This is a genomic window from Massilia pseudoviolaceinigra (assembly GCF_030846505.1).
Taxonomy (GTDB): domain Bacteria; phylum Pseudomonadota; class Gammaproteobacteria; order Burkholderiales; family Burkholderiaceae_D; genus Telluria_A; species Telluria_A violaceinigra.
The window spans coordinates 55,490-249,660 of sequence record NZ_JAVCWL010000005.1; the positions used below are offsets into that span (position 1 = coordinate 55,490).

Here is a 194,171-nt window from a genome sequence, read left to right on the forward strand (position 1 = left end):
GTCAATGCGATTGCGGCGCGCGCCATCGGCTCGGAGCTGCGCGGGCCGCTGGCGCGGCTGCGTCCGGGCGAGGCGCCGTACGAAATCCGCAGCCAGCGCCGCTACAATCCGGAGGGACTGACCCGCTACAACATCGTGCCCGGGCTGATGGGCGTGATACTGACCATGACAATGGTGATGATGACCGCGCTGGCCATGACGCGCGAGCGCGAACGCGGCACCATGGAAAACCTGCTGGCCACGCCGGTCTCGCCGCTCGAGGTCATGATCGGGAAAATCGTGCCGTATATTCTGATCGGTTACATCCAGGTGGGCGTGATTTTACTGGCCTCATGGCTGGTGTTCGATGTGCCGATGGTGGGCAGTTTGCTGCTGTTATCGAGCGCGCTGGTGCTGTTCATCGCCGCCAACCTGGCGATCGGCTTCACGTTTTCGACCATCGCCCGCAACCAGATGCAGGCCATGCAGCTGACCTTCTTTTTCTTCCTGCCGTCGATGCTGCTGACCGGTTTCATGTTCCCCTTCCGTGGCATGCCGGGATGGGCGCAGGCGATCGGGGAAGTGCTGCCGCTGACGCATTTTTTGCGCATCACGCGCGGCATCATGTTGAAGGGGAACGGGCTGGCCGAAGTGCTGCCGCATGCATGGCCGATTGCGCTGGCGATAGCAGTCGCCGGCACGGTCGCCATGCTGCGGTACCGGCAGACCCTCGATTGAAGCGGCCGCCGGTTTGACAACTTAGCCAGCGCTTGCGCGCTTCTTGCGGCGGCGCCGGATCAGCGCACCCAGGCCGATCACGCCGCCGAAGGCGATGCCGGCAATCGGCAGCGGCACGAGGCTCGACTTTTTCGGCGGCGGCGTATTGGCGTCGCGCAGCGCTTCGGGAAACGGACGCGGTCCGACCGGAACGATTTTCCAGTCGGCCTGGTTGGGCGGCGTGCGCTTCATGAATTCGCTGAACGAGAACACCGGGTTCGATCCCATCACACGGCTCGACGGCACTTGCGGAATGCGCACCAGCACCAGCCCCTCGATGTCGTGCTGCAGCTGCTTTTCGTACGCCGTCAGCTTGCGCGCCTTGCCCTTGGTGGCGCCCACCAGTTGCAGCAGGTCGTTGCCGGCCGCCTCGAACGCCACCGCCGGATACAGGCGCACCTGTTCTTCGGTCAGGTAATCGTAGATCTTGCGCCCGCTGGCAAGGCTCATGTCCTTGGCCGACAGGTATGCGTACGCGCCCAGCGCCTTGATATTGCTGGTTGGTCCGCGCTGCGGGATGTTCCAGCCCAGGCCCTTGAACACGTCCAGGCTGATGCCGGCGCAGTTGGCCTTCGCATGCTGGTAGGTGAAGTCGTGGCGGTAGAAGTGGTTGAACACGCGCTGCACGCCGCCCTGGTAGGCGGCCGCCGTGCGTGCGTGGCTCAACACCGCCACCAGCATGTACGACGGACGATAATACTGCTGGCCGCTGTTGAGGTCCATCAGGTAGTTATCCATCGGGACGGGCGCGGCGATGATGCCTTTTTCGCTGACCGAATCGAGGTTGTAGAAGTTATTGACGATCCAGTCCGACCATTCGCCTTCGCGGCCAAGGTGGCCGGTGGCGACGGCGAAGTGGCCGCCGTAGGCTTCATCGTCGTCGCCCTGGGCGCCGTTGAGCATCATGCCGAGGACCGGTTTTTCCTGCCACTGGCGGGCCTGGCCCGGTTTGCGTTCCCACAGCAGGCGGGTCGAGAACGGGCTCGATGCGCCGCCGCCTTCCGCACGCACATAGGTGGCGAAGGTTTCATCCTTGCCCAGCGGCTGCGGGCGCATCGTGGCCTGATCGATCGTGAAGTCCTTCGGCCAGACGGTGCGCGCCACGAACGACGACTTGCCGTCTGCTTCGCTATAGGTGCCGCGCATGCGCACTTCGCGCTTGGCGAAGAAGGCGGTGGTCTTGGGATCCCAGTACGACAGATTGCTGGCGATCTTGGGCGCCAGCGCCAGGTCGGTGACGGCATCGTCGCTGGTGCGCACGTGGGCGCCGTCGGGCAGGATGTGGGCGTCATCGAGAATGTGCGGAGCGCCCAGCCACACCAGGCCCGGAAGGGCCAACTGGTCCTTGGTGCCGTCCGGCGCCCATTCCCTGGTGCCGCGCACGATATCGCCGCCGCGCTTGAAGCTCGACACCGGCTGCGATGGCAGCGGCACCGCCAGTACTTCATTCTGGAAATACCATAAGCCCTGCTTGATCGTGACGCAGTCCGGGCAGTTGCCATTGCTGAGCCGGAACTGCATGGCCGGCAACAGCCCGAGTCGTTCTCCGGCGAGGGCGCTTTTCAGCCCTGCCGGTTCGGTGGCCTGCACGCCGGATGACATCAGCAGCGCGCCGGCACCGAGTAAAGAACGGGTTTTCAACATAAGTTGTCCTTGAGCGTTAATGAATAAAATCGCAAGCTTGCAAATCTACACTGGTTGCGTGACAACACCATGATTTTAACTGCTGCAAGGCAAGAAAAAGGTTAGGGAAGATACACTTCCGGGCGTTTTGTTGTGGCCATGGAAATAAGTAGTTTGCTTGTATTTCATTGTCGGCAACACAAGCATGCGGCGAGCGCCGGACTAATCGAGGGTCCAGACGAAGTCCATTTTCACAATATCCTGAACCGGCTTGCCGTCGAGGCGAGCCGGGAGGGCGCGATGACAAACGCGATCTTGAGGGTATCCAGGCTTTCGATGCGCATGCGGGTATTCGGCCACTGCGGCGTGGGGCAGGAGCCTGCGACAACGGAAGGCGGAATGCGGGCTGGGGAAGGTTTTTGTGCGTGCGCTGGCTGGGTCAGCAACAGGCACGCGGGAAGCAGGAAGTGACGCATGACTCAGGCTGTGTTCAATATTGATGCACTGGCAAGGATGCCAATGTACACCAATTGCTTTCCGACTCGACTTCCTGGCGGCAGAACTGAGTGGAACGGCGCCATGGGACAAAAACTGAGATAGACTTGGTTATTTCTTAACTACAGCGTAAACACGATGGCGATCCTGTCCGAACTGGTTCTGTACCCGATCAAATCCTGCGCCGGCATCTCCGTGCGCGAAGCCACGCTGACCCGTTCCGGCCTGTCGGTCGACGCGGTGTACGACCGCGAATGGATGCTCATCGACGGGAACGGGCAGTTCCTCACGCAGCGCGAGCATCCGCGCATGGCGCTGATCACGCCGCGCCTGTTGTCCGACACGCTGGAGTTGCGCGCACCGGGCATGCTGCGCCTCGAAATACCGCTCGGCCTGCCCGATCCGGACCATGAAATCACGCGCGAAGTGACGGTCTGGGAAGACACCGTGCTGGCCTACGACTGCGACGACACCACCGCCACCTGGTTCTCGAAAGCGATCGGCACCCCGTGCCGGCTGGTGCGCTTCCACGCCACCGCCAGCCGTTTTTCCAGCACCAAGTGGACCGGCGGGCTGGCCGAGCCGACCCTGTTCTCGGACGGCTATCCGGTGCTGCTGGTGGGTCAGGCCTCGCTCGACGACCTGAATCAGAAAATGCAGGCGGCCGGGCGCGCGGCCCTGCCCATGAACCGCTTTCGCCCGAATATCGTCATCGACGGCATCGACGCCTTCGAGGAGGATTACGCCGACCATTTCGCGCTGGGCGCGGCGCGCCTGAAGCCCGTCAAGCCCTGCTCGCGCTGCCCGATTCCGGCGGTCGACCAGGCCACCGGCGAGCCGGGGCCCGATCCGCTCGATATCCTGCGCACCTACCGCAGCAAGGCAGTCATGGACGATAAAATCTGCTTTGGTATGAATGCGATCGTAACTGACGGTGATGGCGAGCGCCTGCAAGTGGGCCAACCGGTGACAATGACGCTGGCATTCTGAGACCGCGGCGGCACTGTCGGCGACGATGCTAAATGCGATCCGGGTAGAATTTTTCGTTTTCAAGGCGGACCGGATCGCGTAAGGTGGCACTATTGTCGAGGTCGACAGGAAAAAGGTGGGAACCGTATGCATGATCCCGGCGCTCCGGCGCGCGATGTGGAAGCTGAAAACGAGTCCTTGCGCGCGCGCCTGGACTATCTGGTGGAGCAGGCCGAGCGCAATCACGAGATCATGTGCCGGCACCAGGCGTTCGACCTGGAGATCGTCGGTTCCGACAGCTTCCAGGCGCTGATCGGCACCATTTTCAGCAGCCTGCCGGCCATTGCCGGTCTCGATATCGTGACACTGAGCCTGGTCGACCAGGACGCCGACATCCGCACCGTGATGGACAAGCTGGGTGTGGACTTCAACGATTTCCCGCACATGATCTTTGTGGATTCGGTGGCGGCGCTGGGCTTCGTGCCGTCGCGCAGCGAGGTGTTCACCGGGCCGCCCAAGCCGATGCTGGGGCCTTATCACCCGGCCGGTCACCAGCCGATGTTCCCGAACCAGCCGCCCGGCCTGCAAAGCATTGCGCTGGTGCCGCTGCTGCGCAACAAGCGCCTGATCGGCAGCCTGAATCTGGGCAGCCTGGATGCGACGCGATTTACGCCCGCCATGGCCACCGACTTCATCGAGCACATGGCGTCGATCATCGCGATCTGCCTCGAGAACGTGATCAGCAACGAGATGCTCAAGTATATCGGGCTGACCGATTCGCTGACCGGGGTGTACAACCGGCGCTACATCGACCGCCGCCTGCTCGAAGAAATCGGCCGCGCGCGGCGCCAGGCGTACCGCATTTCGTGCCTGTACATCGACATCGATCATTTCAAGCAGGTCAACGACAGCTCCGGGCATCAGGGTGGCGATGAAGTGCTGCGCGAGGTCGCCGCCCGCATCAAGGCCGAGCTGCGGATATCGGACGCGCTGGGGCGTTTCGGCGGCGAGGAATTCGTGGTGCTGCTGATCGACGCGAATCTCGACAGCGCGACCCAGGTGGCGCAGCGGATTTTGCAGAGCATTGCCGGGACACCGTTTACGCTCTCAGGCGGGGAGCGGCTTACGGTGTCGGTGTCGATCGGGGTGGCCACGCTGGACGATTTCGAGCGCGATCACGCGATCGAAGGCGTGGCGCAGGCGCTGGTGGCGCATGCGGATACGGCGCTGTACAAGGCGAAAGAGGGCGGGCGCAACCGGGTGGTGTCGTTCGTTTAGCTGCCCCGTCGTTTCTGGCACTGCCAGAAACGACTTCCCGCGCCAAGGCGGCACTCGGCGGGAACGACGGGCTTCTAATGCAGCAAGCGCTCCTCCGCCCGGTTCACCGCATCGGCCGACCCGCGCAGCACCACCACATCGCCCACTTCCAGCTGCGTCAGCGGCGTTACATCGAGCCGCTCTTTCCCGCGCCGCACCGTGGTCACGTCGGCTCCCAGTTCGGCCAGCTCCAGCTGGTCGATGCGCTTGCCGACCGAGGCGGCATCCTCGCGCAGGGTCACCGAGTGCAGCCGCACGAATAAATGCTCGGGATCGTCGCTGACGTCGCCGCTGCCATGAAAATACCCGCGCAGCGAGGCGTAACGCTCGTCGCGCGCGCTCTGTACCCGGTGCACCACGCGCCGCAGCGGCACGCCCATCATCACCAGCGCGTGCGAGGCGAGCATCAGGCTGCCCTCCAGCGCTTCCGGCACCACTTCCGCCGCGCCGGCTTTTTTCAGCACATCGAGATCGGTATCGTCATAGCTGCGCACGATCACCGGCAAGGTCGGCGCCAGCTCGTGCACCAGGTGCAGCACCTTGATCGCCGAGGGCGTGCTGGCATACGTGATCACCAGCGCGCTGGCGCGGTAAATACCGGCCGCCACCAGGCTTTCGCGGCGCGCCGCGTCGCCGTACGACACATGCGCGCCCGCCGCCTGCGCTTCCGCCACCCGTTCCGGGTCCAGGTCGAGCGCCTGATAGGCCACTTTTTCTTCGGTCAGCAAGGTCGCCAGAGTCTGGCCGCTGCGCCCGAAGCCGGCGATGATGACGTGCTTCTGGGTCGACATGGTGCGGCTGGCGATTTGCGTGAGCTGGAGCGACTGCATCATCCATTCGTTGGACGAGACCTTCATCACGATCTGGTCCGACTTGGCGATGATGAAGGGCGCCACCAGCATTGACAGCACCATCGAGGCGAGCACCAGCTGGATGATGAAGTCATCGATCAGGCGCGCGCCGGAGGTCAGGTTGAGCAGCACGAAGCCGAATTCGCCCGCCTGCGCCAGCGCCAGGCCGGTGCGCATCGATACGCCGTCGGATGCGCCGAACAGCTTGGCCAGCACCGCGATCAGCGCGAACTTGAGCAGTACCGGCAGCACCAGCAGGAGCAGCACCAGCCACCAGTTTTCCAGCACCAGGCCGACATTGAGCAGCATGCCGACGGTGATGAAGAACAGCCCAAGCAGCACATCGCGAAACGGCTTGATGTCTTCTTCCACCTGGTGCTTGTACTGGGTCTCGGAGATCAGCATGCCGGCCACGAAGGCGCCCAGGGCCAGCGACAGGCCGGCGTGCTCGGTGATCCAGGCCGCGCCCAGGGTGATGAGCAGCAGGTTGAGCATGAACAGCTCCTGCGAGCGGCGCTTGACGACGACGGCAAACCACTTGCGCATGATCTTCTGGCCGATGAACAGCAGCAGCACCAGCACGATCACCGCTTTCAGGCCGGCCCAGGCCAGCGTTTCGGCCAGTTCCTCGGGAGGCTTGCCGAGCGAAGGAATGAGAATGAGCAGCGGCACCACGGCCAGATCCTGGAACAGCAGGATGCCGATGATCTTGCGGCCATGCTGGCTTTCGAGTTCGAGCCGTTCGGTCAGCATCTTGACCACGATGGCGGTCGACGACATGGCCAGCGCGCCGCCCAGCGCAAAGGCGGCCTGCCAGGTGATTTTCAGCGACGCCGGCAACTGGGTCGAGAGCAGCCACCCGAACAGCATGGTGGCGACAATCGTCAGCACCACCTGGGCCATACCGAGGCCGAACACGATGCGCCGCATCGCCATCAGCTGCGACAGGGAAAACTCCAGCCCGATCGAAAACATCAGGAACACCACCCCGAATTCGGCCAGCGTTTCGGTGGTCTTGCTGTTTTCGGCCAGGCCCAGCGCGTGCGGGCCGATCAGGATGCCGACAGCCAGGTAGCCTAGCATCGGCGGCAGGTGCATCATGCGGAAAGCGACCACGCCTAGTACGGCGCTGCCTAACAGAAGGAGGGTAAGTTCTAGTCCTGAAAACATGCGGTGCCGTGTAAAGGAAGGGTAAAGGCCGGGCGAAAACACGGGGTGAACACGATTTCTGCGTCTGGCAAGTTTTTTGCTTTCGCAATTCGTTTATACTTCTGCCATGAGTGTAACCCATGAAAAAACAATGCTGAAAGCTTTTGACAAAAACCTCACGCAACGCGCCATGCAACTGGCCCGCGAGACGCTCGAAATCGAAGCGGACGCCATCCGCGCCCTGCACGCGCGCCTGGAAACCGACGACAGCGTCGGCCAGGCCGTCGGCCTGCTGATGGAATGCGGCGGGCGGGTGGTTGTCTCCGGCATGGGCAAGTCGGGCCATATCGCGCGCAAGATCGCCGCCACCCTGGCGTCGACCGGCACCCCGGCCATGTTCGTCCACCCGGGCGAAGCGGCGCACGGCGACCTTGGCATGGTCACCGCGCAGGATGCCTTCATCGCCATTTCGAACTCCGGCGAGACGGCCGAACTGATGTCGATCCTGCCGATCATCAAGCGCATGGGCGCCCCGCTGATCGCCATGACCGGCAATCCGCAATCGAGCCTGGCGCTGCTGGCCGATGTGCACCTCGATGTCTCCGTGGCCAAGGAAGCCTGTCCGCTCAACCTGGCGCCGACCGCCAGCACCACCGTGACCCTGGCGCTGGGCGACGCGCTGGCCGTGGCCCTGCTCGACGCGCACGGCTTCAAGGAAGAAGACTTCGCCCGCTCGCATCCGGGCGGCGCGCTGGGCCGGCGCCTGCTGACCCACGTGCGCGACGTCATGCGCAGCGGCGAGGCGGTGCCGAAGGTGAGCGCCGACGTGTCGCTGTCGGTGGCCCTGCTCGAAATCACCCAGAAGGGCATGGGCATGACCGCCATCGTCGACGAGGCCCAGCGCCCGGTCGGCGTATTTACCGACGGCGACCTGCGCCGGCTCATCGAGCGCGTGCAGGACTTCACCAGGATCACGATCCGCGACGTGATGCACGCCGATCCGCGCCGCGTCGGCCCTGACCAGCTGGCGGTCGATGCCGTCGCCATCATGGAAGAATTCCGCATCAACCAGATGCTGGTGGTCGACACCGACGGCAAGCTGGTGGGCGCCCTGCATATCCACGACCTGACCCGCGCGAAGGTGATCTGATGACTCAACCAGCAAACCAGCTCGACCACCTGCGCCGCGCCGCCGCCGTCAAGGTCATGATTTTCGACGTCGACGGCGTGCTGACCGACGGCAGCCTGACCTACGGCCCCGATGGCGAAGCGACCAAGACCTTCAATGTGCTCGACGGCCTGGGCATCCAGCTGCTGCAAAAGAGCGGCGTGGCCACCGCCATCATCAGCGCGCGCCAGTCGCCGATCGTGGTGCGGCGCGCGGCCGACCTGGGCATCATGCATGTCCACCAGGGCATCCACGACAAGCGCATCGCCTTTGCCAAGCTGCTCGAAGCGACGGGCGTCACGGCCGCGCAGTGCGGCTACATCGGCGACGACGTGATCGACCTGCCGCTGCTGCTGCAGGTCGGCTTTGCCGTCACCGTGCCGACCGGGCACCCGGAAGTGCAGTATCGCGCCCATTACGTCACCAAGGCCGGCGGCGGGCGCGGCGCAGTGCGCGAAGTGTGCGACATGGTCATGCGCGCGCAGGGCACCTACGAGACGGCCCTGGCGCCGTACTTCGCCTGATGCAAACGACAAGGAACGACCATGCATAAGCGCACCGCACACCGCTGGCGTCTGACCGCAACCATGGTGGTCGGGACCTTTTTCGCCTTCGGCACCTTCTGGCTGGTGCAGCTGGCGCAAAACGGCGACACCTCGGTCGATCCGAACAGTTTCAAGAATGAACCCGACTACATCGTCGAACAATTCAGCTTCGTGCGCATGACGCCCGAGGGCAAGCCGCGCTACCTGGTCTCCGGCGCCAAGCTCACGCACCGCCCGATCGACGATTCCTCGGATGTCGAATTGCCGGTGCTGCAGGGCGTCGCGCCCGGTCAGCCGGTCACGACCATCACCTCGCAGCGCGCGCGCATCCGCCACGCCCAGAACCAGGCGGACCTGATCGGCAATGTCAACGTGGTGCGGCCCGAGTCGCCCACCAACCGCGCCATGCAGCTCAAGACCGAAGCGCTGACCGTTTTTATCGACGAAGACCGCATGACGTCGGACCAGCCGGTCCAGGTCACGCTGGGCACTGCCACCATCACCGGGACCGGCATGGAGGCGAACAACGCGACGCGCGAGCTCAAGTTCGCCAGCCGCGGGCAGATCGTGTATCCACCGAAAGCGGCGCGCGCAGCGCCACCCATCACAGGTAAACCACAATGAAAAAATTTCTAGCCTTCGCTTTGCTCGGACTGGCCGCGGTGACCGCGTCCGCCGAAAAGGCCGATGCCACCAAAAAGGCGGTGATCGATTACGGTTCACTTGAAACCAACGAAGTAACCCAGGTGACGATATTCACGGGGGACGTGGTCGTCACCAAGGGCACCCTGATCCTCAAGTCCGACCGCGCCGTCGTCAAGCACACGCCGGAAGGCGACATGTTCGTGACGCTGACCGCCAGCCCCGGCAAGGCCGCCACGTTCCGCCAGAAACGCGACGGCGGCCCCGACCTGTGGGTCGAAGGGCAGGCCCAGCGCATCGAATACGATGAACGCAACGACATGATGAAGCTTTTCTCGGGCGCCAAGATCCGCCAGCTGGAAGGCCAGAAGCCGACCAACGAAATCGAGAGCGAATTCATTTCCTACGACAGCCGCAAGGAAGTTTTCCTGGCGCGTAACGACGCCAGCGGCACCAACAAGCCGGGCCAGGGTCGCGGCACCATGATCATCGCGCCGCGCAAGCCGCGCGCCGCACCGGGCACGCCGCCGGGAGCACCAGCACCGGCGCCAGCGCCGGTCACCACGCCAGCGGCGGGAACCCAATGATGGAAGCGAAGAATTGCGGCAGTACGCTGATCGTGCGCGGGCTGCAGAAAAGCTATGGCAAGCGCCTGGTCGTACGCGATGTGTCGCTGCAGGTCGATTGCGGCGAAGTGGTCGGCCTGCTCGGACCCAACGGCGCCGGCAAGACCACCTCGTTCTACATGATCGTCGGCCTGGTGCCGTCGGACGCGGGCACGATCGATATCAGCGGAGTCGATATTTCGAGCCTGCCGATTCACCGCCGCGCCGCGCTCGGCCTGTCGTATCTGCCACAGGAAGCGTCGGTGTTCCGCAAGCTGACGGTGGAAGAAAACATCCGCGCCGTGCTGGAACTGCAGAAGGTCGATGGCAAGGCGCTGACCAAGGCCCAGATCAACGAGCGCCTCGACACCCTGCTGGCCGACCTGCAAATTGAAAAACTGCGCGAGAACCAGGCCATGTCGCTGTCGGGCGGCGAGCGGCGCCGGGTCGAGATCGCGCGCGCGCTGGCGACCAATCCGCGCTTCGTGCTGCTCGACGAACCGTTCGCCGGGGTCGACCCGATTGCGGTCATCGAGATCCAGCGCATCGTGCGCTTCCTCAAGCAGCGCGGCATCGGGGTCCTGATCACCGACCACAACGTGCGCGAAACGCTGGGCATCTGCGACCGTGCCTACATCATCAACCAGGGTGCGGTGCTCGCCTCCGGTCGACCCGACGACATCATCGCCGATGAATCCGTGCGCCGGGTCTACCTGGGCGAACACTTCCGGATGTAGGCATGAAACAGTCCCTTCAACTACGTACCTCACAGCACCTCGCCCTCACGCCCCAGCTGCAGCAGTCGATCCGGCTGCTGCAGTTGTCGACCCTGGAACTGCACCAGGAGCTGGAGCAGCTGCTGAGCGACAATCCGCTGCTCGAACGGCTCGACGACCCGCTCGATCACTCGGTGCGCCTGCTGGGCGATGGCGCCATCAGCAGCACGTCGACCCCGACCGAAGCGGCGCCCGAGCCGGGTGCCCAGGACGCGCCGGCACCAAGCGAAGGCGAGGGCTTCGAAGGCGGCGAGACGGACAGCCCGGCCAGCAGCGACAACGATGGCGAGTGGGGCGACCTCGGTCGCGCCAAGACGTCCGACGACGAGGATTCGCGCCCGCAGCTGGAAGCCTCCGCCACCACCTTGCGCGAGCACCTGATGGAGCAGATGCGCGTGACCGTGCTGGAGGCGCGCGACCGCGCGCTGGTCGAACTGATCGTCGACGCCATCGACGACAACGGCTACCTGACCGAAACGCTGGAAGAAATCCACGAGCGCATGCCGCCCGAGCTGGAGATCGAGATCGAAGAACTGCGCACCGCACTGGCGCTGCTGCAAAGTTTCGATCCGGTTGGGGTGGGGGCGCGCAATGCGTCCGAATGCCTGGCGCTGCAGATCCGGCGCATGCCGGGCGTGGCGCTGGTCACGCGGCGCATGGCGCTGACGATTGTGGAAAACCACCTGACCTGGTTCGCGCAGCGTGAATTCAACAAGCTGAAAAAGGCGCTCGACTGCGACGATGAGGACTTGCGCGAGGCGCAGACCGTGATCCGCCAATGCAATCCGCATCCGGGCGCGGAGTTCGCGTCGGACGTGTCGGACTACGTGGTGCCGGACGTGATCGTGCGCAAGGCGAAAAACGGCTGGTCGGTGATGCTCAATAACGATGTCATGCCGCGCCTGCGCGTGAACAGCATGTACGCCGCGCTGCTCAAGCAAGGCAAGGGTGAAGGGCAGATGGGCGCGCAGCTGCAGGAAGCCAAGTGGCTGATCAAGAACATGCGCCAGCGTTTCGATACCATCTTGCGGGTGGCCGAAGCGATTGTCGAACGCCAGCGCAATTTCTTCTCGCACGGTGCGGTGGCGATGCGCCCGCTGGTGCTGCGTGAGATCGCCGACACGCTCGGCCTGCACGAAAGTACGATCTCGCGCGTGACCACGCAAAAGTACATGATGACGCCGCACGGCATGTTCGAGCTCAAATATTTTTTCGGCAGCCACGTGGCTACCGAAGCGGGCGGCGAAGCGTCATCGACGGCGATCCGCGCGCTGATCGTGCAGCTGACCAGCGCCGAGGATCCCAAGAGCCCTCTGTCGGACAGCAAGATCGCCGACATGCTGGGCGAGCAGGGCATGGTGATCGCGCGCCGCACGGTCGCCAAGTACCGCGAAGCGCTCAAGATTCCGCCGGTCGCCCTGCGCAAGTGCCTCTAGCCTGCCCAGGGCTGCGCGGCGCCTAGAAAAACTCCGGGTGCTCGCGCAGCAGCACCTGCTCGTACTGGTTCACCGCCTTGAACTGTTCCAGCCCCGGCGCCATGCGCCGGCCCGCATCCCAGCTGCGCCAGGCGCGCGGCATGTCGTAGCTCAGGAACAGCGCATCGCCCATATCCTTGTAGGCCCCGGCCAGCGCCGGATTGGCGCGCAACACGCTGGCGTACAGCGGGAGCGCGCCGCGCACGTCGCCCAGCTTGGCGCGCCAATTTGCTTCAAACAGCGCCAGCATGTGCTGCTTGTGTGTGGTGAGCTTGCGCAGTTCCTGCAGCTTGGCGAGCGCCGCCTCCATCTCCGCCTTCCCCTTGGGCCGTATCGCCGCCGCGAACGCGCGCACTTGCGGGTCGGCGTTGAGCAGCACCTTCTGCTCCGGGGTCGGCATTTTCATCTGTTCGCCGCCGACAAACGCCAATTCGGACATGCCGAGCATGGCGTCGAATGCACGCTTGTCGGCGAACGCTTGCGCGATCTCGGTCTCGAAGGCTTGCCTGGCTGCCGCCGTTGGCGGGGCGGCATTCGCCTGCGCCTTGTCGAGCAGCTGATCGAGTTCGTCAGCCGCTGCCGCCCGTGGCTTGTACGGCTTGAGGTCGTAGCTGGCGGGGGCGCTTTGCTTGAGCGCGCTGACCGTGTAGGTGCGCGTCTGGCTGTGGCCGACCTGCTTGTGATGCATCACAAAGCCGGCCGGCACGCGCTTTTCGCTCGCCAGGCGCGCCAGCACCAGCGGGTGGCCGCCGAAACGGTAGCGCATCATGCGCTCGAACTTGGCCGCGTCGCCGGCACCGATGCTGGTGCCGCCGGCCGGAATGCGCGCCAGCGGATTGCCGTCGACCGCCAGCACGGTGGCCCCAGCCTCGGTCGATTCGGACAGCTTGCGCACCGCCGACGCGACCGAGAGCTCATGTTCGTCGAAGACCGGGTCGAACGCCGGCACGTCGACCTTGGCCACGCTTAGCGCCCGGTTCAGCACCGACCGGTTCTTCAGTTCCTGGACGCGAAAGCCGGCTTCGTCGAACAGCGAGTAGTCGACATAGCGACGATTGGCCAGGTCGATCTGGTAGCGGCGCCGCGTTGCCAGGTCGTAGATCGTCGATTCGCTCGCGCTGCTCACCGACAGATAGTGTTCGCCCAGGACCACCTTGTACTGCTTGATCTCGTCCGGCGGCGGGTTGTTGCCGTGCGACGCCACCGCGTATTTGGTGGCCACGCTCAGGTCGAAACTGAGGGCGGCAAAGGCCGGCGCGGCGTTGCACAGGGCGCCGGCCAGGGCCAGGCGCAGCAGGGAGGTAAAGGCGGATCGCTTGAACATATCGGTATTCGGGAAAGGGGCGGGGAAGCGATTGTAGGTGAAGACCGTTGTCTTATATATATTAGTCTACACACCTGCTACTTTCCGATCCTGCCGGTATTACGAGGATATACCGCAGAGAATATACCGGCTATTTCCCCTTGATTCCTGGCTTCTTTGTGCTTACCTTGTGCTATGCCAAATAACTGATACACTTGGTTCTACACGAGAGAAAGTTGCTCGGGTACAAAAATGAAGGAGTTGAATACCATTAAACCCATTAATCGATTGGCAATTTTGCGGGCGTACAGGATCACCTCGTCCGTGCTGTAATAACGCTGTTCCTCTGCGCTGCCATGCGTACGAACGATAGTAACAAGAAGTGCCATTATCATTAGGAGTGTGTGTATGAATCTCACAATCAGTGGACATCATCTTGAAGTAACGCCAGCCATCCGTGAATACGTACAGAGCAAGCTTGAGCGCGTAAGGCGCCATTTCGATCAAGTGATCGATATTGCTGTCATCCTCACCGTCGACAATCTGACGGAAAAAGAAAAACGTCAAAAGGCCGAGATCAACCTGCGCCTGTCGGGCAAAACCGTGTATGTGGAAAGCCTGTCGCACGATCTTTACGCCGCCATCGATACCCTGATCGACAAACTGGATCGTCAGGTCATGAAGTACAAGAGCAAGGTCCAGGACCATAATCACCAGGCCATCAAGCACATGCCTGAAGAGATGCCTGAAGAAGAGACGCCGTCGGCCGCATAAGCAGGCCCCGTCCCTTTCGCCAAAGGGCGCCCGCGTGGCGCCCTTTTTGCATCCATGCGCGCTAAAATAGCGCATTTTTTCCTCTTCTACCGGCCAGCCATGAGCGAATTCGTCCAGACCCGCGTTGCCAACCGTACCGGCATGATTATCCTCGACCGCCCCAAGGCCCTCAATTCGCTGTCGCTGGCGATGGTGCGCGACCTGGCCGAGGTGTTGAGCGCATGGCGTAACGACCCCGCCATCGATGCCGTGGTCATTGGCAGCAGCAGCGAGAAAGCGCTGTGCGCGGGCGGCGATATCCGCTTTTTCCACGACTGCGGCCATGCCACGCCGATGGGCGGCAGCGCGCTGCTGGAAGATTTTTTCACCGAAGAATACGCGCTCAATCACCTGATTCATTTTTACCCCAAGCCGTATATCGCGCTGATGGACGGCGTGGTGATGGGCGGCGGCATGGGCATTGCCCAGGGTGGTCCCGAGTGCCGCATCCGCATCGTCACCGAAAAAACCAAGATGGCCATGCCCGAGGTGAATATCGGCCTGTTTCCGGATGTGGGCGGCAGCTATTTTCTGTCGCGCGCGCCGGGGCAGCTGGGGCATTACCTGGGCTTGAGCGGCCTGACCATTGGCGCGGCCGACGCCCTGTATGTCGGGCTGGCCGATCTGTTCGTGCCGCAGGCGCACATGGGCGCGCTCAGGGAACTGATCGAGGCCACCCCGGGCGCGCAGCTGCGCGCGGCCATCGAGGCGTTTGCGGCGCCGTTTTCCGCTGATGCGGGCGCATCGACCCTGGCCGCGCAGCGCGATGGAATCGACCGCCATTTCGGCGCCGCTTCGGTCGCGGCCATCATGGCGTCGCTCGAAGGCGACGACGGCGAGTTCGCGCAAAAAGCCCTGGCCGCGATGCGCCAGCGCTCCCCGCTGATGATGTGCGTGACGCGCGAACTGCTGCTGCGCGGCGCGTCGCTGGATGTCGCCGATTGCCTGCGCATGGAACGCACCGTGGTGCGCCACAATTTCGGGCACGGCGAAGTGCTCGAAGGCGTGCGCGCGCTCGTCATCGACAAGGACAACGCGCCCAAATGGAATCCGGCCAGCCTCGATCAGGTCGACGCCCAGATGGTCGAGCGCTTCTTCGCGCCGGTGTGGCCGGCGGCGGCGCATCCGCTGCGCCATCTGGATTGATGTAAGGCGCGCCGCCGGGTTGGCGCTTGACCTTATGTGACAAATGTCGCATACTTGTCCCATCAGTCACAATGTGGAGCATCGTCATGTCAGCCATTCCCTCGGTTTCAGAACTCAGCCTGCTCAAAGTCCTCTGGAAAGACCAGCCCCTGAGTGCGCGCGAACTGCACGAGCGCGCCGTCGCGGAACTGGACTGGTCGTTTTCCTCGACCCGCAAGACGCTCGAACGCATGCTCGACAAGCAGATGGTGTCGCAGCACGCGCAGCATGGCGTGCAGGTCTACCGCGCACAGCTCGACAAGGTGACGACCCTGGCCGCCTTTGCGCGCGACTTCGGGCGCCGCGTGATGGAAATCGATGCGCCGCTGCCCGTCAATATGTTCACCGGCAGTAAACTGGTCGACCAGCAGGAACTCGCGGAACTCGAACAGATGCTGCAAGACTGGCCGGACGCGAAGGAGTGAGCATGTTTAACGCAATCGCCTTTCCCTTCCTCAAAGCGAGCATCACCTGCGGCATCGCGGCCGCCATCATCCTGGCGCTGCTCTCGCTCGCGACGCGCGTGTGGCCGGTGCTGGCCGGGCACCGCTCGGTGTGGCTCTGGTCGCAGGCGGCCATCGCGTGCGCCTTTTTGCTGGCGCTGCTGCCGCACAGCGCCAGCTACAGCGTGCTGCCGGCCATCGAGATCGAACGCGCCGTGGCCTCAGCCCCGGCGCCGCTGCAGTACTCCGGCGCCGGCGAGGCCGATGGCGCCGAGGACGATATCGACGCCATCGAACTGCTCGCGCAAGCCTGGCTGGCGCTGTACGCGGCCGGCCTGCTGGCCGCCGGGGCGCGCTGGATGCATGCGCAGCGCGGCCTGCGCGCCTTGCTGGCCAGTGCGCGCCCGCTCGACACCGCGGCGCTGGCGCAGCACGCGGGATTTGGCGCCGAGCCGGTGGCTGCGCTGTTGCGGCGCGGCCTGCGCGTGTCCGAAACGGATGCCGCCATCTCGCCCATGCTGACCGGTCTCGCACGGCCGCACCTGCTGCTGCCGCGCCATCTGCGCAGCTTCAGCGACGAGCAGCAGCGCCTGATCGTGGCTCACGAACTGACTCATTGGCAGCGCCGCGATCCCTTGTGGCTGCATACGGGCATGCTGCTGCAAACGCTGTTCTGGTTCAATCCCCTGCTGGCGGTGTTGACCCGGCGCCTGAACTGGGCGCAGGAACTGGGTTGCGACCGCGCCGTGCTGGCCGGCCGTCCCACCCAGCAGCGCAAGCAGTATGCGGCCGCCCTGGTGGCCCAGCTCAAGGTGCAGCAGCACAGCTTTGGCGCGCCTGCCGCCAGCATCGCCTTCGGCCACGGGAACGCCGCTTCGCTGCGCGCCAGGGTGAGCCTGATCCGCGAGCAGGGATTGCGCGCGCCTGGCTTGCCGGGCAAGGCCGCGGTGGCCGGCGCGCTGGTGTCGGTGCTGGGCGCGAGCCTGTTCCTGCAGCCGGCGTTTGCCTGGCGCGCGCCGGAATCGACTGCGCCAGCGGCATCGGCCACCGTCGCCAGCGCGCCACAGCAGTGGCAGATGCCGCTCGACCGCGTGCGCGTCACCAGTTTTTACGGCGCCGCGCGCAAGAACCTGGAAGGCGGCCATCACGGCATCGACTTCGCCGCGCGCACCGGCACGCCGGTATTGGCAGCGGCAAGCGGCACCGTTGTCACCTCAAGCGCGCAGTACGAGGGCGGGCCGCAGTACGGCGACGTGGTCCTGATCGAACACGCCAACGGCGTGCGTTCGCTGTACGCCCACCTGAGCGTGCGCTCGGTGCGGCCGGGCCAGGTGGTGCGCGCCGGCGACATGATTGGCCTGGCCGGCGAAACCGGCAAGGTCACCGGTCCCCACCTGCATCTGGAAGCCTTTCGCAACGGCGAGCGCATCGATCCGCAGCAGATGCTGACGTCCCTCGACGCCTACGCAACCTCCCAGGCGCTGCGCAAGCGTCCCGCCAAACCCTAACCATCCCCTCCGGTCAAGCGCGGTTCCCCGTGCGGCGCAGCAGCGCCGCGGGACTGCGCTCGTCCCTGTACATCATTGAAGGAAACCCATGCAGATCCGTCCGTATGCCTGCGCCTGCGCGCTGGCTTTATCCCTACCTGCGCTGGCCGGCGACGTCGTTCCCAAAATCGAGATCGCGGGCGTCCGCTACGACCAGCGCCGCGAGGAAACCGCCGCCAGCCTGGTGGTCGGGCGCGAAGAGCTGATACGCCACGGCGACCGTTCGCTCGGCGACGCCCTCAAGCGTGTCCCCGGCATCACCATCGGCGACGGCGGCGGGCGCACCAGCGATATCCGCCTGCGCGGCCTGGGCAACGGCTACACCCAGGTGCTGCTCAACGGCGTGGCCGCGCCGGCCGGCTTCTCGCTCGAATCGCTGGCGCCGGAACTGATCGAACGGGTCGAGATTGCGCGCGGCGCGTCGGCGGCGACGAGCATGCAGGCCATCGCCGGCAGCGTCAACATCGTGCTGCGCAAGTCGGCCACGCGCCTGCGCGCCACCGTCAAGGCGGGGGTGGACACGCGGCATGGCCGGCGCTCGCCCAGCCTGGGCGGAGAATTGAGCGGCAAGGACGATGGGTTTTCGTATTCGGTTCCGGTGAGCCTGTCGTATTCGCCCGTACCCGCCCCATCGCGCGAGGAAGAAACGGCGCCTGGCCTGCGCCGTGAAACGCGCCTGAACGAAGACAACACCACGCGCCTGGTGAGCCTGTCCCCGCGCGCCAACTGGAAGCTCGCCAATGGCGACACGCTCGGCTTGCAGGCTTTTCTGAGCAACAGCTGGCGCGCGACCGACGCATGGGCCAAGGAGACCACGCTGGTCGGCACGCCGACCCTGCATCCGCAGCGCGCGGCGGTGTTCGACATGACGGCAACCTGGCTGCGCGCCGATCTGGAGTGGACGCGCAGTCTGGGCGAGGGTGCGCGCATCGATGCCAGAAGCGGCATTCACCGCAGCCGGCGCAAGAGCGATTTCGAGTTCGGCGACATAGTCGACGGGCAGCGCGCGCCCGCGCTCAACCTGGTCACGTCCGACCTGCGCGAAGGCGGCTACCACGCGGGCGCCACCTGGACCCGGCCCATGGGTGGCGGCCACACGCTCACCGCCGGCTGGGATGGCGCGCACACCACGCGCAGCCAGGCCCGCGTGGCCAACGAGCGCGATAGCTTCGACCAGGCGCCGCTGCTGACCGATCACCGCTATCACGGCATCATCGACCGGCTTGGCGTGTTCGCGCAGGATGGCTGGGAGATCAGCCCCGCGTGGTCGCTCTCGGCCGGGCTGCGTTGGGAAACGCTGCGCACCTCGGTGGCCGAAGCCGGGGTGGCGGCGGTGCGCCAGCGCAGCGTGATCCCCGCGCCGGTGCTGCAGGCACTGTACAAGCCGGCCGCCGGCCATCAGCTGCGCGCCGGGCTGGCCCGAACCTACAAGGCGCCCACCATGGGTAGCCTGATTCCCCGCCGCTATACGGTCGACAACAACAACAGCGCCACCAATCCGCATAGCCAGGGCAATCCCGCGCTGCGGCCCGAAAAAGCCTGGGGCGTCGATGTGGGCTACGACCGCCAGGTCGGCAAGGATGGCTTGCTGGCCGCCAGCGCCTACGTGCGCCGCATTGACGACGTGACGGTCACGCGGCTGTTCCAGGATGGCGCGGACTGGGTATCGACGCCGGCCAACCAGGGTAGGGCGCGCGCGCGCGGCATTGCGCTGGAAGCGAAGCTGCCGCTGCCCGGTTTTGCGCGCGCGGCCTTCAACGGCAACGTGGCGCGCAACTGGTCGCGCATCGACAAGGTCCAGGGGCCGCACAACCGGCTGGCGGAGCAGGCGCCGCTCACGGCCAGCCTTGGCATCGATGTGCGCGCCGCGCTGACGGTGGGAGCGAGCTTCACGTATGCGCGCGGCGCGGTGACGCGCTATTCGCCCGTATGGAGCGAATCGAACGGCGGCACGCGCTTGCTCGATATGTATGCCTTGTGGGGAGCGGGCAAGCAGACGCGCTTGCGGGTGGGGCTGACCAATGTGCTGCGGCGTTCAAACGTATCGCAATCGGACCATGGCAGCGCCGGCGCCATGCGCTCCACCAGGCGCGAACTGACGCCAGGCGCGGCGCTGCGCATCACGTTCGAGCATGATATTGAACGGCCCAAATGAGCCGGCGGATCAGGATTGTTCGCGGTGCCTGAGCACGACCCGTTCGGTCGGGCTGAAGTAAGCGGCGAGGCGCTCAGCCATGTACACCGAGCGATGCTGCCCGCCCGTGCAGCCCAGCGCCACGGTCAGGTAGCTGCGGTTGTCGGTCTTGAACGACGGAAGCCACTTCTCGACGAAGGCGCGGATATCTTCCAGCAGCTCGGCCGCGCTGGGCTGGGCGTCGAGAAAAGCGATCACCGGCGCGTCCATGCCGGTGAGGGGGCGCAAGGTCAGGTCGTAATAGGGATTGGGCAGGGCGCGCACGTCGAACACGAAGTCGGCATCGAGCGGCACGCCCAGCTTGAAGGCGAACGACTCGAAGAAGAGCGTGAGCGGCGCGCGCTCGATCTCGACCAGTTCCTTGATCCACGCGCGCAGCTTGTTGGCCGACAGGTCGGACGTGTCGATCACGTGGCCAAGCTGCTCGATGGCGGAGAGGCGCTCGCGCTCTTCGAGAATGCATTCGATCAGGGTGCGGCGCGAGGCCGGATTTTCGTCGGGGCGCAACTGGTGCGACAGCGGATGGCTGCGCCGCGTTTCGGAAAAGCGGGCCACCAGCGAGTGCGTGTTCGAGGTCAGGAACATGACCTTGATGTCGTGGCCCTGGTCTTTCAGCAAACGGATGTTGGTGGGCAGTTCGACCAGCGACTGGGCGCTGCGCGCATCGACCGCGACGGCGGCGCAGGCGGTGCCGTCGGCGATCAGCGCGTCGATCAGACTCGGTAACAAGGCTGGCGGAAGGTTGTCGACGCAGTAGTAGCCTGCGTCTTCAAGGACGTTGAGGGCGACCGATTTGCCCGATCCGGAAATACCTGTGATGAGTACGATGCGCATAGGTCCGATGATACCCCAAGCGGGTGGGGTTTGCTTAGGCACTATGCATGATTCTCAAGAGGCAACAGGGATTTTACAACGGTCCCGGGGGCTACCTGTGCGTACAGCTAGGTTTAATCGCTGCTCATCGCCAGGCGCTGGCGCTCCATGAATTCTTGTAAGGTGTCGATGCCGCGCAGTTGAAGAATCGTATTGCGCACGGCCGCTTCGAGCAGTACCGCGATGTTGCGGCCGGCGGCGACGGGAATCACCACTTTGCGAATCGGCAGTCCTAATACATCTTCGGTCGGAAACAAAAACGGCAAGCGCTCGACTTCTTCTTCCAGCGCGCTGCGGCGCACGAGATGGACGATCAGCTTCAAGCGCATCTTGCGCCGCACGGCCGTCTCGCCAAAGATCGCCTTGATATCGAGCAGTCCCAGGCCGCGCACTTCCAGCAGATTTTGCAGCAGCGCCGGACAGCGTCCTTCGATCATGTTCGGGGCGATGCGAGAAAACTCCACCGCATCGTCTGCCACCAGGCCGTGGCTGCGCGAAATGAGTTCCAGTCCCAGCTCGCTCTTGCCCAGGCCGGAGTCGCCGGTAATGAGCACGCCCACGCCCAGCACGTCCATGAACACGCCATGCATGATGATGCGCTGCGCGAGCTTCTTGGACAGGTACACGCGCAGGAAGTCGATCACCTGCGCAGCCGGCAGCGGGGTGGAAAACAAGGGAATATTCTGCTCGTCGCAGATGGCCAGAATGTCGGGCGGCGTATCGAGCCCCTGCGCGATGATCAGCGCCGGCGGCCCGCCGGCAATGAGCTCGCCGATCACGTGGCTGCGCGAGCCGGATTTAAGGCGGTGGTAATACGTCAGTTCCTGATGCCCGAATACCTGGATGCGGCCCGGATGGATCAGGTTCAGGTGGCCGACCTGGTCGGCGGCGGAAGCGACGTCGCCCGAAATGAGGCGTTCGCCGCCCGGAAAGCCGGCGAACCAGCCCAGCTGCAGACTTTCGCGATTGTCGTCGTACAGCCGTTGAATGGTCAGCGGAGTTTGCAGCATGAACGGGTCTTCAGAAAAGTGAGGGCGCCAACGCGCCCGGCATCCTGAAGTTTAACCCAGTGCTTGCAGGCTTGGTTGCCAATTGATGATGCGCGAGTGAACCGATTTCGGGTCGGGATCGGTCGCCAGCGCTGTGCGGAAACCGTCGTCGGAAAACATCTCGGCGATCTCGGACAAAATCTCAAGGTGCTGCTGGGTCACGTGGTCGGGAATGAGCAGGAAGAACAGCAGGTTGACCGGCTGGCCGTCGGGCGACTCGAACGGAATCGGTTCGAGCAGGCGCACGAAAGCGGCCAGGGGCGACTTGAGGCTCTTGCTGCCCTTGATGCGGCCGTGCGGCACCGCCACTCCATGGCCGAGCCCGGTCGAGCCGAGGCGCTCGCGCGCAAACAGGTTGTCCGAAACGGTCGAGCGGGCAATTCCGCAGTTGTTCTCGAAGATCAGCCCAGCTTGCTCGAAAGCGCGCTTCTTGCTGGAAACTTCGAGATCGAGCAACACGTTCTCGAGCGATAAAATTTTGCTAAGGTTTGTCATAACGCTGAGTATTGGTGCGATGCACAAGGGTGCTTGCGAGCCAGAATTATAGGCCTGTTTTCCGGCTGTGTAATCGGAATTCGTCGTCGATTCATGTCAAGTCTGCATTGACATTTCGCAAGTTGAATAGCGATTCATACAAGCCGAACATCATGCCCTCGGGCCGGGTGGAGGAAAATTTGAATTTCCGCCATGAAATTGAGGATTTTGCACACAAATGCTGGTCCTTAACGCAGTTCGCCATTTTTCCTGTGCTTGCTGCCCGTTTTTTCAGCGCGACTTCTGCCCCCGCGTCTGTTGTTTAATTATAAAGTTGGTGGCCATTGTCTGTCGCCCGAAAAGCACAGTCGTTCCCTTACCGATCAAGGTATTCCCGCATGGCAATGCCGTCAAGCGTGCGCGCAGGGGGAAAGCGGGCCCCTTGCGCTGCCTCAAACGTCATTGGCGCGCCGTGCGCAGATTGGGCGGACGGCCCGAGCTGAAGTTGCTGCGCCATGGATTGATGTCGAGCCCGCCACGGCGGGTATAGCGGGCGTACACCGCCAGTTTTTGCGGCGCGCACTGGCGCAGGATGTCGGTAAAAATGCGCTCCACACATTGTTCGTGGAATTCATTGTGCTCACGAAATCCGATCAGGTATTTCAGCAAGCCTCCCTGTTCGATCTGCGGGCCCACGTAATGAATCTGCACGCTGGCCCAGTCCGGCTGGCCGGTGACCAGGCAGTTCGATTTGAGCAGGTGCGAGACCAGCTTTTCCTCGACCGGCGCGCCGTCCGTCGCGGCCGTGAGCAGGGCGGGCGAGGGCGAGTAGTTGTCGATCTCGACGTCGAGGCGGTCCAGCAGCATGCCGTCGAGTTCGCCCATTTTGACGGTGTCGAAGGCGTGCGGCTCGATCAGGGTGATGTGGACCGGCGCGCCGAAGCCGCCCGCCAGGTCTTCGCGCAGCAGGGCCAGCAAGGCATCGCTGTTGGACAGGCGCGTCTGGTTGAACGAATTCAAATACAGCTTGAACGATTTCGATTCGACGATGTTAGGGGAATCGGCCGGCACCGTGATCGTGGCGATCGCCACCTGGGGTTTGCCGCGCATGTTCAGCCAGGAGATTTCGTAGGCGTTCCAGATATCGACGCCGAAGAAGGGCAGGGTGCCGGTGAGCTGGAGTTCATCGCGCTTGCCCTGGCGCGCGATCGGAAACAGCAGGTCCGGCGCGTATTGGGTTTGATAGGCGGAGGTTTTGCCCAGGGGGGATAGATCGGCGGTGTTGGTCATATCGATTCAGTCAAATTCAAGCACCGTCGCTCCCGCGCCAAGGCGGCACTCGGCGGGATCGACGGCGATCAGGTCAGCGAGGGTATTGGCATCACCCCAAAAACATCTTATACACCGGATTGGCACTCTCATCCCAGTGACGGTATCCGAGCGTGGTGAGGAACAGGCGGAACTGCTCCATTTCCTCGACCGGCACTTGCAGCCCCACCAGAATGCGACCGACATCGCCGCCTTGATTGCGGTAATGGAACAGCGAGATATTCCAGTTCGGCGCCATGCTGTCCAGGAAGCGCATCAGCGCGCCCGGACGCTCGGGGAATTCGAAACGATACAGCAGTTCGTCATGGGCCAACGCACTCTTGCCTCCGACCAAATGGCGGATGTGCAGCTTGGCCAGCTCGTCGTGCGTCAGATCGAGCGTCTTGAAGCCGCTCTGCTCGAAGGTCCGGGCCAGCACGCCGGACTCGCCGCGGCTGGCGATCTGCACGCCCACGAACACGTGCGCCTGGGCCGCGTCGCTGACGCGGTAGTTAAATTCGGTCACATTGCGCGGCCCGATCAGCGCGCAAAAGCGCTTGAAGCTGCCGCGCTGCTCGGGAATGGTCACCGCGAACACCGCCTCGCGCGCTTCGCCCAGCTCCGCGCGTTCGGCCACGAAACGCAGGCGGTCGAAGTTCATGTTCGCGCCGCAGGCAATGGCCACCAGCGTCTCGCCGCGCACCGGGTTCTTGCTCATCGCCGAACGCTCGATGTAGGCCTTGGCGCCGGCCACCGCCAGCGCGCCGGATGGCTCCAGGATCGAGCGCGTATCCTGGAACACGTCCTTGATCGCCGCGCAGATCGCATCGGTATCGACCAGGATGATCTCGTCCACGTACTGCTGCGCCAGGCGGAACGTTTCTTCGCCCACCAGGCGCACCGCGGTGCCGTCGGCGAACAGGCCCACATCGGGCAGGGTCACGCGCTGGCCGGCTTTCAGGCTGCGCGCCATCGCGTCCGAATCGGTCGACTGCACGCCGATGATCTTGATGTCCGGGCGGATCTGCTTGACGTACGCCGCCACCCCGCCGATCAGGCCCCCGCCGCCAATGGCGACGAAGATCGCATGGATCGGGCCCGAATGCTGGCGCAAAATCTCCATGCCCACCGTGCCCTGGCCGGCAATGACGTCCGGATCGTCGAACGGGTGCACAAAGGCGAGCTTCTGTTCTTTTTCGAGCGTGAGTGCGAAGTTATAGGCGTCGGTGTACGAGTCGCCATGCAGAATCACTTCCACATTGGCGCCGCCGAAAGCCTTGACCGCATCGATTTTCACGCTCGGCGTGGTGGTCGGCATGACGATCACCGCGCGGCAGCCCGTCTTGGCCGCCGACAGGGCCACGCCCTGCGCGTGATTGCCGGCCGAGGCGCAGATCACGCCGCGCTTGAGCTGCGCGGGGGCCAGGTTGGCCATCTTGTTGTACGCGCCCCGCAGCTTGAAACTGAACACGCTCTGCATGTCTTCGCGCTTGAAGTAAATGCGGTTCTCCATGCGCTGCGACAGGATCGGCGCCAATTCGAGCGGCGTTTCGGTGGCGACGTCATAGACGCGTGCGGTCAGGATTTTCTTGAGGTAGTCGATAGTCATAGTCTGCAAACAAAGTGATTCTGGGCCGGAAAATCCGGAACGCGATGCTGTTGACGCTGGACTGTGTTGTCGGCGGATGACCGAGGCTTGCAGTGCGATGCGCGGTTCCGGATGGCGGGCTCGGCGTATCGTGTCGGTGCAATAATTTTTCCTCATTATAATGGACGGCTTCAGCAGTCATCAAAGTGCCTCCATGATCGAATCCGCTGTCCTCTGGCTGCTCAAATTGCTGGCCGCTCCCGCGGTCGGGCTCAGCTCGGTCTTCGTGATTGCATTCGTCTCGGCCACCTTGGTGCCGCTCGGGTCCGAGCCGGCCGTGTTCGCCGTCATCAAGGCCAATCCGGCCATGTTCTGGCCCGCCATCCTGGTGGCGACCCTGGGCAACACCCTGGGCGGGGCGCTCGACTACTTCATCGGCTACCGCGCCAAGGTCGCCTTTGCGAAAGAGCGCAAATCGCGCTGGTTCGCCTGGCTGGCGCGCTACGGCGCCAAAACCATGCTGCTGTCGTGGGTGCCCGGGATTGGCGATCCGCTGTGCACGCTGGGCGGGTGGCTGCATTTGCCGTTCTGGCCGAGTCTCGGCTATATGGCGATCGGCAAATTCATGCGCTACCTGACCATGACCACCGCGCTGCTGTATGTGCCGGACAGCTTCTGGAAGGGGCTCGGCGAGACCTTGTCCAATTTCTGGCACATGTTTTTTTGACCCCGTCGTTCCCGCCGAGTGCCGCCTTGGCGCGGGAACGACGTCGCTCAAAGGCTCGTCTCCAGCACCACCCGCACCACCGCCGCCGTCGATGCGCGCCCCGCGCGCGTGTTGCTGCCGTCAGCATCGGCATACGCGCTGCCGCTCCTGCGGTCGCGGTGAAGCGCATTCGCCACCGACAAACGCAGCTGCGTGCTCGCCCCGGCCTTCCACACCCCAACCACATCGAGCACGCGCACCGGCCCCGTATCGCTGCGCAGGTAGCGGCTCATTTGCGTCGCCCCGCCATATTGCAGATTCAGGTTCATCCCCAGCGTGTACTGCGCCCCGATGCGCGCATCGATGCCGAAATTGGCTGTGACGCGCGCCTGGTCGCCCAGGCGGTTGTCCGGCGCCGGCACCGCGTCCAGCCGCGACCAGTTGCGCGCGGCGTTGGCGCGCAGGTCCATGTCCGGCGCCGACGGCAGCACGCTGCGCAGCGGGAAGCGGGCGTCGAATTCAAGGCCTGCCACCTTCGCCTTGCCGTTGTTGAACGGCGTCGAAATCCAGGCGCCATCCTCCTGGTACAGGGTTTGCACCGTCACCGCGTCGATCCGGCGCGCGTAGGCCGACACGCTGGCCACCCCGTTCTTTCCGAAGTACGACTCGTAGGCCGTGTCGATACCCCACGCCAGCTCGGGCTTGAGCGCCGGGTTGCCGCGCACGTCAGGATTGGTCGGGCCGTTGGCGTTGTTGACCGTGTAGCGGCGCGGCACCAGGTTGCGCACCGCCGGCGCCTTGTAAGTGCGCGAGAGCGAAAAGCGCAGCTGGTCCTTGCCCTCCAGCTTCCACAGTAACTGTGTGATGGGGCTGAGCACCGACGACTTGCTGCTCACTTCCTCCAGTGCGCGCCCTTCTGTCGACGTGTGCAGCCCTTCCCAGCGCAGCCCGAGGTACGCCTGCAGGCGTGGCGACACGGCCCACTCGTCTTGCGCGAATACCGCCAGGCGGCCGACCACCGCGCGATAGTCTTCGTCGAGCTGCGACAGGAACCGGCCGGCGGCGGTGCTGTCGTTCTGGCGCCGCGATTCGGTGCGCTGGGTGCGCCCGCCTTCCCAGCCGATGCCCATGCTGTGGCCGGGCATGACCGGCGCCAGGTATTTGCCGCTCACGACGGCGCTGTTGTCGACCGCGTCCGAGAGCACCTTGCGCGCGAGCGTACGCGTATTGCCAGCGCCCCTGAACAGATAGTCCGTTTCGCGCTTGTTGTGATTGAGCCCGGCCTTGACCGTGAGCTTGCCGTCGGCGCCGATCTGGCGCGCCAGGCTGATGTCGCTGCGCGCCGACACCGTATCGGACCTGGTGCGGTAATCGCTGATCGGATACTCTGTGCTCGCACCCGAGACGGTGGTTTCGACCGCATTGCCGTTGTTGGCATTGCGCGCAACGTCAATGAAGGTCTGCCAAACCAGGCTGCCGCCGTCGGGCAGGGTCCAGTTCACACGCGGGGTCAGGTTCAGGCGCGTGTTGCGAAACGATGCCCATTCGCGCAGTTCGCGCCGCGCCAGCGGCGCATCGTCGACGTTTGCGTCATCGACCGTTTCAAGCGTCATGTAGCGGTTGTCGGTGGTCGTGCGCGTCATTTCAGCCGCCAGCGAATACGCCAGGTCGCCGGCGCGCTCACCCCATTGCAGCGACGCCGACGGGTCGCCGCGTCCCGCCAGCAGGCCCGCACCGAGCTTGACGTCGCGCTGTTTGCGCGCGTTGCCCTTCTTGAGAAACACATTGATGGTCCCGGCGATGGCCTGCGAACCCAGTTCCGCCGTGGCGGTGCGCAAAATATCGATCCGTTCAATCATCGCCGGGGCGATGCTGTCGATTGAAAAACCGGCCGCCACCGGATCGCCGTTAACCAGCAACTGGGTGTACCCCGCGCCCAGCCCGCGCATGCGGATCTCGCCGCCGGTCAGCGACACGCCGCTCTGGCGCTTGAGCACCGCCGAGAGGGACGTGTCGCCATATTGAATAATTTCGTCGCGTCCGACCACGATGCGCGCGGCGGTGTCGTCGCGCCGCACGTTGGCGCTGGCGGCGCCGCTCACCTCGACCCGCTGGATCGTGCCGGTGGCGTCCTGCGCGTGGGCGGCATGGTTAAAGGAAGACAGCAGGGCGAGCGCCTGCGCGGAAAAGACGAGAGAGGATTTCATGAACGATCAAGTGGTGGACAGGGACGCCGATTGTGTCCGCTCGCCCGGCCGCGCAGAACCGGAATGTGACGAGTCGCCGGAACTGGATGACGAAGGCCGCAGCATGGCAGAAAAATGGCGTGGTTGCGCTGGTATACTTTGCATCGATGATCACTGCACAAAATCCGCCCCGACCAAGCAGCCTGCCCAAGGCCCTCCTGACGATCGTGTTGATCTGGACTGTATTGTGTGCGATCGGCGCCGTTGGCAACTATAGCGACGAGCTGCAACGCGGCGGCTTCAGCCGCTCCTACGCGCATATGTTCTGGCTCTGGTGGCGCGAGCACCTGCTGCTGATGGCGATGAGCTTTGGCTGTTACGCCTTTTTCACCGCCCGCCCGGCGGCGCTAGGCAGCGTGCCGCGCATCCTTGCCGCCTACCTGCTGGTCGCGGCCGTGTTCACGCCGCTCGACCTGCTCAATGCGGGCATGCTCAAACTGTATGACGAGGGTACGCTGTCCGGACTTGCGCCGGTTGTCGACGCCGCGCTGGCGCGCTCGCGATTCTGGCAATTCATGGCGCTGGTGTGGGTGACGTTTACGTTCGTGGCCGTGGTGGCCGCGTGCAGCTGGCGTGAAGGGCGCCGGCGCGAACAGGCCTGGATACGCTCTCAGAGCGACAATCTGAACCTGCGCCTGGAACTGGAGCAGCAACGCTTGCTGGCGCTGCGCGGCCAGCTGGAACCGCACTTCCTCTTCAACGCCCTGAACGCCATCAGCGCACTGGTGCGCTCGGACGACAAGCGCGTGGCGCTGGACGGCATCAACCACCTGAGCGCCCTGTTGCGCTACGCCCTGGAAGCGAGCGCGCGCGATCACGCCGGCGTGCGCGAAGAGCGCCAGTTCCTCGACGACTACCTGGCCTTGCAGCGCCTGCGCTACGGCGCGCGCCTGCAGGTCAGCGTCGAAGGCGACAGCGAGGCGGTGCTGGCCGGCGACATGCCGCCGCTGCTGCTGCAGCCGCTGATCGAAAACGCGCTGCGCCATGACCTGGACTGCCACGACTGCCCGAGCGATATCCGGGTCGCCTTTGCCGCGACTGCGGATCGCTTGACGATCCACGTATCGAACCCCGCCGGCGAGGCCCGCTCGGCCAATCCCGGCCTCGGGCTGGGTCTGCGCCATACCCGCGCACGCCTTCAACTGGCCTACGGCAACAGCGCCTCGCTGCAAATGGGCCTGAAAGACGGCCGCTTCGTGGTCGATATCAGCATGCCGCTGCACGCGCCGGACAAATGATGGTGCGCGCGCTGATCGTCGACGACGAGGAACCGGGCCGTGTCAACCTGCGCTACGCCCTGGCCGATCACCCGCGCTGGCAGGTGGCCGGCGAGTGCCCCAGCGTGGCCGCGGCCCAGGCGTTCATCGCAACGCGGGACGTCGACGTGGTATTGCTCGATATCCAGATGCCGGGCGGCTCCGGACTGATGCTGGCGCGCGCGCTGGCCGGCCTGGCCAACCCGCCGCTGGTCATTTTCGTCACCGCGCACAACGCCTTTGCGCTCGACGCGTTCGAGGTGCACGCCCTCGACTACCTGCTCAAACCCGTGCACGATGCGCGCCTTGCCACTGCCCTGGCGCGTGCCGAATCGATGCTGGAACTGCGCCAGCGCCCCGCCTACGGCGCTGCCCTGCGCGCCTGGGTCGAGGCCAGCGACGAGCCTCCCGGCATGCCGGACCGGTACTGGCAGCAGGTGAGCGTGCGCTCGGTCGGCCGCATCGAATGCATCCGGCTGGCCGACGTCGACTGGATCGAAACCTGCGGTAATTACGTCAGCCTGCATCTGGCCACGCGCAGCGTGATGCACCGGCTGCCGCTCAGCCGCCTGCTGGCCCATCTCGATCCGGCCCGCTTCCTGCGCGTGCACCGCGGCGCCGTGGTGCGCACCAGCCAGGCAGCGAACCTGGCGGTGGTGGGTGATGGCGCCTGGCGCCTGACCCTGCGCTCGGGCGCCCACGTCGCCGTCAGCGAACGCTATGTCGACGCTGTGCGCGCGGCGATGCGCGAGTGCTGACGCGGTCGATGATTCAGTATTTCATTCCAAAAAGTTCGATTTCGGCTGAACTTTGATCGGCGGCAAGTGGCATTAAATTCCAAAACTATTGTCATTTTCTCAAATTACCATCGATTTGTTTGTGCGCTTTCACCCTGTCGCCCTTGTAAAAGCGAAGGCTGTTCCTGCGTTGTGCAGCGCAATACGCTAGAATGAACTCCCTTAGGGTCAGTCCACATAGTCCACCAATACATGAACGCCCCCGCACAAATCCAAGCACTTCTGGCCGAAACGCCAAACGGTCACGCCGCGACCCGCCTGCGCGAAATCCCATATAACTACACCTCGTTTTCGGACCGCGAAATCGTGATCCGTCTGCTGGGCGAATCGTCCTGGGAGCTGCTCGACGAATTGCGCGGTTCGCGTCAGACCGGGCGCTCGGCGCGCATGCTGTACGAGGTGCTGGGCGATATCTGGGTGGTGCGGCGCAATCCGTATTTGCAGGACGACATGCTGGACAACCCGAAACGGCGCCAGGAACTGATCGACGCGTTGCATCACCGCCTGGCCGAAGTGGACAAACGCCGCACCAGCGTCGACGCGCTTGAGGGCGACGACCCGACCGGCGAAGTCGCGCGCGCGCGCAGCGCCAACGTGGAAAAGCTGCTCAAGGCAGCATCCAAGGCCGTCGAAGACTTCGGCAACGAATTCCGCCAGACCTGGGACCTGCGCAAGCGCACCACCAAGGTGCTGGGCCGCTACACCGAAAAGCACAATATCTGCTTCGACGGCATGAAGCGCGTCGCCCACGTGACCGACGCCACCGACTGGCGCGTCGAGTATCCGTTCGTGGTGCTTACGCCCGACACCGAAGACGAGATGGCGGGCCTGGTCAAAGGCTGCATCGAACTCGGACTGACCATCATTCCGCGTGGCGGAGGAACCGGCTATACCGGCGGCGCCATTCCGCTTACGCCCATGTCGGCCGTCATCAACACGGAAAAACTGATCACCCTGGGCGAGGTCGAAATGACCATGCTGCCCGGCGTGGACCACGAATACGCGACCATTCATTCGGGCGCCGGCGTGGTCACCAAGCGCGTTTCCGACGCCGCCGAAAAGGCCGGCTTCGTGTTCGCGGTCGACCCTACATCGGCCGAAGCCTCCTGCATCGGCGGCAATGTCGCCATGAACGCCGGCGGCAAGAAGGCCGTGTTGTGGGGCACCGCGCTCGACAACCTGGCGTCGTGGAAGATGGTCGACCCGAACGGCGACTGGCTGGAAGTGACGCGCATCGAACACAATCTGTCGAAGATCCACGACGCGCCGGTGGCCAAGTTCAAGCTCGAATGGACCCACCCGAATGCGCGCGGTGAAGCGAAAGACGCGCCGTTCAAGACCGAAATGCTGGTCATCGAAGGCCGGCGCTTCCGCAAGGAAGGCCTGGGCAAGGACGTCACCGACAAATTCCTGTCCGGACTGCCGGGCATCCAGAAAGAAGGCTGCGATGGGCTGATCACGTCGGCGCGCTGGATTTTGCACAAGATGCCGAAGTACGCGCGCACCGTCTGCCTCGAATTCTTCGGCCAGGCGCGCGATGCGATTCCATCGATCGTCGAAATCAAGGATTACCTCGACGGCCTGCCGGCCAAGGGCGGCCCGGCGTTTGCGACCATTCGCCTGGCCGGTCTGGAACACCTCGATGAGCGCTACCTGCGCGCGGTCGGCTATGCCACCAAATCGAAACGCGGGGTGCTGCCAAAGATGGCGCTGTTCGGCGATATCGTCGGCGACGACGAGAACGCCGTGGCGCAAGCCGCCTCGGAAGTGGTGCGCATCGCGAACACCCGCGTGGGCGAAGGCTTCGTGGCCGTCAGCCCGGAAGCGCGCAAGAAATTCTGGCTCGACCGCGCCCGCACCGCGGCAATCGCGCGCCACACCAACGCCTTCAAGATCAACGAAGACGTGGTCATTCCGCTGGGCCGCATGGGCGAATACACCGACGGCATCGAGCGCATCAACATCGAGCTGTCGATCAAGAACAAGCTGCAGCTGACCGACGAACTGCGCGCGTTTTTCGCCGCCGGCAATCTGCCGGTCGGTAAGAGCGACGACGCCTCCGGCGAATCGATCGGCGACGAAGAAATGCTGGGCGACCGCGTGCAGCAAGCGACCGAACTGCTCGGCGCCGTGCACGCGCGCTGGACCTGGCTGCTGGCCCAGCTCGACCAGCCGCTGGCCGGCGCGCGCGATGCCTTGCGCGCAATCGGATTGGCCCGCCTCGACGTCGTGTTCGACGAGCGCCTTGCGCAGCAGCCCGACGCCACCCTGTTCGACGTGGTCCAGGACCGCACCGTGCGCGTCTCGTGGAAGCAGGAGATTCGCGCGCAACTGCGCCAGATCTTCAACGGCGCCGCCTACAAACTGATTCTCGACGAATCGACCGCGATCCACCAGAAGGTGCTGCGTTCGCGCGTGTTCGTGGCGCTGCACATGCACGCCGGCGACGGCAATGTGCACACCAACCTGCCGGTCAATTCCGACGACTACGCCATGCTGCAGGATGCGCACGAAGCCGTGGGCCGCATCATGAAGCTGGCGCGTTCGCTCGACGGCGTGATCTCGGGCGAGCATGGCATCGGCATCACCAAGCTCGAATTTTTGACCGAAGAGGAAATCGGCGAATTCCGCGACTACAAGCTGCGCATCGATCCGGAAGGGCGCTTCAACAAGGGCAAGCTGCTCAACCTGCCCGAGTTCGGCGCCGACCTGCGCAACGCCTACACGCCGTCGTTCGGCCTGATGGGCCACGAATCGCTGATCATGCAGCAAAGCGATATCGGCGAGATCGCCAACAGCATCAAGGACTGCCTGCGCTGCGGTAAATGCAAACCGGTGTGCACCACCCACGTGCCGCGCGCGAACCTGCTGTATTCGCCGCGCGACAAGATCCTGGCGACGTCCTCGCTGATCGAAGCGTTCCTGTACGAAGAGCAGACCCGCCGCGGCGTCTCGATCAAGCACTGGGAAGAATTCGAGGACGTGGCCGACCACTGCACCGTGTGCCACAAGTGCGTCACGCCATGCCCGGTCAACATCGACTTCGGCGACGTGTCGATGAACATGCGTAACCTGCTGCGCAAGATGGACAAGAAGACGTTCAGGCCTGCCAACGCGGCGGCGATGTTCTTCCTGAACGCGACCGACCCGGTGACCATCAACGCCACGCGCCAGGTCATGGCCGGCTGGGGCTTCAAGGCGCAGCGCTTCGGCCACAATGTGCTGAAAAAATTCGCCAAGAAGCAGACCCGCGCGCCGCTGCCCACGACCGGCAAGGCGCCGGTGCGCGAGCAGGTGATCCACTTCATCAACAAGAAAATGCCGGGCAATCTGCCCAAGAAGACCGCGCGTGCGCTGCTCGATATCGAAGATGACAAGATCATCCCGATCATCCGCAATCCGAAGGTGACCACGGCCGATACCGAAGCCGTGTTCTACTTCCCGGGCTGCGGATCGGAGCGATTGTTCTCCCAGGTTGGCCTGGCCACCCAGGCGATGCTGTGGGAAGTCGGCGTGCAAACCGTGCTGCCGCCGGGTTACCTGTGCTGCGGCTATCCGCAGCGCGGCGCCGGCCAGTACGACAAGGCCGACAAGATGATGACCGATAACCGCGTGCTGTTCCACCGCATGGCCAACACGCTCAATTATCTGGACATCAAGACCGTGCTGGTGTCGTGCGGTACCTGCTACGACCAGCTGGCGACCTACGAGTTCGACAAGATCTTCCCGGGATGCCGCATCATGGACATCCACGAGTACCTGCTTGAAAAAGACGTCAAGCTCGAAGGCGTCAGCGGTACGCGCTATATGTACCACGAGCCTTGCCACAATCCGATGAAGCTGCAGGATTCGGTCAAGACTGTCAATGCGCTGGTGTCGACGGTGGACAACGTGAAGATCGAAAAGAACGACCGCTGCTGCGGCGAGTCCGGTACCTTCGGCGTGTCGCGTCCCGACATCGCCACGCAGGTGCGCTTCCGCAAGGAAGGCGAAATGGAGAAGGGCGCCGACAAGCTGCGCGCCGATGGCTTCAGCGGCGACGTCAAGATCCTGACCAGCTGCCCATCGTGCCTGCAAGGCCTGTCGCGCTACAACGACGATGCCGGCACCACCGCCGACTACATCGTTGTCGAAATCGCGCGCCACAAGCTGGGTGAAAACTGGCTGCCCGAATACGTGGCCCGTGCCAACAGCGGCGGCATCGAAAGGGTGCTGGTATGAGTGTTGGTAAAAGCTGTGAACTGTGCGAACTGGCGGTCGAGCCGATCTGGCGCAACGACAGGCTGTCGGTCATCCTGGTCGACGACGCCGCCTATCCGGGCTTTTGCCGGGTCATCTGGAACGATCACGTCAAGGAAATGACCGACCTGGCCCCATCCGACCGCCTGCTCCTCACCGACGCGGTGTGGCATGTGGAACTGGCGCTGCGCGATGTGATGAAGCCCGATAAGATCAACGTCGCCAGCCTGGGCAACATGACGCCGCACCTGCACTGGCACGTCATTGCGCGCTACGCCGACGATGCGCACTTCCCGAATCCCGTGTGGACGGTGGCGGTGCGCACGACTGAAGAATCGATTCTGGCGGAGCGCCGCGCGCTGCTGCCGAAACTGGCGGCCGACATTGCGCGCCGCATGGAAAAATCAGCATGAACCCGACCGCACTGACCGTCCACCAGAAATCACGCGTGCTCGATATCGCCTTCGACGACGGCAGCAGCTTTTCGATTCCGTTCGAGCTGCTGCGCGTGTATTCGCCGTCGGCCGAAGTGCGCGGCCACGGCCAGGGGCAGGAAGTGCTCCAGCTGGGCAAGCGCGATGTCGGCGTCACGGCGCTCGAACCGGTGGGTAACTATGCGGTGCAGCCGACCTTCTCGGACGGCCACAACACCGGTCTGTTTTCGTGGGATTACCTGTACAAGCTCGGTAGCGAGCAAGCTGCCTTGTGGGCCGACTACATGGCGCGCCTGCACGCCGCCGGTTTCGAGGGTGACGCAGGCCGCGAGCCTGGCGCCGAGCTGCCGGGCGTGCCGACAGCGGCCAAGGGCTGCGGTCACAAGCACTGATTTACTGCCTGGCTCCGCAGCCTTGCAGGTGATCGTCGCGGTTTCTGCGCGAGCAAGTGAGCGCGTACTTACGCCGCCAGCGCCTGCGGCGACACGCCGGCCGACTGCATCGCACCGGCGCGCGCGTAAATCGCAGCGGCCACTGGCGAATTCAGTTTGAGCACCAGGCGGCGCCGGTCGGCAGTCGCCAGGCGCTCATTCATCTGGTCGAAAATTTCCAGCGGCCCCAGTTCCTGCGCCTTGAGCTGCACGCCCAGCGCATCGACCGCCGGATACTCCGCCAGCTTGGCGAGGACGTCATCCACATTCATGCCCGCGTGGATGACGATCAGCTGCGGCTCCAGCCGCGCCCAGGTTTCAACCGCCAGTTTGAGCTTGCGCTTGGTGTTATCGAGCAGCGCTACCTGCACGGCTTCGGTCCAGGCGACGTGGTTCATTTCCAGCGCATGTTCGAGCTGTTGTCCGTGCAAACTGTCGGCGGCCCCCTGAGCGGCCGCGTGCGATTTGATCTGGGGCAGGGTCGGGGCGGCGGCCAGCTGATGGTCCATGCGCGCCGCATGCACTCGTTCAAACAGTACGATCAGGTTGTTCACGTCGAGCGCGCGCCCTTCCGGCGTGGAGGCAAACGCCGCGACCGCCGAACGCCATGACGCCTTATTATTGGGTTCCACCGTCAGCGTGGGAAGGCGCAGCGCGCGCGCGCCAGGAGCGCCGCTCAGCACCCCCACGGTGCCGCTGGATGATAATTTGATGAATTCGACGAACGGACGCATGCCGCGCTGCAGGCCCACCAGGCCGACGATCTTGTTGTCCGGGTGCTGGCCGATGATGTACACGCGCTGGTCTTCGTCGGACGCGAAGGTGCCGAGCAGTTTCATGCGGTGATTGGTCATCCCCGACCACAGTTTTTTCATTTCGGCGTAGGCATCGGCGTCTTCCTCGCCGATATATTCACGTCCCAGCGGCTGCACGCGCAGGCGTACGCGCGCGGTTTGCTCGACCAGGTAGGGTGCGTACAGCTTGAAATCGCCCGCCAACCTGCTGAATTGATTGCGCTGATGGTAATAGAAGCCGGCTGCCACGGCGCCGGCCACGATCGCGATCACGGCAAGGATCATCAGAAAAGTCGACATGCTCATTCGCTAACAAAATAGGGGGGCTTAGGGTAACACCAATCATCCCCCAAAAACCGCCCGCAGCCCAGCGTTGAAGCTAGTTATTGCGCAATTACAACATTCACCTTGGCCTCGCGCAGCACCCTGGCCAGCGCTTCGGGCGGTTTGGCGTCGGTGAACAGCACGTCGATCTGCGAGGCGTGGGCCATGCGCATCAGCGCCTGGCGCCCGAACTTGTCGTGATCGGCCACCAGCCACACCGCGCGCGATTGCTCGATGATCGCCTGCGCCACCTTGACTTCGCGCGGATCGAAGTCGCGCAGGGTGCCATCGGGCTCGATGCTCGAAATGCCGATGATGCCGATATCGACCTTGAACTGGCGGATGAAATCGATGGTGGTTTCGCCCACGATGCCGCGGTCGCGCCCGCGCACCACGCCGCCGGCCAGGATCACTTCGCACCCGGGGCTGTCGCACAGGATGGTCGCCACATTGAGGTTGTTGGTCACCACATGCAGTCCCTGGTGGTGCACCAGCGCGCGCGCCACTTCTTCGGTGGTGGTGCCGATATTGATCAACAGCGAACAGTGCGACGGCACCTGCGCCGCCACCGCGCTGGCGATGCGGCGCTTGGCGTCCACGTTGAGCACCTGGCGGTCGCTGTAGTCGATGTTCTGGACCGAGGAGGGCAGGCCCACGCCGCCGTGGTAGCGCGCCAGCAGGCCCGCTTCTTCCATCAGCTTGACGTCGCGCCGCACGGTTTGCGGTGTCACTTCAAGCTGCTGCGCCAGTGCCTCCAGCGACACCGTTACCTGCTGGCGCACTGCGTCGAGAATGCGCCGCTGGCGTGGGTTGAGCGTCATCGTGGGGCTCCTGTTAAAGCGCCAAATTTATCACAAACGAAATAAAACGAAAACAAACAGATAAATTTTTGTTTCATTTTTTTCGTTTTTGTCTTATTGTTCATCTTTGTAGTGTACCCAGATTCCCCTTTTGAAGCGAGAGTGGCATGGACAAGGCGGGCAGTATCGCGTGTGATTTATTAGTGGTCGGCGGCGGCGTCAATGGCGCCGGCATCGCGCGTGACGCGGCGGGGCGCGGCATGTCCGTGGTCCTGTGCGAAAAGGACGATCTGGCCTCGCACACCTCGTCGGCGGCCACCAAGCTGATTCACGGCGGCCTGCGTTATCTGGAACAGTACGAATTCGGCCTGGTGCGCAAGGCGCTGATCGAGCGTGAAGTGCTGCTGCGCGCCGCTCCCCACATCATGTGGCCGATGCGCTTCGTCACCCCGGTCGACAAGGGCCAGCGTCCGGCCTGGATGATCCGCGCCGGCCTGTTTTTGTACGATCACCTGGCGCGGCGCGAGCTGCTGCCGGGCTCCGAAGGCATCGACCTGCGCCGCCATGCGGCCGGCGCGCCGCTCAAATCGACCTTTACGCGCGGCTTCGTGTATTCCGACGGCTGGGTCGACGATGCGCGCCTGGTGGTACTCAACGCAATCGACGCCGCCGCCAAGGGTGCGTGCGTGTTCACGCGTACCGCCTGCGAATCGGCGCGGCGCGAGGGCGAGCGCTGGGAAGCGCGCCTGCGCCGCGCCGACGGACAAGCCATCGACGTGAGCGCGCGCTGCATCGTCAACGCCGCGGGGCCATGGGCGTCGCGCTTCCTGCAGGGGACCAACCCGGGTCCGGCCGACAAATCGGTGCGCCTGATCAAAGGCAGCCATATCGTGGTACGGCGCCTGTTCGAGCATCCCTACGCTTATATTTTCCAGCATCCGGATGGGCGCGTGGTGTTCGCCATTCCGTACGAGCATGACTTCACCCTGATCGGCACCACCGACCTCGAATACCACGGCGACGCCGGCAAGGTCGAAATCGACCAGGCCGAAATCGACTACCTGTGCGCGCTGTCGAGCCGCTACTTCACCAAGCCGATCACGCCGGCCGACGTGGTGTGGAGCTATTCCGGCGTGCGTCCCTTGCTCGACGACGAGTCCAGCGACGCCTCCGACGTCACGCGCGACTACACCTTCGAGCTCGATACGCAGGGCGCGCCGATGCTGTCCATTTTTGGCGGCAAGATCACCACCTTCCGCAAACTGGCCGAGCAAGCCGTCGACCTGGTCGCGCCGGTGCTGGGGAACACGCACGGCGCCTGGACGGTCAACGCCTGCCTGCCCGGCGGCGACGTGCACGGCCCGCTGCCGGACAACCGCAGCGTGCTCGAATTCGACGGTTTTGTCGCGAATCTGCAGAAGCAGTACGCGTGGCTGCCGGCCGCGCTGGTGGCACGCTATGCGCGCGCTTACGGCACCCGCATCCACCTGATCATCGAGCAGCGCACCAGCATCGCCGCTATGGGCGCCGAGATCGTACCCGGCCTGTACGAAGCCGAAGCGGCTTACTGGATCGATCATGAATGGGCCACCACCGCGACCGACATGCTGTGGCGCCGTTCCAAACTGGGCCTGCACTTGCCAGCCGATGCAGGCATTGCAGTCGATGCCTGGATCACAGAATTTCGCAAGTAGAAAAAGCAAATCCCGCCACAGGGGTGCAGTAGTGTAAGACAGGAAAAAACAGGAGACATGATGCAGCTGGCATTGGAAAACGTGAGCACGAAGTACGGGGCGCAGGATCACCTGTACCCGATGTCGCTCGAACTGGTACCCGGTACCATCAACGTCCTGCTGGGCACCACGCAGGCCGGCAAGACGTCGCTGATGCGGGTCATGGCGGGTCTTGACCGGCCCACGCACGGCAAGGTGATCGCCGGCGGCAAGGATGTGACAGGCCTGCCGGTACGCCAGCGCGACCTGGCGATGGTGTACCAGCAGTTCATCAATTATCCGTCGTTCACGGTGTTCGACAACATCGCTTCGCCGCTGCGCATCAAGCGCGTGCCCGAGGCCGAGATTCGTACGCGCGTGGAACGCATGGCCGAACGCCTGCATATTTCGGCCCACCTGAACAAGTTGCCGGCGCAGCTGTCCGGCGGCCAGCAGCAGCGCACCGCGCTGGCGCGCGCGCTGATCAAGGAGTCGGCCCTGCTGCTGCTCGACGAGCCGCTGGTGAACCTCGACTACAAGCTGCGCGAAGAACTGCGCAAGGAGCTGGCCGCCCTGTTCGCGGAAGGGAAGACGACCGTCGTCTACGCCACCACCGAGCCGCTCGAAGCATTGCAGCTGGGTGGCCACACGGTGCTGCTGCACGAAGGGCGCCTGCTGCAGCATGGACCGACGCTCGACGTCTTCAACGCGCCCAATTCGGTGCAGAGCGCGCGCACCTTCAGCGACCCGCCGATCAACCTGATCCCGGCCACGGTCGGCGCCGATGGCATGGCTCGCGTGGCGCCCGATCTGGCGATTCCCCTGAACGACGCGCAGCGCCGCCAGGCTGCCCAGCATGGCGAGGTGGTGCTGGGCCTGCGTGCCCACAGCCTGCGCCTGGCGCCCCTGCATGCCGACGATTTTCCGCTCGCCGCCCAGGTCGAACTGGCCGAAATCAGCGGGTCGGAAACCTATGTCCACTTGCAGCGCGGTCCGATCGGGCTGGTGGCGCAGCTGACCGGCGTACATAACCTCGACCTCGGCGTGCCGTGCACCGTGTACCTGCGTCCGGACGAATTGTTCATGTTCGCACCCGGCGGCGCCTTGCTGTTCGCGCCGCCGCAGACTCAAGACGGAGTGTAAGCATGGCCCGCATCGAACTACCCGACCTGGCGCATGCCTACAAACCGAACCCGCAGCGGCCCGAGGACTACGCCCTGCGCCCGATGAACCTCACCTGGGACGACGGCGGCGCCTATGCGCTGCTCGGCCCTTCCGGCTGCGGCAAGACCACGCTGCTGAACATTATCTCGGGCCTGGTGCGCCCCTCGCACGGACGCGTGATTTTCGACGGCAAGGACGTTACCGACCTGCCGCCGGAAGCGCGCAATATCGCGCAGGTGTTCCAGTTCCCGGTCATCTACGACACCATGACGGTGTTCGACAATCTCGCTTTCCCGCTGCGTAACCGTGGCTGGAAAGAAGCCGAGGTACGCAAGCGGGTCGAACATATCGCCGCCATGCTGGAACTGTCAAGCGACTTGAAACACCGTGCCAGCGGCCTGGCGGTCGACGCCAAGCAAAAGATCTCGCTGGGCCGGGGCCTGGTGCGGCCGGACGTGGCGGCGGTGCTGTTCGACGAACCGCTGACCGTGATCGACCCGCACCTCAAGTGGCTGCTGCGCCGCAAGCTCAAGGAAATCCATCACGAACTCAAACTCTCGCTGATCTACGTCACCCACGACCAGGTCGAAGCGCTGACCTTCGCCGACAAGGTGGTCGTGATGACCCAGGGCGAAGTGGTGCAGACCGGCAGCGCGCAGGAGCTGTTCGAGGAACCGGCGCACACCTTCGTGGGCTACTTCATCGGCAACCCCGGCATGAACCTGCTGGCCTGCCCGGTGCGCGACGGCCGCGTTTACCCTGGCGCGGACGGTATCGCGCTGCCGCCAGCGGCGCAAGCCGCGCTGGCAGGCAGCGCCAGCATCACCATCGGCATCCGTCCGGAGTTCGTTGAGTGCGCCCCCGCGCAGGGCGCCGACACCGTGGCCGCCACGGTGGCCAGCGTGCGTAATATGGGCACGCACTTCATGGCCGAATTTACGGTAGGTGCGCATACCGTCACCGCCAAGCTGCGCAGCGCTCCGGCGCGCGCCGGGCAGGCAGTGTGGCTGCGCTTTCCGCCCGAGCGCACTCTTTACTACGTCAACGACAAGCGGGTGGCCTGACATGAAAACCTATAACAACCGCGCCTGGCTGCTGATTCTCCCGGTGATCATCTGCGTGGCCTTTTCGGCCGTGCTGCCGCTGATGACGATCGTGAACTACTCGGTCCAGGATATTCTCAGCCCCACCAACAGCGTTTTTGTGGGCACCGAATGGTTCAAGATGATCATGCGAGACAGCGAACTGCATGGCGCGCTGGTGCGCCAGCTGGGCTTTTCGATGGCTGTGCTGCTGATCCAGCTCCCGCTCGGCATCCTGATCGCGCTGACCATGCCGGCCAGTGGCTGGCGCGCCTCGCTTGCGCTGGTGCTGATCGCGCTGCCGCTGCTCATTCCCTGGAACGTGGTCGGCACCATCTGGCAGATCTTCGGCCGCGACGACATCGGCCTGATGGGCAATACCATCAACCGCATGGGCATCAGCTACAACTACACCGGCAGCGTGGTCGACGCCTGGGTCACCGTGCTGGTGATGGATGTGTGGCACTGGACGCCGCTGGTGGTGCTGCTGGCGTACGCCGGCCTGCGCTCGATTCCCGACGCCTACTACCAGGCGGCGCGCATTGACGGCGCCTCGCGCTTTGCGGTGTTCCGCTACATCGAGCTGCCGAAGATGCGCAACGTGCTGATGATCGGCGTGCTGCTGCGCTTCATGGACAGTTTCATGATCTACACCGAGCCGTTCGTGCTGACCGGCGGTGGGCCTGGCAACGCCACCACGTTCCTGTCGCAGTACCTGACGCAGAAAGCCGTGGGCCAGTTCGACCTCGGCCCGGCTGCTGCTTTTTCGCTGATCTATTTCCTCATCATCCTGCTGTTCTGCTTCGTGCTGTATAGCTGGATGCAACGCCTCGGTACGGGAGAGTCCAAATGAAGCGCCTGTCCTCACCGCTGCTGGTGTTCTATCTGGTACTGGCGATGCTGCCGATCTACTGGATGTTGAACATGTCGTTCAAGACGAATGAAGAAATCACCGGCGCGCTCACGCTCTTCCCGCGCGAGTTCACGCTGGCGAACTACCGCACCATCTTCACCGATCCGTCGTGGTACAGCGGCTACATCAACTCGATGATCTATGTGATGATGAACATGGTGATGTCGGTATCGGTGGCGCTGCCGGCCGCGTATGCGTTCTCGCGCTATTCCTTCATCGGCGACAAGCACCTGTTTTTCTGGCTGCTGACCAACCGCATGACGCCACCGGCCGTGTTCCTGCTGCCGTTCTTCCAGCTGTATTCGACGGTTGGCCTGATGGATACCCACCTGGCCGTGGCGCTGGTGCACATGCTGTTCAACGTGCCGCTGGCGGTGTGGATCCTGGAAGGCTTCATGTCCGGCATCCCCAAGGAGATCGACGAGACGGCGTACATCGACGGCTACAGCTTTCCGCGCTTCTTCTTCAAGATCTTCCTGCCGCTGATCAAATCGGGCGTGGGCGTGACCGCCTTCTTCTGCTTCATGTTCAGCTGGGTCGAACTGCTGCTGGCGCGGACACTGACCTCGGTCGACGCCAAGCCGATCACCGCGATCATGACGCGAACGGTGTCGGCCGGCGGCATGGACTGGGGCGTGCTGGCCGCGGCGGGCGTGCTGACCATCGTGCCGGGGGCGCTGGTCATCTGGTTCGTGCGCAATCATATTGCCAAGGGCTTTGCGATGGGGAGGGTGTGACATGGAAAACCTGTTTGCATGGATGGCGTGGACCGCGCCAGTGGCCATTTTCTTTACCTGCATCGGCCTGATGCTGGCCGGGATGACGATCTGGCAGATCCGTTCGCCGTCGATCGAGCGGCGCGGCTTTTTGCCGATGTCGACCACGCGCGGCGACCGCCTGTTTATTGGCCTGCTCAGCGCGGCATATGTTAACCTCGCGTGGGCGGGCCTGAGCGAGCTGCATCAGGGGATCGGTGCGGCGATCGGATTTGTGGTGCTGTTGATTGTGATGCGCTGGGGTTGAACCGGGCACCGGCGCATGGTGGGGTACTTTCTTAACGATGTACATAAAAAAAGGCGGAGACATGAAATTGAAAATGACATTGATGGCGGCTGCATTGCTGGCCACGGCAAGCGCTTGGGCCGAGACCAAGGATGCCGAAAAATGGATTGGCCAGGAATTCCAGCCGTCCACGCTGTCGAAACAGCAGCAGCTCGATGAAATGAAGTGGTTCATCGACGCCGCCGCCAAACTCAAGGCCAAGGGCATCAAGGAAATCAGCGTGGTCTCCGAAACCATCGATACCCACGTCTACGAATCGAAGGTGCTGGCCAAGGCCTTCGAGGAGATCACCGGCATCAAGGTCAAGCACGACATCATCCAGGAAGGCGACGTGGTCGAGAAGCTGCAAACGTCCATGCAGTCCGGGAAAAGCATCTACGACGGCTGGGTGTCGGATTCGGACCTGATCGGCACGCACTACCGCTACGGCGCGATCATACCGCTGTCGGACTACATGGCCGGCGAGGGCAAGGCCTTTACCAATCCGGGCCTGGACCTGAAGGACTTTATCGGCGCCAGCTTCACCACCGCGCCGGACGGCAAGCTGTACCAGCTGCCCGACCAGCAGTTCGCCAATCTGTACTGGTTCCGTGCCGACTGGTTCGCGCGCAAGGACCTCAAGGACAAGTTCAAGGCCAAGTACGGCTATGAGCTGGGCGTGCCGCAGAACTGGTCGGCGTATGAAGACATCGCCGAGTTCTTTACCAACGATGTGAAGAACATCGACGGCAAGAAGGTGTTCGGCCATATGGATTACGGCAAGAAGGATCCATCGCTCGGCTGGCGTTTCACCGATGCGTGGCTGTCGATGGCCGGTGCCGCCGACAAGGGTATTCCGAACGGCCTGCCGGTCGACGAGTGGGGCATCCGCGTGGCTGCCGACAAGTGCACGCCGGTAGGCGCGGCGGTTGCGCGCGGCGGGGCGACCAATTCGCCAGCGTCGGTGTTCGCGCTGACCAAGTATGTCGACTGGATGAAGAAGTACGCGCCGCCGCAGGCGGGTGGCATGACGTTCTCGGAATCCGGTCCGGTGCCGGCGCAGGGCGAAGTGGCGCAGCAGATTTTCTGGTACACGGCGTTCACCGCGTCGATGATGAAACCGGGCCTGCCGGTGGTGCAGGCGGATGGCAAGCCGAAATGGCGCATGGCGCCGTCGCCGCACGGCCCGTACTGGAAAGAGGGCATGCAGAACGGCTACCAGGACGTCGGCGCGTGGACTTTCTTCAAGTCGACACCGCCGGACCGGCGCGCGGCGGCCTGGCTGTACGCGCAGTTCGTCACGTCCAAGACGGTGTCGCTCAAGAAGTCGATCACGGGCCTGACCTTTATTCGCGAGTCGGATATCAAGCACGATTACTTCACCAAGAACGCGGATAAATACGGCGGCTTGATCGAGTTTTACCGCAGCCCGGCGCGGGTGGCGTGGAGCCCGACCGGCAACAACGTGGCCGATTATCCGAAGATGGCGCAGCTGTGGTGGAAGAACGTGGCCACGGCGGTGAGCGGCGAGAAGACCCCACAGGCGGCGATGGATAACCTGGCCGAGGAAATGGATGCGGTCATGGCGCGCTTGCAGCGGGCCGGCATGCAGAACTGCCCGCCGAAGTTGAATCCCAAGGTCGATCCGGCCACGTATTTGACCGACAAGGCCGCGCCGTGGAAGAAGCTGGCCAACGAGAAGCCGAAGGGGGAGACGATTGCGTATGACGTCTTGCTCAAGGCGTGGAAGGAAGGACGGGCGCGCTAAACTCGTGCTTGGATTTCACCGTTGATTCCGCCTACGCCGTCGTCCCCGCGCAGGCGGGGATCCATAACACCTATGCTCAGACGTGCTATGGGTCCCCGCCTGCGCGGGGATGACGGCTCAAATACTAGCGACCCCAGCATGACCAAATTCATTCTCGCCATCGACCAGGGCACCACCAGTTCGCGCGCGATCCTGTTCGACCGCGCCGGTCACATTCACGGCGCGGCGCAGCAGGAATTCCGCCAGTTCTTCCCCCAGCCCGGCTGGGTCGAACACGACGCCAATGAAATCTGGCAATCGCAGCGCGCCGTCATCGACGAGGTCCTGCGCACCAACAACGTAGCGGCCACCGACATCGCCGCCATCGGCATCGCCAACCAGCGCGAAACGACCGTGCTGTGGGACCGCGCCACCGGCGAACCGGTCGCCCCCGCCATCGTCTGGCAGGACCGCCGCAGCACACCCTGCTGCGAAGAGCTGCGTGCCGACGGCCACGAAGACCTGTTCCAGCAAAAAACCGGCCTGGTTCTCGACGCCTATTTTTCAGGCCCCAAACTCAAATGGCTGCTCGACAACGTCCCTGGCGCGCGCGCTCGCGCCGAGCGCGGCGAGCTGGCCTTCGGCACCGTCGACAGCTGGCTCATCTTCAAAATGAGCGGCAAGCACCTGACCGATCCAAGCAATGCCGCCCGCACCCTGATGTTCAACATCCACACCGCGCGCTGGGACGATGAGCTGCTGGCCCTGCTCGACATTCCCGCCGCACTGCTGCCGGAGGTGGTCGCCAGCAGCGGCGTGGCCGCCCACACCGACGCCCACCTGTTCGGCGTGGCCCTGCCGATTGCCGGTATCGCCGGCGACCAGCAAGCCGCCACCTTCGGCCAGGCGTGCCACAGCCCCGGGATGGCCAAGAATACCTACGGCACCGGCTGCTTCATGCTGATGCACACCGGCCAAACGGCCACGATTTCCCAGAACAAGCTGATCAGCACGATCGGCTGGACCCTGCCAAAAGGCACCGATTACCTGCTTGAAGGCAGCGTCTTCATGGCCGGCGCCGCCATCCAGTGGCTGCGCGACGGCCTCGGCATCATCAAGAGCGCGGCCGAGGTCGAAGAGCTCGCGCTCGCCGTTCCCGACAATGGCGGCGTGCTGTTCGTGCCCGCCTTTGCCGGCCTGGGCGCGCCGCACTGGGATGCCTACGCGCGCGGCACCATGGTCGGCATGACGCGCGGCACCAACAAATCCCACATCGCGCGTGCCACGCTCGAGAGTATCGCCCTGCAAAGCGCCGACGTGCTCGACGCCATGCAGGCCGACGCCGCCATGCCGCTGACCCAGTTGCGGGTCGATGGCGGCTGCGCCCGCAACAACCTGCTGATGCAGTTCCAGGCCGATATTCTCGGCGTGCCGGTCGTGCGGCCGGTGGTGACCGAAACCACGGCCCTGGGCGCGGCATTCCTGGCCGGGCTGGCGGTGGGCTTCTGGGCCTCGCAGGAAGAAATCGCCGCCCAGTGGCAGATGGAACGGCGCTTCGAGCCCGCCATGGCGATGGACGAGCGGGTACAACGGATGGGCGAATGGCGCCGCGCGGTGGAGCGCTCGCGCGCCTGGAGCCAGTAGGGCGTCTGGAGCCGCTCGCGCCGCTCGCGGCCGCCTCGCGCGTCGCGTAGCGTGCCGCCGCCGTGGGTCGCTTGTATAATGCACGCAGACAAACGGCGGCCCTACTATGACAAACAGCACACATTTCGGTTACAAAACGGTCTCCGAGGACGACAAGGTCCACGAGGTGGCCAAGGTGTTCCATTCGGTCGCATCCAAGTACGATGTGATGAACGACCTGATGTCGGGCGGCCTGCACCGGCTGTGGAAGACCTTCACCATCGCCAACGCGGGCGTGCGCCCCGGCTTCAAGGTGCTCGACATCGCCGGCGGCACGGGCGACCTGGCCAAGGCTTTCGCCAAGCAGGCCGGCAAGACCGGCGAAGTCTGGCTCACCGACATCAACGAATCGATGCTGCGCGTCGGCCGCGACCGCTTGCTCAACAAGGGTCTGATCACGCCGACCCTGCTGTGCGACGCCGAAAAGCTGCCGTTCCCCGACAATTATTTCGACCGGGTCAGCGTGGCCTTCGGCCTGCGCAACATGACCCACAAGGACCAGGCGCTGGCGGAAATGCGGCGCGTCCTGAAACCCGGCGGCAAGCTGCTGGTGCTCGAATTCTCCAAGGTTGCCACGCCCCTGCAAAAGCCCTACGACGTCTATTCGTTCTCGGTGCTGCCGTGGCTGGGCCAGAAAATCGCCGGCGACGCCGAAAGCTACCGCTACCTGGCCGAGTCGATCCGCATGCATCCGGACCAGGAAACCCTCAAGACGATGATGGAAACGGCCGGCCTGGAGCGGGTCCAGTATTTCAATTTGACGGCCGGCGTGGCGGCATTGCACACCGGTATCAAGTTCTAGGAAACGTACGATGAAAAAATTTGTTGCAAGCATGATTTTCGCCATGTCGGCGCTGTCCGGCACGGCGCTTCCCGGCGCGGCCATGGCGCAGCAGGCCCCGGCCGCCGCTCCCGCCGCCGCCGCCACCTCGGAATACCCGCCCCAGGTTCTCATCGGCGGCGCGGTCATGCTGTTCGGCCTGGCCGGTTTCTTTGGCTTTCGCATCATCCGGCGCCGGGACGCGGCGGCCAAACCAGCGCCTGTCGCGGTCAGCACGAAACCCGCCTTTCCGCCCGGTTTCGACAACACCGCCTTCCTGCGCCAGGCCAAGGCCACCTTCATCCGCATGCAAAAGACCTGGGACAAGGCCGACGCCAACGATCTGCGCCAGTTCACCACGCCCCAGGTATTCGCCGAACTGCAGCCGCAAATGCAGGCGCCCGGCGCCAGCGTCACCGAGGTGGTATCGATCGAGTCCGAACTGCTGGGTGTCGAGACCGTTGGCGACGCCTTCCTGGCCACGGTCCGCTTCAGCGGCCAGATCCGCACCGCGCCGGGCGCCGCTCCCGAGCCGCTGGCCGAGGTATGGAATATGTCCCGGCCGCTCAAAGGCGGCGGCGACTGGAAGCTGGCGGGCATCGGGCAGCTTTCCTGATTATTCTTTCTCAAAGTAACAGTGCTGCCGGAAAAGTGCCCGGCAAACTGGTAAGATCAAAACCGCCCTAGCCCGGGCGCCCGTTCCTTAGGCGGTTTTGTTCTTTAAGCGTGCCCACATGTCACCACCGAACTCGTTTACTCCCCAATCCGCGCTGATGGCGCCCGCCATCGCCGCAATCAATCACTTGCTGGCGCAGGAAGCGTGGGCCAGGGATGCACTGGCGCCGCACAGCGGTAAAGTGGCCTGCATCGATGCCAGCGGCATTGCGCTGCGCCTGCTTGTCACGCGCGACGGCATGGTCGAGGCCAGCCCGGCCGGCACGCCGGAGGAGGGCGCCAGCGTCACCATCCGCGTCAAGCTGGCCGACCTGCCGCTGATCGCCCAGAACCGCGAGCGCGCCTTTTCCTACGTCAAGATCGAAGGCGATGCCGAGTTCGCCAACACGATTTCACAACTGAGCAAGGGTTTGCGCTGGGAAGCCGAGCATGACCTCGAACGCCTGATTGGCCCGATCGCCGCCACCCGCCTGGTGGGTGGCGCCAGAAGCGTGTTCGACGGCGTGCGCGCGGCCCACGGCAAGGTGGCGGAAAACCTGGCCGAATTCTTCCTCGAAGAGCAGCCCCTGCTGGTGCGTCCGGCCACGGTCGACGACTTCGGCGCCGAAGTGAGCCGCCTGCGCGACGATGTCGAGCGTACCGCCAAGCGTCTCGCCCGGCTCGAACAAAAGCTGGCGCCCACGGGTGCCGCACCGGACGCGCTAAATGCTGCCGGGCAACAGAAACTGGATCTTTAATGGTATTGAAATTCCTGCGCCTGCTTAAAATTCTCCGGGTCGCGGTCAAGTACGGCCTCGACGAAATCGCCATTTCCGGCCTGAAAGTGCCGCGCACGGCCAAGCTGATCGACAATGTGATTTTCTGGCGCGATATCTCGGCCCCGCGCGGCGTGCGCCTGCGCATGGCGCTGGAAGAACTGGGCCCGATCTTCGTCAAGTTCGGCCAGGTACTCTCGACCCGGCGCGACCTGATGCCGTTCGACATCGCCGACGAGCTGACCCATCTGCAGGACAGGGTGCCGCCGTTCAGTTCCGAACTGGCGATTGCCCAGATCACGCGCTCGCTGCGCGCCCACCCGGACCAACTGTTCGCCAGCTTCGACCGCACCCCGGTCGCGTCGGCATCGATTGCCCAGGTGCACTTCGCAATCTTGAAGGATGGCAAGGAAGTCGCCGTCAAGGTGCTGCGTCCCGGCATGAAAAAGTCGATCGATGAAGACGTGGCGCTGATGCATATCGCCGCCGAGTGGATCGGGCGCATCTGGGCCGACAGCAAGCGTTTGAAACCGAAGGAAGTGGTCGCCGAGTTCGACAAATACCTGCATGACGAACTCGACCTGATGCGCGAGGCGGCCAACGCCAGCCAGCTGCGCCGCAACTTCGCCGGCTCCAACCTGCTGATGGTGCCCGAGATGTACTGGGATTACTGCGCCAGCAGCGTGATCGTGATGGAACGCATGCACGGCATTCCGGTTTCGCAGATCGACCGCCTGGCGGCCGAGGGCGTGGATCTGAAAAAACTCTCCAGCGATGGCGTCGAGATTTTCTTCACCCAGGTGTTTCGCGATGGCTTTTTCCACGCTGATATGCACCCGGGGAATATCTTGGTCTCGGTGGCGCCGGAAACGTTCGGGCGCTACATTGCGCTCGACTTCGGCATCGTCGGCACCCTGAACGACTTCGACAAGGATTACCTGTCGCAAAACTTCCTGGCCTTCTTCCGGCGCGACTACAAGCGCGTGGCCGAAGCCCACATCGAATCGGGCTGGGCCCCGCGCGAAACCCGGGTCGACGAGCTCGAATCGGCCGTGCGCGCCTGCTGCGAACCGATCTTCGACCGCCCGCTCAAGGATATTTCCTTCGGCCAGATCCTGCTGCGCCTGTTCCAGACCTCGCGCCGCTTCAACGTGGAAGTACAGCCGCAACTGGTGCTGCTGCAAAAGACGCTGCTCAATATCGAAGGCCTGGGGCGCCAGCTCGACCCCGACCTGGACCTGTGGAAGACCGCCAAGCCTTACCTGGAGCGCTGGATGGGCGAACAGGTCGGCGTGCGCGGCATGGTCGAGCGCCTCAAGGCCGAGGCGCCGCGCTACACCCACATCATTCCGCAACTGCCGCGCCTGGTTCACCGGGCGCTGCTGCAGGCGGCCGAGCCGGCTACCATCAACCATGACTTGCTCAAGATCCTGGTGATCGAGCAGCAGCGCACCAACCGCCTGATCTCGGTGGCGCTGGCCTGCGCCGCGCTGGTCGTGAGCGGGGCGGTGGCGCTGCTGGCCTACGGACGCTGGTCGCACCTGATCTGACCATGTTTGAGTTCGCCAGCCGCGATCCGCAGTCGCCCGCCTTCTGGGACGAGCGCTTCGAGCGCGGTTTCACGCCCTGGGACCGGGGCGGGGTGCCGGCGGCGCTGCGCGATTTCGTCAGCCGCGCCGCTCGCCCGCTGCGCACCCTGATTCCCGGCTGCGGCGCCGCCTACGAACTGGCCTACCTGTCGGACGCCGGGTGGGACGCGACCGCCATCGATTTTTCGCCGGCCGCCGTGGCCGCTGCCAGGGTGGCGGTGGGGCCGTGGAGCGAGCGCGTGCGCGAGGCGGACTTTTTTGCGTTTGCGCCGGACCAGCCGGTCGAATTGATGTACGAACGTGCTTTCCTGTGCGCCTTGCCGCGCGCCATGTGGCCGCAAGTGGCCGCGCGCTGGGTTGACCTGCTCGCGCCCGGGGCGCTGCTGGCGGGATTTTTCTTCTTCGACGATGTGCTCAAGGGGCCACCGTTCGGAATCGGTCGGGCCGAACTCGATGCCATGCTCACGCCGGCGTTTCGCTGCGTGGAAGATGCTGCCGTGGAGGATTCGATTGCCGTGTTTGCCGGCAAGGAGCGCTGGCAGGTGTGGCAGCGCAGGTGAGCCGTTCCCGCTGGGGGAACGGCGTGGTGCACGCCGCGGCGTAGTCGCCGCGGCGCCGGCCGGAGCCGCTTACTTCGATGCTGCCGGGGTGGCGGCCGCTGGCGCTGCCGCCGGTGCGGGTGCTGCGCCGTGGTCGTGGCCATCGTGGGCCGCTGGTGCCGCTGGTGCCGCCGGTGCCGCCGCACCCGCTGGCGCTGGCGCCGGGGTGGTGTACACGATCTTGGCGTCAGCTTTCAGCTTGTCCAGATACGCCTTCATGTTGGTGCGCTGGACCTGCTGCTTGAGCTGATCCTTGAGCTGCTCGAGCGGCGGCGGGGTGATCGGACGCGAATCTTCCAGCATGATCACGTGGTAGCCGAACTGCGACTTGACCGGCTCTTCGGTGAACTTGCCTTTTTCCAGCTTGGCCACGGCCGCGCCGAACTCGGGCACCATGCTGGCCGGGTTGAACCAGCCCAGATCGCCGCCGTTGACTTTGGAGCCGGGATCGTTCGATTTTTCCTTGGCCAGGCTGGCGAATGCCTTGGCATCCTTTTTCAGCTTGACGATGATGCTTTTCGCTTCGGCTTCTTCCTTGACCAGGATATGGCGCGCCTTGAATTCCGTGCCGCCGGCCGTGCCGACCATCTTGTCGTATTCGGCCTTGACCATCTCGTCGGTCACCGGATTGGCCTTGATCCAGTCCTGGATGAAGGCGTTGGCCGTCATCGACTGCTTGATCAGCTCCAGCTGGCGCTTGACGTCGTCGGTCTTGTCCAGGCCCTTCTTGGTGCCTTCGTTGGCCACCAGGGTCTGCATCGCCAGGTTGTCGACGATGGCCTTGCGCAGCTCAGGGGTGTCCGGCTGGCCCTGGGAGGTGCGCTCCTTGACCATCATGTCGACCGTGGCGGTCGAAATCGCGGTTCCGTTGACGGTTGCTGCGACGCCATCCTTGGCGGCAGGAGCCGAGGTGGAGGTCGCACCGGACTTCGCAGGCGCTGCGTTGGCCGTATCTTTTGGGCCGCAGGCGGCCAGTGCCAGCGCCGAGGCAGCGCCGATGAACAGAACACGAGACTTTATCAACATCGTTCAATTTCCTTTTTCAAGTTAGCCCGGCGCATGCCGCGCAGCAGGCACGCATCTTACCATCCTCGTGGCTGGCCATTTATGCTTGTGACTTTGAAAAAAGCTTATAATTCAGGGTTTTGACGATTTTTGCGGAGTATTCAATGCCGATTTACGCCTACCGCTGCGATGAATGCGGTTTTGCCAAGGATGTATTGCAGAAGATCTCCGACCCTGTGTTGACGGTCTGCGTGTCCTGCGGCAAGCCTTCTTTCAAGAAGCAATTAACCGCCGCCGGCTTCCAGCTCAAGGGAACCGGCTGGTACGCCACCGATTTCCGGGGCGGAGCCGCGCCATCGACGGCTACCGCCAGCGGTCCGGCCGAGGGCGGCGCAGCCGCGCCCGCGGCCCCTGCCGCTGCGGCCAGCCCGGCCGCCGAGTCGTCCGCGCCCGCGGCGCCAGCCAAGCCATCGGCCACGCCGGGCAGCGGCACGCCCTGAGCCAAGGGACGCTGTGGCGTCCCGCCAATTACCGAGAGCCGAATGCGTAAATATTTCATCACCGGATTACTGGTCCTGGTCCCGCTGGCGATCACCCTGTGGGTCCTGAACCTGGTCATCAGCACCATGGACCAGTCGCTGCTGCTGGTGCCCGAGCGCTGGCAGCCGCATACCCTGTTCGGGCGCGAAATTCCGGGCCTGGGCACGATTTTGACCATCGCCATCGTGTTCCTCACCGGCCTGCTGGCCAACAACCTGGTCGGCAACTATCTGGTGCGCCTGTGGGAACGCCTGCTGCACCGCATTCCCGTGGTCAGCTCGCTCTACGGCAGCGTCAAGCAGGTATCGGACACCTTGTTTTCCTCGTCCGGCAACGCCTTTCGCAAGGCCGTGCTGCTGCCGTATCCGCACGCCGAGTGCTGGACCATCGGCTTCCTGACGGGCGTGCCGGGCGGCGACGTCAAGAACCACCTGGTGGGCGACTTCGTCAGCGTGTACGTGCCGACCACGCCGAACCCCACCTCGGGCTTTTTCCTGATGATGGAACGCAGCAAGGTGATCGAACTCGACATGAGCGTCGACGCGGCCCTCAAATACATCGTCTCGATGGGCGTCGTGGCCCCCGAGCATTTGCCAACCAAAGAGTAAGAGTGCGGCGCATCGTTTCCGCGCCCGTTGAATAACCAACCTAGACTGAAAACAATATGTCCTCCATGCGTACAAACTACTGCGGCCTTGTCACTGAAGAATTGCTGGGCCAAACCGTCAGCCTGTGCGGCTGGGTGCACCGCCGCCGCGACCACGGCTCGCTGATTTTCATCGACCTGCGCGACCGTGAAGGCCTGGTGCAGGTGGTCTGCAATCCGGAGCAGGCGGAGATGTTCAAGGTCGCCGAAGCGGTGCGTAACGAATACTGCCTGCGCGTGACCGGTGTGGTCACCGCGCGTATCGGCAACACGGTCAACAACAACCTCAAATCGGGCAAGATCGAGATCGTCGCCAGCGCCGTTGAAGTGCTCAACGCCTCGGTGCCGGTACCGTTCCAGCTGGACGACGACAATCTGTCGGAAACGACCCGCCTGACCCACCGCGTGCTCGACCTGCGCCGTCCGCAGATGCAGAACAACCTGCGCCTGCGCTACAAGGTGACGATGGAAGTGCGCAAGTACCTCGACAACCTCGGCTTCATCGATATCGAAACGCCGATGCTGACCAAGTCGACCCCGGAAGGCGCGCGCGACTACCTGGTGCCGTCGCGTGTCAACGCGGGCAACTTCTTCGCGCTGCCGCAGTCGCCGCAGCTGTTCAAGCAGCTGCTGATGGTCGCCAACTTCGACCGTTACTACCAGATCACCAAATGCTTCCGCGACGAAGACTTGCGCGCCGACCGCCAGCCTGAATTCACCCAGATCGACTGCGAAACCTCGTTCCTGACCGAACAGGAAATCCGCGACCTGTTCGAGGACATGATCCGCATCGTCTTCAAGAACACGCTCGACATCGATCTGCCTAACCCGTTCCCGGTGATGGACTTCGCCACCGCGATGGGCATGTATGGTTCGGACAAGCCGGACATGCGCGTCAAGCTGGAATTCACCGACCTGACCGACGACGTCAAGGATGTCGAATTCAAGGTCTTCGCCGCCCCCGCCAACATGGTGGGCGGGCGCATCGTGGGCCTGCGCGTGCCGCAGGGCGCCAGCATGCCGCGTTCCGAAATCGACGCTTACGACCAGTTCGTGCGCATCTACGGCGCCAAGGGCCTCGCCTACATCAAGGTCAACGAAAAAGCCAAGGGCCGTGAAGGCCTGCAGTCGCCAATCGTCAAATCGCTGCACGATACCGCGCTGGCCGCGATCCTGGAAAAAACCGGCGCGCAAGACGGCGACCTGATTTTCTTCGGTGCCGACAAGGCGAAAGTCGTCAACGACGCCATCGGCGCGCTGCGCGTGAAGATCGGCCACTCGGACTTCGGCAAGAAGGCCGGCCTGTTCGACGACGTCTGGCGCCCACTGTGGGTTGTCGACTTCCCGATGTTCGACTACGACGAAGAATCGGACCGCTGGACCGCGACCCACCATCCGTTCACGGCGCCGAAAGACGGCCATGAAGACATGCTGGAGACGAACCCTGGCGCATGTATCGCCAAGGCGTACGACATGGTCTTGAACGGCTGGGAACTGGGTGGTGGTTCGATCCGTATCCACCGCGAAGAAGTGCAGAGCAAGGTATTCCGCGCACTGAAGATCGATGCCGAAGAAGCCCAGCTCAAGTTCGGCTTCCTGCTCGACGCGCTGCAATACGGCGCGCCGCCGCACGGTGGCCTGGCCTTCGGCCTGGACCGCATCGTGACGATGATGACCGGCTCGGATTCGATCCGCGACGTGATTGCCTTCCCGAAAACCCAGCGCGCCCAGTGCCTGCTGACCAACGCACCGTCCGAAGTCGACGAGAAGCAACTGCGCGAACTGCATATCCGCTTGCGCAACGCCGAACCGAAGATCGTTTAAACGTCAAAAGCACGGTTCGCCGTGCTTTTTTTTCGTCCGCGGCCTTGGCCCCGATGTTGATCCTGATTCATGCCCGCTAAAATCCCGGAATCCGTCCTCGTCGTCATTCACACGCCCGCGCTGGAGGTGCTGCTCATCGAGCGCGCCGACAAGCCGGGATTCTGGCAGTCGGTCACCGGCTCGCTCGATGCGCCCGATGAACCGCTGCTCGACACCGCCGCGCGCGAACTGTTCGAGGAAACCGGTATCGTGGCCGATGGCGACGCCATCGCGCTGCGCGACTGGCAGCTGTCGAATATCTATGAAATCTATCCGGTCTGGCGCCACCGCTATGCGCCTGGCGTGACCCACAACACCGAACATGTGTTCAGCGTGTGCGTGCCGCGCGACACGCCCATTGTGTTGAGCGCGCGCGAGCACCTGCGGCACGTCTGGCTGCCCCACGTGGAGGCGGCCGACCGCTGCTTTTCATCGTCCAACGCGGAAGCGATCCTGCAGCTTCCGCGCAGATTGCGCGAGCCGGGCTGACCGGCTTAGCGCAAGTTTGCTTACAGCACCGGCGGCGTAGCGACCCCGACCAGACCCACATCGAACTCGGGCGCCGCCATGCCCGTGAACGACGCGCTCATTTTCGGTGTGGCGTCGGCGACCAGTTCGGCGTTGATCCTGGCCAGGTCCCAGCTGATGCCATCGGCGAACGTTATCTGTTGCAATGGATTGGCCGGATTCGGCGTCGTCGTCAGCGACAGGAAGTCGTAGACCGTCAGCTGGTCGGTGCCGCCGGCAATCTTGATGAACAAGGTCGTGTCCGACTTGCTCAGTTGCAGATCGCTGCCGGCAATGCCAGCCTTGAATTGCAATGTATTGACCTTGCTGGAACCCCAGTCGCTGGTCGAGCTAATCGTGTCCGCGCCATCGCCGCGCCCGAACAAGTAAGTATCGCTGTCCGCGCCGCCGATGATGATGTCGTTGCCGGCGCCGCCATCGAGGGTGTCGTTGCCACTCAGGCCGGCAAGGGTGTCATCCCCAGCCTGGCCGGTGATGAACTCTTCCCTGAACGTGCCGCTGATTTCCTCGGCGCCGCTGGTGCCGGCGTACAGCAGGCTTTCTATTTTCTTCACATCCCATACCGCGCCGTTGGCAAAGTGGATTTCTTGCAGCGGGTTGTTCTGGTTGTTCACGTCCTCCCACCGGTGGAAGTCTTGGACCAGGATCCGCTCGCTACCGCCATCAAGTTTGATGATCAACGCGTCGTCGTCACTTGCCAGGGTGATGTGTGCCGGCACAATTCCCGCTTTGAACCGCAGCACATCGATCTTGCCAGTGCTGCCATCGTCCGTGGATTCCAGCGTATCGGCGCCGTCTCCCCTTCCGAACAGGTAGGTGTCGCTGTCGCCGCCTCCACGGATCGTATCGTTGCCCCGGCCGCCGTCGATGGTATCGTTGCCTGCTTTGCCGGACAGGAAATCGTTCCCGTCCAGGCCGAACATGGTATTCGCGTTGGCGGTGCCTGATACCCGGTCGGCGCCGGCGCTGCCGCCGTACAGCTGCGCTTCGATATTGGCCAGGTTCCACGAGGTGCCATCGGCAAAGCGGATCTCCTGCAGCGTGTTGACGTCGGTGCTGATATCGGTGTAGGGCATGAATTGGTGGACGGTCACCTGGTCCGTGCTGCCTTTGATCTTGACGACCAGGCGATCGTCGGGCGATGCTTCAAGCTGTACGTCACCCGGAAGCACGCCTTGTTTGAACTCCAGCACATCGAGATCGGTACTGCTGTCGTCGGTCACGGTATCCTGGCCATCACCGCGGCCGAAGCGGATGATATCGGCGTCGGCACCGCCGTTGACGGTGTCGTTGCCGCGGCCGCCATCGAGTGTATCGTTGCCAGCTCTGCCGTCGAAATTGTCGGCGCCGCCCAGCCCGTTGATCAGGTCGGCACCGCTGGTGCCCATGATGGTGTCGTTACCCTCGGTAGGGGCCATCAGCTTGGCCAGGATGGCAGCTGCGTCCATGATCTTGCCGTCGGCGAAGCGGATTTGTTGTAGCGGATTGAAGGGATTGCCGATATCGTCGTCGTACAGGAAGCTCCTGGCCGTGATCCCGTCGGTGCTGTCCTTGAAGCCGATGTGCAGATCGTCAAAATAGCCAAAATGAGCCCCCATCACCCGGCTCAGAACAAGGTCCGCAGCGGTAATCCCTGCTTTGAACTGCAGGATATTCACTTCGCCCGGCGCCGCGAAATTTTTCTCGCGGATCTGGTCCTGGCCGTCGCCTTTGCCGAACAGATAGGTATCGTTGCCCGCATCGCCATATAGCATGTCGTTGCCCAGGCCGCCATCGATGGTGTCGTTGCCGCCTCCGCCCTCAATGGTATCGTCGCCGGCCAGGCCGGTGATCAGTTCGCCCCCGATGGTGCCGAAGAGCCGATCGTTGTTGTTGGTGCCGGCATACAAGCGCGCCCGAACGGCGGCAGGGCTCCAGATCGTGCCGTCTGCGAATCTGATCTCTTGCACGGGATTGTATGTCGGTATTTCGCCGTAGAAGTCCAGAAAGTTGTTGATCGTCACCTGATCAAGCGTATCGCTGAGCTTGAGGATCACGCCGTCGGAATAAAGCGAGTCCGGGCTGACGACGATTTTGCTCGGTAAAATCCCTTCCTTGAACTGAAGCGTGCCGAATCGTCCCGGGGCCACGCCCTGCAGCCCCCAGATGGCATCCTGGCCATCGCCTTGTCCGAACAGATAGCGGACCTTGCCCATGGCGCCGGTGAGGGTGTCGTTACCGGCGCCGCCGTCGAACGTATCGTTGCCCGTACCGCCATACAGTTGGTCGTTACCGGCGCCACCGTCGAGGATATCGTCGCCCTCTGCGCCGTTGAGGTAGTCGTTGCCGCTCCCGCCCCGCATGATATCGTTACCGAGCCCGCCGTCCATGTTATCCTTTCCTGCGCCGCCGTCGAGCGTATCGGCGCCGTCCCTGCCTACCAGGTAGTCGTCGCCGTCCAGTCCAGTGATGGCATCGGCCATGAGAGTACCGTAAATGGACTCGCTGCCATCGGTCCCCGCGAACAGCGTTTTTCGGATGGCAGCCTTGTCCCATTTGGTGCCATCTGCAAAGGTCATCTGCTGCAGGGCGGGCATGTTGGGGCTACCTTCGTCAGCCATGAAGTCATGGAGCGTTATCTGGTCATCGCTGTACTTGAGTCTCACGATCAGGTGGCCATCATGGTTGCTGGTCATGGCAATGTCACCGATCAGCACACCGGCCTTGAAGGTGAGTGTGTCGAATTGACCGGGATCGCCCCAGGTGGTGCCGCCGAGCCGATCCTTGCCGTCGCCTTTACCGAACAGATAGCTGTCGTTACCGGCACCGCCCAGGAGAAGGTCATCGCCGGCGCCACCGTCGATGACGTCATTACCGGCGCCGCCGTCGAGCACGTCATCGCCGGCGCCACCGTCGAGCGTGTCATTACCGTCGTCGCCTGTCAGGTTGTCGTTGCCGAGTCCGCCGAGCAAAACGTCATTGCCCAGTCCGCCGATGACGGTGTCGTCACCGGCGCCGCCGTCGATCGTGTCGTTGCCGGCTCTGCCATCGAGCAGGTCGGCGCCGGCCAGGCCGTTGATGGTATCGCCCAGATAAGTGCCGCCGCGCACGTCGGCGCCCTCGGTGCCGCCGTACAATCTGGCTTGGATCTCGGCCAGGTTCCAGGTTGTGCCGTCGGCAAAGATGATCTGCTGCAGCGGATTGGCGCTGTTGGTCGTGTTGCTTCCGTACAGGAAACCTTCGACCCGGAACTGGTCGGTGGTGCCGATGATGTTGATGAGCATGGTCGTGCCGCTCATATCGAAGGACAGGTCGGAAGGCAATACGCCTGGCTTGAGACGCAGGGTGTTGACCTCGGTCATGGGACGCACGTCCGTCATGTAGGCCATGTCGCGGCCATCGCCGCGGCCGAACAGGTAGACATCGTTACCGAGTCCGCCGTTCAGGGAATCGTTGCCGATGCCGCCCTCGAGGGTGTCGTTGCCGGCGAGGCCGAATAAATGGTCGTTGCCGGCAAGGCCGTTGAGCGCCTCATCGGCGGCGAAACCGTAGAGCGTGTCGCCGCCCTTGGTGCCGGTAATGGTGCCAGGGGTTGTGGCGTTCGTTGTGGTGGTAATCAGGGGCATGAATGGGTTTTCTCGTTGTGGGGGATTGCTCGGCCGGGGCCATGGCGGCGCGTCGGCACGCTGTTCTTGCTGATGAGATTAGTCCGGTGGTCGTCGGATTTGGTCGATTACGGAGGCATGGCGTTGGTATTACTCTTGCTGCGATACCAGTATTGTGTAATTACAGAAATAATATCATGCCGACAATGATGCAAGTCTTAAAATATGAAAAAAATGTACATGGACGGCCGTGGGTACGAAGCTCATCGTTCGGCCGGTGGTTCGGCATGTACCTGAACCGGCGTATGAAAAGCGCTATCCCCCGAACCGGCCAGCGGCCCGCGGCCGGGGCATCGAAACCTCGGTCCCGTGATCGTGGCATTGCGCGTTGCGCGCGAAGCCACTCATCAGCCTGCCCGGTGGCGCCGACTGGACAGCCGGCGCCTTGTGCTTACCAGGCTTGCAAACTGGCCTGCGCGACCAGGACGACCTCGCCCTCGGGAGCGTTCATGCCCATCGGTGCGGCAATGGCCGGCACCGGCGTGGCATCGGCCAGCAACTCGGCCTGGATCCTTGCCATATCCCACATGACCCCATCGGCAAACCGGATCTGCTGCAAAGGACTGGCCACGTTCGCTACACCACCCTGCGGCAAAACGTTGTAAGCCGTGATCTGGTCGACCGTGCCGTCGATCTTGATGATCAGCGTGCTGCCGACCGCTGCCAGGTGCAGGTCGCCACCGGCAATCGCCGCCTTGAACTGCAGCGTATCGACCTTGCCTGCCGCGCTGTCGGTTGTCGAGACGAGGTAGTCGTGCCCATCGCCCCTGCCGAACAGATAGGTGTCGCTGCCCGTGCCGCCGGTGATGGAGTCGTTGCCGCTGCCGCCGTCGAGCGTATCGTTGCCGCCTTTGCCATCCAGCTGGTCCGCGCCGGCGAAGCCGCTGATGGTGTCCGCAAGCACGGTACCGGCGATGCTATCGCTGGCACTGGTCCCGGTATGCAGGGACGCGAGGATCGAGGCCACGTTCCAGGTGGTGCCATCGTTGAAGCGGATCTGTTGCAGCGGATTGCCGATGTTGCCCGGATCGTCCTGATACAGGAAGGCCATGACCGTGACCTGGTCGGTGCCGCTGCCGTGCTTCACCACCAGCGAGGTGCCCACGCGGGACAGGTGCACGTCGCCGGGCAGGATGCCAGCCTTGAACTGCAGGGTGTCGACCTTGCCGGGAGTCGAGTCGCCGGCCCCGACGATGGTATCCATGCCGTCGCCCCGCCCGAACAGATAGGTATCGCTGCCGGTGCCGCCGTTGATGTTGTCGTTGCCGGTGCCGCCGTCGAGCGTATCGTTGCCCGCTTTGCCGTTGAGCGTATCCGCGCCGCCAAAGCCAAGCAGCGTATTGTCGCGCACCGAGCCGTTCATCTGGTCGGACCCGTTCGTGCCCGAGAACAGGCGCGCTTCAATTGCGGCCAGGTTCCAGCTTTTGCCGTCGGCAAAGACGATCTGCTGCAGCGGGTTGCGTACGTTGGCCGAGTCGTCCAGGTACAGGAAATTCTGCACCGTGATCTGGTCGCCGCCAGCCACCTTGACCACCAGCGAGCTGCCGGTCGAGCTCAGCGTGACATCGCTGGCCAGCACGCCTGCCTTGAACTGCAGCGTGTTGATCCGGGCGGACGGTTCGTTGTCGATGGCGGTGATCACATCGATCCCGTCGCCCTTGCCGAACAGATAGGTATCGTTGCCGAGGCCGCCGAGGATGGTGTCGCTGCCGGTGCCGCCGTCGATGGTGTCGTCGCCGGCCCGGCCGTCGATCTTGTCGGAACCGGCCAGGCCGGCGATGCTGTCCGCGCCAAGAGTGCCGTTGAGCTCATCGGCACCGGCGGTGGCAACGAGCAGCTTCGTTTCGATATCGGCCAGGCTCCAGGCAGTCCCGTCGGCAAAACGGATCTGTTTCAATTGCGTGAAGGCGTGACCCGTGTTTTCCCTGAACAGGAAATAATTAACCTGCACCTGGTCGGTGCCGCCGTTGATCTTGACCAGCAAGTTCGCACCGCTGGTGCTAAGGGTGACCTCGCCAGGCAGCACGCCTTCCTTCATTTGCAAGATATCGAACTCGGAATCGGACGCGGGACCGGTGCCGCCGTTGAGGATCGTGTCCTGGCCGTCGCCCTTGCCGAAGAGGAAGGTGTCGTTGCCCAGGCCGCCTTCGAGCCAGTCGTTGCCAAGCCCGCCGTCGAGCGTGTCGTTGCCGGCCTTGCCATCGATGCGGTCGCTGCCGCCCAGCCCGGCGATGGCATCGGCGCTGTCGAAGCCATCCAGGGTGTCATTGCCCTCGGTCGCCACCAGCAGCAGTTTGCCCATGATGGCGGCGGCATCCCACGTGCTGCCATTGTCGAAACGGATCTGGTTGAGGGGATTGGCGGCGCTACCGGCGCTGCTGCCACTGAGGAAGGAATTGACCAGTACCGTGTCGCTCGTGCCCTTGATGCCGATGGTCAGCTTGTCGCCGGACCGGGTCAGGATCAGGTCGCTCTCGACGATGCCGGGCTTGAACTGCAGGGTGTCGGTCTTGCCCGCGGTACTGTCGGTAACTGCGTTGATCTCGTCGTTGCCGTCGCCCCGGCCGAACAGATAGGTGTCGCTGCCGATTCCGCCGTTGATGACGTCATTGCCGGCGCCGCCGTCGAGCGTGTCGTTGCCGGCCTTGCCGTCGAGGCTGTCGGCGCCGGCCTGGCCGGTGATGCGCTCGCCCTTGAAAGTGCCGTTGATGGCGTCGGCGCCATCGGTGCCCGCAAACAGCACGGCCTCGGCCGCGTCCAGCGTCCAGCCGCTGCCATCGGCAAACCTGAATTGCTGCACCGGATTGGCCGGGTTGGCGCTGCTGTCGTCGCGCATGAAGCTCGCCAGGATCAGCTGGTCGTCGCTGCCCTTGAGCTTGACGATCAGATCGCCGTTATTGCCGCTGGACAGGGTGAGATCGCCGGGCAGCACGCCTGCCTTGAACTGCAGGATGTCGGTTTCGCCGCTGGTCATGGAAAAACCGCGCCCGACGGTATCCTGGCCGTCGCCTTGGCCGAACAGGAACACATCGTTGCCGCCCCCGCCGCTCAAGTCGTCATTGCCCAGCCCGCCGTCGAGCGTGTCGTTGCCCTCCTGGCCATTTAAACGATCGATGCCGGCGCCCCCGAGCAGCAGATCGTCGCCGCTGCCGCCGTAGATGACGTCGTCGCCAGCGCCGCCGTCGACGGTGTCGTTGCCACCCTTGCCGTCGATGTTGTCGTTGCCGGCCATGCCGTCGATGGTGTCGGCCGCCACCGTGCCGGGGAGGAAATCATCGCTGTCCGTGCCTGCATACAAAAGCGCCTCGATCGCCGCGCGGTTCCATGTGGTGCCGTCGGCGAAGGTGATTTGCTGCAGCGGGTTCGACTGGTTGTCGCTTGTATCTCCGGCCAGGTAGGAGCCGACGGCGATCCAGTCGCCGCTGTCCTTGATGCGGATGTGCAGTGTGGACGAACTGTCCATGTACACGGTGATGTCGGCGGGCAGCACGCCGGCCTTCAATTGCAGGGTATTGAGCTTGGCCGCCGGATCGTTCGAGCTGCTGATGTTGTCGTGGCCGTCACCGCGGCCGAACAGGTAAGTGTCGTTGCCCAGCCCGCCGACGAGGTTGTCGTTGCCGGCGCCGCCGTCGAGCGTGTCGTTGCCGTCGTCGCTGTAGAGATCGTCGTTGCCGGCGCCACCGGTCAGGAGGTCATTGCCGAGGCCGCCGAAAAGCCGGTCCGCACCGTCGCCGCCATCGAGGCTGTCGTCGCCGGCCATGCCGTTGAGCTGGTCGTCGCCGGCGAGCCCGGTGATGCGCTCGCCCTCGAAGCTGCCGTGGATCATGTCAGCGCCGTCGGTGCCGGCGAACAGTACCGCCTCGGCCGCCGCCGGCGTCCAGCTGGTACCGTCGGCAAATTTGAACTCCTGCACCGGATTGCGCAGGTTGGCGCTGTCGTCGCGCCGGAAGCCCCCGATGGTCAGCTGGTCGTCGCTCCCGTTGATCTTCATGACCAGCTCGCCATTAAAGTCGCTGGACAGGGCCAGGTCGCCGGGCAGCACGCCTGACTTGAACTGCAGGATGTCGGTTTGGCCGCTGGTCAGGGGGTAGACGGACTTGACGGTATCCTTGCCGTCGCCTTTGCCGAACAGGATGACATCGGTCCCCACCTGGCCGTCCAGCTGGTCATTACCCGCCCCGCCATCGAGCGTGTCGTTGCCGTCTCCACCCTCAAGCGCATCATTGCCTGTGCCGCCGAGAAGCAGATCGTCGCCGCTGCCGCCGAACATGCGGTCGTCGCCGGCGCCGCCGTCGAGGCTATCGTTGCCGGCTTTGCCGTTCAGGTGGTCGTTGCCGGCCGCGCCGCGGATGCTCTCGGCCGCCAGCGTGCCGGCCAGGAAATCGTCGGTGTCCGTGCCTGCGTACAGGACTGCTTCGATCGCGGCGCGGTTCCACGTGGTGCCGTCGGCGAATGTGATCTGCTGCAGGGGATTGGACGTGTTATCACTGCTGTCCCCGGACAGGAATGAGGCGACGACGACCTGGTCGGCACTATCCCTGATCTGGACGAACAGGCTGCCCGCGCTATCGGTGCGCAGGATGATGTCGGCTGGCAGCACGCCAGCCTTCAATTGCAAGGTATTGAGCTTGCCCGCAGCGTCGCGCGAGCTCGCGATCCGGTCCAGGCCGTCGCCGCGCCCGAACAGATAGGTGTCGTTGCCCAACCCGTCGATCAGTTCGTCGTAGCCGGCGCCACCGTCGAGCGTGTCGTTGCCGTCGCCGCCGGACAGCGAATCGGAGCCGTCGCCGCCGATCAGGAGGTCGTTGCCGAGGCCGCCGACAAGCGTGTCCGCATCGGCGCCGCCATCGATGCTGTCGTTGCCGGCCTTGCCGTCGAGGCGGTCGGCGCCGCCCTGGCCCATGATCAGGTCGCCGAGGTAGGTGCCGGTGCGCGTATCGGCCGCGTCGGTGCCGGCGTAGAGCCTGGCCTCGATCGCCGCCAGGTTCCACGTGGTGCCGTCAGCGAATACGATTTGCTGCAGCGGATTGCTGGTATTGCCGGTGTTGTCGCCGTACAGGAAACCGTCGACCTGGATCTGGTCGGTGCTATTGCTGATCTTGATGATCAGCGACGCGCCCGCCATGTCGAAGGCCAGGTCGGACGGCAGCACGCCTTCCCTGAAGCGCAGGGTGTTGATGTCGCCAGGCGGGCGTACGCCGGTGCCGTAAATGATGTCGCGGCCATCGCCGCGCCCGAACAGATAGACATCGCTGCCCAGGCCGCTATCGATGTAGTCGTTGCCGGCGCCGCCGTCCACGGTGTCGTTGCCGGCCAGGCCGTCCAGCTTGTCCGCGCCAGCCTGGCCTTGCAGTATCTCATCGGCATCGCCGCCGGTGAGGGTGTCGTTGCCGGCCGTGCCGGTGATGGTGGTGAAAGATGCGGTTGTCGTAGTCAGGGACATGCAGGTCTCTTTTGCAGTGGGAAAAGGGGGAAGGTGGATTGGTGCCGGAATGTCCGGCCCAGCCTCGCTTGCGCGGAGAGCTCGAGCGTCAGGGGCGGCGCGGAAGCATTGTTTGTCACACTTCTCATGTAGTTAACGATCATGGTTTACTTGCTACACTGCCAGTGTTGTGTGCTTGAGGAAATAATATCATGCGGTTAATGATGCCAACTTTGAATTTTGAAAAAATAATGAACAGCAACCACGCACGACTTTTTTTGGGAAATTAGCAAGAAACGCATATACAAACACGAAAAGATTCGTTCTGCTTGTGGGGCGCTTGCACTAGGCTCGGCATATGAAAAACGACATCCCCGAACCGGCCAGCGCGCGCGCTCCGCATTGGAACCTTGGTCCCGTGATCGAGGAACTGCGCGTCTCGCGCGAAGCCACGCATAACATCCGCCATCATGGGCGGGTGCGCGAGCTGCCCTCGCGCGAGGCGCTCACCGTGATCGTGAATGGCCTGTCGGCGGCGCTGTTCCCGACCCATTACGGGCGCCCCAACCTGACCGACGAGAGCATCGATTATTTTGTCGGCGACACCCTCACCACGACCCTGAACCGGCTGGTCGAACAGGTGCGCCGCGGCCTGCTGTTTTCGGCGCAGCCGGACGACGCCAGCGAGGAAGAACTGGAGCAGAAAGCGGCCGCCATCACGCGCGACTTCGCCGCCGGCCTGCCGGGCATCCGCGCGCTGCTGGTGTCGGATGTGCAGGCCGCGCTGGCGGGCGACCCGGCCGCCACCTCGGTGGCCGAAATCATGCTGTGCTACCCGGGCACCATCGCCATCCTGTACCACCGCTACGCGCACCGGCTGCACCAGCTGGGCGTACCGTTCCTGGCGCGGCTGGTGTCGGACATCGGCCACTCGCTGACCGGGATCGACATTCATCCGGGCGCGCGCATCGGGGCCAGCTTTTTCATCGATCACGGCACCGGCGTGGTCATTGGCGAAACCGCCATCATCGGCCAGCGCGTGCGCCTGTACCAGGCCGTGACCCTGGGCGCCAAGCGCTTCCCGGCCGATGAAAACGGCACGTTGATCAAGGGCGTGGCGCGCCATCCGATCGTGGAGGACGATGTGGTGATCTACGCGGGAGCGACCATCCTTGGACGGATCACCATCGGCGCCGGGTCCACCATTGGGGGCAATGTGTGGCTGACCGACAGCGTGGCGCCGGGCAGCACGGTGTCGCAGGCGCAGATGCGCAGCGACTAGATCGCGTGCGCGGCCTCCAGGCGGCGCAGGATGGCCGCCTTGGTCGCTGCCTGCGCGCTGTCGCCGCGCACCCGCTTCGGCGGCCAGCAGCACGGCGCCCGGTACCACGAGGCCGGGTGGCATGCGCAGGGCAAGGTTGCGCGCAGGTGCCGGCAAGTCGAGTGAGCGGACGGTCATGGCTTATCCGCGCGCGATGGGCGCTTGCGCGAAGCGCGTGTCGACCAGTTCCGCGATCACCTTGTCGAGATCCGTGCCCGGCTTGACCAGCGCTTCGTCGCGCAGGATCGGTGCCGCCAGTTGCAGCGCCTTGAGGTGTTCCGCCGATGGCTGCGGGTTGCTGAAATCGCTGCGCAGCTCGATCTGCAACAGCGCCACCGGCAGCGATACCTTCGCTTCTTCCGCGAGTATCTTCGCGGCCTCGGTCTGGTTGGCGCCGATCCATTTGCGGGCGCGGGGCCAGGAAGTCGTCGCGCACGTTCAGGAAGCCGTAGGTGTTGAAAGCGACGTTGCGGTAGATCAGGCGCGAGCCGCCTTCCAGTTCGCTCGCCGCCATGTGCGGATCGAGCCCGGCCCAGGCGTCGACCCGGCCCTGTTCCAGCGCCGCGCGTCCGTCGGCGTGCTGCAGGCCGACGTGTTCGATGTCGCTGCGCTTCAGGCCCGCCGTCTTGAGCGCGCGCAGCAGGAACAGGTAGGGATCGGTGCCTTTGGTGGCGGCGATCTTTTTTCCTTTGAGGTCGGCCAGGGTGCGGATCGGCGAGTCCTTGCGCACCACCAGCGCGGTCCACTCGGGGCGCGAGAAAATGTAGGGCGCGCGGATCGGATTGCCGTTGGCCTTGGCCAGCAGGGCGGCCAGGCCTGCGCTGGAACCAATGTCGATACTGTTGGCGTTCAGGTATTCGAGCGCGCGGTTGCTGCCGGCGCTGTGCACCCATTTGATGGCGGTGCCGTCGGCCTTGAATTCTTCTTCCAGCCAGCCGAAGCGCCGCAATACCAGGCTGGTTGGCGCGTAGTAGGCGTAATCGAGGCGCAGTTCGCGCAGCGACGCCGCGCTGGCCACGCCGGGGAGGACCGACAGGGCGGCCAGTTGCAGGAGATTGCGGCGTTTCATGGGGTCCTTGGGTTGGGGGTCAGGCTGCCGACTGCAGCAGCGGAGCGATATGGACCTGGCGGCCGTGGTGGCCGTCCGGCAGGCGCGAGCCCTTGCCGGTCAGTTGATGGCGCAGGGTTCCGCCGACGGTGTCATTGCGGTAGCGGCCGCGCCGCTGCAGCTCCGGCACGATCAGATCGACGACATCGCGCATGGTTTCGTGGGCGATGGCAAAGGCCAGGTTAAAGCCATCGACGCCGGTCTGTTCCATCCATGTTTCCAGCTGATCGGCCACCTCGGATGGCGAGCCGACCAGGATCGGGCCGCGTCCCCCGAGGCCGATGAAGCGGGCCGCTTCGCGCACCGTCCACGTGCGTAACGGATCGGCCGCGCTGAGCGAGGCGAGGGCGGAGCGCCCGGCTTCGGTCTCGATGTAGTCGATGGTGGCGTCGAGCGGGATGCGGCTGAAGTCGACGCCGGTCCAGCCGGACAGGAGGGCCATGGCGGCGTCGATGTTGACATGGCGCTGGTAGTCCTCGTACTTGGCGTGCGCTTCTTCCGACGTTGGTGCGGTGATGATCAGCGCCTGCGCGTAGACCAGAAGGGTGTCGCCATCGCGGCCGGCGGCGCGCACGGCGGCGCGCGTGTCGTCCACGTAGCGCTTGACCACGTTGACGCTAGGGCCGCTGACAAACGTCGCCTCGGCGTGGCGCGCCGCGAATGCCATGCCGCGCGGCGAGGCGCCGGCCTGGTACAGGAAAGGCGTGCGCTGCGGCGACGGTTCGCACAGGTGAATGCCGGGCACCTTGTAGTAGCGGCCTTCATGGTTGATCGGATGGGCCTTGCCAGGGTCGGCGTACACGCCGCGCACCTTGTCGCGCACCACGGCGTCATCTTCCCAGCTTTTCTCCCACAGCTTGTAGACCACGTCGAGGTATTCGTCGGCCAGGTCGTAGCGCTCGTCGTGGGCGAGCTGCTTTTGCAGGCCCAGGTTGCGCGCCGCGCTGTCGAGGTAACCGGTAACGATGTTCCAGCCGATGCGCCCCTTCGTCAGATGATCGAGGGTCGAGATGCGCCGCGCAAAGGTGTACGGATGTTCGTAGGTCAGGGCGGCGGTGACGCCAATGCCCAGGTGGCGCGTGGCATTGGCGATCAGCGGCACCAGGGCCAGCGGATCGTTCAGCGGTGCTTGCACCGCATGGAGCAGGGCGGCGTCCGCGCTGCCCTCGTACACGTCGTACACGCCCAGCACATCGGCCAAGAAAATGGCGTCGAACCGGCCCGCTTCGAGCAGTTGCGCCAGTTCGATCCAGTAGTCGGCGTCAAGGTAGCGGTGGCTGTTGTCGCGCGGGTGGGTCCACAGCCCGGGCGACTGGTGGCCCACGGTGTTCATCTGGAACGCGTTGAAGCGGATCGGTTTGGCCATGATGCTATTTGGCTGCCGCTTGCAGGGCCAGTTGGTAGTCGGTCTTGGCGTAGCCGGCGAAGTGCTTGTTGGTCACAGCCAGGAACTCGGGCGAGCGGTAGGCCGCTGCGATATCTTTCGCAAACTGCTTCTGTTTGTCGGCGGTGCGTACCGCAACCAGGTTGATGTAGTTGGGCGAAATCTTCTCGGTGACCAGGGCTTCCATCAGTTTCAGGCCCGACGCCAGCGCGTAGTTCCCGTTGACGAAGGAATAGTCGGTGTCTTGCAGCGAACGCGGAAGCTGGGCCGCTTCCAGCGGCACCAGTTTGATCTTCTTCCGGTAGCTGGCGATGTCCTTTTCGGATGCGCGCACCGGGTCGAATTTCTCGCGCAGCTTGATCCAGCCCAGTTGATCGAGAAGCACCAGCGCGCGCGCCTGGTTGGTCGGGTCGTTCGGCAGGGCCACGGTACTGCCGTCTTTCACTTCGGTCGGTGACTTGTGTTTTTTGCTGTAGATGGCAATCGGCGCGGTCGGAATCGTCACCAGGTCGGTCAGCGCCAGTTTGTGCTCGGTCGCGAACTTGTTCAAGTAGACGATATGCTGGAACACGTTGGCGTCAAGCGAGCCTTCGGCCAGCGCGAAGTTGGGCTGGATGTAGTCGTTGAACTCGATGACCTTGACCTTGTAGCCCTGTTTTTCGAGGATAGGCTTGATCCCCAGCCTGATCTGGTCGGCGTACGGGCCGGCGCTGGTGCCGATGACGATTTCCTTCGGGTCCTTGGCGGCGCTGGCGGAAGTGGCAATGGCCAGGCCGGCGATGGCGGCGAGAATGGTGCGGCGTGCGATAAACATGGTGTCCTCTGAATGAAGTGAATGTGGATTCTTAGCGCTGGTCGATGCGGCGTGCGATGCGGGTGCCGGTGAACTGGATGGTCTGGACCAGCACCACCAGAATGGCAACGGTGACGAGCATGATGTCGGTCTGGAAGCGGTAGTAGCCGTAGCGGATGGCCAGGTCGCCGATGCCGCCGCCGCCCACCACGCCGGCCACCGCCGAATACGACAGGAAGCTGATCGACAGCACCGTCAATGCCAGCACCAGGCCGGAACGTGCTTCCACCAGCAGCACGCGGGTGACGATCTGGAACTCGGAGGCGCCCATGGCGTGGGCCGCTTCGATCACGCCGCGCGGCACGTCGCGCAGGTTCTGTTCGACGAGGCGCGCAAAGTAGGGAATGGCCGCGAACGAGAGAGGCACGGCGGCCCCCAGCGGCCCGATCGAGGTGCCGGCGATCAGGCGCGTGAACGGTACCAGCGCCACCAGCAAAATGATGAAGGGGAAGGAGCGCACGGTGTTGACGATCCAGCCGAGGACCAGCGCAAGCGGCCGGTTTTGCAGCGACTGGCCGTCGGCCACCAGAAACAGGACGATGCCGAGCGGGCCGCCCAGCACCACGGCGGATGTCAGGCCGATCGCCAGCATGGTCATGGTCTGGCCGAGCGCCACCCACAGTTCGGGCAGCAGGGTGACGAGATTTTCAAACATGTTCAACTCCTTTCCATGCGGTGGCGGCAAAACCTTCGCTGCCGTAGTAGGCCAGCTCGCGGCCCAGCGCCGTGATGCGCGCGCTGCTGGTATCGGCCAGCGCGAATTGTTCGGCCAGGGCGCCGTCTTCGATGACCGCGACCCGGTTGCAGATGGCGCCCAGCACCGACAGCTCGTGGCTGACGATGACGATGGTCACGCCCAGGCGCAGGTTGATGTCGCGCAGGGTGTCGAGCAGCGAGCGCGTGGTTTCGGCGTCCAGCGCGGATGTCGGTTCGTCGCACAGCAGCACGTCGGGCCGGCTGGCCAGCGCGCGGGCGATGGCGGCGCGCTGTTTCTGGCCGCCGGATAGCTGGGCCGGATAGTTTTCGGCCTTGTCGGCCAGGCCGACCAGCTCCAGGCATTCGAGCACGCGCGCGGCCAGGCGCGGCGCGTTCAGGTTGCCGTGGATGCGCAGCGGGAAGGCGACATTCTCGTACACGGTGGCGTTCTGCAGCAGGTTGAACTGCTGGAAAATCATGCCGATGTTCTGGCGCGCGTCGCGCAGTTCGCGCTTGCCAAGGGTGGTCAGCTCGCGCCCGGCCACGGTGATGGCGCCGCGGTCCGGGCGTTCGAGCAGGTTAATCAGGCGCAGCAGGGTCGATTTGCCGGCGCCGCTTTTGCCGATCAGGCCGAATACGTCGCCCTTGTCGACCGTGAGGCTGACATTCCTGACGGCGTCGAACTGGCCGCCGCGCGGCAGGGAAAAGGATTTGCTGGCGCCGTCGATGCGGATCAGCGGCTCGCTATGGGTGGTGTGAGTGTTCATGGTGTCAGGAGTAGGCGGTCGGTTCGGGGACGCTGCCATCGAGGACGTAGCGTCCGAGGTCGCGCAGCTTGTAGTCGATCGGGTCGTGCAGGGTGTGCACGCGCACGTTGCGCCAGAAGCGGTCGAAGCCGAATTTGGCCGAGGTGGCGCGAGCGCCGGTCAGCTCGAACATCTGGCTGCTGATTTCAAGGCCGGCGCGGTGCGACAAGGCTTTCGCTTCGGCTACCGCTACCGCCACTTCGCCGCGTTCGCGTGCGCTCAAGAGGGCGCCTTTGTTGAAGGCGCGGTCAAGTTCGTGGGCCGCATGGTCGGCCAGCACCTGGGCGGGACGCAGCAGCAGCCACAGTTCGCCGTAGCGGTGCTGGATGAACGGGTCGTCGCTGGCGGCGTCCACACCGGACGCGAACCAGGGGCGCGACTGCTCGCGCGTGTATTCGCGGGCGGCGTCGAAGGCGCCATTGGCGATGCCCAGGTACAGATTGGCCATGATCAGCTGCGCCACCTGCGAGCGCAGCGTAGCCTGCGCGGTTGGTGCCTGGCCGGGCGCCTGCAGCACGTATTGCGCCGCCAGGTGCGCCTGGTCGAAGTGAACGTTGCCGCTGTCCGTCTGTTTCTGACCGAAGGCGTCCCAGTCTGCCTGCACGCGCACCCCTGGCTGCGCGGTCGGCACCACGCCGATCAGCGCTTCGCCGGCGGCGGCGTCCCAGGCTGACACGGTCAGCCAGTCGGAACCTACCGAGCCCGATGAAAAGCTTTTGACGCCGTTGAGGGTAAAGCCGTCGGCGCCGCGCAGTGCCGTGGTGCGCTGGTCGAGCGGATTCAATGCGTTGCCCCAGAACAGACCCTGCTCGACGGTGCTTGTCAACAGGTGGCGCTGCTGCTGCGCGCAGCCGTACAGGCGAATGCCGGCCAGTTGCAGGTGATGGAAACCGAAGACATGCGCCAGTGCGCTGTCGGCGCGCGCCAGTATGCGGATCGCCTGGTACACCACCGGCCATGGGGCGCCCTGGCCGCCGAATTCGGCGGGAATCGACAGCGTCAGCAAGCCCGATTCGCGGATCCATTCGCGCTCCTGGGCCGCATGGCCGCCATCGCGGTCGCGCTGCACCGAGGTGTGGGCAAGGCGCTCGGCGAGGGCGGTGGCAACTGCCAGCGGATCGCCGGGCTGAATATCGGGTATGGGGCGGAGCAGGGTGGCTGACATGATGGAACAAGCCTTGAAGGACAGTCGAGGAGGCCAGTATTGCACCGCCCGTGGCGCGCCGTGAACGAAGATATCCGCCCTTCCTTATGCGTAAAACGATGGAACGAAAAGCGCATATCGAAGCGTGAAAGCATTCGTTTCGATTTGCCGTCGTGCGCCGTAGCCTGTGTCCATTCCATTGTTGAACCTCACACCGGATCGGAAAAATCATGAGCGTACTTTTGCTGGGCGGGAGCCCGTCAGTATCGTCGAGCGGCGCCAGGCTGCTGCAGCACGTGGGCGACAAGCTCGCCCTGCACGGCCACCGCTGCAACACCCTGCAGGTGCGCGACCTGCCGGCGCAAGCACTGCTGCATGCGAATTTCGACGACCCGGCCATCGTGCGGGCCACGGCGCTGCTGCTCGATGCCGACGCCATCGTCATCGCCACACCTGTCTATAAGGCTTCGTACACGGGCATCCTGAAAGCCTTCCTCGACCTGCTGCCGCAGGATGGCCTGGACGGCAAGCTGGTGCTGCCGCTTGCCACTGGCGGCAGCCAGTCGCACATGCTGGTGCTCGATTACGCGCTGCGGCCGGTGCTGGCGTCGCTCTCGGCGCGTTTCATCCTGCCCGGGATTTACGTCACGTCCGACCAGTTGCGCTGGAACGCCGCCACCGGCCTCACGCTCGATGCACCGATTGCCGCCCGCGTGGCGCGCGGCGTCGAGCAGCTCTCGTCCGAGCTGTTCGCGCTGCCGCTGCGCCGCCCGCAATCGCAGCGCACCCTGCATCCCCTCGCCGCCTGACCTTTACAGAAAGACCGCACCATGACTTCGCATCTGGACAAACGCAGCGCGCGCCGCCGCACCCTGGGAATGATGTTCGCCGCAGCCGTCGCAGGCGCCTTGCCCGGCGCGGCCAGGGCGCAGGGCGCCAAGGTGGTGCGCATCGGTTATCAGAAATACGGCACGCTGACGCTCCTTAAAGGGCGCGGCACACTTGAAAAGCGGCTGGCGGCCAAGGGCGTGACGGTCAGGTGGACCGAATTTCCGGCCGGCCCGGTCCTGCTGGAAGGGCTCAATGTCGGCAGCATCGACTTCGGCACGGTGGGCGAGGCGCCGCCGATCTTTGCGCAGGCTGCCGGGGCCAATCTGGTCTACGTGGGCAACGAGCCGCCGTCCCCAAGCTCAGAAGCGATCGTCGTGCCCAAGGGTTCGGCGATCCGCACAGTGGCCGATTTGAAGGACAAGAAGATCGCCCTCAACAAAGGCTCGAACGTGCACTACCTGCTGGTGCGGGCGCTGGAAAAGGCCGGCATCGATTACAAGGATGTGCAGACCGTGTTCCTGCCGCCGGCCGATGCGCGCGCCTCGTTCGAGCGCGGCGCCGTCGATGCGTGGGTGATCTGGGATCCGTTCCTGGCCGCCGCCGAAAAGCAGCTCGGCGCGCGCGTGCTGGCCGATGGCAAGGGCCTGGTGTCGAACCACCAGTTCTACCTGGCGGCGCGCCCCTATGCCGAGGCGCAGCCGGAGATTATTCGCATCGTGATCGAGGAACTGGCCAAGGTCGATGAGTGGGGGCGCCGGAACATCAAGGAAGTCACCGCTATCCTGGCGGCGCAGACGGGGCTCGAAAGCAGCATCGTGGAACTGGCGGCGCAGCGCTATTCGTATGGCGTCAAGGCAGTGACGCCGGAAGTCATCGGCGAGCAGCAGAAGATCGCCGATGTCTTCGCCAGTCTCAAACTGATTCCGAAACCGATTGTCGTGAAGGACGCGCAGCTGGCGTTCAAGCTTTAAATTCAGGAGTATTTCCATGTCGTTGAATGTGTTCTGGTTTATCCCCACCCATGGCGATAGCCGCTATCTTGGTACCAGCAAGGGTGCGCGCAGTGTCGATGCCGACTATCTGCGCCAGGTCGCCGTTGCAGCCGATACCCTCGGCTACGACGGCGTCCTTCTGCCAACCGGGCGTTCCTGCGAGGACGCCTGGGTGGTGGCTTCGTCGCTGATGGCCGTCACGCAGAAGCTCAAGTTCCTGGTGGCGATCCGTCCCGGCCTGTCGACGCCGGGACTGGCGGTGCGCATGGCGTCCACCTTCGACCGCCTGTCGAACGGGCGCCTCTTGATCAACGTGGTGACCGGCGGCGACCAGGGCGAACTGGAAGCGGATGGCCTGTTTGCGGATCACAGCAAACGCTACGAAATTTCGGATGAATTCTTCCGCATCTGGCGCGCCACCATGGCGGGCGAGGGCGGCGCGGCCGGCTACGACTTCGAGGGCAAGCACTTGCAGGTCAAGGGCGCCAAGACCTTGTATCCGCCGGTGCAAAAACCGTATCCGCCGCTGTACTTCGGCGGTTCGTCCGAACCCGCGCACGAACTGGCGGCCGAGCAGATGGACGTGTACCTGACCTGGGGCGAGCCGCCGGCCGCGGTGGCCGAGAAGCTGGCCGATATCCGCGCGCGCGCCGCCAAACACGGTCGCACCTTGCGCTTCGGGATTCGCCTGCACGTGATCGTGCGTGAAACGAATGAGGCGGCGTGGCGTGCCGCCGACGAGTTAATCAGCCATTTGGATGACGACATCATCGCCAAGGCGCAGGCAGCCTTCGCCAAAATGGATTCGGTGGGCCAGCGCCGCATGGCGGCCCTGCACGGCGGCCGGCGCGACCAGCTCGAAGTGTCGCCCAACCTGTGGGCCGGCGTGGGCCTGGTGCGCGGGGGCGCCGGCACCGCGCTGGTGGGCGACGCCGACACGGTGGCCGCGCGCATGCAGGAATATGCGGACCTGGGAATCGAGACCTTCATCCTGTCCGGCTATCCGCACCTGGAAGAATCGTACCGCTTCGCCGAACTGGTGTTTCCGCTGCTGGGCAAGGGCAAGGGCAAGCAAGCCGGCGAGCAGTCGATCACGGGGCCGTTCGGCGAGATGATGGCCAGCGATATCTTGCCGAAGAAGGCGGCCTGACCATGGCCGGCGCTGGCGTGCCTCGGTCCTCGGCACTGGCGCCATGGGTGCTGCCGGTTGGCCTGATCCTGGCCTGGCAGCTTGCGGCGCAGGCGGGCTGGCTGTCGGGCCGTATCCTGCCGGAGCCGTGGGCCGTGGCAAAGGCATTCTGGACCCTGGCCGTGTCGGGCGAGCTGTGGCAGCACTTGCGCACCAGCCTGTGGCGCGCGGTGACCGGCTTTGCCATTGGCGCCGGTCTGGGTTTGCTGTTGGGGTTGCTGAACGGCAGCGTCAAGCGCGCGGAAACCTTGCTCGACACCACCTTGCAAATGATCCGCAACATTCCGGCGCTGGCCCTGATTCCGCTGGTGATCCTGTGGTTCGGCATCGACGAGACCGCCAAGCTGTTCCTGCTGGCGATCGGGGTGTTTTTTCCGGTGTATCTGAATACGTTTCACGGCATCCGCTCGGCCGACCAGGGGCTGATCGAGACGGCGCGCAGCTATGGCTTGTCCGGCTGGCCGCTGTACCGCGATGTGATCCTGCCGGCGGCGTTGCCGTCGATCCTGGTGGGCGTGCGTTTTTCGCTGGGGCTGGTGTGGGTGCTGCTGATCGTGGCCGAAACCATTTCCGCCCAGGCCGGCATCGGCTACATGACCATGAATGCGCGGGAATTCCTGCAAACCGATGTCGTGCTGGTTGGCATTTTGCTGTACGCCCTGCTGGGCAAGGCCGCCGATCTGTTGTCGCGCGGGATGGAAAAGCACTTCTTGCGCTGGAATCCGGCGTACCGCTAAATAACATCGGGAAACAGCATGCAAATCAATCGTATCGAGGAACGTACCGTTGGGGCCGCCGCCGCGCTGGGCCAGCATGGGGTGAGTGTGTCGCTGCGCGGCGTGATGAAAAGCTATGCCGGACGTGAAGTGCTGGGGGGAATCGACCTGGAACTGGCGCCCGGCGAGTTCGTGGCCGTGATCGGACGCAGCGGTTGCGGCAAGAGCACCTTGCTGCGCACCATCGCGCAACTCGAGCCCTTGGATGCCGGCCAGATCCGCATCGGCGACGGCTTGCGCGATCCGGAGGTGCGCATCATGTTTCAGGAAGCGCGCTTGTTGCCGTGGAAGAGCGTGCTGGAAAACGTGGCGCTGGGATTGCCGGGTTCGCGCGAGCGCGCCGCGGCAGCGCTGGAAACGGTCGGCCTGGCGGGGCGGGCAGGCGACTGGCCGACCGAACTGTCCGGCGGGCAGCGCCAGCGCGTGGCCCTTGCGCGCGCGCTGGTGCACGAGCCGCAACTGTTGCTGCTGGATGAGCCGCTGGGCGCGCTCGATGCGCTGACCCGCATCGAGATGCAGCAACTGATCGAATCGCTATGGCTGGCGCGCGGCTTTACCGCCGTGCTGGTCACGCACGATGTGCAGGAAGCGCTGGCGCTGGCCGACCGCGTGCTGCTGGTCGAGGATGGCCGCATCAGCCTGGACCTGCACGTGGACCTGCCGCGCTCGGGCAGGCGCGGCACTGCGGCGTTTGCCGCGCTGGAGCAAAGCGTGCTGGCGAGGGTGCTGCATAAATAGGTTGGCGCTATGGCGCGCCGCAAAACGGCGACCGCGTTGTGGAGGGCAACGAGGTCATTCCTTGCCACCTCCTTTGCGCGGCCGTTGCCGCTCAGCCTTGCGTACGCGCTCCAGCATGGCATCGAGCGACACCAGGTCGTCTTCGTCCGGTCCCAGATCGCGTGCATTCACATCGCCAATATGGCGCAGCCGCTTCGATTCGATGTAAATTTTGCCGTCGCGCATGACCGCCTCCGACCATGACACGTTGCCCGCATCCTCGCTGACGACGATCGGACTGGTAGTGACGCCGAAAGTCGGCCCCCATTCGCCGATGTGCGTTTTGAAGATCCGCACCGGACCAGCTTCGCCCAGCAGCACCTTGTCGACGTTGACTTCCATGATCTGGCAGCCGCCCGCATTTGAAATACACACCCTGCCCGGAATGTCGTTTGGAGGGCAGGGCGGCGGACAATCGTCGACGCCGAATGGCAGCAAGGTCACCTTCTGCACGTGACCGGTGAGAACCACGTCCTGCGCCGAAGCTTCAAAGCATGCGCAGGGCAGGAAGAGGGTGAAAAAGAGTGATGTGACATGGCGCATTGCGGTCTCTCTGTTATTTGACTTTCCGATAAAGTAAATCATGGCAGCGGATAAAAGACCCATGCTGCAAGGTCGCTGGTTGGCTCCTTGCAAAGAATTCATGCATGCAGTTCTTGCCAGCCTGGGAGAGTATCGTCCGGCGTATCCGGGGCGGGAAAGTAGAATTCGATATTGAATTTTTCTGCCAGTCTACGCCCGACCACGTTGGCATGTTCGGCTTCTGGCCAAGGAGGAACGGTGCCGTTGAACAGCCGAATATCGCCATCGGTCGGGATGGTGCCCAACCAGATGGTTTCCAGTTTGCCGTTGGCCCTGACGATGCAATCGAGGCCAAGGAACCAGCCGTCCGTATCCCCGTCCCAGAGCGCCTGGACGCAGACCAGCGGGTCGTCCATGGCCTCCAGCCTTTCGCACAGGCGTTCGTAGCTGACAGCCTCGCGCGCAGCGAGCAATGCGAGCCTGGCGCTTTCCTCCAGCGCGGGTCCGACGCGCCGGTATTCTGATTCGCAGTATGGCAAGTCCCACGGAATGCCAGCGCCGGCATCAATCAGACGGCGGATGACGCAAAGATCAAACTCGGTATCGAACACGTCGGAATTCTCTGAAAATTTCCATTTCCATCCGCATTTGATCAGCCATGCGCCCCGGAATGCGTAATGCAGCAGGCGGGCCGCTTGGTAGTGGTCCAGTTCGGGCGATTGGGCAAGCACGGAGCGCAGCACGACGCTGGGTAAGGTGCCAGCCAGAATGCTGGCCGCGATCGTTTCGGAAGTGGCAGGGGCGGGCATGGTGGTTCGATGTGTTTTTAAAAATCGGAATAGCGCTAAGATAAGCCCCTATCGTATCGCATGACGGATCATTGCCTATGAGGATGTAATCAGATCAACCCGGCATGGGTATCCTCGTCCTGAATCGGTTAGGCATTTGGTTTCGGTATAAGTTCCCGCAGTTTGTGCATTGGCCGCTTGCCAATAGCTTATGCTTGCCGTGGGCAATCATGCTCTATTGCGAATATAAAATGATTGCTCCGTTATTCGTTTGCCTGACCCCGTCACAGTGATTGATGCGAAGTGCAATATGCTTCATCCGATGCGCAAGAACCATCTGATGATGGCAGAGGATGGCGTATTTTTCTAAGCAGTGTGCAGTGAAAAACAGGAGGCGCATCCCGACATCCTCCGCCCCGCGTCCTGAGCGCCGGCGCCGGCCGCAGCCGGCCCGCGAAGGGCGTCAAGTGCGCACGATAGAGTTCCTTCTGAAGAACATCCACTGAAGGGGTTAGAATGTTCCCATGAAGATTCGTGTCGCTACCTATAATATCCACAAAGGCGTGTCCTCCATCCGGAGCACACCACGCGTGCTGGCCCTGAAAAAGGCCATTGCCCAATTCGACGCCGACGTCGTGTTCCTGCAGGAAGTGCAGGGCAAGCACGACCGCAACTCGGCGAAGTTCGGCGACGAGAGCCGCGGGCACCGGCACTGGCCCGAGCGCGCCCAGCACGAGTATTTCGCGGGCGACTCGCATCATTCCGCCTACGGCATGAACGCGGTGTACGATCACGGTCACCACGGCAATGCCTTGCTGTCGGCCTACCCGATCTGCAATACGTGCAACCATGACGTATCGGACCATGCCTATGAACAGCGTGGCATCCTCCACTGCATCCTCGAAACGCCGAAAACGCAGGTGCATTGCTACGTGGTCCACCTGGGCCTGTTCGAATCGGGACGCGGGCGCCAGACGCAGGCGCTCATCGACTGCGTGAAGGCATCGGCGCCGAATGACGAGCCGGTCATCATCGCGGGCGACTTCAACGATTGGCGCAACAACCTCAGCGACAAGCTGCGCAATGAGCTCGGTGTGGTCGAAGTCTTCGACGAATTGGGCGCGCGTTCACGCCTGGGCGATCTGGTGCGCAGCTTTTCGGGACGCGAGAAAACGGTCACGCCGGCGCGCACCTTCCCCGCCGCGCTGCCGTTCTTCCGCCTCGACCGCATTTACGTGCGCGGCTTCAAGGTGGACGGGGCCGAGGTCTTGCATGGTGCGCTATGGGCCAAATTATCGGACCACGCCCCGATCGTGGCCAACCTCAAGCTGGCCTGAGGCTTTGCAACCAAACATGAAGCACTATGCGCCCGGTCCATTACACCGCCCACAACGATATCGCCCTGCTTGAAACCGGACTGGAATTTTTCCCTGCGTTGATTGCGGCCATTGATGGTGCGCAGTACGATATCTATTTTGAAACTTATATCTTTGCGGACGATGCCACGGGCCGCTCCGTGGCCGACGCCCTGTGCCGCGCCGGCCAGCGCGGCGTCAAGGTGCGCGTGGTCACCGACTGGTGGGGCACCGGACACGCCCAGTCGACCCGCCTGGGCATCGCGTTCGCGGCCGCCAACGTGCGCTTTCGCGCCTTTAATGCCTGGTTCAAGCGCGGCGTGACCCGCACCCACCGCAAGATTGTCGTGGTCGACCGCGCAGTGGCGTTTGTCGGCGGCATCAACGTCAACGATGACTGGTTCTGCGACTACGACCCGGGCAAGCGCCTGCCGGCGCCGCGCTGGGACTTCGCGGTGCAGGTGCGCGGCCCGCTGGTGGCGGCCATCCATCACGAAATGCAGACCCAGTGGGCGCGCGTGGGCCACCTGGGGTTGATGAAAAGGATCGGCCTGTTCCGCGAAATGCGCAAGGACCAGTCGCTCGAAGGCGACAAGCCGATGCAGGCCGCGTTCGTGGTGCGCGACAGCTTGCGCAACCGCCACACGATCCAGCGCGCCTACCTGCACGCGATCGGCCACGCCAAGAAAAGCGTGTTGCTGGTCAATCCTTACTTTGCCCCCGGACACAAATTCCGCAAGGCGCTGGCGATTGCCGCCGAGCGCGGGGTCGAGGTGAAGCTGCTGATCGGCGTGGGCGAAATCAAGCTGCAAGACATGGTGGCGCGCTCGTTCTACCCGAAACTGCTCGACAGCGGGGTCGAGGTCTACGAATACCGCAAGACCCAGCTGCACGCCAAGGTGGCCGTGGTCGACGACGACTGGTCGACGGTCGGGTCGAGCAATTGCGATGGCTTGTCGCTGTTTTTGAACCAGGAAGCCAATGTGGTCGTCAAGGACGAGGAATTCGCCCGGACCATGCGCGAACACATCCGGCGCGGGATTGCCGACGGCGTTATGATTTGCCGGGAAGATTTTGAACACGTGGGATGGGTACGGCGCAGCGGTTACGAGGTGGCGTATTTCTTCTATAAAATGGCGATGCGGATTTTCGCTATAGGATATGCCTGATGGATAATGTACGAATAGACAAATGGTTATGGGCGGCGCGCTTTTTCAAGACGCGGTCGCTGGCGACGGATGCGGTCGATACGGGCAAGGTGCGCCTCGACGGCGAGCGCATCAAGCCGGCGCGCACGGTCAAGCTGGATGACAAGCTGACCATCGATAACGGCGCCGAGACGTGGGAGGTGCGCGTGATGGGCATTTCCGACGTGCGCGGCGGCGCCCCGGTGGCGCGCACCTTGTACGAGGAGACCGAAGAGAGCGTGAGCAAGCGTGAAAACGACCTGGAAGCGCGCAAACTGTACCGCGAGCCGGGAACCACCATCAAGGGGCGCCCGACCAAGCGCGACCGGCGGGCGATCAGCAAGGCGGGGGAGTAACACACCGCCCACGGTTGCCTTCGCCGCTATCTTCCTCATTCCCGCGTGGGAATGAGGGGGTGGGAAAGGGTGAAATGACGGCTGTAACGCGAATTTCCTTTCCCTAAACCTGAATTGTGCTGCACTGCAGCAATAGACTCCCACCTCTAAGTTCCCGTTTGACATTTGCCTTGTAGTGGATAATAGTACGAGCGTTCGGATTTTATTCCACGGGTCGCATTTTCAACTACCAACGGGACCATCTATTAACACTTCAGTCAAATTCATGCGCAAGGGCGAGCTCACGCGGGCAGCCATTCTGGACGTCGCGCTCGACCTCGCCAGCCGCGATGGTCTCGAAGGGCTGACGATTGGTTTGCTCGCGGACAAAATGAACATGAGCAAGTCCGGCGTGTTCGCGCACTTCGGTTCGCGCGAAGACTTGCAGATGGAAGTGCTCAAGCTCTACCACCACCGTTTCGAGCAGGAAGTGTTTTTCCCAAGCGTCAAGGAACCTCGCGGCCTGTCGCGCCTCAAAGCCATGTATGCCCGCTGGATCAAGCGCGTCAGCGTCGAAATCGCCTCCGGCTGCATCTATATTAGTGGCGCCGTCGAATACGACGACCGTCCGGGCCCGATCCGCGAAGAACTGGTGTCGATGGTGCGTGCGTGGCAGGGAGCACTGCTAAGATGTGTGGAGCAGACCATCGAGTGCGGCGACCTCAAGGCCGACACCGACGCCCACCAGATGGTCTATGAAATGTATGGCCTGATCCTGGCGCTGCACCACGATGCGCGGTTCCTGCGTCGGCCGGGCAGCGTCGATCGCGCGCGCAGCGGCTTTGAGCGCCTGATCATGAATTACCAGAATCCGTCCAAGAATCAACCGAATCAACCGAATCAAGCGCAGTAAGCGAGTCGGGCGCAGTAACTGAATCAATCGAATCAATCGAGTCAACACCTTGCCGGGTCCAGCACGTCGCTGGCCTGGTCACCAATCATACGTTCGTCAGGAGAAAATCATGGGTCAATACGTCGCGCCAATTCGGGATATGCAGTTCGTGCTGCACGAGTTCCTCAATGTATCCGACGAATTGAAGCAGTTGCCGAAATTCGAAGATGTCGACGCCGACATCATCAACCAGGTGCTGGAAGAGGGTGCCAAGTTCACGCAGGACGTGCTGTTCCCGCTGAACCACTCGGGCGACCGCGAAGGCTGCCACTATGATGCGGCGACCAAGTCGGTGACCACGCCAAAAGGCTTCAAGGAAGCCTACAAGCAGTACGTCGAAGGCGGCTGGGCTGCGCTCGCGTGCGACCCGGAATACGGCGGCCAGGGCTTGCCGGTCGTGCTGAACAACTCGTTCTACGAAATGCTCAACTCCTCCAACCAGGCCTGGTCGATGTACCCTGGCCTGTCGCACGGCGCCTACGAGTGCCTGCTGGAGCACGGCACCGACGAACAGAAAAAAACCTACCTGCCGAAACTGGTCTCGGGCGAATGGACCGGCACCATGTGCCTGACCGAATCGCACTGCGGCACCGACCTGGGCATGCTGCGCTCGAAAGCGCTGCCGCAGGACGACGGTTCGTGGCTGATCACCGGCTCGAAGATCTTCATCTCGGCCGGCGAACATGACGTCGCTGAAAACATCCTGCACCTGGTGCTGGCACGCGTGCCGGACGCACCGGAAGGTTCGAAAGGCATTTCGCTGTTCCTGGTGCCGAAGTTCCTGCCCAACGCGGACGGCACCCTGGGCGAGCGCAATCCGATCTTCTGCGGCGCGATCGAAGAGAAAATGGGCATCCACGGTAACTCGACCTGCCAGATGAACCTGGACGGCGCCCGTGGCTGGATCATCGGCCAGCCGAACAAGGGCCTCAACGCCATGTTCGTGTTCATGAACGCCGCCCGCCTGGGCGTGGGCATGCAGTCGCTGGGCCTGACCGAAGTGGCGTACCAGAACGCGCTGGTGTATGCGAAAGACCGCATCCAGATGCGCAGCCTGTCGGGCGTGAAAGCACCTGAGAAGCAAGCCGACCCGATCATCGTGCACGCCGACGTACGCCGCATGCTGCTCACCGCCAAGGCCTACGCCGAAGGCGCGCGCGCATTCACCTCGTACGCCGCGCTGCAGATCGACCGCGAACTGCATCACCCTGACGAAGAAGTGCGCAAGGACGCCGCCGACGAAGTGGCGCTGCTCACGCCAATCATCAAGGCCTTCATCACCGACAATGGCTGGATCGCGACCTCGGAAGCGATGCAGGTCTACGGCGGCCACGGCTACATCTCCGAGTGGGGCATGGAGCAGTACGTGCGCGACGCGCGCATCAACCTGATTTACGAAGGCACCAACACGATCCAGTCGCTCGACCTGCTGGGCCGCAAAGTGCTGATGGATAACGGCGCCAAGCTGCGCAAGTTCGGCGAGAAGATCAAGAACTTCGTCGAAGAAAACGGCACCGACGAAGCGCTGTCGGAATTCATCACGCCGCTGGGCGACCTGGGCGACAAGGTCACCAAGCTGACCATGGAAATCGGCATGAAGGCGTTCCAGAATCCGGATGAAGTGGGTGCGGCGGCGGTTCCTTACCTGCGCGTTGTCGGTCACCTGATCTACAGCTACTTCTTCGCGCAGATGGCGAAGATCGCGCTGGCCAAGCAAGACTCGGGCGATAACTTCTACAAAGCCAAACTGGCGACCGCGCGCTTCTACTTCGCCCGTCTGCAGCCTGAAACGGCAATGCTGATCCGCCAGGCGCGTTCCGGCTCGGCCAACCTGATGGCGCTCGACGCCGACTTGTTCTAATACGCTCAATGCCCCCTGCGGCCAGCGGCACCCGCACCGTCGTTCCCGCGCCAAGGCGGCACTCGGCGGGAACCCAAGTTCGCAGCGTATCGACGAACTTGGGCCCCTGCCGAGTGCCACCTTGGTGCGGGGGCGACGGTCAGGCGGCGCGGCGTGACGGGATACGCAATCAGTAATCTGGAAAAACAAAGGAAAGCCATGACCAATTTCATCGTTAAAAAAGTCGCCGTGCTCGGCGCCGGCGTGATGGGTGCGCAGATCGCTGCCCACTGCGTCAACGCCAAGGTACCGGTCGTCCTGTTCGATCTGCCTGCAAAAGAAGGCAACAAGAACGGCATCGTCCAGCGCGCCATCGACAACCTGAAAAAACTCAGCCCTGCGCCACTCGGCAACAAGGACGACGCAGCCCTGATCGAAATCGCCAACTACGAAGACAACCTCGAGCTGCTGGCCGGCTGCGACCTGATCATCGAAGCGATCGCCGAGCGCATGGACTGGAAGCATGACCTGTACAAGAAGGTCGCTCCGCACATCGCGCCAAACGCGATCTTCGCCTCGAATACCTCGGGCCTGTCGATCACCACGCTGTCCGACGGCTTCGACACCGAACTGAAAGCACGCTTTTGCGGCGTTCACTTCTTCAACCCGCCGCGCTACATGCACCTGGTCGAAATCATCCCGACCGAGTCGACCAAGCCTGAAATCGTCGACCAGCTCGAAGGCTTCCTGACCACCACCCTGGGCAAGGGCGTCGTGCGCGCCAAGGACACCCCGAACTTCATCGCCAACCGCGTCGGTATCTTCGGCATGCTGGCGATCATCCACGAAGCCGAACAATTCGGCCTGACCGTGGACGTGGTCGACGACCTGACCGGCGCCAAGCTCGGTCGCGCCAAGTCGGGTACCTTCCGTACCGCCGACGTGGTCGGCCTGGACACGATGGGCCATGTGATCAAGACCATGCAGGACAACCTGGCCGACGATCCGTTCTTCGCCGTCTACAAAACCCCAGAGGTGCTGGCCAAGCTGGTCGCCGCGGGTGCGCTCGGCCAGAAAGCCGGCGCCGGTTTCTACAAAAAGGTCGGCAAGGACATCCAGCGCCTCGACTTCGCCACCGGTAACTACGTCGCCGGCGGCGGCAAGGCGGCCGACATCGTGGCCCGCATCCTGAAGGAAAAGGATCCGGTCAAGAAGATGAAAGCGCTGCGCGAATCGACCAACCCGCAAGGCCAGTTCCTGTGGGCGATCTTCCGCGACGCTTTCCACTACATCGCCGTGCATCTCGGCTCGATCGCCGACAACGCGCGCGACGTCGACTTCGCCATGCGCTGGGGCTTCGGCTGGAACGTCGGTCCTTTCGAGACATGGCAGGCGTCGGGCTGGACCCAGATCGCCAACTGGGTCAAGGAAGACATCGACGCCGGCAAGGCACTGTGCTCGGCTCCATTGCCGGCATGGGTCTTCGAAGGCCAGGTTGCGGAGAAGGGCGTGCACACCGCTGAAGGTTCGTTCTCGGCGTCCAAGAACGCCTACGTGCCGCGTTCCACGCTGGCCGTGTACGAGCGCCAGCCGTTCCGCGCACCGGTGCTGGGCGCCGGCGCTGCCGACGGCAAGACCGCCGGCACCACCTTCCACGAAGACGACTCGGTGCGCATCTGGCACCAGAACGACGACGTGCTGATCATCTCGCTCAAGACCAAGATGCACGTCATCGGCGAAGGCGTGATCAACGGCCTGAAAATGGCGCAAGCCGAAGCCGAGAAAAACTTCAAGGGCCTGGTCATCTGGAATACCGACGCAGCCGAAGGCGGTGCCTTCTCGGCCGGCGCCGACCTGCAATCGGCACTGCCATTGTTCATGCAAGGCGGCGCCAAGGCCATGGAACCAGGTATCGCGCTGCTGCAGGATACCTTCATGGCGATGAAGTATTCGAACGTACCGGTCATCGCCGCGGTGGCGGGCCTGGCACTGGGCGGCGGCTGCGAAATGGCGCTGCACGCGTCCAAGCGCGTGGCCTCGATCGAATCGTACATCGGTCTGGTGGAAGTGGGCGTTGGCCTGATTCCCGCCGGCGGCGGCCTGAAGGAAGCGGCTGCACGCGCTTCGAATGAAGCCAAGGGTTCGGACATCCTGCATTTCCTGAAAACGGGCTTCACCAATGCCGCTACCGCCAACGTGTCGAAATCGGCGCTGGAAGCGAAAGCGATGGGCTACCTGAAGGAAGACGACGTTATCGTCTTTAACCCGTACGAACTGCTGCACGTGGCGAAAGTCGAAGCGCGCGCGATGTTCGACGCCGGCTACCGTCCTCCGATGAAGAAGACGATCACCGCGACGGGCCGCTACGGCTGGGCCACCATCCGTGCGCAACTGGTCAACATGCGCGACGGCGGCTTCATCTCCGCCCACGACTACAAGCTGGGCGACATGATCGCCGAGATCGTGACCGGCGGCGACATCGACCAGGGCAGCCAGTTGAGCGAGCAGTGGTTCCTCGACATGGAGCGCAAGGCATTCCTCGAACTGCTGAATCATCCGAAATCCCAGGAACGGATCATGGGCATGATGCAAACCGGTAAACCGGTACGCAACTGATCGACCGGCAATGTCGATCCTGACCCTGGCGTTCAAATTTCTACTGCGAGTGAGGCCAAGCATGGTGTATGACCGTATCAAGCAGCAAATGATGGACACGCTGCCGTTTGTGCGGCTGCTGGGAATCCGGATCGACGCAATCGGCAATGGCACCTCCGAGGTGTCGATGCCGGCCGACCCGAAACTGAACAACCACCTCGGCACGCAGCACGCCGGGGCGCTGTTCACCCTGGCCGAAACGGCTTCCGGCGCGGCCATGGCCGGCGCGTTCGCCGACCTGATTCTGGGTCTGCGTCCGGTGGCCAAGGAGTCGCGTATCCAGTACCAGAAAGTGGCCAAGGGCGCGACGCGCGCCAGCGGCCGCGTTCCGGGCGATATCGCGGCGCTCAAGGCCACGCTGAAAGCGGACGGCAAGGTGGCGTTCCCGGTGCAAGTCGACGTATTCGACGAACACGGCACGCTGGCGGCGCAGGTGCAGGTCGACTGGTATTTGTCCGAAAAACGGTGAATCAGCATCCCCATTTCGAACCACAGAATTTTTGAGAGAACACTATGAGCAAACAACTTCAAGACGCATACATCGTCTCCGCTACCCGCACCCCGATCGGCAAGGCGCCGCGCGGCATGTTCAAGTCCATGCGCCCGGACGACCTGCTGGTGCGCGCGATCCAGTCCGCGATGGCGCAAGCGCCCGGCCTCGATCCTGCGCTGATCAACGACGCCATCATCGGCTGCTCGTTCCCGGAAGCCGAACAAGGTTTTAACATCGCCCGCATGTCGGTGCTGCTGGCCGGCCTGCCGAAAACCGTGGGCGGCGTGACCGTCAACCGTTACTGCGCGTCGGGCATTACCGCCATCGCCATGGCCGCCGACCGCATCCGCGTCGGCGAAGCCGATGTGATGATCGCCGGCGGCGTCGAATCGATGTCGATGGTACCGATGATGGGCCACCACCCATCGATGAACATGAATATGTTCACCGACGAAAACGTCGGCATGGCGTACGGCATGGGCCTGACCGCCGAAAACGTGGCCAAGCAGTGGAAAGTGACGCGCGAGCAGCAGGATGCATTCTCGGTCGAGTCGCACCGCCGCGCCATCGCCGCGCAGCAGGCTGGCTTCTTCAAGGACGAAACCACCCCGGTCGAAATCATCACCCGTACGCCTAACCTGGCAACCGGCCAGGTCGACATCAAGACCCGCACGGTCGATACCGATGAAGGCGCACGCGCCGATTCGACCATCGAATCGCTCGGCAAACTGAAGCCGGTGTTCGCGGCCAAGGGCACCGTCACCGCCGCCAACAGCTCGCAGATGTCCGACGGCGCCGGCGCGCTGCTGATCGTCAGCGAAAAAATCCTGCGCGAGCATAACCTGACCCCGCTGGCGAAGTTCTCCTCGTTCGCGGTGCGCGGCGTGCCGCCTGAAATCATGGGCATCGGCCCGAAGGTGGCGATTCCAGCGGCATGCGCCGCCGCCGGCATTACCCAGGATCAACTGGACTGGATCGAACTGAACGAAGCGTTCGCCGCACAGGCGCTGGCGGTGATGGGCGACCTGGGTCTGGACCCGGCCAAGGTCAACCCGATGGGCGGCGCGATTGCGCTGGGCCATCCGCTGGGCGCGACCGGTGCGATCCGCGCCGCGACCGTGATCCACGCGCTGCGCCGCAATAACCTCAAGTACGGCATGGTCACGATGTGCGTCGGTACCGGCATGGGCGCTGCAGGCATTTTCGAACGCGTGTAAGCGTCGGTTAAAATAATGTCATCAAGGGCGCTGCGGTTTAACCTCGGCGCCCTTTTCACTTTTTGGAGAATACATGGATATTTTGACGAGCAAGGCCGACGGCATCCTGACGATCGAATTTAACCGGATCGAGCGCAAGAACGCGATCACCGGCGTGATGTACCAGGCCATGGCCGATGCCCTGGTGGACGCCGAGAGCGACAGCGCGGTGCGCGCGATTCTCATCGCCGGCAAACCCGAGATTTTCACGGCCGGGAACGACCTGGACGACTTCATGAAGAACTCCAAACCGGTCGAAGGCGTACCGCCCGAAATGCGTCCGGTGTTCCAGTTCATGCGCGCGCTGTCCGGCAGCAGCAAGCCGGTGGTGGCGGCGGTGTCCGGCGCGGCGGTCGGCATCGGTACCACCTTGCTGATGCACTGCGACCTGGTCTACGCGGCCGACAACGCCAAGTTCTCGATGCCGTTCTCGCAGCTGGGACTGTGCCCTGAATTCGCATCGAGCCTGCTGCTTCCGCAGTTGGCAGGGTTCCCGCGCGCGGCCGAAAAGCTGCTGCTCGGCGAAGCATTCCTGGCGCAGGAAGCCTACGACATGGGCCTGGTATCGAAAGTGCTGCCGCTGGAAGAATTGCGTCCGTACGCCGCGCGCCAGGCGGCCAAGCTGGTGGCGCTGCCTGCCGCTTCGATCCGCGCGACCAAGTCGCTGATGAAGCGCTCGCGTACCGCGGCCATCAATGAGACCATGGGCGCCGAAAACGCCTTGTTCGGCGCGATGCTGCTGGCGCCCGAAGCGAAGGAAGCGTTCACCGCGTTCTTTGAAAAGCGCAAGCCGGATTTTTCCAAGTTTGCCTGATGCCCTTGCGCGTGGCGATCAGCTCTCGTGCATAGTCAGAAAAGCCACTGAGTCAATGGAAATGCTTTTGCCGCAGTTGGCCTAGTTTGCCGAGATACTCCTGATCGCCGGTATTCGGATATTGGCGCTGTAGCGCCGCCAGCTCGTCAGCGTATGCGCGTCGCTGCGCTTGCTGTTGCTCGGTACGCTTTTCCAGTTGCGCGATCTCCTGCGCCCGCTCGCGCGGGAAATGCCGCGCAAGCAAACGGTCCCGCAGCTGGCCGGCCGCCTGCGCATCGCTGGCGTCGAGACGGGCCAGCCCCAGCTCGATGCGGTATTGCCCCATCGGCCCTTCCGCGGCGTGAAGGTCGTCATAAAACGCCCCGTAATGCTGGCCGCGCAAGTCTTCCACGCGCGCCAGGCGCGCCGCCAGCGACATTCCCGCCGCCTCGCCGGCAGCGAATTCGTTGACGGCGGCGGTGAAACCGACCTGCGCCTTCTCGCGCCCGAACCATGCCTGCGCCTCCTCGCGCCCCATCGTCGCTTCGCGCAGTGCGGTCAAGCGTTGCAAGCGCTGCGACAGCGGCGTGTCCATGGCCTGTACCAGGCGCGTTTGCGCTTCCTTCACGGCGGGCAGGCGCTCGATGGTGCGCGATGCTAGCGCCGCCGCGCGCGCGTCCGGCCAGGCGGCAATCGCATCGCGCAGCCAGCGTTGGCAATCGTCGATCCCGAGTGCGGCGCATTGCGCCTGGCCCGAGCGCCACCAGTCTTGCAAGCGTCCTTCGCGCAGCATCTGCGCGCCATTCGCTGCGAGCGTTGCAGCTACCGCCGCGCGCCGCTCCATGGCCGACGCGCGCGGACCGGCCCCATCTGCGGCAGCGGCCGGCGCCGCAAACGCCACCGGCGCGGCCGGAGGCGGCGTGACCGTATCGGGTGCCGGCTCCGGCCCCGCGAAACAGGCATAGACGGCCAAAACAGCCGTGGCCAATGCGGCGGCCAGGATGGCGGTGCGCATCCGGCTCAGAAGGCGAACAGGCCGGCCACCGGGAAGTGGTCCGACAAGTCATGCGCGTACCAGACCTCGTCGCGCAGGCTGCGCAGGATGCGCACGTTGTTCTCTTTTCGTACCGGCTGCCTGTTCTCGTTAGCCACCAGGATGTAGTCGAGGTATTCGGTGGTGCCGCCGGACAGCATGCTGGTGGCGTTGACATTGACCGCCGCGTCATACGTATAGGCGTAACCGGTGCTCGGTGGCGCCGATGCGCGCAGGATCGACTGCATGCGCGCGTAATCGTCCGGGAACTTGTACTTGTTGATATTCATGTCGCCGGCGATCAGCAGCGCGTCCGAGGCGGGGATCTTTTTGCTGTCGAGCATGGTGCGGATTTTTCCGAGCGCATCAAAACGCGCTTGGCGCGCTTCATCGCTATCGGTGGACGGCGTATGGGTATTGCTCAGGTGGTAGGCTTTGCCATTCTTGAGGATCTGGACATAATTGGCGCCCTTGTTGGCCAGGCAGTCCGAGCCGACGCAGCGGTCGAATACGATGGTATCGTCGGCCATGATCGGCCAGCGGCTGAGCACCATGGAGCCGCCGTTGAGCAAGATGTTTGAAGGAATATCGACCAGGCGCGACTGATAAGGGAAGGCGGCGCCGACCTTGGCGAGGAAGCGCGTGCGGCAGTCATTGTCGAAGATTTCCTGCAGCGTGACCACGTCGTAGCCGGCCAGATTATCGGCGATCTCGTCCAGCCGCGCGCAAATGTTGTTGGCCACGACCGGCAGCGCCCAGACGTTATAGCTCAGGACCTTCAATTCGTCGGGCCCGCTTGCCGGCTCGACCTCGTTCTTGTTGTGTACCACGTAGTGGACATCGTCGTAACCGCCCGTGAACTTGGCGCGGTAGGAGGCCACCGTCGGCTTTTGCGCGAACGTGGTGTCGCGCTGATGGACGTTGCGGTCGCCGTACCATGGATCGTCGAAGCCGGCGCCACGCGCGGAGTGCCACAGGTTGCTTGAAAAGAGTGTGCCTGTCAGTTTCTGGCGCAGCACCATGCTGCCGCCACCGCCCCTGACGGTGGTGTCGAAGTAAAACGTCTTGCCGTTGGTGATGCCGACATTGCGGTTCATCCACATCACGCGCCTGGTGGCGTAGGCGGGAATCACGCTCGCTTCCCGTCCCCAGCTGCTGCCCAGCGCAAGCTGCGCGTCGCCGCTCTGGCTGACCTGGACCGTGACCGGGACGGCGGTGGTGTTGGTGACATACACATACGATTCGGCGTGCGCCGCGTTGCCGAACAAGGCGCCCAGGAACAGGCAGGATAGAACAAGACGTAAAACGTGCGGCATACTGATCTCCGGTGGTTGAAAATGCAGGCTCGATGGGCCTAAAGCGAGGCAGGTTTGCTTAGTTGACCTGGAAGGTGCGGCTGATGCCGCTCAGCGCACGGATGCTGCCATCCCAGCCATTCCTGTAGTTGCCGTCATGCCGGATCCGGTATTGGCCGGGGGTGGCATCGGCGGGAATGTCCCACGAAATGGCGGCCTTGGAGCTGCCCCACACCGGATCGACCCGCACCCAGCGATAGATGGTGTTCCAGTCGCCGTCGGTGGCCACGGTGCGCCAGGCGGCGCCGTCCCAGCGCTGCACTTCGAGGAAGCTGCCATTCTGGCGCAGGTCGTTTTTCGGGTGCCCGGTCCAGAACTCGACATCGACCCGCTGGCCGCGCGCGTAGCTGGCATTGGCCTGGCGCACCACGTCGCCAAAAGCCTTGAACGGCGGCGTGTTATCGAGCACCACGCCGGTCTGAAACGACAACTGCTTGTCCGACAGGTCGCGCGTGGGCGCGCTGGCATGGGCCGGCAAGCCTTGCCGCATTGCCGTGGCCAGCTCGTGGTAGCTTTGCTGGTAGGCGCCCAGCGTCCACTTGCCGAAGTGGGTGGAGGCGCCTTCGTAGTGCTGGGCCTCGTATTCCTCGGGTGTGGTGATGTAGCCGGAATACGCGTTGGCATAGCCGGCGATGACGACATGCCTGACGCTCTCGCCCAGCGCGGCCTGGACGGTCTCGCGTATGCGGCGGCCGGCCATGATGGTCAACTCGCCCGGCGCGGCCACGATCGCCAGCTGGCCGATGCGCACGATCGACACCGGCAGCACTTCCGGCGACCAGGGCACGGGCTGCTGCACGCCTGGCGAGAGCAGCACCGGTTTGACGCCATGGCAGTCGCGCACCCATTGCGGCGCGGGCGTGAGGATGCCGCCAAGCGCCTGGAAGAAGGGATTGCCGGCCAGGTCGCCTTCGTTGAATCCATCCAGGCCGCGGCCATCTTCCGTGCCGGCTGCGAACGCGGTGCCCAGCGCCGCCGGACAGGTGCCGCGCGTGCGGCCGTCGGCGAAACTGGCGGCCACGCTGACGCGTGAAAAATCGATGAAGCGCTGGCGGTAGTCCAAGGTGCCGGCCAGCGGTTCGAGCGCGCCGTTGTAGATCGCCAGCGCCTTCTGCAACTGGCGCTCGCCGATGATGCGCGTGTTGTCGAATTCATTGCGCGTGGGGCCGGTCCCGTCGAGGTTCAGGTTGGGCGTCATGTCGCCCGCGTTCGACTGCGCGAAGGCCGCCACGAAATCGCCATCCGAGTTATAGCGCACGCCTTTGAGGTCATGTTCCCAGCGCCAGGCCGCATAGCCCTTGTTGTCGGGGCTGAGCAGGCGGTTGTTGGGGGACATCGATACGCCGTGCGTGGCGAACCAGCTGATGACGCCCACATCATCGGCGCCCTGCCTGAAGCGCAGCACCGTCATGTCCGGATCGATCGGGCTGTTCCAGCGCTCGCGTTCGGCCGGAGGATTGCGCAGGTAGGCGGACAGCGAGCGGTTGTTGCTGGCGTCGGTCAGCTGGCCCTTGCCGATGGCGATGGAGCCCGGCTTCAGGTCGCGGTGCGCCTTGTCGATGGCGGCCACGATGCCACTGACGATGGCGTCGAAGCTGCGTTTGTTGTAACCATAGGTGGTGATGTTATACAGCGCGTAGTGGGAAAAGCCACCCGACCCGGCGTGCGTATGGGTGGCCGCCAGGATCACGTTGTCGGCCCCATACAGGCTGCCGTACCTGGCGCGCAGCTGCCTGAGCACCGCCTGCTGCACGCCCTGGAACACCATGCCCAGGTCGTTGTTGACGAAGACCATGCGCTTGCCGCTGGCCTGGTCGGCCACGATAAAGGCGCGGGCGCGCTGGCGCATGTGGATGCCGGCGCTCACCTGCGAGAGCGAGGCATAGCCCATCATGCCCACCTCGGCGGCTTCGCCGGTGATGTCGGACATGCCGCGTCCGACCAGGTAAGGATCGGTGCCGGAAGCGCCGCACGTCGCCGACAGCGCCAACAGCGCCATGGCCAGGGTCGAGCGCCGGGAAAGAATGTGCGATGCCATGTGACTCTCCTTGATCTGGTTCGGGATTAACCGTCAAAAACGCTTGGCCAGCGACAGGATCAGCGCCGCCCGATCCACCTTCCTGGTGTTTCCTGAACTATCGGGCAGCACCGCCAGTTCGCGGTTGCGCAGGACGGCGCCCGCCAGCTCCGCGCCAAAATCGAGGCCCCAGCGCGTGTGCACGATGCCCAGCTTGTAGTCCACCAGGTCGGCATCGCGGAAATGGCGCATCTTTTGAAATCCGATGTGCGCAATGAGCTTGTTCCTGCCATCGAGCTTGTGCTTGATGCCGATGTCGAGCAGCTGCGAGCCGCGCGAGTGCTTCAAGCCACCCTCGTAGCAGCCGATCGCCTTGCCAGGGTCGCCCCCGGCCAGCACGCTTGGCAGATAGGTCGATCCGCAGATGGTGGCCGTGTTATTGCCGCGCAGTTCATCGCTGAACACATACAGGTAGCGCGCCTCGATGGCGCCATAGGCAAATTCGAACACGCCATAGCTGGTATCGAATTTGGTGTTGGTCACGCCGGTCGGTTCGCCCGTGGTCCAGTCGATGCCGGTCGGCGCGTCGTTGACCTTCGCGCCCGGGAACCACTCCTGTGCCATGCCCGCGCCGAAGTGCCAGCCGTCGGGATTGCCCCAGCGGTAGCCTAGCGCCCCGGTCACCTGCAAGCCGTTTGTGTCGGGGAAGATCTCCTTGCGGACCGTGCCCAGTTGCAGATAGCCGACCACGCCCGATTCGTGCACCGCTTCCATCGTCAACTCGGCGCCGGGGCGGTTGTAGGTATCGGATACGCCGCGGTTCTTGCGGTCTGTGAGCAGCTTCGCTTCGATGTCGAGCGCGTAGCGTTGGATCGCCGGTTCATTGGCATGGGCCTGCCCGCTGTGGATGGCGCCCGCCAGCGCGGCCAGCATGACAAATTTGTTCATGGCGTCTCCTTCGACTTGCAGCCTGCGGGAATGCTGGCCACGCGGGTCATGATCTCGGTTTCGCCCAGCAGTTCGCTGCCGATGTAGGCGCGCACCAGCAGCGTGTCGTTCTTGGTGCGCACGACGCCCTTGTAGTTTTTCTTGGTTCGGGGGTCGTGCACCCAGCCGTTGCGCCAGGCGTCGTCCTGCCAGGTGTGCAGTTTGGCGATCATGACGCCGCACGCGTCGTCGGGCGTGCCGGCATCCTTGTCCCAGACGATGATGCCGCACAGCGCATCCTTCGGCTCGGGACAGGCCTTGAACGCGATGACCGCGGCCTTGTCGGCGCTGAGCCACAGGCCCGGTACGGTGTCCGGCGCGGCCCATGCCGGCGCCAGCCAGGTACATGACAGCATCACCATCGCTATTGCTCGCATCTTTTCTCCTTGGTGTTATGGGGCCTTGTGCCTACGGCATGGGCGTCAGTACCGGCCATCGCTGCGTGATGCGGCCCGACTCCATTACGACGATGTCGCCGAATTGCTGGAGCACGGACTCGCTCTGGCGCGGCCGAAGGAAGATCACATCGTCCACGTGCAGTTGTTGTGCGCCGGAGCCAAGCAAGACCTGCTGGTTCGACGATGTTCCATACAGGCCGCTGGGCGCCATGCCGGCCGGCGAGACGGGATCGGCCAGCCAGTTGCCGCCATAGATGAACCAGGCGCGCGACTGGTTCACGTCCCACGCGCGGGCGGCCGCGCCGATCCATTCGACCCCGTTGGGCATGTCGAATTGCGCCGGTGCCTTCAGGACCGGGGTGGCGATGAACGCGGCCGGCGCCAGGTCGGTGAGCAGTTCGGTGTCGAAGTCGCCCGGCTTGACCAGGGCCGAGCCAATTGCCAGCTCGTTAGCCGCGCCTTTGCCGTCGTGAAGGCGGTACGTCGGTGAGCCGCCGGCGTTGAGGGTCAGGCCGGCCGGCGCCGCACCGCCATGCAGCGCGCGCGCGGCCAGCGCCGCATAGTCGCGGTAAATGCCAAGGGCGTCGTCCAGGGCGCCCGCGCGCAGGCCCGGCAGATCGGGCAGTTTGGTGAGGTGGGCGTCGTAACCCATCATTCCGGACAACTGAAGGCGCGGCTCCGACTTGACGATGTCGAGCATCTGCTGCAGCGCAGCCGCACTGGCAACGCCGCCCCGATGCAATCCGACGTCGATTTCGACATTCACGCGCAACTGCAGCTGGCGCTGGCGCGCCAGGTCGCGATACTGTGCCAGGCGCTGCGGACTGTCGACCAGCCATTGCAGCTGGCGCGCCGGATCGAAGCCCCCATTCTTGAACCGGTCGTAGAACTGGGCGGCGGCGGCCACCGGCAGCGGCTTGCCGAGCAGCAGATCGAGTGCCGGGCGCTGCGCGGCCAGCTGCTCCAGGTACGCCAGGTTGAACACCATCAGGCGCTGCGTGCGCATTGCCGCGATCAAGTCGTCGAGCAAGGGCAGGCAGGGCAGGGATTTGGCCACCAGGCGCAAATCCATGCGTCCGCCGATATTGCGCATGACCTGGGCGGCATTGGCCAGCATGCGGTCGCGATCGAGCACCATGGTCGGCGTGGCGATGCCGGCTGCGCGCAGTGCCGCGGCCATGTGCGCGAAGTAGGCGTCGTGCGGCGCGCCATGCGCGCGCGGGCGCAATGCCAGCACGCCTGCGCCAGCGAGGCCGGCGCCGATGGCGGCCAGCGCCGTGCGGCGCTTCATGCCGGCACCCCGAACAAGGTACGCAAGTGAGGATTGAGCATGCGCCCGTGCGGATCCATCTGCTGCCTGAGCGCCTGGAAGTCCTTCCAGCGCGGATACAGCGCGGCCAGTTCGGGGGAGCTGAAGTTGTGCAGCTTGCCCCAGTGCGGACGGCCGCCGTGTTTGCGAAACACCGGGCCGATCTCGGAGGTCAGGTAGTCATAGGCTTCGCCGTGCGCCGCATGCACCGCGATCGAGCAGCTGTCGCGCTGGTAAAAGGGGCTGAGCCAGGCGTCGTCGGCTTTGACGAAGCGAAATTCAAGCGGGAAGAACACCTCGTTGCGCCGTTCGAGCGTGCGGATCACATCGCGCACGCAGGCGATGCCCGCCTCGCGCGGGACGTGGCATTCGGTTTCGTTAAAGCGCGTCGGCCGCACGTTCGAGAGCAGGCGAAACGAGCGGTTGGTGGCGTGTTCGGTCAGGTCCGCGTCGATCAGCCTGGCCGCACTCCAGCGCCGCAATTGGGGGAACTTGCCGAGCCAGTCGCGCAGCTGGCGCAGGTCGCGCAGCATGTCTTCGTCTTGCGACGGCGGCATCTGGATGTCGTTGCCGGCGTAGGCGTCGTGCGTGATGGCGGCGGCATAGCCGGTAAATGGCAGGTAGTAGAACTCGAAGTGGCGATGGGTACGCGCCAGTTCGGGCGCCAGCTGCAGCATCTCTTCGACCGGCTTTAGCCAGACCTTGCGGCGCAGATTGTGCGCGGCCACCACGCGCATCGTGACCCGGGTGATGATGCCAAGGCTGCCCAGCGAGACGCGCGCGGCCGCCATCTGGTCGGCGTGGCGCTCTTGCTGCCAGTCGATCACGTCGCCCTGCGGCGAGACGATGCGCATGGCGATGACGTCCGCGTGCAGCGCCGGCAGCGCGGCGCCGGTGCCGTGGGTGGCGGTGCTGATCGCGCCGGCCAGCGACTGCATGTCGATGTCGGGCAGGTTGCGCAGCGCCAGGCCGGCGCCGTCGAGCTGGCGCGACACCTGCGACAGCCGGGTGCCGCCATGCAGGGTGGCGCTCATGGCCGCCTTGTCGTGGGACTGCAGGCCCGCAAGGCGGTCGAGCGACAGGATCGTTCCGCCGGTCGGCACCAGGGGCGTGAACGAATGGCCGGCGCCGACGCAGCGCACGGCGCCGCCGGACGCGCGCAGCAGCGCGGCGATGGCAGCTTCGTCGGCCGGTGCGACCAGGGCGCGGGCCGTGCACTGCGCGCTGTCCGACCAGTTTTTCCAGGTGACGTTTGATTGGATTGGCGCCGCCGCCGGGGTGGCGCGGCTGGCCAGCAGGCCCGCTGCCCCAGCCATCGCCCCGGCTTTCAGGAACAACCTGCGGCGCCGGGACAGGGCGCTCATTGCGCGGCCCCGGCGCTCATGAAGCGGGTCAGTGCGCGCAGGTCGTCGGGCGAGCAATCGTTGCACTGGCCACGTGCCGGCATCGCGTTGATGCCATCGACAGCATGCCTGACCATCTGGTCCATGCCCTGCGCGAGACGGCGTTGCCAGTGAGGGGTGAAGCCGGTGAGCGGGGCGCCGCTGGCCGCGACGGCATGGCAGGCCATGCAGGAGCGTTCGTAGCGTTCGGCCAGTTGCGGGTCGCTCGGGCGTGCCGCCTGGGCCCGTTGCAGGTCGGCGGCGCCGGGCTTCTCGCCAGATGCCGAACAGCCACACAAGCCCATCGCGACAACCGCCACGCCCAGTATCGTTCGCATCCGTTCACCTCGCAGTCGCATAGTTATCGGAACAATGTTCTGGATAATAACGACGTATCAAAAATAAAACAACGTTTTATTTTTAGCGGTGTTGCGGGCGTTTATTGTCGGAAACGGTGCAGGATTCCTGTCATCAATACATCGAGCAAGTCTTCAAGGTGCTGGTCGAACGCGGCGTGTTCGAACCACTGTTCGGTTTCTCCGAACACGAGCCGCAACGAGGTCATGCCGTGGATACCTTCCCAGAAGATCTGGCCCATGGAATCGAGGCGGTCGGCGCGTACCTGGCCCGATGCGGCCAGGGCCGCGAACAGCTGGTGGCCGAAGGCGTACGGGTCCTGCGCCTGGTTGCCATGTTCGATCTTGGCGCTGTCGACCGGCGCATGGGGCCGCCGTTCCAGGAAGACCAGCGCATATTGGTCGGGATGGAGCATGCCGAACTTGACGTAGGCACGGCCGGCGCGCTTGATATTGTCAATCGGCGGCAATGCCGGGTCGGTGGCGGCGCGCATGGCCTTGGCCAGGTTGAGCAGGTCGCTGTCCATGGCCTGGGTAATGAGCGTGGCCTTGTCCTCGAACAGCGCGTACACCACGGTGGTGGAAAACCCAGCTTCCTCGGCAACCTTGCGTAAGGTAATCGCGCGTGCGCCGCCAGCCTTGATCAGCTTTCGGACCGCCTTGATGATGTCTTTACGGCGCTGTTCGGATTCCCTCAGCTTGCGATCCTGCACGCTGCTTGTTGCCTTCACCATGTGATTCAATCCTAAGTAGATGCTTGATTCGCGGTCCGAGCCTATCAGAAATCATGCGGGATGGGCGAGAATACGATTGCCGGCTTGCGCCGCCGCCCCTCTCCCCGATGCAGCCGGGCCGCAATGGCGCCCTCACGCCGGCCAGGCGATGGTGGGGCCGTTCTGGATCGAGCGGATCAGTATCGGCGCCACGTGCTGGATCTTGTTCCAGTCAAAATAATAGCGGTCCATCGTTGCGGGCGAGGCGATATGGCGTTTCACGCCCTGGTCGATCAGGTACACCGCCGCATCGCCCTGCGCCTGCGCCAGCACGGCGCCGTGGCTGAGCGGGGTTCCCGTATCGATATTATTCAGATGCGGGTCTTGTACGATGCCGCTCCAATCGCGGAACAGGTTGTTGTACGTCGTCGGATCGGGAATATGCCGCTTCATGCCCTGATCGATGAGGTAGATTGCCGGTGCGCCGGGCAGCTGCATGCGCAGACCGTTGAGATCTTTTCTGATAGCCATGATGTTCCCCTGATGGGTTGCGCCGCAAGCGATACGCGCGATCCTTGCCACGCGCCGCGCCGTTGCGGCAAGACGGACAGCTCTGGCGGGCAAGGCGTTGCCAGGCGCTATGCGGACACGGGCAGCCTGCCTGGGCGCCCGCGCCTGTCAGCGCACCTGCGCCTGTCCAGCCAGATTACAAGGCGTCAGCTCTGCAACGGTTGTGTCCGCTCAAGCGCTTGCCTGACGCAGTACGGACGCGCTTCGCACGCCGCACGACGCTGCCTGGCAGCGCAGGCCCGGGCCGCTTGCCGCTCTGCGCGACACCTCAATTCCCTATACGAATCGATGCGCCGCGCGCCGCTTCACCGGCCTGTCCGTACACCCTATACAACACTCGATCTTGTTTTTTGAATAAGCAACAGGAAATGGCGCCAATGTCATTTTATAAATCGTCATTCCAGCGTAATGTTGACAGTTCACAATCTAAAAATTGTGTCGATGTCATCTGACTGTTCCAATCATCCATAGGAGACCTTCATGTTGAAACCTGTTGCGCGCTGTGTTGCGATTGCCTGTGCTTTTTCCGCCTTGCCTGCCGCTGCCGCTTGTCCCGATTACACCACCGCGGCCAATCCGCCGGCTTTTTCCGGTCCCGCGAAGAAAACGTTTTCGAAGTTCGGCAATACCATCCTGGCGGGTTTGTACAAGCCCTGGCATATGGCGCATGACACCATCGTCAAGGCAGGTTCGCAAGCAACCATCACGGGCAAGTTCGACTACGACGCCTTGCTGCACAAGGACCTGGAAGGCGAGCGCGTGCACGCGTATCTGTACGGGACCGGCATGTCGCAATGGCAGTACGTCGGCAATTACGTGACCGACAGCGACGGCAAGATCAACGTGCCGCTGGGCGTGCGGCCGGTGGGCGACTATGTCGTGCGCTTCGTCGTGGAAGGCGATCTGAGTTCGACTACCGGCTACCTGAGCGTGGTCGATCCGGGCCGTGATGCGGTGCTGTTCGACATCGACGGCACCCTGACCATCAATGACTTCGAAGCCTATGCCGATTATGTCGGCGTGAAGACCGCCACGCCGTATTACTACGCGCCGCAAGTGGTCAACGCTTACCGGGACAAGGGTTACCAGGTGATCTTCCTGACCGCGCGGCCGTACTGGGTCACCAAGGATGGACTGGAGTGGCTCGATATCCAGAAGGTCGGGCGCTGGCACTACCACTCCAATCCGTACGGCGACGGTCCGATTCCGCCCGATACCCAGAAATTCAAAACCGATTACGTGCGCCATTTGCGCGATGTGGTGGGCCTCAATATCGTGCGTGCGTACGGCAATGCCACCACCGATATCGCGGCCTACGCCGACGGTGGCATCGCCAAGGCGAATACCTACATCATCGGGCCCAATGCCGGCGCCGCAGGCACCCAGGCGATTCGCGGCGAGTACGGTTCGCACTACTCGTTTGTGGTCACGCCGACGCCGGAGGCGCGTTGCCGCCGCTGATGGAGCCCGGCCGCTGGGCGCCAGCGCGTTTTTGGAGGATCTCCTCTAATCATGTTATTAATCTTGTCGTCTTAACATAGAATAGTTTTTTAATAGCCGGCGCCGCGGCATGCCCGCGATCGCGCCGGCGACAGATGCAGATTCTGGAGTCAAAGTGTCATGCTGGTACGCGATCAAGAGATCTTCAGCGAGTTTGGAGAAGTGGTTGAATTCCAGTCCGCTCAACACCGTGACGATGTGGAGCTGTTTCGGGCGCAGATCGTGCGCAAGGTGTTTTCTCCCCATGTGCATGACGGCTATGTGATCGGCGTTGTCGAAAGGGGCGTGGAGCGGTTTCACTGGCGCGGCGCGGAGCGTTACGCGACCAGCACCGACCTGGTATTCATCAATCCCGACCAGGTGCACACCGGCGAGGCGGCCGAACGCAGCGGCGTCATCTACCGGAATATTTTCGTGGCCACCGATGCCATGAAACAGATCGTCGGTTGCACCGTGTATTTTCCGGACCCCGTGGTCAGCGATCCCGTGCTCGGCCAGCGTCTCAAGCTGGCGCTCGACACCCTGGCCATGGCGACCGAACCGCTGGCCTACGACAGCATCATGGAAGCCCTCATTTTCGATATCGCGGCGCGTTACGGGCGCGGTTTTCAAGACGATACGCCCGATCTGATGCACGGCTTTCCGGGCATGTCGCGCATGATCGAGTATATCGACGCCAATATCGGCAATACGCTGCGGGTCGAAGAGCTGGCCGATATCGCGAATCTGAGCCGATTTCATTTCATCCGGCGCTTTCGCAAGATGACCGGGGTAACGCCGATCGCCTTCGTCCAGGCACGCCGCACCTCGATGGCCAAGACCCTGCTGCGCAAGGGCGGCAACCCATCGTCGATCGCACTGATCACCGGTTTCGCCGATCAAAGCCATTTGACCCGCTGGCTCAAGGCCTGTTACGGGGTGACGCCCCGGGTGTACAAGGGCAAGCGATAAGCGCCTGTCCAGTCACCCGGGGACGCCGATATTTACAGAGACATGCTCATGGACGCATCGGCATGCGCATGCACACGCTCGGGCGGCTGCGCGCGCCGCGGCGGCGCCAGGAACCTCTTGCGGGCCTGTTCCAGGATGGCGCTCTCGGCGCGCGCGCTGGGTCGCCTGCGAGCCGCCGGCAGCGTCGATGGTGTCATATACGCGAGGTAAGGCTTGCCCGCGTTCCAGAATACCAGGCCGCTGCCGCCCTGCGGAATCGCGCCGACGTAATCGGTCAGGATCACCATCCGGTCGTCGATGGCGTAGACCAGGGGTGCTGTGGGAAGTTCGGGTGTGGAGGGAATCATAGGGAAATGATATTGCTGGCTGCGAATAAGATCAGGACAAGGCCCAGGAACAGGTCGATCGAGCTATTGAATTTCAGGTAAATGCGGCGGATCGCATCCTGGCCGAACACAAAGGCGACAAACGAATACCACAGGATTTCGAAGGTGCTGCAGATGGCGATGATCGTTACCTTGTCCATCGTGGTCGACGAATGCGCCAGGAACGATGAAAAAATACTGATCATGAACGCGATCGTTTTCATGTTCGTGATATTGGTGATGAAGCCCATCTTGAAGCTTTTGAAGAAGGTGTGCGACGGCTCGGCGGCCGGCGCGCCATCCACCGGTGCCGCCGCGGCGTTGTCGCGTTGCTGCTTCTTGCTGTGCAAGGCGCTTTTGATGAGCAGATAAGCGATATACAGCAGGTACAGCGCGCCCAGGATGCCGGCGATCTTGTTCATGGCCGGGAACTGGTTCAACAGCAGCGCCAGTCCCAGTATCGACGAAGTCGAAAAAATCAGGCCGACGCACCAGATGCCCAGGGATGCGCCGATGCCGGCGGAAATCGAGTTGGACGCGGCAAACCGGCTCACCAGGATGAAATTGGGGCCGGGACTGATCACGGCCATGATGTAGACAAGTGCGGGTGAAAACACGGTGCATCTCCCATTGGATGGGCCGCGCGCAGGGATTGCACGCGCGCCCATATGAATCACATTGCAGGAATCGTGTTCCCGATTACGCCTCGACGGCAGCCAGGCGTTCCACCTGCGCGCCGGCCGGGTGCGCCGGCGCGGCGGGGCGCGCCGGCCTCGGCGCCAGCAGGCTGTCGGCGATGACCTTGGCGCGCAGCGAAACCAGGCTGAACGAGCCCGCATCGCCCAGCCCATGCGACGACTCGCACAGGCCGTTGAGGAACAGGCGCGGGGCGGCCGGGTTTTTCAGGCGCACGCTGTAGTCCCGTTCGACGGCGACGACCCCGTTACCGTCCAGCGGAAGCTGATCGGCAACGGTGCCCAGCAGGCGCGGATACGGTTCGCCGCGCGGGGCCGCCGAAAAATCGAGGAAGCCCGTTGCCAGCACCAGTGCGTCCAGTTCCACCGATGAGGTTTCCCCGGTATTGACCTCGCGCAGCGCCATTGTCACACCGCCGCCATCGAGGCTGGCGGCACTGTCGATCGCCTGGTTGGTCAGCAGATGGAAGCGGTTTTTGCCGTGCAGCTTTTCCTCGTAAATGCGCACGTACAGCTGGTGAATCACGTCGCCATCGGCCGATGAATAATTGGTGCCGCGCAGCTGGTTGCTCAGATGGGTTTTGGCCGCCGGCTTGAGGCCATAGAAGTAATCGATAAACTCCGGGAAGTAGACGCGGTCGCTGAACGGACTGGTGTCCTTCAGGCGGAAGCCGAAACCGCGCTGCAGCGAATAGATTTGCTTGTCCGGAAAGCGGTCCATCAGATCGAGCAGCAATTCCACCGCGCTTTGACTGGCGCCCAGCACGCCGATCTTGTCGCAGCTGGCGGGCAGGGCGGCAATGTGGCTCAGGTATTTGGTCAGGTGGAAGACGTTCTTGCCTTGCAGGGGCGCCAGGAGGTCCGGAATGTTCGAGGCCCTGCCGGTGCCGACGATCACCGAACGCGCCAGCAGGCGTTCGCCGCCATGGCAGATCACTTCCCATACCTGCTCGCCGTCGATGTCGGTCATGCTCATCGACTGGACCCGGGTATTGTATTGAACGATGGCGGCGAAGCTGGCCGATACCCATTCGATATAATTCGCGAATTCCTTGCGCAGGGGATATTCCAATCCCAGGTTCAGATATTCAAGCAGGCGATCGTTTTCTTTTAAATAATTAATAAACGTGTAGTGGCTTTTCGGATTGCGCAAGGTCACCAGATCGCGGATCGGGTTATTCTGGATATCCGATCCGCGCAGCAGCATGTCCTTTTGCCAAACGGCGCTTTCCTGGGCTTCGATAAAACGTACATTGGCCAGTGAAGCTTCTTCTTCGAGGCAAATGGCGAGCGCCAGGTTCGATGGTCCAAAACCAATTCCCAACAGATTATAAATATGCGATGCCATGGTTTCTACTTTGCGGTGGGTACGACGTTAATCTGCTCATCCGGGGTGGTGGCCGCCGCATGCAATGGATAGTGATAGTAGTAATAGCCGCGATTGCGGATGAAACCGAACCGCTCGTACAGGGCGCAGGCGCGCAGGTTATCCACCGCGCCTTCGATGAACAGCTGCTTGGCGCCCGCCTGATGGGCGAAATTGGCCGCGCCCTGGAGCAGGTTTTCACCGATGCCCAGGCTGCGAAACGCCTGTTTCACATACAGATCGTTGAGGATCCACAGGCGCTGCATCGTCACGCTGGAAAAGCTGGGGAACAGCTGGGTGAACCCGGCGATTTCATCCCCGACCACGGCCACGATGACCTGGGATTCGCCCAGGAACACCCGTTCGCGCAGGAAGTGCAGGGAGCCCACATAGTTCGGCTCTTCGTTGTAGAACTGGCGGTAGGAATCGAACAGGGCGGCAACTTCTTCCATGTCGTCCAGCGTCGCATAGCGGATCACCGCTTCGGCTTGGGCCGTCATGCCGCTTTCTCCTCGGAATAGCGGGCAATCCCGATCACTTGCTCGAACGCGGCCGCGAGCATATCGAGCCCCTGCACCAGGACCTCGTACTCAATCGTGAGGGCCGGCAGCAGTTTGACGACCTGGCCATGGACGCCGCAGGTTTCGACGATCAGCCCGGCGCGGAAGGCCGCCTGCGAAATGTTTGATGCCACCTCGCCGCTGCCCACGTCGATGCCGCACATGAAGCCGCGGCCGAGGAAGCGGGCTTCGGGAATGTATTCGCTGCTGCGTTCGGCAAGCGCTTTGAGCCGGCTGTGCAGATACACGATTTTCTGCTGCAGCTCGCGTTCGAAGGCGGGCGCGCTCCAGAAGGTATCGATGGCAGCCTTGGCCGTCACGAAGGCCAGGTTATTGCCCCGGAAGGTGCCGTTGTGTTCGCCCGGCTCCCACACGTCGTGATCCGGGTTGATCAGGTTCATTGAGAACGGCAAGCCGTAGCCGCTCAGCGATTTCGACAGGCATACGATATCGGGCGTCACGCCCATGCCCTCGAAACTGAAAAAGCGCCCGCTACGGCCGCAGCCGGACTGGATATCGTCGACGATCAGCAAGGCGCCATGTTCGTGCGCCAGGGCTTGCAAGCGTTGCAGCCAGCGTGCGCTGACGCAGCGCAGGCCGCCTTCGCCCTGAATGGTTTCAATCAAGAATGCGGCTGGCGCTTCGACGCCGCTGCCGGGCTGCAGCATCCGCGCGATCAGGTCGATCGAATCGACATGCTCGCCCAGATAGCCTTCATACGGCATGAACGTCACGCCGCCGAGCGCCACGCCGGCGCCCTGGCGTTTTTTCGGGTTGCTGGTCGCGGCAAGGGAGCCCAGGCTCATGCCGTGAAAGGCGTTGGAAAACGCGATGACGTTGCTGCGTTTGGTGACCTTGCGTGCCAGTTTCAGCGCCGCCTCGACGGCATTGGTCCCGGTCGGGCCGGTGAACTGGACCTTGTACTTCATCCCGCGGCGCTGCAGGATCTCCTCCTGGAAGGTCTGGATGAAGTCTTCCTTGGCTTCCGTGTAAAAGTCCAGGCTGTGCGTGATGCCATCGTTGTCGAGATACGCCTTGAGCTTTTCCTTGAGCGGTTCGCAGTTATGGCCGTAATTGAGCGCGCCGGCGCCGGCGAAAAAGTCCACGTATACCTGCTGGTCGACACTGTGGATCTTCGATCCCTTGGCGTGGCGGATTTTTACGGGAAAGTCGCGGCAGTAGGAGCGGACCTTCGATTCATGCACTTCGAACGTGCTGAACGCTTCATTGATTGATGCGAGATTGTTTGGCATTGGAACACGACCATCCGGTTGTTGGGGGTCCGGAGAGAATATGAAATCCAATGCCTCATTTATAGAATGAAATTGCTCTTTTCGCGATGATCATGCATGCCGCATGTATTTTAATGTTTTTTATCTGCTATCTCAATTTTATATAATATCAGTAAATAACGATATATTAAATATGACGGGTTCCGCAATGCTGGAACGCAGGCCTGCCGCATGCTTTCCATTTACACCCCTGCGCGACCGGATATATGTTCGCGCCGTCATCGCCATGCCGTTCATGGCGCGGCCGGGCGCGTTATGACGGCGCGCTCGCGGCGTCGATCATTGGCCAGTCAGGCATGCCGGGGGACGTGGTATGTTTACCGGGCCGCAACGCTTGCGGCCGGGCGCGCGGCGCCCCTACCTGAAAGGAGTCCATCGTGCATGAATTCGTCGTTTCCGCCTTGCGCAGGTTTCCCTCCGAGCTGGCCGCGCTGTACGCGACCATTCCGGGCGCGCATGCCGCCTGGGCGCCACCGTCATGGGAAGGGATACCGAGCGAGCGGTTCACGGCGATCGAACAGATCTGCCATGTCCGCGACATCGAAATCGATGGCTATCAGCTGCGCCTGCGGCGCCTGCTCGAGGAAGACAATCCGCTGCTGGTATCGATCGACAGCGAGCGTGTGGCGCGCGAGCGCGGCTACCCCGACGCACCGGTGAAACAGATCTTCGAGGCTTTCCGCGAGGCCAGGGAGCGGACGGCGCAGACCATCGCCGGGCTGACCGAGAGCCAGTGGCAGCGGCGTGGTGTGTTCGAGGGTTACGGCCCGGTGACAGTCACGGGCCTGGTGCATTACCTGTGCAGCCACGATCAACAGCATCTGGCCGGGCTGCACTGGCTGCTGGGGAAAATGGCGTCGGAGGCTGCTTAATCGAGGTCGCCCTCGGCCGGCGGATTCTTTTTCCCCGTGATCATCGCGCCGACCAGGTTTTCGCGGTGCTGCCAGCTGGTCAGCAGCACCCCGCCCACGTGCAGGATCACCAGCGCGACCAGCAGCCAGGCGAGCGCCGCGTGCACCCGCACCGGCCAGGCATAGCCCCACAGCAAGTCAGTGCCCAGCGCCCACCCGCTCACGGCCAGCAGGGCGACGCAGGCCAGCAGGGCCACGACCATCCAGCCGCCCAGCGGATTGTGGCCGATATGGCGCGCGGCGCGGCCCCTGGCCACCGCGCGCAGGTACTGCACGGTGGGCCCCGGCGCGCGCACGAACTGCGCAAAGCGCGCATAGCGGTTGCCGGCAAAGCCCCAGGCCAGGCGCGCCAGGACGATCGCCGCCGCGCCATAACCGATGTATTCGTGCGCCACCCCGGCCTGGTCGCTGGTCACCCACGCCGCCGCCATGGCCGCCACGAGCGACCAGTGCAGCAGGCGCACCGGCGCATCCCAGACTGTCAGCTTATTTTTCTTCAACGCGCGCGAACGTCACCGGGTCGAAGAAGGCTTCGATGCGCTTGCCCTGCGGGTCCTTGGCATACACTTCGTAGCAGCTCGGGGTCGCTTCCATGCGGCGCACCACCCAGCCTTCCTTGGTCAGTTTTTCATGCAGTTCGGTGTGCGGCTTCCATTCCGATTTCGGGCGCGTGGTGCACTTCACGTCACCGTGGGCCCAGGCGCCGTTGACGGCGAAGACGAGGGCGAGCGGGGCCAGTTTGGCGAAAGTCGAGGTCATGATGTTTCCTTATCTATTTGAAAATCAGGTCGCTGCCCAACGGCGCAGCAGATTATGGTAAATCCCGGTCAGCTTGAGCAGATTACGGTCGTCCGCCGCCAGGCCGGGCGTCAGGTTCTGGATCGTCTGGTCCAGGTCGAACAGCAAGGTACGCTCGGCATCGTCGCCCACCAGGCTTTCTATCCAAAAAAACGAGGCGACCCGCGCCCCGCGCGTGACCGGCGTGACGCGGTGCAGGCTCGAGGCAGGGTACAGCACCATGTCGCCCGCGCCCAGCTTGACGGTCTGTACGCCGAATTCGGTGTCGATTTCCAGTTCGCCGCCGTCGTACTCGTCCGGCTCGGACAGGAACAGGGTGGCCGCCAGGTCGCTGCGCAGGCTCAGGTGCGTGTTCGGAATCTGCATCACTGCGCTATCAACGTGCGTGCCATAGGTTTCGCCGACAGCGTAGCGATTAAATTTGGGCGGATAGATCTTGCGCGGCAGGGCGGCGGCGATGAACAGCGGCGTGTTGTCGAGCGTGCGCAAGATGTGGTTGCCCAGGCTGATGGCCACTTCGGCGCGGTCGTCGATCTGGGCATTGTTCTTGGCCGAGCGCGCCAGGGTGCCGGCCGTGGCCGCGCCATCCTGCCATTCGGCCTGGTCGAGGTAGGCGCGAAATTGCCGCACCTCGTCCTGGCTCAATACAGCCTCGAGGATGGTCAACATGGCGCGTCCTGGCGCCGCAGCACGGCACCGCTGCCGATTTCGCCCACGGTGGCGCAGCCGGCCAGCGCCATGCACACTTCGAGTTCCTCGCGCAGCAGCTTGACCATGTGCGCCACGCCGAGCGCGCCGGCCACGCTGAGCGCGTACATCTGCAGGCGCCCGATCAGCACGGCGTCGGCGCCCAGTGCCAGCGCCTTGAAGATATCGGTGCCGGAACGGATGCCGCCGTCGAACAGCAGCGGGAAACCGGGGCCGGTGGCGGCGCGGATGGCCGGCAGCACGTCCAGGCTGGCCGGCGCCCCGTCGAGGGTGCGCCCGCCGTGGTTCGACACCACCACGCCGGCCACGCCGATGGCGCGCAGGGCCACGGCGTCGTCCGGGTGCAGCACGCCCTTGACCAGCACCGGCAGGCTGGTCTGGCCGATCAGCCAGCGCAGGTCGTCCCAGGTCGGGGCGGTGCCCATGATGCCCTGGAAGATGCGGCTGTGCTGGGGTGCCAGCGGCGGCGTTTCGGCCGGCGCGTAGCCGCGCAGGTTGGCCGCCACGCAGTCGGCCGGCATGCGAAAGCCGGCGCGCAGGGCGCGGTTGCTGGGCACCTGGATCGGGGCGTCGAGCGTGACCACGATGGCGCTGTAGCCGGCCTTGACGGCGCGCGCCAGCAAGTCTTGCGTGTCGTCGCGGCGCAGCTGGAAGTACAGCTGGAACCAGCGCTGCGGACCGGCGCCGCGCGCCACGTCTTCCAGGCTGCAGGACGACAAGGTGCTGCTGACCAGGCAACTGTCGACCGCATGGGCCGCGCGCGCGCTTTGCAGCTCGCCGGCGGCGTGCGCCAGGTTCTGGAACGCGACCGGCGCCAGGAACACCGGATGGGCGAACTGCTGGCCGGCGACGTTGATGCGGGTGTGGCCGGCGCTGACGTCGCGCAGCAGGCGCGGATAGATGTCCCAGCGCGCGAACGCGGCCAGGTTGGCGGCCACCGTCAGGTCGCGCCCACTGCCGCCGGCCACGTAGTCGTAGCTGGGCGGCGCCATGAAGCGCTGGGCCAGCAATTCATAGTCGGCGGCGCAGGCGATTTCCGCAGGGATCTTGCCAAGAGGCGGCTGGGCGCCAGGGAGAGGTGTGGTCATCATTAAATGAAAAATGCCGGGGCTTACCCGGCATTGTATCGAACTTGCTCGCTAGTTAAGAGACGAGACGCGAGACTAGACGCGGCCCGCGCTTACAGTTCGTAGTTCAGCGCCACGCGGACCGCGCGCGCATCACCCTTGTACAGGAAGGCGCCCGAGCGGTACACGGCCGTGAAGTAGTCCTTGTTGCCGACGTTGAGCACGTTCACGCGCAGGTCCAGCTTCTTCGAGAAGCGGTAGGCGGCGAAGGCGTCGAACACGGTGAACGACGGCACTGGCTGCGCGCACTGGTTGTCGGCGGTGTACAGGGCAGCCGTGTCAGGCTGGCCGCCGCAGCGGTTGCTCTCGTAGCGGGCCACGGCGCCGAGCGAGAAGCTATCGGTCAGCTGGTACTTGGCCTGGGCCGAGAACGATTTTTTGGCAAAATTAGCCAGTTCGCGGCCGATGCCGGACGGGACCGACGAACCGGTCACTTTCGAGCTCATGACGGCAGCGCCGACCTGGGCCGACAGATCTTCGGTGATGTTGCCGGTCAGGCCGAATTCCACGCCTTGTACCTTGTTCTTGCCCGTATTGAAGGTGCCGACGGTGTCGTAGTTCGCACCTTCCATCACATCCTTCTTCTTGGTCTGGAACACGGCGGCGGTGGCCAGCAGCTTGTCATTGAGCAAGTTCCACTTGGTACCGATTTCCAGGTTGACCGAGGTTTCCGGCTTGGCGCCGGCAATCTTGTTCTGGTACAGCACCGCGCCGCCGTAGCCGCTGTTGGTGCCCGAATCGGCTTCGCCGCCGTTGATGTCCTGCGAGCTGGCCGCGCTGCCGTAGACGATCAGTTTCGGCATCACCTTGAAGCTGACGCCGGCGTGGCCGTTGACCAGGGTGTCGGTGTAGCTGTAGTCGCCCGTGATCAGGTTGGTGGCCGGGGTGCGGCGTGCCAGCGACAGGTCGAAGCGGTCGGCGCGGATGCCGGCAAACGCGGTCACGCGGTCGGTCAGGTCGACCGTGTCCATCGCCGTCAGCGAGAACGTCTTGACTTGCCAATCCTGGTTCCAGCTGTTGCGGGTGCTGCTGCGGCCGGCGAAGTTGGTCAGGTCGGCAACCGGTACGCCATTGACGTCGTTGAAGCAGCGGGCATTGTTCGGGCCGACGGCCACGGCGCTGCGGCAATTGAACGCGCCGGTGTTGGCAACGGTGAAGTTGCCCGACACGACTTGATGGTCGGTGTATTCGGCGCCGAAGATGAATTCATGCTTCATGCCCATGATTTGCTTGTCCCAGCGCAGATTGCTCTGGTGGGCAAAATAGTCCACGTCCTGCCAGCCGGTGTGGCCGCCGTCGATGACGGGGCTGACAAACGACTTGGTGGTGTCGGCGGTGGCGCCGACATAGCGGGTGCCGCTCGAGGCGCCGGTGGTCACATAGGAATTGCCGGACTGGCCGTAACGGGTCAGGCTGGTCAGGGTCAGGTTGGGCGCCAGCTTCCAGTTCACGCGCGCGGTGATGGTGTCGACGTCCGAGCTGAGGAAGTCGTTCGACTGGGCGTACACCGGCACGTCCTTGGCAGGCAAGCGGTTGGGCACGGCGCCGACCAGGAAGTGGCCCAGGTCGGGCAGCTTGTCGTCGGTGCGCAGGCCGTAGTAGTCGAGCGTGACGGACAGGTCCTTGTCCACTTCCCACAGGCCGGACACGGCCACGCCCTTGCGGGTGCGGCTCGACGGCGCGCGGTCAGGCACGTCTTCGTCGCCGTACAGCACGTTGGCGCGCAGGGCGAAGTTGTCGCCGAAGCCTTTGTTGAAGTCGGCGGTGACACGTTTGTGCTTGTCGGTGCCCACGCCCACGGTGACGCGCTGGAAGTCCTTGTCCAGGGTCGCTTGCTTGGTGATCGCGTTGATCGCGCCGCCGGCGGTGCCGCGGCCGGCGAAGCTCGAATTCGGGCCTTTCGAAATTTCCAGCTGCTCAATGGCAAAGCTTTCGCGGGTGGTCATGCCCGGATCGCGCAAGCCGTCGACGAACACGTCGCTGCGCGCTTCCTGGCCGCGGATGATGTAGCGGTCGCCGAAGGCATTGCCGTTTTCGCCGGTGCCGAGGGTGATGCCTGGCTGGGCGCTGAGGATTTGTTTCAGTTCGGTCATGCCGGAATCATCGATCGCGGCCTTGGTGATCACCAAGATGGTCTGCGGCGTTTCGGCCAGCGGACGGGTGTGGCGCGAATCGCCCGAGGTTTTCGCCTTGTACGGCGCGCCGACTTCGGCGTTCGGATTCGGGTCGAGGTACTTGCCGTAGACGACCACGTCCGGCAGGACTTTGCTGTCCTTTTCCGTTGGTGCGGCCGCAGCCGTCTGCGCGCTGGCGCCGAACGGCATCATCAACAAGGCACTGGAAATGCCCATGGCAATACTGGTTTTCTTCATCGTATTGAACGTCATGTCGCTCTTGCTACGAAGGCTTTTTGGCTGTTGCGATTGTTGTTGCTTCAAGATTAACTCCTCAAATAATTGTGGCAAATTATATCGAAATCTCCCATGTGCGTAAACGTTAATCAATCTCATTTGCATTCACGGTATTGACATTGCTTATTAGTAATAGATGCGAAATGCATGAGGTCGCAACCTGGCCGGCGCGCCGGTTGTCATTGCCGAGGGGATCAAACGGAAGGAGCGGGGAGGGCGCATCGATGATGCGCCGGAGGCTGCGCAGTGTGGTCGCGCCAGCGGTCGCGGCCGGCGACCGGGGGATCAGGCGAAGGACAGGGGATTGCCGTCGTAGGCGCGGGTGGCGATGGCTTTGCCTTCGCTCAGAAAATGCGCGATCGCCTCGTCCACCGTGCGCGTCTGCAGCGCGATGAAGGGACTGTAATAGGAAAACACCCGCCCATCCTCGCCGATGGCGACAATCGAATTGCCGCGGTTGATCTCGCCGACCGGGCACAGGCGGGTGCCGACGCTGGCGCTGAAATCGTCGATATCGTCCACGTCGACCTGGCCGATGACGCGGTCCAGGTCGAAATGACAGGTGTTCTTGCCATCCTCGTATTTGCTGGAGGGATGGGTGAAGCCGAGGCCCTCGAAGCGGGTCAGGAAGGCCAGGGCGGCGGGATGGGGAACAAAGCCGGCCGCGGCCAGCCGCTCGCGCAGGGCATCGGCCGGCACGCGGCGCTCCTCGGTCCAGCCGGCGTCATGGAGGATGGCCAGGGTTTGGTCGGAATAAGTCATGGGAATCGAAGGTGGCAATAAGCGTCAGTGATCGGTGATGGCATGCGCGCCCTTGGTCGTGACCATGCAGTTGGCACAACGGGGGGCGCCGCCCTTTTGCCGGTTGATAGTATACATTTCCAGGTCTTCCATCCTGGCGCCATCTTTCAGGGCCTTGTTGGCGGCCTTGAATTCGGCGCAGTTTTCCGGCACGTGGGCCTCTTCCAGGCTTGGTTTGGGCATGCGGTCGCGCAGGGTCGGGTGGATATCCTCGGTTTTTGGCAGGGGATAGCCGGAATCCTCCTGGTACACCTTGCCGGTGCGCTTGTCGACCACGGTGGACGCCTTGACCGGCTTGCGCCCGTTCTCGAAATCGGTTTTCGGCGCATTGTTAATCGCATCGACACGGGCTTCGGACAGTTCCTTGGCCAGGGCCGCGCGGTTCTGGGCCGCTTCCTTCATGCCGCCCAGCCCGCCCTTGAGGAAGCCCTGGGTATCCGACAGCGGCTTGGGAATGACCTTGTTGGCGAGGGCGGAGCCGCCCTTGGCGCCCAGCAGGCCGCCGATGACGCTGCCGCCCAGCGCCGACCACTTCTGGCCGTCCGAGCCTTCGCCGAAGATCTCGCCGCCCAGCCAGTCGCCGCCGATGCCGCCCACGATGCCGCCGGCCAGGCCGGCCACGGCGATGAACGGACCGGCCAGCACGATGGCGCTGCCCAGCCCGACCACCAGCAAGGCGCCGTGGACCACGCCCGGCACCAGGTTTTCGGGGAAGATGTCGTCGGTTTTCTGGGTGCCGCCGCCGATGTACACATTGTTCGAGCCGGACGTGATCACCGCGCTGCAAAGGATCGTATCGTCGACCCGGGCCGCCGGCTGGCCGTTGATGTACACGTTGCCGCTGCCGGTGGCGATCGGCAGCGGCGCCGGCGGCGCATGCTTGAAGCAGGTCGTCATGTCGACGTGGGCGCGGGCGGCGGGCCGCTTGTTGGTAAAGACATTGAGGGAGCCGACGCCGGCGATGAAGCCGCACACTTCCTTGGGCGCCCAGCTCATGGTGCTCATCGCTTCGCCCAGGCCGGCGCCCATGGCGGCGGCGCCGACGACGATGGCGACCGCGGCCAGGCCGCCGGTGCCGACAATGGCCACCGCGGCGATCGCGATGGCGGCGCCCGCAAGCAAGCCTGCGAGCAGCCAGCTCATGGTGGGGCTATGCCCGATCGGGTCGGTGATCCGTGCTGCTTGCGGCATCGCTCAACCGTGCCTGTTCAGTGGGCCGGGCAGCGCCGCGCCGGATAGCGCCGCGCCGGACAGCGCCGCGCCTTCGCCGGCGCGCGCCAGCAAGTAGGCGCGCACCTCCTCGATGCTGGCGAACGGCAGGGCCGGGGCGAGCGCCTGCAGCACCACGCCCTGCGGCAGGCAGGCCGTCAGCGGCGTGGCGCCGGCGGTTTCGGGCGAGGCCAGCAGATAGCTGCCGGCCTTGCGCCACAGGGTGCCGGAATTGGGTACCACGAACTGGGCTTGCAGGGCTTCGCCATCGGCATCGAAGAAAGTCCAGGCTTCCTGTTCGACTTCGCGCGCGTCGGTCTTGCGGCAAGCTTCGTCGCGGTCGGCGAAGACATTGAGCATGCGGCGCCGTTCGGACAGCGCGAAGATGAAGGGTGCGGTCGGTCCGGCGGCCGCATCCGGCACATTGGCGGCACTGTCCGCGCCGGCGGCCGCCAGGGGGCGGCGCAGGCGCACGCTCGCCAGCAGGCGGTCGAAGGTGGCGTTCCAGTCGTCGCCGAAGCTTGCCAGGCAGGTGGCGGCGATCATGATGGCCTGGGTGCTGCCGGGCGCCGTGCCCCGCATCAGGGCGATCACCTGGCGCTGGTGCATGAAGATGCCATCCTTGCGCCAGCTATAGGCCAGGTCGATCGCCGGCCCGCCGTCGAGCAGCGTCTCCTTGCTGTGCCTGAGCTGGAACTTGGGCAGGGCGCGCCCCATTTCCTGGACCAGGCGCGAGCTGAAGTCGTCGAGCTCCTCCTCGGGCTGGGTATCGGCATGCGAAATCACCAGGCTGAACTCGCTCGCGCCCTGGTCGCTGAGCGTGAACATGTGCATGGTCTTGTCCCGCAGTGCAGTGGGCAGGTCGAAACTGAGGTCGTTGGCGTGATAGGGGCGGGTTGCTTGGTCGTCCATGTCTGCTTATTTGTTCAAATCGATGCGGCTGCTGCCGATCACGTCCACATGCACGCCCTGGATGGTAATGGTGCCATCGGCCTTCATGATGATCTTGCTGGCGCCCACTTCGAGGGTAATGTCGGTGGTGGCGCTCAGGTGGATATGCCCGGTTTCGGCCTTGCCTTCGATGTTGGTCTTGGCGGTTTGCTTGATGTGCTCCGTCTCGGCCGTCAGTTCGATGTTCTTGTTGGCGGTCTGGTGGATATGCGCCGTTTCCGAGGTCGTCTCGATATGCTGCTTGACGGTGGTGACGTGGAAACCGGTGCTCACCGTATTGGTCTGGGACGGACCATGGACCAGCGTATCCTGCTTGTTCTGGACCGTGGTGACCATATCCTTCTGCGAATGGATATTGATCAGCTCCTTGCCCTTGGAATCGTGGATCACCATTTCCGAAAAGCCGCCGCCGCCCGGGGTCGAGCGGCTCTTGAAGCCCATCATGTGGGCCGCGTCGGGCAGCGCGTACGGCACCGGCTGGTCGGCGTTGAACAGGCGGCCGGTACATACCGGGCGGTCCGGGTCGCCTTCGAGGTAATCGATGATCACTTCCTGGCCGATGCGCGGAATCGAAATGGTGCCCCAGCCCTGGCCGGCCCACGGCTGCGACACGCGGATCCAGCACGAGCTGCGCTCGTCGCGGCGGCCGTAGCGGTCCCAGTGGAACTGGACCTTGATGCGGCCGAATTCGTCGGTGTGGATCTCGGTGCCTTTCGGGCCGACCACGGTGGCCGTCTGCGGCCCCGGCATCTGCGGCGGACGGTGCGCGCGGCGCGGCCGGTACGGAATCTTGCGCCGGATCGCGCTGAAGGTATTCCGGTAAACGTCGCTCATGCCGCGCTGGAAGTAGTTATTGCGCGCGTTGTACTGCACCGACAGCACCAGGAAATCGTTGTCGGTGCCGTCGGCCGCGTCGAACCAGTGGTGTTCCAGCAGTTTCAGGGTGTGGCCGGCGATCAGGCCGCGGCAATCCGAGGCGCCGTGGAAAATCTTGGCCTGCCATTCCAGCACTTCCATGCGCTGGCGCGCCTCGCGCTTGCCGTCGTCCTTGTTCTTGTACGAAAAGGCCGGATTACCGTCGTAGATTTCCATCGACGGCACATCGCCCTGCACCGAGACGGTCGGCTGCTCCACGTACTGCATGCTGTTGGGCGCCTTGAAGTCGAAGGTGTTCAGGGCCAGCTTGGTCGACTGCAGCATGCGCTCGGCCGTGAACGCCGTCACGCTGTCCTTGTCCTGGGTGCGGTTGCCGCCGTTGAAGGTGACCTCGGCATGCTTCTTTTGCGGCGGGCAAAAGCTGCTGTTGCGCGAGTCGTCGCTGATGACCATGATGTGGCCGGACGCGCTGTGCTCGAAGTAGTAGAACAGGCCGTACTTTTCCATCAGGCGGCTGGTGAAATGCTCGTCCGTCTCATCGTACTGGACGATGTAGTTTTCCGGCTTGTAGGTCTGGCTGGTGCGAACTTCGTAGGTGGCCAGACCGCTGTAGTCGCCCTTGAAAATCTTGTCGAGCACGCCGAGCACGGTTTCGTCCTGGAAGATGCGCGAGTTCACGCGCCGCTTCAGGTAGGTGAACCAGGGCACGATTTCGGCGTGATAAAAGGCAAAGCCGCCATCCGAGTGCGTGAAACCGAAGGAATTGACGTAACCGTTGATGAAATGCTCGCTGCCATCGGCCTGCTGGACGCCGACGCTGACGTTCTTGCCCATCAGATCCTTGAGATCGATCGAGGCATTTTTCGACAGCAGGTTGAGCTGGAACACGTATTGTTCCGACAGCGAGGTCACGCCGCTCATCGATTCGATCAGCAGGGCCTTGCTGCCCTGCAGCGGCGAATAGAAACGCAGCAGGCGCGTGCCGTCGACGAAGTTGGCGGCGCCGCCGCCGGCGGCCGCGCCGGCACTGGCCGCGCCAGCCGGATCGGCGCTGGGCGGCGCCGCGCGCGAGGGGTCGATCGGCGCGGGCATGAACAGCGATTCCGGGGTGGCGAAGTCGTTGACCGCCTGGCCGGCCAGGGGGTGCTCGGCGATGACCAGTTGCGCGGGGGCGGCCACGGCAGCCGGCACCGCCTGCGTCAATGACGACGGCGCCGATGCCAGCTTGCTGCCGGCGACATCGGCCAGGGCTTTCGCCTGTCCGGCCGCCGCTTGCGCCTGGCCGGCCACGGCCAGCGCCTTGGCTACCTCCGGACTGGCCTGGGCAGCGATGGCGACGCCACCTCCGGCCAGCGCCTCCACGCCACCGCCCGCCTGCACGGCCGCGACCGTATCGAGTGCGGTCTTGCCGACCGCCAGGGCGGTGGGATCGGCCCCGGCCATGCCGGCCACGCTCGTGGCCAGCTTGCCGGCGGCCAGCGGGGTGGCCAGGTCGGAGGAGCTCGCGCCGGCAATACCGGCAAGGGCGGGGGATTTGTCTACAGGTTGGAATGTCATCGGGAGCTCGCGCGAACAAAATAATCACGTTGAACAGCACCAGAACCGCCGCGAACGGCAGTATGGCCACGAATGGTTTTCATAGGGCTGCGCGCGAGATGCGGCGCACATTCCCTGGTCTTGCCGGAGTCTGAAACTATGAATGCCAAAAAGATTGTGTATATACTATCATAAGCAGGCTCGTCTATTTCGAGTTATTGAACCCGCACTAACCTACCGCGTTGCATCGACGCCAGAAAGTTCGCCGCGTATGTCATCTCCTGATTCCCCCAACCACTTTTTTGACTTCCAGCGCGCCCTCAAGGATCTGGGGCGCGCCTACGACAGTGCCGGCGAACAGGTCCGCCACGACATCGACCAGCGCCTGCAGCGCTGGTCGCACCGGGTGGCCGAATCGGTCGACTCGCTGGGGCGCGCCGCCATGCGGGTCGATGCGGTACGCAGCACGGTGGCGGTCGGGCTGGCCATTGACGGCGCCGAGCGCCGCTTCCACGAGTTGCTCAAGACTCAGCTCGAAGGCCTCGATTTCTCGCAGATCTGGGGCGTGCTGTGGACGGTGGTCAAGGAAGTGGTGCTGTACGTGGGCGGCGGCGCGGTCCTGGGCGGCACCGTGGGCGGCGTGGCCGGGGCGTTCGCGGGCGGCGCCGGCGCGGTGCCGGGCGCGATCGGCGGCGCGGCCCTCGGGGCCCAGATCGGCGGCGAAATCCTGGTGTGGATGGGCCTGGGCAGCCTGGTGTTGTATATCGGCGAAACCATTCCCACGATGTGCGGCAAGATGGCCGAAGGCTTCGCCACCGCCTGGCATGCGGGCGAGTTGCCGGACAGCGCCAAGGGCCAGTACGCGGCCCAGCTGCATCAGGCCAGCGAATCGTTCGCGCAGGGCAAGTTGCTGCTGGTTAAGGCGATCCTGGCCGCGATCGTGCTGTACCTGTCGCGCGGGCAGGCCAGCAAGTCGCTGCTGATGAAGGAACTGGGCGGCAGCAAGCTCGGTCCGGCATTCGCCGACTGGGTGGCGGCCAACCAGGCCAAACTGATGCGCCACCCGGCCTTGCAGCCGCGCATTGCCGCGGCGGAGGGCGAAGCGGCGTCGGCGGCCAAGGCGGGAGCGGGCAAGGCCAGGCCGGCGGCCGAGCCCGTGAAACCCGCCGAGCCGGTCAAGCCGGCGACCAGCCAAACGCCCAAGAATGAAGGCAAGGCGCGCCGGCCTTGCCCGGCCTGCCTGCTGGTGGCCAACCCCGTCAATCCGCTTTCCGGCAGCAAGATCCTGGCCGGCGAGCCCGATCTGGACTTCGCGTTGCCCGCAGCGCTGGGGCTGGTCTGGCAGCGCAGCTACGATTCGGCGCAAGGTCAGACTCAGACCCGGGCCGGATGGCTGGGCCCGGGGTGGAGCACCCCGGTTTCCGACGCCTTGAAAGTCGGCGGCGGGCAAGTCGTTGTGCTTGACGCATGGCAGCGCGAGGTCACGTTTTCGCTGCCGCAGGTGGGCGAATCGATCTACTCGCCGTCCGAAAAAATCACCTTGTCCCGCCCCGGCGAAAGCAGCTTTGAACTGATCGACGAGGATGGGCTGCGCCGCCAGTTCCTGATTGCGGCAACGGCAAGCGGTATCGCGCGGCTGGCCGGGCTGGTCGACGCCAACGGCAACAAGCTCGGCATCGCTTACAACCAGCAGCACCTGCCGGAGCGCATCGAAGACAGCGCCGGCCGGGTCTTTTTGCTGGAGTTCGGCGAGCATCGCGGTACGCCGCGCCTGAGCGCCATCAGCCTGCTTCCCGAGGCCGGCGAGCGGGTCGATGTGCTGGCCAGCTACGCCTACGATGCCGACGGCAACCTGGCCGAGGTGCGCAATCGCCTGGACCAGGTGACGCGCCGCTTCACCTACCGCAATGGCCTGATGATCGAGCACGCCCAGCCGGGTGGTCTGGTGTCGCGCTATGAATACGACCACGACGGCCCGCACGCCACGGCGGGAGCCAGGGTGGTGCGCAACTGGACCAATAACGGCCTGTCGTGGGACTTCCGCTACCTGGCGCGCGAAACGCTCGTGACCGATCACCTCGGGCGCGAGCAGCGCTACCGTTTCGACGCGGAGGGCGAGTTCATCGGCCATGTCGACGCGGCCGGCGGCGTCACCGGGCGCCGCCTCGACGGCAACGGCCGGCCGCTCGCCATTACCGACCCGGGCGGGCGCACCATCGGCTTGCGCTACGACGAGCGCGGGCGCGTGGTGCGGGTGGAACGCGACGGCAAGGGAACCGGCATCGTCTACGATGCAAACTTCGACAAGCCGGCCCTGATCACCGATGCGCTCGGTGCAAGCACGGCCCTGCGTTACGACGAGCGCGGCAACCTGGCCAGCGTGACCGATGCCCTCGGCCGGCGCACGTCGTACCAGTACGACGAGCATGGCTTGCCGGTCAGGGTGACCGACCCGGCCGGCGGGGTCAAGCGGCTGGCCTACAATCGCGCCGCGCAACTGACCGCCTACACCGATTGTTCGGGCAATACCACGCGCTTGAGCTACGACGGCAATGGCAAGCTGTTGCGCTCCACCGATGCCCAGGGCAATGCGACGGCGTATTCGTACGACCCGCTGGGACGCTTGCTGGCGGTGGTGCAGGCGGACGGTTCCACCGAGCGCTACGAATACGACGCGCTGGGCCGCTTGCTGGCGCGCATCGATCCCGCCGGGCATCGCACCAGTTACGTGCTCGACAGCGACGGCAAGCCGCTCAAGCGCATCGATGCGCGCGGCGGCGTGCTGGAGTACCGCTACGACGCGGCGCGGCGGATGGCGGAATTGATCAACGAAAATGGCGATGCGCACCGTTTCGTCTACGACGCGCTCGACCGATTATTGGAGGAGACCGGCTTCGACGCGCGCCTGACGCGCTATCGCTACGATGCCAGCGGGCTGCTGGTGGCGAAGGAAGAGCACGGCAGCGGCGCGCGCACCGAGTTCACGCGCATCGACACCAGCTATCTGCGCGATCGCGCCGGCCAGCTGGTCGACCAGATCATCTCGCGCACCACCGGCGAGGCGCAGGCCGAGCAATTGCGCTTGCGCTTCGCCTACGACGACGCCGGCAGGATGGTTCGCGCCATCAACGCCGACGCCGAGGTGGCGCTGGAATACGACGCCCTGGGCCAGCTGGTGGCCGAGCAGACCCGGGCCGGCGGCGAGTCGACCGTCCTGCGGCACGCCTACGATGAACTGGGCAACCGGATCCAGACGGTGCTGCCGGACGGACGCGTGCTCAACAACCTGTTTTATGGTTCCGGCCACCTGCACCAGATCAATATCGATGGCGAGGTGATCACCGACATCGAACGCGACCAGCTGCACCGGGCGGTCAGCCGCACCCAGGGTGCGCTGACCAGCCAGTTCCGCTACGATCCGATGGGACGGATGCTGTCGCAGGTGGCGGGACCGATCGGCGCGGGCGAAGGGGCCGGTGCGCTCATCGCGCGCAGGTACGACTATGACGAGAGCGGCAATCTGCTGGCCATCGACGACCGGGGCAACGGGCGCACGACGTATAGCTACGACGTGCTTGGGCGCATTCTGTCGGCGCTGCAGCCGCTGTCCGATGAGCGCTTTGCGTTCGATCCGGCGCACAATCTGCTCGATGAGCGCAGCGCCGGCGTGGGCCGCATCGAGGGTAACCGGGTGCGCGTGTTCGAGGACAAGCGCTACGACTACGACGCCCATGGCAATCTGAGCGAGAAGCTGGTCGGGCGCCATACGCGCATGCGCTTCGAATGGAATGCGGCGCATCAGCTGGTCAAGGCCGTGGTCACGCGCAACGCCGGCGACGCGGCGCCGGCCGTGCAGACGGTCAAGTATGGGTACGACGCGTTCGGACGCCGGATCGTCAAGCGCGATGCGTTTGCGACGACACGCTTCGCATGGGACGGTAACCGCCTGCTGTGCGAGACGCGGGGCATGCACAGCCGCACTTACCTCTACGAGCCGGCATCGTTCGTGCCGCTGGCCCACATCGACGCGCTGCCGGACGCGATGGCGCAGAACGCGCCGTGCGCGCAAGTGTCGTATCTGCATACCGACCATTTGGGCACGCCGCGCGAAATGACCGATGCAGATGGCCGGGTACGCTGGGCGGGGCGCTATAAGGCGTGGGGCAATGTGCTGAGGATCGAATCGCCGGCGGCTGTCGGTCAGGCTGTCGCCGCGCAACAGGGCGTGCAACAGGGCGTGCAACAGGGCGTGCAACAGGGCGTGCAACAGGGCGTGCAACAGGATGAGTTGCACGAGCAGAGAATTCGTTTTCAGGGGCAGTACTTCGATTCTGAAACCGGATTGCATTACAACCGGTTCCGGTATTACGACGCCGATGTGGGGCGGTTTATCTCCAGCGATCCTATCGGGCTGATGGGCGGAATCAACCTGTATCAGTACGCAGCAAACCCGAGCGGATGGGTCGACCCCCTGGGATTGGCGGGATTCCTGTTTCGGGGCGACAATGGGTATTCGGGTGGGCCGATAGGGCAGCCTATGCAAGGAGGGGTGACCGCAAATGATATTTGGCAACATGTCACCAGCAAAGGAGATGGAAGCCTGACATCCTTCTCTGAGCAGTTGAAGAATGGTAATGGAACCCGGGGAGCGACGTTTTTTGGCGATCCTGTCAAAGTGTCGAAAGACGCTATTGCACAGTTGGTGGCTGAAGGGAAACTGCAGACCATTACGCCGGAACAGGCCAAGGAAATCATGAAAGCCGATCCCAAGCTGAAAGCGAAGGCGAACGATGTGGTTCAGATAATGAAGAAGAACAATGAGGTGCTGGTGCGCGGCCAGGTTCCGGGAGAAATTGTCGTGAAATGCAAATGTTGAGTTAAGGTTTGTTGAATCGTAAATTTGAAAATCGGGAATGTCATGTCTTTAGGTAGCCACGCAAACGTATATAACACCTGTTTGTTAATCTTGCGCGATCGCGGTTTCAAGATGCACGTGGAAGGCGAGTTGGATGACGAGGGTTGTTATCCGACCGATCTGCTGTGGATCGCCGAGAAGGACGGGTTTCGCTTCATGGCGGATAATCCCATCGAACTGCTCGGGCTTGTGGGGGTGTACGACCATATGCAGCCTTCGGAAGACCGGCCTTATTGGTGGCGCAAGGAAGGCGAGGATGTACGGGATCAAATAATGAGTGAAGCCTTTCCCCAGGGCGATGCCGGCGACGAATGAAACGGCGCTGCCTGGCTTGCGGATGTCTGATCGCGCATCCAGGCCGGTTCAATGAGGTGAAAACGGAAGTATGTTTGAAAGTCGCGTCATCCGCGCTCGCCGTCAGGTTTTTATGCGGACGAACGCGGCTTGTTTGAGATCGCCGCGTACCGTGGCATGAATGACTTTCTGCCGCGCGCCATCCCGATGCATCGCTTCGCGGATTGCATTTTCGCGATCACGATGCCGGCCGGTCACGATCCGAAGCGCATCGAGCTGACCCAGGCGCTGACGCTCGACGCGGCCCGGCCCGGCATGGGCAGGATGAAACGGTGAACAATACGATCGACCTGGTGACGCCGGAAGGCGTAGTCTGGGGCGAGGCGATTCACGTGAATAAGCGCGCCGATCTCTCGCTGTTCCAGGTCGGCCATCGCGCCGATATCCTGTATGCGCTCGACGAGCTGAAGCACCAGCCGGCGCCTGACGGCGGCGTCAATTCAGGGTGGCGCTGGACGTGGCCATCTCGCTCCATCCGGCTGACGCTGATACATCGGAGAATGCGACGCAGTTCAAATCGTTCGCCGCGCGCGCCTGAGGCAGCGCAAAGGCAGCTCAGGAGCGCTCGCTACAATGCGCCATGCCCGCCCACCACGATCTCGGATACCGTTCGCTGTTCGCCCACCCGGAACTGGTGCGCGAACTGATCACGGAATTTACTTCCTTCAAGTTGCTCGATGAGGTCGCGCTGTCGGCCTTCGAGCGCGTCAATCCGGCGTATGTGAGCGAACGCCTGTCGGCCCGCCAGGATGACATCGTCTGGCGCGTGCGGATCGGCGAGCAGTGTTTGTACGTGTACATCCTGCTCGAATGCCAGTCCGGCGTGGACCGCTGGATGGCGCTGCGCATGCAGACCTACATCGGCCTGCTGTACCAGGACCTGGTCAAGCGCCACGAATTGTCGCCGGGCTTGCTGTTGCCGCCAGTGCTGCCGCTGGTGTTCTACAACGGCTTGCCGCGCTGGAGCGCCAGCATGGAGCTGGCCGGGCTCCTCATGCAAGCGCCCGCCGAGCTGGCGGCGTTCCAGCCATCGCAGCGCTATGTGCTGATCGACCAGCAGCGCCTCGATAAGGCAGCGCTGGAAGCGAATGCGAGCTTGCTGGCGCTGCTGTTTCGGCTTGAACTTTCAGCCGGTCCCGATGTCTCAAAAAATGTCTTTTCTGCGCTGACGACATGGTTTAACGGAGCCCCCCAGGCCAGCCTGCGGCGCTCGGTACAGGTGTGGATTAACGCATTGCTGGCACGCGGAGCCGGCAAAGAGGAACTGTTCATGGTTGAGAATGTGGAGGAGGGTGCTGACATGGGAGGCAAGCTTGCAACCTGGGCCCGGGAGTTCGAGGAACTCGGCTTTCAAAAGGGTAGCGCCGAAGGCATGGCGAAAGGTAAGGCGGAAGGTAAGGTGGAAGGTAAGGTGGAAGGTAAGGCGGAAGGGCAAGTCATCGCACTGCGCGCGGTGCTGGACAGCCTGTTACGCAACAGGTTTGGCGATTTGCCGGCTTCGACAACGCAGCGCATCGGCCAGGCAACCCAGGCTGAGCTTGAACAGTGGTTCGAGCGCAGCCTCAACGCGGGGAGCTTGCAGGCGGTGTTTGACGACGGCGCGGCGTCCAACTAGACACACCGCACATTAGTGCCGCCGGCATGACATTCGGCTTCGCGTCGCTTGCTCCCACCTTCTGGCGCGGGATTCGGTCCGGCGTCGTCATGACCGCTGTACAGGCGCGAGCAATCCATTGTCGCGCATCTGAACGCCGCCGTTCACCAACAACCTGCCTTTCACCGGCCTGTCAACTGAAAAAATGCGCATGAGCCTGCCCCGCCACAGTCATGGCATCGTCACATTTCATCGTTACATTTTTACATTTCTTCCTTCGCGAATCATCCACGCGGTCGTCGCACCCGTGGAATCAACCTGGAGTAACGATGAAACCCGGACTGCTCGCCACCAGCCTCGCGCTGGCCCTGTTTGCCAGCGCACCTGCCAAGGCATGGCAACAAGAAACGCACCGCCGCATCGTGCTCGATGCGATCACCTTCATGAAGAACAACCCGTCCACCACCAACTACGCCAAGCTGGCCGCCGGCGTCGCCAAGGCCGGCTACACGATGGAGCAGTTCGCCCAGGCAGTGGGCCAGGGCGCCTACGACGTTGACGACTTCGCCGATACCTACCTGTGCGGCGCCACCACCGGCAGCTGCCAGATGGCGCCGGTGTGGGGCCTGGGCTCCTCGCTGGCCAACTACACTTCGTACTGGCACTTCCAGAACCACAGCGGCGGACGCGATGTGCACGGCAATGCCTTCGGCGGCTACAACTACGCCAAGCTGAGCAATCGCGGCGATATCGACAAGCTGGCCGCCGGCTGGCTGGTGGGCGACTATCTCGACGATGGCGCCGGCGGTCTCAAAGGCTGGTTCGGCGACAGCAGCAAGTACAACAGCTTCGGCGTGACCGAGGCCAACTACCGCTTCAGCGGCACCTCCACCAGCAAGCAGTACGCCGATTTTGAAACCATGCCGTTCCAGCCGATCGACAATCTCGGCCAATACTGGTGGCAGCAATTCCTGGCGCGTCCGACCGCGCAGTCGCTCGGCTTCGTGCTGCACACGACCGACGTGGTCCAGCCGCACCACACCTGGGGCACCTCGGGCAATGGCCATTCGGGCTGGGAACAGTGGGTCGGCGACTACTACGAGCGCGAGCAGTTGAACGATGCCGCGCTGGTGCGCAGCGCCCTGGCCAGCTTTACGCCGCTGGCGCCCGGCGCCACCGATATCCGCGCGCTGCTGACCCAGGGCGGCAGCTATTCCTATGCCAACGGCGGCATCGTGCTGTCCTCGACCGACCATGCCGACCGCCGCGCGGTGGCGCGCGCCATGGTGCCGCATTCGATCGCGATGGTCGTGCACGTGCTCAACCGCGCCGCCGAGCGCCTGGCGATTTGAACCCGGCACGCACCCTGCGCGCGCTGGCCGGTGCCGTCTGGCTGGCCTGCGGCTGGCCTGCCGCAGCGGCGAACGGCCTGGGTGGCCAGGGCGCGGCCGTCGCGCGCATCGACGGCGCGCCGCTGCTCGCGTTCAGCGTCGAGACCAGCTGGCGCATCGCGCGCGCCGCCGACCCGGCCGCCAGGCGCGGCGCCACGCTCGACGCGCTGATCGCCAACCGCCTGCTGGCCGACGCGGCGCGCAAACGCTTCGGCGAGGCGGTCCTGTCGACCGGGCAGCGGGTCGGCTTCGCGCGCGATGTCGGTATCGACGACCAGCTGGTGAGCACCCTGCGCGCTCAGTACGGCGCGGAGATGGAGCAGGACCTGCGCCGGCTGCCCGGCGCTGGCCTGGACAGCCTGCTGCACCCGCAAGCGGTGAGCGAGGCCGCGCTCGATGGCGTATTCGGCAAGCCCGGCGTGCTGCAGCTCGATCTCAATCTCGATAGCGCGCAACTGGCGCAGGCCGACAAGCTGGTGCTGCTGCGTTTCGCGCTGCCGCACGGCGGCGACGGCAGCATCACCTTGGGCGACGTGTACCGGCGCCAGAACGTGCAGGGCCGGGTGGCGCTGTTCGCGCGGGAACGTGACTTCATGCAGCAGCAAGCCAGGGTGCAGGTGGCGGCGAGGTACGTGCTGGACTGGAGCCGGCGCCGTTTCGGCACCGACGCCGTGGCCGACCTGCGCCGGGTACTGGCGGACCAGGGCGATGTGCAAGCCCTGCTGCGCCTGCACGGCATGGGCGACGACCAGCATGCCGGCAGCCGCCTGCTCGACCAGCTTGCCAGCCAGGTCAGCCAGGCCCAGGTGCGCGACTGGTACCAGCGCCACCGCGAGGACTTCGTGCGCATCGAACGGGTGCGGGCGCGCCATATCCGCCTGCCTGACGAAGCGACGGCGCGGACAGTGTCGGCCGCGCTGGCCGCGGGCGCCGATTTCGCCACCCTGGCACGGCGCCATTCGGTCGCACCGAGCGCGGCGGCCGGCGGCGCGCTCGGCTGGGTTCGCCACGAAGGCCGCCCGGGCTGGCTGGCGCAACTGGTATTCGCCCAGGCCGAAGGCAAGGCCTCGGCGCCGGTGCGCACCCCGGCCCCACCGGATGCACAGGCGCCATGGGAAATCGTGCTCGTCGAGCAGCGCGTGCTGGGCTACCAGGAGGCCAGTTCCGAATCGGTGCGCTACGTGGCCAGCCGGGCACTGGCGCGCGAGATGGCGGCGGCGCAGCTGGCGGCGCTGCGCGAACAATTGCTGCGCAAGGCGCGCATCGACATCATCACGGCCGGGACGGCGTCAGCGGGGCCGGCATGAAGGCCGGCGCCCTGGTCGCCGCGCTGGTGGTGGCCGCTGGCGCATCCTGGCTGGCGCGCCCGCACGCCGCGGCGCCGGCCGCGCCGCTGGCCGATCGTGCGGGCGTACCGCCCGTCGCGGCCCCGCCGCAGGCAGCGCGGGCTGCCCAGGCGGCGGGAGCGGGATGGTTCGGCGAGGTAGCGCGCGCCGCGCCCGTGCCCGCGCCCGTGCCCGCAGCGGAAAGCATGGCCGATGCGCGCCGGCACGGCGACACGCGCACGCCGCCACTGGCCCCGCCAACGGCGGCTGGCGCAGGCCCGACCGCCGCCCAGCTGGCCGATCCGCGGGCGTACCAAGCGTACCAGGCGGGCCAGGATGCGCGCATCATGGCCGCCTTCGCCAACGCCGCCCAGCTTGAAGTGCCGCGCTTGCGGGCCGATGTCGAGCGCGCCCGCGCGGCCGGCCTTCCGGCGGCGCAGATCGCCGGGGTGGAAGCGAAGATCCGCCGCCTGGAACAGCTGCGCCACGAGATCGTCAACCCGGCGCAACTGCCGCGCAACTGAGCTTTACGGCTGGCTGCGCACGGGCGCCGCTGCCTGGCCGCCCGCCGCGCGCTTGTGGGCATCGCTGATGGTCCAGACGTAGATGGTGCTGCCGTCGACCTGCTCGGTTTTCTCGGGCGGCCATTCGCTCCCCATGTCGAATGCATGCGAGACCACGCGCGTGCCGACTTTTAACTGGCGCCACAGTTGCGGACGCAGGTCGCGGTTGACGCTGCTGAGCAGGTACAGCGTGACGACGTCCGCGTCCGACAAGTCGGTCTTGAACAGGTCGCCGGCGATGAATTGCACCTGCTGGCCAACCCCGGCCTTGCTGGCATTGTCGCGCGCCTCCCTGATACGGGCCGGATCGAGGTCGACGCCGACGCCTTTTGCGCCGTAGCGTTTGGCGGCGGTGATGACGATGCGTCCATCGCCACTGCCGAGGTCATACAGGATGTCGCCCTTGCCAACCCTGGCGAGGACCAGCATGCGGTCCACCACGGCTTGCGGCGTCGGCACATACGGCACATCGAGCGCGGGCCGCTGGGCCGCTGCCATGGGACTCATGCCGGCCAACAGCATGAACAGCAGCATGCCGGCGGCGAAAAAGGCCGCGCCCGGGGGCAGCTTGTTGCATCGGAACGGGTGCATGGTGAACTCCTTGTGATTGAGGGTGGAAGGTCAGGGCGGCGGCGCGCCGCCGGGCCGGTGCAGCAATGGCAGCACCAGGCAGCCGGCCAGCAGCACCGCCACGCCGATCCAGGCGGCATTCCAGCCGCCCAGCGACTGGTTGTAGACGTACGACAAACTGGCCCACAGCATGTAGGCGCACATCGCGCAAAACAGCAGCGGCAGCAGCGGGAACAGCGGCACCTTGAACGGCCGCGCCACATGCGGCTCGCGCACCCGCAGCACGAACAGCGATACTCCGGCGAGCAGGAAGAACAGCCAGAACACGGGTGCGCTGAATTCGACCATGGCCTTGAAGCCGCTGCCGGTCCACGCGCCGGCCAGCACCAGCAGCAGCGCCGCCGCGCACTGGATGCGCAGGGCATTGGCGGGCGTGCCGCGCCGCCCATCCCACACGCCCAGGCGGGCCAGCGCCGGCCAGTCGCGCCCAGCCGCATAGCTCGAGCGCGCGCCGACGATGATGGTGGCGTTGATCGAGGTCAGCGCGGCGATGGCGACGATCAGCGAGATCATCGCGGCGCCAGCGCGGCCGAAGGCGGCATGCAGCAGGTCGGCGGCGAGCGCTTCCGAGCGGCCCATGCCGGCCATGCCCAGCGCGCTCCAGTAAGCCCAGGTCACCAGCAGGTAGAGCGCCGTGATCGCCAGCAGCGATATGACCAGCACCCGCACCATGTTGCGTTTCGCATCGACCAGTTCGGCGCTCAGATACGCCGCTTCGTTCCAGCCGCCGTACGTCAGCAGCACGAACACCATCGCCAGTCCGAACGAGGCCGCTGTCGGTGCCGCCGCCGGGCCGGGGGCTGGAACCGGTGCGGCGCCATCGCCGCTCAGCGCCAGCGCCGCGCACACGATCAGCAGCAGTCCGCCCACCTCCACCGCCGTCAGCCACGCTTGCGCGGCGGTGCCGCCGCGCACGCTGCGCAGGTTCAGCCACGACAGCACGACGATGGCCGCCGCCGCGTAGCAGGCTGGCCCGGCAGGCCCCAGCGGCAGCAGCTGGTTCAGGTAGTCGCCGAACACGAAACCGAGCAAGGCGATCGATCCGGTGGCGATCACGGAAAAGCGGGCCCAGGCAAACAGGAAGGAGAGCGGCCGGCCGTAGGCGCGCTGCAGGAAGTGATAGTCGCCGCCGGCGCTGGCGTAGGCCGTGCTCAGCTCGGCATAGCAGAGCGCGCCGATCAGCGACATGAGCCCGCCCAGGGCCCAGGCGGCGAACATCCACGGGGCCGAGCCGGTCATGCCGGCCACCAGGGACGGTGCCTTGAAAATGCCGGCGCCGACGACCACGCCGACCGTGAGCGCAATGGCTTCCGCAGGGCCGATGACCGGGCGCGGCGCCGCCGCAGCGGCGGGTTTTGCAGGCTCGACGAGGGGTACGGGCGTGGTTCTGGGCATGCTGGCGGTCCGGTTGGCGGTGGCGGTCCATGTAAGAGGGCGGCGCCGGCGCTTCGTTGGGACCTTCGGTGTTGAGCTTGAGCTAGCTCAATGTTTGTGTTGTCCGCGCTCGCGCGCTCTTGACGTACCAGCTTGCGCCAATGTGGGACATGCTAATCTGGCAGGCTCGGGCGCGAGAGGAAAGCCTCACCTTGCCGCTAGTGCCTGCAGTACCCTAGACTGTTCAAGCCATCTCACCAAGCGGGCCACTCGCGGCCGCAGGAAGGAAACGCACCATGAGCAATACGTTCTTGAAGGGGATCGACGTCTCGCATTTCCAGGGCACCATCGACTGGGCCAAGGTCGCGCAACAGGAGATCGTGTTTGCCTACGCCAAGGCCAGCGAAGGCAACAGCGTCAGCGATCCCTGTTTCAGCGTCAACTATGCAGCCATGCGCGCGGCCGGCATCGCGCGCGGCGCCTATCATTTCCTGCATGCGGACGTGGATGGGACGGCACAGGCGCGTCATTTCCTGAGCCTGCTGGGGACCCCGCAAGCCGGCGACCTGCCGCCCATGCTCGACGTGGAAACGGCTTGCGGCATGCAGGCGGGGGCCATCGACAGCTGTGCGCTGGCCTGGCTGGCGCAGGTGCGCGAGAGCTTGTCGTGCACGCCGCTGATCTATTCCTCGCGCGGCTTCTGGAACAGCAACCTGGCCGGCTGCGCGGCGCTGGCCGCGTATCCGCTGTGGATCGCCGAGTACACCAGTGCCGCCGCGCCGGTCCTGCCGCAGGGCGTGACCGGCTACGCGATCTGGCAGCACTCGCAAACCGGTAAGCTCGACGGCATTGCCGGCGCGGTCGACCTCGATCTCTTCAACGGCGACGCGCAGGCGCTGGCGCAACTGGCCAGGCCCGCGTCCTGAGCGGCTGATTGCTTACAGCGGGGCGCGTACCACCGCGCCTTTTTTCCAGATCGCCATCAGGGCGCTGCTCAGGTTGATGCCTTCGTGGTCGTCTTCCGAGAACGGCTTGTTATAGGTCGCGATCGCGCCCGGCACCGGCAGGCTCAGCCTTTCCAGCGCGGCCTTGATCTTGGTGCCGTCGGTGCTGTTGGCCTGGCGGATGGCGGCGGCCAGCAGCAGGATCGAGTCGTGCCCGCCGGCCACGGCGGTCGGATTGTTCATGCGCGGGCGCTTGTATGCGGCGCGGTAGGCGCCCTCGAATTCGCGTCCCGCCGCCGAACTGGCGCCTTCGACGAAGGTTTGCGGCGAGATCGCCCCTTCGGCGTGGGCGCCGGCCACGTTGAGGAACGATTCGGTGGCGTTGGTCCACGATCCGATGATCGGCAGGTGCATTCCCAGCTTGGCGCCGGTGGCGGCAACATGGCCCTGCTCGGTGCCGATGCCGTACAGCAGCAGCACCTGCGCGCCGGCTTCCCTGGCCTTGGCCAGCTGGGCCGACATATCGGTGTCGCCGAGCTTGAAGCTGCCCACCGCGACCGCCTTGACGTCGTGCGTGAGCAGCTGCTTGACCATGTCGTCGTGCCCGCCCGTGCCGTACGGCGTGGTGTCGTGCAGCAGCGCGATTTTCTTGTAGCCCTTCTTGATCGCATAGTCGACCATCATCTGCGCCTGCAGCGTATCGGAGGCCTGCACGCGGAAGGTGAAGTTGCCTTCAGGTGCGTTGGCGAACGCCTTGGTCAGCTTGGTGCCGGCCGATGCCGGGACCACGTTGGGCAGCTTGGCCGCCTGCATCACCGGCTGGTAGGCCAGCACCACGCCCGTGTTCACGCCGCAAGAGCAGGCCACCACGCCCTTGGACAGCAGGGCTTTCATGTTTGCCGCCGCATTTTCCGGCTTGCTTTCGTCGTTCACCTCGACCAGTTCCAGATTGCGTCCCATCACGCCGCCACGGGCATTGATCTGCGCGACCGCCAGACGCTGGCCGTCCCGCACCGCCAGACCCAGCGGCGCGGAACCGCCCGTCAGCGGCAGCATGGCCCCGATCTTGATGGTCTCGGCCGCAAACGTGGCGCTGCCGAGGCACAGCGTGACCGCTGCGAATGCAATATGGCTTAGTTTCATGCGTAGTCCTTTTCCTTCTGGTCTGGTGAGAGGCAAACTGCTGATGTTAAGCAAACTGATAGGGTTTCTGGCAAGGGCGCTTTAGTTTAAGGCAAATTTGCGGTACTGCAACAGTTAACTGTTGTATTTGCGCCAGCCATATGCCGGAATAGATAGCGGTTATGCACAACTCATGCGGTTCAGCGGCGAGCAGGTAGGATACGGTCGCAGACGGCACCTCGGCTGTTTCCATTCCCCATGCATAATCACCAGGAGAGACCATCTTGTCGTTACTTGAAAACCATTTCAAACTCAAGGAAAACGGAACCGATGTCCGCACCGAGCTGCTGGCCGGGCTGACCACTTTCCTGACGATGGCCTACATCATTTTCGTCAACCCCTCGATCCTCGGCGACGCCGGCATGCCCAAGGATGCCGTGTTCGTCGCCACCTGCCTGGCCGCCGCCCTCGGCAGCCTGATCATGGGCTTGTACGCCAATTATCCGATCGCGCTCGCGCCCGGGATGGGCTTGAATGCCTACTTCGCCTACGTCGTGGTCAAGCAGATGGGCTTGTCGTGGGAGGTGGCGCTGGGCGCGGTCTTCATTTCCGGCTGCCTGTTTTTGGCGGTGAGCCTGTTTCGCCTGCGCGAAATCATCGTCAACGGCATTCCTCACTCGATCCGGGTCGCCATCACGGTGGGCATCGGCCTGTTCCTCGGCCTGATCGCGCTGCGCAATGCCGGCATCGTGGTGGCCAATGAGGCCACCCTGCTCGGCGTGGGCGACTTGCACGCCGCGCCCGCCCTGCTGGGGATCACCGGCTTTTTCGTCATCGTCGCGCTCGACAAGCTCAAGGTCAAAGGGGCGATCCTGATCGGCATCCTGCTGGTCACCGTGCTCAGCTTTTTCTTCGCGGGTAATAAATTCATGGGCCTGGTGTCGGCTCCGCCATCGCTGGCGCCGACCCTGTTCAAGCTCGATATCATGGGGGCGCTGTCGGTCGGCATCCTGAACGTGGTGCTGGTGTTCTTCCTGGTGGAACTGTTCGACGCCACCGGCACCCTGATGGGCGTGGCCAGCCGCGCCGGCCTCCTGGTCAACGGCAAGATGGCACGCCTGAACAAGGCTCTGATGGCCGACAGCTGCGCCATCGTGGCCGGCGCCACCCTGGGCACGTCGAGCACCACGGCCTACATCGAAAGCGCGGCCGGGGTCCAGGCTGGCGGACGCACCGGCCTGACCGCGGTGGCGGTGGCGATCCTGTTCCTCGGCTGCCTGTTCCTATCGCCGCTGGCGTCGGTGGTGCCTGCCTACGCCACGGCCCCGGCGCTGCTGTACGTGGCGTGCCTGATGCTGCGCGAACTGGGCGAGATCGACTGGAACGACACCACCGAAAGCGTGCCGGCGGCGATTGCCGCGCTGACGATGCCGTTTACCTACTCGATCGCGATGGGGGTGGCTTTCGGATTCATCTCCTACGCCGTGCTCAAGCTGATGACCGGGCGCGCGCGCGAGGTCAGGGCGGCGGTGTGGGTGATCGCGGGGGCGTTCCTGTTCAAATTCATCTATCTCGGCGCCGGCTGAAAGCTTGCGTGTTTGTCCAGCTTACGACAGGCACGCAACACTTCGGGAGGGCGATAGCACGCTCCAATACGTTTGGTCTTGACCTGACGCAAGCTTGAAAGGAATATGGTCTTACTTTGTGACTCCCTGTCACCGAAAGGACACCGCCTTGACGCTGTTACGCCACCTCTCGATCCAAAAGAAATTGATGTTGAGCATGGCAGCCTGTTTGCTGCTGTTCGTGGCGATCTCTTCCACTCTGAGCATCATCATGACCGGGCGCGGCATCCGCGAACGGGTGGTCGAGCAGGAATTGCCATCCGTGATCGGCGAGATCCGCAACGACGTGCTGCGCCAGATCGCCGTTCCGCTGGCGACCTCGCTGGCGCTGGCCAACAATAGCTACGTGCAGGCGTGGGAGGCGGAAGGCTTGCCGGACACCGGCATGGAAGCCTGGAAAGCCTACGCCGGCCAGATAAAGGCCAGGAACAAGGCCGCCACCGTGTTCTGGATTTCCGAGTCGACCGGCAAGTACATGACCGACCAGGGCTTGAGCCGCACCCTGGCCAAGGCCGCCGGCACCGATCAGTGGTTCTACGGGTTCCTGGCCAGCGGCAAGCCCTACACCCTGGACCTGGACAAGGAAGTCGGGTCCAACGAATTCATGCTGTTCATTAATACCCGTGCCGAAGCCGCCGGCGGCAAGCTCGGCGTGGCCGGCCTGGGCCTGTCGGTGACGTCGCTGGCCGATACCATCCGCGCCTACCGCATCGGCCAGTCCGGCTTCGTGTCGCTGGTGCGCGCCAATGGCCTGGTGCTGGTGCACCGCGACCCGGCGCTGGCCGACGGCAAGCATTACCTCAAGGATTTGCCGGGCTACGATGAAGCGCTGAGCAAGACGCTGCTGAGCGGCGCCAAATTCACCCACGCCGAAACCGACCTCGGGCCAGCGCGGCGGATGGTGGTGTCGTCCTTTGTGGCAGACCTGAACATGTATGTGGTGGCCGAAGTGCCGGAAGCCGAAGTGCTGGGCAATGTGGCGCGCGACGCCACCGTCTCGGCCCTGGTGGCGGCGCTGATCGGCGGCGGCATCGGCCTGTTCGGGATTTTCCTGATCAGCCGCGCGATCGCCGGCCCGGTGGCGCGCGCCGCCCACATGCTGAGCGACATCGCCGGCGGCAATGGCGACCTGACCCGCCGCATGCCGGTCGAAAGCAGCGACGAGGTGGGCGAACTGGCCGAGGCCTTCAACCGCTTCGTGTCCTCGCTCAACCTGACCATCAGCCAGGTGCGCGGCAGCACCGAAACCATCGCCGCCGCATCGAGCGAAATTGCGGCCGGCAATATGGACCTGTCGGGGCGCACCGAAGCGCAGGCATCGAGCCTGGAAGAAACCGCCGCCGCCATGGAACAGATGACCTCGACCGTGAAGCAGAACGCCGAGAACGCCAGCCAGGCCAATCAGCTGGTCGTGTCCGCCTCGACCCATGCCGTCAAGGGTGGCGAAGTGGTGGGGCAGGTGGTCAGCACGATGGGGTCGATTACCGACAGTTCGCGCAAGATCGTCGACATTATCGGCGTCATCGACAGCATTGCCTTCCAGACCAATATCCTGGCCCTGAACGCGGCCGTGGAAGCGGCGCGGGCCGGCGAGCAGGGACGCGGCTTTGCCGTGGTCGCCAGCGAAGTGCGCAACCTGGCGCAGCGCTCGGCCAGTGCCGCGCGCGAAATCAAGACCCTGATCGACGACTCGGTGCAGAAGGTCGACGCCGGCAGCCGCCTGGTCGACGAAGCCGGCGTGACCATGCACCAGATCGTCACCTCGGTGCAGCAGGTGGCCGACCTGATGAGCGAAATCGCCGCCGCCAGTTTCGAGCAGAGCCAGGGCATCGGCCAGATCAACCATTCGATCAGCGCCATGGACGACGCCACCCAGCAGAACGCGGCGCTGGTGGAAGAAGCGGCCGCGGCGGCCAAGTCGCTGCAGGACCAGGCCGCCAACCTGGCCAGCGTGGTCAGCGTATTCAAGCTCGACGAGAGCGCCACGCCGCCGGCCGCGCGCGCCGCGCCAAGCCGGCCCGTGCCCGCCACCCGCAGCGTGGCGCGCGCGCCGGCGCCACGGGCGGCCGGCAAGCCGGCCAGCAAGCCGGCCAGCAAGCCGGCCAGCAAGCCCAGCGGCAAGCCGGCGGGCAAAAGCGCCGCCCCGGCCGCGGGCGACGACTGGGAAGAATTCTGAACGCAGTCCATTTGTCTTCGACTTTCAACCACGGGACCATCATGAACGCAACCATCCTGCGCCGCCTGCCCGCGGCCTGCATCCTTGCGACGGCCAGCCTGGCCGGCGGCGCCGTCCAGGCGGCCGAATGGAGCGACACGGCGATCAGCTGGCGCACCGGCGAGCGCTATCGCGAACCGTTCAACCGCGAGTACGTCGGCAAGCACATTTTCGCGCTGACGCACGCCAGCGGCTACCAGTACGGCAGCAATTTCTTCAATGTCGACATGCTCGTTTCCGACAGCAAGGACCCGGCCTCGCTGAACCAGACCGACGGCGCCCAGGAAGCCTACGTGGTGTACCGCCACACGCTCGACATCGGCAAGCTGCGCGGCGCCCCCGTCAAATTCGGCCCGGTCAGCGCGGCCGGGGTGACCCTGGGCTTCGACTGGAACACCAAGAACGATGTCGGCTACAACTCGCGCAAGCGGATGCTGGTGGCCGGCCCGACCCTGATGTGGGATGTGCCGGGCTTTCTGTCGACCAGCATCTTGCTGCTACACGAGAGCAATGCGCCGAGCGGCGCCTTTCCGCCCATCTCCAACGTGCGCGGACGCTACACCTACGACCTGCATCCCATGCTCACGGCCAGCTGGGGCATCCCGCTCGGCACGCTGTGGGCCTTCGAGGGCTTCGCCAACTTCATCGCGTCCAAGGGCAAGAGCGAAACCGGGGGCGACACCGGCGCCGAAACCAACATCGACATGCAGCTCATGTTCGACGCCGGCGCGGCCATGGGCTACAAGAAGCGCACCTTCCGCGTGGGCCTCGAATACCAGTACTGGAACAATAAATTCGGCAACACGTCGGCGATCACGGGCGGGCAGGGCTACCGCGCCAAAACGCCGATGGTGCGCGTGGCCTACCACTTCTGAGGGGTCGGCAGCAATCTTGCAACTTTTGCTATAACATGGTTGGCTCGTTGTCTTACTTTTTGCCCACCGGAGCCCATCATGCAAGAGTTGATCCTGTACGTCGATAGCCGTTTCACCAGTCCGTGGGCGATGTCGGTGTTCCAGACCCTGACCGAGAAGCAATTGCCGTTCACCTTGCACACGGTCGACCTGGAGAAGGGCGAGCAGCATCAGGCCCGCTTTCGCGACCTGGGCCTGACCGGACGCGTTCCTCTGTTGGTGCATGGCGAGCTGGTGCTGGCCGAGTCGAGCGCCATCGTCGAGTATCTGGAAGAAGCCTTTCCGCCGCCGGCCTGGCGCGCGGTGCTGCCGGCCGGGCTGGAGCAGCGCGCCCGCGCGCGCCAGGTCCTGGCCTGGCTGCGCAGCGACCTGATGGCCCTGCGCGCCGAGCGCACCACCGAAGTGGTGTTTTGCGCGCCCACGGCCACGCCGCTGACGGCGGCCGGGCAAGCCGCGGCCGAGCGCCTGATCCGCATCGCCGAGCGTCTGGTGACGGGCGAGCACCTGTTCGGCGAGTGGTGCATCGCCGACAGCGAGCTGGCGCTGGTGCTCAACCGGCTGATTTTGAACGGCGATCCGGTGCCGGAACGCCTCAAGACCTACGCCGCGGCGCAGTGGCAGCGCGACAGCGTGCGCCAGTGGGTGGCCAAGCCGCGAGGCCAGGCAGGGGAGTGACCCGGGGAACTCGGAGGCAAGGATTGCGCTGAATTCCATCGGGCTGTATATTGTTGCCGAAAGGGAGCAGCAATGGAAGAGCGACGCAAGAATCATGCAATGGCCGCGACGGTGGAGAAGGCAATCCTTCTCAAGGACACCGTTTCGGTTCACCAAGCCGCAATTTACCTGGCCTCGGGCGGCGTGCCGCTCGATGTGACGGGACGCGTCCTCACGACCCCGTACCGGCGCGGCATGGTGCGCTCCGGGGTCAGCGACGAGGCCTACACCACGCTGCCGGCAACCCCGGCGGCGGCGCCCGTACGCGCGCCCGCCGCTGCTCCCACACCCGTGGCCGCGCCTGCAGCTGCTCCCGCACCTGCACCCGTACCTGCCCCCGCCGCTGCGCCAGCACCTGTAGCGCCAGCGCTTGCGCAGTCGGCCGCCCCCGCGTTGCCGCTGCCCTTGCGCGATGCCGAGCCTGTGCAGGATACGGTCACGGTGCCGCAGATGGTGCCGGGCACGCCGCCGGCTACGCGTTCGTCCTGGCGCGACATCATCCATTCCGCCGGACCCACGTTCCGCTAGCGCCCGGCCGGTTTTCCCGGCCGGCTGTTGTGAAACGTTAACAAAATAACGGTGATTTTCACCGTGCGTATCCGATCCTGCCGCTCATCGAGCGCACCTGCCGGTGGCGGCCGCGCCATCGTTTCACGATGGTTGATGCCGCATCCCGGGCCACGCCATGGCGCGCGCTGTTAACTCGTTGACACCTAAAATCGATGGGTGTTATATTCGTGTGCTTGCGATGGTAACGTTTCCAATCCGACGTTGCCCCGGCGAGCGGACACAGATCCGCACACAAGGAGACAGGATGCACAGAGCACACAAGCTGGCGCTGGCGGCAGCGCTGGCGCTTGGCTGCGCCACGGCGCACGCGGTCGGACCTCAAGCCGAACGGCCAAAGGCGGAGGTGATTCACTGGTGGACCTCGGGCGGCGAATCGGCCGCCGTCAAGACCATCGCCGACGCCTACCGCGCCGCCGGCGGGGCCTGGATCGATACCGCCGTCGCCGGCAACGAGCAGGCCCGCGCGGTGGCGGTCAACCGCATCGTCGGCGGCAATCCGCCCGCCGCCGCCCAGTTCAACGCCTCCATGCAATTCCTCGACCTGGTCGAACAGGGCATGCTCAATCACGTCGACGACATCGCCGCCAAAGAGCGCTGGGATACGACCCTGCCGGCCCCGATCCGCGACGTCATCAAGGTCAAGGGCCATTACTACGCGGTGCCGCTGAACGTGCACATGCCGACCTGGATCTGGTATTCCAAGGCTGCCTTCAAAAAAGCCGGCATCGCCAGGGAGCCGGCCACGATGGACGAACTGTTCGCCGCGCTCGACAAGCTCAAGGCGGCCGGTTTGATTGCGCTGGCGCACGGCGGCCAGTCGTGGCAGGAGAATATCGTTTTCATGGCGGTGCTGGCCAATGTGGGCGGCAAGGACCTGTACCTGGGCGTATTGCGCGACCGCGACCCGCGCGCGATCGCGTCCGAGCCGTTCAGGCAGGTGCTGCTGGCGTTCAAGCGCCTCAAATCCTATGTCGATCCCGGCTCGCCCGGGCGCAACTGGAACGACGCCACCGCGCTGCTGGTGAACGGCAAGGCCGGCGTGCAGATCATGGGCGACTGGGTCAAGGGCGAATTGAATGCCGCCAGACTCAGCGCCGGCAATCAATACGGCTGCATCACCGGCTTCGGCGCGCGGGCACCGTTCCTGATCCAGGGCGACGCCTTCATCTTTCCCAAGAGCGCCAACGCCGACACCATCAAGGCCCAGAAGCTGCTGGCCGGCGTGATGGTGGCGCCGGCCACGGTGGCCGCCTTCAACCGGATCAAAGGTTCGCTGCCGGTGCGCGCCGACCTCGATGCCTCCGCGCTCGACGCCTGCGCCCAGGCCGCGCTGGCGGTGATGAAAGACCGCACGCGCCACGTCGGCAACGGCGAGGTGTACCTCACGCCCGACCAGAACGGTGCGCTGGTCGATGTGCTGACCGCGTACTGGAACACCGCCATGCCGGTCGAGAAGGCGCAGAAGAATATCGCCGCCGCCCTGAAAGGCTGACCGATGCGCATCCGCCACCCGCTGCGCCAGGTCATTCCCTTTGCCGCACTGCTGCCGATGGCGCTGACGGTGATCGTCGGCTATCTCGGCACGGTCCTCTGGTCGCTCAGGATTTCGCTGACCAACTCGCGCAGCTTCCCGTCCGATACCTTTGTCGGCATGGCGCAGTACACGCGCCTGTTCGAGAATGAACGCTGGCTGCTGTCGCTGCATAACCTGGAGCTGTACGGCGTGCTGTTCATCGGCGCCTGCCTGGTGATCGGCTTCCTGCTGGCCGTGTTCATCGACCAGAACGTGACCGGCGAAGGCGTGCTGCGCACGATCTTTTTATATCCGTATGCGATGTCGTTCGTGGCCACGGGCCTGGTGTGGCAATGGATGCTCACGCCCGGCAACGGCATCGAGCAGGCGGCGCACCAGTTCGGGTTCGCGGGCTTTTCGTTCGACTGGATCGTCGACCAGGACATGGTCATGTACACGGTCGTCATCGCCACCGTGTGGCAGGCCTCCGGCCTGGTGATGGCGATGATGCTGGCCGGCCTGCGCGGCATCGACGGCGAAATCTGGAAGGCCGCGCGGCTCGACGGCATTCCCACCTGGCGCGTGTACCTGTCGATCGTGCTGCCGATGATGTGGCCGACCATTGCCACCGTGCTGCTGCTGCTCTCGACCGCGGTGGTCAAGCTGTTCGACGCGGTCGTGGCCATGACCCAGGGCGGCCCCGGCACGGCCAGCGAAGTGCCGGCCAAGTTCATCATGGACCACCTGTTCGGCCGCGCCAACATCGCCCTGGCCTCGGCCGGCGCGGTGGTGCTGCTGGTGCCGGTGCTGGCCATGCTGGCGCCGTACGCCTATGCGCGCAGCCGCAAGGATCGCGCATGAAGCGGCGCTCGTACTTCAATCCGGCGCGCATCGGCATCTACGCTTTTCTGATCAGCGCCGCGCTGTTCTTCCTGCTGCCGCTGTACGTGATGCTGGTCACCTCGGTCAAGCCGATGGAGGAAATCCGGCTCGGGAACATTTTCGCGCTGCCTCTGCAGATCACCCTCGAACCCTGGCGCGACGCCTGGAGCGGCGCCTGCACCGGCGCCTCGTGCGAAGGCATCCGCGGCGGCTTCTGGAATTCGGTGGCGATCACCGTACCGAGCACCATCCTGCCGATCCTGATCGGAGCCCTGAACGGCTACGCGCTGTCGTTCTGGAAGCCGCGCGGCGCGTCAACGCTCTTCGGAATCCTGATGGTGGGCGCCTTCATTCCGCTGCAGGTGATGATCTATCCGCTGGTGCGGGTGCTGGCCACGTTCGGCCTGTTCGGGTCCCTGGCGGGCATCGTGCTGGTGCACATGATCTTCGCCATGCCGGTCATGACGCTGCTGTTCCGGAACTACTACGCGGCCATTCCGCACGAATTGTTCCAGGCCGCGCGCATCGACGGCGGCGGCTTCTTTCGCATCTTTATCCACGTCATGCTGCCGATGTCGCTGCCGATCATCGTGGTGGCCGCGATCATGCAGGTGACCGGCGTGTGGAACGACTACATCCTGGGACTGGTGTTCGCGGGGCGCGACAACGCGCCGATGACGGTGCAGCTCAATAACGTGATCAACACCACCACCGGCACGCGCCTGTACAACGTCAACATGGCCGCCACCATCCTCACGTCGCTGGTGCCGCTGGCGATCTATTTCATTTCAGGGCGCTGGTTCGTGCGCGGAATCGCCGCCGGCGCGGTAAAAGGGTAATCAATGTCGAATGTCTGTGTCCGCAAGCTGTGCATCACCCTGGGTGGCAACGAGATTATCAAGGACCTCGACCTGGCGGTGGAGGAGGGCGAGTTCCTGGTGCTGCTGGGGCCTTCCGGCTGCGGCAAATCGACCCTGTTGCACAGCATCGCCGGGCTGATCGAGGTCAGCGCCGGCACGGTGGAAATCGGCGGCGAGGACATGACCTTCGCCGACCCGAGCGAGCGCCATATCGGCATGGTGTTCCAGTCGTACGCGCTGTACCCGACCATGACGGTGGAGAAAAACATGTCCTTCGGGCTGCGCATCAACGGCACGCCCAAGGCGCAGATTGCGCGCCGCATCGCGCGCGCCGCCGGCATGCTGCATCTGGAACCGCTGCTGTCGCGCAAGCCGGCGCAGCTCTCGGGCGGACAGCGCCAGCGCGTGGCGATCGGGCGCGCGCTGGTGCGCGAAGCGGGCGTGTTCCTGTTCGACGAGCCGCTCTCGAACCTGGACGCCAAGCTGCGCGCCGAACTGCGGCGCGAACTCAAGCTGCTGCACCAGACGCTGCGCTCGACCATGATCTACGTGACCCACGACCAGGTCGAGGCGATGACCCTGGCCACCCGCATCGTGGTCATGCGGGCCGGTAAAATCCAGCAGATCGGCGCGCCGGCGCACGTGTACGAGCGTCCCGCCAACCTGTTCGTGGCCGGCTTTCTCGGTTCGCCCTCGATGAACTTCATCGATGGCGCGATCGATGCCGACGGCTGCTTTGCCGGCAACGGCTTTCGCCTGGAAGGCGGCGCCGCGGGCGCGGCGGCCGGCCAGGCGCTGGTGCTCGGCATCCGTCCCGAGCACATTCGCATCGCCGACGACGGCGCGCTCGAAGGCACGGTGGCGCTGGTCGAACCGATGGGCAACCACCAGATCGTGTGGATCGCCACCGCCGGCCAGCAGCTCTCGGCCATCGTCAACGACACGCGTGTGTTCGCGCTAGGCGAGACGGTGCGTTTCGCGGTCGACGCGGCGCGCGTGTCGCTGTTCGACAAGGCCACCGAGCAGCGACTGTGAGCGGCGCGACGCCACTTTGTCTGGAAAGGGGCGCGCCGGGCATGCATAATTCGCGGTTTGCGGTATGCTTTCGCTGTATTTACTAATCTGACCGATCAAAGGAAGTCGTGGCCAATATCAAAGACGTAGCACGCCTTGCCGGCGTAGGCCTGGGAACCGCGTCGCGCGTGGTCAGCGGCAAGGGCTCGGTCTCGCCCGCGACGCTCGAACGGGTCAAAAAAGCCATCGCGGAACTCGATTTCCGCCCGTCGCACGCTGCGCGCTCGCTGCTGTCCGGGACGTCGCAGATGATCGGCGTGTACATTCCCGTCCTCAAGGGCACCTTCTACACCCCGATCCTGCAGTCGATCGACACCGCGCTGCGCGCCGCCGGCCTGCACATGGTGGTGGCGTTCGGGGTCGGCTCGGGCGATGCGCGGCGCCAGGCGATCGAAGGCATCGATTTTTTGATGGAGCGTGGCTGCGATGGCCTGATTTTGCTGACCAATCACCTGTCGGACGAGGACATCGCCGCGCTCGGACCGAAGCAGTCGCGCGTGGTGGTGCTGAACCACTGCTTCGCCAGCATTGCCGAGCAGTGCTTCTCGGCCGACCATACCGAGGGCGGCATCGCGGCGGCGCGCGCGCTGCTGGAGCACCGGCATCGCAAGATCGCCGTGATCGCGGGGCCATCCACGTCGCCCGACAACGTCGATCGTATCGCCGGCTTCATGGGCGAGCTTGAGCGCAACGGCATCAATACCGAAAAAATGTGGGTGGCCGAGAGCGATTTTTCGCCCGAAGGCGGATGGGCCGCGGCGGCCGAGCTGGTGGCCTCGGGCCACAAGTTCACGGCGCTGTTTTGCGCCAATGACGAAATGGCGGTCGGCGCGCTGTCGTACTTCCAGGACGTGGGGCTGTCGGTGCCGGGCGACGTGTCGGTGCTCGGTTACGACGATACGCCGAGTGCGCAGTTCTCCGCACCGCGCCTGACCTCGGTGCACATTCCGTGGCGCGACGTGACCCTGAGCGGGCTCAACGCGCTGCTTAACCGCTGCTACGGCAGCGCGCATCCCGTGGAGCGCGATTTTCCGATCAGCGTGACCGTGCGCGCCTCCCTGGGCAAGCCGGCCAAGCGCCGCGCGGAGTAGGGGTGGAGGCGGCTGCGCCGCTTAACCTCCACTCCCGAGGTCACTACAACCACCGCCGCCGCCACTGGCACCACCACCGCCACCACCACCACCCCACCACCATAGTCGTTCGCACCGCCACCGTCGTTCCTGGCACTGCCAGAAACGACTTCCCGCGCCAAGGCGGCACTCGGCGGGAACGACGGTGGCGGTGGTGGCGGGGGCGACGGCGCTGATGGAGGCCGAAACGACCTGGATTTACGCAATCTTATGATTGACAAAATTTCTTCATCGTCGCACTATTAACCTTCGGTTGGGAGCGTTTCCAACTTGTGGCAGCAGCAGATCGGACCCTGGCAGCGGTGTTCACCGGCGGGGATTTCCACTTTTTCGCACTGATACCATGATCAAGAATTCCTGTCTTATCGCAGCCGTCGCGCTGCTGCACGCCAGCCATGCCGGCGCCGCTCCCCACACCCTGACCGAGTGGCCGCGCGTGCGCAGCGCCATCGCTCCCGACGCCGCGCTCGAAGCCAAGGTCGCCGGCATCGTGGCCGGCATGACCTTGGCGCAGAAGATCGGCCAGATGACCCAGCCCGAAATCAAGGCCATCACACCCGACCAGGTGCGCGAGTTCTACATCGGCTCCGTCTTGAATGGCGGCGGCAGCTGGCCGAACGGGAACAAGTACGCTACCCCGGCCGACTGGGTTGCGCTGGCCGACAAATTTTACGACGCGTCGATGAGCACCGACATGAAAGTGAAAGTGCCGGTCATCTGGGGCATCGACGCCATGCACGGCAACAGCAATGTGTACGGCGCCACCCTGTTCCCGCACAATATCGGCCTGGGTGCGGCCCACAACAAGAAGCTCGCGCTGCAGATGGGCGAGGCGGTCGGCAAGGCGGTGCGCGCGACCGGCATCAACTGGGTGTTCGCACCCACGCTGGCGGTCACGCGCGACGATCGCTGGGGGCGCACCTACGAGAGCTTTTCGGAAGATCCGGCGCTGGTGAACAGCTACGCCGCCGAATACGTGCGCGGCATGCAGGGCAAGTTCCGCGACGACGCCAACGTGGTCGCCACCGCCAAGCACTTCATGGGCGACGGCGGCACCGACCAGGGCAAGGACCAGGGCATCACCAAGGCCACTCCCGCACAGATGATGAACATCCACGGTGCCGGCTACTACAGCGCCCTGCAAGCCGGCGCCCAGACGGTGATGGCGTCGTTTAACAGCTGGGACGATGTCTCGTCCGGCAAGGACTACGGCAAGGTCCATGGCAGCGGCGAGCTGCTGACCGATATCCTCAAGACCAAGATGGGCTTCGACGGCCTGGTGGTGAGCGACTGGGACGGCATCGGCCAGGTCAAGGGCTGCCGCAACGACAGCTGCGCCCAGGCCATCAACGCCGGCATCGACCTGGTGATGGTGCCGAACGACTGGAAAGGCTTCATCGCCAACACCATCAAGCAGGTGGAAGCGGGCGAGATTCCAATAGCGCGCATCGACGACGCCGTCACCCGCATCCTGCGCGTGAAGCTGCGCGCGGGCCTGTTCGGACAAAAGCCGTCGGCCGGCAAGTACGCCGGCAAGCCGGAAGCGCTGCAGGCGCGCGCACTGGCGCGCCAGATGGTGCGCGAATCGCTGGTGCTGCTCAAGAACGACCGCGGCACGCTGCCTCTCGCACGTGGCAAGAAGATCCTGGTGGTCGGTAAAAGCGCCGACGACCTGTCGCTGCAGACCGGCGGCTGGTCGCTGACGTGGCAGGGCACCGATAACAAGAACAGCGACTTCCCGAACGGCGAAACCATCCTGGCGGGCATCAAGGACGCCGCCGGCGCCGCCAACGTGACCTACAGCACCACCGGCGAAGGCGTCGACGTGGCAGCGTTCGATACCGTGGTGGCGGTGATCGGCGAGACGCCGTACGCGGAGTTCGGCGGCGACATCGGCCCGTCCGGCACGCTGCGCCACAGCGGCCGCCATCCGGAAGACCTGGCCGTGCTCAAAGCCGTCGCCGGCAAGGGCAAGCCGGTGGTGACGGTGCTGGTGTCGGGCCGCGCGCTGTACACGAATGACCTGATGAATTTGTCCGACAGTTTTGTCGCCGCCTGGCTGCCTGGCTCGGAAGGCAAGGGCGTGGCCGATGTGCTGTTCAAGGGCGCGCATGGCTTCAAGGGCAAGCTGTCGTTCTCGTGGCCGGAGTCGATCTGCCAGGCGACCGTAAACGTGGGCGACGCCGATTACGCGCCGCTGTTCAAGACCGGTTACGGCCTGACCTACGCCAGCAAGCAAAAGGTCGGCCAGCTCGACGCCACGTATGCCGATGGCGGCTGCGGCGTGACCAATCTGTACCCGGTATTTAACCAGTCGGACCGCGCCACCTGGCCGCTGTACGTGGTGGTGGGCGACAAGCGCAGTGCGCTCGGCGCCGATTTGAACAACGCGTTCACCCAGCCCGGTGTGAAGATCGAGACCTCGCAGGTGAACACCCAGCAGGATGCCAAGAACGTGACCTGGAGCGGCCCTGCGCGCCTCGAAGCGCACGGCGCCAAGGCGGTGGCGCTGCCGGCCTTCGCCAGCAAGGATGGCGCGCTGCAGTTCGATACCATCGTCAACACCGCGCCGGCCGGCAAGGTATTGGTGTCGATGAACGGCGCCGCGCTCGACCTGACGACGGTGTTCAAGGGGCTGGTGGGCAAGGCCAAGCAGACCGTCAGGATTCCGCTGGCCTGCTTCACGGCCAAGGGCGCCGACCTGGCCAAAGTGGAAACGCCGTTCGCGGTGGCCAGCGACGCGGCTTTCAGCGCGGCCTTTGCCAATATCGAGGTGGCCGGCGGAGCTGCGCTCGAGAAGGATGCGCTCAAGTGCGCGGACCTGAAATGAGTGTTGGCGCGTCCCTGAGTGATTGGCCGCGCCTTCTGGCCGACGTGGGCGGCACCAACGCCCGCTTCGCGCTGGAGACGGCGCCGCGCGTGTTCGACGCGGTCCAGGTGCTGCCCTGCAGCGACTACCCGGGCCTGGGCGATGCCATCGAGGCATATCTCGCCAGCGCCCCGGTGCTGGCGGCGGCCGTTACGCCGGTCCGGCACGCAGCAGTGGCCATCGCCAATCCGGTCGACGGCGACGAGATCCGCATGACCAACCACACCTGGAGCTTTTCGATTGCCGCCCTGCGCGCGCACCTGGACCTGGCGACCCTGCTGGTGGTGAACGATTTCAGCGCGCTGGCGATGGCCTTGCCCTGGCTTGGGGCCGGCCAGCGGGTGCAGGTTGGCGGCGGCGAGGAACTGCCCGGGCGCACGATAGGCCTGGTCGGTGCAGGGACCGGGCTTGGTGTGTCAGGCATCATTCCGGCCGCGGGCCGCTGGATTGCGCTCGCCAGCGAGGGCGGTCACGCCAGTTTCGGGCCTGGCGACGAGATCGAAGACGGCCTGCTGCAACGCCTGCGCCGCGAGTACGGTCACGTATCGGCCGAACGGCTGTTGTCCGGCTCCGGGCTGGAGCTGATCTACAGCGCCATGGCCGGCGCTTCCCTGGGCGCGGCGGCGATCACCGAGCGCGCGCATGGCAGCGACGCCGCAGCCATGCGCGCGGTCGACTGCTTTTGCGGGATCCTCGGTTCCGTGGCCGCCAACGTTGCGTTGACCCTGGGTGCGACGGGCGGCATGTATATCGGCGGCGGCATCGTGCCGCGTTTCGGCGCGCTGTTCGCGCAGTCGCCATTCCGCGCGCGCTTCGAGGCCAAGGGACGGCTGAGCGCATACGTGATGCGGATACCGACGTATCTGATCACGGAAAAATATCCCGCCTTCCTCGGTGTATCGGCAATGTTGTCGGAGCAGATGGAGCGGGGGACCGATTACCACCAAGGAGAATGTGGGCGGTGAAGTCAGCATCGGCAGATTCCTGATCAATTTCATGGGCGAAAAACACATCGCCGGATTGGGCGCCGACACCGCCGCGAAATACGCCACCGTTTACTGGGGTGGCGCGATGGCTGGCCGCTTCATCGGCTTTGTGGCGATGCGCTGGCATTCAGGGCGGCCTGCTCGATCGCGCTGATCCTGGCAGGGGTGTTCGGCACCGGCCTGACGGCGATGTGAGCGATCCTGCTGGTCGGCCTGTGCAACTCGATCATGTTCCCGACCATTTCAGCATGGCGCTGCACAAGCTGGGCAAATCCATGGGGATGCCATTCGTCATCGTCATCATTCGGACGACGCTGGGGTGAACTTGCGGGGCCGGCGCGCTGTCAAAAAGTGACAAGTGCTCGTGCGCGAGCTTCAATCCCAACCTCATCAGGAGATCGACATGCTCAACAAGAAACCAGTAAAACGAATGTTAGGCGCTGGCCTCGCAGCAGTGCTGTGCGCCGCGCTGGCGGTTCAGGCCCAGACGGGCGGAACGCAGCAGTCCGGCAGTCAGGGCGGCACCGGACAGAGCGGGACCGGACAAGGCGGGACGGGACAGAGCGGGACCGGACAAAGCGGGACCGGACAGAGTGGCACGGGGCAAAGCGGCAGCGGGCAGGGCGGCACCCAAGGCAGCACCGCCAGCGGTACCGGTGGCACCGCAACCGTGAGCAGCGCGGACCGCAAGATCGTGACCGACCTGGCCATGGCGAATATGTCCGAAATCGAGGCGGCCCGTACCGCACAGAGCAAGAGCCAGGACGATAAAATCAAGAAATATGCGCAGCAAATGATCGACGACCATACCAAGGCGCTGAGCGAGGTGCAGCAACTGGCGCAGACCAAGGGCATCACCTTGCCATCCACGCTGGACCGCGCGCACAAGGCCAAGGCCGACAAGCTGGCAGCACTCTCGGGCGATGCTTTCGACCGCGCCTACATGGCGCAGGCGGGCGTGGCCGAGCACAAGAAAACCCACAGCATGCTGACAAGGGCACAGGGCCGCGCCAAGGATGCCGATATCAAGGCGCTGGTGACGCGCATGACGCCGACCGTGGACCAGCATCTGAATGCGGCGCAGGAACTGCACGGCAATAAGAACAACGCCAAGGGCAGCTCGGGCACGGCCACGGAGAAATCCGGGCAGTAGCCAGCAGGCAAGGCAGGCAAATCCGGCGCGCCAAGCGGTAGATGCCGGCGGGGGGAGGGACGCGAGCGCGAGCTGAGCGGTCACGCTACAATGACCGTTCATGCTCGCGATCCTCGCCATCACCTTTCCGTTTTTCGCATTGGTCCTGTGCGGCTACCTTGCCGTGCGGCGCCATTTGCTGCCGCAGCTGGCCATTCCGGGCCTGAACAGCTTTGTCCTGTACTTTGCCTTGCCGTGCCTGCTGTACCGCTTCGGCTCGACCACGCCGCTGACCCAGCTGCTCGACGCCGGGCTGTTCGGCGTCTACCTGTTGTGCGCGCTGGCGACAGTGGGTCTGGCCATGCTGGTCACGTTGCGCCGCGCCGGCTGGAACGATGGCGCCTTCGGCGCGCTGGTCGCGGCCTTTCCCAACACCGGCTTCATGGGCGTGCCGCTGCTGCTGGCCCTGCTCGGGCCGCGCTCGTCGGGACCGGTGATCGTGGCGCTGGTGGTCGACCTGGTGATCACGACGTCGCTGTGCATCGCCCTGTCGCGCCTCGGGCCGGCAGGTGGGCAGAGTAGCGCGGCAGCCCTGCGCAACGCCCTGGCCGGCATGCTGCGCAACCCCATGCCGTGGTCGATCCTGCTCGGCGCGCTGGCGTCCGGCGTGGGGCTGGTATTGCCCGCGCCGCTGATGAGAACCATCAGCCTGCTGGCCGACGCCGCCTCGCCCGTGGCCCTGTTCACCATCGGTGCGGTGCTGGCGCGCTCGCAGATGAACGCCAGCGGCGCCACCGCACTGGCCGATTTTGTTCCGATTGCCCTGATCAAGCTGCTGATCCACCCGCTGCTGCTGCTCGCCATCGGCCATGCCGCCATCGGCCTGGGCATTCCCATCGACCCGGCGGCCCTGACCGCGCTGGTGCTGGTCGCCTGCCTGCCCAGTGCCAGCAACGTGGCGCTGCTGACCGAGCGCTTCGGCGCCGACACGGGCAGGGTGGCGCGCATCATCCTGGTGTCGACCGGGTTGTCCTTCCTGAGCTTTTCGGCGGCCGTCGCGTTGCTGATATGAAACATTTCCGACTTCTGGTAGCCTGTTTGTGAAATAATAAAGGGCATGTCCCATCGACGGTGTGGCGGCAAATTCGGGGGTTTCGATTGCTAGAAATGTTTGCAGTGGAGCAGGATCTGACGCAGCTGGAAGAGGAGCTTTCTTCCCAGTACGGCGTCGCGCGCCTGAAGCCGATGCTGGCGCTGGCCTGGCATCTGCGCCAGCGCGACCCGGCTCGCGCCCGCGCGCTGTCGATCGACGCCGCGCCGCTGTTGATGCTGCTGCCCGAATCCGAACGCCGCCTGGAGCAGGCGCGCTGCCAGCTGATCGATGGCGAAGCGGCCTGGCTGGCCGGCCATCTGGACGCCGCGCGCGCGCTGGCGGACGACGCCTGGGCCGAATTCCACCGCCAGGACGATTCGATCGGCAGTGCCGACGCGCGCTGGTTGCGCGCCTGGATCGAGGTCGATCGCGGCAATGCGGCCGCCAGCGACGCCGAACTGGTGGGCGCCGCGCATGACGTCTGGCGTGCCGGCGACCGCCTGCGCGCCGACGTGATCGACGCCGCCGCCGCCCTGTTCGCGGTGTTCCGCAACCTGCACTCGGCCAATGAGCGCTGGGGCAAGCGCTTCGACCCGGCCGAAATAGGCCTGCACCCGGCTGCCGCCGGATGGATCAACGATTACCTCGGCACCGCCGCTTTCCAGGCCAGCGACTTCGGGCGCGCCATTGGCCTGTTGATGAACACTTTCGAGGCGGCGCTGGCCACCGGCCAGGTACGGCGCGCGATCAACGTCGCCACCAATATCGGCAACGCCTTCACCAGCCTCAATGCGCACCACGCCGCCCTCGAATGGATGCAGCGCGGGCTGGATCTGGCGCGTCCGACCGGCTGGCCGATGAGCATTGGCCTGGCGCTGATGCAAACCGCCGAAACGCTGCGCCAGCTGGGCCAGCGCGAAGCGGCGCTGGAACTGCTGCACGAAGCACTGGCCACGCTCGCACCCATGTCCGGATCGCGCGCCTACGCCATCGCGCTCGAATACGAGGGCGACCTGGCGCTCGACGGCGGCGACTATGCGGCGGCGCTGGCAAGCTTCGCGCGCCTGGAAGCGCGCGGCGAAGCGCTGCACCAGGCCGACTTCCAGAGCGGCGCGCGGCGCGGCCAGGCGCACGCGCTGTCGCACATGAACCGCCCGCTCGAGGCGCTCGACAAGGCCGCGGCGGCGCTGGCGCTGGCGCGCGAACACGGCGACGCCTACAACCAGATCGCCGCGCTCAAGGTGCTGGCCGAGATCCACGCGCGCCATCGTTTGGCCGATCCCGCGCCGCTGGAAGCGCCCAGTCCCGCGCTGCACTACCTGAAGCAGGCCATGGCGGTGGCGGCCACCATCGACGGCTACACGGTGCCGGGCGACCTGTATGACGCGGTGGCGCGCGAGTACGCCAGCGTCGGTGATTATCCGCAAGCGTATGAAATCGCGCTGCGCGCAGGCGCCGCACGCGACAAGACCCACAGCCAGGAGGCGACCAACCGCGCCGTCGCGATGCAGGTGCAGTACCAGACCGAGCGCGCCAAGACCGAGGGCGAGCATCACCGCCAGCTCGCCGCGGCCGAAGCCAAGCGCGCCGAGGTACTGCAGCAGACCAGCGCCACGCTCGAACACCTGTCGGCCATCGGGCAGGAGATCACCACCCATCTGGACGCCGCCGCCGTGTTCCGCGCGCTCGACCGCCACGTGCACGGCCTGCTCGACGCCACCCACTTTTCCATCTTCCTGATCGATGCGGACGGCAGCTCGCTGCGCTGCGCTTTCGGCGTGGAAGCAGGCAAGCCGCTGCCGGCCACGCGCTATTCGCTCACCGACGAACATGCCAATTCGGCGCGCTGCGTGCGCGAGCGGCGCGAGATCCTGCTCGACCTCAATGCCGGCGACGACATGCCGAACCTGATTCCGGGTACCTTGCCGACACTGAGCCTGCTGTTTGCGCCGCTGCTGATCGGTGAGCGGGTGCTGGGCGTGATGACGGTGCAGTCGCTGCAGGCCAACGCCTACCGCGAACGCGAGCGGCTGATTTTTCGCACCCTGTGCGCGTACGGCGCCATTGCCCTCGACAACGCCGGCGCCTATCTGCAGGTGGCGGCCACGCTCAAGGCCCTGAGCGCGACCCAGGCGCAGCTTCTGGACAAGAACGTCGAACTGGAACAGGCCTACAAGGCGCTGGAAGAGGTGAGCCTGACCGACCAGCTGACCGGCCTGCGCAACCGCCGCTTCTTCCTGCAGCATGTCGACGCCGACGTGGTCATGAGCCTGCGCGGCTATGACGACCCGCTGCGCAACAGCGCGCCGGAACGCGAAAATGCGCCGGGCAAGGACCTGGTGTTCTTCATGGTCGACCTGGATCACTTCAAGGAAGTCAATGACCGGCATGGACACGCAGCCGGCGACGCGGTGCTGGTGCAGATGCAGGAGCGATTGCGTGAAGTGTTCCGCGAGTCCGACTATCTGATTCGATGGGGCGGCGAAGAATTCCTGGTGCTGGCGCGCGCCACCCATCGGGATGACGCGAAAGTAGTGGCGGAGCGCATCCGCGAGGCGGTCGCCAACCGCGACTTCGTGCTGCCCGACGGGACGACGCTGCGCAAGACCTGCTCGATCGGTTTTGCGTGCTTTCCGTTCGTGCCGGAAGAGCCGCGCCTGTTGTCGTGGTCCGAAGTGGTGGAGCTGGCCGACCAGGGCCTGTACCTGGTCAAGCGCTCGGGGCGCAATGCCTGGGCCGGCATCTACAGTACGCCCGAGGCACGGCACGATGGCGTATTCTCGCGCCTGATTCATCATCTTGAGCAGGCGCTGATCGACGGCGAGGCGCGGCTGGTGACCAACATCGACGAGGTGCAGGTTGCCGCAGGCGCCAAGACACGGCGCCTGGTGCTCGCTTCCGACAAAGTGACGCCGCGCTAGGCCGAGCGTCGCTGCATCGCTTGCGCCATCGGCATATCCATGGCCGACTCGATCGTGCGCTGGTCGTTCTGCGAGCGGTTCTGGCTCACCTTCCATTTGCCGTGCATGCGCTCGACCGGAATTTCGATCCCGACGATCATCGTCACCAGCCGGTCGATGAAGTCGGACGGTGCGTCCTCGATCGACCATGGCGCCGCCTGCGCCGCTTCGTGGCGTGCGGTAAGGCGGCCGAGCAGCGCGAGTATCCACGCCGGGTCTTCGATGGCGCGCAGCGTGCCATGGGCGTGCACCACGGCGTAGTTGTAGGTCGGGACCACTTTGCCGTTGATCTTCTTGTCCTCGTACAGCGCGGGCGTGATGTAGGCCGACGGCCCCTGGAACACCACCAGCGTCTCGCCAGCGTGGCGCCAGAGCGGATTGGCGCGTGCGACGTGGGCGCGCAGGATCCCGAACGGCGCGTTCTCATCGCCGGCATCGATCTCGAACGGAATGTGATTGGCGTCCAAACCGCTGTCGCCGTGCGTGATGATGGTGCCCAGCGGATGCGCGTCGATCAGGCCGTGCAGCAGCGATGGGCGCATTTCGTCGAAGGCGGAAGGTCCGTACATTAAGCACTCCCTTCGATGACCACGTCGGTCTTGATCGAGTTGGCGATGTAGCACTGCGCGTGGGCGGCATGATGCAGGGCGTCGAGTTGGGCGGCGTCGGGGCGGGTGCCGTCGGCGAAGGTGATCGCGGGACGCAGCACGATTTTTGTCATCGCCATCTTGCCGTCCGCGTTTTTGTCCATGGTGCCGATGGCGTGGTCGCGGTAGTCGTCCACCACATGGCCGGCGCGCGCCGCCAGCGAGAGGAAGAACAGCATGTGGCAGCTCGATACCGAGGCGACCAGCGCTTCTTCCGGGTCGACTGCGGCCGGGTCGGACATCGGCAGCGCCACGGACAGCGGCGAGGACGAGGCGGGCACGCGCAGGCCGCCGTCGAACGACCACGCGTGGGCGCGGCTGTAACGGTTGTCCAGAAAGGGCTGCGCACCGCGCTGCCAGACCAGTTGTGCTTCGAATTGCTGCATCTTGCTTGGCTCCGGATGGTGATTGGACACGACGTGTCCATCCACTTATCTTATGCGCCGGTTTGGCTTGCTCAAATATCCAATTCACGCGATTATGTGAAGACCAATTACCGGACCGCCATGCTCGTTACCGACATCCTCGCCGCTTTGCCCCTTGCGCGCGGCACGCCCGACCCTTTGTTCCGCCAGCTTTACGCGCAGATCAAGGAAGCCATCCTGCGCGGCACGCTCAGCGCCGGCATGCAGCTGCCGCCCACGCGCGAACTGGCGCGCCTGCTCGCGGTCTCGCGCCAGACGGTCCTCAACGCCTACGACCAGCTCAGCGCCGAAGGCTACCTCAATGGCGCCGTCGGCAAGGGCACCTTCATCAGCGACCATCTGGGGCAAGCCACGCCCGTACCGTACGCCACGCACGCCCCGATGCGCCCCCTGTCCGCGCGCGGCGATGCCTACGCCACGGCGATGGAAAGCGTCGGCTTCCACCAGGGGAAACTGCGTCCATTCCGGGTCAGCATGCCGTCGCTGGACCTGTTTCCGTTCGATGTGTGGAGCCGGTTGGAGGGGCGGCGCTGGCGCCATCCCGACCACCACATGGGCTACAGCGACCCGGCCGGCTACGCGCCGCTGCGCGAGCTGCTGTGCGTCTACCTGCGCGCCTCGCGCGGCGTGACCTGCACGCCGGAACAGGTGATCGTCACCTCCGGCTCGCAACAGGGCCTGTTTTTGCTGTCGCAACTGCTGCTCGACCCCGGCGACCAGGTGTGGGTGGAGTCGCCCGGCTACCAGGGCGCCAGCGCGCCGCTGTTCGCCGCCGGCGCACATGTGTGTACGGTGCCCGTGAACGCCGACGGCATGGATGTCGCCTACGGCATGGCGCAGTACCCGGACGCGAAAATGGTGCTGGCCACGCCCTCGCACCAGTTGCCGCTCGGCGTAACCATGAGTTTGCAGCGCCGCCTGGAGCTGCTGCGCTGGGCCACCGCCAAACGCGCCTGGATCATCGAGGACGACTATGACAGCGAGTACCGCTACACCGGCCCGCCGCTGGCGTCCCTGCAAAGCCTGGACCGCGCCGGCTGCGTAATGTACGTCGGAACCTTGTCGAAGGTGCTGTTCCCCGGCCTGCGTCTCGGGTACATCGTGGCGCCGCCGGCTCTGGTCGAAGCGGTGGTGCGCGCCAAGGCGGTGATGGACCGCCACACCGCCATCGTGCCGCAGATGGTGCTGGCCGACTTCATGGCGGACGGTCATTTTGGCCGTCACATCCGGCGCACCCGCGACGCCTATGCCGAACGGCGCGCGGCGCTGCTGGCCGCGATCGAGGCGCGCATGAGCGAGCAGGTGACAGTCGGCCCGTCCGACGCCGGCCTCGATCTGGCCGTGCATTTCCGGCGCGGCCATGATGAAGCCACGGTCGTGGCGCGCGCGCTGGAGCAGGGCATCGAAACGCGCGCGTTGGACTACTATGCCAACCGCATGGCCACGCCCGCGTGCGCATTCGCCCCCGGCCTGCTGCTCGGGTTCTCGTCGCTGACGACAGCGCAGATCGTGCACGGTATCGACGTGCTGGCGAAGGTGCTGGCGAAGGTGCCGAAACGCGCGCCTTGAACTATACTGACATCATGACTATTGAACGCTGCTCCTGGGCCAACCCCGCCAATCAACGCTATCTCGATTACCACGACCATGAGTGGGGCGTGCCTTGCCACGACGAGAACACGTTGTTTGAAATGCTCAATCTCGAAGGCGCGCAGGCGGGCCTGAGCTGGGAGACGATCTTGAACAAGCGCGATACCTACCGCCTCGCTTTCGACAACTGGGACGCCGAAAAAATCGCGCGCTACGATGCCGCCAAGGTGGCCGAGCTGCTGGCCAATCCCGGCATCGTGCGCAACAAGCTCAAGGTGGCCGCCGCCATCACCAACGCCCAGGCCTACCTGCGCCTGCGTGCCGAGGGCGGCACGCTCGATCAATACCTGTGGAGTTTTGTCGACGGAAAACCGATCGTCAACCACTACAGCGCCGACGAGCGCTCGCCGGCCAAGACCGAGCTGTCGGACCGCCTGTCCAAGGACTTGCTCAAACGCGGCTTCAAATTTGTCGGCTCGACCATCGTGTACGCGTACATGCAGGGTATCGGCATGATCGACGACCATTCGGCCACCTGCTTTCGCCACGCGCAGCGGACCGCATGAACTGGCAAACCACCTGGAGCGAGCGAGCCCACTTCGTCATTTTCGATGCCGCCTATGGCGACGGCGCGGCCTTTCAAAAGACGCTGCACGCCTGGCGCAACGATCCGCAGCGGCCCGCGCGCCTGCATTACATTGCGCTGGCAAAGGAAGCACTGCCCGGCTATCGGCGCATTCCGCAAATTGAAGACGCGGTCACGCTCGATCTGCTCACCGCGCCGCTCGACAGCGCCCTCGAACTACTGAGCGCACGCCTGGATGCCATCTGGCTGCACGACATTGGCGACGCCGGCACCCGCTTTGCCCACGCGCTGGGCAAACTGGCCGAACCCGGCGCGCTGCTCGACGCCGATGGCCTTACGCACACGCAGATGGCGACCCTGGCGCGCGCCGGCTTTGCCTGGGAGGCGGGCGTGCAGCGCGCGGTCTATGCCAGCCGCCGCCCCCAAGCCGGGCCGGCAGCGCCGCGCGCGCGCCGCGCCATCGTGATCGGTGCCGGGCTGGCCGGCGCGGCCGCCTGCGAGCGCCTGTGCGCGCGCGGCTGGCAGGTGACGCTGATCGAACGCCACGCGCAGCCGGCGCGCGAAGCGTCCGGCAACCTGGCCGGCATCACCATGCCGCTGCTCTCGAAAGACGACAACCTCATGACGCGCCTGTCGCGCGCCGCCTTCCTGTATGCGCAAGCCTACTGGGACCGCATTGGCGAGAACGGCATCGACAGCGCCCGTTGCGGCGTGCTGCAACTGGCGCGCGACGCCGCGCATGCGGACGTACAGCGCGCCATCGCGGCAAGCCACGCCTACCCCGCCGATTTCGCCCAATGGCTGGAAGCGCCGGCCGCGGGCGAACTGCTTGGCGCACCCGCTCCCGATGGCGCCTGGCTGTTCCGCCAGGGCGGCTGGATACGGCCCGCCAGCGCCTGCGGCGCCATGCTCACCGCCTGCGGCGAGGCACTGGTGCGGCACTTCGGCGCCGGCACCGTGACGCTGGAAAAACGCGGCGCCGACTGGTGCGCCATCGACGCCGCCGGCGAGGTGCTCGCGCAAGCGCCAGTGGTGGTGCTGGCCAACGGCACCGGCGCGGCCGACGTGCCGTTCGCCGCCGGACTGCCTTTGTCTCCCGTGCGTGGCCAGGTGACCCATCTGGCCCAGGGCGCCGCGCCGGCGCTGCCCTTCGTGCTGTGCCGCGAAGCCTATCTGACACCGGCCGTGGGCGGCATGCACAGCCTGGGCGCGAGCTACGACGACGATGCCGACCCGGCCCTGCGCCAGGGCAGCCAGGACGAGAACCTGGCAAAGATCCGCACCATGCTGGGCGATCCGGCGCTCGGACGCGACGCGCCGCTGCAGGGGCGGGTCGGCTTTCGCTGCGTGGCGCCGGACCGCATGCCGCTGGTGGGCGCCTTGCCCGACCCCGACGCGGCGGGCCGCATCGAGCGTCTGCGCGACGTGCCGCGCCATGCCGGCGTGTACGGCCTGCTGGGCTACGCGTCGCGCGGCCTGACCTGGGCGCCGCTGGCGGCCGAACTGCTGGCCGCGCAGCTCGGTGGCGAGCCCTTGCCGCTGGAGGCCGACCTGGTCGCGGCGCTCGATCCGGCCCGTTTCCTGCTGCGCGAACGGCGCCGTGGCGAGGTAGGATAGCGAACCGGGCACGGTGTCATCCGGTTATAATTGGTATGCAGCAACTCTTTTGCAACTGATCGCCGCGCCCAGCGTGGCTGGAGCCGATCACGATGGACGATGCGCCCGAGTCGAACGAGCTGTTTCTGTTTCTTGCGTCCACCGCGCACGATATGAAAAACTCCGTCAGCGTGCTGAGCGGCACGCTGGAGACCTTGCTCGCCAACGCCGCGCCCGGCACGGAAACGGCCTATCCGCAGATGGTGCACATGCTGTACCAGACCAAGCGCCTGAACGACAACCTGATCCAGCTGCTGGCCCTGTACAAGCAGGTCGGCAAACCCGCCTATCCGTTCGATATGCAGCCGCTGGCGATGGGCGACCTGGTGGCGCAGGTGGTGGGCGCCAGCCGCATCCTGCTCGACTCGCGTCATATCAAGCTGGAAACGAGTGCCGATCCGGACCTGGTCTGGCATGTGGACGAAGATCTGATCGTCGGCGTGCTCGGGCATGCGATCAACAATGCCATCCATTACACCAAAGACACGATCCGCCTCGTCATCGGCGTGGTCGACGGCGACCTCGAGATCCGGATCGAAGACAACGGCGCCGGCTACACGGCCGCCATGCTGGAGGCGGGCGTATCGGCCATGCATGGCGCCAGCGCGGGCGTGAATTTTTTGACCAACAGCACCGGCCTGGGGCTGTATTTCTCCAGCGAAGTGGCCAAGATGCACAAGCACCGCCAGCGCGCGGGCCGCCTGCGCCTGGAAAACGGCGGCACTTACGGCGGCGCCTGCTTCGTGCTGAGCCTGCCATGATCGTCGATCCCAAGCCGACCGCCAAGCTGGCCACCAGCATCGACCTGGTCGACTGGGCCGGCAAGAATTACCTGGTGGTGGACGACTTCATCGGCATCCGCCAGTTGCTGCGCGAAAGCTTGCGCAATCTGGGAGCCAAGAATATCGACCAGGCATCGAGCGGCGGCGAAGCCATTGCCATGCTGGCGCGCATCCGCTACGACGTGGTGCTGTGCGATTACAACCTGGGCGAGGGCAAGAACGGCCAGCAAGTGCTGGAAGAGGCGCGCGTACGCAATTTGCTGCTGCCGAGCAGCGTCTGGCTGATGGTGTCGGCCGAGAAGGGCATCGAATCGGTCATGGGTGCGGCCGAGCACCAGCCCGACGCTTACCTGATCAAGCCGATCACCGAGGGCGTGCTGCTGACCCGCCTGAACCGCGTGTGGCAAAAAAAACAAGTGTTCAAGCAGATCGACCAGGCCTTTGCCGAAAAGGATTACCTGCGCGCGGCCAAGATGTGCGACAGCCAGATCGTGGCCAGCAAGGTGCACGAAATGGAATTGCTGCGCATGAAGGCGCGCCTGATGCTCAAGAGCGGCGAGCCGGAAAAGGCGCGCGAAACCTACGAGCGCGTGCTGCAGGAGCGCGATTATCAATGGGCCAAGGCCGGCCTGGCCAAGATCCGCATGGCCAACGGCGAATACGAGCAGGCGCGCCAGATGTTCCAGGGCGTGATCGCCGAGAACCGCTACTACATCGACGCGTACGATCAGTTGGCGCTCACCTACCAGGGCATGGGACAGCACGAGGAAGCCTGCGCCGTGCTCGAGCGCGCGGCCAAGCTGTCGCCCAATTCGGTGATGCGGCAGCGCTCGCTGGGGCAGGTGTCGCTCAAGCTCGGCAATGTGGGGATGGCTGAAAAAGCATTCCGCAAGTGCATTTCGATCGGCGAATTTTCTGTCATGAAAACGGTCGACGCTTACCTTGGCCTGGCGCGGGTCTGCGGGCTCAAGCACGAAACCAAGGAAGCGATGCAATTGCTCGTGCTGGCCCAGCGCGAGTTTCCAGGCGAACAAATCCAACTCCGCAGCAAGATTACCGAGGGCATGGTCTACCACGAGAGCGGCGACTACCAGCGCGCGCGCAAGGCCGGCGACGAGCTCGACGAGATGCTCATCGGCAGTCCCGAGCGTCCTGATACCCCCACGTGCCTGGAACTGGCGACCTTGCTGTTTTTCGTCGGGCACCGCGAGTCGCCTGTCGAGCTGCTGTGCTATGTGATCAAGAACAATCACGACAACCTGCAGTTGCTCGACGACGTACAAAAAATCTTCGACCACGTCCATATGGGCGACGAGGGGCTGGCGCTGATCCGCGCGTCGAGGAAGGAAGCGAGCGACCTGATGAATCAGGGTGTGTCGCTATGGAAAACCGGCAAGCTGCCCGAGGCCGTTGCCTGGATGCGCAGCGCACGCATGAGCTTGCCCAACAACTTGCGCATCCTGTTCAACTCGGCCCAGATCCTGATTTCGCACATGCAACAGCTCGGCTATGACCTTGCCCTGGCGGCCGAAGCGACCGAGGTGTTGCTGCACGTGGACAAAATCCTGCCCGGGCAACAGCGCTTCGCCCAGCTCATGGAACAGCTCGCCGCACTGGCGCCGGGAGCGGGCGCTGAGGCCGATGGCATTGACCCAGGCTGAGCCGTTTGCACGTTTGCGCTTGTCCCCACGCTTGCTGGTGATAAACTGATCACTGCGCGGAAGTTTCCGCATACAACAAGAAAGGGACGTACATGCGCGACATCGCAAATGAAGTCTATGAAAAAATGCGTGTAGGCAGCAGTGCATGGATACGGCCAGTGGCCGCCAAGGGCGATACCGTGCCCTCGTTCCAGGCTGTGCATGAGCAAGTCAAACAGATGGCGGAAGATGGTTTGATTACCATCTCGACCATCAAACGCCAGGAAGATGGCCTGATCGACGCGATCCGGATTCAGCGACTGGCGTAGGGCTCGCTTGCCGCAGCCGCCAATGCTGACCAATGAACGGCCCATTAACTTAAAACCGTCATCTCCGCGCTGGCGGAATCCATGGCCTCTACGCTAAGCGACGGTGCCTTGGATTCCCGCCTGCGCGGGTTCTTAGGAAAGCGTTGTTAACCTAAGCATTAGGCCCTAAGCGCCGGTTTTCGGCTTGGCGCGTCGGGATGCGGCCTTGGCCTCACTCTCCGGCTCGCCCTGGCTTGCGTTGGCCGTGTCCGCTGCCGACGGCTGCGCCGCGGACGGCGCCGCGTTCCCGGCGGCATCTCCTGCCTTCTCCGTGCCCGTCTCGGGCGTCATTGCGGTCGTCACCGCCTGATTAAATTGTTCCTGCAGCATGTTCCACCACGCTACGGGATTGCTCATTGCGTTCGGCGCTGGCGCGTCTTTCTGCTCCTTGGCTGGCTCGGGCGCTGGCGCGGGCGCCTTGGCGGGGGCCGGCTGGGTGAAAAATGCCGACGCGAACGGCGCCGCCGCCAACACCGATTTCTCATCCGCACCAGGTTGCTTGACGGCGGCCGCCAACGTCGCGCCCATCGATTTCAGGGTGGCGATGGTGCCGCGCTGCACTTCCATGGTCTGGATGGTGCCGCGCAGCATGGACACATTGAGGTTGAGCCAAGCTTCGACGGCTTTCAGGTCGGCGATTTTCTTGTCCAGCTCGTCGAGCGAAACAGGCGGCATGGCCATATTGGGGAAGGACATCCCCGGCACGGCCATGCTACCCCACAAATTCTTGACGAAGTCCAGCGTGTCGGTCACGGCGCCGACACCGGGGATGTTGGGCATGGGTGGTTTCAGCATGGAAGTCTCCGTAAAGTAGAAGCTTGAGCGTAGCAGATAATTAACATCCTATCAAAGTATGTTGTGCGAGCAGCAAAGCGCGCACGGGGTGGTGTCAGCGGGAAAAGCGCCAGACACGTTAAACTGTGGCCATGACGATCGCATCCTATCTCTCCCGACGACGCCGCGCGCTGGCGATCGGCACGGCGACAGTGCTGCTGCATTATCTGGCGATCAGTTTTGTCGGCGCGCGCATCGCTCTGGCGCCGGTCAATGCGCCGGACCTGGAACCGGTCACCATCATCGCTGAGCTGCACGCGCCGGCGCCGGCGGCAGCACCCTTGCCGCCACCGAAGCCGAAGCCGAAGCCGGCTGCCGCGCGGCCGCGTGCGCCGGCCAGGAGCACGCCCGCGCCGGCTGCGCCCGTCGCCGAGGTGAACAGCGAGGCCGAGGCTGGCGGCGCGGGCGATGCCGCCGATGCCGCGCCGGCGCCCGTTCAAGCCAGCGCTGCCGAGGTGGCGCCCGCCGTGGAACTGGCGCCCGAGCCGCCGCCGGTGGTGGAAGCGGCACCGGCGGAACCGGTCAAGCCGGCGCTCAAGGTCAGCCTGCCGCCATCGGCCGAGCTGAACTTCGACGTGGCGCGCACCGACCGCGACGGCGGCACCTGGTCCGGCTTGTCGACCATATCTTGGAAGCAAGCGGCCGGCGCCTACAAGCTGTCGATGGAAGCGAGCGTGAGCGTGCTGGTAGCGCGCGTGAACCTGGTGCTGCTCACCAGCGAAGGCACGGTCGGCGCGGACGGCATTGTGCCGCGCACCGCCACCGAAAAGCGGCGCGGCAAGACCCAGACGGCTACCCATTTCGGCGGGCCGGACGGCAAGATTACCTTTTCCGCCTCCGAGCGCAGCTATCCGATGGTGGCCGGGGCCCAGGACAAGGCCAGCTTCCTGCTGCAGCTGGCCGCCATCGGGCGGGCCGACAGCGCCCAGCTGGCCAGCGGCGTCGAGCTGTTCGTGGGCGAGGAAAAGGATGCCAACCCGTTCGGCTTCGTGCTGGTCGGGAAGGAAGAAATCGATACCCGGATGGGGCGGATGGCGACCTGGCACGTCGCGCGCCCGCCGCGCCCGGGGGCCTATAACTCACGACTGGACATCTGGCTGGCACCGGCACACAACTGGTATCCGGTGCAGATCCGCAATACCGAGTCGAACGGCTCGGTCACGACCCAGACCATCCGCAAGATTCTCATCACCGATTCAGGAAACTAAACTATGCGACCTACACTATTGACACATCTGTTGGGCGGCGCCGTACTGGCCGGTACCTTCTCCGGCGCCAGCGTATTTGCGGCCGAACATGAGGCGCAGCTGCGTCCGGTCAACATGCCGCCTTCGGCCGACCTGCACTACACGCTCAAGGCGCGCCAGAAAGGGCTGAGCCTGAGCGGCGAAGCCCAGGTGGCCTGGCGCGCGGGCGAGGGCAAGTACAGCCTCGTCACCGAAACGAAAGCCCAGATGCTCGGCAAGATCCTCGACAGCCGCAGCGAAGGCAAGATCGATAACTACGGCATCGCGCCGGATCAGTTCGTGGAGAAGCGCTACCGCAAGGAAGCTACCACGGCCACCTTCGACCGCGCCGCCAAGATCCTCAGTTTCAGCGCGGGCAAGGAAACCTATCCCTTGCTCGGTGGCGAGCAGGACCGCAGCAGCGCGCAGTGGCAACTGGCGGCGCTGGCGCGCGCCCAGCCGGACAAATTCACGCCGGGTTCGGAATGGCGCCTGTTCGTGGCCGGGCGCAAGGATGCGCAGCCGTGGTCGTTCAAGGTGGTCAAGCGCGAAAAGATCACGACTGGTCTGGGCGAAGTCGAGGCGGTGCACCTGATCAAGGCGCCGCCGCCGGGTGACAAGGACCAGGCCATCGACCTGTGGCTGGCGCCAGCGCACGACTGGTATCCGGTGCAATTGCGCTACAGCGATGAAGAAGGCGAGTTCATCGAGCAGACGGTCGACAAGATCAGCAAGAAATAAGCGCCGCTCCCGGGCGCTGCCGGCCCGGGTTCATTGTTGCCGTTGTTTGATCTGCGCATACGGGTTGCCCACCGTTTCGCCGAACTCGGCGATCGCACGCCGGATGCCGGCGGCGATGATCGTCTCCAGGCTTTCCGGGTCGACCGAGGCGGCGTACGACAGGGCATCGGCCAGCCCCAGAGTGCGGATGATGGCCAGCATCAGAGCCGTTGAATCGAGGTCGCGCCGGTCCCACACGCCGATCACAAACGCGCTCAGGCGCTTCCTGGCCGCATGCGGCAGGATTTCATAGGTTTGCCATTGCCTGTCGGCCAATTGCGACAGTGCTTGCATCATCATCAACTTTTCCGCAGGGTCCGGCACCCCATGCCGGAACGAGCGCAGCAGGGAGGCGAGTTCCTTCTCCACCTGCGGAGACGGCAAATAATCGGGCAAGGCAGTAATCCTTTGCAACTCTTCTTGATCCACGCATCTCTCCTCTTCATGATGTGATATTACTTTAGTTTCAATAGTTCTTGCAATTATGAAACAAGATTGCAAACAGGGTGGGTACGTTTGGTCGGATTGCCTTGGCTTAACTGATATACTGACGCCCCCAACGGCAAGACCTTTTGCCGAGAGCAAGAAACTGGTACCGGAACACGATGATGGAAACAACGGCAGGCGTGGCTGCAGAACCACTGACTTTAGGGCAAGACGACCACGATTCCTTGCAGGCGCATTTTCACGCCGGCATTTCGGCTGACGAGATCGAGCAAGTCTTTCATTTGAAGCGGGCGCAACCGACGCTGCAAGCGTTCACCGCGCTGTTCCATGGCGGCGCCGACGGCGTGTTGATCCGCCTGCTGGTACTGCGCGAACTGGCGGCCGATACCAGCACCACCGCGTTTTCGCGCGCCGACATCAACCAGAAGCTGTCTTACCTGATTCCCGAAAGCCTGGAAACGGTGCTCACCCGCCTGCGTTCGCACAGCCTGCTGGCCTGGGATGCCCAGGCCGCCGTCTACCGCGTCACCCCGATGGCGCGCAACGTGCTCTCGTCGCTTGACACCCTGCTCTCGATGGGCCAGGCCGACGACGACGCCGAGATGGGTTTCCTGCTCTCGCAGGTGGCCGGCGCCCAGGCCGTGGGCGGGGTCACGGTCGAACAGCTCAAGCACCTGCTGGGACGCCTGGTCGAACTGACCGAGGAATTTCGCGATGCGATCGCCTCCGGTTCCGAGTTCCGCCTGCGCACCTCGCAAGCGAAGTGGCACATGGCCTGCGACTGGGTCGAGAAGGGGTCCGAAATCCTGCGCGCGATCACCAGCGATGAACGGGCCGACTCGGCCACCCACAAGGCCGCGCAAGCCATCGGGCGCGCCCAGAGCGCGCTGCTGAACATGCAGGGCATGTTCTCGCGCGCGCTGAACCAGATCGAGCGCCAGCGCGTGCACCTCGGCCAGTCCGGCCTGTCGACCACGGACGTCAAGCGCTGGCTGCTGGCGCACGACGATTTATCGAGCCTGGCGCAGGGCGCGATCGACCGCCCGGTCATGCCGCTGTTCGTCACCCCGGCCGAAATGATCGACGTGGCCGAAACCGAACTGCTGGCCGAGCGCAGCGCCAGCACGGGCCCGAGCGGCCTGCCGCAGGGCGAGGATGCCCCGCTGACCATCAACGACGGCCCGGCCATCCAGGCCGAACTCGATGACTGGCTGGCGCGCCTGGCCGACTTTGCCAACCTCGGTAACTTCCCCAGCTTCTCGGAGCACGGCCCGAAAACGGTGCCGATCCAGGATTCGCTGCTGCCGGCCAGCTTTGCGGTGGCGTCGTACCGCGCCTCGATGCTGCCGCTGCTGGGCGACGCCGCCGAGGCCAGCCTGCAGGGCGCCACGGCGCAGCTGGCGCGCCTGCCGATCACCTTCACGCCCACCGACGAAATGGTGCAGCTGAACGACCCGCACGTCTTTGCGATGTCGATCGCCACCCTCTCACTTGATCTGGAAAGCGGCCCGGCCGATGATAAATGACGATTCCCAAATCCTGATTGCGCGCCTGCTGACGCACCAGACCCTGCGCCGCGACGACAAACTGGTCAAGCGCGTGCTGTCCGATGAACTGTTCCGCGCCGAAGTCGACAAGCGCCTGCTCGAATCGGGCTTGAAGCTGCTCGATAACGTCTACGCCGACCACGTCACGCTGGCGCTGCACCGCGCCGTGGAGCCGAAGATTTTCGGCGCCAAGGATATCTGGCAAAACAATAATTTCGGCCTCACGCGCGACGGCGTGGCGCTGCTGGTGGTGCTGTGGGCGCAGATCATCCTGCCCAAGCGCGAGCGCCAGGAAACCCACCAGAACGCCGACGACGACCAGAACGACCTGTTCGACAAGGACAAGCCGATGCCGCGCGCGGAAGACACCTCGATCGGCATCTCGTACACCGCGCTGCTGTCGGACTTCGGCGACAAGCTCGGTAAAAAGACGCGCATGGACATGAATCTGGGCGCGCTCTCGCGCATGGGCTTCATCGAACGGCGCGGCGACGTGATCCTCGAAGGCCCCCTGCTCGACCTGCTGATGGATACCGACGTGCTCAAGGAACGCATCATCAACGGCGCCCTGGCCGACGTCTTCAAGCGTGCGCCAGTAGCGGTGGTGGTGCCCAAGCCGGGCGCCAGCGAAGCGGCCAACGACGCCACCGCCATGCGCGACGCCAGCGCCATCCGCGAAGCCGAGGCGGACGCCATTGCGCTGGCCGCCATCGAGCCCGATCCTGGCGCCGCCGACGCTGACGCCCACGCCGATACCCCAACCTGAGGCTAGCCCATGTTCCACATTAAATCGCTCGAACTGGTCCACTGGGATTACTGGCAACGGATCAAGAACATCCCGCTCGACGCCAAGATCATCACGATCGCCGGCCAGAACGGCTCCGGCAAGACCACCTTGCTCGACGCGCTGCGCACCCTGTTCGGCCTCGATTGCTCGATGGGCCGCACCTACAAGCACTACGCGCGCCACTCGGGGCAGCAGACCGCGTGGATCCGTTCAGTGGTCGACAACAAGGCGGTGGGGCGCCAGCTGTCGAACCGGCCGTTCCGCAGTTCGGGCTTTTTCAGCGACGATGAAGTCACGCTGTTCTGCAAGATCGAAAAGAACGGCGGCGACTGGAAGCGCCAGTACCTTATGCGCCCGGGGAATATCCAGATCGAGGACGTCAACGACGCCACCGACTGGCTCGGCGTCGAGAACTACCGCAAGCGCCTGCACAACGCCGGCCTGTCGCCGGCCATGGCCAAGGTGCTGGCGCTGGAGCAGGGCGAAACCGACAAGCTGTGCGAATACGCGCCGCGCCAGCTGCTCGACCTGGTGTTCCAGGTCTTCGGCGACAAGGAAGTGCTGGACGCCTACGACGAAGCCAAGCGCCACCAGCGCGACACCGAGACGGAACTGAAGCGCTTCGAGAGCGAACTGGAAGCCTCGCGCACCAACCTGGAAGGCTTGCGCCTGCGCGTGGTCAATTACCACCAGTGGGAAGACCTGCACAAGGAACGGCGCAACCTGTTGGAAGAGGTTCTCCCGAGCCTCGAATACCACGAGGCGCGCGAAAAGGCGGCGGCGGGTAGCCGCGCCCTGCGCGACGCCCGCAAACCGATGGCGCAGGCCGACACGCAGCTGATCGAAAAGCGCAACGCGCTGGCGGCGCAGGCAAAAGCGCTGTCCGACGCGCAGCAGCAGGAAACGCTGCTGGAGCAGGAAGCGACGGTCCTGGGCAGCCGTTTGACCCAGGTCAACGCCAGGTTGAAACCGCTCGACAGCCTGCTCGAACAGAAGGAGCGCCTGCAAAAGCTGGCCGCCGATTCGGGCGCCGACATCGCCGAAGTGGCGGCCCAGCTGGACCAGAAAGAAGCCGAACTGGCACGCCAGCGCCAGTTGCGCGACGCGCTGGCCAGCCGCATCCTGACCGAAAAGTCGACCATCTCGGCCTTGCAGGGCAAGAGCGCCATGCCCGAGCCGGACGCCGTGCGCGGCATGCGCCGTGCGCTGCGCGACGACGGCATCCCGCACGCGATGCTGTCCGATATCGTCGAAGTGACCGATCCGAAGTGGCAGGGCGCCGTGGAAGGTGTGCTGGGCGGGTATGCCTCGGTGGTGCTGCTCGAACGCTCCAAGGATGCCGCGGCCGCGTACCGGCTGGCCGAGAAGGAGCGCTATCGCCACTTCATCGTCCCCGAATGCATCAAGGCGCCTGCGGTGAAGGATGACAGCCTGTTGTCGGTGGTGCGTTTTTCGGCCGCCGCTCCGCCATGGCTGATCGACCAGCTGGCGCGCATCGAGCGCGTCGACTCGGTGGAGAAGGGCTTCAAGCTGCACAAGGATGCCGAGTGGATCACGCCGGACGCGTATCACCGCGAACGGCGCGGCGGGCGCTCGCTGTTCGTCGAAGTATCGCGCTACCGCTTCGGCACGGCCGGCCGTACCCAGCGTATGGAAGCGCTGCAAAAGTCCTTGCCGGCGCTGGAAGCGCAGGAAGACGCGTTCACGCTCGCCATCAGCAGGCTCGCGTATGAAGTCGGCGCGCTCAAGGCCCGCATCGCCGGGGTCGACGCGGCCAAGGAACTGGCCGCGCGCCAGGCCGAATTCGACGAAGCCTTGCGCGGCACGGTGCCGCTCAAGGCCGAGCGCCTGGAAGTCGGCGCGCGCCTGGGGGAACTGCAGGCGTTGACGAAAGCGGCCACGGTGGCGCGCACGCGTGCCGACACCACATGGCAGAACGCGCGCATGTCCCTGTCGGAAGCCGAAGCCGGGCTGCGGCTCGGCCACAAGCGCCAGATCGAGCAGCGCGCCGACCATGCGCGCGCCTTGCTCGAACTGCGCCGCGCCTGGCGCCATCTGCCGCAAGGCTGGCGCCGTCCGGCGCGGCGTGCCTCGCTGGTGGCCGAACACCAGAACGCGCACCAGGTCGACCTGCGCGTCGCGTCGCTGGAACATAGTCTGGCGCGCGACGACTGGGAGCTCGACGCCACGGTCATCGACCAGCATCACCGACTGAACGAGCAGTTGCAGGGCCGCCAGACCGAAACCGACGAACGGCGCTACCAGAACAACCGCGCGATCGAAGCGACCGCCAATGCGCGCGGCGCGTACATCGAGCGGCTGCGCTACACCATCAAGACCTACAGCAAGAACATCAAGGAGCTGGGGGAATTGGCGGGCATCGAGGTGCATGCCGATCCGGTCAAGCTGGAGAATGAAGACGTGCAGCTGTCGCAGGCCGGCCTGCACGTGCGCTTCAAGTTCGACGGCAAGGACCAGATCGGAATGAACGACGGCGAAGCGTCAGGCGGGCAGCAGGTGATGAAGTCGCTGGTGCTGCTGATTGGCTTGCTCAAGTCGGAAGATGGCTCGGGCGGGTTTGTGTTCATCGATGAACCGTTTGCTCACCTGGATATCCGGAATATCCAGCTGGTGGGCGAGTTCCTCAAGAACACCGAGGCGCAGTATTTGATGACCACGCCGCTGACGCACAACACGGATGTGTACGACCCGTCGGAGCTGACGCTCATCACCAGCAAGAAGAAGAAAGATATGCCGTGGGCGCAGCCGATCTTCGTGCTGCAGCGGCGCGTGACGCCTGCGGTGGCGGTTTGATCGTTGTCCCCCGCGCCAAGGCGCGGGGGACAACGAGACTACGCCGCGTTGACCGCCTTCTTCAACGCCCTGCGCCAGCGGATCAAGCCCGCCGAATACGTCCCGAAATACCCCGCCGTCAGTCCCAGCGCAATCAGGGTAATGAAGCTGTCCGTGAACCCCGGCGTCGGCACATTGCTGCCCTGGTTCGCATAAATCTCCACCCCGATATACATCACGCGCGCGAAAAACAGCATCGCAATGACCATCCCCAAGCGCGCGTTCGGCGTGAAGTAGCAGGTATCGTTTTCAAACCTGGTCAGCCGCAGCCCCCAGATCCCGTACGCGATGCCGGCCGCCGTGCCCAGCGCCAGCCAGCCGAGCAGCACCGGCCGCGACATCACCTCCGACCCCGCCACCAGAATCATGGCCGCGAACACGCCCACCCCCGTGTAATGGCGCGAGACGATCGAGCGCTGGCGCATCATCATGGCCTTGAGGCGCTGGTAGAAGCGCCACACCAGAAAAGGGGCGAGCACCAGCAGCGCGAGAGTGGTAATTGACATGGCGATTGTGATTCCGGTCCTGAAACACGCATTATAAACGCCCGCCGCACGCCGCCGATTCCACCCATCGTGCATGGCATACGCCCCGTAAATACCGCAAAAGAGCAGATTGACAAGCCCGTCACTAGTGCGCAAGATGGAGGATCGCCTTCACCCGAGACCCCTCCATGCGCCATCGCCTACCTATGGTCCCGCTGACCATGTCCCTGCTCGCTGCCGCACCCAATGCGCATTCCCAGTACCAGCTGCCGCCGGCGCAGTTGCAGGCCATCGTGGATGCGCCGCGCGCCCCGGCGCTGGGACTGTCGCCGCAGCGTAACCTGGCGATGATGGTCGATACGCCGGCCCTGCCCAGCATCGCCGAAGTGGCGCAGCCGGAACTGAAGCTGGCCGGCCTGCGCATCAATCCGCGCACCTATTCGCCGAGCCGCTTTTCCTTTGGCACGGGTCTCAAGCTGCTCGATATCGCGACCCAGAAGGAAATCAAGATCATGGGCCTGCCGCGCCAGCTGCGCCTGGCCGACAGCGCCTGGTCGCCAGACCAGCGCTACCTGGCCTTCACCCACGTCACCTACGCCGACCGCGATGGCGCGTCCGGCGTCGAACTGTGGCTGGTCGATATCACGACCCGCATCGCGCGGCGCCTGACCGCGCAGCCGCTGTCCTACCTGGACGGCTCGGGCTTCACCTGGATGCCGGACGCCAAAGGCCTGCTGCTGCACCTGAAACCCATCGGACGCGGCAAGGCGCCGCAATCGACCGGCGTGCCGGGCGGCCCGATTCTGCAGGACAGCCAGGTCAGCGTGGGCGCGCGCCAGCTGCGCACCTACCAGGATTTGCTGAAAAATGAAGAAGACGCGCGCCTGTTCGAGCACTATGCCAGCTCGCAGCTGGCGCTGGTCGACCTGTCGGGCAAGCTGCGCCTGATCGGCAATCCCGAATTGTTCACCAACGTGTCGGTGGCCCCCAACGGCAAGCTGCTGCTGGCCTCCGTGCTGCAGCGCCCCTTCTCGTACGTGGTGCCGGCATCGGCCTTTCCGCGCCGCGTCGACGTGCGCGATTTGAGCGGTAAACCTGTGCACCTGGTGGTCGAGAAGCCGCTCGAAGAAGGCCTGCCGCCCGGGAACGACGCCGTTTCCGCCGGCGTGCGCAAGGTCAGCTGGCGCGTCGATGCCCCGGCCACCCTGGTCTGGGCCGAAGCCCAGGATGGGGGCGATCCGGCCAAAGTGGCCGACGTGCGCGACATCGTGTATTCGCACGCCGCGCCGTTCGCCGGCGAGCCGAAGGTGCTGGCCAGGCTCGGTTCGCGCTACGACCGCATGGTCTGGGGCAATGGCGACGTCGCTTTGCTGGGCGAAGGCTGGTACAAGACGCGCGCCGTCAAGATCTGGCGCATCCGGCCGGAGCACGATACGGTGGCGCCCGAGCTGCTGTTTGCCTACTCGGCCGAAGACCGCTACAACAATCCCGGTTCGCCGGTAACGATGCCCGATAGCGCCGGCCGTCCGCGCCTGGTGCTGGGCGCCGATTCGACCATCCTGTTAGGAGGCAGCGGCGCCTCGAACGAAGGCGATCGTCCCTTCCTGGACCGCTTCAACCTGACCACCAAGGCCAAGGAGCGCCTGTTCCAGAGCGAGGCGCCGTATTACGAGAGCATCGTGACGGTGCTCAACGACGATGGCACGCGCCTGTTGACCACGCGCGAGTCGCCCACCGAGCGTCCGAACTTTTATGTGCGCGACCTGAAACGCAGCGGCGCGGCGCAACTGACGGCGCTGACCAATTTCCCGCATCCGACCCCGCAGCTGAAAGACGTGCAGAAGGAGCAGATCCGCTACAAGCGCGCCGATGGCGTCGACCTGACCGCCACCCTGATGCTGCCGCCGAATTACGAAGCGAAGCGCGATGGCCCGCTGCCGCTGCTGATGTGGGCGTATCCGCAGGACTTCAAGAGCGCCAGCGCGGCCAGCCAGACCACCGGCTCGCCATTCCGCTTCAATGCGATCAGCTACTGGGGCCCGGCGCCGATGCTGGCGATGGGCTACGCGGTGCTCGATAACCCGTCGATGCCGATCGTCGGCGCCGGCGACGCCGAACCGAACGACAGCTATCTGCCGCAGCTGGTCGCCAACGCCGAAGCGGCGGTGGCCGAAGTGGTGCGGCGCGGCGTGGCCGAGCGCCACCGCATCGCCATCGGCGGGCACTCGTACGGCGCCTTCATGACCGGCAACCTGCTGGCGCACACGCGCCTGTTCAAGGCCGGCGTGGCGCGCAGCGGCGCCTATAACCGCACGCTTACCCCGTTCGGCTTCCAGTCCGAGGAGCGCGAGTTCTGGAAGGCGAAGGAGGTGTACCAGGCCATGTCGCCGTTTAATAACGCGGACAAGATCAAGGATGCGCTGCTGCTGATCCACGGCGAGCAGGATAACAATTCGGGCACCTTTCCGATGCAGAGCGAGCGCATGTTCCAGGCCATGAAGGGCCTGGGCGGTACGGCGCGCCTGGTGATGCTGCCGAACGAAAGCCACGCCTACCGCGCGCGCGAGTCGATCATGCACATGCTGTTCGAGACCAATTCCTGGCTCGACAAATACGTCAAGAACGCCAGGCCGTAAACGCCGAAGGGGCCGCATCGGCGGCCCCTCGGGGTCTTTCAAGCGTACGGCCTTGCGGCGAAGCTTGTGCTAATGTCATCGCTCCACCAACCAGGAGCGAGCCACATGAACCCAGCAGCCATCGACTTTCACCGCGCACCGGACCCCGTGCCGGTCGATGAACCGTCTCCCGAGCCGTTCGACAATCCCCACCCGCATCACCCGCCGGTCAAGCATCCGCAAGACGACGATCCGGTGCCCGATCCGAAGCCGAGCACCTTCTTCCTGCACTAGGCTAGTCGAACGCCCACGAATAGAGCACGTCGAGGGCGGTGTTGGTTCCGGTCTGGAACTGCAGCGTGATGCGTGGATTGAGCTTGTAGCGCAGCTTGACCAGGCTCGATGCGGTCGTCGCCCCCTGCTCGAAACTGAGGTAGGCGCGCGACGAAATCCGCTTGCCGACCGTGACCACGGTGCTTTCCAGTCCCTTGGCCTGCGACAGGCCCAGTTCATCGACCCCCAGCGAATTGGCCAGGCGCGACTGGAAACCACCGCCGCTGCCCGAGCCGCCCAGCAGGGCGCCGGCGGCGGCGCTGAGCAGGCCCGCTTCGTTGCCCGATGTCGCGGCCATGCCATGTCCCAGCACCAGCCAGGACAGCTTTTCGCTGTCCGGCACCGACGGCGTCGACACCAGCTTGGCCACCGGCGAGAGGGCCGAGCCGCGCACTTCGACACCGGCTTCGACGTTGGTCTCGGACAGCTGCTCGCCCTCCGGCCGGCTGCGCACCGCGAGGATGTTCAGTGCCGGATTGTCGGATGGGCCGCTGAAGGTCAGCACGCCGCGTTCGATGTCGAGGTTCTGCCCATACGCCTTGTAGGTGCCGCTGACCACGCGGATGGAACCGTTCACGCGCGGCGGACGCCCGCCGGTGGTGCGCACCCGCAGCGCACCTGCCAGTTCGGCGTCGATGCCCATGCCGCGCAGGCGGAAGGCGTTGCCCAGATCGGCCTCCACATCCATCGTCAGCGGCATGGTCGGCTCGCCCTTGACCGCCGGCGTGCCGACCCCGGCCCGTCCCAGCACGATCACGTCGTCCGACAGGGTAGGGCGGCCTTGCGGCGCCAGTTCGATCAGCGCGCGGTCGGCCTTGAATTTGCCTTCCAGCGAAAAGCGCTTGGCGTCGCGCACCAGCGTACTCTGGCCGCTGATGACGACGGTGCGGTCGGGGCGCGACAGGATTTCGAGCTTGTCGGCCACCAGCTTCAACTGCATGGTCGCTTCGCCGCCGGCAAAGCGCACCGCGCCATCGGCCACCATCGTGCCCTGCACGCCGTCGAAACTGAGGCGCTGCAGCAGCAGCTGGTCGCCGGCCAGTTGGGCGCGCAGCTGGCCGTTACTGAGCTTGATGCCCTGTTCGGCCCAGCGCAGCGCCAGTTTGTCGCCGTTGACGCTGCCGTTCAGGGTCGGGGTGCCGACGGTACCGCCACCGGTCAGCGCGAGCTTCAACGCGCCGTCCAGTTCCAGCGCCGGCTGGCCGGTGAAGGGGGCCAGCCACGCGATCGAGACCATGTCGGCGTTCGCCGTCATTTTCAAGGGGCTCGCGTTGCCCAGGCGGCCATCGATCATTTGCGCGGTGGCGTCCACCTCGGCCTGGCCAACGCGGGTGCCGTCGACCTTGGCCTGCATGCGCAGCGCGCCCTTTGCCACGTCGGCGCGCAGGTCGAGCGTGCGCAGGCCCAGCACCACCGGCACTTCGGCGCCGGCGATGATGTCGCCGCTCTCGCGGAAGACGTGCACCGAGCCGTTCAGGGCCGGCGTGGCGCCACTCGGTGCCTGCATGTCGAGCGCCCAGTCGGCGCCCAGCAACAGGTTACCGCTGATGGCGTCGCGCATGCCGGGCGAGAATTGCGCCAGGTAGGTGAGCGGCACGCCGGCGGCCACGCCCTTGCTGGTCCAGTGCGGGCCGTTCTTTTCCAGCGACTGGATGCTCACGCTGCCGTTGGGCAGCTTGATGACCGCGTTGCTCACGCTGATCTGCTGCGGCTTGGCCAGAGCGGCCACGCCGGCGCCGGGTGCGACCGCGATGCGCACAGGTACCGGCGACTGCAGCGCGAACGTGTAGCGGCCCTTGTTCTGCAGCGCCGCCACGGTGCCGGTCCAGGCGCTGTTGGCCCAGCCGCCGCGGATGTCGCCGGTGACATCAAAACTTTCGCTGCGCGCGTCCAGGCGCACGATGTGAGCGCCGCGCGTGCCGCTCGTTTGCAGGTGCGCGCTGTCGATGCGGGTGTCGCCGCTGACGTATTCGGTGATGGCGATGTCGCTCACCAGAGGGTCGTCGGCACCGCGTCCGCTGCCAAGGTTGGCGCTGGCGCGCAGGGTCTTGACCTGGTGCTTGCCGAGCACCTTGAGGTTCTGGCCTTCGAGCGCGGCGCTGACGGCCGGTGCGGCCATCGTGCCCGACACCGTGCCGGAGCCTTTGAGCACGCCGCCGAAGTCGGGTCCGAGCGCGGCCAGCTGGGTCGCATCGATACGCCAGTCAAGCTTGTCGGCGGCAGTGCCGAAACTGCCCTTGGCGGCCACGGTGTTCGGTCCGACGTGCAGGTCGATGTCGGCGTTCGAGACATGCTTGGCGTCGGCGGCGATCTTGGCATGGCCCCACAGCGGCGAATTGGCCAGGGTCGATGGCTGCAGCGTCAGATTCAGGTTGCCGCGCCAGTCCGGGCCGGAGCGGCCGGCGGCGTCGAACGTGCCGTTGATGCTGCCCGCCAGCGGCGAGCCGAAGGCGCCCGGATTGAAGCGCTGCGCCGTGCCGGCTGCCTTGACTTCGACCGCGCCCGCATTTGCTCCCCCCGCGAGCCATGCTTCGCCGCTGGTGTGCAGCAGGCTGTTATTGGTCTTGCGCGCCGCCGCTACCCAACCGAGGCCGGTCGCGTCGACCTCGAACGTGGTGCGCGGTGCCTGCATGGTGCCGGTGACGATGCCGTTGGCCGCCAGCGCGCCGTACAAATCGCTGCGCGCTGCTGCCAGGTCGGTGGCGTTGACGCGCCAGGTGAGTTTTTCGCCGGGTGCCCCAAAACTGCCTTTCAACTCCGCCGTATTTTTTCCCAGCGCGAGCGTGGCGTCCACGCCGCTGATGTGCGCGGCGTCGGCATTGAGTTTGCCCTTGCCCGACAAAGGCTGGTCGAACAGGCGGCTTGGCCGCAGCGCGAAGTCGGCCGCCACTTTCCAGGCTGGCGCAAGAACGCCGGCGGCGTTGATGTCGGCATTGATGTCGGCCGTCGGCAAGTCGCCGAATGCGGCCGGGTTGAACTTGACGGCGCTGGCGCTGACCTTGAATTCCCGCTTGCCGGCCAGGTTGGCGCTGCCGGTCAGGCCCACGCTGCTGCCGCCGGCGGCCAGGCGCGCCTGCTGCACGGTCAGCACGTTGTCGGCCAGGGTGGCTTTCGCTTCGAGGCGCATGCCCGATTCCACCAGCTTGGTGGTGAAAGTCTGGGTGCTGCCCGCGTTGGCGACCGTGATGTCGCCGGCGATTTTGGTCGACTTCATGCGGCTGTGGATGCGCTTGAGGTCAATGCCGTCGGTATGCAGTGCAAATCCGGCCGTGCCGATTCCTTTGTCGGCGGCGCTGCGCGCCACCGTGCCGCTGCCGGTGAATTTGCCGGCCTCGCCCAGGTCGATCAGCACCGCGCCGATTTCCAGCGCCGACAGGTTGCCTTTCAGTTCGCCGCGCATGGAGCGCAGCGGCAGGCGTTGCAGGTCGATTGGGCCGGTCGCGCCCACGTTGTCGATGGTGACGCTGCCGGCGATGTTGCGGTTCGCTTCGATGCGCGCGATGATCGTCAGCGACAGGTCGGCCTTGGGCAGTTCGGGATTGAAAAAGCCCGGGTCGATGTTCTTGCCATGGATGGTCATGGCGCGCAGCGGGATCGGATCGAACGGCGCCAGCGTGAATTTGGCGTCGCCCTGGGCCTTGCCCGAGACGGCGGTGGCGTCGAGCTGGGTGGTCACCAGGTCGCCGCCCACGCGCAGGTTGATCTGCGCCGGCTGCTGGCCGGCGGGCACCGCGAGCTGGGTCAGGCTGGCCGTGCCGGCCAGCTTGAACGGCTTGTTGGCGCCGATGCTGGCGTCGGCCATGGCCTTGCCCCAAGGGGTGATCGCGCTGGCCTTGCGCAATGCCCATTGCTGCTGGTCGCCCAGCAGGTCGAAGCGCACGTCGGCGATCACCGTTTCGGCACCCGGAACGGCCGCATTGGTCAGGATGACCTTGGCCAGGCGCGCATCGTCGACTTCGAGCTTGAAGGGCGGCGCGAGCTTGACCGGCATCTTGGCCGGTTCGCCTTCGCGCAGGGTATTCATGCGCAGGGTGGCCACGTGCAGCTTGTTGATGGCGACGCCGCGGCTGAGGTACTGGAAGGGCGACCAGTCGATGTCGATATTCTCGGCGGTGATCACCTGTTCCGGGGTGCGGTAGACGACTTTATCGAGGTGCATGGCGCCGTACAGCGAGCCTTTCACGCCGCTGACGACGATGCTGCCGCCGCTGGCGTTGGCTACGCGCTGGACCAGCATTTGCAGGGTCGTTTCGCGGCCGAGGTACCAGTAAGCGCCGCCCAGCAGGGCGCCGGTGACGGCGACGCCGATGGCGACGCGGCGCGGCCAGCGGCGCTGGCCGTGCTCGCGGGGCGGCGGGGTGGTGGGAGTGTCGGCGGTAGTCATCAGAATGTAAAGCCCAGTGAGAAGTGCAGGCGCGCTTTTTTGAGCGCTTGGCCGTATGCGATATCGACGTTGATCGGGCCGACCGGGCTGCGCCAGCGCGCGCCTAGCCCATAGCCCGATTCCGGTTTCAGATCCTTGAATTTGTCGGCGGCGTTGCCGGCGTCGTAGAACACGGCCACGCCCCACGGCGGCTTGAACCAGTATTGATATTCGACGCTGCCGGTGAGCAGATAGCGCCCGCCGACGATGGCGTCGCCTTCGCGCACGCCCAGTTCCTGGTAGCCGTAGCCGCGCACCGACTGGTCGCCGCCGGCGCGGAACAGGAAGGTCGATGGCACGCCTGCCTTGTCGCGCGAGGCCAGCACGCCCGCTTCGGCGCGCACGATCAGATTGCTCGATGCGCCGAGCGGGCGGTAATTGATGAAGCGCGTGCTGGCGCGCAGGAAGCGTTCGTCGGTCAGCACCGGCAGCACGGCGCCGCCGAACTGCGCGTTGAGCACATAGCCTTTGGTCGGCAGCACCAGGTTGTCGAGCGCGCGCTTGGTCCAGCTGAAGGTGAGCGGCACGCTCTGGCTGCGGCGCGTCTCCACGCCTTCGACCATGCGCCGCTCGCTCAGGTATTCGAGCGTCAGGCTGCGTTCGAGCAGGGGCGAACCCCAGGCGCGCCGTGCGGCCACGGTGGCCACGTTGGTCACTTCGCCGCGCAGGTCGTTGCGCTCGAAACCGGCGCCGAAGCTGTCGTTGTAGCCTTTTTCGGTGGTCGGGAAATAGAAGTCGGCGCGCGCGGTCTGGCGCTTCTGTTCCGTGATGACGTTACTCTTCATGCGCAGGCCGAACACATCGAGGTCGTCGTAATTGAGCTGCGCGCGCGCGCCGGTGTTGGTCGAATAACCGAGACCGACGTCGACGTTCTTCTGCTTGTTCTCGGTCACGCGCACCAGCACCGGCAGGATCGCCGGGTTGGCCACGGGCGGGCGCGGGATGTCTTTCTGGTCGTCGGTCATGGCGTCGATGTCTTCCGACAGCGCGGCCGACATGTCGGCGCTCACTTCCACGGTACTGAAGTAGCCGGTGTCCTGCAGGCGCGCCTGGAAGGCTTGCAGGGCCGCTTCGTTGTATTCCTGGCCGGGGCGGATGCGATTGAGGTTGCTGACGATGGTGCGCGAATAGCGCTTCAGGCCTTCGATGCGCAATTGGCCGAAGCGCGCTTCGGGGCCGCTGTCGAGGACCACCTTGAGCAGGGCGCGGCGCATGTCGGGGTCGACGATGGCGCTCGATTCGACCAGCTGGGCGCGCGGATAGCGCGCCATCATCACCTGGCGCAGCAGGTTGCGCTTGGCGCCTTCCCAGTCGGCCTGGCGGAAACGGCGGCCCACGGGCAGGGCCCAGCGGTTGCGCAGGTCGGCCGCGTCGTACGGGGTGGAATCGACGCCGACCGGCTCGAAGCCCTTGAGCACCAGTTCCACGTCGCCCACCAGCACCGGCTGGCCCGGGTCGACCGTGATGCGCGCCACTGGTTTAGCGCCGCTGGTGTCCAGGCCCGCGCTGACCTTGGGCGAGTAATAGCCTTCGGTGGCGATCAGGGTCTTGGCTTGCTCGGGCGCGGCCTTGACCAGGCGCTGCAGCTGGTCGAGGTCGAGGCGCGGGTTGCCTTGCCAGCGCACCAGGTCGAGATTTTCTTCGAGCAGGTCGTCGAGCGGGCCGGGTGCGTCCACCTTGACCGAATAATCGATGCCGCGCGCGGGCGCTGGCTGTACCTGCACCTGGGATTCGGGCTGCGCCTGCTCTTGTGCTAAGGCCGATGCGGCCGGAGCGGCAAGGCACACGGTCACGGCGATTTGTGCCAAAATTCGCCGCTGGCGCGGCGTCCGGGCTGTTGTTTTGTCTGGTGTTGCAGGAAACATGTCGCTCCATTCGGGAAAATGCTTTTGGCATCTTACCGGATCGGCCTGAATGATGGCGAACGTCTAATGATTTGGAAAATACACTATGCAACAAGCTCACGGCGCACTGGTTTTGTTTAGCGGCGGGCAAGACTCCGCCACCTGCCTGGCCTGGGCGCTGGAGCGCTACGCGCGGGTCGAAACCATCGGTTTCGACTACGGCCAGCGCCATGCGATCGAACTGACCGTGCGCCCCACGGTGCTGGGCAAGATGCGCGCATTGAAGCCTGATTGGGATGCGCGCCTGGGGGAGGATCACATGGTCGACCTGTCCCTGATCAGCAAGATTTCGGACACCGCCATGACCAGCAACGTGGCCATCGAAATGCAGGCCAACGGGCTGCCCAATACCTTTGTACCTGGCCGCAACCTGCTGTTCATGACCGTGGCGGCTACCGTGGCCTACCGGCGCGGCTTGAATGTGTTGGTCGGCGGCATGTGCGAAACCGATTTTTCCGGCTATCCGGATTGCCGCGACGACACCATGAAGGCCCTGCAGGTCGCGCTCAACCTGGGCATGGCCACCCGCCTGAAGCTGGAAACGCCGCTGATGTGGATCGACAAGAAGCAAACCTGGCAGCTGGCGCACGAAGCCGGCGGCGACGCCCTGGTGGACCTGATCCGGGAAGACACCCACACCTGCTACCTGGGCGAGCGCGGCGCGCTGCACGCCTGGGGCTACGGTTGCGGCACCTGCCCGGCGTGCGCCTTGCGCGCGCGCGGCTACCTGCAGTACGCCGGCGCCGCGTGAGCGAAGCCGGGGAGCCGGCCGGGCCGGCTCATTGCCAGCCGCATCTGTTCCAGACAGCGGGCCGCATCGGCCGCGTGCGCTACATGGCGTATTCCATCGCACCGGTTGCGCTGTACCTGCTGTTCTCGTTCTGCGTGCTCTACTTCCGCACGGACCAGGTAGTCGACCTGCGTTTTCCGCTCCTGCTCCTGACCAGCGCGCTGCTGGCCGTGATTGCCTCGCGCCGGCTGCGCGACATCGGCCTGCCGTGGTGGCTGGCCGCGCTGCTGTTCGTCCCCATGGCGGGCGCGCCGGCATGGCTGCACTGGCCGGTGTTCGCCGCGCTGTCCCTCCTGCCCGGCAGCGAGCTGGCCAACCGGGACGGACCAGCACCCTGCGCCAACGATGGCCTCACGGTCGCCGCCGCTTACCTATGGATCGTACTGTTCGCGGGCGCCGCCTGGCTGGTGCTGTCGCTGCGCGAGAGCCTGAAGGCCATGTGATTGGCCGACAAAGGCATTCTGATTATTCATTTTGCATGATTTATTGATTTACAATGTTGTTGTCAAAATAATTCTTTCGTAGTACATTCAGGACGGCTACAACGGGGGCCGTTCCTACCGGCCCCGCGGCCTGCTGCACCACTCTTTTCTCACCGCCTGCGCTCTGGTTTTAGTCTTTCCGCTGTTGAATTTCATGGTTCGTCCATCAATCAATCAGGAGACTTCATACATGCCATCCCCCGTCAGTTACCGTATTCACCCGTCGATCGGCGTCGGCCGCGTCGGCAACAGCCTGGACGCGTATTACCTCGCGCCGGACAGTATCGGCGGCTTGCCGATCGAAGCGAACGCCAGCGGCGATCCGGTGTTCGAAAACAATGCGCCCAAAAGGGTGACCCAGTTCAAGGATGCGAAAGGCCGCATCAAGCGCCAGGCGGCTACCTTTGCCATCTACCAGTCCACGCCGGACGGATTGGGCGAAGTCGAGCTGGACCTGACGGGCGACCTGGTCGAATCGGTGGTGTGGTCCGTGCATGTGGCCAATAAAAAGTCGGCGTGGTGGGATTTCGTGCCCTTGCTGGGCGACCTGATGTTCGGCAAGTACAACAGCTACGAAACCTGGCAGGAGCCGCCCGCCGCCTGGGATGTGGGCTCGTCCGCCTGGACCGGCTACCGCAATTCGGACACCACCGGCGACGCGCGCCAGGCCCTGATCATCGATCCGGGGCCACGCAGCGTGACAGGTCCGCTGGCGCCGCCGGTGGAATTTACCGCCGACACGGTTCCGGAAGGCTATACCCACGCATCCTTCCCGCCGACGAACGTCAGCCAGGGCTTGCCGGTGAAGTCGCTCGGCGAAATCCGCACCGATTCGCGCGCCAATCTGCTGGTGCTGGGCGGCTTCGGCCACGCCGGCGGCAACGAGAGCATCACCGGTTTCGGCGGCGGCAATACCTGGAACGACGACATCGCCGACGGTCCGGTGACGGCGCTCATCACGTTCAAGGACAAGACGGTGGTCACGCTGTCGGCCTGGGTGGTGATCGGTTCGCCCAAATTCGCGCCCCAGCTGGTCAATGTGTCGACCTGGGACGATGTGGCGCTCGACTGCGCGCTCAAATACCAGGGCGCCCGGCCCGATGTGTACGACCTGGCCAAGTGGCCGGGCACGAGCGGATGGAATCCGGAGTACAAGGTCAACTACTGGGAAGACATCAAGCCGTTCCTGAACCGGATGGCGGACTATCAGTGGGTGGCGACGGTGCCGTCGATGACGGCGTTCATCAATCCTCCCTTCGATCCGAGCGATGCCAGCGAAGCGGCGCGGCCGCAGCGTGAGCAATTCCTGCGCTACTTCCGCCAGCCGCCGGCGCGGCGCGACGCCACCCTGGAACAGCCAGCCGGCTTTACCGATGGCCAGAACCAGCAATTGTTCAGCAGCGGCTTGCAGGACGTGACGGGCCTGCCGCTGGTGCCGATGAATTCGGGCTCGAATTCGGTGCGCAACAATGTGATCGACAAGTTTTCGGTGCTGACCGATACCCAGTATTTCCTGCTCACGCAGTGGGCGGCGGGCCAGTTCGAACCGAACGCGCCGGCGTTGACCATTCCCAATGTGCATCCGCTGGACCGGGCCGGGATCGGCAATTGCGTGGGCGAGCCGATGTGTCCCGGCATCGAAGTGACCTGGTCGGTGCGCAATCCGACCGTGTATGCGGCGCCGTACCAGATCCGCCACCGCCATGACGCAGCGTATTACGTCAGCAACGGCCTGTCGTGGTCCGAAGATGAGACCGCGCCGATCGACTGGAGCGCACCGACCGTGGGCGCCGGTTGCGAGCCGGGCGACCTGACCAAGCGCATGGCCATTCCGTGGCAGGCCGACTTCTTCGATTGCTCGGTGCAGTTCATCAATTTCGACAATCCGAACGAGGTCAAGAACCCGGTTTCGCTGATCCCCACGCCGCCGACCTACTATTCGTACTGGTGGCCGCCGCAAAGCCCGTGGAACGTCATCGCCGGCGCCTACACGGCCGAGGAGCAGAAGCTGACCGGGGTGCCGGCCGGGATGCAGGTGATGTACAGCCGCGGCGTGAACAGCTTCACGCAGATGATCACGTCGTGGAAGTACCTCGGCTTCGTGGCCAACCAGAATCCCGATCCGGTGTATGGGCGCCAGTATCCGTATTTTGCGGAGCAGGAGCGCAACCACGACCGCTTCCACCTGGCCAGCGTGGCGGTGGGCAATGTGAGCAGCTTCGTCACCGGCGACGACTCGAACTTCTATCCGGCCTGGTTCCTCAAGGATGAGGATCCCGAGCCGCAGACGCGCCAGGGCGACAAGCCGCGCAAGATCCTCACCTCGTCCCATGGCCGCACCAGCCGCCGCTGATACGGACGGTTCGCGCACCGCAGATGACGACGCCGATTACGACGTCGTCATCCTCGGTGCCGGGCCGGCGGGCGCCGCCGCGGCGATTACCCTGCGCCGCTTTACCGGGCTGCGCGTGGCGATTGTCGAGCGGCGCCTGTTCGACCCGTTCCGTCCCGGCGAGACCGTCTCGCCGGCCTTGTTTCCACTGATCGACTACCTGGGCATCGCGCGCGCCGGGTTCGAGGAGCGCCATCTGCAATCGTACGCGCACGCGGCCGCCTGGGGCGGCGAGCAGCTGGTGGTGCGCGATTTTCTGTTCAACGGCCAGGGCAGCGGCCTGCACCTGGACCGCATGGCGTTCGACAGCATGCTGCTCGAGCAGGCCGGCAAGCTGGGCGCGGTGATCCTGCAGCCGGCCGAGCTGCTGGGGGTGACGCCTGGCGCGCGCTGGACCATCAGCGTGCGCCATGGCGAACGGCGGCGCGAGCTGAGCGCCGCTTACGTCATCGATTGCAGCGGGCGCAACAGTGTGATGGTGCGCCAGCAGCAGTGTCCCGTGCTGCAGACCGACCGCATGGTGGGGGTGTATGCCTACTACGAGGCCGGGGACGATCAGGAGCGGGTGCAGCGCACGCTGGTCGAAACGACCGCCGACGGCTGGTTTTACCTGGCGCCGCTGCCGGGGCGGCGCACGGCGGTGGCCTTCATGACCGATGCCGACACCTTGCGCACGCTGGACTTGCTCGATCCGGCGCAATGGCGGCGCCATGCGCTGGCAACGCAGCATATCGGCGCGTTGGTGCGGGAACTGCCGGCGCCGCAAGCGTTCCGCCAGTATCCGATTCACAGCCGGGTGGCGCGCTTGCCGGCCAATGCCGCCTGGACCGCGGCCGGGGATGCGGCGGCCAGCTTCGATCCGGTATCGTCGCTGGGGATCGGGCACGCGCTCAGTTCGGGCATGCATGCCGGCCGGGTGGCGCATGCGCATGTGGAGCAGGGCGGCGGGCTGGGGGAGGGTTACCGGCAATCGCTGCTCGATCATTTCCAGGCGTATGTGGCAACCAGGCGCAGCTTGTATGCGCATGAGCAGCGCTGGCCGGGGTCGGGGTTCTGGCAACGGCGCCTGACGGACGGGCGGGAGCGCTCGGCGGCTTGAGGAATCGGGCGGCGTGTCGCAGCACGTTGCGCGTACTCCATCATCGTTCCTGACCCCGCCATCGTGGTGCCGGTGCCCCCGTAGTTCCGGCACCACCCTCATCGTCCCAGCGCCATCCTCGCCATCCCAACGCCACGCCCATCGTCCCGGCACCACCCTCGTCGTCCCCGCCTTCGCGGGAACGACGGTGGGGCTGGGGACGTCGGTGGGGCCGGGGACATAATGGGGCCGGGGACACAAGGGGGCGGGATCGACGCTGGCGAGGCGCGAGGGGAGCGGCTGCCGAACAGGCGGCCTCGGCAGCACATCCCACGCTATAATGAAGTTGAACACCAGTCATTAATTTCAAAATAACAATCTTAATTGCGCGCCAAGCGACGCCGTTCCCCATCATGCGCCTTGCCCTGCTCACCGACCTGCACGCCAATCGCGAAGCCCTCGATGCTTGCCTGACGCATGCGCGCGCCCAGAAAGCCGACCAGTACGCATTTACCGGCGACTTTGTCGGCTACGGCGCCGATCCGGCCTGGGTGCTCGATACCGTGATGGAGCACGTGGCGCGCGGCGCGGTGGCGGTGCAGGGCAATCACGATTATTCGGTGACCCATGAAACGCGCCCGCAGATGCATTTCGAGGCGCGCGAAGTGATCGAGTGGACCCGCGGCCAGCTCAGTAGCGAGCAGATGGCTTTCCTGTCCGGCTTGCCGCTGACCCAGGAGCTCGACCGTATGCTGTTCGTGCACGCCAGCGCCCACGACCCGGTCAAGTGGGAGTACGTCACCGGGCTGGAACCGGCCGAGCGCAGCCTGCGCGCGGCGCGCAAGCGCATGGTGTTTTCCGGCCACGTGCACACGCCCGCGCTGTACCGGCGCGCCGACGACGGACGCATGGGGTCGCATGTGCCGGTGCCGGGCACGCGCATCGCGATCGCGCCGCAGCACCAGTACCTGGTGATCCCGGGCGCGGTGGGCCAGCCGCGCGACGGCAACAGCGCCGCCTGCTATGCACTGTACGACGATGTCGCGCGCGAGCTGGTGTATTACCGCATTCCCTACGATAACGGCGCCGCCGCGCGCCGCGTGATCGCGGCCGGATTGCCGATTGTGTTCGCCATGCGTCTGATTGAGGGCATCTAGACAACAGTCGTATTGCAACGCAAGGTTGGCTAACGTACTATCAGTTGGCAAGAGGCCCGCTGCGGGCCCGTACCAGGATCGCTCCCATGGACAATGCCGCTCCCATCCCGGCCGTACCGGTCCCTTACCCAGGCATGCGCCGGCCCGCGTGGCTCGGCGCGGCTGTGCTGGCGGGGCTGGTGATGGCTCTGTGCCTGTGCCTGACCTGGCAGTTGTGGGAAGCGGCGCGGCGCGAAGCCAAACGCGAGCTGCGCACCGAATTCGAGACGGCCGCGCGCGCTGTGGTCAACCAGCTGGCGCTGCGCATGGCGGCCCATGTCCAGATGCTGCGCGGGGTGCAGGGACTGTTCGCCAGTTCGGAGGATGTCACGCGCCGGCAGTTCACCGATTTCGTGCGCACCCAGCAAGCCAATGTCGAGTATCCCGGCATGAAAGGGATCGGCTATATTCTCGCCCTGGCCGACGCCCGGCGCGGCGCGCACCTGGCGCAGGTGCGCCGCGGCGGCTTGCCCGACTACACGATCTCGCCACCCGGCACGCGCCCGACCTATGCGCCGTTGATGTACCTCGAACCATTTGCCGGCGCCCGCCTGCGCGCGCTCGGCCACGACATGTTTTCCGAGGCGCCGCTGCGCCTGATGCTGGAACAGGCGCGCGACAGCGGCCAGCCGGTCATGTCCGGCAAGGCCACGGTGGCGCGCGAACGCGGGCGCGGCGCTTCCGATGGCGTGCTCATTGCCCTGCCGGTGTATATCGGCCGCAAGGCGCCGGACAGCGTCGAGCAGCGCCGCGACCTGCTGCGCGGCTGGGTGTATGCGCCCTTCGTCATGGAAGACCTGATGACGCATGTGGGCGGCGCGCGCGCCGGCGCGCTGGCGCTGGAGGTCTACGACGGCAATCGCGCCACGCCGGAGACGCGCATGGCCGCCGGCGCCATGCCCTATGTCGGCGCCGCGCCCGCGCTGCGCACCGAACAGCGCATCGGCATCGCGGGACGGCGCTGGACCCTGGTCATCAGCGCCGACGCCGGCTTCGGCGCCGCGCAGCAGGACCAGGCGCCGCAACTGGTGCTCACGCTCGGCCTGGCGGTGACGGCGCTGCTGTCCCTGCTGACCTGGATGCTGGCGCGCAGCAGCGCCCTGGCCGGCCGCGCGCTGCGCAAGTCGCAGCTGCTGACGAACCAACTGACGGCGGGCCAGCGGCGCCTGGCCGCGCTGGCCGATGCGGCACAGCGCTCCGACGCCATGATGCGCAGCATCCTCGATTCGACCTTCGACGCCATTTTGGTCGACAACGGCGACCGCCGCATCCTGGCCTCGAACCAGCGCTTCCGGGCGCTGTGGAGCGTCCCCGACGGGCTCGACCTGAGCCGCGACGACGCGGCCGTGGTCGCGCACCTGCTGGCCCAGCTGGTGCATGCGGGGCCGCTGCTGTACAGCCGCTCGCTGCGGCTGCAGGAGCACGAGGAGCACCGCGAGCTGCTGCGCCTGAAAGATGGGCGCTTCATCGAACAGTTCACGCGCCCGGTGCGGCTGGGCCACGAAGGCGCGCGCCTGTGGTCGTTCCGCGACATCACCGAGCGCAAGCAGATCGAACAGCGCGAGCGCGCGCACCGCCACGTGCTCGAACTGCTGGCGCACGGTGCCCCGCTGCAGGCTGTGCTGGGCGCGGTGGTGCTGGGGGTGGAGTCGACCAATAACGGCATGCTGTGCTCGATCCTGCTGCTCGACGATGAAGGGCGCTTCCTGTACACCGGCGCCGCGCCCAGCCTGCCGTGCTTTTTCAATGCCGCCGTCGATGGCTTGCCGGCCGCTCCGGGTTACGGATCGTGCGGCAGCGCGGCCGCCAGCGGCCAGCGCGTCATCGTCGAGAACATCCAGACCCACCCCGACTGGGCGCCCTACCGCGAGATTGCCGCGCAAGCCCAATTGGCGTCGAGCTGGTCGGAACCGATCCGCGGCGCGTCCGGGCGCGTGCTGGGCACCTTTGCGATCTACCACCGCACGCCGCATTATCCGAGCGCGGCCAATGTGGTGCTGATCGAGCAGGCGGCCCAGCTGGCCGGCATCGCGCTGGAACAGGCCCAGGCCGCGCAAGCGCTGCGCGTGGGCGAGGAGCGTTTTCGCAGCCTGTACGACCACGCCCCGGTGGCGCTGTGGGAGCAGGACTGGTCGGCCGCGCGCGAGGCGGTGGCGCGCCTGCAGGCTTGCGGCGTGGACGACCTGGGAGCGTGGCTGCGCGAGCGTCCCCAAGAAACGCAGCGCCTGGCGTCGCTGGTGCGCATCACCGACGTCAATGGCGCCGCGCTGGCGCACGTGGGCGCCTGCGCCAAGGAGTTGGGCACGCTCGGCCTGGCGCAAAATTTCGGCAGCCTGGGCGCCGGCGCATTCATCGACGCGCTGGTGGCGCTGACCGGCGGCGCCCTGTTCCACGAATGCGACAGCAGCTTCCTGCGGGTCGACGGCGTGGCGCGCCACCACGAGCTGACCTTGCTGGTCATGCCGGGACACGCCCAGTCGCTCGACTTCGTGATCGCCTCGACGGTCGACATCACCGAGCGCAAACGCATCGACGATGAACTGCAGGCGCTGGCCAGCACCGATTTCCTGACCGGGCTGCCGAACCGGCGCGTGTTCATGGCGCGCCTGGACGACCAGTTCGCGCGGCTGCAGCGCAGCGTGGACGAATGCGCATCGGTGCTGATGCTCGACATCGACCACTTCAAGCGCGTCAACGACGCGTTCGGCCACGCGGTGGGCGACGCGGTGCTGCGCCACATGGCGGCCCTGATGCGCTCGGGCCAGCGCAAGATCGATACCCTGGGCCGGGTCGGCGGGGAGGAATTCGCGGTGCTGCTGCCGGGGACGACCGGCCCGGCGGCGCAGCAGTATGCGGAGCGCCTGCGCCAGAGCGTGGCCGACAGTCCGCTCGATGGCGATGGCCGCGTGATTACGATCACGGTCAGCATCGGCATCGCCACCATCGAGGCCGGCGATACGGGGCCGGACGCGGCCATGATCCGGGCCGACAAGGCGCTGTACCAGGCCAAGGCGGGCGGGCGTAACCGGGTTTGCGAGCACGCCGGCGCGTCGGCGCCGAACGGCGTGGACGCGCTGGCCGCTTTTACGAAGGCTTGACCGCTTCATGGCCGGCGCGCGGCTTGCGCGCACGGCTGGCCAGATACCAGATGATGGCCAGCGGAATGGCCAGCGGCAGCAGCAGCGGCGAGACCATCACGGCAAGCACGAGGGCGCCGAGCGCCAGGCCGCCCACGGCCAGCACGAGGGCGCCGAGCGCCAGGCCGCCCACGGCCAGCACGCCCAGGCCGGCGAACACCAGCGCCAGGACCACGCCCACGAACAGCATCACGATGCCCGCGATGAGCAGGCCGCCGCCGGCGAACAGCATGCCGACCAGGGCGGCGCCCGGGCCGTTGAACTCATCGCCATCGATGTTGACCGACATGCCGGACGGGCCCACCATGGCCTCCCAGGCGACCATGATGAACAGGAACAGGAGCAGCAGGGGAGCGTATTTTTTCATGACAGTGGCCTCGGTTGGGGAAAGGTATTTGCTTGGTACGCTTGCACTGTAGCGAGGCCGCGGGCGCGGCGCCATGCGCATGCGACAGACTGCATTTTTGACGGGTTGGGCGGTGCTGCAGGCGGTGCCGCCACCGCTGAGGCGCGCACCGCGGCGGGTGCATGTCCGACTTACCCAAAACGCAATTTTCTACCTTGAAATTCCCACATCATTGCCTATACTGAATACTCTGTCGCATGGAGATGCATATGGACTTTGTACACTATTCAGGGGACCGGTGGGCGCTGGCGGCGGGCGGCTTCGTGGCGCGCCAGTTGCGCATCCTGCTCACCGGCGGCGGTCCCAAGGGGCCGCCGTCGGCGCCCCCGGCCATTCCACCGATTATCATCACGCCGTTCAACTACGGCACGCCGGCACCGGCCATCGATCCGCGTATCCCGCCGCCCGGTCCGCCGTTGCAGCCGCCCGCGCCGCCGCGCCAGCGGTTCGCATAAAAAAAGCCCACCTGAACAGGTGGGCTTTGTCATGTGGCGCTATCGTTCCAGCGGGTGCGCCGCCGCGTCACGGCGAGCATCAGCAGGCCCGCGAGCAGCAGGGCGCCGGTGGCCGGCTCCGGTACCGGATTCAGCTTGCCGTCGAACGTTTGCAGATGCAGTTCGCCGTACTGGTCGAGCGACTTGACGAACACGCCGCCCTCGATGTTCTGATTATTGGTCAGGCGGGCCGAGGGCGCCACGATGGCGCCGCCGAACAGGGCGTTGGTGGTGATGCTGGTGGCATTGCGAAAATTCCAGATCAGCTTGCTGCCGAGGGTTTGTGCGGAGCCGCCCAGGAAGTTGGCGCCGATCGTCGCAGTCTCATCACTCGCGTTCAGGATCACGGTGGTGGCGTCGCCCAGGTTGAATTCGAATTCGCTCGCCTTGAACACGCCCGCGTCGATCAGGTTGAACACCGCCACACCGCTGGCGTTGGCCACGGCGTTGAAGGTGGCCTTGCCATAGCCGTTGAAGGTGACGGTGCTGCCGGTACCGCTCATCTGGCTCAGGCTGGCCGACAGCGCGTCCAGCGCGGCCGCGAAATCGGTCGAGTGCGCCGCATCGGCGTTGGCCTGCATGGTGCCGTCGAGCGAGGGCAGGCGTCCGCCATTCGTGTTGCTGCCGCTCAGGCTGCCGCCCACCCAGGCTGCGCCGTTGAGGTTGCTGTTGTGGACATTACCGTAGATCACGCCGCTGCCTGCATTGATGGTCGCGCCGCTCAGGTTACCCCCGACGACGGCGCCGAGGGCATTGACCTGCACCCTGTTGGCGTTGCCCATGACGGTCAGGCCGGCATACTTCGAAGCCGGCGTGTCGTTCGCGTGCTGCGCATAGTCGCCGCCGGTGGCCGTGCCGCCGACCCAGGTACGGCCATCGACGTGCGATTGCGAATTCATGTCGGTCAGGACCACGGCGTTGAATTCATGCAAGATTTGCTGGGTGCTGAGCGGTGTTGCCGCCGCTTGCGTGGAAAACACGGCGGCGGCGATGGCGGTAGCGGCGAAGCGAAGGTGGCGGGAGATCATGGGATACCTGTGAACTGCGAAGAGGGATGTTGCAGTGCAATATACGCGTGCAGCAATATTACCTTTTTTTCAACTGGCAGGCGATCACGTAATTAGAGTGAGTGTTCTAATCGCGACTTGTGGTGCCTTTCGCGCCTGCGGCGGACGCTGGCGCTGCGTGGGCCCGGCGCTGTGGGATGCGGCGAATTCGACTATCATTCTCCTCTCGGGCCAAGCCCGCTACACCAATCGACCTCATGACAGAAGAATTCTCCGACGACAGCCCCCACGACGACGATACGCCCGTCCAGGAACCGCGCCTGTGGAAAGGCAATGGCTGGACCGCGCGCGTGATCAAGAATGAGGATGACGAAGGCTGGGCCGTGGCCATGATCAAGGATGGCGAGCCGGAACCGGCCTTGGTCGGCCCGTGGACCATGGGACGCGATAAAAAGAATCCCAAGCCGCTCGACACCAACGCTTTCAACACCCTGGTCAAGACCGCCGCCGAAGTGCTGCGCCGCCACGAACAGCAATTGCACGCCATGCTGCACAAGAGCACCGTGGTCTCTCACGAAGGCGCCGAAATCAAGGTCACCCTCGATATCGTGCCCGACGACGAGCATCCTTACGCGCTGCTGGCCGCCATCGATGAAGATGGCGAACGGATCGCCCAGGTGCGCATTCCCGCCAACTTCAAATTAACCCCCGCCAGCGCCACAGCCTGGGTCGAAAACGACTTTCGCAACCCTTCCTGACCTGCTAGTATTTCCCTGATGCACTGCTAAAGGGAAATGCGATGGAGAGCCGTCTCGACCGTCTGGAAGCCGTCCAGGCCATGTTGCTGGGCATCGGGCAGATCTCGACGGGGTGCGCCGACATCGCCGACTTCGTGGGCGCGGTGCACCGCGCGCTGGGCCGCATCATGTATGCGGCCAATTTCTATGTGGCGCTGTGCGACCGCCAGGAGCACACGGTGCGCTTCGTGTACTACGTCGACGAACGCGACCCCACGCCCGATCCCCAGGAAAAGCTGCGCCTGGCCTCGCCCGAGCAATCGCCCACCGCCTGGGTGATCATGAACCGGCGCAAGCTGGTCATGACGGGGGCCGAGAGCGCCGCGCACGAGGTCGATGGGCATACCTGGGGCCGCGGCACGCGCGCCGAGCAGTGGATGGGCTGCCCGCTGCTCGACCATCAGCACCAGGCGCTGGGCGCCATCGTGCTGCAAAGTTACAGTCCGCAACACACGTACAGCGATGAAGACCAGGCGCTGTTCTCCCTGATCGCCAACCACGTCTCGAATGCGCTGCAAGGCATGCAGAGCATGGACCGGCTCGAACGCGCGGTGCACGAACGCACGGCGCTGCTGGCGCACGAAGTTGCCGAACGGCGCCGCGCCGAAGCGGTCCAGCACGCGCTGTACGAGATCGCCAACCTGTCGGCCTCGGCGGTCGATGCGGAAATGTTGTCGGGTAACCTGCATAACATCATCAGCGAACTGATCGTCGCCGAAAATTTCCTGATCGCGTTGTACCACCCGGACACGCACGAGTTCAGCATTCCGTATTTTGTCGACCAGAAGCATGCCGAGGCACCGGTCAAGCGTTTCGCTTACGGCGTGGGGATGAGTTCCTACATTTTGGACAGCAAGCGCGCTTGCCTGCACGACGCGGCCAGCTATGCGCGCCTGGTGGCCGAGCGCAGCATGGGCCAGCCGCTGGGCAGCGTCGACATCGCCAGCTGGATGGGAGCGCCGATGCTGGTGCACGACCAGCCGTACGGGGTGATCATCGTGCAGAGCTACGACCCGGCCATCGTGTACACCGAGGCCGACCTCGAGTTGCTGGCCTTCATGGCCAGCCACGTGGCGGTGGCGATCGCGCGCATGCAGGCCGACCGCGCGGTGCGCTTGGCCAAGGACCGCCTGGAGCAGCAGAACGGCGCCCTGAGCACGGCCCTGACGGCGCTGCGCGATGCGCAGACCGAACTGGTACGCCAGGAGAAGCTGGCGTCGCTGGGACGGCTGGTGGCGGGCGTGGCGCACGAAATCAACACGCCGCTGGGGATTTGCGTGACCGCCACCAGCCATCTGGTGCAGGAATTGAAACTGACCCGCGAAGAAATGGCGGCGGGCGAGATGACGGAGGATAGCCTGGAGCAGTTTTTCGACATCATCGACCAGTCGCTGCGCATCATGACCACCAACACGCAGCGCGCGGCGGCGCTGGTGCGCAGCTTCAAACAGGTGGCGGTGGACCAGTCGTCGGAAGACATTCGCAGCTTTAACATGAAGGTCTACCTGGCCGAAGTGCTGCTGTCGCTGCAGCCGCGCCTGAAGGGGCAGCGGGTGTTGGTCGAGGTCGACTGCCCGGACGATATTGTGCTCGATAGTTTTCCGGGCGCGGTGTCGCAGATCGTGACCAATCTGGTGATGAATTCGCTGGTGCACGGCTACACGCGCGAGCAGGCGGGGTTGATCCGGATCGAGGTGCGGCTCGACGGCGGGCAGGTGTGGTTCGATTACAGCGACGATGGCGCCGGCATGGACCAGGAAACGCTGGCCAAGCTGTTCGACCCGTTTTTCACGACGCGGCGCGGGCAGGGCGGCAGCGGGCTGGGGGCGCACATCGTGTACAACCTGGTGACGGGGCCGCTGGGCGGGTCGGTCAAGGTGGAGAGCGCGCCGGGGGACGGGTTGCGCTACCGGCTGCGGTTTCCACAGAGCCGCAAGCAGGTGGGTGCGGGAGTGGCGGCGTAAGCTGTTGCGCGTAGCCGCAGGGAGCGTGCTCGATGCAGTGGGTGCGCTCGCTGTCCACGTACGTCCTTATTCATGCCCATCCGGTGGTCGGGCTTGCCCGCATTCGCTGCGGGCCTTGTCGTTAAGCGTTGCCGCGAAATAGCGACGATCTGCACACCGTTGACTGCTCAATAGCGCCCGCTTGTCCTTTCAGGCGCGCCGTCCTGTCCCGCCCGATCCGTGAAAAGCATTTAAATCATGCGTTGGGCACAATTCGTCCAAAAATGGCGACGAAAGCAAAATGTCAATATATATTAGTTTCATTCAAACAACATTAATTTGCAATAATTGTTGTCAAATTTTAAAATTCATTGAGGCAACATGAGATAATTCTGCAACTCTAAAAAATCAAAGGTATGACATGGCTTTTCCCCTCGCAGGCGCACCATTTTTATCACGGCTATCGCCCCACCGCATTTTTTCCGTACTAACCACGACAATTTTACTGTGTGTCACGCTCCATGCGCGGGCCGCTGAGCCTACGCCTAGACCCGACACCTTTGGTCCGTATAAATATACTATTTTTGGCACAAGCGAGGACCTCGATGAGGCGGGCGCAATAAAAACAGCGATTGCGAGTATAAAAGCCCTAGACTTGAATAGCGCCTATTGTAAGATAAATTTTGTGTCACCCCCATCGTCAACTTACGGGGCTGAAACTATAGATGCCGATTTAATGCGCGGCTATTCACAGAAGTCGATATCCGCATACTACTATGTTGTGGTAAATAACGTATGCGTCGAGACAATAAAATTCGAACCTTATCCCTTGCCTATGGCGCGCTGGCGATTGGTATGCAGTTCAGCGAAAAACTATCGCTACTCCGCTGAGGAAGATAAATGCGTCTATTTCACACCTGAGGCAAACAAGGACGCGGACGGAAAAAATATTGGCATTGGGTGTCCTGAAGAACCCGGACCGACCGTCGGCCAACCGATTCAGCCCGCCACCGGCAATATGTGGCACATCATCACGGATTACCAGGCCCCGCAGAGCGCGAGTAGCCTGACGCTGAGCCGTTTCTATAACAGTGCGCCCACCTATCCGGATCCCTACGTGGTTCGTGGCTTTGGCGTGCGCTGGTCCCATTCGTATAACAAATCGCTCAGACCTGAAAAACAATACACTAACGGAAGCACTTGCTGGCGTTCCCCGGTTGACGGCTCCTTCGACTGCTCGTCCGGTTTCCGGAGCGATGAGCCGATTCCAGGCAGGGTATCCGTTAGCCATCCTGACGGCAGGCAAACGATGTTCACCCGTTCCACCAACGGCAATTACATCAGTTCGGCCGACGTGTGCGACAGGCTGTCGCCAGTCATGACGGGAGACAATTTGGCCGTAAAAGAGTGGATACTCACCAGTGCACAGCATGACCGCACGGAACGTTTCGACGCTAAGGGTTTGCTGTTGTCCGTAACAGAACGCAGCGGGCTCAAGCAAGTATTCACGTATAGCGACGGCGTCAGTAATAACACTAGCGTCAGTCATTTTCCAGCAGCCGCACCCGCTTGTGCCAACGTGCATCCGGATGACGTACTTCCGGCCGGCCGCCTGCTCTGCGTAACGAACAACTGGGGACGCCAGCTCCAGTTCAGGTATGACGTGAAAGGCCGCATTGCCGAAATGATCGATCCGGCGGGTAAGTCCACTCTGTACGAATATGACGGGGCCTCCGGCGGCTGCATCCCAGGCAATGAAGCCACCGTCGCCTGCAAGGCAAACAATCTGACCAAGGTGACTTACCCTGATGGAAAAAACCAGACTTATTGGTATAACGAAGCAAGCAAAATCGAGATCAATGACGACGCGGAATGCAAGTTCCTGACCAAAACAACAGGAAATGGTTTTGGCCCCACGGCTTTCAGAAACCTGATGACTGGCCTGGTCGATGAAAATGAAGAACGCCACATCAGCTGGACGTACGACTGCGCCGGGCGGGCAACGTCGTCGCAACTCGGAGAAGACATCGACAAGGTCACGGTCGCTTATGTCCCTAAGCCGGTATGGGGTGGCCCTCCAGTCTCCATAGTGACCCACTATGTAGGACCCCGGGAAAAGCCAATGACGTCGGTGAGCACCTTCGGAAAAAATTATGTAGAACAGGTTGCCAAAACTACCACCATTAGCGCTCCATGCGTGGAGTGCGGCACCATCGCCGAACGCAAATACGACACGCTTGGAAACGTCTCAATGACGAAGGATTTCAACAGCAGTTACAGCTGCTTCGAATATGAGGCCGGGCGCAATCTTGAAACGACGCGGATTGAAGGCGCATCGACAGGCGATTGCCCCTCGCTGCTGGCCGCGCAGACACTTGCTTCGCCGGCACGTAAAACCACAACCAAGTGGCACGCCAAATTCCGCCTGCCGGAAACCATCGCCGAACCCAAGCGTATTACGAAATACCAGTACGAATTAAAAACCGGCAATGTACTGACCAAGACTGAGCAGGCCACCACCGACCTGACGGGCGTGCAGGGTGTGACCGCGCCTTTGACGGGCAGCGCCCGGAAATGGGCATATACATACAATAATGTCAAACAATTGGAAACCGTGACCGGTCCGCGAACCGACATCGTCGACCTCACCAGGTACGACTATGACTCGACGACGGGCGACCTGATCAAGGTGACCAACGCCGTCGGCAGAGCGACGACTTACGGAGGTTATGACGCCCACGGCCGGGTTCACACGATTCGCGCGCCTGACGGCGTCACGACAGAGCTGGCTTACACCGAGCGCGGATGGGTCAAATCGAAAATCGTATCAAGCGGCATAGACGCAAATAAGCCTCCACAGACGACCACATACGCCTACACGCCTTCAGGTCAGATCGAGATGGTCACGTTTCCCGATAACAGTGTGACGAAGTATACCT

General features: G+C 64.5%; 160 protein-coding genes and 2 pseudogenes (1 of these 162 cut by a window edge). 104 read left to right on the plus strand and 58 right to left on the minus strand.

Annotated features, from left to right (window positions below; genetic code table 11):
* On the plus strand, positions 1-717 hold the 3' portion of the coding sequence (locus RBA40_RS06455) for an ABC transporter permease (RefSeq protein WP_306646896.1). Its footprint begins 408 nt before the window's first position; 717 of the gene's 1,125 nt are visible here — the last part of the coding sequence; its start codon lies off the left edge, out of view; it ends in the stop codon at positions 715-717.
* Between the two features lie 21 nt (positions 718-738).
* Here the strand turns inward: RBA40_RS06455 and RBA40_RS06460 are convergent, their stop codons facing one another.
* A complete protein-coding gene (locus RBA40_RS06460) occupies positions 739-2,400 on the minus strand; it encodes a hypothetical protein (protein WP_306646898.1) in 1,662 nt (553 codons plus the stop codon).
* A gap of 612 nt (positions 2,401-3,012) precedes the next feature.
* Between RBA40_RS06460 and RBA40_RS06465 the strand changes: the two genes are divergently transcribed.
* Positions 3,013-3,864 (plus strand): MOSC domain-containing protein, encoded by an 852-nt coding sequence (locus RBA40_RS06465; protein WP_306646900.1) that lies wholly within the window; start codon positions 3,013-3,015, stop codon positions 3,862-3,864.
* 126 nt (positions 3,865-3,990) lie between these two features.
* Positions 3,991-5,121: a DUF484 family protein gene (locus RBA40_RS06470; RefSeq protein ID WP_306646901.1), complete on the plus strand. Its 1,131-nt coding sequence runs from the start codon at positions 3,991-3,993 to the stop codon at positions 5,119-5,121.
* 74 nt (positions 5,122-5,195) lie between these two features.
* Here RBA40_RS06470 and RBA40_RS06475 read toward each other — a convergent pair whose 3' ends face one another.
* Positions 5,196-7,181, minus strand: coding sequence for a monovalent cation:proton antiporter family protein (locus RBA40_RS06475; RefSeq protein WP_306646903.1), 1,986 nt, complete (start codon positions 7,179-7,181; stop codon positions 5,196-5,198).
* Between the two features lie 130 nt (positions 7,182-7,311).
* On the opposite strand from RBA40_RS06475, the gene RBA40_RS06480 reads away from it, so the two are divergent.
* From RBA40_RS06480 to RBA40_RS06505, 6 genes are read left to right on the plus strand one after another with little or no spacing between them, the layout of a single operon-like run.
* Complete coding sequence (locus tag RBA40_RS06480) at positions 7,312-8,310, plus strand: KpsF/GutQ family sugar-phosphate isomerase (RefSeq protein WP_306646905.1); 999 nt, start codon at positions 7,312-7,314, stop codon at positions 8,308-8,310.
* Positions 8,310-8,852, plus strand: a complete 543-nt coding sequence (locus RBA40_RS06485) for a KdsC family phosphatase (RefSeq protein ID WP_306646907.1) — start codon at positions 8,310-8,312, stop codon at positions 8,850-8,852. The genes RBA40_RS06480 and RBA40_RS06485 overlap by 1 nt, the downstream gene beginning before the upstream one ends.
* A 21-nt stretch (positions 8,853-8,873) precedes the next feature.
* On the plus strand, positions 8,874-9,497 hold the full coding sequence (gene lptC / locus RBA40_RS06490; protein ID WP_306646909.1) for an LPS export ABC transporter periplasmic protein LptC: 624 nt from the start codon (positions 8,874-8,876) through the stop codon (positions 9,495-9,497).
* Positions 9,494-10,102 (plus strand): lipopolysaccharide transport periplasmic protein LptA, encoded by a 609-nt coding sequence (gene lptA, locus RBA40_RS06495; RefSeq protein WP_306646910.1) that lies wholly within the window; start codon positions 9,494-9,496, stop codon positions 10,100-10,102. Before lptC ends, lptA begins: the two co-directional genes overlap by 4 nt.
* The gene (gene lptB, locus RBA40_RS06500) at positions 10,102-10,857 is read left to right on the plus strand and encodes an LPS export ABC transporter ATP-binding protein (RefSeq protein ID WP_306647140.1); all 756 of its coding nucleotides are present in this window, start codon (positions 10,102-10,104) and stop codon (positions 10,855-10,857) included. Before lptA ends, lptB begins: the two co-directional genes overlap by 1 nt.
* A gap of 2 nt (positions 10,858-10,859) precedes the next feature.
* Positions 10,860-12,332 (plus strand): RNA polymerase factor sigma-54, encoded by a 1,473-nt coding sequence (locus RBA40_RS06505; protein ID WP_306646911.1) that lies wholly within the window; start codon positions 10,860-10,862, stop codon positions 12,330-12,332.
* 22 nt (positions 12,333-12,354) lie between these two features.
* Here RBA40_RS06505 and RBA40_RS06510 read toward each other — a convergent pair whose 3' ends face one another.
* On the minus strand, positions 12,355-13,695 hold the full coding sequence (locus RBA40_RS06510; RefSeq protein ID WP_306646913.1) for a hypothetical protein: 1,341 nt from the start codon (positions 13,693-13,695) through the stop codon (positions 12,355-12,357).
* Between the two features lie 387 nt (positions 13,696-14,082).
* Here RBA40_RS06510 and hpf point away from each other — a divergent pair, with 387 nt between their 5' ends.
* From hpf to RBA40_RS06535, 5 genes are all read left to right on the plus strand, one after another.
* A complete protein-coding gene (gene hpf, locus RBA40_RS06515; protein ID WP_099873913.1) occupies positions 14,083-14,448 on the plus strand; it encodes a ribosome hibernation-promoting factor, HPF/YfiA family in 366 nt (121 codons plus the stop codon).
* Positions 14,449-14,547: 99 nt separating this feature from the next.
* Positions 14,548-15,633, plus strand: coding sequence for an enoyl-CoA hydratase/isomerase family protein (locus RBA40_RS06520; RefSeq protein ID WP_306646915.1), 1,086 nt, complete (start codon positions 14,548-14,550; stop codon positions 15,631-15,633).
* 86 nt (positions 15,634-15,719) lie between these two features.
* Entirely contained in the window at positions 15,720-16,097 is a 378-nt protein-coding gene (locus RBA40_RS06525; protein ID WP_306646917.1) for a BlaI/MecI/CopY family transcriptional regulator, read from the plus strand.
* Between the two features lie 2 nt (positions 16,098-16,099).
* A complete protein-coding gene (locus RBA40_RS06530; RefSeq protein ID WP_306646919.1) occupies positions 16,100-17,623 on the plus strand; it encodes a M56 family metallopeptidase in 1,524 nt (507 codons plus the stop codon).
* Between the two features lie 88 nt (positions 17,624-17,711).
* Positions 17,712-19,817 (plus strand): TonB-dependent receptor plug domain-containing protein, encoded by a 2,106-nt coding sequence (locus RBA40_RS06535; protein WP_306646921.1) that lies wholly within the window; start codon positions 17,712-17,714, stop codon positions 19,815-19,817.
* A gap of 9 nt (positions 19,818-19,826) precedes the next feature.
* On the opposite strand, the gene rapZ is transcribed toward RBA40_RS06535, so the two are convergent.
* From rapZ to ilvA, 5 genes are all read right to left on the minus strand, one after another.
* Complete coding sequence (gene rapZ / locus RBA40_RS06540) at positions 19,827-20,690, minus strand: RNase adapter RapZ (protein ID WP_054265936.1); 864 nt, start codon at positions 20,688-20,690, stop codon at positions 19,827-19,829.
* Between the two features lie 113 nt (positions 20,691-20,803).
* The gene (hprK, locus tag RBA40_RS06545; RefSeq protein WP_099873917.1) at positions 20,804-21,739 is read right to left on the minus strand and encodes an HPr(Ser) kinase/phosphatase; all 936 of its coding nucleotides are present in this window, start codon (positions 21,737-21,739) and stop codon (positions 20,804-20,806) included.
* A gap of 51 nt (positions 21,740-21,790) precedes the next feature.
* Complete coding sequence (locus RBA40_RS06550; RefSeq protein ID WP_099873918.1) at positions 21,791-22,273, minus strand: PTS sugar transporter subunit IIA; 483 nt, start codon at positions 22,271-22,273, stop codon at positions 21,791-21,793.
* 438 nt (positions 22,274-22,711) lie between these two features.
* Positions 22,712-23,542, minus strand: coding sequence for an NADPH-dependent 7-cyano-7-deazaguanine reductase QueF (gene queF / locus RBA40_RS06555; RefSeq protein WP_306646923.1), 831 nt, complete (start codon positions 23,540-23,542; stop codon positions 22,712-22,714).
* A 91-nt stretch (positions 23,543-23,633) separates the two neighbouring features.
* Entirely contained in the window at positions 23,634-25,169 is a 1,536-nt protein-coding gene (gene ilvA / locus RBA40_RS06560) for a threonine ammonia-lyase, biosynthetic (protein WP_306646925.1), read from the minus strand.
* Positions 25,170-25,362: 193 nt separating this feature from the next.
* On the opposite strand from ilvA, the gene RBA40_RS06565 reads away from it, so the two are divergent.
* Entirely contained in the window at positions 25,363-25,875 is a 513-nt protein-coding gene (locus RBA40_RS06565; protein WP_306646926.1) for a YqaA family protein, read from the plus strand.
* A gap of 47 nt (positions 25,876-25,922) precedes the next feature.
* Here the strand turns inward: RBA40_RS06565 and RBA40_RS06570 are convergent, their stop codons facing one another.
* A complete protein-coding gene (locus RBA40_RS06570) occupies positions 25,923-28,061 on the minus strand; it encodes a TonB-dependent receptor plug domain-containing protein (protein WP_306646928.1) in 2,139 nt (712 codons plus the stop codon).
* 86 nt (positions 28,062-28,147) lie between these two features.
* Here RBA40_RS06570 and RBA40_RS06575 point away from each other — a divergent pair, with 86 nt between their 5' ends.
* The 5 genes from RBA40_RS06575 (at position 28,148) to RBA40_RS06595 (ending at position 35,218) form a co-directional block, all read left to right on the plus strand.
* Complete coding sequence (locus tag RBA40_RS06575) at positions 28,148-29,338, plus strand: sensor histidine kinase (RefSeq protein ID WP_306646929.1); 1,191 nt, start codon at positions 28,148-28,150, stop codon at positions 29,336-29,338.
* Positions 29,335-30,114 carry a LytR/AlgR family response regulator transcription factor gene (locus RBA40_RS06580; RefSeq protein WP_306646931.1) on the plus strand — a complete coding sequence of 260 codons (780 nt, stop codon included), beginning with the start codon at positions 29,335-29,337 and terminating at the stop codon, positions 30,112-30,114. The genes RBA40_RS06575 and RBA40_RS06580 overlap by 4 nt, the downstream gene beginning before the upstream one ends.
* A gap of 231 nt (positions 30,115-30,345) precedes the next feature.
* Positions 30,346-34,374 carry a DUF3683 domain-containing protein gene (locus RBA40_RS06585; RefSeq protein ID WP_306646933.1) on the plus strand — a complete coding sequence of 1,343 codons (4,029 nt, stop codon included), beginning with the start codon at positions 30,346-30,348 and terminating at the stop codon, positions 34,372-34,374.
* The gene (locus tag RBA40_RS06590; protein WP_306646934.1) at positions 34,371-34,805 is read left to right on the plus strand and encodes an HIT family protein; all 435 of its coding nucleotides are present in this window, start codon (positions 34,371-34,373) and stop codon (positions 34,803-34,805) included. The genes RBA40_RS06585 and RBA40_RS06590 overlap by 4 nt, the downstream gene beginning before the upstream one ends.
* The gene (locus RBA40_RS06595) at positions 34,802-35,218 is read left to right on the plus strand and encodes a gamma-butyrobetaine hydroxylase family protein (protein WP_206091491.1); all 417 of its coding nucleotides are present in this window, start codon (positions 34,802-34,804) and stop codon (positions 35,216-35,218) included. The genes RBA40_RS06590 and RBA40_RS06595 overlap by 4 nt, the downstream gene beginning before the upstream one ends.
* A gap of 68 nt (positions 35,219-35,286) precedes the next feature.
* Here the strand turns inward: RBA40_RS06595 and RBA40_RS06600 are convergent, their stop codons facing one another.
* A complete protein-coding gene (locus RBA40_RS06600; protein ID WP_306646936.1) occupies positions 35,287-36,351 on the minus strand; it encodes a hypothetical protein in 1,065 nt (354 codons plus the stop codon).
* 83 nt (positions 36,352-36,434) lie between these two features.
* The gene (locus RBA40_RS06605) at positions 36,435-37,196 is read right to left on the minus strand and encodes a DeoR/GlpR family DNA-binding transcription regulator (RefSeq protein ID WP_099873929.1); all 762 of its coding nucleotides are present in this window, start codon (positions 37,194-37,196) and stop codon (positions 36,435-36,437) included.
* Between the two features lie 146 nt (positions 37,197-37,342).
* On the opposite strand from RBA40_RS06605, the gene glpD reads away from it, so the two are divergent.
* The 13 genes from glpD to RBA40_RS06670 all read left to right on the plus strand — a co-directional run bounded on the left by glpD (position 37,343) and on the right by RBA40_RS06670 (position 50,916).
* Positions 37,343-38,869 carry a glycerol-3-phosphate dehydrogenase gene (gene glpD / locus RBA40_RS06610; protein WP_306646938.1) on the plus strand — a complete coding sequence of 509 codons (1,527 nt, stop codon included), beginning with the start codon at positions 37,343-37,345 and terminating at the stop codon, positions 38,867-38,869.
* 60 nt (positions 38,870-38,929) lie between these two features.
* Complete coding sequence (locus RBA40_RS06615; protein WP_099882014.1) at positions 38,930-40,030, plus strand: ABC transporter ATP-binding protein; 1,101 nt, start codon at positions 38,930-38,932, stop codon at positions 40,028-40,030.
* A gap of 2 nt (positions 40,031-40,032) precedes the next feature.
* Entirely contained in the window at positions 40,033-41,115 is a 1,083-nt protein-coding gene (locus RBA40_RS06620) for an ABC transporter ATP-binding protein (RefSeq protein WP_306646940.1), read from the plus strand.
* A 1-nt stretch (position 41,116) separates the two neighbouring features.
* Positions 41,117-41,986 carry a carbohydrate ABC transporter permease gene (locus RBA40_RS06625; protein ID WP_099873932.1) on the plus strand — a complete coding sequence of 290 codons (870 nt, stop codon included), beginning with the start codon at positions 41,117-41,119 and terminating at the stop codon, positions 41,984-41,986.
* Positions 41,983-42,783, plus strand: a complete 801-nt coding sequence (locus RBA40_RS06630; protein ID WP_054265957.1) for a carbohydrate ABC transporter permease — start codon at positions 41,983-41,985, stop codon at positions 42,781-42,783. Before RBA40_RS06625 ends, RBA40_RS06630 begins: the two co-directional genes overlap by 4 nt.
* Before the next feature lie 10 nt (positions 42,784-42,793).
* Positions 42,794-43,069, plus strand: a complete 276-nt coding sequence (locus RBA40_RS06635) for a DUF2160 domain-containing protein (protein ID WP_306647142.1) — start codon at positions 42,794-42,796, stop codon at positions 43,067-43,069.
* Between the two features lie 61 nt (positions 43,070-43,130).
* Positions 43,131-44,855: an ABC transporter substrate-binding protein gene (locus tag RBA40_RS06640; RefSeq protein WP_306624810.1), complete on the plus strand. Its 1,725-nt coding sequence runs from the start codon at positions 43,131-43,133 to the stop codon at positions 44,853-44,855.
* A 138-nt stretch (positions 44,856-44,993) separates the two neighbouring features.
* The gene (gene glpK, locus RBA40_RS06645) at positions 44,994-46,478 is read left to right on the plus strand and encodes a glycerol kinase GlpK (RefSeq protein WP_306646942.1); all 1,485 of its coding nucleotides are present in this window, start codon (positions 44,994-44,996) and stop codon (positions 46,476-46,478) included.
* Between the two features lie 106 nt (positions 46,479-46,584).
* Positions 46,585-47,319 carry a bifunctional demethylmenaquinone methyltransferase/2-methoxy-6-polyprenyl-1,4-benzoquinol methylase UbiE gene (gene ubiE, locus RBA40_RS06650; protein ID WP_099873935.1) on the plus strand — a complete coding sequence of 245 codons (735 nt, stop codon included), beginning with the start codon at positions 46,585-46,587 and terminating at the stop codon, positions 47,317-47,319.
* 10 nt (positions 47,320-47,329) lie between these two features.
* On the plus strand, positions 47,330-47,953 hold the full coding sequence (locus RBA40_RS06655) for a Tim44 domain-containing protein (protein WP_306646944.1): 624 nt from the start codon (positions 47,330-47,332) through the stop codon (positions 47,951-47,953).
* Between the two features lie 118 nt (positions 47,954-48,071).
* The gene (locus RBA40_RS06660) at positions 48,072-48,749 is read left to right on the plus strand and encodes a ubiquinone biosynthesis accessory factor UbiJ (RefSeq protein ID WP_306646946.1); all 678 of its coding nucleotides are present in this window, start codon (positions 48,072-48,074) and stop codon (positions 48,747-48,749) included.
* A complete protein-coding gene (ubiB, locus tag RBA40_RS06665; RefSeq protein ID WP_306646948.1) occupies positions 48,749-50,317 on the plus strand; it encodes a ubiquinone biosynthesis regulatory protein kinase UbiB in 1,569 nt (522 codons plus the stop codon). The genes RBA40_RS06660 and ubiB overlap by 1 nt, the downstream gene beginning before the upstream one ends.
* Positions 50,318-50,319: 2 nt before the next feature.
* Entirely contained in the window at positions 50,320-50,916 is a 597-nt protein-coding gene (locus RBA40_RS06670; RefSeq protein ID WP_306646950.1) for a methyltransferase domain-containing protein, read from the plus strand.
* A 69-nt stretch (positions 50,917-50,985) separates the two neighbouring features.
* Here the strand turns inward: RBA40_RS06670 and RBA40_RS06675 are convergent, their stop codons facing one another.
* Positions 50,986-51,981, minus strand: a complete 996-nt coding sequence (locus RBA40_RS06675; protein ID WP_306646951.1) for a peptidylprolyl isomerase — start codon at positions 51,979-51,981, stop codon at positions 50,986-50,988.
* Between the two features lie 143 nt (positions 51,982-52,124).
* Between RBA40_RS06675 and RBA40_RS06680 the strand changes: the two genes are divergently transcribed.
* The 4 genes from RBA40_RS06680 to nudB all read left to right on the plus strand — a co-directional run bounded on the left by RBA40_RS06680 (position 52,125) and on the right by nudB (position 55,498).
* Positions 52,125-52,460 (plus strand): FmdB family zinc ribbon protein, encoded by a 336-nt coding sequence (locus tag RBA40_RS06680; protein ID WP_306646953.1) that lies wholly within the window; start codon positions 52,125-52,127, stop codon positions 52,458-52,460.
* A 42-nt stretch (positions 52,461-52,502) separates the two neighbouring features.
* Entirely contained in the window at positions 52,503-53,108 is a 606-nt protein-coding gene (locus RBA40_RS06685; RefSeq protein ID WP_099873941.1) for a DUF502 domain-containing protein, read from the plus strand.
* 65 nt (positions 53,109-53,173) lie between these two features.
* Positions 53,174-54,970: an aspartate--tRNA ligase gene (gene aspS / locus RBA40_RS06690; protein ID WP_306646954.1), complete on the plus strand. Its 1,797-nt coding sequence runs from the start codon at positions 53,174-53,176 to the stop codon at positions 54,968-54,970.
* 69 nt (positions 54,971-55,039) lie between these two features.
* On the plus strand, positions 55,040-55,498 hold the full coding sequence (nudB, locus tag RBA40_RS06695) for a dihydroneopterin triphosphate diphosphatase (protein ID WP_306646956.1): 459 nt from the start codon (positions 55,040-55,042) through the stop codon (positions 55,496-55,498).
* Positions 55,499-55,518: 20 nt separating this feature from the next.
* Here the strand turns inward: nudB and RBA40_RS06700 are convergent, their stop codons facing one another.
* A complete protein-coding gene (locus RBA40_RS06700; protein WP_306646957.1) occupies positions 55,519-59,142 on the minus strand; it encodes a calcium-binding protein in 3,624 nt (1,207 codons plus the stop codon).
* A 430-nt stretch (positions 59,143-59,572) separates the two neighbouring features.
* Positions 59,573-64,624, minus strand: a complete 5,052-nt coding sequence (locus RBA40_RS06705) for a beta strand repeat-containing protein (protein ID WP_306646959.1) — start codon at positions 64,622-64,624, stop codon at positions 59,573-59,575.
* 337 nt (positions 64,625-64,961) lie between these two features.
* On the opposite strand from RBA40_RS06705, the gene epsC reads away from it, so the two are divergent.
* Positions 64,962-65,885 carry a serine O-acetyltransferase EpsC gene (gene epsC, locus RBA40_RS06710; protein WP_306646960.1) on the plus strand — a complete coding sequence of 308 codons (924 nt, stop codon included), beginning with the start codon at positions 64,962-64,964 and terminating at the stop codon, positions 65,883-65,885.
* Positions 65,886-66,065: 180 nt separating this feature from the next.
* Here the strand turns inward: epsC and RBA40_RS06715 are convergent.
* The 6 genes and pseudogenes from RBA40_RS06715 to RBA40_RS06740 form a co-directional block, all read right to left on the minus strand.
* Positions 66,066-66,993: pseudogene (locus tag RBA40_RS06715) on the minus strand (aliphatic sulfonate ABC transporter substrate-binding protein).
* A 19-nt stretch (positions 66,994-67,012) separates the two neighbouring features.
* Positions 67,013-68,398, minus strand: a complete 1,386-nt coding sequence (locus RBA40_RS06720; RefSeq protein WP_306646962.1) for an LLM class flavin-dependent oxidoreductase — start codon at positions 68,396-68,398, stop codon at positions 67,013-67,015.
* Between the two features lie 4 nt (positions 68,399-68,402).
* Positions 68,403-69,230 carry a MetQ/NlpA family ABC transporter substrate-binding protein gene (locus RBA40_RS06725; RefSeq protein ID WP_306646964.1) on the minus strand — a complete coding sequence of 276 codons (828 nt, stop codon included), beginning with the start codon at positions 69,228-69,230 and terminating at the stop codon, positions 68,403-68,405.
* A gap of 31 nt (positions 69,231-69,261) precedes the next feature.
* On the minus strand, positions 69,262-69,924 hold the full coding sequence (locus RBA40_RS06730; RefSeq protein ID WP_306646966.1) for a methionine ABC transporter permease: 663 nt from the start codon (positions 69,922-69,924) through the stop codon (positions 69,262-69,264).
* Positions 69,917-70,732 (minus strand): methionine ABC transporter ATP-binding protein, encoded by an 816-nt coding sequence (locus RBA40_RS06735; protein ID WP_306646968.1) that lies wholly within the window; start codon positions 70,730-70,732, stop codon positions 69,917-69,919. The genes RBA40_RS06730 and RBA40_RS06735 overlap by 8 nt, the downstream gene beginning before the upstream one ends.
* 4 nt (positions 70,733-70,736) lie before the next feature.
* A complete protein-coding gene (locus RBA40_RS06740) occupies positions 70,737-71,936 on the minus strand; it encodes an acyl-CoA dehydrogenase family protein (RefSeq protein ID WP_306646970.1) in 1,200 nt (399 codons plus the stop codon).
* Between the two features lie 209 nt (positions 71,937-72,145).
* On the opposite strand from RBA40_RS06740, the gene ssuE reads away from it, so the two are divergent.
* The 5 genes from ssuE to RBA40_RS06765 are packed head-to-tail and all read left to right on the plus strand — an operon-like array spanning position 72,146 to position 76,441.
* Positions 72,146-72,724, plus strand: coding sequence for an NADPH-dependent FMN reductase (gene ssuE, locus RBA40_RS06745; protein ID WP_306646972.1), 579 nt, complete (start codon positions 72,146-72,148; stop codon positions 72,722-72,724).
* Between the two features lie 21 nt (positions 72,725-72,745).
* A complete protein-coding gene (locus RBA40_RS06750; RefSeq protein WP_306646974.1) occupies positions 72,746-73,717 on the plus strand; it encodes a sulfonate ABC transporter substrate-binding protein in 972 nt (323 codons plus the stop codon).
* A 16-nt stretch (positions 73,718-73,733) separates the two neighbouring features.
* Positions 73,734-74,888 (plus strand): FMNH2-dependent alkanesulfonate monooxygenase, encoded by a 1,155-nt coding sequence (ssuD, locus tag RBA40_RS06755; protein ID WP_306646976.1) that lies wholly within the window; start codon positions 73,734-73,736, stop codon positions 74,886-74,888.
* 2 nt (positions 74,889-74,890) lie between these two features.
* Entirely contained in the window at positions 74,891-75,664 is a 774-nt protein-coding gene (gene ssuC / locus RBA40_RS06760; RefSeq protein ID WP_306646977.1) for an aliphatic sulfonate ABC transporter permease SsuC, read from the plus strand.
* A gap of 18 nt (positions 75,665-75,682) precedes the next feature.
* A complete protein-coding gene (locus RBA40_RS06765; RefSeq protein WP_306646979.1) occupies positions 75,683-76,441 on the plus strand; it encodes an ATP-binding cassette domain-containing protein in 759 nt (252 codons plus the stop codon).
* A gap of 54 nt (positions 76,442-76,495) precedes the next feature.
* Here the strand turns inward: RBA40_RS06765 and RBA40_RS06770 are convergent, their stop codons facing one another.
* Positions 76,496-77,125, minus strand: a complete 630-nt coding sequence (locus RBA40_RS06770; RefSeq protein ID WP_306646981.1) for a hypothetical protein — start codon at positions 77,123-77,125, stop codon at positions 76,496-76,498.
* Complete coding sequence (locus RBA40_RS06775; protein WP_306646983.1) at positions 77,122-77,811, minus strand: hypothetical protein; 690 nt, start codon at positions 77,809-77,811, stop codon at positions 77,122-77,124. Before RBA40_RS06775 ends, RBA40_RS06770 begins: the two co-directional genes overlap by 4 nt.
* Before the next feature lie 503 nt (positions 77,812-78,314).
* Here RBA40_RS06775 and RBA40_RS06780 point away from each other — a divergent pair.
* From RBA40_RS06780 to RBA40_RS06820, 9 genes are all read left to right on the plus strand, one after another.
* A complete protein-coding gene (locus RBA40_RS06780) occupies positions 78,315-79,127 on the plus strand; it encodes an endonuclease/exonuclease/phosphatase family protein (protein ID WP_306646985.1) in 813 nt (270 codons plus the stop codon).
* 26 nt (positions 79,128-79,153) lie between these two features.
* The gene (gene clsB / locus RBA40_RS06785; RefSeq protein WP_306646986.1) at positions 79,154-80,314 is read left to right on the plus strand and encodes a cardiolipin synthase ClsB; all 1,161 of its coding nucleotides are present in this window, start codon (positions 79,154-79,156) and stop codon (positions 80,312-80,314) included.
* Positions 80,314-80,688: an Hsp15 family ribosome-associated heat shock protein gene (locus RBA40_RS06790; protein ID WP_099873960.1), complete on the plus strand. Its 375-nt coding sequence runs from the start codon at positions 80,314-80,316 to the stop codon at positions 80,686-80,688. The genes clsB and RBA40_RS06790 overlap by 1 nt, the downstream gene beginning before the upstream one ends.
* 265 nt (positions 80,689-80,953) lie before the next feature.
* The gene (locus RBA40_RS06795) at positions 80,954-81,580 is read left to right on the plus strand and encodes a TetR/AcrR family transcriptional regulator (protein WP_306646988.1); all 627 of its coding nucleotides are present in this window, start codon (positions 80,954-80,956) and stop codon (positions 81,578-81,580) included.
* A 109-nt stretch (positions 81,581-81,689) separates the two neighbouring features.
* Complete coding sequence (locus tag RBA40_RS06800) at positions 81,690-83,480, plus strand: acyl-CoA dehydrogenase C-terminal domain-containing protein (RefSeq protein ID WP_099873963.1); 1,791 nt, start codon at positions 81,690-81,692, stop codon at positions 83,478-83,480.
* 198 nt (positions 83,481-83,678) lie between these two features.
* Positions 83,679-86,075, plus strand: coding sequence for a 3-hydroxyacyl-CoA dehydrogenase/enoyl-CoA hydratase family protein (locus RBA40_RS06805; RefSeq protein ID WP_306646990.1), 2,397 nt, complete (start codon positions 83,679-83,681; stop codon positions 86,073-86,075).
* A 61-nt stretch (positions 86,076-86,136) separates the two neighbouring features.
* A complete protein-coding gene (locus RBA40_RS06810; RefSeq protein WP_306646991.1) occupies positions 86,137-86,583 on the plus strand; it encodes a PaaI family thioesterase in 447 nt (148 codons plus the stop codon).
* Between the two features lie 44 nt (positions 86,584-86,627).
* On the plus strand, positions 86,628-87,824 hold the full coding sequence (locus tag RBA40_RS06815; protein ID WP_306646992.1) for an acetyl-CoA C-acyltransferase: 1,197 nt from the start codon (positions 86,628-86,630) through the stop codon (positions 87,822-87,824).
* Positions 87,825-87,897: 73 nt separating this feature from the next.
* Entirely contained in the window at positions 87,898-88,677 is a 780-nt protein-coding gene (locus RBA40_RS06820; RefSeq protein ID WP_306646993.1) for an enoyl-CoA hydratase, read from the plus strand.
* 52 nt (positions 88,678-88,729) lie between these two features.
* On the opposite strand, the gene RBA40_RS06825 is transcribed toward RBA40_RS06820, so the two are convergent.
* The 10 genes from RBA40_RS06825 to RBA40_RS06870 form a co-directional block, all read right to left on the minus strand.
* Positions 88,730-89,671 carry a lipase secretion chaperone gene (locus tag RBA40_RS06825; RefSeq protein WP_306646994.1) on the minus strand — a complete coding sequence of 314 codons (942 nt, stop codon included), beginning with the start codon at positions 89,669-89,671 and terminating at the stop codon, positions 88,730-88,732.
* Between the two features lie 5 nt (positions 89,672-89,676).
* A complete protein-coding gene (locus tag RBA40_RS06830; RefSeq protein ID WP_306646996.1) occupies positions 89,677-91,005 on the minus strand; it encodes a sphingomyelin phosphodiesterase in 1,329 nt (442 codons plus the stop codon).
* A 58-nt stretch (positions 91,006-91,063) separates the two neighbouring features.
* Positions 91,064-93,082 carry a neutral/alkaline ceramidase gene (locus RBA40_RS06835; RefSeq protein WP_306646998.1) on the minus strand — a complete coding sequence of 673 codons (2,019 nt, stop codon included), beginning with the start codon at positions 93,080-93,082 and terminating at the stop codon, positions 91,064-91,066.
* 33 nt (positions 93,083-93,115) lie between these two features.
* Entirely contained in the window at positions 93,116-94,009 is an 894-nt protein-coding gene (locus RBA40_RS06840) for a TorF family putative porin (protein WP_306647000.1), read from the minus strand.
* Positions 94,006-94,425: a DUF2147 domain-containing protein gene (locus RBA40_RS06845; protein WP_306647002.1), complete on the minus strand. Its 420-nt coding sequence runs from the start codon at positions 94,423-94,425 to the stop codon at positions 94,006-94,008. The genes RBA40_RS06840 and RBA40_RS06845 overlap by 4 nt, the downstream gene beginning before the upstream one ends.
* A 31-nt stretch (positions 94,426-94,456) precedes the next feature.
* Positions 94,457-95,737 (minus strand): alanine racemase, encoded by a 1,281-nt coding sequence (locus RBA40_RS06850; protein ID WP_306647004.1) that lies wholly within the window; start codon positions 95,735-95,737, stop codon positions 94,457-94,459.
* Positions 95,734-97,119 (minus strand): D-arabinono-1,4-lactone oxidase, encoded by a 1,386-nt coding sequence (locus RBA40_RS06855; protein ID WP_306647006.1) that lies wholly within the window; start codon positions 97,117-97,119, stop codon positions 95,734-95,736. The genes RBA40_RS06850 and RBA40_RS06855 overlap by 4 nt, the downstream gene beginning before the upstream one ends.
* Complete coding sequence (locus tag RBA40_RS06860; RefSeq protein ID WP_306647008.1) at positions 97,116-97,475, minus strand: c-type cytochrome; 360 nt, start codon at positions 97,473-97,475, stop codon at positions 97,116-97,118. Before RBA40_RS06860 ends, RBA40_RS06855 begins: the two co-directional genes overlap by 4 nt.
* Positions 97,476-97,576: 101 nt before the next feature.
* Positions 97,577-98,227 (minus strand): TetR/AcrR family transcriptional regulator, encoded by a 651-nt coding sequence (locus tag RBA40_RS06865; protein WP_306647010.1) that lies wholly within the window; start codon positions 98,225-98,227, stop codon positions 97,577-97,579.
* Between the two features lie 132 nt (positions 98,228-98,359).
* The gene (locus tag RBA40_RS06870; protein WP_306647012.1) at positions 98,360-98,737 is read right to left on the minus strand and encodes a hypothetical protein; all 378 of its coding nucleotides are present in this window, start codon (positions 98,735-98,737) and stop codon (positions 98,360-98,362) included.
* A gap of 519 nt (positions 98,738-99,256) precedes the next feature.
* On the opposite strand from RBA40_RS06870, the gene RBA40_RS06875 reads away from it, so the two are divergent.
* The gene (locus RBA40_RS06875; protein WP_306647014.1) at positions 99,257-100,237 is read left to right on the plus strand and encodes a lipin/Ned1/Smp2 family protein; all 981 of its coding nucleotides are present in this window, start codon (positions 99,257-99,259) and stop codon (positions 100,235-100,237) included.
* A gap of 159 nt (positions 100,238-100,396) precedes the next feature.
* Entirely contained in the window at positions 100,397-101,227 is an 831-nt protein-coding gene (locus tag RBA40_RS06880) for an AraC family transcriptional regulator (protein WP_306647016.1), read from the plus strand.
* A gap of 32 nt (positions 101,228-101,259) precedes the next feature.
* Here RBA40_RS06880 and RBA40_RS06885 read toward each other — a convergent pair whose 3' ends face one another.
* From RBA40_RS06885 to ectB, 5 genes are all read right to left on the minus strand, one after another.
* Complete coding sequence (locus RBA40_RS06885) at positions 101,260-101,574, minus strand: hypothetical protein (protein ID WP_306647018.1); 315 nt, start codon at positions 101,572-101,574, stop codon at positions 101,260-101,262.
* Complete coding sequence (locus RBA40_RS06890; RefSeq protein WP_306647019.1) at positions 101,571-102,209, minus strand: LysE family transporter; 639 nt, start codon at positions 102,207-102,209, stop codon at positions 101,571-101,573. Before RBA40_RS06890 ends, RBA40_RS06885 begins: the two co-directional genes overlap by 4 nt.
* 82 nt (positions 102,210-102,291) lie before the next feature.
* Complete coding sequence (locus RBA40_RS06895; protein ID WP_306647020.1) at positions 102,292-103,635, minus strand: SidA/IucD/PvdA family monooxygenase; 1,344 nt, start codon at positions 103,633-103,635, stop codon at positions 102,292-102,294.
* 5 nt (positions 103,636-103,640) lie between these two features.
* Positions 103,641-104,153, minus strand: coding sequence for a GNAT family N-acetyltransferase (locus tag RBA40_RS06900; protein WP_099873985.1), 513 nt, complete (start codon positions 104,151-104,153; stop codon positions 103,641-103,643).
* Positions 104,150-105,466 carry a diaminobutyrate--2-oxoglutarate transaminase gene (gene ectB, locus RBA40_RS06905; protein WP_306647022.1) on the minus strand — a complete coding sequence of 439 codons (1,317 nt, stop codon included), beginning with the start codon at positions 105,464-105,466 and terminating at the stop codon, positions 104,150-104,152. The genes RBA40_RS06900 and ectB overlap by 4 nt, the downstream gene beginning before the upstream one ends.
* Before the next feature lie 416 nt (positions 105,467-105,882).
* Here ectB and RBA40_RS06910 point away from each other — a divergent pair, with 416 nt between their 5' ends.
* Positions 105,883-106,377: a DinB family protein gene (locus RBA40_RS06910; RefSeq protein WP_306647024.1), complete on the plus strand. Its 495-nt coding sequence runs from the start codon at positions 105,883-105,885 to the stop codon at positions 106,375-106,377.
* Here RBA40_RS06910 and RBA40_RS06915 read toward each other — a convergent pair.
* The 9 genes from RBA40_RS06915 to tssI all read right to left on the minus strand — a co-directional run bounded on the left by RBA40_RS06915 (position 106,374) and on the right by tssI (position 116,854).
* Positions 106,374-106,916: a cytochrome b/b6 domain-containing protein gene (locus RBA40_RS06915; protein WP_306647025.1), complete on the minus strand. Its 543-nt coding sequence runs from the start codon at positions 106,914-106,916 to the stop codon at positions 106,374-106,376. The two genes, RBA40_RS06910 and RBA40_RS06915, sit on opposite strands and share 4 nt — an antisense overlap.
* Positions 106,903-107,175, minus strand: coding sequence for a PepSY domain-containing protein (locus tag RBA40_RS06920; RefSeq protein ID WP_099873988.1), 273 nt, complete (start codon positions 107,173-107,175; stop codon positions 106,903-106,905). Before RBA40_RS06920 ends, RBA40_RS06915 begins: the two co-directional genes overlap by 14 nt.
* A gap of 24 nt (positions 107,176-107,199) precedes the next feature.
* A complete protein-coding gene (locus RBA40_RS06925) occupies positions 107,200-107,883 on the minus strand; it encodes a Fe2+-dependent dioxygenase (RefSeq protein ID WP_306647027.1) in 684 nt (227 codons plus the stop codon).
* The gene (locus RBA40_RS06930) at positions 107,877-109,013 is read right to left on the minus strand and encodes an alpha-hydroxy acid oxidase (RefSeq protein ID WP_306647029.1); all 1,137 of its coding nucleotides are present in this window, start codon (positions 109,011-109,013) and stop codon (positions 107,877-107,879) included. The genes RBA40_RS06925 and RBA40_RS06930 overlap by 7 nt, the downstream gene beginning before the upstream one ends.
* A gap of 89 nt (positions 109,014-109,102) precedes the next feature.
* The gene (locus tag RBA40_RS06935) at positions 109,103-111,436 is read right to left on the minus strand and encodes a TonB-dependent receptor (protein ID WP_306647030.1); all 2,334 of its coding nucleotides are present in this window, start codon (positions 111,434-111,436) and stop codon (positions 109,103-109,105) included.
* Positions 111,437-111,745: 309 nt separating this feature from the next.
* Positions 111,746-112,222 (minus strand): SUKH-3 domain-containing protein, encoded by a 477-nt coding sequence (locus RBA40_RS06940; RefSeq protein WP_306647032.1) that lies wholly within the window; start codon positions 112,220-112,222, stop codon positions 111,746-111,748.
* Positions 112,223-112,246: 24 nt separating this feature from the next.
* Entirely contained in the window at positions 112,247-113,452 is a 1,206-nt protein-coding gene (locus tag RBA40_RS06945) for a PAAR domain-containing protein (protein WP_306647034.1), read from the minus strand.
* Between the two features lie 3 nt (positions 113,453-113,455).
* Entirely contained in the window at positions 113,456-114,382 is a 927-nt protein-coding gene (locus RBA40_RS06950) for a DcrB-related protein (protein WP_306647036.1), read from the minus strand.
* Between the two features lie 6 nt (positions 114,383-114,388).
* On the minus strand, positions 114,389-116,854 hold the full coding sequence (tssI, locus tag RBA40_RS06955) for a type VI secretion system tip protein TssI/VgrG (RefSeq protein WP_306647038.1): 2,466 nt from the start codon (positions 116,852-116,854) through the stop codon (positions 114,389-114,391).
* Between the two features lie 250 nt (positions 116,855-117,104).
* Here tssI and RBA40_RS06960 point away from each other — a divergent pair, with 250 nt between their 5' ends.
* From RBA40_RS06960 to RBA40_RS06995, 8 genes are all read left to right on the plus strand, one after another.
* A complete protein-coding gene (locus RBA40_RS06960) occupies positions 117,105-121,709 on the plus strand; it encodes a DUF6861 domain-containing protein (RefSeq protein ID WP_306647040.1) in 4,605 nt (1,534 codons plus the stop codon).
* A gap of 42 nt (positions 121,710-121,751) precedes the next feature.
* Positions 121,752-122,063, plus strand: coding sequence for a hypothetical protein (locus RBA40_RS06965; RefSeq protein ID WP_306647042.1), 312 nt, complete (start codon positions 121,752-121,754; stop codon positions 122,061-122,063).
* A gap of 129 nt (positions 122,064-122,192) precedes the next feature.
* Positions 122,193-122,378 carry a hypothetical protein gene (locus RBA40_RS06970; protein WP_306647044.1) on the plus strand — a complete coding sequence of 62 codons (186 nt, stop codon included), beginning with the start codon at positions 122,193-122,195 and terminating at the stop codon, positions 122,376-122,378.
* A complete protein-coding gene (locus tag RBA40_RS06975; RefSeq protein ID WP_306647046.1) occupies positions 122,375-122,749 on the plus strand; it encodes an immunity protein RhsI2 family protein in 375 nt (124 codons plus the stop codon). Before RBA40_RS06970 ends, RBA40_RS06975 begins: the two co-directional genes overlap by 4 nt.
* Positions 122,683-123,717, plus strand: a complete 1,035-nt coding sequence (locus RBA40_RS06980; RefSeq protein ID WP_306647047.1) for an Rpn family recombination-promoting nuclease/putative transposase — start codon at positions 122,683-122,685, stop codon at positions 123,715-123,717. The genes RBA40_RS06975 and RBA40_RS06980 overlap by 67 nt, the downstream gene beginning before the upstream one ends.
* Before the next feature lie 308 nt (positions 123,718-124,025).
* Positions 124,026-125,048, plus strand: a complete 1,023-nt coding sequence (locus tag RBA40_RS06985; RefSeq protein ID WP_306647048.1) for a phospholipase C/P1 nuclease family protein — start codon at positions 124,026-124,028, stop codon at positions 125,046-125,048.
* The gene (locus RBA40_RS06990; RefSeq protein ID WP_306647050.1) at positions 125,045-126,394 is read left to right on the plus strand and encodes a peptidylprolyl isomerase; all 1,350 of its coding nucleotides are present in this window, start codon (positions 125,045-125,047) and stop codon (positions 126,392-126,394) included. The genes RBA40_RS06985 and RBA40_RS06990 overlap by 4 nt, the downstream gene beginning before the upstream one ends.
* Positions 126,391-126,936, plus strand: a complete 546-nt coding sequence (locus RBA40_RS06995) for a hypothetical protein (RefSeq protein ID WP_306647052.1) — start codon at positions 126,391-126,393, stop codon at positions 126,934-126,936. Before RBA40_RS06990 ends, RBA40_RS06995 begins: the two co-directional genes overlap by 4 nt.
* 3 nt (positions 126,937-126,939) lie before the next feature.
* Here RBA40_RS06995 and RBA40_RS07000 read toward each other — a convergent pair whose 3' ends face one another.
* Positions 126,940-127,566, minus strand: coding sequence for an SAM-dependent methyltransferase (locus RBA40_RS07000; protein WP_306647054.1), 627 nt, complete (start codon positions 127,564-127,566; stop codon positions 126,940-126,942).
* Positions 127,567-127,596: 30 nt separating this feature from the next.
* Entirely contained in the window at positions 127,597-129,000 is a 1,404-nt protein-coding gene (locus tag RBA40_RS07005) for an APC family permease (RefSeq protein ID WP_306647056.1), read from the minus strand.
* Positions 129,001-129,275: 275 nt separating this feature from the next.
* Between RBA40_RS07005 and RBA40_RS07010 the strand changes: the two genes are divergently transcribed.
* The gene (locus RBA40_RS07010; protein WP_306647058.1) at positions 129,276-129,905 is read left to right on the plus strand and encodes a GH25 family lysozyme; all 630 of its coding nucleotides are present in this window, start codon (positions 129,276-129,278) and stop codon (positions 129,903-129,905) included.
* Positions 129,906-129,917: 12 nt separating this feature from the next.
* Here RBA40_RS07010 and RBA40_RS07015 read toward each other — a convergent pair whose 3' ends face one another.
* The gene (locus tag RBA40_RS07015; protein ID WP_306647059.1) at positions 129,918-131,066 is read right to left on the minus strand and encodes an ABC transporter substrate-binding protein; all 1,149 of its coding nucleotides are present in this window, start codon (positions 131,064-131,066) and stop codon (positions 129,918-129,920) included.
* Between the two features lie 263 nt (positions 131,067-131,329).
* Between RBA40_RS07015 and RBA40_RS07020 the strand changes: the two genes are divergently transcribed.
* The 17 genes and pseudogenes from RBA40_RS07020 (at position 131,330) to RBA40_RS07100 (ending at position 151,543) form a co-directional block, all read left to right on the plus strand.
* The gene (locus RBA40_RS07020) at positions 131,330-132,631 is read left to right on the plus strand and encodes an NCS2 family permease (RefSeq protein ID WP_306647061.1); all 1,302 of its coding nucleotides are present in this window, start codon (positions 131,330-131,332) and stop codon (positions 132,629-132,631) included.
* A gap of 148 nt (positions 132,632-132,779) precedes the next feature.
* Entirely contained in the window at positions 132,780-134,846 is a 2,067-nt protein-coding gene (locus RBA40_RS07025; protein WP_306647063.1) for a methyl-accepting chemotaxis protein, read from the plus strand.
* Positions 134,847-134,887: 41 nt separating this feature from the next.
* Positions 134,888-135,760, plus strand: a complete 873-nt coding sequence (locus RBA40_RS07030) for an outer envelope protein (RefSeq protein WP_306647064.1) — start codon at positions 134,888-134,890, stop codon at positions 135,758-135,760.
* A gap of 78 nt (positions 135,761-135,838) precedes the next feature.
* The gene (yfcF, locus tag RBA40_RS07035; protein ID WP_306647066.1) at positions 135,839-136,474 is read left to right on the plus strand and encodes a glutathione transferase; all 636 of its coding nucleotides are present in this window, start codon (positions 135,839-135,841) and stop codon (positions 136,472-136,474) included.
* A gap of 72 nt (positions 136,475-136,546) precedes the next feature.
* On the plus strand, positions 136,547-137,041 hold the full coding sequence (locus RBA40_RS07040) for a hypothetical protein (RefSeq protein WP_306647068.1): 495 nt from the start codon (positions 136,547-136,549) through the stop codon (positions 137,039-137,041).
* A gap of 286 nt (positions 137,042-137,327) precedes the next feature.
* On the plus strand, positions 137,328-138,575 hold the full coding sequence (locus RBA40_RS07045) for an ABC transporter substrate-binding protein (RefSeq protein ID WP_306647070.1): 1,248 nt from the start codon (positions 137,328-137,330) through the stop codon (positions 138,573-138,575).
* Between the two features lie 3 nt (positions 138,576-138,578).
* Positions 138,579-139,457 (plus strand): carbohydrate ABC transporter permease, encoded by an 879-nt coding sequence (locus tag RBA40_RS07050; protein WP_306647071.1) that lies wholly within the window; start codon positions 138,579-138,581, stop codon positions 139,455-139,457.
* The gene (locus tag RBA40_RS07055) at positions 139,454-140,317 is read left to right on the plus strand and encodes a carbohydrate ABC transporter permease (protein WP_099874011.1); all 864 of its coding nucleotides are present in this window, start codon (positions 139,454-139,456) and stop codon (positions 140,315-140,317) included. Before RBA40_RS07050 ends, RBA40_RS07055 begins: the two co-directional genes overlap by 4 nt.
* A 3-nt stretch (positions 140,318-140,320) precedes the next feature.
* Positions 140,321-141,373 (plus strand): ABC transporter ATP-binding protein, encoded by a 1,053-nt coding sequence (locus RBA40_RS07060; RefSeq protein WP_306647073.1) that lies wholly within the window; start codon positions 140,321-140,323, stop codon positions 141,371-141,373.
* A gap of 107 nt (positions 141,374-141,480) precedes the next feature.
* A complete protein-coding gene (locus tag RBA40_RS07065; RefSeq protein WP_099874013.1) occupies positions 141,481-142,503 on the plus strand; it encodes a LacI family DNA-binding transcriptional regulator in 1,023 nt (340 codons plus the stop codon).
* A 382-nt stretch (positions 142,504-142,885) separates the two neighbouring features.
* Positions 142,886-145,372, plus strand: a complete 2,487-nt coding sequence (locus tag RBA40_RS07070; RefSeq protein WP_306647075.1) for a glycoside hydrolase family 3 protein — start codon at positions 142,886-142,888, stop codon at positions 145,370-145,372.
* Positions 145,369-146,346, plus strand: a pseudogene (locus RBA40_RS07075) (glucokinase); the annotation flags it as partial. The gene RBA40_RS07070 and the pseudogene RBA40_RS07075, both read left to right, overlap by 4 nt.
* A 19-nt stretch (positions 146,347-146,365) precedes the next feature.
* The gene (locus tag RBA40_RS07080) at positions 146,366-146,551 is read left to right on the plus strand and encodes a hypothetical protein (RefSeq protein ID WP_306647076.1); all 186 of its coding nucleotides are present in this window, start codon (positions 146,366-146,368) and stop codon (positions 146,549-146,551) included.
* A gap of 37 nt (positions 146,552-146,588) precedes the next feature.
* Positions 146,589-146,720: a hypothetical protein gene (locus RBA40_RS07085; RefSeq protein WP_306647078.1), complete on the plus strand. Its 132-nt coding sequence runs from the start codon at positions 146,589-146,591 to the stop codon at positions 146,718-146,720.
* Positions 146,721-146,800: 80 nt separating this feature from the next.
* The gene (locus RBA40_RS07090) at positions 146,801-147,550 is read left to right on the plus strand and encodes a DUF4142 domain-containing protein (RefSeq protein ID WP_306647080.1); all 750 of its coding nucleotides are present in this window, start codon (positions 146,801-146,803) and stop codon (positions 147,548-147,550) included.
* Between the two features lie 100 nt (positions 147,551-147,650).
* Positions 147,651-148,601 carry an AEC family transporter gene (locus RBA40_RS07095; RefSeq protein WP_306647082.1) on the plus strand — a complete coding sequence of 317 codons (951 nt, stop codon included), beginning with the start codon at positions 147,651-147,653 and terminating at the stop codon, positions 148,599-148,601.
* A gap of 95 nt (positions 148,602-148,696) precedes the next feature.
* A complete protein-coding gene (locus RBA40_RS07100) occupies positions 148,697-151,543 on the plus strand; it encodes a sensor domain-containing diguanylate cyclase (protein ID WP_306647083.1) in 2,847 nt (948 codons plus the stop codon).
* On the opposite strand, the gene RBA40_RS07105 is transcribed toward RBA40_RS07100, so the two are convergent.
* Both RBA40_RS07105 and RBA40_RS07110 read right to left on the minus strand, forming a co-directional pair.
* Positions 151,540-152,151: an FMN-binding negative transcriptional regulator gene (locus RBA40_RS07105; protein ID WP_306647085.1), complete on the minus strand. Its 612-nt coding sequence runs from the start codon at positions 152,149-152,151 to the stop codon at positions 151,540-151,542. The two genes, RBA40_RS07100 and RBA40_RS07105, sit on opposite strands and share 4 nt — an antisense overlap.
* Complete coding sequence (locus RBA40_RS07110) at positions 152,151-152,615, minus strand: OsmC family protein (protein ID WP_306647144.1); 465 nt, start codon at positions 152,613-152,615, stop codon at positions 152,151-152,153. Before RBA40_RS07110 ends, RBA40_RS07105 begins: the two co-directional genes overlap by 1 nt.
* A gap of 96 nt (positions 152,616-152,711) precedes the next feature.
* Here RBA40_RS07110 and pdxR point away from each other — a divergent pair, with 96 nt between their 5' ends.
* The 6 genes from pdxR (at position 152,712) to RBA40_RS07140 (ending at position 159,237) form a co-directional block, all read left to right on the plus strand.
* Positions 152,712-154,223: a MocR-like pyridoxine biosynthesis transcription factor PdxR gene (gene pdxR / locus RBA40_RS07115; RefSeq protein ID WP_306647087.1), complete on the plus strand. Its 1,512-nt coding sequence runs from the start codon at positions 152,712-152,714 to the stop codon at positions 154,221-154,223.
* 14 nt (positions 154,224-154,237) lie between these two features.
* Positions 154,238-154,810, plus strand: a complete 573-nt coding sequence (locus tag RBA40_RS07120; RefSeq protein WP_306647089.1) for a DNA-3-methyladenine glycosylase I — start codon at positions 154,238-154,240, stop codon at positions 154,808-154,810.
* The gene (gene mnmC1 / locus RBA40_RS07125; protein WP_306647091.1) at positions 154,807-156,447 is read left to right on the plus strand and encodes an FAD-dependent 5-carboxymethylaminomethyl-2-thiouridine(34) oxidoreductase MnmC1; all 1,641 of its coding nucleotides are present in this window, start codon (positions 154,807-154,809) and stop codon (positions 156,445-156,447) included. The genes RBA40_RS07120 and mnmC1 overlap by 4 nt, the downstream gene beginning before the upstream one ends.
* A gap of 92 nt (positions 156,448-156,539) precedes the next feature.
* Complete coding sequence (locus RBA40_RS07130; RefSeq protein ID WP_306647093.1) at positions 156,540-157,247, plus strand: sensor histidine kinase; 708 nt, start codon at positions 156,540-156,542, stop codon at positions 157,245-157,247.
* The gene (locus tag RBA40_RS07135) at positions 157,244-158,929 is read left to right on the plus strand and encodes a tetratricopeptide repeat-containing response regulator (RefSeq protein ID WP_306647095.1); all 1,686 of its coding nucleotides are present in this window, start codon (positions 157,244-157,246) and stop codon (positions 158,927-158,929) included. The genes RBA40_RS07130 and RBA40_RS07135 overlap by 4 nt, the downstream gene beginning before the upstream one ends.
* A 92-nt stretch (positions 158,930-159,021) precedes the next feature.
* Positions 159,022-159,237, plus strand: a complete 216-nt coding sequence (locus RBA40_RS07140; protein WP_099874024.1) for a hypothetical protein — start codon at positions 159,022-159,024, stop codon at positions 159,235-159,237.
* 165 nt (positions 159,238-159,402) lie between these two features.
* On the opposite strand, the gene RBA40_RS07145 is transcribed toward RBA40_RS07140, so the two are convergent.
* Positions 159,403-160,071 carry a PhaM family polyhydroxyalkanoate granule multifunctional regulatory protein gene (locus tag RBA40_RS07145; protein WP_306647097.1) on the minus strand — a complete coding sequence of 223 codons (669 nt, stop codon included), beginning with the start codon at positions 160,069-160,071 and terminating at the stop codon, positions 159,403-159,405.
* Positions 160,072-160,202: 131 nt separating this feature from the next.
* Between RBA40_RS07145 and RBA40_RS07150 the strand changes: the two genes are divergently transcribed.
* Complete coding sequence (locus RBA40_RS07150; protein WP_306647099.1) at positions 160,203-161,318, plus strand: DUF3108 domain-containing protein; 1,116 nt, start codon at positions 160,203-160,205, stop codon at positions 161,316-161,318.
* Positions 161,319-161,321: 3 nt separating this feature from the next.
* Positions 161,322-162,077, plus strand: a complete 756-nt coding sequence (locus tag RBA40_RS07155) for a DUF3108 domain-containing protein (protein WP_306647101.1) — start codon at positions 161,322-161,324, stop codon at positions 162,075-162,077.
* A gap of 30 nt (positions 162,078-162,107) precedes the next feature.
* Here RBA40_RS07155 and RBA40_RS07160 read toward each other — a convergent pair whose 3' ends face one another.
* Positions 162,108-162,545: a hypothetical protein gene (locus tag RBA40_RS07160; protein ID WP_306647103.1), complete on the minus strand. Its 438-nt coding sequence runs from the start codon at positions 162,543-162,545 to the stop codon at positions 162,108-162,110.
* 176 nt (positions 162,546-162,721) lie between these two features.
* On the opposite strand from RBA40_RS07160, the gene RBA40_RS07165 reads away from it, so the two are divergent.
* From RBA40_RS07165 to RBA40_RS07175, 3 genes are read left to right on the plus strand one after another with little or no spacing between them, the layout of a single operon-like run.
* Positions 162,722-164,089 carry a hypothetical protein gene (locus RBA40_RS07165; RefSeq protein ID WP_099874029.1) on the plus strand — a complete coding sequence of 456 codons (1,368 nt, stop codon included), beginning with the start codon at positions 162,722-162,724 and terminating at the stop codon, positions 164,087-164,089.
* Complete coding sequence (locus RBA40_RS07170) at positions 164,082-164,876, plus strand: hypothetical protein (protein WP_306647145.1); 795 nt, start codon at positions 164,082-164,084, stop codon at positions 164,874-164,876. The genes RBA40_RS07165 and RBA40_RS07170 overlap by 8 nt, the downstream gene beginning before the upstream one ends.
* A 9-nt stretch (positions 164,877-164,885) precedes the next feature.
* A complete protein-coding gene (locus RBA40_RS07175) occupies positions 164,886-167,711 on the plus strand; it encodes an ATP-binding protein (RefSeq protein WP_306647105.1) in 2,826 nt (941 codons plus the stop codon).
* A 38-nt stretch (positions 167,712-167,749) separates the two neighbouring features.
* Here RBA40_RS07175 and RBA40_RS07180 read toward each other — a convergent pair whose 3' ends face one another.
* Complete coding sequence (locus tag RBA40_RS07180; RefSeq protein WP_306624686.1) at positions 167,750-168,256, minus strand: CcdC protein domain-containing protein; 507 nt, start codon at positions 168,254-168,256, stop codon at positions 167,750-167,752.
* Positions 168,257-168,423: 167 nt separating this feature from the next.
* On the opposite strand from RBA40_RS07180, the gene RBA40_RS07185 reads away from it, so the two are divergent.
* On the plus strand, positions 168,424-170,871 hold the full coding sequence (locus RBA40_RS07185) for a S9 family peptidase (RefSeq protein ID WP_306647107.1): 2,448 nt from the start codon (positions 168,424-168,426) through the stop codon (positions 170,869-170,871).
* A gap of 105 nt (positions 170,872-170,976) precedes the next feature.
* The gene (locus RBA40_RS07190; RefSeq protein WP_167399868.1) at positions 170,977-171,144 is read left to right on the plus strand and encodes a hypothetical protein; all 168 of its coding nucleotides are present in this window, start codon (positions 170,977-170,979) and stop codon (positions 171,142-171,144) included.
* Between the two features lies 1 nt (position 171,145).
* On the opposite strand, the gene RBA40_RS07195 is transcribed toward RBA40_RS07190, so the two are convergent.
* On the minus strand, positions 171,146-175,567 hold the full coding sequence (locus tag RBA40_RS07195; RefSeq protein ID WP_306647109.1) for a translocation/assembly module TamB domain-containing protein: 4,422 nt from the start codon (positions 175,565-175,567) through the stop codon (positions 171,146-171,148).
* Positions 175,567-177,414, minus strand: a complete 1,848-nt coding sequence (locus tag RBA40_RS07200; protein ID WP_306647110.1) for an autotransporter assembly complex protein TamA — start codon at positions 177,412-177,414, stop codon at positions 175,567-175,569. The genes RBA40_RS07195 and RBA40_RS07200 overlap by 1 nt, the downstream gene beginning before the upstream one ends.
* A gap of 142 nt (positions 177,415-177,556) precedes the next feature.
* On the opposite strand from RBA40_RS07200, the gene queC reads away from it, so the two are divergent.
* From queC to RBA40_RS07230, 6 genes are all read left to right on the plus strand, one after another.
* Complete coding sequence (gene queC, locus RBA40_RS07205; RefSeq protein WP_306647112.1) at positions 177,557-178,261, plus strand: 7-cyano-7-deazaguanine synthase QueC; 705 nt, start codon at positions 177,557-177,559, stop codon at positions 178,259-178,261.
* Positions 178,258-178,743 carry a DUF805 domain-containing protein gene (locus tag RBA40_RS07210; RefSeq protein ID WP_306647115.1) on the plus strand — a complete coding sequence of 162 codons (486 nt, stop codon included), beginning with the start codon at positions 178,258-178,260 and terminating at the stop codon, positions 178,741-178,743. The genes queC and RBA40_RS07210 overlap by 4 nt, the downstream gene beginning before the upstream one ends.
* A 229-nt stretch (positions 178,744-178,972) precedes the next feature.
* Entirely contained in the window at positions 178,973-181,135 is a 2,163-nt protein-coding gene (lodA, locus tag RBA40_RS07215) for a CTQ-dependent lysine 6-oxidase LodA (protein ID WP_306647117.1), read from the plus strand.
* Complete coding sequence (locus RBA40_RS07220; RefSeq protein WP_306647119.1) at positions 181,113-182,273, plus strand: FAD-dependent monooxygenase; 1,161 nt, start codon at positions 181,113-181,115, stop codon at positions 182,271-182,273. Before lodA ends, RBA40_RS07220 begins: the two co-directional genes overlap by 23 nt.
* A 392-nt stretch (positions 182,274-182,665) precedes the next feature.
* Positions 182,666-183,409, plus strand: coding sequence for a metallophosphoesterase family protein (locus RBA40_RS07225; protein WP_306647120.1), 744 nt, complete (start codon positions 182,666-182,668; stop codon positions 183,407-183,409).
* 86 nt (positions 183,410-183,495) lie between these two features.
* On the plus strand, positions 183,496-186,546 hold the full coding sequence (locus RBA40_RS07230; protein ID WP_306647122.1) for a CHASE domain-containing protein: 3,051 nt from the start codon (positions 183,496-183,498) through the stop codon (positions 186,544-186,546).
* Here RBA40_RS07230 and RBA40_RS07235 read toward each other — a convergent pair.
* Entirely contained in the window at positions 186,533-186,952 is a 420-nt protein-coding gene (locus tag RBA40_RS07235; protein ID WP_306647124.1) for a hypothetical protein, read from the minus strand. The two genes, RBA40_RS07230 and RBA40_RS07235, sit on opposite strands and share 14 nt — an antisense overlap.
* Positions 186,953-187,200: 248 nt before the next feature.
* Here RBA40_RS07235 and RBA40_RS07240 point away from each other — a divergent pair, with 248 nt between their 5' ends.
* Positions 187,201-187,446 carry a hypothetical protein gene (locus tag RBA40_RS07240; protein WP_306647126.1) on the plus strand — a complete coding sequence of 82 codons (246 nt, stop codon included), beginning with the start codon at positions 187,201-187,203 and terminating at the stop codon, positions 187,444-187,446.
* 29 nt (positions 187,447-187,475) lie between these two features.
* Here RBA40_RS07240 and RBA40_RS07245 read toward each other — a convergent pair whose 3' ends face one another.
* A complete protein-coding gene (locus RBA40_RS07245) occupies positions 187,476-188,513 on the minus strand; it encodes a choice-of-anchor A family protein (RefSeq protein WP_306647127.1) in 1,038 nt (345 codons plus the stop codon).
* Between the two features lie 236 nt (positions 188,514-188,749).
* Between RBA40_RS07245 and RBA40_RS07250 the strand changes: the two genes are divergently transcribed.
* The 3 genes from RBA40_RS07250 to RBA40_RS07260 all read left to right on the plus strand — a co-directional run.
* Positions 188,750-189,250 (plus strand): hypothetical protein, encoded by a 501-nt coding sequence (locus tag RBA40_RS07250; RefSeq protein WP_306647129.1) that lies wholly within the window; start codon positions 188,750-188,752, stop codon positions 189,248-189,250.
* A gap of 41 nt (positions 189,251-189,291) precedes the next feature.
* Positions 189,292-191,253 carry a GAF domain-containing sensor histidine kinase gene (locus RBA40_RS07255; protein WP_306647131.1) on the plus strand — a complete coding sequence of 654 codons (1,962 nt, stop codon included), beginning with the start codon at positions 189,292-189,294 and terminating at the stop codon, positions 191,251-191,253.
* A 715-nt stretch (positions 191,254-191,968) separates the two neighbouring features.
* On the plus strand, positions 191,969-194,171 hold a 2,203-nt coding region (locus RBA40_RS07260), incomplete at its 3' end, for an RHS repeat domain-containing protein (RefSeq protein ID WP_306647133.1).

Coding starts and splice junctions, on each gene's coding strand:
- lptC (WP_306646909.1), top strand. CDS start 8,874: ATGCATAAGCGCACCGCACACCGCTGGCGTCTGACCGCAACCATGGTG.
- ubiB (WP_306646948.1), top strand. CDS start 48,749: ATGGTATTGAAATTCCTGCGCCTGCTTAAAATTCTCCGGGTCGCGGTC.
- RBA40_RS06530 (WP_306646919.1), top strand. CDS start 16,100: ATGTTTAACGCAATCGCCTTTCCCTTCCTCAAAGCGAGCATCACCTGC.
- RBA40_RS06740 (WP_306646970.1), bottom strand. CDS start 71,936: ATGTCAGCCACCCTGCTCCGCCCCATACCCGATATTCAGCCCGGCGAT.
- RBA40_RS07185 (WP_306647107.1), top strand. CDS start 168,424: ATGCGCCATCGCCTACCTATGGTCCCGCTGACCATGTCCCTGCTCGCT.
- glpK (WP_306646942.1), top strand. CDS start 44,994: ATGACCAAATTCATTCTCGCCATCGACCAGGGCACCACCAGTTCGCGC.
- RBA40_RS06845 (WP_306647002.1), bottom strand. CDS start 94,425: ATGCGAGCAATAGCGATGGTGATGCTGTCATGTACCTGGCTGGCGCCG.
- hpf (WP_099873913.1), top strand. CDS start 14,083: ATGAATCTCACAATCAGTGGACATCATCTTGAAGTAACGCCAGCCATC.
- lodA (WP_306647117.1), top strand. CDS start 178,973: ATGCCATCCCCCGTCAGTTACCGTATTCACCCGTCGATCGGCGTCGGC.
- mnmC1 (WP_306647091.1), top strand. CDS start 154,807: ATGAACTGGCAAACCACCTGGAGCGAGCGAGCCCACTTCGTCATTTTC.
- RBA40_RS07055 (WP_099874011.1), top strand. CDS start 139,454: ATGAAGCGGCGCTCGTACTTCAATCCGGCGCGCATCGGCATCTACGCT.
- RBA40_RS06870 (WP_306647012.1), bottom strand. CDS start 98,737: ATGGCTATCAGAAAAGATCTCAACGGTCTGCGCATGCAGCTGCCCGGC.
- RBA40_RS07045 (WP_306647070.1), top strand. CDS start 137,328: ATGCACAGAGCACACAAGCTGGCGCTGGCGGCAGCGCTGGCGCTTGGC.
- RBA40_RS06580 (WP_306646931.1), top strand. CDS start 29,335: ATGATGGTGCGCGCGCTGATCGTCGACGACGAGGAACCGGGCCGTGTC.
- RBA40_RS07090 (WP_306647080.1), top strand. CDS start 146,801: ATGCTCAACAAGAAACCAGTAAAACGAATGTTAGGCGCTGGCCTCGCA.
- queC (WP_306647112.1), top strand. CDS start 177,557: ATGCAACAAGCTCACGGCGCACTGGTTTTGTTTAGCGGCGGGCAAGAC.
- RBA40_RS07155 (WP_306647101.1), top strand. CDS start 161,322: ATGCGACCTACACTATTGACACATCTGTTGGGCGGCGCCGTACTGGCC.
- RBA40_RS06525 (WP_306646917.1), top strand. CDS start 15,720: ATGTCAGCCATTCCCTCGGTTTCAGAACTCAGCCTGCTCAAAGTCCTC.
- RBA40_RS06595 (WP_206091491.1), top strand. CDS start 34,802: ATGAACCCGACCGCACTGACCGTCCACCAGAAATCACGCGTGCTCGAT.
- RBA40_RS06720 (WP_306646962.1), bottom strand. CDS start 68,398: ATGGCCAAACCGATCCGCTTCAACGCGTTCCAGATGAACACCGTGGGC.
- RBA40_RS07250 (WP_306647129.1), top strand. CDS start 188,750: ATGACAGAAGAATTCTCCGACGACAGCCCCCACGACGACGATACGCCC.
- RBA40_RS07105 (WP_306647085.1), bottom strand. CDS start 152,151: ATGTACGGACCTTCCGCCTTCGACGAAATGCGCCCATCGCTGCTGCAC.
- RBA40_RS06800 (WP_099873963.1), top strand. CDS start 81,690: ATGGGTCAATACGTCGCGCCAATTCGGGATATGCAGTTCGTGCTGCAC.
- RBA40_RS06750 (WP_306646974.1), top strand. CDS start 72,746: ATGACTTCGCATCTGGACAAACGCAGCGCGCGCCGCCGCACCCTGGGA.
- RBA40_RS06790 (WP_099873960.1), top strand. CDS start 80,314: ATGGATAATGTACGAATAGACAAATGGTTATGGGCGGCGCGCTTTTTC.
- RBA40_RS06605 (WP_099873929.1), bottom strand. CDS start 37,196: ATGACGCTCAACCCACGCCAGCGGCGCATTCTCGACGCAGTGCGCCAG.
- glpD (WP_306646938.1), top strand. CDS start 37,343: ATGGACAAGGCGGGCAGTATCGCGTGTGATTTATTAGTGGTCGGCGGC.
- RBA40_RS06875 (WP_306647014.1), top strand. CDS start 99,257: ATGTTGAAACCTGTTGCGCGCTGTGTTGCGATTGCCTGTGCTTTTTCC.
- RBA40_RS06950 (WP_306647036.1), bottom strand. CDS start 114,382: ATGGACGACCAAGCAACCCGCCCCTATCACGCCAACGACCTCAGTTTC.
- tssI (WP_306647038.1), bottom strand. CDS start 116,854: ATGACATTCCAACCTGTAGACAAATCCCCCGCCCTTGCCGGTATTGCC.
- RBA40_RS06660 (WP_306646946.1), top strand. CDS start 48,072: ATGTCACCACCGAACTCGTTTACTCCCCAATCCGCGCTGATGGCGCCC.
- RBA40_RS06505 (WP_306646911.1), top strand. CDS start 10,860: ATGAAACAGTCCCTTCAACTACGTACCTCACAGCACCTCGCCCTCACG.
- RBA40_RS06585 (WP_306646933.1), top strand. CDS start 30,346: ATGAACGCCCCCGCACAAATCCAAGCACTTCTGGCCGAAACGCCAAAC.
- RBA40_RS07245 (WP_306647127.1), bottom strand. CDS start 188,513: ATGATCTCCCGCCACCTTCGCTTCGCCGCTACCGCCATCGCCGCCGCC.
- RBA40_RS06880 (WP_306647016.1), top strand. CDS start 100,397: ATGCTGGTACGCGATCAAGAGATCTTCAGCGAGTTTGGAGAAGTGGTT.
- ectB (WP_306647022.1), bottom strand. CDS start 105,466: ATGCCAAACAATCTCGCATCAATCAATGAAGCGTTCAGCACGTTCGAA.
- RBA40_RS06480 (WP_306646905.1), top strand. CDS start 7,312: ATGCTGAAAGCTTTTGACAAAAACCTCACGCAACGCGCCATGCAACTG.
- RBA40_RS06725 (WP_306646964.1), bottom strand. CDS start 69,230: ATGTTTATCGCACGCCGCACCATTCTCGCCGCCATCGCCGGCCTGGCC.
- RBA40_RS06670 (WP_306646950.1), top strand. CDS start 50,320: ATGTTTGAGTTCGCCAGCCGCGATCCGCAGTCGCCCGCCTTCTGGGAC.
- RBA40_RS07175 (WP_306647105.1), top strand. CDS start 164,886: ATGTTCCACATTAAATCGCTCGAACTGGTCCACTGGGATTACTGGCAA.
- RBA40_RS06615 (WP_099882014.1), top strand. CDS start 38,930: ATGCAGCTGGCATTGGAAAACGTGAGCACGAAGTACGGGGCGCAGGAT.
- RBA40_RS06930 (WP_306647029.1), bottom strand. CDS start 109,013: ATGATGACCACACCTCTCCCTGGCGCCCAGCCGCCTCTTGGCAAGATC.
- lptB (WP_306647140.1), top strand. CDS start 10,102: ATGGAAGCGAAGAATTGCGGCAGTACGCTGATCGTGCGCGGGCTGCAG.
- RBA40_RS06735 (WP_306646968.1), bottom strand. CDS start 70,732: ATGAACACTCACACCACCCATAGCGAGCCGCTGATCCGCATCGACGGC.
- RBA40_RS06940 (WP_306647032.1), bottom strand. CDS start 112,222: ATGACTTATTCCGACCAAACCCTGGCCATCCTCCATGACGCCGGCTGG.
- RBA40_RS06815 (WP_306646992.1), top strand. CDS start 86,628: ATGAGCAAACAACTTCAAGACGCATACATCGTCTCCGCTACCCGCACC.
- RBA40_RS06835 (WP_306646998.1), bottom strand. CDS start 93,082: ATGGCATCGCACATTCTTTCCCGGCGCTCGACCCTGGCCATGGCGCTG.
- RBA40_RS06520 (WP_306646915.1), top strand. CDS start 14,548: ATGAGCGAATTCGTCCAGACCCGCGTTGCCAACCGTACCGGCATGATT.
- lptA (WP_306646910.1), top strand. CDS start 9,494: ATGAAAAAATTTCTAGCCTTCGCTTTGCTCGGACTGGCCGCGGTGACC.
- RBA40_RS06685 (WP_099873941.1), top strand. CDS start 52,503: ATGCGTAAATATTTCATCACCGGATTACTGGTCCTGGTCCCGCTGGCG.
- RBA40_RS06575 (WP_306646929.1), top strand. CDS start 28,148: ATGACGAAGGCCGCAGCATGGCAGAAAAATGGCGTGGTTGCGCTGGTA.
- RBA40_RS06675 (WP_306646951.1), bottom strand. CDS start 51,981: ATGTTGATAAAGTCTCGTGTTCTGTTCATCGGCGCTGCCTCGGCGCTG.
- RBA40_RS06590 (WP_306646934.1), top strand. CDS start 34,371: ATGAGTGTTGGTAAAAGCTGTGAACTGTGCGAACTGGCGGTCGAGCCG.
- RBA40_RS06620 (WP_306646940.1), top strand. CDS start 40,033: ATGGCCCGCATCGAACTACCCGACCTGGCGCATGCCTACAAACCGAAC.
- RBA40_RS06865 (WP_306647010.1), bottom strand. CDS start 98,227: ATGGTGAAGGCAACAAGCAGCGTGCAGGATCGCAAGCTGAGGGAATCC.
- RBA40_RS06895 (WP_306647020.1), bottom strand. CDS start 103,635: ATGGCATCGCATATTTATAATCTGTTGGGAATTGGTTTTGGACCATCG.
- ssuE (WP_306646972.1), top strand. CDS start 72,146: ATGAGCGTACTTTTGCTGGGCGGGAGCCCGTCAGTATCGTCGAGCGGC.
- RBA40_RS06795 (WP_306646988.1), top strand. CDS start 80,954: ATGCGCAAGGGCGAGCTCACGCGGGCAGCCATTCTGGACGTCGCGCTC.
- RBA40_RS06475 (WP_306646903.1), bottom strand. CDS start 7,181: ATGTTTTCAGGACTAGAACTTACCCTCCTTCTGTTAGGCAGCGCCGTA.
- RBA40_RS07040 (WP_306647068.1), top strand. CDS start 136,547: ATGGAAGAGCGACGCAAGAATCATGCAATGGCCGCGACGGTGGAGAAG.
- epsC (WP_306646960.1), top strand. CDS start 64,962: ATGAAAAACGACATCCCCGAACCGGCCAGCGCGCGCGCTCCGCATTGG.
- ubiE (WP_099873935.1), top strand. CDS start 46,585: ATGACAAACAGCACACATTTCGGTTACAAAACGGTCTCCGAGGACGAC.
- RBA40_RS06460 (WP_306646898.1), bottom strand. CDS start 2,400: ATGTTGAAAACCCGTTCTTTACTCGGTGCCGGCGCGCTGCTGATGTCA.
- RBA40_RS06730 (WP_306646966.1), bottom strand. CDS start 69,924: ATGTTTGAAAATCTCGTCACCCTGCTGCCCGAACTGTGGGTGGCGCTC.
- RBA40_RS07150 (WP_306647099.1), top strand. CDS start 160,203: ATGACGATCGCATCCTATCTCTCCCGACGACGCCGCGCGCTGGCGATC.
- RBA40_RS07095 (WP_306647082.1), top strand. CDS start 147,651: ATGCTCGCGATCCTCGCCATCACCTTTCCGTTTTTCGCATTGGTCCTG.
- RBA40_RS07235 (WP_306647124.1), bottom strand. CDS start 186,952: ATGAAAAAATACGCTCCCCTGCTGCTCCTGTTCCTGTTCATCATGGTC.
- RBA40_RS06510 (WP_306646913.1), bottom strand. CDS start 13,695: ATGTTCAAGCGATCCGCCTTTACCTCCCTGCTGCGCCTGGCCCTGGCC.
- rapZ (WP_054265936.1), bottom strand. CDS start 20,690: ATGCGCATCGTACTCATCACAGGTATTTCCGGATCGGGCAAATCGGTC.
- RBA40_RS06630 (WP_054265957.1), top strand. CDS start 41,983: ATGAAGCGCCTGTCCTCACCGCTGCTGGTGTTCTATCTGGTACTGGCG.
- RBA40_RS07240 (WP_306647126.1), top strand. CDS start 187,201: ATGGACTTTGTACACTATTCAGGGGACCGGTGGGCGCTGGCGGCGGGC.
- RBA40_RS06640 (WP_306624810.1), top strand. CDS start 43,131: ATGAAATTGAAAATGACATTGATGGCGGCTGCATTGCTGGCCACGGCA.
- RBA40_RS06850 (WP_306647004.1), bottom strand. CDS start 95,737: ATGAAGCGCCGCACGGCGCTGGCCGCCATCGGCGCCGGCCTCGCTGGC.
- RBA40_RS06830 (WP_306646996.1), bottom strand. CDS start 91,005: ATGCCGCACGTTTTACGTCTTGTTCTATCCTGCCTGTTCCTGGGCGCC.
- RBA40_RS06705 (WP_306646959.1), bottom strand. CDS start 64,624: ATGTCCCTGACTACGACAACCGCATCTTTCACCACCATCACCGGCACG.
- nudB (WP_306646956.1), top strand. CDS start 55,040: ATGCCCGCTAAAATCCCGGAATCCGTCCTCGTCGTCATTCACACGCCC.
- RBA40_RS06960 (WP_306647040.1), top strand. CDS start 117,105: ATGTCATCTCCTGATTCCCCCAACCACTTTTTTGACTTCCAGCGCGCC.
- RBA40_RS07000 (WP_306647054.1), bottom strand. CDS start 127,566: ATGCACCCGTTCCGATGCAACAAGCTGCCCCCGGGCGCGGCCTTTTTC.
- RBA40_RS06995 (WP_306647052.1), top strand. CDS start 126,391: ATGAAGGCCGGCGCCCTGGTCGCCGCGCTGGTGGTGGCCGCTGGCGCA.
- RBA40_RS06570 (WP_306646928.1), bottom strand. CDS start 28,061: ATGAAATCCTCTCTCGTCTTTTCCGCGCAGGCGCTCGCCCTGCTGTCT.
- RBA40_RS06945 (WP_306647034.1), bottom strand. CDS start 113,452: ATGCCGCAAGCAGCACGGATCACCGACCCGATCGGGCATAGCCCCACC.
- RBA40_RS06935 (WP_306647030.1), bottom strand. CDS start 111,436: ATGACGTTCAATACGATGAAGAAAACCAGTATTGCCATGGGCATTTCC.
- RBA40_RS06840 (WP_306647000.1), bottom strand. CDS start 94,009: ATGAACAAATTTGTCATGCTGGCCGCGCTGGCGGGCGCCATCCACAGC.
- RBA40_RS06700 (WP_306646957.1), bottom strand. CDS start 59,142: ATGCCCCTGATTACCACCACAACGAACGCCACAACCCCTGGCACCATT.
- RBA40_RS06805 (WP_306646990.1), top strand. CDS start 83,679: ATGACCAATTTCATCGTTAAAAAAGTCGCCGTGCTCGGCGCCGGCGTG.
- RBA40_RS06920 (WP_099873988.1), bottom strand. CDS start 107,175: ATGACCTCGACTTTCGCCAAACTGGCCCCGCTCGCCCTCGTCTTCGCC.
- RBA40_RS06860 (WP_306647008.1), bottom strand. CDS start 97,475: ATGCGAACGATACTGGGCGTGGCGGTTGTCGCGATGGGCTTGTGTGGC.
- RBA40_RS06900 (WP_099873985.1), bottom strand. CDS start 104,153: ATGACGGCCCAAGCCGAAGCGGTGATCCGCTATGCGACGCTGGACGAC.
- RBA40_RS06765 (WP_306646979.1), top strand. CDS start 75,683: ATGCAAATCAATCGTATCGAGGAACGTACCGTTGGGGCCGCCGCCGCG.
- RBA40_RS06550 (WP_099873918.1), bottom strand. CDS start 22,273: ATGACAAACCTTAGCAAAATTTTATCGCTCGAGAACGTGTTGCTCGAT.
- hprK (WP_099873917.1), bottom strand. CDS start 21,739: ATGCTGCAAACTCCGCTGACCATTCAACGGCTGTACGACGACAATCGC.
- RBA40_RS07255 (WP_306647131.1), top strand. CDS start 189,292: ATGGAGAGCCGTCTCGACCGTCTGGAAGCCGTCCAGGCCATGTTGCTG.
- RBA40_RS06535 (WP_306646921.1), top strand. CDS start 17,712: ATGCAGATCCGTCCGTATGCCTGCGCCTGCGCGCTGGCTTTATCCCTA.
- RBA40_RS06925 (WP_306647027.1), bottom strand. CDS start 107,883: ATGTTGACCATCCTCGAGGCTGTATTGAGCCAGGACGAGGTGCGGCAA.
- RBA40_RS06655 (WP_306646944.1), top strand. CDS start 47,330: ATGAAAAAATTTGTTGCAAGCATGATTTTCGCCATGTCGGCGCTGTCC.
- RBA40_RS07120 (WP_306647089.1), top strand. CDS start 154,238: ATGACTATTGAACGCTGCTCCTGGGCCAACCCCGCCAATCAACGCTAT.
- RBA40_RS07100 (WP_306647083.1), top strand. CDS start 148,697: ATGTTTGCAGTGGAGCAGGATCTGACGCAGCTGGAAGAGGAGCTTTCT.
- RBA40_RS07010 (WP_306647058.1), top strand. CDS start 129,276: ATGAGCAATACGTTCTTGAAGGGGATCGACGTCTCGCATTTCCAGGGC.
- RBA40_RS07005 (WP_306647056.1), bottom strand. CDS start 129,000: ATGCCCAGAACCACGCCCGTACCCCTCGTCGAGCCTGCAAAACCCGCC.
- RBA40_RS06625 (WP_099873932.1), top strand. CDS start 41,117: ATGAAAACCTATAACAACCGCGCCTGGCTGCTGATTCTCCCGGTGATC.
- ilvA (WP_306646925.1), bottom strand. CDS start 25,169: ATGACTATCGACTACCTCAAGAAAATCCTGACCGCACGCGTCTATGAC.
- RBA40_RS06855 (WP_306647006.1), bottom strand. CDS start 97,119: ATGAGCGCCCTGTCCCGGCGCCGCAGGTTGTTCCTGAAAGCCGGGGCG.
- RBA40_RS07135 (WP_306647095.1), top strand. CDS start 157,244: ATGATCGTCGATCCCAAGCCGACCGCCAAGCTGGCCACCAGCATCGAC.
- RBA40_RS06810 (WP_306646991.1), top strand. CDS start 86,137: ATGGTGTATGACCGTATCAAGCAGCAAATGATGGACACGCTGCCGTTT.
- RBA40_RS06965 (WP_306647042.1), top strand. CDS start 121,752: ATGTCTTTAGGTAGCCACGCAAACGTATATAACACCTGTTTGTTAATC.
- RBA40_RS06820 (WP_306646993.1), top strand. CDS start 87,898: ATGGATATTTTGACGAGCAAGGCCGACGGCATCCTGACGATCGAATTT.
- aspS (WP_306646954.1), top strand. CDS start 53,174: ATGCGTACAAACTACTGCGGCCTTGTCACTGAAGAATTGCTGGGCCAA.
- RBA40_RS06485 (WP_306646907.1), top strand. CDS start 8,310: ATGACTCAACCAGCAAACCAGCTCGACCACCTGCGCCGCGCCGCCGCC.
- RBA40_RS07180 (WP_306624686.1), bottom strand. CDS start 168,256: ATGTCAATTACCACTCTCGCGCTGCTGGTGCTCGCCCCTTTTCTGGTG.
- RBA40_RS07015 (WP_306647059.1), bottom strand. CDS start 131,066: ATGAAACTAAGCCATATTGCATTCGCAGCGGTCACGCTGTGCCTCGGC.
- RBA40_RS07195 (WP_306647109.1), bottom strand. CDS start 175,567: ATGACTACCGCCGACACTCCCACCACCCCGCCGCCCCGCGAGCACGGC.
- RBA40_RS07140 (WP_099874024.1), top strand. CDS start 159,022: ATGCGCGACATCGCAAATGAAGTCTATGAAAAAATGCGTGTAGGCAGC.
- RBA40_RS07190 (WP_167399868.1), top strand. CDS start 170,977: ATGAACCCAGCAGCCATCGACTTTCACCGCGCACCGGACCCCGTGCCG.
- RBA40_RS07220 (WP_306647119.1), top strand. CDS start 181,113: ATGGCCGCACCAGCCGCCGCTGATACGGACGGTTCGCGCACCGCAGAT.
- RBA40_RS06600 (WP_306646936.1), bottom strand. CDS start 36,351: ATGTCGACTTTTCTGATGATCCTTGCCGTGATCGCGATCGTGGCCGGC.
- RBA40_RS06885 (WP_306647018.1), bottom strand. CDS start 101,574: ATGATTCCCTCCACACCCGAACTTCCCACAGCACCCCTGGTCTACGCC.
- RBA40_RS07230 (WP_306647122.1), top strand. CDS start 183,496: ATGGACAATGCCGCTCCCATCCCGGCCGTACCGGTCCCTTACCCAGGC.
- RBA40_RS06680 (WP_306646953.1), top strand. CDS start 52,125: ATGCCGATTTACGCCTACCGCTGCGATGAATGCGGTTTTGCCAAGGAT.
- RBA40_RS06980 (WP_306647047.1), top strand. CDS start 122,683: ATGCCCGCCCACCACGATCTCGGATACCGTTCGCTGTTCGCCCACCCG.
- RBA40_RS06985 (WP_306647048.1), top strand. CDS start 124,026: ATGAAACCCGGACTGCTCGCCACCAGCCTCGCGCTGGCCCTGTTTGCC.
- RBA40_RS06780 (WP_306646985.1), top strand. CDS start 78,315: ATGAAGATTCGTGTCGCTACCTATAATATCCACAAAGGCGTGTCCTCC.
- ssuC (WP_306646977.1), top strand. CDS start 74,891: ATGGCCGGCGCTGGCGTGCCTCGGTCCTCGGCACTGGCGCCATGGGTG.
- RBA40_RS06470 (WP_306646901.1), top strand. CDS start 3,991: ATGCATGATCCCGGCGCTCCGGCGCGCGATGTGGAAGCTGAAAACGAG.
- queF (WP_306646923.1), bottom strand. CDS start 23,542: ATGACCAACACCGCCGATCTATCCCCCCTGGGCAAAACCTCCGCCTAT.
- RBA40_RS07130 (WP_306647093.1), top strand. CDS start 156,540: ATGGACGATGCGCCCGAGTCGAACGAGCTGTTTCTGTTTCTTGCGTCC.
- RBA40_RS06565 (WP_306646926.1), top strand. CDS start 25,363: ATGATCGAATCCGCTGTCCTCTGGCTGCTCAAATTGCTGGCCGCTCCC.
- clsB (WP_306646986.1), top strand. CDS start 79,154: ATGCGCCCGGTCCATTACACCGCCCACAACGATATCGCCCTGCTTGAA.
- RBA40_RS07145 (WP_306647097.1), bottom strand. CDS start 160,071: ATGCTGAAACCACCCATGCCCAACATCCCCGGTGTCGGCGCCGTGACC.
- RBA40_RS06465 (WP_306646900.1), top strand. CDS start 3,013: ATGGCGATCCTGTCCGAACTGGTTCTGTACCCGATCAAATCCTGCGCC.
- RBA40_RS07165 (WP_099874029.1), top strand. CDS start 162,722: ATGATGGAAACAACGGCAGGCGTGGCTGCAGAACCACTGACTTTAGGG.
- RBA40_RS06775 (WP_306646983.1), bottom strand. CDS start 77,811: ATGCCCGCCCCTGCCACTTCCGAAACGATCGCGGCCAGCATTCTGGCT.
- ssuD (WP_306646976.1), top strand. CDS start 73,734: ATGTCGTTGAATGTGTTCTGGTTTATCCCCACCCATGGCGATAGCCGC.
- RBA40_RS07060 (WP_306647073.1), top strand. CDS start 140,321: ATGTCGAATGTCTGTGTCCGCAAGCTGTGCATCACCCTGGGTGGCAAC.
- RBA40_RS06825 (WP_306646994.1), bottom strand. CDS start 89,671: ATGCGCACCGCCATCCTGGCCGCCGCATTGGCCACGGCTGTTTTGGCC.
- RBA40_RS07030 (WP_306647064.1), top strand. CDS start 134,888: ATGAACGCAACCATCCTGCGCCGCCTGCCCGCGGCCTGCATCCTTGCG.
- yfcF (WP_306647066.1), top strand. CDS start 135,839: ATGCAAGAGTTGATCCTGTACGTCGATAGCCGTTTCACCAGTCCGTGG.
- RBA40_RS07225 (WP_306647120.1), top strand. CDS start 182,666: ATGCGCCTTGCCCTGCTCACCGACCTGCACGCCAATCGCGAAGCCCTC.
- RBA40_RS07050 (WP_306647071.1), top strand. CDS start 138,579: ATGCGCATCCGCCACCCGCTGCGCCAGGTCATTCCCTTTGCCGCACTG.
- RBA40_RS06770 (WP_306646981.1), bottom strand. CDS start 77,125: ATGAATTCTTTGCAAGGAGCCAACCAGCGACCTTGCAGCATGGGTCTT.
- RBA40_RS07070 (WP_306647075.1), top strand. CDS start 142,886: ATGATCAAGAATTCCTGTCTTATCGCAGCCGTCGCGCTGCTGCACGCC.
- RBA40_RS07110 (WP_306647144.1), bottom strand. CDS start 152,615: ATGCAGCAATTCGAAGCACAACTGGTCTGGCAGCGCGGTGCGCAGCCC.